The following is a 230,686-nucleotide window of genomic DNA, read 5'->3' as shown; positions in this document are numbered from 1 at the left end:
AGAAGGAGAAAATAAAGGTTATAATTTCAAAGCTTATATCTTAGATGATTGGTTGCTTTTTGAAGATTATAAAGAAAATTGTTTTGATGGTGGAAAGTATATATCGAAAACAATGTGGGATGCTATTGTTAATATTGATTCAAATAACAACAATATGACATTTATATACGAGCTATCTGAATCACATGCTCCATTTATTTCAGGTTTTCATAGTAAAGAAGTTATGAATTTTGGAAAAATAATTAATCTAGAAGAAATAGATTATGAACAAAATGTCAAATATCAAATGATTGAATCATTAGAATATTTGGACAAGCAATTAGAATTTTATCTATCATTTCTCAAAGATGATGATAGTGTAATTATATTTTCTGATCATGGAAATATGGGTGAAAGTTATTCACTAAAACTCACAGAAGCATATGAAAAATTAGGATGGGCAGAAGATAGAATACGTATACCTATTATAGTAAAAAATAAAGAATTTGGTAAACAAAAAATAAATTCTTTAATTTCATTAATGGATATAAATGAGTTGATAATAAAAGTAATTAATAAAAATAATGAAATACCTAAAAGAAGGTATTGTAGAGTTCAATTTTCACCTATAAACAACATAATGTGGCAGAAAGCTTTGAAGGAAGCACAGATGGATGAATTTTTATACGGATTTGAAATATTTATAAAGGATAAATTAAAATATGTTAAGACAGGCACGGGGGAAAAAATGTTATATAAGATTAACAATTATGAAGATATTTTTATTCAGGATTTTTCTATATTACAACAAACGGAAAAAGAGTTTAAAGATAATATTATGATTGGGAAAATGAGGTTTTAAGGAGGAAATATGATACCTAAAATTGTTCACTATTGCTGGTTTGGGAAAGGTCAGAAAAATGAGAAAATAAAATATTGTATGAGTTCTTGGCAAGAACATTTAAAGGATTATACTTTTATAGAGTGGAATGAAGAGAATTTTGATGTAAATTCAAATAAATATTGTGGAGAAGCATATAATGCAAAGAAATGGGCTTTTGTTAGTGATTATGTAAGACTCTATGCATTATATAATTATGGTGGAATTTATCTAGATACGGATGTTGAAATAACAAACAATATTGACGAATTTTTAATGAATAAGGCTTTCATTGGATATCATTCTGATAATTCTATTCCAAGTGCGTTAATGGCAAGTGAAAAACATAATGAAGTAATAAAAAATTTATTAAGCTATTATGACAATAAATCTTTTATTTTTGAAAATGGTATATTTGATGAGACAACTAATATTGACATAATAACTAAAATGATAGTAGATAAATATAAACCGAATTTAGATAATAGTAAATTAAATATAGAAGGAATGATTGTTTATCCAAAAGAGTATTTTACGTTAAGAGATAGCAATATAAAAAATTTTGCTATACATCATTTTAATGCTTCTTGGATGAGTAAAGAACAAGCAATGAACCAGGTATATTCATTTAAAAATAATTATGAATTAACAATTAAATGGATAAATTATTTATTAGATGAGAAATTATTATTAGAAAAATTGGGAGTGTATAAAAATATAGCGATATATGGAAATGGGTATTTAGGAAGATTATTTAAAAAGCAGGCTTATAAAGAGAATATTGATATAAAATTAATAATAGATGGTGCTTTTAATGGAGATAATTACGATGGTATTAGAGTTATTAAACCACAAAATATAACAACAGAAAAAATAGATTTAATAGTAGTAACTCCAACATATCATTTTGAAGAAATAAAGGCAAAATTAAACAAATTAACAAATGCTAAAATTATTTCATTGGAAGAGATATTTTAGAGGTGTATCATGGTTAGTATAATAATACCTGTATATAATGGAGAAAAATTTATAGCTAAAGCTGTAAAAAGTGCTATTAATCAAACTTATAGAGACATAGAAATCATAGTTATAGATGATGGATCAACAGATAATACCAAAGAAATAGTAAAGCAATATGATGTTAAATATATTTATCAAAATAATAGTGGACCATCAATAGCTAGAAATAATGGAATAAAAATATCTAAAGGTGAATATATAGCATTTTTAGATGCTGATGATATATATATGACAAATAAGATAGAACGGCAGATTCAAGAATTTGAAAAAGATAATGAGTTGGGAATTGTTTATAATGCTGTTAGGATTATAGATGAAAATGATAATTTAGGGAATGTATTAAGTGCGGAATTAGTTCTAGATAATAAAGATGATTTTTATGCATATTCATTATTTAGGCAAATAATTCCGTGCCCACCATCTATTATGGTAAAGAAAAGTTGTTTTAAAAAAGTTTTATATCCTAGCAATTTAATAAATGCTGAAGACTATTTTTTTACATTAGAAATGGCAAAAAGGTTTAAATTTAAATATATTGATGAAATTCTATACCTTTATAGAAGACATGATATGAATTTAACTAACAAGCATTTGTTACAAGTTGAAACAGAGATAGATATAGTAAAATCAATAGGGAAAAAAGAAATTAAAGAGATTATAAATAAATCTAATTTTTCAAAAAAAGAAAAAGATATTTTATATATTAAAGTACTTATGAAAATAAGAGATTATATAGAGGCGGAAGAGTTTTTAGAGAACATAATAAGTAATAAAAATAGTGATGCAAATGCATTATTTTATTTAGGAAATTGCAAATATAAGCTTAATAAATTTGAAGAGGCTAAAAATTCATTTAAAAATGCATTAAATATTGATGAGAACTTAGCTGAGGTTCATAATAATTTGGGATGTGTATATAAATTGTTAAATGTACATGATTTAGCAATAGACCACTTAAAGAAAGCATTATCTATAAGACCTAAATATATGGATGCAGCATTTAATATTGAATCAATTAATGATAATAATGTTAAAGTTACTGAAAGAGAATTAAGAAAAACATTAACTAACTATAGATTAAAGTAGGAAAGGTGATATTTTGATTTCTATATTAGTATTTGGTACAGGGAGAAGTAAAGATTTTTTTTGTAGTGGATTAAAAGAGAATATTAATATATTAGCTTATGTTGATAATGATAGAGCTAAATGGGGGGAAATTGTAGATGGAAAAATTGTAATAAATCCAAAGGAAATAGACAAATATGATTATGATTATATAGTTATAGCTAGTCAATATAATGAAATTATTCTTAATCAGTTAATAGATATGGGAGTAAAAGAAAAAACTATATTTCAATTTTTTAAATTTATGGATTGTAATAGAAATTATATAAAAGTTAATTTAGAAGAGCTAGTTAAAGAAAATCTATTAGAATATGAAGCTATAATAACAGGAATATCTTATATGTTCTCTGCAATTAATAATGATACTTTGCGTGTAAAACCTATTAAATTAGCATTTCCAAGTCAAGATTTATTTTATGATTTTAAGCTAGCTGAATATATTTTGAAAAATGAAGAGTATAATTTAAAAAATATAAAGTATGCTTTGATAGGACTAAGTTATTATTCTTTTCAATATGATATGTCACTTAGTTCATTAGCTAATAGAACCATAATGTATTACGAAGCGATAGGGGAAAAGCATAATTTTAATGATATTAAGAGTATATATAGACAACTTGAAAATCAAAAAATATTAGCAAATGAATTATTAAATAAAAATAATAATGGGAGATTTTTGTTTAGTTATAATCCAAATGAAGTATTAGATTTAAAGAAAAATCCTGAAGAATTAGGTGAGAAGCAAGCAAATTTAGATTGTAAAAAAAATTTTCCTAAAACTGTAGAGGAAAATAGACAAATTTTAATAGAATATTTTAATTTGTTAAATAAGCATAATATTAAGCCTATAATTATAGTATGTCCTGCCTTAAAATATTATACTAAACATTTTTCAAAGAGAATTGAAGATGAATTTCACAGTATAATAAAAGAAGTTAGTAAGGAATATGATTTTCAGTATATAGATTATTTTAGGTCAGAGCTATTTAACGATGAAGATTTTCAAGATGTCTCTCATTTAAATCCTAAAGGAGCTGAAAAATTCACTAAAATTCTTAATGAAGTCATAGAATGGTAGGGGTAGGTATTGAAGAATATAGTTTTTTTAGGTGGCTCAGTTACAGAAGGGGCTGGGGCTACCAATATAAATAATTCATATGTAAACATTGTTTCAGAATTTCTAAAAGAAAAGTATGAAGCAATAAATATTACTAATAGTGGAGCGGGTGGTACAGCATCTCAGTTTGGAATTTTTAGAATCAAAAGAGATGTTGCAAGGCATAGTCCAGATATAGTTTTTATTGAGTTTGCTGTTAATGATAGAATATATAGTAGTAAGAAATCATCAACTTATTTTGAAGGTTTGATTAGGGAACTTTTGAAGTTAAATTGTAAGCTTATATGTATAGAAACACCAACTGGAATGGCAGATGCTTGTGCATCAATACATAAAAAAATAGCTTGTTATTATAATGTACCTGTTATAGATGTTCAAGATAAGGTTTGGCAGCAAATAGAATGTGGAAAATATTGTTGGAATGATATTTCTATAGATAATCTTCATCCAAATGATTTAGGACATAAAATATATGGACAAGTAATAATAAATTCTTTAAGAATGATGAACCTAGATAATATAAATCAGATATTTAAAGAAAAACCTCTAATGAATTATAACTTAAATAATCCGTATGTTGAAACTTATGAAAAATGTACTTTTTATGGTTCTTGGTATGAAAAAAGCTTTTTACTAAATAATAAATTTGATTTAGCTGCGGTTACTGATAATATTGGAGACTGTTTAGAGTTTGATTTTAGTGGAAAAGCTTTAGGAATAATGTGCTTACTATCAAAAGATTCAGGAAGAATAGAATGTTTACTTGATAACAAATATACATTTGAAGTTGATTTATATACAAATAGTGATGGTTCATTTTCTAATATGGTTAATATTATGGATTTAAATGAAGGTAAACATAATCTACTTATTAAAGTTAGTGATAGAAAAAATCAGAGTAGTATTGGTAATAAAATTGTAATAGGTGGATTTTTAGTAGATGAAGACTAGTTTTTAACTAGTCTTTTTGTTATGCTTTATAGGAAGAGGTGATAAATTATGGATATATTAATTAGAGCTGATGGTGGAGAAGGTATTGGAATGGGGCATATTATGAGAACGTTATGTTTAGCGAAAGCTTTAGCTGAAAGTTTTAATGTATCTTATGTATGTAATAAAGATGAAAAATATGATGCAGGTAAAAACAAAGTAATCTCAGAGGGGTTTAATGTTTATGAAATAGATAATCTTAAGGAAGAAGAGGAGTTATTAAATTTAGATGCTAAATTATTAATAGTAGATAAGTATAATGTTAATAATGAATATTTTAAAAGATTAAAAGAAAAGTTTATTTTAGTATATTTTGACGATAATAATGAGTTAGCTTATTACGATGTTGATATAATAATAAATCAAAATCCACATGGACAAGTATTGAAGTATAATGCTAAAAATAATACTAAGCTTTTGATTGGAGGAGATTATACTTTATTGAGAGAAGACTTCTTAAAATCGTCCCCTATAAATATAGAGAATAATATTAAAGATATTTTAATAACTGTCGGTGGAAGTGATGATAATAATTTAACAGCTCAAATAATCAAACAATTAAAAGATAGAAATTTTAATTTACATATAGTAATAGGACCAGGATTTAAACATAAGGATAATTTAAAATTAACTTCAAGTAATAATATTTATTTTTATGAGAATGCAAATATGTGTGAACTTATGAAAAAATGTGATATAGCAATATCCTCTTGTGGTTCTACACTTTATGAATTAAGTTATTTAGGGGTTCCTACCATAGGAGTAGTTGTTGCGGATAATCAAATAAGGTGTGGTAAGTATATGAATGAAAGAGAAGTTATAATTCTAAAGGATATAAATGAAGTATTAGAAGGTGTAAAAGCTATGAATTATGAAAAAAGGCTTAAAATACATAATAATATGATCAAACTTATAGATGGTAAGGGTGTAAATAGATTGAAGAATATCATAAAATATACGATAATATAAGAAAGAATTGCATACGGAGGAAACCATGAACAATAAATTTGAAATAGATGGAATCAAAATTGGTAAAGATGAGAGATGTTTTGTTATAGCTGAAATGTCAGCTAATCATCTTCAAGATTATAATAGAGCTGTAGAAATAATTAAAGCTGCTAAGTGGGCTGGGGCTAATGCTATTAAACTTCAAACTTATACACCAGATACTATCACTTTAGATTGTGATAATGAGTATTTTCAAATCAAGCAAGGTACTATTTGGGATGGGACAACTTTGCATAAGCTGTATCAAACAGCTTATACACCATGGGAGTGGCAACCAAAATTAAAAGAGGTAGCGGAAAAGGAAGGTCTTGTATTTTTTTCATCACCTTTTGATTATACATCAGTAGAGTTTTTAGAAAATATGAATGTAGGATGTTACAAAATAGCATCTTTTGAACTTACAGATATACCTTTTATAGAGTACATAGCAAAAAAAGGGAAACCTATAATAATGTCAACAGGAATAGCTAGAATGGGAGATATTCAAGATGCTTTAGATGCTTGTAAAAGAATGGGTAATGAAAATGTGGCGCTTTTAAAATGTACGTCTGCTTATCCAGCACCATTTGAAGATATAAATTTAAAAACTATGGTAAATATGAAAGAAACCTTTAATGTTATGACAGGACTTTCAGATCATACTATGGGAAGTACAGTATCTGTTGGAGCTGTAGCTTTAGGTGCAAAGATAATAGAGAAACATTTAACATTAAAAAGAGAAGATGGTGGTGCGGATGCTAAATTCTCTATGGAACCTCAAGAATTTAAAGATATGGTTGATTCAATTAGAATTATTGAAAAGGCAATAGGAAATGTAACATATGATTTAACTGAGAAACAAAAAAATTCTAGAGAACATTCAAGAAGTCTTTTTGTAGTTAAGGATGTTAAACAGGGGGAATTATTTACAGAGGAAAATGTTAAAAGTATAAGGCCAGGTTTTGGAATGGAAACAAAATATATAAGTGAAGTTATAGGAAAGAAAGCTAAAAAGGATATAATAAAGGGTACACCAATGAGCTGGGGATTATTTGAATAATAGTAGTATTTAAATAATTTAAGGAGGAAATTATGAAAAACAAAATCTTAATATGTCTTTATAATAAAACAGCGCAAGATGATATGAAATTATTAGAGAGTTTTGATGAGAATGGATTTGAAGTGCATTTATTTGAAAATTTATATTTAGAAAACTTAGAAGAAATAGATTTGAAGAATATAGTTGAAAATATTAATGATAAAAATGTATCTAATGATGATATATACATTATCAGCGATATAGAAAAGCTTCTATTAAAAATGTTTACTAAATATAGTTGGGAATATGGAGTGTTTATATTTGCAAGCAAAAATATTCAAAATAGTGAATCAATGAATATAGATGAGTGGAAAGTTAGTGAATATAATTGCAATTTATATTCCTTTGAAAAATGGAATAATGATTTATATTATAATGTTTTAAATGAAAAACTTGATTTTAACTTTTCATTTAATCAATTAGAAAATCTTATAGTTTCTTCAAAAGAAATATGTGATGATTATAAAACTTTTATATTTAATTATAAAAAAGTAGAAATTAAGGCTAATTTAGTAAAAGAAAGAATAAATAATCTTGATGATAGTTATAAAACTAAAGTAGAAGAAAGATTAATTAAAGAGTTAGATAATGATAATGAGCAATATAGAATATATATTGCATCATTACTGTTAAATATATATAAAAAGAATATATATATAAATGAAATTTTAAAGACTTCACTTGATTCAAAAGTACTTGATAAGAATAATAGATTTTTCATTTTGTATCAAATGATTAGATTTGGGTTTATTAATAATGGAGCTGGAGATGGAATCACATCAAGATTAAGAGAAGATTTATATGATAAAGTATTTAATGAGTTTTTGCAAAGTGTTGGAGAGCAAAAATTTATACCTAAAGATAGAAGAGATAAAAATTTAGTTTTTGTATTTACTAGTCAATTTTTATCAATTGAACATGCACCAACAAAAACAGCTTTAGATAGGTGCTATGCATTAATAAAACATATGAAAAAAAGAGTTATATTAATAAATACTAAGGATGTAATGACTACAAAAGGTATAATACCAATACATAATGTTTCTTGCGGTTCAGAAATAGAAGAGTATCAAAAGCTTAATTCTGTAAAATATAAGGATATAGATATACCATATTATCAAACAAGTTTTAATATGCCTGATGAAGTAGAATGTATTAATATACTTAATATGGTGAAAAAGTACAAGCCTTATTTAATATTTACTATAGGTGGAGCAAATATAACTGCAGATCTTTGCTCTAAAATTGTACCAACTGCAACTATATCAACGGTTTATAGTTCTATGCCTATGACAAAAGGAAGTTTTTTTGTAATGGGACGTAAGGCTACTGATGATGATTATAATTATGTAGTAAAAAGAAATTATTCTAAAGAAGCTTTAATAGATAGTAGATTTACTTTTGATTTTAAAAAGCAAATGAATAGTTATTCAAGAAAGATATTTAAAATTCCAGAAGACAAGTTTGTGGTAACTATGATAGGTGGAAGACTACAACAAGAGGTAGATAATGAATTTATAGAAGTATTAGATAATATAGCAAGTATAGGATGTTTTATAGTTTCTATAGGTGGTTTTGAACTTAGTGAAGAAGTGAAGAAAAAATATCCTAATTTAAGAGATAACTTTTTAGATATGGGTTTTCAAGGTGATGTACTAGCATGCGTAGAATTAGTAGATTTATATATAAATCCTAATAGAGCTGGAGGAGGTAGTTCATCAGTAGAGTGTATGTATAAAGGAAAACCTGTAGTATCTTTAAATCATGGAGATGTAGCTACAGCTGTAGGAGAAGAGTTCTTAGTTAATGATTATGATGAAATGATTACTATGGTTAAAAAATATAAAGATGATAAAAAGTTTTATGAAAGCATGAGTTCAAAGGCTAAAGTTAGAGCAGAAGATTTAATGGATACTAAAAAGCATTTTAATGATATATATAATAGAATTATCTTTAATAAGGTATTTAAGTAGGAGGATATTAAGTAATGAACATATTAGTGACAGGCGGAGCAGGATTTATAGGAAGATGGGTAGTTAAAAGATTACTTGAAGAGGGACATGATGTAGTAGCTTTTGATAATCTTTCTAATGGAAGTCTTAAGAATATAGAAGAATTTAAATCAAATTCGAATTTTAAATTTATAAAAGGAGATATCCAAGATGAAAAACTTTTGGATGATGTTTTCAAATCTAAATTTGATATAATATATCATTTAGCAGCATCTATAAATGTTCAAGATTCTATAGATGATCCAAAAACTACTTTTTATAATGATACATTAGGAACATTTAATGTTTTAGAAAGAGCTAAATGGCAAATGTTTGGTAAAAATTCTAGAATGGATGGAGAAGAGTGGATTATAGCAGATGAAGAGAAAACTCATCCTTGTAAAGTTGTATTTATGAGTACTTGTATGGTATTTGATAAATGTGATAAGGAAGAGGGAATAGATGAGCTTCATCCAACTAAGCCAGTATCACCATATGGGGCAAGTAAAATAGGTGCTGAAAATTTAGTTATATCGTACTATTTATCTTATAAATTGCCAACGGTTGTTATAAGACCTTTTAATACCTATGGACCACACCAAAAAACTGGTGGTGAAGGTGGCGTAGTTGCAATATTTATAAAAAATGCTTTGGATAATAAGGACATAAATATATATGGTACTGGTGAGCAAACTAGAGATTTACTTTATGTAAAAGACTGTGCTAGATTTGTTACAATGGCTGGATTTGAATCTAAAGTAGATGGAGAAATAGTAAATGCAGGTACAGGTAGAGACGTTACTATAAATGAACTTGCAAAAATAATAAGTGGAGGGAGAGTTAAGATAAATCATATTAAGCACATACATCCTCAAGCTGAAATCATGAAGCTTAAGTGTAATTCTTTAAAGGCTAAAGCTGTTTTAGGATGGAGTCCAGAATATACTCTAGAAAGTGGAATAAAAGAAACAGAAGAATGGATTAGATGATAAAAGTACTTTAGGTGCTTAAAAAAGTTAGGAGATGATACAAATGATTATTAACGGTTATGGAGTACTAGATACATTAAACAGAGTCGCAAGAAAGAACAAAAGAGAAGATAGCACTATGCAAAAAGTATCTGCAGGAAAAAGGATAATAAAAGCAGCAGATGATACTGCTGGAATGGGTATAGGTGAAAGTCTTAAATCCCAAATAAGAGGGCTAGCACAAGGGGAAAGAAATTCTAAAGATGCAATATCTATGCTACAAGTGGTTGATGGTGCATTAGGGGAAATTACTGAAAAGCTTCATAGAATGAAGGAAATATCTATTGAAGCTGCTAATGATACTTTAACAGATGAAGATAGAGAAAACATAAACAAGGAATTTGAACAGATAAAAAAGGGTATAGATGATATGTCTGAGCAAATGGAGTTCAATGGTATAAAGGTATTAAAATCAGACAAACCTTTAACTATTCAAGTCAAGGATAATCCATATACTACTTATGATATTAACTTAAGAAATATGTCAACTGAAGGCATAGGGATAAAAGATGCTAATGTTAAAACTTCAAAAGATGCACAAGAATTTTTAAGAACTTTTGATAAAGTACTTTTAAATGTAACAGAGAATAGAACAGAGGCAGGTGTAAGTTTAAATAATTTAGAATATATGTCATCTTCAGCATCAAGTAACAACCTTAATTTAACTGCTGCATTATCTAGAATAGAAGATATTGATATGGCACAGGGTATGCTGAAGGTAGCTAGAAATGACATTTTAGTTAATTGTAATACTATATTATATGCATCTGTTAAACTATCTGCTGAAAGTACAAATAAGATAATGTTGTAAAGAATACCCTGATTCTTTGAATTTCTTGGATAAAGGATCACTTGAAGAGCAGGGAAGCTTGGATTATTTTTAAATATATTAAATTTAAAAATAATCATGATTAGGAGGTAGGATATATGGAAATTGGGGAAAAGATTTTAGTAAAAAAAGATAATTTAGAAAAAATACAAGTAAAGCTAAAAGGACTTAAAGTATCAATTGAAGATATGGAGGTTAAGGGTGCAATAAATGAAATATTAGAAATTTTGTATAATGAACTTGAAGTTAAAGAGACTTCAGTAAAACAGACTTCAGTAAAAGAGCTTATAAGTGAAAAAATGAATGCAACCAAATTTTTAGATCCAGATTTAAATTTTAAATTATATATGTTATATCGTAAGTTAGACGAAAATAAAATAACAGACGAAGAAGCATTAAATGTGTATAACTTATATACTGTAAATAGTAATGAATATATTTATTAATTTTAGAACACAAGTTAGAATAATGGTAGATGAAAGAATATTAGAGTAAGTATCAGTAGTTGTGTATACAACTACTGATACTTATTTTTTTGAAAAAATATGACCTTAGTATATAAAAACTTATAATATAGCATACTATTAGGAGAATAATTTCTGATGGAGAGAGATGGTGTGTTATGGGATTTTTTACTGATAAAAGTATATTAATAATTGGAGGAACGGGAACTATAGGGCAAGGACTTATAAAGGAGCTTGTAAATCATGATCCGAAGGTGATAAGAATATTTAGCAGAGATGAACACAAGCAATTTAAAATGCAACAGCATGTAGATTTTATTAGGGATTCCAAAAAGTTTAGATTTTTAATTGGTGATGTAAGAGATTATGACAGGGTTCAAAGAGCTATGCACGACATAGATATTGTTTTTAACTTAGCAGCTATGAAACATGTATCTTCTTGCGAGTATAACCCTACTGAAGCTATAAAAACTAACGTTGATGGAATGAATAATGTTATAAAGGCTGCTATTGAGAATAAAGTAGAATGCGTTTTGTTTACTTCTTCTGATAAAGCTATAAGTCCTACTAATACATATGGAGCAACTAAAATGCTTGCAGAAAAGTTGGTTCAAGCTGCTAATTTTAGTAAAGGTAGTGTAAAAACTAAGTTTATTGCAGTGAGGTTTGGTAATGTTATGGGGTCTAGAGGTTCTGTGATACCTTTATTTAAAAAGCAGATTTTAACTAAAGGAAAGATAACTGTTACGGATGAGAAGATGAGCAGATTCATGATGACATGCACACAAGCAGTAACTTTAATGTTGAAAGCATGTGAGATATCAAGAGGCGGAGAACTTTTTGTATTAAAAATGCCAGTAATTAATCTTAAGGATTTATCAAATGTTATTATAGAAGATGTTTGTGAAAAATATGGACTTAATAAAGCTGATATTAAGATTGAACTTATAGGGAATAAACCAGGTGAAAGGCTTTATGAGGAGCTTATGACTATGGAAGAGTCTCATTATGCAAAGGATTTAGGAAAGATGTATGTTGTTTTTCCTACTACATATGGTCTTGATTATTATGAAAGTGTTTATGATACTTATAAAAATTGCGAAATAGCTAGTTACTCTTCCCATGGATTAAAGCCAATAAGTAGGGACGAGGTAAGGATTATGATAAAAAATGAAGAGTTAATATAAGTAAACAAGGGGAGGAAGAAGTGCGTACTGATTTTAATGTTGAAATTTCTAAGGATGGATATAAAATTTTTAAAATAAATATTAATGATAAAACTCAATATATTGGCAGCAAATATAATCAAAAAAGAGAAATAGATAAATTCATAAATGACTATGGGGAGCTATCAGAAAAAGATATTTATATTGTTTTTGGGTTATCCTTTGGAGAACATATTGCTGAATTAATAAAGAAGAGTAATTCAAAAAATAAAATTCTTGTTGTGGAAATTAATGAAAGTTTATTAGATTATATAATAGAAAAAAATATTTTAGATGATAAAATAAAGGAACGAATAGTCATAGCTAAGGATACAGACGGTGTAACTGAATTTTTGACACAAAATATAGAACAACTGACTGTAGATTATGTAAAGGTTGGTTATTATTGCGAATATTCAAATATATATAAGGATGATTTGAATGAGATATACAAAGCTATTAGGGATGAATCATATAGATGCATTGCAGAAAAAAACACATCTATGATTTTTGCTGAGGCTTGGTTTAATACATTAATGAATAATTTAAAGTATATGGCAACTGGAACACCTGTAAATAGACTTAAGGATAAATATATAAATAAACCAGCAATTATAGTTTCAGCAGGACCATCTCTTGGTAAAAACATAAAATTTTTAAAAGGGGTAGATAATGCTCTTATTTTATCAGGAGGAAGAACATTAAGGGCTTTGATGGATAATGAGATAGAACCTTCTTGTATAGGAGTAATAGACGCAGGAGAAGCATCCTATGATTTGGTGAATAATTATATAGATAAAGTTAAAGCACCTCTTCTATTTTATGATGGAACTAATAGTGAAGTAGTAAAAAATCACAATGGGAAAAAGTTATTTACCACAAATACAAGGTTTGTTAATGATATATGGAAAGAAAAGATTCAGAGTTTTTCCATAGGCGGTTCAATAGCACATGTACTTACTTTTTTTGCTGGATATATGGGATGTAGTCCTATAATATTTATAGGCCAAGATTTAGCTTATACTAATGAAATGGGGCATGCGGATATAGCGTTAAATAAAAAGTTTTATAAAGAGAAGAGTGCTAAGGAAGTATTTTCTAATTATATAAGTACTACAGATATTTTTATTGACGACATATATGGCAATAAGGTCAGAACTAGTGTGGTATTGAATGGCTTTAGAATAGCTTTAGAAGACGTTATAAGGATGTTTCCAGAAATAGAATTTATAAATGCTACAGAAGGTGGAGCAAATATAAAGGGAACAAGAATAGAAACTTTAAAAAATGTATTAGATACAATTTCAAGTGGAAAAATTCCTTCTATAGATACATTTTTAGTAGATGATGATAAAAGTAAAGCTATTAAAAAAGGTTTGGAAAAGACCTTAAAAGTTTTTGATGAATATTTAGATATATGTAAAAAGTCCTTGAATGAATTGGAAATATTCGAAAAATCTTATAAGGATAAGAATCAGAATAATTTAGATATAAGTATTCAAAAATTAAACAAGTATGATAAAAGGCTCAGAAAGTTATTAGCTAAAATAAGTATATTAGAAAGTATACTGTTTAGTGTAATATATAATGTTGAAAATAATGCAGATTACATAATCAAGGTGCTTGATGATGAAGAAACTAAATTTAATAAGAACTTAAATAAAAATAAAGAAATTTATAGAGGAATTAAGACTATAATAGAATATTGTTATGAAAAGGTTAAAGCTACTATATCAGAAATGAAGGTTTGATTTTTTAGAAATAGGGTGTTATATAATAAAATGATTGAAGTGGAAAAAATTAAAAATGGATTATATACATTGAAATGTAATGGAAAATATATACATAGTAAGTATGATCCAATAAAAGAAGGAAATATTTTTGCAGAGAATGTAGATAAATTATCTAAGTATATTCTCATATATGGATTGGGATTAGGGTATCATATAAATTCTATTTTGGAAAGTACTAATGAAAGTTCACAAGTTATTGTATTTGAAGCAAACAATACTATTATAGACTATTGTAAAAAATATAATGAAGATATTTTTCTAAATAAAAGAGTAAAAGTTATAGGATTTGATAAGGAATTTTATAAGTTATTAGAATATTATTTAAATAAAGTAGATAATATTGTTGTACATAAGCCCAGTTTAGAAGGTATAAAAGAAGAAAATAAAAAATTATATTCATTAATAAATGAATATGAAATTATTAAAGAATCTATTAAAAAAAATTATGATTTATTATTAGAAAACTATAATTCTAATTTAAAAGAATCGTACTTTAAAATAAGAGATTTTATTTTAGAGAAAAAAGCTGATAAACCATATTTAATAGTTGCTGCAGGGCCTTCTTTAGATGGTGAAATTGAACTTATTAAAAAGCATAAAGAAAAATTCAATATAATAACAGTTGGAACTGCTTTTAAAATACTTATGAAGAATGATATAAAACCACTTGCTATAGTGATAATAGATGGTGAGGAAGTTGTATATAAACAAATAAAAGGTTATGAAAATGAAAAGATTCCTTTATGTTTTTTAAATACAGCTTCAAGAATAGCAGTAAGTAGTTATAAGGGACCTAAATATATGTTCTATAATAGTGAGGAGAATGATGACATCATAATTACAACGGGAAAAACTGTAGCTGTAGCTGCAATTGATATAGCTATTAAATGCGGAGCCAAAGAGATAGTTATGGTAGGTCAGGATTTAGCTTTCATAAATGATAAGGCTCACACAAAAAATTATGAAGAAATATATGAGGTTAAAGATAGAACTAATGAAATCTTTAATAACACTTATGTTACTAGCATAGATGGAAAAGAATTAAAGACTACTAAGGGGTATTTATATTTTAAAGAAAAGATACAAAAAATAATAAGCTGCAATAACAATATTAGATTTTTTAATTGTAGTAAAGGAGCGAAAATAGAAGGAGCAAAACATTGTAGCCTTGATGAATATATAATGGAGAAATAATTTTTTATTTCTCCATTATATTTTTTAAAAAATTGAGAAAAATAGTAATAATAAGTAGTGAATTTTTAAAAATAATTATAATAATAAATCTCATTGAATTAAGTTTTATAAGTGTTTTTCATAATGTTTTAATATTTAAAATAACAAATATATTATTGGGAGATGAAAATATGCAAAAGGAGCAAGCTGAAGTATTGAAAACAGCAAATAAATATATGGATAATTTAAAGATTGGAATAAATGATGCCGTGGAACTTTTTCAGAAGGGAGAAATTTCTAAGGGGTGTAGTTTAATTCCTGATATATCAAAGGGGATAGAATGGATAATTGAAGTTATAACATTAACTAAGGATGTTCAAACGGAAGAAATAAATATTTCTGAAATAGATAAGAAATTTAAAGAGGTGGTAGAAGCTTTTGAGAATGAGGATTATATACTTATAGGGGATTTATTTAATTATGAAATATTACCAATGCTAGAGGATGTACATCAAAAAATTAAAAAGGTGGTTTCAGAATAAAGTATTATGAATGATTTTGAGAAAAAAATGAGTAATTTATTTAATAAAAAATATTGTTGTTTTACTGGAAGTGGCACAACAGCTATATATTTAATATTAAAAGCATTAAATTTACAAAATAAAAAAATAGTGTATCCTACAATAACATGTATGGCACCAGTAAATGCTGCTGTATATGCAGGTTATGAACCTATATTTTGTGATGTTAGTTTAAATAATTATACTATGGATTTAAATTCATTAAAGAATATTTTAGATGAATATGATGTAGGAGTAGTAGTACCAACTCATGTTTATGGGCATAAATGCAATATGAAAGAAATTTCAAAGGTTGCACATGAGAAAGGTTGCTTTGTTTTAGAAGATGCAGCTCAAACTATTAGTTTAAGTGAATTTTCGGATGCATCTATAATGAGCTTTGGACATACAAAAATATTGGAAACAGAGCAAGGTGGAGGTGCTATTTTTACAGATGATGAAAGACTTTATGGAAATCTAAAAATAGAAAAGGCATTAATTAAAATAAAACCTAAAAATATAAATGAATTATTTGATACTTATAGAGAAAAATATTATTATATTATGAAAAATAAACAGGAAGGTTTTAATAATTATAAAGAAATTTATAATTTACAAATAAACAGTAAAGATACTTTTATATATGATGCTGATGAAAATAATGAAATACTTGAAAAGGTAAAAGATATAGATGTAATAATAAAAGAAAGAAATAAGAGGGGAAAGTTATATGAAAAGTATTTAGATAATTCTTTAGTAGATAAAGCTCAAGGCATGTATGATGTTTTATGGAGATATAGTTTTTTATATAAGGGAAATAGAGAAAAATTATTAGAGAAAGTAAGGGAAAAAAATATAGATATAAGCAGTTGGTATCCTGCTTTGTATCATTTTTATCTAGGAGAGAAAAAACAGGAGTTTTTAAATTCTAAAATTGTAGAAGAAAAAATTGTTAATTTGTGGGTAAATGTTAATCGAGCAGAAGAAAAAATAAAACAAGACATACAAATAATTAATGAGATTATGAGAAAAGTATAAGAATATTAAAAACAAATGGATGGTGATGATGTGGAACATGGGTCTAGTATAAAGAGAAAAGATCAAACTATGTATATTGTAGAAAGATTCTATAGAGAGACTATTATTTCTCGGTTAATAAAACCTGTAAGTAAAACATTTATTACACCAAATATGATTACAATATTTAACTGTATATTAGGATTTTTTATTTTTTATATGGGATATAAAAATATGTTTATTGAAGTAGCTATAGCTTTTCAAATTTATGAATTATTAGATCATTTAGATGGAAATTTAGCAAGATATAAGAATATGAGTAGCGAATTTGGGGCAAAGTTAGATAGAATTAGTGATTTTGTATTTTATACTTTAGTGTTTGTTTTTATAGGGTTTAATAATGTGGAATGGTATCTTATATTAATGGTTATAATGCTCATTAATTTATATGGATTTATTGCAAAATCATATATAGTTCCAAGATTAAGAAAGTTAAATGTTATTAAGAGAGGAAAGATTAAAAGGTGGTTCTTAGATAAAGGATATATTATAGGCATGGATCTTACATTACTTGGAGTAATAACTAGTTTCTTTTTAATATTAGGAGAAATACATATTTTATATTATGTTATTATAGCTGGATATATAATTGATATTATTTACCGGGTAATAGAATTGAAAATTAATGAAGGGCTAAAAGAAAATAAGGGTTAGAGATGTGTAAATAGATAAAGAAAGAAGGAGTAACTTATGAAGGCAATATTATTAAATGCAGGTAAAAGTTCAGATTTAACTTGGATAACAGCTGATAAACCAAAATGTTTAATGGAAATAGAGGATAATTCATTATTAGAAATACAAATAAATACCTTATATAAATGTGGAATTGATGATATTACAGTAGTTAGAGGTTATAAGAAAGAAAAAATAAATATACCTGGAATAAAGTATTATGATAATGATAATTATGCGGAAACTAATGTTTTATATTCATTATTTTGTGCCAGAAATGAATTAAATGATGAGGTATTAATAATATATGGGGATATTCTTTTTGAAGAGGATACAATAAGAAGAATTTTAGACTCTAAGAAAGATATTTCAATTGGTGTTATGACAAACTGGAAGGAAAATCTTTCACATAGAGCGGCTTTAGATTATAACGATTTAGAAATGCTTACTTTTGATGCTGAAAATAGAGTAAATAGAATAGGAAAGAATTTAGATTCAAATAATGAAAATATTGGTTTGTTTATTGGAATAATAAAATGTTCTAATAATGGAATTGAAATATTAAAGAAAAATTATGACAGAATAAAATCTGCTAATGAAGGTAAATTATATTTAAAGAATATAGATATAGAGAAAGCTTGGGCAACTGATTTATTAGATGAAATGGCTGAATTTGGAGTCCCACTACATTGTGTAATAATAGAAAGAGGATGGCTTGAAATTAATTGTGAAGAAGATTATGAAAGAGCTCTTTCTGATACTAAATTTATAAGGAGATTAGTTAAAATAAAAACTGACTGGGCTACTAGATCTGAAACCTATAATAATATAGCTTGGGTTAATAGAGATGAAACATTAAATGAAATGGTGAATTTTGCTGGTGACTTAGAAAATAAGAAGGCTTTAGATATAGGAACAGGAACAGGAAAGGTTTTAAAGACTTTAAAGGATAAGTACCCAAATGGAAATTATTATGGAATAGATATAAGTAAAGAAATGATGGGTAAGATAGATCCTTCTTTAGGATTTAATCTTTCAGTAAGTAAAATTGAAAATTTAGCTTCTTTTGAAGATAACTTTTTTGATATTGTGACAGCTAGGATGGTATTGCATCACTCTGAGGATTTGGAAAAGGCTTTAAAAGAAGTATATCGTGTACTAAAACCAGGTGGAAAATTTATAGTTTGTGAAGGTAATCCTCCTGATAGACATAGTGTAGCTTTTTATGAGGAGATGTTTAAGTATAAGGAAGACCGTCATACCTTTCTTTTAGATGATATAACAAACTTAATGGTTAATGCAAAGTTTAAAGATATAACTTCTAAAACTATAGTTTTAAATAATATGAGTCTTAACAATTGGCTAAGTAATGCAGGGGTACCTTTTAGAAATGTAGATATTATTAGAAAGCTACACTTTAATGCAGATATGTTAGTTAAAAAAGCTTATGATATGCAAATGGTTCAGGATGACATAATAATGAATTGGAAGTTTAGTGTAGTTGCAGGAGTTAAATAAATGAAGATTAATATGAAGAGTTTATGGGAAAATCTCCATAAACAAAGTAGATTTAGACCTAAATATCCTTGCGAAAAAGTAGTTCAATTTGTTTTTAAAAATTTTAAAAGAGATGGTAGTGCCAAAGTTCTAGATTTAGGTTGTGGTACTGGTAGGCATGTTTATTTTATGGCTAGCGAGAATATAGATGCTTACGGTACTGATATATCTAAAGATGGTATAGAGTATACAACACAAATGCTTGGAAACCATGGATTGAAAGCGGATTTAAAAGTGTCAACTGTTGATAAGATTCCATATGAAAATGAGTATTTTGATGGACTTATTTGTTATGGAGTACTATATTATTGTTCTAAAGAAGAAATAGAGGTTGCAGTAAAAGAAATAAAAAGAGTATTAAAACCTACTGGTAAAGCTTTTATAATAGTGAGAAGTGTAAAAGATTATAGGTTTGGTAAGGGTGAGGAGTTTGAGAAGAATACATTTTTAATAAAAGAAACTGATGAGAATAAAGCTGCTTTTAATGAGAATGGTATGAAAATGCATTTTTTTACTTATGAAGAGGTTCAACAATTATTTAAAGATTTTTCTGAAATTAATATAGATGAAATAATCGAAACACATGAAAATGGAAAATATGCAGATTGTAATTATGTTATTAACCTTGTAAAATGAATAAATTTCATAGTATGGAGGAAAATATGATTTTAAGTGGACATCAACCTAATTATCTTCCTTATCCTGGACTTATAGGTAAAATAATGATGAGTGATAAGTTTATGTATGTAACTAAAGTACAATTTGAAAGAAAAAGTTGGCAAAATAGAAACAATATAAAAACTAATGAGGGAGCTACACTTTTGACAGTTCCCATTTTGAAGAAAGGTAAGTTTGATCAACTAATATGTGATGTTAAAATAAATAATGATTTAAATTGGAGAAAGAAACATTTTAATAGTATAATTCTTAACTATAAAAATGCTAAGTTTTATTCCACTTATATAGATTTTTTTGAAGATTTGTATAAAAAAGATTGGATTAATCTTTCAGAGTTAGATATATATATAATGAATTATATAATTAATGAGCTTAGTATTAAAACAGAAATTTTATATGATAAGGATTTTTATTTTGAAGGTAATAAGACTGACTTTTTAGTAGATATGTGTAAAAAGACTAATTGTGATACCTATATATCAAACAAAGGTAGTGAAAATTATGTGGAGATTGGTGTGTTTACACAAAATTCTTTAAACCATAAATATATAAATTATATTGGTACAAAATATACCCAATTACATGGTGAGTTTATTAATAATATGTCAATAATAGATATGCTATTTAATGAAGGTGCAACTAAAACTAAAGAAATTATAGGAGACAAAGCTAATTATCAAATTGGAAAGTTGAATTTAAAATTGGAGTAGAAAAGATTTATGGATATATGTATAAGAGCTGATGGCGGTAGTACAATTGGAATGGGGCACATAATGAGAACTTTAGTGTTAGGAAAAAAATTAAAGGAAAAGCATAAAATTTTTTATGCGTGTAGAGTAGATAACCCTCTTAGTGATAAATATAGTTTAGGTATAGAGAAAGTTAAATCAGAGGGCTTTGAAGTATTCAAATTAAATGAAGATAGTTTTAAAAAAGATATTTTAAAGGTAAAAGCTGATTGTATTATAACTGATAGTTATGATGTGGATGAAGATTATTTTGATATAGTAAAAAATGCTTTTAAAATAAGTGGTTGTTTAGATGATGAGAAAATTTGTAATTATTTTAATGTGGATTTTTTAATTAATCAAAATACTTATGCTTTATCTTTAGATTATAAAGTAAATTTTAATACAGAACTTATGTTAGGTACGGAATATGTAATTTTAAGAGATGAATTTAGAAATTTAAAAGAAAAAAATATTGAAAAAAATATAAAGAAAATAATGGTAACAGTTGGAGGTAGTGATAATAACAATCTTACTGAAAATATAATCAAATCTCTTAAAGAAATAAATGATGTCATTTTATATATAGTAATAGGGCCAGCTTTTAAATATGTTGAAAATCTTAAAAAGTATGAAGGTAAGAATTTAAAACTATGTTTTAAAGCTAATATGTCGTACCTTATGCAAAAATGCGATTTGGCTATAACTTCATGTGGAAGCACATTGTATGAAGTTTGTGCTTCTGGAATACCAACATTGGGAATAATAGTTGCTGAAAATCAAAGGTTGGCAGCTGAGAGTATGGATAAGTTAGGAGTTATTAGCTATTCTAGTATAGAAGATTTATATAAAAACATAATAAATTTTTCATTTGATGATAGAGTAAAAATGAATAAGATAATGACGAGGATAGTTGATGGTAAAGGGATAGAAAGAATAGTAGATAAAATCGAAAAGATAGGTGATAAGTTATGAATATAGCTATAATACAAGCACATATGGGATCTACTAGATTGCCAGGGAAAATAATGAAAAAAATGTGTGATAAGGAAGTATTAGTACATGTATATGAAAGATGTAAAAGATCTAAGAAGTTAGATAAAATTATAATAGCTACTAGTACTAATAAAGAAAACGATGAAATAGAAACCTTATGTGAAAAATATAATATAGAATGCTTTAGAGGTTCAGAGGATGATGTCTTAGACAGATATTATAAGTGTGCTAAAAAATATAATCCTAAAATAATAGTAAGAATAACTTCGGACTGTCCGTTGTTAGAACCCAAGTTGATAGATTATTGGGTTGAGAATTTAGAAAAAGATGAGTTGGAGTTTGTAGAAGAAGAGAAAGAAATATTTATTGGCTTTGGATTAGATATTTTTACTATGGAGGCTTTAGAGAAACTTAAAAAAAAATCTACTGAAGCTAAACAAAAAGAACATGTTATAGGATACTATTTAGAACATAAAAATGAATTTACAAATAAAAAATATCCGTTAAAAGATAATTTGAATTATTTATATAGACCGTATAGACTTACATTAGATACAAGTGAAGATTATGAATTAATAAAAAAAATATATGAAAAGTTTTATAAGCATGGATTTGTGAACTTAGAAGAGGTTATAAAGTATATAGATAAAGATGAAACATTACTTAATATAAATAAAAATATTAAGCAAAAAAAATATATAATATGAAGCAAAAATTTTTTGTGTTAAAGTATTCCTTTTAAATCACTGATTTTTGGAGGTTAAGTAATATGATTGAAATTTCTAATAGGAAAATAGGCGAAGGTTTTTCTGCATTTATTATAGCAGAAATATCAGCAAATCATCTTCAAAGTTTTGATAATGCAGTTAAACTTATTAAAATAGCAAAAGAGTGTGGAGCAGATGCTATAAAGCTTCAAACTTATACCCCTGATACTATAACTATAGATTGTAATAATGAATATTTTCAAATAAAGCAAGGCACCATTTGGGATGGGAATGTATTATATAAATTATATCAAGAAGCATATACTCCTTGGGAATGGCAACCAAAATTAAAAAAGATAGCTGAAGAGGAAGGTCTTATATGTTTCTCTTCTCCATTTGATAAATCAGCAGTAGATTTTCTAGAAAAAATGGATGTACCAGCTTATAAAGTGGCTTCTTTTGAAATTAATGACATACCTTTTATAGAATATATAGCATCTAAAGGTAAGCCAATTATAATTTCAACTGGTATAGCAACTTTATCAGACATAGAAGAAGCAATAGACGCATGTAAGAGAATGGGAAATAGAAAAATAGCCTTATTAAAATGCACAAGTGCTTATCCGGCGCCATTAGAAGATATAAATCTTAAAGTTATACCTAATCTTAGAGAGACTTTTAAAACAGTGGTAGGATTATCTGATCATACTTTAGGAATAGAAGTATCAACTGCGGCAGTAGCTTTAGGCGCTAACATAGTAGAGAAACACTTAACATTAGATAGAAGCTTAGGAGGAGCAGATGCAGCTTTTTCTATGGAACCAGAAGAATTTAAAGCCCTTGTTGATTCTATTAGAGCAGTAGAAAAGGCTCTTGGAGAAGTTACCTATGAATTAACGGAAAAAATGAAAAGAAGTAGAGAACATTCTCGTTCGTTATTTATAGTAAAAGATATTGAAGAAGGAGAAGTGTTTACTGAAGAAAATATAAGGTCTATTAGACCAGGATATGGTATGCATACTAGATATTATAAAGAAGTTCTAGGAAAGAAATCAAATAGATTTATAAAAAAAGGAACACCTTTAGATTGGAATCTTATAAAATAAATATTAATACATAATAATTAAATTCTAAATAAAAATAACGAACTATTTAGAATTTTAATTTCAACATATATACTAATGAAACTTTTAAGAGGTGATAGTATGAAAATATTAGTAACTGGTGGAGCTGGGTTTATAGGACGATGGGTAGTAAAAAAATTACTTGAAGAAAATCATATAGTTATAGCTCTTGATAATCTTTCAAATGGAAGTCTAAAGAATATAGAAGAATTTAAAAATAATTCAAATTTTACTTTTATAAAAGGTGATATTCAAAATGAAAGGTTTTTAGATAATATTTTTAGAGAGAAATTTGATATAATATATCATTTAGCAGCATCTATAAATGTTCAAGATTCTATAGATGATCCTAGAACTACTTTTTATAATGATACAGTAGGAACCTTTAATATATTAGAAAGAGCTAAATGGCAAATGTTTGGTAAGAGTTCGAAGATGGACGGTGAACAATGGGTTATAGAGAAAAGGGAACAAACACATCCTTGTAAATTTGTATTTATGAGCACATGTATGGTATTTGATAAATGTGATAAAGAAAGTGGAATAGATGAACTTCATCCAACTAAACCAGTTTCACCATATGGTGCTAGTAAAATAGCTGCTGAAAATTTAGTTGTAGCTTACTATTTATCATATAAGTTACCAACAGTAGTTATTAGGCCTTTTAATACTTACGGACCACATCAAAAAAGCGGTGGAGAAGGTGGAGTTGTTGCTATATTCATAAAAAATGCTTTAGATAATAGGGATATAAATATATATGGTACTGGAGATCAAACTAGAGATCTACTTTATGTAAAAGATTGTGCTAGATTTGTTGTTATGGCTGGATTTGAGTCTAGAATTGATGGAGAAATCGTAAATGCAGGTACGGGTAGGGACGTTACTATAAATGAACTTGCTGAAATAATAGGTAAAGGTAGAGTTAAAATAAATCATGTTAAACATATACATCCTCAAGCTGAAATCATGAAGTTAAAATGTAACTCTTCAAAAGCTAATGCTATTTTAGGATGGACTACGGAATATACTTTAGAAGACGGAATAAAGGAAACTGAAGAATGGATAAATAATAAATTTTAATTCTATAATTAATGAATTTAAGACTCACTACTAAAATTAATTATTAGTAGTGATTTTTATTTAAAAAAGAAAAAATGTTTTAAAAATATTAAAAAAAGCAAATATATAAATTTTAATATGATTCCTATAATTTAATTTCAAAATTACTTTTAAGTTATATTCATTATTCCTATTTAATTAAATGTAGAGTTTTAATTGCAATATATATAAATTAAAAAACAAAAAATGGAAAATTAAAAAAATAAAAAGTGGAAAATTAAAAAATAAAAAGTAAGAGATGGAAAATGAGAAGAAAAAATAAGTTTTTATATAAAAATTCATATTGTTAAATGAATTTTTGAGTGATATTATTATAGAAAACTTAGGCGTATTAAAGAATAATCTATTTAGTTTAAGCTAATAAGTTATTTTTTTATATGCCTAAACTATATTATAAATTAAAAATATTAATGTAGGGGTAAAGCGTAATATTTTTTTAACGATAAATTAATATAATATCCAAATCTTTGATTTGGTTAATATGAACCTATTCCTACAAACGTGGGCGAGAAGAAGTTTCGTTTATATAATATAGTATGGGAGTGAAAAGCGATGAGACTATATCATAACATGATGAGTATGAACTTATATAAGACATATAAAGATAAGTTAGTAGAACAAAGTGGCGCACTTAATAGAATATCTACAGGTAGTAAGATAAATTCAGCTAAGGATAATCCAAATAAAATAGGTCAAAGTGAGCTTATGAGAATGCAGATAAGAGGACTTCAATTTGCACAAAGAAACCTTCAAGATGGATCTTCTATGATGCAAACTGTAGATGGAGCTTTAGGTGGAGTGTCTGATTCTTTAACAAGAATGAAAGAGCTTGTAATAGCAAGTGGAAATGCTGCATATACTGATGAGGAAAGATCAGCTTTAGCAAAGGAATTTGAAGCTTTAAAAGGAACTATAAATGATGCAGCAAAAAATACTGAATTTAATGGTGTTAAATTGCTTGATTGTAAAAATCCTGGCGAAAGCTTTGATTTATCAGCAGGAGCAAATGTGGGAGAAAAAATAACTATACCTTTAAATAATATAACTACAGATGCTCTTAAAGATGAAAATGGAAATAGTCTTACTGATGTTGATTTGTTAGATTCAAGTAAAGTTGGACAAAATATAAAAACAATAGATGATGCAATAAAAAATATAAATAATATTAGAAGCAAGTATGGTGCAATTCAAGGAAGGTTAGATTCAGCTGCTGAAAATGCAGAAACAACAGCTCTTACAATGCAAGGTGCAGATAGTAGAGTGAGAGATGCTGATATAGCTACAGAAATGATTAATTTTTCAAAGGCTAATATATTAGTTGAAGCAAGTACGGCAATGATGGCTCAGTCTAACAAATTTCCACAAGATGTGCTTAGAATACTTGAAAGAATGAAATAAATTTAAAAGAATTAGTGTCTTTATATATGAATTCGCTAGTTCTTTTATTTTTAAAGTATACAAAATTTATCTAAAAATAAAAAAAATAGATTTAAATGTCGAAAAAAAGGAAAATGTTGCAAGAAAAATGCGAAAAATAGACGAAATATTCTGAAAAGTACCAGTGAAGGGTAGAAATTTCTCAATAAGAAGCAAAACATTATAAAAATTTTAATTAAATATTTAATTTAGTATAGAAAAATATCTAATTTTAAGTTATAATTTTTTTGTAGCTTGAAAAAATAATAAATATGAGTAGAAAATTATAGAAAAAAAGAGATATATATATAATTATATTTTAAATGAATATATATAGTAAAAATATATATGAAAAAGAAGATAAAAATGATAAAATTTAAATAAATATATAGAAAAAAATTCAAAAGAATAGTTAAAAAGAAGGTTTGGAGGTTAATTATGAGTGGTATAAGAATGGATTCAGATACTTATACATATAATCTTTTAAAAAAAGGATTAGATGTATCTTCATTTAGGGGTAAAGTTATAGCAAATAATATGGCAAATATAAATACAAAAGGATATAAAAGATTTACAGTATCATTTGAAGATACTCTAAAAGATAAAACTGATGAGGTTTCTAAAACTGGTTCAGTTGGTTTTAATGGAAATGATTTAGGTCAAGTAAAAGTGGACAAGGATACCTCAAACTCTATGAGAGCTGATGGTAACAATGTGGACTTAGATGTGGAAAAATCAAATCAAGCAGCAAATACACTTATGTATAATGCTCTTATAACGCAAGCAAATAGTAAAATGAGCATGACAAGATATATAATAAACGGTGGGAGGTAGCAATTTATGAGTTCGCTATTTGGTGCACTTAGAATTAGTGCAAGTGGTCTTTCAGCTGAGAGACTTAGAATGGATACAATATCATCAAATATAGCAAATGCAAACACTACTAGAGGCGAAAATGGAAAGCCTTATGTTAGAAAAGTAGCTGTGTTTCAAGAAAACCTTGATTCAGCTAGAGGGTTTAATGGTGTTAAGGCAGTTGGAATAGAAGAAGATAAATCGCCACTTAAAAAAGTTTATGATCCATCAAATCCAGATGCAGATAATACAGGTTATGTAACAATGCCTAATGTTAATATATTAAATGAAATGGCAGATATGATATCAGCTTCAAGATCATATGAAGCTAATGTTGATACTTTAAATTCAGAAAAAAGTATGTTTTCAAAAGCTTTAGAAATAGGAAGGTAGGAGAATAAAACATGAAGATAAATAATTTTATTCCAGATATTAGTGTTTTTGAAAAAGGGATAGAAAAGACTAGTAATCAGCCAAAAGATACTAATAATGGATTGAGTTTCATTGATACACTTAAAACTGAGTTGGATAAAGTAAATGATAAACAAATAGATGCGAATGTTCTTACAGATAAAATGGTTAAAGGCGATAAAGACGTTGATATACATCAAGTTATGATTGCAGGCGAAGAGGCAAAAATGTCATTACAACTTGCAGCTCAAGTTAGAAATAAACTTGTAGAAGCATATCAAGAGTTAAGCAGAATGCAATTATAATTAAGATAAGTAAGGAGTGATGCTAATGGACAAACTAAAAGAAGGCTTTAAAAAAATTAAAGAAAAATTTAAAGCATTAAGTAAGGGTGCAAAGATTGCCATTCTAGTTTCGTTCCTAGCTGTAATAATAGCAATAATAACTTTCGTTGTGTATTCTAACAATAATAAATATAAAATATTATTTTCTAATTTAGATCCAAAAGATGCACAAACAATAACGGCGAAATTAAAAGAACAAAAAGTTGATATGAAAATAAATGGCAATTCTATAATGGTACCAAAGGAACAAGTAGATGAGTTAAGATTATCTTTAGCATCAGAAGTAACAAGTGGAAGTCAAGGGTATGAATTAATGGATAGTGGAAATTCATTTGGTATGACTGATGAAGAATTTAAAATAAAAAAGCAAAGAATGCAAGAAGGGGAATTAGAAAAAACAATAAAAAGTTTTTCACAAGTTGAAAATGCTAGAGTTCATGAAACTCCAGCTACAGATTCTGTGTTTGTAAAAGATAAAAAACCAGGAAAAGCTTCAGTTTATTTAGCGTTAAAAGCTGGACAAAAGTTAACTGACGATCAAGTTAGATCAATAGTATCATTAGTATCAGGTGCAACTGAAAATATACCTAAAGAAAATATTGAAGTAATAGATGGTAATATGAATCTTTTATCTAAAGGATTATTTGATAAAACAGGAGATACACAAGTTAGTTCATCATCTGTAGAAAAGCAACAAGGACTTCAACAACAATATGAACAAACATTATCAGATAAAGTTAATGAACTTTTAGTTCCTGTTATAGGAAAAGATAAGGTTAAAGCTACTGTTAATGCAGTTTTAGATTTTGATTCTAAAGAAAAAACACAAGTTGTTGTAGATCCTAATAAAGTTATAAAAAGTCAACATACTATAAAAAATAATAATTCTAATTCTGGTGGAACTAATAGCCAAAGTCCTGTAGATAATAATATGAGTAATACTATTTCAAATGGAACTTCTACTAATCAAAATGTTAGTGAAGATGATACTACAGAATATCAAATAGGACAAACTGAAACTAAAACTATTAGTGCTCCAGGAGAAGTAAAAAGAGTAACAGCTTCTGTAGTTGTAGATGGAAAACTTGATGATGCTACAACACAAGCTATTAAAAATATAGTTGGTACTGCAATTGGTTATAAAGAAGATAGAGGCGATTCTATAAATGTGTTAGGTATTGCTTTTGACCCAGCACAAAAAGATGCAGCTCAAAAAGAATTAGACCAATTAAACCAAGAAACTGCAAATGCTAAGAAGGCGGAATTAATTAAGATGGTAGTAGCTGGTGTTATAGCTCTAATAGTAATAATAATAGTTGTTATAATAATAATTAAAAAGAGAAAACCGAAACAAGAAGAGAAAGAGGAGCATATTTTAGATGTTGTTGTAAATAATAATATTACACCAAAAGAAGTTAAGACTTTTGATCCTATAGATTTTGATGTACAAGATGAAAAGTCTCACTTAGAAAATGAAATTAAGAAATATGCAACAGATAAGCCAGATCAAGTGGCTGATATTATTAAGTCTTGGATGTCGGAAAGTGAGAGGTAGAGGTGATTGATTGATGAGTAAAGAAGGCAAACTTACAGGAGTGCAGAAAGCAGCTATATTATTTATTACAATTGGACCGGAGGCTGCGGCTGGAATCATCAAGAAATTACCTGAAAGTGAAATTCAAAAAATAACTTATGAAATAGCAAATATAAATTCTGTTACAGGAGAACAAAGAGAAGAAATTCTTTCGGAATTTATAGATATGAATCAAGCTAGGGATTATATAAAAGAAGGTGGAATGGACTATGCAAGAGCTTTACTTTCTAAAGCTCTTGGTAGCCAAAGAGCAAGTGATATTCTTAATAAAGTTTCAGAAGCTACATCACAATATAGACCATTTTCAATTGCCAGAAAGGCAGATGCTCATCAACTTTTAAATGTTATAAATAATGAGCATCCTCAAACTATAGCATTAATACTTTGTTATCTTCAACCAGATAAGGCAGCTCAGGTTATGGCTGAGTTGCCTGAAGATATCCAAACGGATGTTGCATTTAGAATAGCAACTATGAGTACTACATCTCCTATGGTTATTAAAGAAATTGAAAAGGTTCTAGAAGGAAAACTTTCATCAGTAGTTAGAACAGAAATGACAACTATTGGAGGCGTTGAAACTCTAGTTGACATATTAAACCAAGTTGATAGAACAACTGAAAAGAATATTACAGAAAGTCTTGAAAGAGAAGATGCAGAGCTTGCTGATAAAGTTAAGAGCAGCATGTTTGTATTTGAAGATGTCATTACTCTTGATGATCCGTCTATTCAAAGAATTCTTAGAGAAGTTGAAGCAAAAGAACTTGCTCTTGCACTTAAAGGTTGTTCAGAAGAAGTTGCTAATGCTATATTTAGAAATCAATCTAAGAGAGCAGCTGCAGCTTTAAAAGAAGATATGGAATTCTTAGGACCAGTAAGACTTATGGATGTTGAAAAAGCACAACAAAAAATTGTTAGTATCATAAGAAGGTTAGATGAAGCTGGAGAGATAATAATATCAAGAGGTGGAGAAGATGCAATCATCCTATAGTGTAATAAAAAACAATAGTGTGCTTAATGCAAATGATAAAAGACGTATAGACACTTTTTATGAGCATGTTAGTAAGGAAGAAAGTATTCAGTCTGAACCTCAAAAAATAGATGATTCTATAGTAGAAAGCTATAAAAATATAGGTGAAAACATAATAAAAAGTGCTAAACAACAAAAAGAAACTATGTTAAGCAAAGCTTATGAAGAAGCACAACAAATAGAAAAAGAAGCTTATGAAAAGGCTTATGATGAAGGTTCCAAAAATGGTTATGAAGATGGATATAAGCAAGGTTATAAGGAGTCTTATGAAAAACATATAGAACAGGCTACATTAGAAGCAAATGCAATAGTAGAAAATGCTAGTAATATTCTTTTAGATGCAAAGAAGCAATATGAAGAATATTTGGTTTTGAAAAAAAATGAAATAGTAAAGTTAGCTTATAATATGGCCGAAAACATAGTTAAAGAAAAACTCGAAAAAGAAGATGGAATAATTAATCTTTTAGAAGAAGTAATAGAAAAATCCAAAGAAAGTAGCACTTTTGTAATAAAATGTAATAAAAATCATATAGAAAGTATAGAAAATGAAATTGAAAAATGGAAGCTTAAATTTGCATTAAAAGGTGAAATATTTGTTCTTGAAGATTCTAGTTTAGAAAGTGGAAATGCTGTTGTTGAAAAGCAAAACGGCAAAGTGATGGTAGGACTTGATATTGGGCTTGAAAAGCTAAGAGAAAATTTATTTTAAACTTTTTAAATGCGGGGGGAAGTTATGATAGATTTAGATTTTGAAATTTTAAATAAAAAAATTAAAGATGTATCTCCCTTTTATTATGAGGGTCGTGTAAAAAAAGTTATAGGTCTTACAATAGAAGTTGAAGGTGTAAAAGCTTTTGTAGGAGAACTTTGTACTATATATAATGATAAAAATGACCCTATAAAATGTGAAGTAGTTGGATTTAAAGATGATGGAGTAATACTTATGCCACTTGGTGAATTAATTGGTATAGCACCAGGATGTAAGGTTGTTCCAGAAGGAATTCCTTTAAGTGTTAAGTGTAGTGACGAGCTTTTAGGAAAAATAATAGATGGTTTAGGTGTTCCTTTTGATGGTAATCAAATAAGTTTTGGAGAAAATTATTCATTGGATAACGCCCCTCCAGACCCTATGAGGAGAAAAAGAATTAAAGAAATAATACCTACAGGTGTTAGAGCTATAGATGGTTTTTTAACTTGTGGAGAAGGTCAAAGAATAGGTATATTTGCAGGCTCAGGTGTTGGTAAAAGTACAACGTTGGGTATGATAGCTAGAGAAGCTGAGGCAGATGTGAATGTTATTGCACTTATCGGTGAAAGAGGAAGAGAAGTTCTTGACTTTATAGAGAAAGATTTAGGACCAGAAGGTATGAAGAAATCAGTAGTTGTTTGTGCAACATCTGATAAACCAGCGCTTATAAGACTTAAAGGCGCATTAACAGCAACAGCTATTGCAGAGTATTTTAGGGACAAGGGTAAAAAGGTTATTTTGATGATGGACTCTGTAACAAGATTTGCTATGGCTCAAAGAGAAGTTGGACTAGCTATTGGAGAACCACCAGCAACAAAAGGATATACTCCATCAGTTTTTGCAATGCTTCCTAGGCTTATGGAAAGAGCAGGAACGTCAGATAAAGGTTCTATAACTGCTTTTTATACAGTTCTTGTTGATGGTGATGATTTTAATGAACCTATAGCAGATACAGTAAGAGGTATATTAGATGGACATATAGTTTTATCAAGAGCTTTAGCTCATAAGAATCATTATCCTGCCATTGATATTCTAAACTCAGTATCAAGACTTATGTCTTCTATAGCAGAGGAGGAGCATAAACAAACGGCTTCTTTTGCAAGAGATTTACTTGCAACTTATAAAGAATCAGAAGATCTTATAAATATCGGGGCTTATGTAAGTGGAAGTAATAAGAAAGTTGATTTAGCTGTAAGACTAAATGATGATATAAATGGTTTCTTAAAGCAAGGTATTAGTGAAAAATCAAACTTTGATGAATCTATAAACAAGCTGAAAGGAATTTTTAGAGGGTAATAAATATGGCGAAAGGTTTTAAATTTCCACTTCAAAAGGTTCTGGATATAAGAAAAGATAAAGAAGACGAAGCTGTTAGAGCACTTCAAAGTGTTCAAAAAGAAAAGTTAGAGTTAGAAAATACTTTGCAACAATTTAAGGACAACTATACTAAATATAGTGTTATTAAAAATGGTGAGTCTGTGGTTTACCAAAAACTTAAAAGAAGTTATTTGCAAACTGTAACTAATGCTATACAAAATACAGAAATGAAAATAGAAATTAAAGATAGAGAAGTTAATGTTAAAAGAGAGCAAGCAAAAGTAAAGCAAATAGAAAGAAAAACAGTAGAAATCCTTAAAGAAAAAAAGTATGAAAGCTTTATAAAAGAAGAAGAAAGGGTGGAACAAATAACTAATGATGAATTTGCGTTATATGCACATATAAGAAGACTTGAAAGGGGGTGAGAAAATGATAAACACGAATAACAATATATCTAATTTACCAAACTTAAATTCCAACAATTCACAGCAAAATAAAGTTAACGACGATAAAAGTAACTTTAAGGAAATTTTGGCTAAAAACTCAAATCAAAATGAAACTATAAAACCACAAAATAAAGTTGATTCGAGTCAAGATGTAAAAGAAGTAAAAGTTGAAGATAGTGCTAAAGATGAAGAGTGTAAAACATTAACTAAAGAAGAAATAGAAAATTCAATAAAGGATATTAATAAGGAAGATTCAACTGACGATAATAAATTATTGTTGCTTATAGCTTCATTATTAGAAAAATTAAAAGCTTTAGATAATAATAATTCAAACATGGTTAAGGATGATACAAATAAAGAAATAAATCTTTTGAATAATTTATTAGGTGATAATAGTGAAGTGAAAGTTAATGAAGCTACACTTATGAAGTTGAATTCAGCAAATGGAGAAAAACTTAGTGAGCTTAAAGGGGTTCTAGCCAATCTATTAGAAGCAGTTAAGTCAGGTAAAATGGAGAATTTAAGCAAAGTAAATCCAGAAATACTTAATGAATTCAAGAATCTATTGAAAAGTGTAGATGTAAAGTTAAGTCCTGAAAGTTTAAAAGATTTAAATTTAGATGATATAAAAAATCTTAAAAATAGCTTAAATATTCTTTTGAATTCTAAAAATGTAAAAAGTGAAACTGCTAATTTAAAAGAGGAGAAAGTTGAAACTAATAAAAATGTAGATATTGAAAAAGTTATAATTAATACTAATGATGGAAAAGCTTCTTCTAAAAATGCAGAAAATAATACGAAAAAAGAATCTAAAGATGAATTTCTAAAAAATGATAAAGATTATAGTACTTTAAAAAATATAATTGAAGATCCTAAGGACAAGCAGTCTAATATATCAGTGTTTGCCCAAAGATTGGCTGAAGCTAAAAATATAGAACAGCCTAAGGAAGTTACAGTTATAAATAAAAACACTATGGTAAATGATATAGTGAAAACTATAAAATATATGAGTGTAAATGATACTAAAACTTTAGTTGTAAAAATGAATCCTAAAGATTTAGGAGAAGTTACAATAAAGCTTGTAGCTCAAGGAGAATCAATGAAGGCTACAATAACTGCAGCTAATAAAGAAACTACACATCTATTAAATAATGCAGCTGCAGAAATAAAGAAGACTCTAGAAAATCAAGGTATTAAAATGTCAGATGTTAATATAGGATTATCTAATGAAGACACTACGTTTTTTAGTGGAGAATCAAATTTTCAAAGAGAAAATAGTACAAAAGAAAATAGAACATCGAATGGTTTAAATAATAGTGATGATTTTGAAGAAGAAATAGAAGAAGAGTCAGAAGGAACCAATAATATAAATATGTTAGTATAGGAGGTATAGAAAATGGCTGATGCACCTAAAATAAATCCGCTTACCCAGAGCACGACAAATCCTGCTTATAGTAGTAGTTCTAGTAAAACTGACAGAGGAACACCTATAGTTCAATCTACTTCAGATATGAATAAGAATTCCTTTTTGAAAATTTTATCTGCTGAGCTTTCAAATCAAGATCCAGATAATACAAAGGATTCAACACAATTTATAACACAAATGGCGCAATTTGCATCTATTGAACAAATGTCAAATTTAAATAGCACTATGACTAATTATGCGAATAATTCGTTAGTTGGGAAAGGTGTAATACTAAATATTAAAGATGATAAAGGAAATCCATATACAGGTGTAATAAAGGCAGTTGATAATACTGGTGGTAGTACTAAGATATCTGTTCAATATATGTTAAATGGAAAAATAGACTATAAAGATTTTGGTTTAAATAATATATCATCGATTGTGGATACTTCAGATAATGAATTAAATTCCTTAAATAATATAAATAATGGTAATAAGTTTCTTACTGCTTCATCACTTATTGGACAAAGTGTAGAAATAACAGATAAAGATAGTAAAGGTAATTTTATTCAAGGTAAAATAGTTGGAGTTTATAAAGATGCTTATGGACAAGTAAATGTTAAGCTTCAAGATAATACTACAGGAGAAGTTTCAGATATTTCTTTTGATAAGATAAGCAAGGTTGGAGATCTTAGTAAAATGACTACACCACCATCAAATACGACACCAACAACTCCAGATACATCAACAACTGCAGATAAATCAACAACTTCATAAATATAGAAATTGAATAAGGATTAAATAAAATGAGTTATAGAATTATAAATGGTAAGGCTTATCCAATAGGGAATATTGGTGGAATAAATTCTTTAACTAAGGATAATACGGTAAAAGAGAATAATAAAGATAATTTTAAAAAGTTACTTGAAAAGGAAATTGAAAAGAAATCATTTTCTGATGAGGGGTATAAGATTTCAAATCATGCAGCCGAAAGACTAAAAGATGTTAATTTTACTAAAGAAGATTACACATCATTACAAAATGGATTAGATAAAGCTAAGGAAAAAGGCTCTAAAAATACATTAATGCTTTATAAAAATATGGCTATTATAGCTAGTGTTGAAAATAAAACTATAATAACAGCTGTAGACAAGCAAAGAGCTAAAGAAAATGTTTTTACTAATATAGATAGTGTAGTAATTTTATAAATTTGTAGGCTGGACCACATAAGGAAGCCTATTTCAGTGGAATGATGGAAGCTGAAAAAACAAAAAAATTTTGGAGGTACAAATTATGTTAAGATCATTATATTCAGGTATTTCAGGAATGCAAGTTAACCAAACTAAAATGGACGTTATAGGTAATAATATAGCCAATGTTGGAACAACATCATTTAAATCATCTAATGTAAGATTTGAAGATATGCTTTCACAGAACGTAAAAGATGCATCAGGTCCTTCATTATATCAAGGTGGTGTTAACTCTAAACAAGTAGGTCTTGGAGTACAATTACAAAGTATAAATACAGTAATGAGTCAAGGTATGTTACAACCAACAGGAAGAGCATTAGATGCAGCAATAGATGGAGAAGGATTCTTTATGGTAAGTAAAGGACCTCAAACATTTGCAGATGGAACTATAAAAATTAATAATGGAAAAGGACAGCATAATATAGATTCACAATCATTATCAACATCAGGATCGCAAATAATGTACTCAAGAGATGGTTCTTTTACTCTTGATGCAGACGGAAATTTATTAACTTCTGATGGTTATAGAATAATGGGATATGCTGTAACTAATGATGATAATAAGCAACAAGCAACAGGGTTAGCTCCTGGACAAGTTTCAGCAGGTGGAATAAAATTTGATTTTAGTCCAGGTTCACAATTAAATAATTATAAAATACAATTCCAAAATGGTGCAGCTTCTGGAACTGCTATTTCAGCCAATGCAGATGTAGATCAACATGTTATAACTATATCTGGAGATTTTTCTGGAAAATTAACAAACAAACAATTTACGGATGCTGTGAATAAAGCACTTTCAGGTGCTGGAATTTCTCAAACTGCAACAGTGTCTGGTGACCCTGTTAATCCAGGAGCAAATGATGATTTAATAAAAGCACCAAGTGATTTTAATGCATCAGCTGCTATTACTGGAGGAACACCAATTGAAAGTATAGGAACTGATGGAACTATAAGTTTTGTAGATGGAAGTAAAAAGGTTAGTGCTTATGATGATTCGCTTAAAACTTTAAAAATTCCAGATAAGGTTAAAGTTCCTGGAACAACAAACAGTTATTTAAAAGTTAAATCTTTTTCTATTGATAAAACAGGTATAGTAAATGCAACTCTTGAAAATGGTTCAGTAGCAGCAGTTGGACAATTAGCTTTAGCAGGATTTAAGAATCCGGAAGGCTTAAACAAACTAGGTGGTAACCTTTATGGACAATCAGCTAACTCAGGAGAACCAATAATAAGAACAGGTACAAATACTTCTGGTGGAGAAGATAATTCAAAAGGATTTGGTTCAATAGCTAATGGTATGCTTGAAATGTCAAATGTTGACCTTGCACAACAATTTACAGATATGATAACTACAAGTAGAGCTTTCCAAGCAAGTGGTAAGATGATTACTACAGGGGATGAAATTCTTCAAGATATAATAAATCTTAAGAGATAGTGGTAAACTAACTATAAAATTATAACAAAGAGAGAAAGTTTCTCTCTTTGTTGATTGTATAGGAAATTATAAAATTATTTATATTTAAAATACAATTATATTAATATTTTAGATTATTATAAACACAATAATATTTATAATAATAAATTTTATAATTTCCCTTACTTTTTAAACTCAAAGTGGGCTCATATAAATTTTCTATTGCTTTGAAGCCTGACGATGAAGTAGGAAAATTTATATAAGCTCATTTTTTATAGCATACATACTTAAGGAGGTATTTTTATGATTAGACTTACTGGAATGAATAATAAAGAATTTGTATTAAATGCTGAACATATCGAAAAAGTAGAAGAGATTCCTGAAACAGTAATAACTCTTGTAAATGGTAAAAAATATTTAGTTCTTGAAACAGTTGAAGAAGTTATTTTAGAAACTATAAGATATAAAAACAAAATATTCAATTTAAAATTGTAAGGGGGGATGATTTTGAAAAAATCAGATTCTCTTACGTTAATAGGATTGATACTATCAAGTATAGTAATTATAATTTTTATAACTATTCAAGGAAATTTAATAATGTTTTTGAACATTAAAGCGTTATTAATAACTATTATAGGTTCTTTTAGTGCAATGCTAATTACATATTCAAAGGAAGATATAAAAAATTTAAAATTTTTATTTAAAGAATTTTTTAAATTTGAACAATCTAACAAAATAAACATAATAAAAAAATTAATAGACATAGCAAAAATATCAAGAAAAGAAGGATTTTTGGCGTTAGACAGAGAACTTTATAATATAGAAGATGAATTTTTTAAAAAAAGCATTCAATTTGTAGTAGATGGGATGTCTCTTAAGGAAATAACTGATATATTAGAAGCAGAAATATATAATATAGACAAAAGACATAAGAAATTTATAAGTATGTTTAAAAACTGGGCAGTATATGCACAAGTTTTTGGTTTTGTAGGAACCCTTATAGGAATAATGAGTGGTGTTTATAATATCACAGATACTAATATGTTAACAAATTCAATAGAAGTATCAATTGTAAGTACATTTTATGGTCTTATATTAGCTTATTTAATACTTAATCCTATAAGTTTAAAACTTACAAATAAGAATGCAGAAGAAATAGAAATTAAGAAAATGATATTAGATGCTATAGTAGGCATTCAAGATGGAATTACTCCAGCTATGTTACAAGAAAAATTATACATATATATGTCTTCAAGAGAAAAGAAAGAATATTTAGATGTTAAAAAGGATGAAGATATAAATGAATAAAGATAAATTAAATGAAGATGGTAATATTACTAATTTTAATATAAGCTTAATAAGTTTATTATGTATAATTTTTTTTATATTTATAGTTTCCATTTATAACTTTAAAACCGATAATAATCAATTAAATCAAAATTTAGTAAAAGAAGATGTTGTAAAAGATAAAAATTTACATAATGAAGTATTAACTAAAGTAAAACAATTTATAAATACAAATAATCTTAATAGAGATATTGAGGTTATAAATGATGAACAAGGAGTTAAACTTCAAATAAGAGAAAGTTTACTTTTTGAGAATTCAATGGCTGACTTAGCTTATGATAGTAAAGAGCTATTAGATAAAATAGCTATACTAATTAATAGCTTAGATAATAATATTATAATAGAAGGACATACTGATAATGTATCTGTGAATAACTATAAATTTGAAAGTAATTGGGAGCTATCATGTGCTAGAGCGACAAGTATTGTAAGATATTTTACTGAAGTTAAAAAGCTAGATAAAAAAAGATTTACAGCAGCAGGTTTTGGCGACTCTAGGCCGTTAGTAGATAATAATACTAATGAGAATAGAGCTAAAAATAGAAGAATGAATATTTTGATTGTAGTAAAATAGAAAGGGTGAATTTTAAGATGGCTGAAGAAACTAAAAAAGAAGAAAAAAAAGCAAAAGGTGGGGCAGGAAAATTTATAATAATAATATTTGTAGTTGCCGTAATAGTTGCAGGAGGTACTTTTGCAGGTGTATATATGTATATGAAAGGTCAAACTAATACCGTAGTAAAAGAGGCTTATTATGACTTGAAAGATGAATTTTTAGTGAATTTAAGTGATGAAGGTGGGAAGAGCTATGTAAAGGCAAAAGTGTCCGTAGCTTACAATGAAAAAGATAAAAGCTTTGGTGCTGGTTTAGATGCACAAAAAGCGGTTCTTAGAGATTCAATTATAACTTTCTTTAAAACTAAAAGTTCTAAAGAACTAACAGATCCTAAAAGTAGCGAAGCAATAAAGAAAGAGTTGACTTCTGCAATAAACAAAAAACTTAGTGATGGTCAATTAACTAATGTATTATTTCAAGATCTAACCGTTCAAAAATAAATAGGAGAAAATATGAATACTGATTTAATTTTAACAGTAGTAAAACTATTTTTCGGTATGATAATTTTAATGTTTTTAATAGTACTAACACTGAAACTTGGAGCTAATAAAGTTTCAAAATTTCAAAGGGGTAAGTACATAAAGGTATTAGAAAAGACTCCATTATCAAAAGATAGTAACTTGTTTTTGATAAAGCTTGGTGAGGAGGGGTGTATAATAACCTCCTCACAAAATAATGTAGAAGTAATAAAGAAACTTACAAAGGATGAAATTGATATTATAGAAAAAGAGAAGAAGGCTTTAAATGATGAGATTTTAAATATGTATAATAATAAGTTTGAAAACTTAAAAAATAAGCTTAATATAAAAAAGTAAAGGTAATAAAGCAATGAACAAAAAACGTAAATATTCAATATTTTTGATTCTTTTAGTAGGAATTGTATGTTTTATGTCTTATAAGGCTTATGCAGCACCAGTAGATATCCCAAATCCGAAAATAGCATCTAGTAGTGATCCAAAAGATTATGTAAGTAATATAAAGTTATTAATCTTTTTAACAATAATTTCTGTTTTACCATCATTTATTATAATGATGACTAGTTTCACAAGAATAATAGTGGTATTTTCGTTTTTAAAGAGTGCTATAGGTGCTCAGCAATCAATACCAAATCAAGTTCTTGTAGGACTTGCAATATTTTTAACTATATTTATAATGGCACCAGTATATAATGATGTAAATAATAATGCGTTAACGCCATATATGAATAATAAAATAACACAAGATCAGGCTTTAGAAGCAGGTTCTAAACCTCTTAGAGATTTTATGTTAAATCAAACTAGACAAAAGGATTTACAACTTTTTGTTGAAATATCTAAAATAGATGCAAGTAAAGTTACTAAAGATAATGTGCCTATGTATGTAGTAGTGCCAGCATTTGCAATAAGTGAGTTAAAAACAGCATTTCAGATAGGGTTCTTGATATATTTGCCATTTTTAATAATTGATATGGTAGTTGCAAGTGTACTTATGTCTATGGGTATGTTTATGCTACCACCAGCTATGGTATCATTACCTTTTAAATTATTATTATTTGTAATGGTAGATGGATGGTATTTACTCGTAAGTTCTTTAGTTAAAAGTTTTATGTGAGGTGAAATAGTATGACAGAACAAATGGTAATAGGTATATTAAAAGATGCTATGTATACATCTTTAAAGCTTTCGGCACCATTTTTGGGAGTAGCCATAGTACTTGGACTATTAATAAGTATATTTCAAGCAACTACACAAATACAAGAACAAACTTTAACTTTTGTACCTAAACTTATAGGTATATCTGTAGTTGGTCTTTTACTTGGAAGTTGGGTTTTACATAGTATAATGGAGTTTACACAAAGGATTTTTACAATGATATCTAATATTGTACAATAGGAGGCTTAGCCTTGATTAATACGGCATTTTTTATAGTCTTAATATTAGTATTTTTGAGACTTTTGACATTTTTTACCATAACAACAATATTTTTTCCTACTGGTACACCAAACATACTTAAAGTTTTTTTTGTTTTAATAATAGCATACATAACAGTTTCAACAATGAACTATGAAACCATAGGAAATGTAGCCATGGATTTTTACTTTATTTTATCTTGTGTAAATGAGATAATGACAGGGATAACGTTAGGATATATAACAAGTCTTTGTTTTTATTTTATAGAAATGGCTGGAAGTTTAATGGATATGCATATTGGACTTGGAATGCTTTCTATGTTTGATCCAAATACAAAAAATACATCAACTTTATTATCAAGACTTATGTATTTTATAGCTATTTTAATATTCTTTTTAGTTGATGGACACCATTTATTTATAAAAGTCTTGATTCAGAGTTTTGATATTGTAAATGTAGGTAAAACAATAATATTTCAAAGTAATTTAACTAATGTGCTTACAGCATTTATAAAGTTTTTTGCAATAGGAATACAAATAGCAGTTCCAATAGCATTAATTATACTATTTACAGATTTAACTATGGGACTTGTATCAAGAACGGTTCCACAATTAAATATAATGATTTTAGGATTACCAGTTAAGCTTTTAGTTGGAATAAGTTCGTTTTTACTTATTTTACCAATGATAGTTAAAATAATGACATCTAGTTTTAATAGTATTTTAGATATATTCAATTCTATATTTCATGCTTTACCCCTTGTGATAATATTTATGTCAGATGATAAGACTGAGGAAGCGACACCAAAGAAAAAATCGGAAGCTAAGAAAAAAGGTCAAATACCTAGAAGTAAAGATGTTGGTTTAGCTTTTACATTGTTAACTTGTACATTGGTTATATCTGTATTAGCAACAACAGTAACAAAGAATATGCAAGAAAATCTTCTTTATTATTTATCAAATGGCTTTCCAAAAGATTTAACTGAAGGTTATGTGAAAACTAGAGTTGTAAGTACAATGTGGGTAATGGCAAAAACATATTTACCAATAGTAATTCCAATAATGATCGCAGGGATTGTAGCAAGTTTGATGCAAACAGGATTCGTATTTATAAAAGAACCTCTTAAACCATCATTAGGAAAATTAAACCCATTAAAAGGTTTAAAAAATATGTTTTCTAAGAGAAGTTTCGTTGACTTAATAAAAAACTTAATAGTAGTAACAGTACTTTCATATATTGGATATAGTTTTGTTAAAGATAATTATGAAACTATAATGAAAATAGGAAGTTTAAGTTTACCTAGTATGGGAATCGAAGTGAAAAATTTAGTTGTTGGAATTTTTTCGAAAATAACTATTGTTTTAATTGTTATTGCTTTAGCTGATTATGTTTTTCAAAAAAGAATGCATAATAAAGATATGAAAATGTCAAAACAGGAAGTAAAAGAAGAATATAAGCAAATGGAAGGAGATCCTCAACTAAAGGGTAAAATTAAACAAAAACAAAGAGAAATAGCTACAAGAAGAATGATGCAAGCTGTGCCAGATGCTACAGTAATAATAACAAACCCTACGCATATAGCAATAGCTTTAAAATATGAAGAAGGTGGAATGGAAGCACCTAAAGTTGTAGCAAAGGGTGCAGATCATTTAGCTGTTAAAATAAAAGAACTAGCAAAAGAAAATGATGTACCAATTTTAGAGAATAAACCATTAGCAAGATTAATGTATGAAACTGTGGAAATAGATCAGGATATACCTGGTGATATGTATCAAGCAGTAGCAGAAATACTTGCCATAGTATATAAACTAAAAAAGAAAAAGTAGCAAGAGAAAGATGGGATGAATTTGATAAAGGGAAATGAGGGAAAATTAAGTTTAAAAGATAATTTAGATATAATAGTGGCGTTTGGAGTAATGGGAATTATTTTAATGATAATAATTCCACTTCCAGATTTTATATTAGATATATTAATAGCATTTAATATAACTATATCTATAGTTGTTGCGATGATAACTATGTTTACAACAAATGTTTTACAATTATCAGTGTTTCCTACATTGCTACTTGTAACAACGCTTTTCAGATTAGGACTTAATATATCATCAACAAGACTTATATTAACAGAAGCATCAGCAGGGAAAATAATAGAAGCGTTTGGTAATTTTGTTATAGGAGGAAATTATATAGTTGGTGTAATTATCTTCCTTATAATAATAGTAATTCAATTTATAGTAATTACAAATGGTGCTGGTAGAGTATCAGAGGTAGCAGCAAGATTTACATTAGATGCTATGCCAGGAAAACAAATGAGTATAGATGCAGATTTGAATGCAGGACTTATTGATGAAACTATGGCTAAGCAAAGAAGGCAAGATCTTCAATCGGAAGCAGATTTTTATGGAGCAATGGATGGTGCTTCTAAATTTGTTAAAGGAGATGCAATAGCGGCAATAATTATTACAGGAATAAATATAATAGCAGGTATAATAATAGGTGTAACTTCAAAAAATATGAGTGCGGCACAAGCTGCTCAAACTTATGTAAAACTTACAATAGGTGATGGTCTAGTTAGCCAGTTACCTGCACTTTTAATATCAACAGCTTCAGGTATTTTAGTTACACGTTCAGGAAGTACTGAAAATTTTGGTAAAGTAATTACAAAACAACTTACAGGATTTCCTATAGCTATAGGTATTGCATCTGTATTAATGTTTTTCTTAGCTTTGGTACCTAATATGCCAACAATTCCATTTTTAACATTAGCAGTTTTAACAGGTGGGTGCACATATTATTTAATAAAAGAAGAAGAAAAACAAAATATTATGGAAATGGTAAGTGAAGAAGAAGCTGTTATAGAAATGGAAAAAAAGGAACCAGAAAATGTTATGAATTTAATTTCAGTAGAACCAATGGAGGTTGAAATAGGATACGGTCTTATTCCACTTGCCGATGAAAGTACTGGAGGAGATTTACTCCAAAGGATAGCTTCTGTTAGAAGGCAATGTGCTATTGAAATGGGAATAGTAGTTCAGCCTATTAGAATAAGAGATAATTTGCAAATAAAAACAAATGAATATCTTATAAAAATAAGGGGAACAGTTGTAGCTTCATCAGAGCTTATGTCAAATATGCTTTTATGTATGGATCCAAGTGGAGAAAATGCAGAAATGCCAGGTATTAGAACTATGGAACCAACATTTGGTTTACCAGCAGTTTGGATAAATAAAGATCAGCGAGAAGAAGCTGAAATTAAAGGACTTACAGTAGTTGATCCAACAACTGTTATGGTAACACATTTGACAGAAACTATAAAACTACATTCATATGAATTATTAGGTAGACAAGAGGTTAAGCTTATAGTAGATAATGTTAAAGAAAAATACAGTGCTGTTGTAGAAGAACTTATACCAGATCTTCTAACAATAGGAGAACTCCAAAAAGTATTACAAAATCTTTTAAAGGAAAAAGTGCCTATAAAGGATATGGTAACTATAATGGAATCTCTTGCAGATAACTCAAGAAATACAAAAGACATCGAATTATTAACAGAGTACGTAAGATTTTCGCTTTCAAGAACAATTTGTAATCAAATAGTAGATGAAAATAGGGCAGTAACAGTAGTGACTTTATCACCAGAAATAGAAGAAGTAGTTAGTGGAAATATTCAAAAGTCAATACAAGGTTCATTTCCTGCGGTGGATCCAGATACTACAACATCAATATATAGTTCTATAAGAAATGTTTTAGATTCAGTTTACTTTTATAATAATCAACCAGTAATACTGGTTTCACCAAATATAAGAGCCCCATTTAGAAAGCTTATAGAAATGGTATACCCTCATGTTATGGTAGTATCTCTAAATGAAATACCGAATGATGTGGAGATAAGAACTGAAGGAGTTGTAACAATATAGATGTTGATAAAAAGATATGTGGTTAATAACATGAATGAAGCCATGACAAGAATAAGATATGAGCTTGGTAAAGATGCAGTTATAATAAGTCAAAGGAAAATAAGAAAGCCAGGGATTAAAGGATTTTTTTCTCCTAAGCTTATAGAAGTTACTGCAGCCATTGAAAATGCTTCAAAAAAGGCAAAAGAGCCTGCAAGAGAACAAAATAATTTAGAAAGTTCAATAGAAAGTATTAAAAAGCTAATGGAAAAAGAAATTTCAAAAGAAGCAATAAATCCAATAGCTAAAAATGCTTTGAAAAATCAAAATGAGATTTTAAAAGAAATAAAAATTTCAGAAGACAAAAACGAGCCACAGCAAGATAATTTGTTAAAAGAAATGAAAGAAATGAAAAATATGATTAATAATCTTACTAAAGGATCTGTAAATGGTATTGAAGAAAGTGATTTTAAAAAGAGCCTTAGAAATAAACTTAAGGATAATGATGTAGATACTATTTATATAGAAGAACTTTTAGAAGATATAAATGATGATGATATTGAAGCAGGAAGCAAAATAAAAGAAAAAATGAAAACTCAAATTAAAACTATTAATCAAGACTTAAAAGGAAAAGTAGTTTTGGTTGGACCAACTGGAGTAGGGAAAACTACAACAATTGCAAAACTTGCTGGAAGGCTTGCGCTTATAGAAAAGAAAAAAGTTGGTCTTATAACTGTAGATACTTATAGAATAGGTGCTGTTGAACAATTAAAAACTTATGCTGAGATAATGAACCTACCTTTTAAAGTAGTAATTACTCTTAAGGAAATGGAAGAAGCAACTAGTCAAATGTCTGATTGTGATGTTATATTAATAGATACAACAGGTAGAAGTAGCAAAAATTCTATGCAAATATCAGAATTAAGAGCATTTATTCAAAAGGCCAATACAAAGAATATACATTTAGTAATAAGTGCTACTACAAAAAATAAGGACATAAAACCTATAATAGAAGGATTTTCAGTATTAGGTTACAATAATTTAATTATAACAAAGCTTGATGAAACTTCAGTGTATGGATCAATTTTAAACATAGCTGAGCTTGCTAAAAAGCCTATAAGTTATGTAACTACAGGACAAAATGTTCCAGATGATATAAAAGCCTTCTCAGAAGACCAGATAGTAAAACTTATTTTAGGGGAGGAAACTATATGTTAGATCAAGCTCAAAATTTAAGAAATTTAGCTAAAGAATCTAATAGAAGTAATAAAAATGAAATAAAGTATGGAGAACTATCAAACAAACCTAAAATAATAACAACTACATCTGGTAAGGGTGGTGTTGGTAAAAGTAATTTTGTAGTTAACTTAGGAATAACACTACAAAAGATGGGTAAAAAGGTAATGATTTTTGATGCAGATATAGGTATGGGAAATGATGATGTTCTTATGGGTGTATATCCTAAATACAATATATTTGATATAATATTTAATAATAAAGAAATTAATGAGGTTGTGATAGAAGGTCCAGAGGGTATCAAGTTATTACCAGGAGGTTCAGGTCTTAATAGAATAGAAGAACTTTCAGAACAACAAAGAAATCTTTTTTTAACTAAATTACAGGATATTGGTGAATTGGATTATATATTAATGGATACTGGAGCTGGAATAAGTAGAAGTGTATTAGCATTTATAGCTTGTTGTGAAGAACTTATAGTAATAACAACACCAGAGCCAACTTCATTAACAGATGCTTATAGCCTGCTTAAGGCAACATCACATTTTAAGATAAAAAATGAAGCAAAAATAGTAGTAAATAAAGCTTTTAATGAGATAGAAGCAAAAGATACTTTCCAAAAGTTTAATAGTGCTGTAACAAAATTTCTTAATATAAAATTAAAATTTCTAGGGTACATTTTAGAAGATAGAAAACTAATACAATCAGTTAGAGAACAAAAGCCTTTTGTTGTGGCTTATCCAAATTCAGATGCTACAAAATGTGTTGAAAATATAGCAAAAGAATTAATTGGGGCAAAACAAATGGATTCTGGTATAGGAGTGCAAGGGTTTTTTAAAAAGATATTTAACATATTTTCTTAGGGAGTGAAATAAAGTGGAAAAAGTAAAATTGTCAATTAATGATAAATTAAATGTCTTATGGCAAGATGAACAAGAAATATATAAAACTACAATACAAGATATGAGGGGAGACTTTATATCTATAAGTATTCCAGTAAATAACGGAGAATATTTAACAACTCGTGAAAATCAAGAATTATATATTTTAAGATATGATGATAATGGAGATGTTTATAAGTTTAGATGTATGATTATAAAAAGAACAATTGACAATAACATACCACTATATGTATTAAGTAAACCATATGATATTATCAAAATACAAAGAAGAAATTATGTTAGAGTTAAGATAATTCAATTAATAAAATATTTAAAAATAGAGGATGAAAATTCTGCACTCAAAGAAGATTTTTTCCAAAAAGCCATTTTATTAGATTTAAGTGGTGGGGGCATGAGAATAAAAGTTAAAGAAAAATGTGGATTAGGTGAGAGCATAGCCGTAAGTTTAAAATATAATGAAATTAATATTTTAGTTAGTGGAGAAATAGTAAGAATAGAAACTACAGATGACAATAAATTTATATGCGGAATTAATTTTAATAACCTGGATAATGTAACTAGGGAAAAAATCATCAAAATGGTATTTCATATTATGAGAAGACAAAGAGAATTAACTTAAGGGAGGAATAAATATGTCTATGATAGGTGCTTTAGATCATAAGGAAAAAGTAGTAGAGAAATATATACCATTAGTAAAATATATTGCATCACGTGTTATTTTTGGTAAGACAAAGTACTTTGAGTATGATGATTTGGTAGGATATGGTATGATAGGTCTTATGGATGCAATGAATAAATATGATGCATCCAAAGGAATGAAATTTTCAAGTTATGCATCTATAAGAATAAAAGGAGCTATGATAGATGAAATAAGGAGAAATAGTCCAGTTTCTAAGGGAGTAATGGACAAGCTTAACAAATATAACCAGGCGGTAGAAAGTCTTCAAAATAGTTTGTTAAGAGAACCTACTAATGAAGAAATTGCCAGAGCTCTAAATATGAATTATGAAGAAATTGCAGAAATAGAAAATTATATAAATTATATTTCCATAATGTCCCTTGAAAATATTATATATTCTGAGGATGATGATGTATCTATAATGGGAATAATAGAAGATAAGAACAGTCCTAGTCCTCAAAAAAACCTAGAAGATAAAGAAGAAATAGAAGTTTTAGCAAAAGCTATTGAACTGTTAAATGAAAAAGATAAAACTGTAATAAGTTTATATTATTATGAAGGATTAACGCTAAAAGAAATAGGAAAAGTATTAGAAGTATCTGAATCAAGAGTATGTCAATTACATTCGAGGGCTATAAAAAATTTAAGGGCTGCCATGAGTAAACTTAATTATATATAATGGAGTGGATGAAAGTTGATACCAATATTTTTAATTGCTATGGCTATAATAATCATTATATTAAATGTAAAAACCTTAAAGCAAAAAGAAAATTCCTTTGAAGAGATAGTAAAGAGCAAAGAAGATAGTATAAATGATTATGAGGTGGAAATAGGAAAGCTAAGAAGAGAGTTTAGTGAGAGTTTAACAGAACTTCAAGGCGAAATTTATTCATTAAAAGAAGAATTAGCTTTTATAAAAGAAAATTTCCAAGGAAATAAAATGAAAAAAGAAGAAGATTCTATACTTATTAATAATGAAGAAAATAATTCTGATAATAAAGAAAATAATTTTGAAGAAAACACTTTAATTAATGAAATAAATTACGATAATAATAATATTGTATTAGAGGAGGATGAAAGTGAGTCTTCCTCTAATATGGGATTTAAGGTTAATGAGGTTCATAGGCTTATATCCTTAGGATTAACAGATGATCAAATTTGTGAAACTTTAGGATTAGGAAAGGGGGAGGTACTATTAATAAAAGGATTATACAAAGAATAAAAAGTTTATTGAACTTTTTATGTGATAAAAAATTATTAATAGGTATTGGAATAGGAATTCTAATAGGAACTTTCTCAATGATAGGCTATAGTTTCAATAATTCTATATCAAGAGGAAAAATTGAAGAAAAAGCAAGAGGTTATGGAATGAATTATCCAGAAGAATTTAAAGTTATTAATAAGGATGTGAAAAAATGATAAGAGGTTTATATACAGCAGTATCAGGAATGATAACATTAGAAGCAAAGCAAGATGTAATAACCAATAATATGGCTAATGCAAATACTAATGGTTATAAAGGTGATGATTTATCAATTAAATCTTTTAAGGATGTACTAATAGAAAATAAAGATAAATTAGAAGGCAATAAGAATGTAAGAAATCCTATTGGATATTTGAGTCTTGGAGCAAGAATTGACGAAACTAATACTGATTATACGCAAGGTGTTCTTCAAGAAAGCGAGAAGGATACTGATTTGGCAATAGAGGGAAAAGGTTTTTTTGTAATACAAAAGGGAAATCAACAACTTTATACAAGAGACGGTCAATTTAGAGTTAATACTCAAGGTTTCTTAGTTACTGCAACAGGAGATAGTGTAGTAGGTAAAAATCCTCAAACAGGTGCAGATGAACCAATACATGTTGGAAATTCTAAATTTAAAGTAACTGATGGTAAGGTATATATAGATGGAAATGCTACATCTAAAATAAAAACCGTTGATTTTGATGATTATAAGAATTTGAAAAAAGTTGGGGATAATATGTATTCAGGACAAAATCCTAATGAAAATGCACAGGTTAATATAAAACAAAACATGACAGAAAAATCTAATGTAAATATAATAAATGAAATGGTTAATATGATGACTGTTATGAGAAGTTTTGAAACTAACCAAAAAATAGTTCAAACCATTGACGAGACTTTAGGAAAAGCTGCTAATGAAGTTGGAGCAGTAAGATAGGAGGGCGTTTATGTTTACAGTACTTTATAGTGGCAGAAGTGCCATGAATGCAAATCAAGAAAGATTAGAGGCTATATCAAATAACCTAGCTAACGTTGGAACTAATGGTTATAAGAGAGTGGATGTAGGTTTTGAAGACTTATTAAGTCAAAGTTTGAAGAGAAATGGATATCCAACTAATAGTGATCAACCTTTTACAGGAACAGGTGTTAGGTCTACAGGATTACTTAAGGATACTTCGCAAGGTCCATTACTTAGCACAGGAAATCCTTCAGATTTTGCAATAGATGGTGAAGGATATCTTAAAGTTACTAAATCGGATGGATCTACAGCATATACTAGAAATGGTTCTTTAAAGATAGATGTTAATGGAACATTAGTAGATGCAATGGGAAATAAAGTAGCTTTAGAATATACAGCTGGAAATACAGAAGCAAGTGTTAAATTTTCTAAAGAGAATTTAACTGTAGATGCAGATGGGTCCGTTTATCAAAAGCAACTTGATGGAAAATTTGCAAAAGTTGCTAATTTACCTTTGTTTAATGCAGTTGGTAGTGATGGTATGATTCCGGTGGGAGAAAGTTTATTTGTTCAATCACCTAATTCTACCGTATATAAAGTAGATCCTAAAAATTCAGATATAAGGCAAGGTTTTTTAGAAGGATCTAATGTAGATATGGGAAAAGAATTTACCGATATGATTTTAACTCAAAGAGCTTTTGAACTTGGTTCTAAAAGTATAAAAACAGCTGATGATATGTGGGGAATGATAAATGGCTTAAAGGGTAGATAAACCTTAAAAGATAGACAAGCCATCATTTAGTCTTAGTTATAAAATAGGATATTTATAATAAAAAGTTAATTTTTATAATTACTAATTTTAATTTATTGCACTTATTAAATCGCAATAATAACTTAATTTTATATATTAAGATAAAAAAGAAATCTGATTAAAAATCAGATTTCTTTTTTATTATTTTGTTATAGCTGCAGTTAATGGTGGAATTACTTGTTTCTTTCTTGAAAGAACACCAGGAAGGAATGTAGTATTATCTTCAAGCGTAACTTTGAAAGCATCTTCAGCTATTTCAGGTCTTCTTCCAGCTACTAGAATTTGAGAACCTTCATTTATTATATCAGTTAATAATAACATAATAACTTCAAAGTTATTTTCATCAGCTTTTTTAGTCATATAAGCTAACATTTCTTCTTTTAATGGCATAAAGCCTTCTATATCCATAGTGTTAACTTGAGCAACACCTATTTTAACGCCTTCTATTGTAAAAGGTTTAAAATCTTGATTAAAGATTTGTTCAACAGTTTTACCTTTTAATGAAGTACCAGCTCTAAACATTTCTTTGGCGAAAGTTTCAGGTTCTATACCAGCTATTTCAGCAAGTTGTTTACATATTTTAACGTCTTGTGGAGTGCAAGTTGGTGATCTGAATAATAAAGTATCAGATATTATAGCTCCACATAAAAGACCAGCAGCTTTTTTAGATGGTCTTATTCCATTTTCAAAGAATCTCTTGGCAACTATTGAGGAAGTACTTCCAATAGGTTCGTTTCTAAAGTAAATAGGATTACCAGTTTGTATATCAGCGACTCTATGATGATCTATTATTTCTAATATTTCAGCATCTTCAAGACCGTGAACTGATTGCCCTCTTTCATTATGGTCAACTTGAATAACTTTTTTCTTGTGATTTGATATTAAGTGATATCTTGATATAGTACCAACAACTTTATTATCTGTATCTAAAACAGGATAGCTTCTATATCTTGTTTCAGCCATTATATTTTTAATATCGTCAACTAAATCATCAGTGCTAAATGATATTAAGTCATTTTTAGCCATTACATAATTTACAGGAATACTTTGAACTATTAGTCTTGAAGCTGTAAATGAGTCGTGAGGTGTTGATATTACAGAGACTTTATTCTTTTTAGCTTTTTCTATTAAGCCGTCTTGCAATTTATGTGAACCTGTAAGTATTAATAAAGATATTTTTAAGTCTATTAATGCTTCTTGAGCTTCGCTTCTGTCACCAACTATAGCAATATCTCCTGCTTCTATTATTTCTTTCATTGATTCAGGTTGCATAGCCGCAACAACTATTTTTCCAGGAAATACATGTTTTGGTTCATCTCCTAGTATAACTTTAGCTGCAAGTGTATCAGCTATATTATCAAGAGAAGCTTTACTTTTATCTAATATGCAGTTATCCCATATATCCATATAGCTTGAAGTTATGTTTGAGGTTGATAATATACCTATTAAATGGTTATTTCCATCAGCCACAGGTATTGATTGAAGACCTTTATCCTTCATAATATTCCAAGCCATTTTAAGAGATATCTCAGGTGCTACTGGACTCATTTTATCTATTTGTAAGTCTTCTACCTTAAGCTTAACGGTTTCTAAAAACTTAGGTTTTTCTACCTCAAAATAATCTAAAATAAATTGAGTTTCTTGATTAACATTTCCAAGTCTTACTGGTATAGCCGGTATATCTTGAGTTTTATTTTTGAATTCAGAATAAGCTATAGCAGCGCATATAGAATCTGAATCAGGATTTTTATGTCCTGTTACATATATCACATCTTTCATTATAAGTCCTCCTAAAAATAAATTTAATTATTCAGAATATATTGTACGTGTAAAAACTAAAAATGTAAAGCTTAGTAAGATAGAATATACTCAAAAAATATCATATATAGTCGAATTTTAAAACGTTTACTTGTGGTAAATTTAACTTACATAATTTTATAGTAAATGTTCTAAAGTTGGGGATGTTTTACATATATTACTATAGAAACGTGTAAGTTAAGGAGGAAAAGACGTGATACAAGAAAAGGAGCTTTTTAAAGGGCTTACTTCAAAAGAGGTTGATAAAAGAATAAAAGACTTCGGATTAAATGAACTTAATGCTCAAAAGAAAATTTCACCTATATTTATATTTTTTGCTCAATTTAATGATTTTATAGTTTGGGTACTTATAGCTGCAACTATAATATCAGGAGTAATGGGAGATATGGCAGATGCCATAACTATACTTATTATAGTGATAATAAATGGATTACTTGGATTTATACAAGAATTTAAAACAGAGAAATCACTAGAGGCTTTAAAATCATTAGCAGCACCTACATGTAAAGCTATAAGGGATGGTAATATTAAGGTTATAAATGCAAGATATTTAACAATTGGGGATATTGTAGTATTAGAGGCAGGGGATAGAATACCTGCAGATGGAAATTTTGTTGAATGTTTTGGATTAATGGTAGATGAATCTCTTTTAACTGGAGAATCAGTAGGAGTAAATAAAAGCACTATAAAAAATGATTCTAGGGGTTTTATGGGAACTACTATTTTAAAAGGAAAGGGCCTTTTACATGTTACTGAAATAGGAATGAAAACAGAAATGGGAAAAATAGCAGATTTGCTTCAAAATATAGAAGATGAAAAATCTCCTTTAAAGGAAAGATTGGATGGTCTAGGAAAGATACTTGTTATTATGTGTCTTATAATTTGCGTATTAGTAACTGGACTTGGTATATATAGAGGAAATGAAGTTACAGAAATGTTTTTACTTGGGGTTAGTCTAGCTGTTGCTGCAATTCCTGAGGGTTTAGCGGCGATAGTTACTGTAGCATTAGCATTAGGTGTAAATAGAATGTTAAAAAGAAATGCATTAGTTAGAAAGCTTCCAGCAGTTGAGACACTAGGTTGTACGTCTATAATTTGTAGTGACAAAACTGGTACATTAACTCAGAATAAAATGACAGTAAAAGAAGTTTTGATTAATGGTAAGGTATATAATTTAGATGAAGAAAAATTACCAAAGAATTTAATGTTACAAAAGACTTTTTTATATTGTAATGATTGTAATTATGATTTTTCAAAATCGAACTTTGAAGATTCTTTATACGGAGATCCTACAGAAACAGCATTAGTTAAATTATTTTTTAATGATAATAATTCATTAAAACCATTTATATTAAAGGCACATAGAATGTTTGATATACCATTTGATTCTTCAAGAAAAATGATGTCTGTTATAGTAAAGGAAAATTCAAAGGAATGTTGTTATGTAAAGGGTGCTCCAGAACGTATATTAGAAAGATGTCATTATATATATGAAGATGGTAAGGTTAAACCTTTAACATTTCAAAAGAAAGAACAAATACTAAATTTTATAGAAAATATGAGTGGTCGAGCATTAAGATGTATAGCTGGAGCTTATAAGGATAGTGAGATAAAAAGAGATAACTCATTAGAAAAGAATCTTATTTTTGTAGGAGTAGCTGGTATAATAGATCCGCCAAGGCCAGAAGTAAAGGAGTCTGTACTGAAATGTAAGCTTGCAGGTGTAAAGCCAGTTATGATAACAGGTGATCATAAAAATACAGCTTATGCAATAGCTAAAGATTTAAATATAGTAAATTCAAAGGAACAAGTACTGACAGGAGAAGAAATAGAAAGGATATCAGATAAAGAATTAAGTGAAAAGGTCAAGAGGGTAAGAGTTTTTGCAAGAGTTAGTCCAAATCATAAATTAAGAATAGTAAAAGCTTTTAAGAAAAATGGTAATATAGTAGCTATGACAGGCGATGGAGTGAATGATGCTCCAGCAATAAAAGAAGCTGATATAGGGGTTGCAATGGGAATATCAGGTACAGATGTAACTAAAGAAGCAGCTTCAATGATATTAATGGATGATAATTTTTCAACTATTGTAGCAGCTGTAGAAGAAGGTAGGGTAATTTATGATAATATAAGAAAATTTATAAGATATCTTTTATCTTGTAATCTAGGTGAAGTACTTACAATGTTTTTGGCATCAATATTGTACATGAAGGCGCCACTTGCACCAATACAAATACTATTTGTAAACTTAGCTACAGATGGACTACCTGCTATTGCATTAGGTGTTGACCCTCCAGATAAGGATATAATGATGCAACAACCAAGAGCAAAGAATGAAAGTATATTTGCAAGAGGACTAACAGAAAAAATACTAGTTAGGGGTTCATTAATAGGAATATGTACATTATTATCGTTTTTAGTTGGAAAATATTATGGTATGGATTTGAAAACCTGTAGAACTCTAGCACTTTGCACCTTAGTTCTATCACAATTAATCCATGTATTTGAATGTAGATCAGAAAGGCATTCAATATTTGAAATAAAACTGTTCACTAATCCATATTTAGTAGGAGCTGTATGCATATCGATAGCAATGTTATTAAGTATAATTTATATTCCACCTTTAAGTGGCATTTTCCATACATCATATTTACATTTAAATCAATGGGTAATAATATTATTCTTTTCCGGAATAATGTCATTTATAAATAGTATTTATCTTTTTATAAAGATAAAAAAATAAAAACTGAGCCGTAGTAGGCTCAGTTTTTACTTAATTCTTTGTTGCTGTCTAACCTTTTTCATTTGAGAGTGATCAACAGGAACTAAATCTTTCTTAGTTGTAAGATTTAATATGTTCATTATTGAAATCATCTCACCAGTATTTTTAGATTTTTTATCCTTTTTAGGTTTAAGTCCTTGAACAACAACATTATGCCCTTGGCTTAGAACCATAAATTCAGGCTTTTTGAACCATTTATTTTTTTTATAAGCACATTTAATTATTGCTTTGCTTCTTTCTGGTCTAATTATTAATACAGCTGATAATTTATGGAATATCCAAAGTATAGTTTTTTCCTCTACTTTAACAGATATTACGCTCCCTTGAAATTGAGCTAGTCTATCTCCATATTTTTTCATATAAGACTCAGTGTAGTATTTTGCAAGTTTTTCTTTGAATCCCATAATATAAAACTCCTTTACATATAGTATATGAATAAGTCCAAATAATCGTTTAAATATATTAAACTAGTAGTATTATAACATAATATTACAGCTATTTAAACACTTTAATAAAATTTGTTTCTTATCATACTTATTATAACTTAAAGTAATTAATTTCATTAAAAAAATTTAAATTATAATAAATGGTAATGAATATTAAATCTTACTTAATAAACAAGTGCACCATTCGTTGGTTTGTGTTTTTAATTTAAGTTCATAACCATATTTTAATACGTTAGATATAACTTCATTGAAACTCCATTCAACAAGACCAGAAATCATAAGAGTTCCATTACTCTTTATTATGGAGTTTATAAAATTCATAAATAACTTAGTTTCTTCACCGCCTATGTTAATATAAACCCAATCATATTTATGATTAACTTTAATATCATCATTTATAGCATCTCCAACTAAGACTTCTATATTAGAAAGATTGTTTAAAGACGAATTAAAATCTATTTCTTCTGTAACATTTCTTATATCTAATGCTGAAACTAACTTAGCATTTTTAATAGCAGAAGCTATAGAAAGTATTCCAGAACCAGTTCCTATATCCATTACCTTCTTATTTGTAAAATCTTCACTTAATATAATTCTAAGGCAATCTTGAGTTGTTTCATGAAGACCAGTACCAAAAGCGCCTTGTGAATAAAAATTAATTTTGTTTTTATCGTGAACCTCGTATTCAGGGGACGCAATAATCCATCCGTTATTTAAATCAATGGGTTCAAATTCTTGTTGGAACCTAGTATTTTCTAAGTGCTTTACTTCAATATCTTCAGATAAAATAATGTCTTTTAAAATTTTCTTTTGTTTATTAACTTCATCAGTATTATCATCTTCAACTAGAACTTTTAATACAACATCCTCATTATCTTTTTCAATGTATCCATAACCATATTTGTCAGTAGTTATTTCAAGTGGTGCTTCATAAAAGGTGTTATAAATATCATTTATTAAAAGTTTTTCAATTATATTATCAACTTCATTTACGTTGATTTTTACAGATATTTCATACATCCATAATTCCTCCTTAAAGTTAAGTTATACTAAAAAACATAATACGGTATAATGGGGGTTTTTACAAGGTAATAATAAAAAATAAAATTTATTCTTTAGATATTTTAGAATTAATTTTATTTTTATGCTAAAAATATTAAAGAAACTTTTACTCATATACATTTGTATAAATATTTTTAAAGAGTATCTTTAATTAATTAAATCTAAGATTTAGAATTTTTGTCAAATCAAACTCCTACTTAGGATATTAATAGGAGTAAGTTAGAACAACCAAATAAACATATAGGTAAGTTCAAAATACAAAATTTAAATTTTGATTCTCACCTAGGGTTTTGAATCTCAGTTAATATAAGAAAGGAGGAATAGAAGATATGAGAAATAAATATAGTAATAAAGAAGTTAGAAATAATACTACAGATGATGGTGAAAGAAGACAAAGAATACATGAGCATCAAGATAATAAAAGAGAGAAAAAAAATCCACCTGCTAGAAATATGAATGGGAATCCTATTTAAATAATTTAGATAGTTACTTCTAAAAACTTACTAGTTGGCTAAAAATCACAGCACTATAAATATATGATTTATAGTGCTGATTTTTTAGATATAGTAATTTGGATGGTGATAGAAATTTCGGATGATTTAGAGTCTGTGGCAGAATAAAAAAATTCTATTAATACTTTTTAATATAATAGTGGTTCTGATTTATTTATTATCTCTAAATTTTCAGGTGCGTCTTTAATTTTTATAATGTTAACAAAGCTTAATTTATCCATAGCTAGTTTAACTTTAATTTTATTTGATATGGATAAACTTTTAAGATTACCAAGACTTTTTAAACCAGAAAAAGCTTCAATAGCATCCTCTTTTTTTCTAAATACTAATGCTAAATATTCATTTTCTTGTTTATCGTAGGTTAATATTCCAAACATAAAATTCTCCTTAAAAATACTACTATTTAATATTATAAAAAGAAAGCTAGTTTTATGTTTTTAAATTTTAAATGCGTCTTAAATTTTTCATACTTAAGTCTAAAGCTTTAAAGGAGTGTGTTAAGGCTCCTATTGATATAAAATCTACACCTGTATTTGCAATTTCTTTTATATTAGTTAGATTTACGTTACCAGAACATTCAGTTAAGGCTTTTTTGTCTATCATGGTTATAGCTGCTTTAATTGTAGATAAATCCATATTATCGAGCATTATTATATCTGCTTTAGCCTGTAGCGCTTCTTTTACCATGTCTAAGTTTTCTGTTTCAACTTCTATTTTTCTGACAAAGGAAGTAGAAGCCTTAGCTTTTGAAACTGCATTTTTGATACCACCAGCATAAGCTATATGATTATCTTTTAAAAGAATTCCATCTGAAAGATTAAATCTATGATTAAATCCTCCACCTACGATTACACTGTATTTTTCCAAAATTCTAAGTAAAGGGGTAGTCTTTCTTGTATCTAATATTTTAGTATTTGTGTCTTTTATCTCTTTAACAAATAAATTTGTTAAAGTAGCAATACCGCTCATTCTTTGGAGAATATTTAGAGCGGTTCTTTCACCAGCTAGAATACATTTTGTGCTTCCTGTTAAGGTAGCTACTAAATCACCATAAGCTACAGTATCCCCGTCTTTTTTTAATAATTCAACTTTTGCATCACCTAAATTTATAGAAAGAATATCAAAAACACGCTTAAATACTTCCAAGCCTGCTATTATGCCATTATCCTTTGCTATTAAATCAATAGTTGAATTATAATTTTCGTCTATTATACAATTTGTTGTAATATCTTCAATAGGCATATCCTCTTTGAGAGATCCTTTTATAATATCATCAATAATTAACCAATTTAACATTTATATCAGTTAACCTCCTTTTAAACTCATTAATAGTAATTTGATGCATTTTTTCTTCTATTTGAATTAAGTCATTATTTATAGGTTTAGTTTTAGATATTATTAATGGAATTGAATTTATATTTTTATTTATATCAAGTGCTGCTCTTTTAGAAAATACTAGAGCTTCTAAAAGAGAGTTACTTGCAAGTCTATTTGCACCATGAACTCCTGTACAGCTAGTTTCACCAATTGCATAAATATTTTTCATAGATGTTTTAGAATTTAAATCTACAGCTATACCACCCATAAAATAGTGTTGGGCAGGTGAAACTTTTATAGGTTCTTTAGTTAAATCTAAGCCTTCTTCTAAACATTTTAAATATATAGCTGGGAATCTATTTTTTAAATAGTCAGAATCCTTAAAGGAGATATCTAAATAAACATAAGGGTTTATGCTTGAATTTATTTCATTTAATATAGCCTTTGACACTATATCTCTTGGTAAAAGTTCATTTACAAAGCGATTACCTTTAGAGTTTAATAATATAGCACCCTCTCCCCTAAGAGCTTCTGAAATAAGAAACCTTCTTGAACCGTGAGTTGTATAAAGAGCAGTAGGATGTATTTGTATATAATCTAAATCTTTAAGCATTATATTATGTTTTAGACTAAGATAAATACTATCTCCAGTTAAACTTCTCATATTTGTAGAATCTTTAAAAAGTCCACCAATACCTCCAGTAGCTAGTACAGTGACTTTAGAAAATACATTTAGTGTAAAGGTATCATCTTTAATTATGGTGGTTAAACTTGGCTTTAAGCTTTTTTTAGAATAAATCTTATTTAAAATATTTAAGTTAGCATTTTTAATAATAAAACGTCCACCATTGCAGCTATTACCGTTAGTAATTAAATCTATAAGTGTTGTATTTTCTAATAGGGTAATATTTTTCCTTTTTAAAACTTCATTTAATAGAACAGTAGAAACTCCTTTACCTGTTTCGTCTTTTACGTGAACTATTCTATTTATAGAATGGGCACCTTCTTTAGTAAAACATAGTTTGTCGTTTTTAGTATCAAAAGGTACACCAAGCTTAATTAAGTTTTTTATATTATCCATAGATTCTTTAGCTAAGATCTCTACACTATTTTTATTATTTAAATATTTACCAGCCTTTAGGGTGTCTTCTATAAAAGTTGGTATATCAGCTTTATTTCTTGCAACTGAAATACCACCTTGAGCTAAAAAGCTATTTGTCTCATCAACACTTGTCTTAGAAACCATTAAAATATTAAGTTTTTCACTTAAATTTAAAGCTAGATAAAGTGCAGACACGCCTGTACCAACAATTAAAATATCAACTTCCAAAATAATCCCTTCTTTACGATAGTTTGTGCATATTTTCTAAAGATTTTAAAGCTTTGACTCTAATATCTTCATTAATTTTAATTTCAAATTGATTATTTTTTAAACAATCAAGTACAGATTCTAATGTAGTTTTTTTCATATTTAAACAAGTCATAGTTGTTTTTGGAACATAAAATTCTTTTTCAGGGCTTCTTTTTTTCATTTCATGAATTACTCCAGATTCAGTAACAACTATAAATTCATTAGCAGGGTTATTTGATGAGAAATCTATAAGCTCCCCAGTACTGCCTAAAAAATCTGCTAAATTTCTTATTTCTTTTTCACATTCAGGATGAACAAGCACAAGAGCATTTGGTCTTAAATCCTTTAGAGCTTGTATATGTTTTTTTTGTACTTTTTTATGAGTTATACAGGAACCTGGCCATAATACAAAATTCTTATTAGGAAAATGTTCACTTATATATTCACCTAGGTTTTTATCAGGTAAGAAAATTATATCTTTATTTTTTATATTATTTATAATTTTTAATGCTGAAGAGGATGTAACACATACATCTGATAAGGCTTTTACTTCAGTAGTGGAATTTATATAACTAACAACTAGAGCTGAAGGATATTTCGCTTTAAGTTCTAAAAGCGTGTTACTATTAGCCATGTCAGCCATAGGACAGCCTGCATCTAGAACTGGTAATAATATTGTTTTGTTAGGTGAAAGTATTTTAGCGCTTTCAGCCATAAATTTAACACCACAAAAAACTATAGTTTTATTAAGACTATCTTTAGCAACTTTACTTAGATAATATGAATCACCTACATAGTCAGCTATATCTTGAATTTCAGCTCTTTGGTAATAATGAGCTAAAATTAAAGCATCTTTTTCTAATTTAAGTTTTAAAATTTCATCTTTTAAATTCATAAATACACCTCATAAGTTAAAATCTAGTTAAATATATATTAATGCATATTAAAAATATTTACAAGTGTATATACACTGGAGAAATGATACAAATTTTAATCTAACTATTTGAAATTAAGTGATATTCTAAATGTTAAAGAAGGAACAAAATTTTAATTTTTTTCTCGAATTTACTACTATAAATATGAGAAATATTGGAATGGGTTCGTATTTCAACTTAGATTGAAAGATTACTTATATAAGTGATAATAATATAAGTTTCATTTGAAAATTCATAAATTTAAGCTTATATTAAGATTAGAGGTATATTAAAATTTAACATAAAGTATTATAATCAAGTTATATAAAAGGTTGTTTTGGAGGCAAAATGGAAAAGCTAAAAAGAAGTAAGACAATAAATATAGCTATAGCTATATTCATATTAGAATCAATATTTTTAATTTCATCTTTTTTTATTAAAAAGTTTATAATATTAAATGAATTTAGTATAATCAGAACAGAAACGCAAGGTATACTTTTAACAGTATTAGGAATTATCTATTTAATAATGGTAATTGGAATTTTATTTTGGCGTGAGTGGGCAATGTACGGAGTTTTGTCAGTTAGAATATCTATAACAGTATTATTTTTGATAGGAACATCATTAGATATTTTTATAATAATAATTCAAATAGCATTATTATTATTAACTATAGTTACTATATTCAAACTTTTAGATACAAAGTTTAAAAGTATAGAGTATTAATTAAAAAATACATCAAATATAAACTTTATGGCATGATAGAATTATATTTTAATATAATATTTATTTCTATTATGCTTATTTTTTAGCTTCAAATGATATTTAGGGTGCATATATGTTGACTTTTTTATTAAAATAGTAGACTAAATATTAAATATAGATTATAATTAGAAATGAAATGAAAATGTTATCATAACAGGAGGTTTTTTTTATGGACAAGAATAAATTAGCAAGAATGATAGACCATACAATACTTAAAGCAGATGCAACTAAGGAAGCGGTAACAGCTTTATGCAAAGAAGCTGTAGAATATAGTTTTGCTTCAGTTTGTGTAAATCCAACTAATATTGAATTAGCAGCTAAACTAGTTAAAGGTAGTGAAGTTAAAGTTTGTACAGTTATAGGTTTTCCTTTAGGAGCATCAACTAAAGAAGCTAAGGCATTTGAAACTAAGGATGCTATAGAAAAAGGTGCTCATGAAGTTGATATGGTTATAAATATAGGAAAATTAAAAGATAAAGATTATGATTATGTTAAAGCGGATATAGAAGCTGTAGTAAATGCAGCTAAAGGTAAAGCGCTTACAAAAGTTATATTAGAAACTTGTCTTTTAACAGATGAAGAAAAGGTTATAGCTTGTAAATTATCTAAAGAAGCAGGTGCTGATTTTGTTAAAACTTCAACTGGATTTTCAACTGGTGGAGCAACTCCAGAAGACGTTAAACTTATGAGACAAACTGTTGGACCTGATATGGGAGTTAAAGCATCAGGTGCAGTTAGAAGTTTAAGTGATGCTATGGCAGTTATTGAGAGTGGTGCTACAAGAATAGGAGCATCAGCATCAATTGCTATATGTGAAGGTAAAGAATCTAATTCTAATTACTAATTAAGAATTTAAATCTTTGATTTAATTATTTGAACTCATTCATATGAATGTATGTGAATAGAATTTTTATTAAAAAATATTATAGAATATTATTTTAATTATTTGAATTTTTGTATATCTATATATGTAAATATGAAATTTATTAAAAATTTTATAAAAAAGATTTTTAATTACTTGAGTTAGGTGTTCAAAAATATTTTAGGAAAGTAATATAACATTAAAAACTTTCTCCTTTTAAATTCTAAGAGGGGAAAGTTTTTTTATGTACAGAAAATTATAGAAAATTATCTTTTATGCTTAAAAATGTAAAAAATATAAAAAATTTTATTTAAAAAGTTATTCCTAAAAATTGGTAAATGGAATATTAATATATTAAAGCACTTTATTTAAGGAGGGAACTGCTCTAAAAAAATTGTAGAGAGAATATATTTAAGTGAGAAGCTAAATTTTTAATTTAGTCATTCGAACTTACTCATTCGAATGAAATGAGAAGGAGTTTCCTTAATGAATATGCAATTTTTCGAGTAGGAAAGTATGAAAAGAGAGTTAACTCCACAGGAAATTGTTTATAATGAAAACTTTACCTTTCAGATGACAAATAATGGTTTTAGAGATTTGATTCCAGAGTATTTAGAGATATACAAAAGTATTGAGACAGCGCTTAATATTAATAAGGAGGGTTTTAACGTATATCTAATAGATTCCTTTTCAAAAGAAAAGTTAGATAATATAATGAGCTATATAGATGAGTTGCTAAAGAAAAGGGAGAAACCCAAAGATATATGCTATGTAACTTTAGAGGATCAAAGATATCCCAAAGCTATATTTTTAAATAATGGAGATGGTGAACTTTTTAAGGATAGGCTAGAGGGAATTAAAAATTTTTATTTTGATAAGATATTTTTATTCTATAATTCATCTTCAAATAAAGAAAAAGAAACTATAATTGATGAGGTTCAAAGAAAAAGAAATGACTATATAGGAAGTCTTATAAAACAAGCTAAGGATGAGGGATTTGATTTAAAAGCAACAACTTCAGGTTTTGCCTTTATTCCGTTAAAGGAAGGAGAGGCGATGACGGAAAAGGAATATGATGACTTAGAAGAACTTTCGAAAGAAGATATAGTAGATAAGGCGGGAAAGCTTAAAGAAGGAGCAGAAGATGTATTAGAGCAACTTAAAGATATAGAGCTTAGTTCAATTGAAAAGCTTAAAGAAATACTTAAAGCATATTTAACAGATGAAAGTATGGAGATTAAGGAAGATATAAAGCTTGAATTTAAACAGGATGAGGATGCATATAATTACTTGATAAAAGTTTGTGAACTTATAGAAAAAGAGCTCGTAGATAACTATACGATGAACTTTGAGGATGACGAGGATAAGGTAAATGATGTAATTGCTAAATTTATGGCTAATGTAATTGTTGATAATAGTAAATACGATCATCCAAGAGTTATATTTGAGGAAGATCCAACAGTTAATAATTTAATTGGAAATATTGAGTATGAAAATCATAATGGTGTATATTCTACAGATGTATCACTTATTACAGGTGGCTCACTTTTAAATGCTAATGAAGGTTCATTAATAATTAGGATGACATCACTTCTAAATAATCCAGGAAGCTATTATTATTTAAGGAAAACGCTTATGAATAATAAGGTTAGCTATGATTATAATAGAGGGTATTTAGAATTTCTATCATTAAATGGATTAAAACCAATGCCTATTTCGGTTAATGTAAAAGTAATTATAATAGGTGATTATGAAACTTATGATGCTTTATATTCATTAGATGAAGATTTTAAGAAACTATTTAGGATAAAAACAGAATTTAATTCTTGTGTAGATATAACAGATAATAATAAAATATGCTTAATAAATTTTATAGAAAATATAATAAAAGAGAATAAAATTTTAGATATAACTAATGAAGGAATAAATGAAATTGGCAAATATTTTTCGAGAAAAGCTGGTTCTAGAAATAAAATTTTATTAGACTTATCAGAGCTTAATAAAATTTTAGTTTTATCAGATAACAAGGCAAAAGAGAATGGAAAAAGTAAAATAGATGCGTTTGATGTCATAGAAGTGTCATATAAAAGTGAACTTATAGAAAAAGAATACATTAAAATGTACAAAGAAAAAAAAGTTATTGTAAATGTTAGAGATAGAATTGTAGGATGTATAAATGGGTTATCTGTAATAGATACTGGATATTTTAGCTTTGGAAAGCCTTTAAGACTTACATGTGTGTGTTTAAAAGGAACAGGTAGAATTGTAGATGTTCATAAGGAGAGTAATCTAAGTGGAAATATACATGATAAATCTATAAATATTTTAAGAGGCTTATTAAATAAGTTTTTGAATATTTATGAAAGAGTACCTGTAGATTTTAATGTTAGTTTTGAACAGATATATGGAAAATTAGAGGGCGATAGTGCATCTGTTGCTGAAATAATGGTTATGTTATCAGCTTTAAGTAAGGTACCAATAAGGCAAAATATAGCTGTGACAGGCTCTTTAAATCAATTTGGAGAAGTTCAGCCGATTGGCGGAGTTAATGATAAAATAGAAGGTTTTTTCAAAGTGTGCCAGGCAGTAGATACAATAAATTCAAAGGGGGTTTTAATACCTGAAAGTAATAAAGATGAATTAGTTCTAACACCAGAAGTTGAAGAAGCTGTTAAAAAAGGTGTTTTCCATATATATACTATGAAAGATATTAACGATGCTATTGAAATTCTCATGTTAGATCAGAGTATATCTCTAGAAGATTTAGTAATAGCTATGCAAAATGAGCTAAGTAAGTATAATAAAACTGCAAAGTGATTTTTGAAAATCTGTCTTATAATGTATAAATATATATTATAAGGCGGATTTTATTTTATTATAAATAGTTTATTAATAATAGTTGTATAAATTTTACAATTATATGTGTAATTACGTTGACTTATGAATAAAAGTTATGTTAAAATTATGGAAAAAGAAGTAAAAAAAGTCAAGGGGGTGAAGGGCTCTAATATTTGGAGTGTTTTATATGTATGTAAATTTTGAAAATATAAATAATACTTTAATCGTTAATCTTTCAGGTGAGCTAGATCATCATAGTGCAGAAGAAGTTAGAGTAAAAATAGATGATAGAATAGAAAGGGATAGAAGTAAAAAACTAATATTTAATTTCAAAGAAGTTACCTTTATGGATAGTTCTGGTATTGGGGTAGTTATAGGAAGATATAAAAAACTATTAACACTTAAAGGTGAAGTTGCTGTAGTTTATGTAAATAGAAGTGTAAAAAGAGTCTTCGAACTTTCAGGGATGTTTAAGATAATTAAATTATATGATAGTTTAGATGAGGCACTTGGCTTTGTTAATGGAGGAGTTAAATAATGGTAGATAATAGGATTAAAATAGAATTTTTGAGCAAATCTCAAAATGAAAGTTTTGCAAGAGTTGCGGTATCAGCATTTATAGCACAGTTAGATCCAACTATAGAAGAAATTACTGATATAAAAACAGCAGTTTCTGAGGCTGTAACAAATTCGATAATACATGGATATGAAAATGCAGAAGACAAGATTATAGAAATAGAAGTTTATATAGAAGGTAAGGAAGTTACTATTATAATTTCTGACAATGGAGTTGGTATTGAAAATGTTGAAATAGCTAGAGAACCTCTTTATACTTCAAGACCAGATTTGGAAAGATCAGGTATGGGCTTTACAGTTATGGAAACATTTATGGATAGTTTAGAAGTAGTCAGTGAGAAAGGAAGAGGGACAAAGGTTATAATGAAAAAGAATTTTGTAGTAAGCTAGGTGATATTATGGATATGATTAGAATGAAAAGTGAAAACTTTAACTATAATGATAACACTGAGCTTATTATATTAGCGAAACAAGGTGATAAGTTTGCAATGAATAAACTTATAGAGGTTAATTCACCATTAGTTTCATCCATAAGCAAAAAGTTTATAAACAGAGGATATGATTATGAGGATATTTATCAAATAGGTTCAATAGGATTAGTTAAAGCTATCAATAATTTTGATCCAAGTTTTAATACTAAGTTTTCAACTTATGCAGTACCTATGATACTTGGCGAGATTAGAAGATTTTTAAGAGATGATGGTTTAATAAAGGTTAGTAGAAATACAAAAATACTAGCAAGAAAAATACATTATGATAAGGAGGCTCTTTGTAAAAAGTTGGATAGGGAGCCTACTATAGATGAATTAGCTGAATATTCAGGGCTTAGCCATGAAGAAATAGTTTTTTCATTAGAAGCTACAAATGCTGTCCAATATTTACAAGAAACTATACATCAAGAAGATGGAAATCCAGTTTTACTTATAGATAAAATTAGTGAAAAGGCACAGGCCGATGAAGAGATGATAGATACTATTGCATTAAAGGAGGCTTTAAGAACTTTAGAGCCTAAAGCTAGACAGATAATAATGCTTAGATATTTTAAAGATAAAACTCAAAGTCAGGTAGCTAAGCTATTAGGAATAAGTCAAGTTCAAGTTTCAAGGATAGAAAAAAAAGTTTTAGGGTTAATGCGAGAAAAATTAGATGACAAATAATGAGAGGAATCACTTTTTTGGTGGTTCTTTTTTTATATGAGAATATTACCATAGTGTGTATCTAAGAAAGGATAATGGAATTTAATAAAACAGGAGCTCTAAAAATAAAAGTATAATTAATTCTGAATAATTAGTAGGGCGTATAGTAAATAATAAATTTAAGAATAAGTTAAGAAGGAAGGGGTTTTATGGATAAGGAAAAAGATATTGCAGTGGAAGAGGAAAAGGTCAAAGCTAAGTTTAAAACACTTTCAAAGGAGTTGGAACCAAAGCCTAAAATGCTAAAAAATTGTATAATGGCATTTATAGTAGGTGGATTGATTTGTGATATAGGGCAGCTTATTGTAAATGTATTAACTAATTATGGATTTTCTAAGGATGAAATAGGTTCAATTACTTCAATTATAATGGTTTTTTTAGGTGCTTTTTTAACAGGAATAGGAGTTTATGATAATATTGCAGCATACGGAGGTGCTGGAACTGTTGTGCCTATAACAGGTTTTTCAAATGCAATAGTCTCTCCAGCTATGGAATTTAAACAAGAGGGATTTATTTTTGGCGTAGCTGCAAAGATGTTTACAATAGCAGGACCTGTTCTGGTATATGGGATAGGAAGTTCTGTGATTATTGGGTTTATTTATTATTTACTTTTATATTTTAAAATAGTGTGGTGATAAAATGAATACAAAAAATAAGAAAATAGGTAAACAAACTATTAAATTAGAAAATCCACCTAAAATAATAGCAACTACTAGTATAGTTGGAGCTAAGGAAGGTGAAGGTCCTCTTAAAAACTATTTTGATATTATACTTAAAGATCAGGGCAATGGTGAGAAATCTTTTGAACAAGAGGAAACCCAGATGATGTATGAAGCAATAAAAGAAACGATTAAAAAGGCAAATCTTAAAGAGAGTGATATAGACTATCTTTTTGCAGGAGATTTATTAAATCAATTGGGTTCATCTAGTTTTGCAGCAAGAGAAGTTAATGTTCCTTTTTTTGGCCTTTTTGGAGCATGTTCTACTATGGCAGAATCGTTAAGTCTTGCAGCTATAATGATGGATGGTGGTTTTGCTAATCATGTAATAGCATCTACATCTTCTCATTTTTGTGCTGCAGAAAGACAATTTAGATTTCCATTAGAATATGGATCACAAAGAGCAGAAACGGCTCAATGGACAGTTACTGGTTCAGGAGCAATGCTTTTGGCACATGAGGGTGATTTTCCTTATATTACTCATATAACTACTGGTATAGTTAAGGATTATGATATGACAGATCCTAATAATATGGGGGCAGCTATGGCTCCAGCAGCTGTAGATACTATTTATAATCATTTTAAGGACACAGGAAGATCTCCAAAGGATTACGATATAATAGCTACAGGTGATTTGGGAAAGGTAGGCAAGAAACTTACAGAAGAATTGCTTTTAGAATATGGTTACGATATAAAAGGAATCTATCAAGATTGTGGAGACTTAATTTTCGATAGTGAAAAACAAAATACAAATTCAGGAGGTAGTGGTTGTGGCTGTTCGGCAGTTGTAGCTAGTGGATATTTATATAAGGAGCTTAAAAAAAGAAATTTTAAAAGAGTGCTTTTAATATCTACAGGTGCCCTTATGAGTCCCACAACTTCATTACAGGGTGAGAGTATTCCTGGTATCGCCCATGCAGTAGCTATTGAATATAAATAATAATATAAAATCAAAAAATATGGTGACTGATGAAATGGTACATATGCAAAATTAAGGAGTTGTTTTTTTATGACATATATTAGAGCATTTATAGTAGGAGGTATAATTTGTGTTATAGCTCAAATACTTATGGATAAAACTAAACTTACACCAGGAAGGATACTTGTAATCTTTGTTACATTAGGAGTTATTTTGGGGGCCTTTAATTTGTATGATAAATTGATTGAAATAGGGGGAGCAGGGGCTACAATACCACTACCTGGTTTTGGAAATTCTTTAGCTAAAGCTACTATTAAAGAAGTAAAAGAAAGTGGTTTAATAGGAGTTTTCACTGGAGGTATTAAAGGGACTGCAGCAGGTATAACAGCTGCTATATTTTTTGGATATCTAATGGCACTTATATTCAATCCTAAAATTAAGCAATAATTAAAAAATTAAGTTTCATTAATTAAGAAATTAGTTAATGGAACTTAATTTTTAGTAGTTGTTTTTATTATAAGATAATACTATAATACAAATTTTGTAAAATTTTAAATTTATTATAGCTTAAATTTTATAAATTATATAGTATAGATTAAAGTTAATAACAATTAATTACGAACAATAAAAGTGAGATAAAATTTTAAAATTAGGATTTTAATAAAAGCTTTTGCTTTAGATAGGGGTTAGATATAGTGAAAAAATGGTACAACATATCATGGAATAGGGTTGTAGAGCTTTTAGAAACTAATGAAAATAGAGGATTAGCACAGGATGAAATAATTGAGAGACGAGAGAAGTATGGAAGTAATCAAATAAATATTGATTATAACAAGGAAATAGGAAAAGGTGCTTTAGAAATCTTTACTAGTAGATGGTTTATAATTTTATTCACAATAATTATTTTTCTTATAGTTTCTAAAAACTATTTACCAGCTGTAATAGTGTTTTTCGCGTTAACTTCTAATATAGGTCTTAAATATGTAGATTCTTCAAAAAGAAGAAATCAGATGAAAAATTTGGAACTATTAAATTATACAGATATACATGTTATTAGGGATGGTAGAAAACAAGTTTTAAATGCTGAAGAATTAGTGGTTGGTGATATTGTATATATAAAAAATAAAACTTATATACCAGCAGATTTAAGAATAATTGAAAGTGATGGACTTAAAATAAACGAAAAAAATATAACAGGTGATGGATTTTCGGTAGATAAATATGAAACTATGGTAGAAGGCATAGTTTCATCAATAGGAGAAGTTAAGAACATGGCATTTAGAGGATCACTTGTTACAGCAGGTGAGGGTTTAGGTGTTATAGTAGCTACAGGGCATGACACAGAAATAGGTAAAATTCTTACTTTATTAAGTGATAATAATAAGCATAAACATATAATAGGTAAAAAACTAGAAGCATTTATAAATAAGAGTCTTGTAGTTTTGGCCGTTGTAGGATGTGTATTGTCCATTATAATGTTTGAGCTATATAGATTTGACAATTTACTTGAATCGATATCAAACATATGGTTTATACTAGGTTCATTTCAATTATCAATAGTGTTAGTTGCCTATATTAAATTAATTAAGAAATATTTATCTAATGAAGGAATAGAGCTAGAAAATATAAGTACTTTAGATACTATAACTAATACAAATGTATTCTTTTTAGACAAAATAGGTTCTGTAACTGCTAAACAAATGATGGTTAAAAAGCTTTATACAAATCATGAACATATTAAAGCAATTAGTGTTGATACATCAAATTTTAATATAAGTAGGATGATAAATATCGGATTACTTTGTAATAATGCTATATATAATAATGATAAGAATTTTGGTACAGGCGATTTGGCTGAGATTGCTATGCTTAGATTTGGTGGAGAAAATGGTATCTACAAAGGAGTTTTGCTTTCTAAAGAAAGAAGGATTTTTGAAATTCCATATGATAGTGATAGAAGGATGATGACTTCATTAAATAAGGTAGAACGAAAATATAGAGCCAATATAAAAGGAACATTAGATGAGGTTTTGGACAGATGTACTCATATAATGCTAGAAGGAATTGAAAAGGATATAACAGAGGAAGATATAGAAAAGATAAAAGAAGCAGATTATAACCTTTCTTTAGAGGGGCTTATTACAATCGGAATTGCGTATAGAAGTTTTACTTATGAACCATCAGAGGATGAAAATATAGAAAGTAATTTGGTTTTTGTCGGAATAATGGGATTAGAAAATCCCATAATAGAAGATTCATTTGAATATATTAAGAGTTTAAAAGAGCAAAATATAGTTCCTATTTTAATAACTGATGATAATAAGATTGCAGCTACTACTTTAGGTAAAGAACTAGGTTTTGTTTCATCTATGGATGAAGTAATTTCAGGTGTTGAACTTTTAGCTTTAAATAAAGAAGAGGTTTTAGCTTTATTATCAAAAGTTAGGGTTTTCTCAAGAATTTCACCAGAGCTTAAAGTTAAAATAATAGCGATATTTTCAGATGATAAATATAATATTGCAGCAACTGGAGAAAATTTAGCTGATTTACCTACGATTGCATTATCAGAGGTTGGTATTGTTAAAGGAGAAAAAGTAACAAGTGTTGTAAAGGGTATGAGTGATTTATATGCTAGTCAAGACTATTTAAAGGGCTTTTTGGATGTGTTAGATTTATCAAGAAAAATAAAGATTAGTTTAAGTATGGTGAAAAGAAGATTAATTCAAATACTAGCTACTGAAGCAGCTGTATTTACTACTACATCACTTATTTGGGGAGTCGGGAATTTATCTTGGATATATATAGCTATAATGAATGTTTTAATAATTCCAAGTTTAATGTTATATAGTTTATTAACTGATAGAAAAGTTAATGATAAAAATAAGAAGAGGCTGATTGTAGAAAGCATTATACAAATAGGACTTATTTTATTAATTTTATGTATTATAGATTTTAGGTTTAATCTAAAAATAAATTGGAGTATTCTATTTACACCATTAATATTTATAAATACTTTAAACAATAATTATGGTAGTTTAAAAGAGGAAGGAAAGCAAAGTATAATAATATTAAGTTCAGTAATAGCTATTTATATACTTAATATAATAGTAACTTTTATAACACAAAATATAAGTAATATGGTTATTTTAATTTATGTATTTACATTTATAGTAATCTACGGAGGAATTGAATTATTTCTAAATAAAAGGGAATAATTACCTTTGTGGAGGCGATTAATTGTTGAAAGTTTTTTTGAAGTATATTTATAATAAGAAACAAGGTTATAGTTATGTTTTTGTAAGACCTATTTTGCCTATGCTTTTAGCTTGTGTAATAGGAGTTCTTACATATTCATTTTCAAATATAAATTTACAAGGTGCAGTTTTAATAGCTGCATCTTTTCTTGCTGTTTCAATTTTGTTTTTTTCAAAACAATATATAATTATAAGTCTGCTGTTTTTTTTGATTTCATTTTTTAATAGTTATTTTTATTATAATCTAAATGTAAAAAGTTATAAATTTTTCGAGGTAAGGGTAAGCTCTGTAAGTAAAACTTACGGTGTGGGCGAGTTATCTTCTAGGAAGGTAAAATTAGATGGATTAAAGGATTCAGTAAAGCCTTCTGAGGTAATTAAGGTTAGAGGAGTATTTAAAAAGGAAAAGGATATAGACAGGGGAATAGTAGGGACTTTATATATAGATGAAGTTTTAAATATAAAGGAGGACTATATATTTAAGTTAAACAATATAAGGAGGTTATATTTTGAAAAGTTAAAATTAATTTTAGGTGAAGAGGATAGTGCTCTAGTAAGTTCGACTACTTTAGGATATACAGAAGCGCTTACTAAGGAGCAAAACTTTGATATGGGTAGACTTGGGATTATACATGTTGTAAGTGTATCCGGATTTCATATAGCATTAATATTTTTAATTTTGGATAGATTTTTAAAGTTACGATATTCTATTCCAATAAGTTTTGTTTATGTGCTTATAACAGGGGCAACAGCTCCAACTATAAGAGCATTTTTTATGATATTAGTACTTAAATTTTCAAAGAAGGTTTTTAAAAACTATGATGGAATAACTGCATTAAGTTTTTCTGCATTACTTCTAATATTATACAAACCTTATAATGCTTTTGATATAGGATTTATGTTATCACATTTATCAACACTTGGTATTATACTTATGTATAAACCATTTTTAAGGTTTTTGCATAAATTACCCAGAAGATTTAATGAAGGAATATCAGTATGTTTAGCTGCTCAGACATTTTCAATACCTTATTTGGCGCTTACTATAAAAGACTTTTCAATTAATTTTCTAATCGGTAATGTATTAGTGTTACCTATATTTACTCCGTTGGTTGTACTAGGCAATATAGCTCTTTTATTTATGTGGAATGATTTGATTTTTTCATTAATTTGTAAAGTTTTGTATATAAATATGCTGGTTATAAAAGGAGCACTTAAAATAACTGAAGGTATATCTATACCTAATATATATTTAACAAATATATTTTTTTATGGTTATGTATTTATTATAATATGTTTTTATATGTATAAGAAGGGTTTTGAAAAATTTTACAAAATAGCTTTCGGAATGATGTTTACAATACTTATAATAAGCTATGGTTTTTTTCCTAAAATAACGGTTTATAATGAAAAAAGAAATAGAGCAATAATTTTAGAACGTGGTTTCGGTAAAGAAATGATAACAGTTAGTAAAAATGAATATTTTATAAATAAAGTTAAAAAACAATATGCCATTTATGATGTTTATAAAATTAAGGAAGATTATGGAGTTAAGATTAAAGATATTAACATATTAATAGATAAAAATACAAAGAAGTGTTATATAAAAACAAGTAAAAATAATGACACTAAACTTATAGACTGTGATATAATAGGCAGTGATGAAAAAGTAATTAGGATTATAAACGGAAGAATAATTACATCTGAGTTTTGAAAGGTTGAGTAAGGTGATTGATTTAGAAGTTTTAGAAAAAGAAGTTAAAAACAATAATTTGAAAAATAGCTATATACTTTGCGGATTAGATGAGATGCTTATAAAAGAAAGCATTGATATGATTATAGATAAGGCTATAGATTTAAATTTTAAAGATTTGAATTTAGTAAAATTTGATGGTAATAATATGATTTTTGAGGATTTTATGAATGCTTGTGAAACTTTACCTTTTATGAGTGAAAAAAAGGTTGTTGTTGTTTGTAGGGCTACATATTTAAAAGATAAGGCTGATTCACAAGGAACTAAATTATTTTCTCAAATTGAAGAATATATAAAAAATACACCATCTCATTGTATACTTATACAATATGTGTTGTTAAATGATAAAAGGGATACATTAGTTAAGAATAAAAAGATTATGAAATTTGATAAATCAGCTGTTTTGGTAAAGGCTGATAAATTAAGAGGAGAAAAGCTTAATAGAAAAATAATGGACATTTTTAATAAGCATAATAAAAATATAGGGAAAATAGAATTAAAGTACTTTGCAGACTTAGTTCCAAACAATTTTAATATAATTGAGAGAGAAATAGAGAAGCTAGTTAGTTATACTAATGGTAGAGAAATAACAAGACATGATATAGATTTATTGCTTCCAAATAAAAGTGAAAATGATGCTTTTGATTTAGTTGAATATATATCCATCAAAAAACCAGAAAAAGCTATAGATCTTATGAACGAACTTTTACATAAAGGTGAAAATATGATGCTTATTTTAAGTCTTATAGAAAATCAATTTAAAAAGCTTTTTATGGTAAAAGTATATTTGCAAGAAAAAAAATCAAAAGAAGAAATGATAGGACTTTTGAAAGTACCACCTTTTATATGTGAAAAGTTGATACTTCAAAGTAAAAAGTTTACAATTCAGCAGATACAAAAATGTATGAAGTTATGTGTGAATGCTGAGAAGTCGCTTAAAAGTAGTTCGATAGATAAGAAGATAGAAATGGAGCTAATGATAATAAATACAGTAAGAGATTAATATTGAAGTTTTGTAAGTTCAAGCTTATAAAACTTTTTTCATTTTTTCAAAGTTGGTATTGTAGACTGATTTTTTACAAAATAACTATTAAAGCTTAATATAAATGCTTTTATAAAAAATATATTAAATATTTAATTATTTTTATGTATAAATTTAATAACAATATATATAAAAAAGATTACAAATTTTAAATCTGTAATCTTTTTTATAAAGTAAAAGGTGTTAGGTAACTACCTAACACCATTATAATTAAGCCATAGCGTTTAATTTAGCAGCTAATCTTGATTTCTTTCTAGCAGCCATGTTTTTGTGAACAACTCCTTTTGAAGTAGCCATGTCTAAAGCTTTAACAGCTCCAGCGAATGTAGCGTTTGCTTCTTCAGCGTTGTTAGCAGCAACAGCAGTTTCAAACTTCTTTATAGCAGTTTTAAGTGCTGACTTAATCATCTTATTTCTTAAAGTTTTAGTTTCAGTAACTAATATTCTTTTCTTTGCTGATTTTATGTTTGCCATTTTCTAAGTTCACCCCTTTCAACTTTTATAGGGCCTCATGCAGTTTTTGGGGAAATCTGCGTTCGAGTTCATATTCAACAAAAGTAATTATAGCACCTGGACTTTATTAATTCAAGTATTTTTTTAAATTAAAGGTATATAAATGTTAATTTAGGAAGTATTACAGCTTTTAAGAACATAAATAAGAAGTTTATATTATGGATATATTATATTTATAGCATTTTAGTTTTTGGCATATTCGGAAAATGATAAATTTGGCATATTCGAAAAATAATAAATTAGTATAATAGTTTACTTTATGTTAAAAGAAATTATTAATAGCACAACTATCGGTAAAAACTATTTCCTTGTTTAAAACCAAATATATTTTGCATCTTTGGTTAATTATTTTTCTGCATAAGCTTTAATTATTTAAAAATCAGAAATTCTAAAAGTGAGGTGTATTATGTTTAATGTTAGGACAGATTTAGCTGTAGAAGCTAGGGAAATTTATAAAAGTAAATTTAATAGAGAAATAGATGGAGTTGTAATAGAAGAGAGAAAACAGGATGACATAAATATAACTAAGGTAGATGTTATTAGTGAAGATGGGGCCGTAAAAATGGGAAAGCCCATGGGAACATATATAACAATAGATATACCTGAATTTACCCATTATGATGGTGTGCTTATGGATGAAGTGGCTCATGTGCTTGCAACATCTTTAGAGGAAATAATAAGAGTAGACTATAAAAAAACTGTTCTTATAGTTGGACTTGGAAATTGGAATGTTACACCAGATTCAGTAGGACCTAAAGTAGTTGAAAGACTTATGATAACAAGGCATTTGAAAACGTTAATGCCAGATTCTATAGATGATAGTGTAAGACCAGTTTGTGCTATAGCGCCAGGAGTCTTGGGTATAACAGGTATTGAAACAGGTGAGGTTATTAAGGCTTTAGTAGATAGAATAAAACCAAGTTTGGTAATATGTATAGATGCATTAGCATCAAGAAAACTTGAAAGAGTTACTAGAACTATTCAAATTGGAAATACTGGAATATCTCCAGGCGCAGGTGTAGGTAATAATAGGATGCAAATAAACGAAAAAAACTTGGGAGTACCTGTAATAGCTATAGGAGTTCCTACAGTAGTAGATGCAGCTACAATTGCAAATGATGCTATGGATTTAGTTTTAGATGATATGATTAAACAGGCAGATAAAGGAAAAGAGTTTTATGATTTATTAAAATCGATAGATAAGAATGAGAAAAGTAAATTAATAAAAGAGTTACTTAATCCTTATTTAGGAGATTTAATGGTAACACCTAAGGAAGTAGACATTGTTATAGATTCTGTATCTAAAATAATAGCTACAGGTATAAATATAGCGATACAACCTAATTTAGATATGGAAGATATAAATAAATTTTTAAATTAACATAATATTTTTTTCTCCCTCATATAAATATTTATATGAGGGAGGGGATAATTTGTATAATAGAGCATATAAGCGTAGTAACAAAGTAAAATTTGATCAAGGAATAACATCTTTAGTTGCAGTAGTATTAATACTTATAACTTTGTTTATGATTAGATTTGTAAACATAGCAATTAAAAAAAATGTTAGAGGTAATTTAGCTTATATAGAGCTTTTAAATTTCGGAATGCCTGTAATTAAAGAGACTCATTTTGATAAAGGTGCATATTTAGAAAGTCCAGTTAATCTTTGGAGTTTAGTTTTAGAGGCTAGTAATTTGAACGGAATAAATCCTGTTGGTTTAATAAGTTATGAGATTCCGTATTTTAAAGATAACAAACTAGCTCCATCTTATTATAAAAATTCAGTTGTATTTGATCCTTTTAAATTAAATAATGATAGTGTGACAAAATTAAATCCTGAAGAATTAAATAAGGATGATACAAAAGCTGTAAGTAAGGTTGCATATAACCCTAAACTAAAAAAAACGTTGAATTCTGCAAAACCAGAAGTACTAATTTATCATAGCCATACTACTGAGGCTTATCTTCCAGCTAAAGCTGATAGTACAGATAATAATTTAAATGTAGTTGCAGTTGGAGATGAGCTTGAACATGATTTGGAAGAGAATTATGGTATATCAGTTATACATGATAAAACTATACATTCATTAGCTTCTTATGATGAAAGTTATAATAGATCTAGAGAAACTGTATCAAAATATTTAAAAAAATATGGAGATTTTAAGCTTATAATAGATTTGCATAGAGACTCTGTAGGTGGAGCTGGAAGAAATGCTTTTGCAACTGAACTTAATAATGAACAAGTGGCAAAAATAATGTTTGTAACAACAAATAATAATCCTCATCATAATGTCAATGATGGATTGGTTGACTTTTTTAATAAAACATCAAGAGAGTTGTTTCCAGGATTTTGCAAAGGAGTGCATACTTATAATAGAGGCATTGGTATGTTTAATCAGGATTTAAGTAATAATTCAGTGCTTATTGAAGTTGGAGCAGAACAAAATACAGCAACGGAGGCAAAAGCTTCAGCTAAATATATATCAAGAATTATTGCAGAAAAGTTAAATGGGAAAAAATAATTTTGATAATTGAATAAATTTTATAAAAAGTGAACATCCTTATAGATATTATAACTAGGGGGTGTTCTTTTTTGAAAAAAATATTATATGTTATCCCTATAGTGTTTTTTATAATTTTTGTGGCTTGGGGGTTTATATTTATAAATATTGAAAATACAAGAGTTTTTAATGATGGCATAGCAAATCAAAATATAGATTATGCTAAAATGAAAGATTTAGGTGTAGATTTTAAACTTTTTACAAAGGATAAAAGTGAAATAAAAATTTATCATAGAACCAAGAATGAATTCTATATGGAAGTAGGAAGATATGAAATTAATTTTAATGAAAGTAGATTTAAAAAGGGTCTTATAAATTTTATTGATGGGTTTCAATATAGTTTGTCTAAGGTAGGAAATATTATAGGTGATGGGCTAAAAAAGATAGAGAGTATTATTTAGAAAAATAAAATATAAAAGTTTGATTTATGTTGACAAAAATTAAGTGTATTGTGATATAATTTATTTTGACTTATTTTGCATGGGGGTGAAAACTGTTCGGAAAACAAATTATTTGTTTTTAGGAGCGGGTTAAGATATGAGTAATAATAGAAGACAATATATTAGAAATTTTTCAATCGTAGCGCATATAGACCATGGTAAATCTACCTTAGCAGATAGATTACTTGAAAAAACAGGGACATTAACAAAAAGAGAGATGGAAGAACAAGTTTTAGATACAATGGAGCTTGAAAAAGAAAGAGGAATTACTATAAAATCTCAGGCTGCAAGACTTATATATAGAAGAGAAAGTGGAGAAGAATATATATTAAATCTTATAGATACTCCAGGTCATGTGGATTTTACATATGAGGTATCAAGAAGCTTAGCTGCTTGTGAGGGTGCAATACTTGTAGTTGATGCAACACAAGGAATACAAGCACAAACGCTTGCTAACTGTTATTTAGCATTAGATAATAATTTGGAAATAGTGCCTGTTATAAATAAGATAGATCTTCCAAGTGCAAGACCAGATGAGATAAAACAAGAAATAGAAGATATTATAGGCATAGAGGCACAAGATGCACCTTTAATATCAGCGAAGACTGGTTTAAATATCGAGGATGTTTTAGAAGCTGTAGTAGAAAAGGTACCAGCTCCAGGTGGAGATGAGACTGCTCCATTAAAAGCACTTATTTTTGATTCTTATTATGATAGTTACAAGGGTGTTGTATCACATGTAAGAGTTATGGATGGAACAGTTAAAATAGGAACAAAAATAAAGTTTATGGCAACAGGAAAAGTTTATGAAGTTACTGAAGTTGGAGTATTTACACCAGCTATGCTTCAAGTAAATGAATTAAGCGCAGGTGATGTTGGTTATATAACAGCATCTATAAAAAATGTTAAAGATGCTAGGGTTGGAGATACTGTAACAGAAGCAGATAGACAAACAGAAGAGGCTTTAGAAGGTTATAAACCGGCGATACCTATGGTTTATTCAGGTATATATCCAGTTGATGGAGCTAAATATGGAGAGCTTAGAGATGCATTAGATAAGCTTCAAATAAATGATGCTGCATTAGCTTTTGAACCAGAAACTTCTATAGCTTTAGGTTTTGGGTTTAGATGTGGTTTTTTAGGGTTATTACACATGGAGATAATTCAAGAGAGAATAGAAAGAGAATTCAATCTTGATATTATAACTACAGCACCATCTGTTATTTACAAAATCACTAAGACTGATGGTGAACGTATAGATCTTACAAACCCGACAAATTTACCACCAGCTACTGAAATAGAACTTATGGAAGAACCTATAGTAAAGGCTTCTATAATAAGTCCTTCAGATTATGTAGGAGCAATTATGGATCTTTGTCAGGAAAGAAGAGGAAAATTTATAGATATGCAATATGTAGAGGAAACTAGAGTAGTTATCCACTATGAGATACCTTTAAATGAAATTGTATATGATTTCTTTGATACTTTAAAATCAAGAACAAAAGGATATGCTTCTTTAGATTATGAATTAAAAGGTTATGAAGCAGCTAAATTAGTTAAACTTGATTTGCTATTGAATGGGGAATCAGTAGATGCTTTATCTATGATAGTTCCAGAAGAAAGAGCATATCAAAGAGGTAAGAGTATTGCTGAAAAACTTAAAGAAATAATACCAAGACATCAATTTGAAATTCCTATTCAAGCAGCTGTAGGGAGTAAGATTATAGCTAGAGAAACAGTTAAGGCTATGAGAAAAGACGTACTTGCTAAATGTTATGGTGGAGATATTTCAAGAAAGAAGAAACTTCTTGAAAAGCAAAAAGAAGGTAAGAAGAGAATGAGACAGCTTGGTTCAGTTGAAGTTCCTCAAGAAGCATTTATGACAATACTTAAAGTTGATTAATTTTAAATAGGAGGCGAACTCTAAAGAGTTCAGCCTCTTTTTTAGATTTTTATTTTAAATATATTTATGAATTATTGTTTTATGATACTCTCATTGTTATAATTAAGAAAATATAAATAAGGATAAAAGGGACTATTCTATGTCAAGGCTTTTGGGTAATTAAAAGCTATATAAAATTTTAAGATATATTTTTGTAGCACCACAAATTAGTGATAAGAAAAATGTATGGGAATAATTAATAACAAAGACGATTTAAAGTTAGGAGGCTTTATGGACAAAATTTCATTATATGTACATATTCCTTTTTGTAAAAGAAAGTGTTTTTACTGTGATTTTCCTTCATATGCAGGAAAAGAGTATTTAGTAGAAGAATATGTAGAATGTTTAATACAAGAAATACAAGAGAAGTGTAAGCTTTATGAAATACAAACTATATTTATAGGTGGAGGAACCCCAAGTTATTTAGAACCTAAGTTTATGAAAAAAATACTAGAAACTATAAAAAAACTTAATTTGAATAGCAACTTGGAGTTTACTATTGAATGTAATCCAGGTAGTTTAAATTATGAAAAATTAAATCTTATGAAGGAATTTGGGGTTAATAGAATCAGCATGGGACTCCAGGCTATTCAGCCAAGTCTTTTAAAAGGTATTGGTAGAATACATAATTTTGAAGAATTTAAAGAGAATTTTAAGATGGCTAGAGAGCTTGGGTTTAATAATATAAATGCAGATCTTATGTTTGGATTACCAACTCAAACTCTATCAAATTGGAAGGAAACTTTGGAGGAAGTTATTAAACTTAATCCAGAACATATTTCAGCATATAGTCTTATAATTGAAGAAGGTACACCTTTTTATAATATGGATGAAGAAGGAAAACTATTGATTCCAGCCGAAGATGATGAAAGAAATATGTATAATCTAACATTAAATATGCTGAAAGACGCAGGGTATGAACAATATGAAATATCAAACTATGCGAAACATAATTTAGAATGCAAACATAATTTAGTTTATTGGAATATGGATAAGTGGATTGGTGTAGGATCATCTGCAGCCTCTTATATAAATGGAAAGAGGTTAAAAAACTTTAGTCTTATAGAAGATTATATAAGAGCTATTAAGAATAATAAAAGTGCTTATGAGGAAGTTATAGAGAATTCTAATAAAGACAATATTGAGGAATTCATGTTTATGGGACTTAGAAAAATCAAAGGAATTGAGGAATATGAATTTAGAAAAAGATTTAAAATTAATATTGATGAGGTTTATGGAACAGTGTTAAAAAAATATATAGATTGTGGTTTATTAAAAAGAGAATATGGAAGAGTTTATCTTACTAAAAAAGGGATAGAATTTTCTAATAATGTTATGAGTGAGTTTTTGCTAAATTAAGGTTTATGAATGAAAAGAATTAACCAAGTGGAGAAAATATACTTTGTTTTAAACAATGGAAATAGAACCTAGTGATAATTATGAGATTTATTATACTATATTGACTTAATATAAAACGAAATAGACGATTATACAGGAATGATATTTTATGAAATAGGATAAAAAGTCTGAATATAAAAAAAGGTTAAGGTACATATTAATAGTGAACCTTAGCCTTCTTGGTATATTGTGATTTAAATTGTAAATTTAATTAGAATAATCTAAAAAAGAATAATAGTTACTAAATAAGAGAAAAAAAGAGCTTTATTAAGATATTTTTATTAAATAATCTATAAATAACCGTTTAAAGTTAATATTAAAATTAAATACAATTGACAAATTTATAGAATAATAATATATTTTAAGTGTAGTCATTAGCACTCAGATTTAATGAGTGCTAACAAAAGAGGTGATGTTAGTGATAGATGAAAGAAAATTAAAAATTCTACAGGCTATAATAAGTGATTATATAAATACTGGAGAACCTGTAGGTTCAAGGACTATCGCTAAAAGGTATGATTTAGGAATAAGTTCAGCTACTATAAGAAATGAAATGGCTGACTTAGAGGATATGGGATTTTTAGAACAACCTCATACATCAGCAGGAAGAGTTCCTTCTAGTAAAGGCTACAGACTTTATGTAGATAGGATAATGGAATATGAAAGACTAAGTATGGAAGAAGAACTTAGAATAAGAAAATGTATTCTAGATGCCACATTATATGAAGTTGATAAAGTTGTAAAACAAGCGAGTTCACTTTTATCTGAGCTTACAAACTTAACGTGTGTAGCTAATAAAGCATCTGTTAGAAAAAGTTCAATAAAATCTATACAGCTTATACAAGTGGATACTAGTATACTTTGTGTAATGGTAACAGATAGTGGAGTTATAAAAAATAATATATTAAAAGTTAGTAAAATTCCTACTAGTGAAGATTTAAGTAAAATAAACAATATTATAAATAAAAAACTTAAAAATCTTACTATTGAGGAAATGAATTTACAGGTTATAAATGATTTGAAAAATGATTTAACTAATTTTGAAGATATTTTTAACGCTCTGATACCAACGCTTTATGAAGCTTTAAATTCTGAAGAAGATCAACAAGAAGTGTATATGGAAGGAACAACTAATATATTTAATTATCCGGAGTATAATGACATTGATAGAGCTAAGGAAATATTAAATTTACTTTATAATAAGGATTATGTTTCTAAGTTAATAAAAACTGATAATGATATTACAATTAGAATTGGGGATGAGAATTTCATTCCGGAAGCCAAGGAATGTAGTGTTATATCGGCAGTGTATTTCTTAGGAGATAAACCGATTGGAACTATAGGGCTTATAGGGCCTCGAAGAATAAACTATTCTAAAGTTGTTGCTATAATGACTGAAGTGATGAAAGAGTTAAATGAAACTTTGAATAAAAATATTTAACTTAGTGAATATAGTTTATTCTAATATATAGTAGATTATATGTAATAAATGAAAATGAGGTGTTAATTTAAGTTATGGAAGAAAAAAAAGAGCAAGATTTAAATGAAGAAAAAAAAGACAAAATCCAAGATGAAAACCTAGAAGGAAATTTAGAGAATGAAGAAACTCCAGAAACTCCAGAAGTTTCAGAAGTCCTTGAAGATTTAGAGTTCGAATTAGATGAAACAGAGGTTTTAAAAGAAGAAGTGTTTAAATTAAGAAATGATAAAAAGAAACTTTCAAATGAACAAGAAGCTTTAAAAGAAAGACTTTTAAGATTAAATGCTGAATATGACAATTATAGAAAAAGAACTACTAAAGAAAAAGAGAGTATTTATGTAGGAGCTTGTGAGGATATACTTAAAGAAATGTTACCTGTACTTGACAATCTTGAAAGAGCAGTAGCTGTGGATGGAAGTGTTGAAGACCTTAAAAAAGGTATTGAAATGACAATTAGACAATTCCAAGTAGCTTTTGAGAAGCTTGGAGTTACTGAAATAGAAACAGATAATGGATTTGATCCAAATTTACATCAAGCAGTTATGCATGTAGAAGATTCAAATTTAGAGCAAAATGTTGTAGCAGAAGTATTCCAAAAGGGATATAAAAAAGGTGATAAGGTAATCAGACATACAATGGTTAAGGTTGCTAATTAATATAGTAAAATTCAAAAATTAAATATAAATTAATTAAAAAGGATAATATTAAGGAGGATATATATTATGGCTAAAATAATAGGAATTGACTTAGGAACAACAAATTCATGTGTATCAGTTATGGAAGGTGGAGAACCAGTAGTTATAACTAACTCAGAAGGAGCTAGAACTACTCCATCAGTAGTTTCTTTCCAAGCAAGTGGAGAAAGACTAGTGGGTCAAGTAGCTAAGAGACAGGCGATAACAAACCCAGATAAAACTATAATCTCAATAAAAAGAGAAATGGGAACAAACCATAAAGTAAATATAGAAGGAAAAGATTATACTCCACAAGAAATATCAGCAATGATACTTCAAAAAATTAAAGCTGATGCAGAAGCTTATTTAGGAGAAACAGTTAATCAAGCTGTTATAACAGTTCCAGCTTACTTTAATGATGCTGAAAGACAAGCAACTAAAGATGCTGGTAAAATAGCTGGTTTAGAAGTATTAAGAATAATCAATGAACCAACAGCTGCGTCACTTGCTTATGGATTAGATAAAATGGAAGAAGCTCATAAAATATTAGTTTATGACCTAGGTGGTGGTACATTCGATGTATCTATATTAGACCTTGGTGATGGTGTATTTGAAGTTATATCAACTAAAGGTGATGCAAGACTTGGTGGAGATGACTTTGACCAAAGAATAATGAATCATATAGCTGATGATTTCAAAGGTCAATATGGAATAGATTTAAGAAATGATAAAATGGCTCTTCAAAGATTAAAAGAAGCAGCAGAAAAAGCTAAGATAGAATTATCATCATCTACTCAAACTATAATCAATTTACCATTTATAACTGCTGATGCAACAGGTCCAAAGCATATTGATATGACTTTAACTAGAGCTAAATTCAATGAGTTAACAGCAGATTTGGTTAAAAAGACTATAGATATAATGAAAGAAGCTTTAAGTGCAGGAAATGTATCATTAGGCGATGTAGATAAAGTAATATTAGTTGGTGGTTCTACAAGAATACCAGCAGTAGTAGATGCTGTTAAGAACTTTACAGGAAAAGAACCTTCAAAAGGAGTTAACCCAGATGAAGTTGTAGCTATGGGAGCTGCTATTCAAGCTGGAGTATTAACTGGAGAAGTTAAAGATGTATTATTATTAGATGTTACTCCATTAACTTTAGGAATTGAAACTTTAGGTGGAATAGCTACTGCTTTAATAGAAAGAAATACTACAATACCTGCAAGAAAGAGTCAAGTATTCTCAACTGCAGCTGATGGTCAAACATCTGTTGAAATTCATATAGTTCAAGGTGAAAGACAAATGGCAGCTGATAATAAAACTTTAGGTAGATTCACTCTATCAGGAATAGCTCCAGCGCCAAGAGGAATTCCACAAATTGAAGTTACTTTTGATATAGATGCTAATGGTATAGTTAAAGTATCAGCAGTAGATAAAGGAACAGGTAAAGAAGCTAACGTTACAATAACTGCTTCAACTAACTTAAGTGATGATGAAATAGATAAAGCAGTAAAAGAAGCTGAAAGATTTGCTGAAGAAGATAAGAAGAGAAAAGAATCAATAGAAGTTAAAAATAATGCTGAACAAGTAGTTTATCAAACAGAATCTACATTAAAAGAACTTGGTGATAAAGTATCAGCTGAAGACAAGGCTAAAATAGAAGCTAAACTTGAAGAAGTTAAAAAGATAAAAGATAGTGATGATTTAGAAGCTATCAAAAAAGCTATGGATGAATTAACACAAGAATTCTATGCTGTATCTTCAAAAATCTATGCTCAAAATGGTGGAGCACCAGGAGCAGAAGGATTTGATCCAAACAACATGGGTGGAGCAAATACAGGAGCACCTCATGATGATAATGTAGTAGATGCTGATTTTAAAGTAGAAGAAGATAAATAATTTAGTTTTATAAATTTAAAATTTTTGATATAATAAAAAAGTATATTATTAAGGGAAGGCAAACCGTCTTCCCTTTTTCTAAGTAATATATAGAGTAAAATAACATTCTAAATGAAGTTAAGTGGAAGTTCAAATTTAAATTTGGATATTCGAACTTATTATTTAAGTGTGATCTTACTAATTTAGTAAGTAAGAGTTTCATTAGAATAAGTATGGTTTAAAATTATATAGGTGGTGAAAACTTGTGGCAAAACAAGATTATTATGAACTGTTAGGACTTGAAAAAGGAGCTTCAGACGATGAAATAAAGAGAGCGTTTAGGAAGCAAGCTTTAAAATATCATCCTGATAGAAATCCGGGAGATAAAGAAGCAGAAGAGAAATTTAAGGAATTAAACGAAGCGTATCAAGTATTAAGTGATCCTCAAAAGAAGGCGCAATATGATCAATTTGGTCATACTGATTTTGGTTCAGGCGGATTTAATGCTGGAGGTTTTGATTTCTCTGAAATGGGTGGTTTTGGAGATATTTTTGAAAGTTTCTTCGGAGGTGGCTTCGGCGGAGGTGGAAGAAGAAGAAATGGTCCTCAAAGAGGAGCTGATATGGAGTATGTAGTTACTCTAAGTTTTGAAGAAGCAGTATTTGGAGTTGAAAAAGAAATTTCTATAACAAGAAGTGAAAATTGTGAAACTTGTAATGGATCAGGAGCTAAAGCTGGAACAAGTCCAAAAACTTGTACTAAATGTAATGGTTCGGGACAAATAAGAGTTCAAAGACAAACTCCGTTAGGTAGTTTTGTATCTAATACAACATGTGACGTCTGTGGTGGAAAAGGAAAAATTATAGAAACACCATGTAATGATTGTAAAGGAAAAGGAAAAGTTCGTAAAACTAGAAAGATAAAAGTTGCAATACCAGCAGGTGTGGATACTGGTAATGTAATGCCTCTAAGAGGTCAAGGAGAACATGGGGCAAATGGTGGTCCAGCTGGAGATCTTTATATAAAGATAAATGTAACTCCATCAAAGGTGTTTAAGAGACAAGGCTTTGATTTGTATATAGATTACAAATTAAATATGGCTAAAGCTGCTTTAGGAACAGAAATTAAAGTTGCTACAGTAGATGGAGATGTTAAATATACTGTACCTGCAGGAACTCAACCAGGAACTTTGTTTAGACTTAAAGGAAAGGGAGTTCCTAGAGTTAATTCTTCAGGTAGGGGGGACCAGTATGTTAATGTTATAGTAGATGTCCCTAAAAATTTAAATGAAAAACAAAAAGAAGCTTTAGAAGCCTTTTTAGAAGCATCAGGAGAAAAAGCTGAAGATGGAAAAGGTAAAAAAGGTTTTTTTGACAAGATACTTCATTAGTATAATAAAGAAAGAGAATCCTGATTGTTTTAAAGAAGGGTTCTCTTTCTTTAATTTAACTACAAAATATAGAATAAAATAAATTTAAATATATTAACTGATATGTTATAAAATTACAAAAAAAGAAATAATGAGTTTAAATAACTACAAATTTAAAGTTGGACATTTACAATAAATGTAGGTGATGGATAATCATAGATTAGAATCCATTAGACATCTACAGTTTTTAATGAAAAGTATATTATAAAATATTTCATTATAGGACAAAATAAATCTACTCGGAAGTTTATATAAGACTAGGAGGGGATTTTATGAACAAGAAAAAGAAAATATTTATTTTAGGAATAGTAAGTATTCTTTTAATTGGAGGAATAGTTTATGCTTGTGTAAGAATTCCTTCAACTAATAAGGCGCCAAATGTCGCTATAAAAACTGATGAAAATAAAAATAATTCTATTAAAGATGAGAAAAAACAAAATGAAGTTGAACGAAAACCTGATGAAGTTGAACAAAAAATAAATCCGACAGAAGAAAAGCCAAAGACAGAAACACCAGCACCTACACCGGCACCAACACCAACAAGTCCTAAACCAAATGTTACACCAACACCTTCTGCGCCTAATAATTCAAATCCAAATGTAATTCAAAAAAAAGAACCTAATTATACAAATAGTGGTTCAACTAATACAAGTATTAGTTACTGGCAAGATGTTGAAAATATAATATTTACTAAAGTTAATGCTGAAAGAGCAAAAGTTTCTCAACCAGGCTTAACTTTAAACTCTCAAATGACAGGGCTCGCTAGAGAGAAAAGTAAAGAGATGATTGAGTTGAATTACTTTGATCATAAATCTCCTGTAAATGGATATATACAAGATGTAATGAGTAAAAGAGGAATTCATTATAGTGCTGTTGGAGAAAATATAGCAATGGTCAATGGAATGAACCTTTCAGCAGAAGCTATGGCAAGTAAATTTATGGAGATGTGGATGAATTCTTCTGGGCATAGAGCTAATATTTTAAGCCCTAATTTTAAAGAAATAGGAATAGGAGTGGCAAGGAAAGGGAATTTAATAAAAGCCACCCAAGTGTTTTATACAAAATAATAAAAATATATTTTTATAAAAAGAAATATATTTAATGAAAATGCAATTTTTGTGGGTTGTAAAATTCAAAAATAGTGAATTTTCAACCTACTTTTTAGTGCAAAAATAAAAGATAGAAATTTTTAATTTATTAAAAAAAGTGTAATTTAACGTTAAAATTTATATTGCAATAAGTGAAAATAAAATTAATTTCGAAATAAACATTGTGATTAAATAGTGATATTTTCTATATTGTTAAAAATGAAATTGTTTATTTATTAAATTTTTAATAATAAAATTTATTCAAAAATAAGTTGCTAATTGAAGCTGAACGTGATAAAATTTTATCATAGTAAAGGGAAGAAAAAGAGGAGTTGAATTAAATGTCAGAAGTTAAAAAGAATGGTGAGCCTTTAGAAGATTCACAAGCGACAGTACATAAAAAAGAAAAACACCCACCGGGTTTATATCTTTTATTCTTTACAGAAATGTGGGAAAGATTTAGTTATTATGGTATGAGAGGTATTTTAACTCTATACTTAACAACAGCATTTATAAGCGGAGGACTTGGTTTTGATGCAAGTTCAGCAGCAATGATATATGGATGTTTTACAGGATTTGTTTATTTTACTCCATTAATAGGGGGATATTTATCAGATAATTATTTAGGTCAAAGAAAAGCTATATTAATTGGTGGAGTTACGATGGCTATAGGTCAATTCACATTGTTCTCAAGCCAAAGTAGAACAGCATTATATATAGGACTTTTATTATTAATATTAGGAAATGGTTTCTTTAAACCGAATATATCTAATTTAGTTGGGCAACTTTATACAAAGAACGACCCAAGAAAAGACTCAGCGTTCACAATATTTTATATGGGAATAAACATAGGTTCATTCTTTGCTCCACTTATATGTGGTACTTTAGCAGAAAATTGGATGGCTGTTAAAGAAGGTGGGCAAGTTATAAGCTATGGATATAGATATGGTTTCTTAGCAGCAGCTATAGGTATGATAATAGGACAATTATTGTTTAATGCATTAGCACAAAAATATCTTGGAGATATAGGTAAATATCCTGCAACCAAAGATAAAACAGGACATGTTGTTGAAAATAAACCATTAACTAAGAAAGAAAAACAAAGAGTAACAGTTATATTTATATTAACAGCATTTTGTGTATTCTTCTGGGCAGCGTTTGAACAAGCCGGAACATCACTTACAATATATACAAAAGACTTTATAAACAGAAATGTTGGTGGCTTTGAAATACCAGTTTCATGGTTCCAATCTTTAAATCCATTCTTTGTTGTAACTTTAGGACCAGTATTTGCAGCTTTATGGGTTAAATTATCAAAAAGAGAAAAAGGTGATTTAACAGTTCCACAAAAAATGGGAATGGCGTTAGTGCTTGTAGCAGTAGGTTTCTTATGCATGGTAGGTGCTGTCCTTCAAAGAGGTGGAGCAGAAGATATGACAGTTAAAGCTAGTGTTATATGGCTTATATTTACTTACTTCTTCCACACTGTAGCGGAATTAAGTTTATCACCAGTAGGTTTATCTATGGTAAGTAAATTATCACCACCTAAATTAACATCACTTCTTATGGGGGTTTGGTTATCTGCAAGTTTTATTGCTAACTTAGTAGGTGGAGTTATAGCTTCAAAGTTAGATTCATTTGGACATATGCAAATCTTTGGTGGAATTGCTGCTGTTACATTTTTATTAGGATTAATATTATTAACAGTAAATAAGAAATTAGTTAAAATGATGGAATAATATATTAATAGGTAGGAAGAGTCCTACCTATTTTTGCTTTATAATAATAAAAAATTAAATTTATAAAATTATTTATATATTTCTTATTTGCTATTAAGCAAATTTAAAATTTATATACTCACTTATAGACAGAAATTGTAGCAAAGTGTAAAATATAATATCAGATGTATATTAAAATGATAAAAAATATTTTAATATAGAGACTTTAAGTGATGCAGAGGAAGGAATGAGTAATATGCAAGGAACATGGGTAGAAATAAGAGTTATTACAAAGAGTGAGGCACTTGAACCTATATCAGGAATTTTTTATGGACTTGATTGTAAAGGTGTAGCTATAGAAGATCCAGAAGATATATTAGGAAGAGAGCAAGGACCGTTAACTTGGGATTTTGCAGATATAAATATATTAGAACATAAAGGAAAAGCTGCTGTAGTAAAGGGATATTTTTCAGAAGAAGATAATATAGAAGAAATAGTTGCTTTTGTAAAGGAAAAAGTTCAAGAAATAAAAGATTTAGGAATAGATGTAGGTGAAGGTTTAGTAGAAGCTGAAAAAATGTTTGAAGAAGATTGGGCTAATAATTGGAAAAAGTACTATAAACCAGTTAAAGTTGGAGAAAGAATAGTAGTTAAACCTATATGGGAAGAATATGAAGTTAAGAATGATGAATTAGTCTTGGAGTTAGATCCAGGTATGGCTTTTGGAACTGGAACACATGAAACAACTAGAATGTGCATTCAAGCATTAGAAAAGTTCGTAGAAGCAGATTCTACTGTTTTTGATGTTGGGTGTGGTTCTGGTATACTTGCTATAGCAGCAGCTAAATTAGGTTCTAAGAAATCTATAGGAGTTGATTTGGATCCTGTGGCGGTTGATTCGGCAAAAGAAAATGTAGGCTTTAATAATTTAGATAATATAGAAATACTTTATGGAAACCTAGTTGAAGTTATAGATGGTAAAGCTGATATTGTTGTTGCTAATATAATAGCTGAAGTAATATGTATACTAATTGATGATGTTAAGAGAGTATTAAAAGAAAATGGTATGTTTATAACATCAGGTATAATACATGATAGAGTTACTATGGTTACAGAGAAACTTCAAGCTTCAGGTTTTGAAGTTGTTGAAATAAATAAGGATGGCGAATGGAACTGTATAGTTGCAAAGCTTAAGTAATCTATGAAGGAGTGTTAATATGCATAAGTTTTTCACTCCTGCCAATCTTTTTACTGAAACTCATGCAACTATCGAAGGCGATGATGTAAAACATATTTATAAGGTTTTAAGAATTACACAAGGAGAAGAGGTAGTTGTTAATAATTTAGAGGGAAAAGAATTTTTAGGGCAGGTAGAAGAGGTGAATAAAAAAGAGGTTTTAGTTAAATTGTTAAAACCTATGGATATAAATAATGAAAGTTCTTTGAATGTGTATTTATTTCAAGGTTTACCAAAGGCTGCAAAAATGGATTTGATAGTTCAAAAAGGAACTGAACTTGGAATAAAAGAAATAATTCCAATAATAACAGATAGGGTTGATGTTAAGCTTAAGGGCGAGTTTAAAAAATTAGATAGACTTCAAAGGATAGCACTAGAAGCTTGCAAGCAAAGTAAAAGAACGTTTATTCCTAATGTTAAAGAACCTATAGAATTTTCTGATATGGTTGTAAGGCTTAAGGAGATGGATTTAGTTGTTGTACCTTATGAAAATGCAACAGGTTATGGAGTGAAATCTATGATGAATACTCTGCAAAATAAGGAATCTATAAAAAATATTGGAATAGTGATAGGGCCGGAAGGTGGATTTGAACAGACTGAAATAAATAACTTAAAGGATGAAGGTGCTCATATAGTGACTTTAGGACCAAGAATATTAAGGACCGAAACAGCAGGGTTTACCTGTTTATCATTGTTACAATATGAGTTAGGTGATATAGGAGGTAAGGTTTAATGAAAGTTTCATTTGCCACATTAGGATGCAGGGTTAATCAATATGAATCAGAAGCAATGGCTGAAAAGTTTATAAGAGAAGGTTATGAAGTAGTAGATTATAGTGAAGTTTGTGATGTATATGTTATAAATACTTGTACAGTTACAAATATGGGAGATAAAAAATCAAGGCAGATTATAGGTCGAGCTAGAAGATTGAATCCAAATGCTATAATTGCAGTTGTTGGATGTTATTCGCAAATAGCACCCTCAGAAGTTTCAACTATTGAAGGTGTTGATGTTGTTTTAGGAACTAGAAACAAAGGTGATATAGTTTATTATGTAAATAAAGCTAGGGATGAGAATAAACAACAGGTTCAAGTGTTTACAGTTCTTAAAAATAAAAAAATTGAAGATTTAAATATAGAGGAATATCAAGATAAGACTAGAGCATTTTTGAAGATACAAGATGGTTGCAATAGATTTTGTACTTATTGCTTAATACCTTATGCAAGAGGAGCTGTTTGCTCAAAAGATTCTAATAAGGTTATAGAAGAAGTGAAAAAACTAGCAGAGCATGGATTTAAGGAGATAATATTATCTGGTATACACACTGCTTCATATGGTGTTGATTTAGAAGAAAAAATAACACTTGTAGACATTCTAGAAAGGATAGAAGAAGTGGAAGGTATAGAAAGAGTTAGAATAGGTTCTATAGATCCTACATTTTTTACAGAAGGGGTTGTAGAGAGAATTATTAATCTTAAAAAGCTTTGTCCTCATTTTCATTTATCTCTTCAAAGTGGTTCAGATCAAACTTTAAAGAGAATGAATAGAAGATATACTGCTAAAGAATATGAGGATATAGTTAATTTGCTTAGAGAAAATATAAAAGATGTATCAATAACTACTGATATTATAGTAGGTTTTCCAGGAGAGACAGAGGAAGAATTCAATGAAACATATGAGTTTTTGAAGAGAATTAGGCTTTCTAAGATGCATATATTTAAATATAGTCCTAGAAAGGGAACTAAGGCTGCAACTATGGAAAACCAAGTTAATGGCAACATAAAAGAAGAAAGAAGCAAAGCTTTAATAGAACTAAATGATAAGAATGAAAAGGAATTTGCTGAAAATTATATAGGTAAAGAATTGTCTGTTTTAGTTGAAGAGCAAGTTGAAGGTAAAAATGAAGTTTATTCAGGATATACTTCGAATTATATAAAAGTGGAACTTCCTTTTGAATGCTCGTCTATTGTAGGGAAAATTATAAATGTAAAAATAGAAGGCTTTGAAGGTGAAACAGCTATAGGTAAAATTATAAAATAAAAAGGAAATTAGTATTTTAAAAATCTCATAATTTGGGTATAATTATAATATAAGTGGGAGGTGAAAATATGGCAGATTGTATATTTTGTAAAATAATAAATGGGGATATTCCTTCAAAAAAGATATATGAAGATGATAAAGTTTTAGCGTTTCATGATATATCACCAGAAGCGCCAGTACACTTTTTAGTTATACCGAAAGAACATATAGTTAGTGCAAATGAAATTAATGAAGAAAATTCGAAAATTATTGCACATATTTTTATTATTATTAATAAAATAGTAAGGGAACTTAATGTAGCTGATGCTGGGTATAGAATAATTAATAATTGTGGTACTGATGGCGGTCAAACAGTAGGACATATGCATTTTCATATACTGGCTGGAAGAAATCTTAAATGGCCACCGGGTTAAAAATTTTAAAAATATAGTGATGAAATTCTTGACAGTATAAAATGCTGTATTGTATAATATAGCGTGTGTTGATTAAGCCCACAGCTGTGAATTACATTAATAATTTACGCTAGCGGAGGGAGGGAAAATGAATGTCAGAAGTAAGAGTAAGAGAAAATGAATCATTAGAACAAGCATTAAGAAGATTTAAAAGATCATGCGCTAGATCAGGAGTGCTTTCAGAAGTAAGAAAAAGAGAACACTACGAAAAACCAAGCGTTAAAAGAAAGAAAAAATCAGAAGCTGCAAGAAAGAGAAAATTCAAATAGTTAATTTCTTTGAAAGAAGGTAAAATAATGCCAACAATAAAAGAAAGACTTCAAGAAGACTGGAAGCAAGCAATGAAGGCTAGGGATAAGTTCAGAGCTGGAGTTATAAGCACCGCAAAGTCTGCAGTACTATTTGTTGAGAAAACAAATAGTGTCAAGCTTGAGGATGAGCAAGTTATAGAAATCTTAGCAAGAGAAATCAAGCAGAGAAAAGAAGCTATGCTTGAATTCGAAAAGGGAAACAGACAAGATTTAGTAGATCAGAACAAAGCTGAAATAGAAATTTTGTTAGAATACCTTCCTCAGCAGTTAAGTAAAGATGAAATATTCGAAATCATAAAACAAGCAGCTATAGAAGTGGGTGCAAATAGCATTAAAGACATGGGAAAAGTTATGCAAACAGTAAGACCGCAAATTGTTGGAAGAGCTGATGGCAAACTTGTAAGTCAAATGGTTAAAGAATATTTAAATAAATAAAAAGAGTTCGCAAATGCGAACTCTTTTTTATTTGTGTTTAGATTAACATATTTTAGAGAAAATTCTCATAAACTCTTATGAAAAGTATTTTCGAGGGAGTGGTGAAATGGAGGATAAGCTTAATGAAGTAAAGGGTATAATGGCAGAAAAATTAGAATTACCAAGAGATATTGTTATGAACTTACCTAAAATAACGATAACAGGTGATAGTGAAATAACAATAGAAAATCACAAAGGAATAATATGTTTTGATAAAGAAAGGATTAAGGTTAATACAAAGATTGGCATAATAACTATAGAAGGCAAAGAATTTGAAATATTATTTATAGGTGGTAGTACAGTAACTATTGGAGGAAAATTTGAATTTGTAGATTACAATAGGGAGGCTTAGCTACATGGGGATTAAGGAGAGGTTAGCTTATGGAAATATTACAGTTGAAATAAGAACAGAAAAACCAGAAAAAATTATCAATATGTTATGGTATAAGGGGATTAGAGCCAAAAATATAAATAAACTCAACATAACTACAATAATTATGGAAATTCCAATGAATGATTATGATAAATTAAAAGATATAACAAAAAGAATTGATTGTAAAATCAAAGTTATAAAAAAAGATGGACTAGCATTTTTTATATATAGTTTAAAAAGAAAGATTGGAATAATTATAGGAATTCTTTTATTTACAGGTATAATATTTGTTTTATCTAATTATATATGGGCAATTGAGATAGAAACAAATAAAAATATACCTCCATTTGAACTTAGAAAAGAATTAAGCGAAATTGGGATAAAGCCTGGGATAACTAAAAAAAGCTTTAATGTATATGATCTTGAGAAAAAGATAGAAAATAAAAATGCAGAAATAATGTGGGTTAGAGCTAGAATAGAAGGGTCTACATTAAAAATTAAAGTAGAAGAAAAAGTTAATCCACCTAAAGAAATTGTTAAAGGTGATAATAAAGATTTGATTTCAAAGCTTGATGGGGAAGTTTTAAGAGTTTATACTTCCAAAGGAACAGCACAAGTTAAATCTGGTGATGTGGTGAAAAAGGGACAAGTGTTGATAAAAGGAATAGAAGGCAAAGAAGGGTTTGAGTTTCAAACACCCGCTGAAGGTAAGGTTATTGCAAATACTTTTTATGAAAGAATGATTGAACTTCAGGTAAGTGGTAAAAGATATGAGAAGACAGGTGAAACTAAGGAAGATATTTATATTCAAATTTTAAATAAAAAAATTTATCTAAAAAAGGCTGTAAAAAATTTTGCAGATTATGATAAAATAGAAGAGAAAGGTAAATTAGTTAACAAAATAGTTTATTATGAAAAAAAAGCTAAAGAAGTAAATGTAAATAAAGAAGAAGAAATAAAAAAGGCTGTTGATAAACTTTATAAGTCTACTATGGAAACTCTTGATAAGAAGGCTAAATATATTAAAAATGTTATAGATGTAGAAGATATAGGAGAAGGAAAGATTAGAGTAAAAGTTGTTTTTGTGGTAGAACAAGATATAGTTGATAAATAGTAAAACTATTAAGTTAACTTAGGAGGAAGAGAAGGTGAGCAATTGAAAGAAAAAGTTTTAAATATAAATGTATTTAGTAAACCTAAAGTGATGTTATTATTTTTAATAACATTTGTAATTTTATATGGAACATTAGCTACATCCTTAATAACTAAAAAATATGATATAGAGGTTGGAGAAATACCTAAATCAGATATAAAGGCACCTAGAGAAATGGTTGACGAAAAAGCTACAGAAGCAAGGCAGAAGGAGGTTGTTGAAAAAGTTGATAAACAGTATTCATTAAAAAATGATGTTGAAAAACAAAATGAGGATACTATAAAAACTTTTTTTACTAAAGTGTCAGCTATAAGGGATGGCAGCCAAGTGGAAGCAGATAAATTGGCAGAAATCTCTAAGTTATCTCAATTTAAAATGGATGAAAAAGAAAATAAAATCTTATTAATTTTGAATAAAGAACAGTTTCAAGATGTAGAAGTTGTAATGTTGGATGCATTAAAAAAGGCATATGAAACACCTATTCAAGAAGAAAAGCAACAAGAATTGCAAAGAGCTAGAAACGTAATAGATAATGTGGTTTCAAACTCTGAGAATAATAGAGCTACAAAAGATATGATGAAAAATATGGCTTATAGTTTGATTAAACCTAATTTGTTTTATGATAAAGAAAAAACAGAAGAAAAAATAAAAGAGGCTACTAAGGATTTATCTCCTATTGTAGTTAAAAAAAATCAAACAATAGTAAAGGAAGGTGAACCAGTTACAGCACATCAAATAGAAGTTTTAAAATCATTAGGACTTTTAAATGAATCAAGATTTGATTTATATGTTTATATAGCACTAGCTATACTAGTTCTTTTTATTATGTATTTACAGTATGGATATATACATAAGTATTATAGAACTATTTATGAAGATTTATCTAAATTAATATTGGTATCAATATTAAATATTATAGCTGTGATTTTAGCTAGGACTGTATCAATTATATCACCATTTTTGATTCCTTTAGCCTGTGCACCTATATTAATTACTTTACTTATCAATTATAAAGTATCTATAGTTTTAAGTATGCTTAATATGATTTTAGTGTCTGGTGCTGTTAACTTTAATCCTACAATAACATTGTTAGCGATATTGAATACGATGCTTGGTGCTACTGTTTTAAGAAAAATGCAACAAAGAAATGATATTTTATATGGAGCTATATATATAGCAGCACTAAGTTCAGTGTTAACTTTTTGTATAGGAATGGTTGTTTCTAATAACATTATGGAGATATTAACAGAAACAGGTTTTACTGCTGTTGGTGGGGCTTTAGCTGGTGTTTTAGCAGTGGGTCTTTTGCCGTTTTTTGAATCAACTTTTGATGTAGTTACTACGGTTAAACTTTTAGAGTTATCAAATCCAAATCATCCATTACTTAAAAAAATACTTATGGAAGCACCAGGAACATATCACCATAGTGTAATGGTGGCAAATATTGCTGAGGTTGCAGCAGAAAAGGTTGGAGGGAATCCTGTACTTACTAGGATTGGAGCATATTATCATGATGTTGGAAAGATAAAAAGGCCATATTTCTTTAAAGAAAATCAAATTGGGAAAGAAAATCCCCATGATAAAATAACTGCAAATTTGAGTACGTTAATAATAACTTCCCATGTTAAAGATGGATTAGAACTTGCTAAAGAATATGATTTGCCTAAAGTAGTACAAAATTTTATAGCAACACATCATGGTACAACTTTAGTTAAGTATTTTTATTTAACTATGAAAAATAGTTCGCAAAATCCAGATGAGGTGAAAGAGGAAGATTATTCTTATCCAGGGCCTAAGCCTGAAAGTAAAGAAGAAGGTATATTAATGCTTGCAGATTCGGTAGAAGCTGCAGTAAGAAGTATATCTGACCCAACAAAGGGTAAAATAGAAGAAATGGTAAATAATATAATAAAAGAAAAATTATATTCAGGACAATTAGATAACTGCGATTTAACATTGAAGGATATAGATGTTATAAGAAAAAGTTTCTTGAAGGCATTAACAGCTATTTACCATCAAAGAATAGAGTATCCAACTGAAAATAAGAAAAAGGAGTAACTAAGGATGATATATTTAGATGATAGGCAAGAAAAGTATAAAGTGGATGAAGATTTTATAAAGCAAGTCAAAAATGCTATAGATTTTTCACTGAAAAAAGAAGGAGTAAGTGTTCCGTATGAAGTCTCCTTACTTTTTGTAGACAATGAAGAAATCAGAAAAATAAATAGTGATAATAGGGGAATAGATAAAGAGACAGATGTTTTATCATTTCCTATGCTAGATTTTCCGAAAGATAAAGTATATAAGGATGTTTACTTAAATCATAGTTTTGATGCTACCTTTTTAGATGGAGAGGAGCTTGTTTTAGGGGATATTGTTTTATCCTTAGAAAAGGCAATGGAACAAAGTAAGGAATTTAATCATTCATTTTTAAGAGAAGCTTGTTATTTAGTCGTGCATTCAGTTCTTCACCTTTTAGGTTATGATCATATGGATGAGGAAGAAAAAAAGGTTATGAGAGAAAGAGAAGAGGAAGTTTTAGATGAACTTAATATAAAAAGAGATTAGTAAAAATGGGAGAAGATTATGAAGGTTAGAAAACTTATAGATAGTTTTAATTATGCTATAAATGGAATAATTCATTCTGTAAGAACTCAGAGAAATATGAGAATACATTTTGCAATAGCATTATGTGTACTTACAGCATGTTTTATTTATGATATAAGTAAGATTGAATTTATGATACTAGCAGTTACTATTACAATGGTAATAGCTGCAGAACTTATAAATACAGCTATAGAAAGTGCTATTGATTTAACAACAAATTATTATCATCCGCTAGCTAAAATAGCTAAGAATGCAGCTGCGGGAGGCGTTTTAGTAACTGCGATAAATGCGATCTTAGTAGGGTATATAATATTTTGGGATAAATTAAGTAATATAACTTATACAGTTATAGGTAGAGTTAAAGACAGTAATCCCTATATAATATTTATAGTTTTAGTTATGGTATGCTTATTAACAATAGTTGCAAAAGCTATTTTTGGAGAAGGTACACCACTTAAAGGGGGAATGCCTTCAGGTCATAGTGCTCTAGCCTTTTCGTTAGCCACAGCTATTGCATTGATATCGCAAGAACCATTATGTATACTTTTGAGTTATATTATGGCTATAATAACAGCTCAAAGTAGGGTTGACTCAGAAGTTCATAGTGTATGGGAAGTTGTAGTTGGAGCTCTTTTTGGTACGTTGGTGACTATGCTTATATTTAGAATATTTAGCTAAAAATAAGGAGTTTATTACAAAAATCACATTGTAAATTAATAAAATAGTGCTATAATTTATATACACAAATATTATTTTAATTATAAGCATATGAGTAGGAGGCAGGGTATTTATGAAGAAATTAATTGAGGCGGCTATAGAAGCAAGAGAGAAGGCATATTGTCCATATTCAAACTTCAAGGTAGGAGCGGCTGTTTTATTTGAAGATGGCAATATATATACAGGATGTAATATAGAGAACGCATCTTTTGGAGCTACTAATTGTGCTGAAAGAAGTGCTATATTTAATGCTGTTTCTAATGGTTGTAGAACATTAAAGGCAATTGCATTAATTGGTGATACTAATAATTTTACTTATCCATGTGGAATATGCAGACAGGTAATTTCAGAATTTGCTGAAGATGGAAATGTAAAGATATTTATGGCTAAAAACAAGGATGAATATTTAGAAAAAACTTTGGATGAAATATTACCAGGATCCTTTACTAAGAAGGATCTTGAAAATTAGGAGGAAATATGTTTAAATCAGGATTTGTCACTATAGTAGGAAGACCTAATGTAGGTAAATCTACGTTACTTAATTTATTGATGGGAGAAAAACTTTCAATAGTTTCTAATAAGCCACAAACAACAAGAAATAATATTCAAACAATACTTACTGGTGAAGATTATCAGATAGTGTTTGTTGATACACCGGGTATACATAAACCAAAGCATAAACTTGGAGAATATATGGTCAATAGTGCTAAAGATTCTATTAAGGATGTTGATTTAGTTTTATTTCTTATAAATCCGGATGTAGAGATTGGAAGAGGAGATAAATTTATATTAGAACAATTAAAAGAACAAAAGGCTCCAGTTATATTAGTTTTAAATAAAGTTGATGAATCCAATCATGAGAGAGTAGCACAAACTTTAGCAAATTATTCGAAAGAAATGGAATTTAAAGAAATAATACCGATATCAGCTCTTAAGGGGAAAAATACTGATAAACTTTTAGAGCTTATGATAGAATCTATGCCAGAAGGGCCTAAGTATTATCCTGATGATATGATAACAGATGTTCAAGAAAGATTCGTTGTTTCTGAAATAGTTAGAGAAAAAGCATTAAGAAATTTAAGTCAAGAGGTTCCACATGGAATTGCAGTAGAAGTTATACAAATGAAGCAAGATGATAAAGGTAAGTATAATATAGAAGTAAATATCATTTGTGAAAAAGATTCACATAAAGGAATAATAATTGGTAAGAATGGTCAAACTTTGAAGCGTATAGGTGAAACTGCTAGATATGAATTAGAAAAATTCCTTCATGCAAAGGTTAATATAAAGACTTGGGTTAAAGTAAGAAAGGAGTGGAGAGATAATCCACTTTTCCTTAAAGAATTAGGTTATAAAAAGAATAAATAGGGAAAGGGGAGGAGATTTCTGTCACTTAAAGAAACATCAGCTATAGTTATAAAAACCCAGGATTATAAAGAAAATGATAAGTTAGTATGGTTGTTTACAGAAAATTTTGGAAAAATAGCTTTGATAGCAAAAGGGGCTAAGAAGAGTAAGAGTAAGCTTTTTTCAATTACTTTGCCACTTTGTTATGGAGATTACTTAGTTTTTAAGGGCAAAAATCTTTACACACTATCAGAAGGAAGAATAAAAAGTTCTTTTCAAGGATTATTAGATAATTTAGAAAAGTTAACTTATTCATCTTACCTTTGTGAATTAATAGATATTTCAATGCAAGATGAAGAAAGTAACAAAGACCTGTATAGGGAATTTGTTACTTGTCTTTATTTATTAAATACAGATGCTATAGATTATGAGCTTTTGATTAGAAGTTTTGAATTAAAGCTTTTAAAGGCTACAGGTTATGGATTATGTTTTGATAATTGTGTATTTTGCAAAAAAAAGATGAACATTTCTAACTTTATAAGCTTATCATATTTTGGAGGGGTTTGTGATACTTGTAAGAGAGAACATGGGGTGTATGTTTCTAAAGGAACCTATAATACATTAAGGTTTATAAATAATACGCCTATGGATAAAGTATATAGAGTAAATGTATCAAAGGAAATAAAGGATGAAATGTTTAAAGTTACATCTTTTATCATATCATCTAGTTATTCAAAAAAACCAAAAAGCTTAGAAATGTTAAATTTTATAAAGGAGTGATTTTTAGTGAGCGAAATAACTTTAGAAAAGGTTGATAAGGTTATAGAAAGAACAAATGTAAGCTATGCAGAAGCGAAAAAGGCATTAGAGCTTAATAATGGAGATGTTTTAGAAGCCATAATTTATATTGAGAGTTCTAAGACTGGAAAAAATCATGAAGAGAATTCGGAAACACAAGAATCAAATTTCTCAAATAAATATGAAACTATAGAGGAATTCAAAGTTTGGTTAAATGATCTTATAAAGCAAGGGAATATCCAAAGAATAAAAATAAAAAGAGAAGGTAGAGTTCTTGTTGATATACCTGTAAATGCTGGTATAGCGGCAGGAGTGATAGTTACGTTACTATCGCCATTTTTAGCTGTAGGAGTAGTTGCAACAGCTGTTATAGTTGATTTAACTATAGAAGTAACAAAAGAAGATGGGTCTGTTGAAGTAATTAATAAAGCTGTAAAGGAAACTGCAAGTGATTTAAAATCTAAGGCTGTAAATGTAGCTTATGATGTTAAAGATAAATTTTCAGAAATAAAAAAAGATATCAAATTTAATTCAAAATCATCAAATAAAATACCTAAGGAAGATGAAACAATTTATAGTTATACTGTTAAATTTGATGATGAAAATGAAAAGTAAGGAAAACGTAGATAATTAGCATAAAGAGGAAAAAATAAATAGTAATTGAGGAATATTCGTTAAATTTGAGCGATTTTTCAGAAAATTTAATATAGTCAAACTTTAATAACATGATATAATAAATTATGTAAAACGTATACTTAAATCTGAAACCTACGAATGTTCCTCTCCTAAATAATGAAAGAGAGGGTACATTAAATTGAAATTAACACCAAGACAACAAGAAATAGTTAGGTTAGTTAAAGAAGGACAGCCGGTAACATCAGAAGCGTTAGCTTCAAAGTTAGGGGTAACCAGGGCTGCACTTAGACCAGATCTAGCAATACTTACTATGATAGGAGTCTTAGATGCAAGGCCAAAGGTGGGATATATTTATTCAGAAAAACCTTCAACCAGTTTGGTATACGACTATATATCTAAAATAAGGGTAAAGGATATAATGTCTAAACCAGTTACTGTAAATGAAGAAACTATGGTATACGATGCAATTGTTTTTTTATTCTTAAATGATGTTGGTACATTATTTGTAGAGAATAATGGGATTTTAACAGGAGCTGTTTCAAGAAAGGATTTTCTTAAAATAGCTATAGGAGGAACTGATATACATAAAGTTCCAATTGGTGTAATAATGACTAGAATGCCTAATATAGTTTGTGTATCGCAAGAAGATAGTGTATATGATGTGGCAGAAAAAATAATAAGTCATGAAATAGATTCCATACCGGTTGTGGAAAAATCTGTGGGAATGGATGGAAAAGAACATTTTAAAATTATGGGTAAAGTTTCAAAAACTAATATAACAAAGTTATTTGTTAAGTTAGGAAAAGGTCAATAGCAACTACCGAGGCGTTTGCTTCGTTAGAATATAAAAATAATAATAATAAATATAGTATTGAACGGAGGAGTATTGAGATGGCTAATAACAAGTATGTTTACCTTTTTAGTGAAGGTAATGCGTCAATGAAAAATTTGTTGGGAGGTAAAGGGGCTAACTTAGCTGAAATGACCACACTTGGAATACCAGTTCCACAAGGTTTTACAGTTACTACTGAGGCTTGTAATAAATACTATGATGATGGTAGAGTGATAGCCAAAGAAGTTATAGATCAGATAAATACTAGTATAGTAGAATTAGAAAGAATAACTGGAAAACAATTTGGTTCATTAGAAAAACCATTACTTGTTTCAGTAAGATCTGGAGCAAGAGCATCAATGCCAGGTATGATGGATACAATACTTAACTTAGGTTTAAACGATGAAGCTGTAGAAGCTATGGCAAAACTTACAAATAATCCAAGGTTTGCTTATGATTCATATAGAAGATTTATTCAAATGTTCTCTGATGTTGTAATGGGTGTAGAAAAGAGATTATATGAAGATCTTTTAGATCAAATGAAGGAAAGAAAAGGAGCTAAATTCGATACTGATTTAAGTGCTGAAGACTTAAAAGAATTAGTTGTAGAATTCAAGGCTTTATATAAAAAGGAAAAGGGAGAAGACTTCCCATCAGATCCTAAAATTCAACTTATAGAAGCAATTACAGCAGTATTTAGATCATGGGATAATCCAAGAGCTATAGTTTATAGAAGATTAAATGATATACCAGGTTCTTGGGGAACTGCTGTTAATGTTCAAGAAATGGTATTTGGTAATAAGGGAGAAACTTCAGGAACAGGAGTTGCATTCTCAAGAAATCCTGCAAATGGAGAAAATCATATATATGGTGAATATTTAATGAATGCACAAGGTGAAGACGTTGTTGCTGGTATTAGAACACCTCAACCAATAGCTCAATTAAAAGAACAAAACCCAGCTATTTATGACCAATTTGAAAAGATAGTAAATACATTAGAAAATCATTATAGAGATATGCAAGATATGGAATTTACTATTGAAGAAGGTACATTATACTTCCTTCAAACAAGAAATGGTAAGAGAACAGCACCAGCTGCTTTAAAAATAGCTGTTGATTTAGTTGAATCAGGAATGTTAACTAAAGAAGAAGCTATTTTAAAAGTTGATCCAAGACAACTAGATTCACTATTACATCCAGCATTTGATGCAGCAGGACTTAAAGCTGCTAAACCAGTAGCTAAAGGACTTCCAGCATCACCAGGAGCTGCTTGTGGTAAAATAGCGTTTACTGCTGAAGAAGCTAAGGAAAGAGCTGAAAATGGAGAATCTGTAGTTTTAGTTAGACTTGAAACTTCACCAGAAGATATAGAAGGTATGGTTGCTGCTAAGGGTATATTAACAGTAAGAGGTGGTATGACTTCTCATGCTGCTGTTGTTGCTAGAGGTATGGGAACTTGCTGTGTAGCTGGTTGTGGAGATTTAAAAGTTAATGAGGCTAATAAGACATTGGAAGTTAATGGAACAGTATTGACTTCTAATGATTATATATCAATAGAAGGTTCAACAGGAAATGTTTATGCTGAACAAATTAAAACTGTTGCACCAGAAATTACAGGACATTTTGCTACATTCATGGGATGGGCAGATGACATAAGAAAATTAAAAGTTAGAACTAATGCTGATACTCCAAGGGATGCTAAGCAAGCAGTTGAATTTGGAGCAGAAGGTATAGGTCTATGTAGAACAGAGCATATGTTCTTTGCTGAAGATAGAATAGCAGCAGTTAGAGAGATGATAGTTGCTAAGACTGTAGAACAAAGAAAGAAAGCTCTAGAAAAATTACTTCCAATGCAAAGAGCAGACTTTATAGGAATTTATGAAGCTCTAGAAGAAAGACCAGCTACTATAAGATTCCTAGATCCACCACTACATGAGTTCTTACCAACAGCTGAAGATGATATAAGAGAACTTGCAAAGGAAATGGGATTAAGCTTTGAAGAATTAAAAGCTACAATAGAGGGATTACATGAATTTAATCCAATGATGGGTCATAGAGGATGTCGTTTAGCTGTATCTTACCCAGAGATAGCTGAAATGCAAACAAGAGCTGTAATAGAGGCTGCTGTAGAAGTTAAAAAGAACAAGGGATATAACATAGTTCCAGAAATTATGATACCTCTTGTTGGTGAAATAAAAGAATTGAAATACGTTAAAGATATAGTTGTTGAGACTGCTAAGAAAGTAATGGAAGAAAAAGGTGTAGAATTAGAATATCATGTAGGTACAATGATAGAAATTCCAAGAGCTGCATTAACAGCTGATGCAATAGCTAAAGAAGCAGAGTTCTTCTCATTTGGTACAAATGACTTAACTCAAATGACATTTGGATTCTCAAGAGATGATGCTGCTAAGTTCTTAAAAGATTACTATGACAAGAAGATCTACGAACAAGATCCATTTGCTAAGTTAGATCAAACAGGTGTAGGTCAACTTATGGAAATTGCTTGTCAAAAAGGTAAATCAGTAAGACCAAATATTAAACTTGGTATCTGTGGAGAGCATGGTGGAGATCCATCATCAGTTGAATTCTGTCACAACTTAGGATTAAATTATGTAAGTTGTTCACCATTCAGAGTTCCAGTTGCAAGACTTGCAGCTGCTCAAGCACAAGTTAACAATAAGAGATAATTAAATTTGAGAACCTACCAAAATATTTTGGTAGGTTCTTTTTAAGTAAGCATCCAAATCTTAGATTTGGCTAATGCGAACTTACTCATTCGAATGAACATGAGAAGGAGTTTCCTTTAAGTAAATATTTAAATTTTAATTGGCTAATATAAACTTACTCCATAAAGTAGTTCTATGAATGATAATGAATAAGTGTTTTTTTATATCTTTAAACTAGGAATTATTTTTAGAGAATCTGTAAGAGTATTTATAAATTCTATTTGAGAATCTGTTTTAAGTGTAGTGTTTTTTAGCATAGTATAAAAAGAAAATTTATTACATTTTGAAATGTTATTATAATAATCCTTTGATAATCTCCAAAATTTTTGTGGAAAAGATAGATATACTAATACATATTTTATATCATCTTGATTTAATTTGTTTTCTTTAGAATAAGATTCTAGTACGTTTAAAGCTAGAGTAACATCCCATTTAGTGTTATTTCTCTTTAAGAGTCTTCTTAAAAAATAAGAAATATCATAAGCTGAATAGTTATAAGAACACTTATCGAAATCAATAACCCAAACCTTTTCATCTTCAAATAATATATTTTTATTGACATAGTCTCCATGGCAAAGAGATCTAGATAATTTATCAAAGTTTATTGAGGAAGCTAGTTCAGTAGAAAATTTAGCAAGTTTAAGGTTTTTATCAAAATCAGATAAGAATAACTTTGAAAATTTATCTTTGTTAAAATATGCAGAGTTTGCAGAATCCAATAGACGTTGCATATGCTTTGAGTGGGACATGTATATATTATCATATCCTGATTTTATATTACTACCAAAAATAGGTTTGAAATTTTTAGATACCTTATGCATAAGTCCAAGATTATAACTAGAATCTATGACGTTGGAAATGTTATCAAAATCACATTTTTCACCATTAATCCAATGACTCAAAATAAAAATCATACCATCATAAAGAACAAAACGATTATTATCTATAGTGGGCAATAATCGTGGTACAAAAATACCATTTCTATAAAGCCATTCCATAGCAGAATACACAAAAAGCAAATCAGCTTCGTTATAATAAACTTTTTTTAAGCAAAAAATATTATTTCCATTAGTGACTTTATATACAGCACGTTGTTTTTCAGTGTTTTTGAATTTAATCTCTTCTATGGAGGCATTTTGAAGATTATAAAATGGAAGAATGTTATTTGCTATGATATCTTTAAAGTGATAAATATCATTTGTAGACTTTTCAATTTCTGTGTTATTCAAGAATATAACCTCCTTAAAATTTGAGTATTGTATATTATAAGCATATTACAAATATTATAACAATATACTTTGTTTGGTATATTTATTTGATAATTCCGTTATATATAAGATTGAAGTGGATTTATACAAATTTTTAAATATTGTCGAAAGAGTAAGAAAAGTTATAGAAAATAGCTTTTTTGAGAACTGTTACACAAAGTAGTAATACTTTGTTCTAAAATGCAAATTATAATTAATAAAGTTAAATAAGAGGATTTTAAGAATATATATAGAATAATATAATTAGGAGATGAGTATTGTGAATATAAGAGAAAAAATTGAAGAATTAGAAAAACGTAATTTGTCAAAATATGCAGCTTTTTCTCAAAAAACAAGAGGCAGGGTTTCTGCAGAAGAACAGGATGAGATAAGAACTTGTTATATGGTTGACAGAGATAGAATAATTCACAGTAAGTCTTTTAGGAGATTAAAACATAAAACACAAGTGTTTATAAAAACATCATCAGATCACTATAGAACTAGACTTACGCATACGTTAGAGGTGTCACAGGTTGCTAGAACTATAAGTATAGGAATAGGACTTAATGAATATTTAGTTGAAGCTATATCTTTAGGACATGATTTAGGCCACGTAGCTTTTGCACATATGGGTGAGGAAGTATTGCAGGGTTTTCTACCAGATGGATTTAAACATAATGAACAAAGTGTTAGAGTTGTTAAAAAACTCGAAAATGGAGGAAAAGGTCTTAATTTGACAGATGAGGTTATAGATGGTATTTTAAGTCATAGTGGTTTTTCACAAGATATGCCCAAATCTAAAACATTAGAGGGGCAAGTAGTAATGTACAGTGATAAAATTGCCTACGTAAATCATGATATAGATGATTCGATAAGAGCTGGACTTTTACATGAGGATGAATTACCAAAAGAGGTAATAAAAGTTCTTGGAAACACAAATTCTTTAAGAATAGATACTTTAGTTAAGGATTGTGTTAAGAGTACGATTAAAAATCTAAATAGTGAAAATATTAGGGTGTCATTAAGCTATGAAGTTGGAGAAGCCTTAAATGAACTTAGAAAATTTATGTTTTCATATGTGTATTTAGGAGAGCAATTAAAAGAGGAAAGAAAAAAAGCAAAGTTTATATTAAATCATGTTTTGGAATATTATTTGCAAAATCCACATAAGCTTCCTGAAATGTATAAAGAAATAGTTGAAAAAGAGGGCCTGTCTAGAGGAGTAGTAGACTATATAGCAGGTATGAGTGATGATTATTGTATAAATGAGTTTAATAAAATATACGTGCCTAAATTTGTTATTTATTAATATAATAGGAATAATTTAAGGCTAAATAAAACAAAATAAACTTTGTAGAACAAAATAAAATTTTAAAAAAATTAAAAATAAGAAGGAATCTAGTGTTTTATGTCGAATATAATATAACTCGTCGAAATTAATAAAAGTAAGGTGTGAATTTTCATTGCAAATTCCAGAAGATATTCTTGAAAAGATAAAAGAACAAAATGATATAGTGGATGTCATATCTGATTCTTTAAGACTTAAAAAGTCAGGTAGAAATTTTTGGGGGCTTTGCCCATTTCATAATGAAAAATCACCTTCATTTAGTGTGTCACAAGATAAACAGATATATAAGTGTTTTGGTTGTGGAGAAGCTGGAAATGTTATAACTTTTGTTATGAAAACGAAGAATCTTCCTTTTATAGATTCAGCTAAGTATTTAGCTGATAGGGCCAATATACCTTTAGAATTAGATGGTAACAAGAAAAATCCAATATCTAAAAAGAGAGAGATATTTTATAATCTAAATGTTGAAGTTGCTAGATTTTTCTTTGCAAATCTTTATAAAAATAAAGTAGCAAAGGAATACTTTTTAAGAAGAGGGATAACCGAAGGAACTTTAAAAAAATTTGGGTTAGGATATTCTTTAGATAATTGGCATGGATTATTAAACTATTTAAGAAAAAAAGGGTATAGAGATGATATTATACAAGAGGCAGGTCTTGCTATAAAAAGTGAAAAAGGGTCAATATATGATAGATTTAGAAATAGGGTTATGTTTCCTGTTTTTGATTTGAGAGGGAAAGTTATTGGCTTTGGAGGAAGAGTTTTAGATGACTCTAAACCTAAATATTTAAATTCGCCTGAAACTTTAGTCTTTCAAAAAGGAACTAACTTATATGGACTTAATTTTGCGATAAAAAGCAATATACAAGATAGATGTCTTGTTGTGGTTGAGGGATATATGGATTGTATTTCTCTTCATCAGTATGGAATAACAAACGTAGTTGCGTCTTTAGGTACTGCATTAACTATTAATCAAGCAAGACTTATAAAAAGGTACGCAGATAGAGTTGTTATTTCTTATGATGCCGATTTAGCAGGACAAATTGCAACATTAAGGGGACTTGAAATTTTAACCAATGCTGGATTAGAAGTTAGGGTGCTTACTGTTCCTCAAGGTAAAGATCCAGATGAGTTTATAAGAAGTAATGGAAAGGAAGCCTTTTTAAAATTAATAAATACGGCTGTACCATTGATTGATTATAGGCTTAATAAAGCTAAGGAAGGAATAGATTTTTCAAATAATGAAATGCTAATAAAGTATGGAGATAGAGTAACAGAAATATTAGCACAACTTAATCCTATTGAAAAAGATGTTTATTTGAAAAAAATTGCAGAGGAAACTGGAATAAGAGAACAGGCTTTTTATGACTTACTAAGTAGAAAAATGATAATAAATAATAAAGATTCGAATAATATGAATAATAAGGAAGAAAATGGAACAAAATTATATGTAGAGCCAGCATATCTTAAAGCTGAAAGAAGTATATTAAAATTAATGCTTAATGAAGAAAATTTTGCATATATAAAAGAACATATATCTTTAGATGATTTGATTATGAGAGAACATAAGGAGATATATTCCATAGTAGACAAATTAGTGTCAGAAGAAAATTCAAGATTTAATATTAAGTCTGTAGAATTAAAGATACAAGATCCTGGCACATTTAAGGAATGGATAGAAATCAAAGAACTGTCAGTGGTTAAAGGAGAACTTTCAATAGATGTGCTAATATTAGATTATATAAATAAAATTAAAAAATATAAACTAGAAAAAATCAAAAAAAATATTTTAAGTAAGTTAAAGTTTTGTGAGTCTAAAGGTGAATTTGAGGAATCTTTAAAACTTGTAAAAGAGGCAAAAGATATAGATGCAAAACTCAAAAGATTAGAAAGGGGATAGTGCTTGGATATGGCGGAAGGAGGCAATAAAATGAATGAAAAAACTACTAAAACTAAAGCTGGTAAGGAAGAAGCGGCTAAGGTAGATGTTAAAGATAAAAACGCCAAAATGACCATTGTTAAAAAACTTATTGAAAAAGGTAAGAAAAATGGTACATTAACTTATAAAGAAATAATGGATGAATTAGATGAAATAGATTTAAACCCAGAACAAATTGAAAAAATTTATGAGGTTCTTGAATCTATGGGAATAGAGGTAATAGGTGATATTGCCGATAATGAAGCTGTTGAAGAAGAACTAGACCTTACAATACCAGAGGGAATAGCAATAGATGACCCTGTAAGAATGTATTTAAAGGAAATAGGAAAAGTTCCATTATTATCTTCAGAAGAAGAAATAAGTTTAGCAAAGAGAATAGAGGATGGAGAGCAATATGCTAAGAAAAAATTAGCAGAAGCTAACCTTAGATTAGTTGTTTCAATAGCAAAAAGATATGTAGGAAGAGGTATGCTTTTCTTAGACTTAATACAAGAAGGAAATCTTGGACTTATAAAGGCTGTTGAAAAGTTTGATTATAGAAAGGGTTATAAATTCTCAACTTATGCTACATGGTGGATTAGACAGGCGATAACTAGAGCTATTGCAGACCAAGCAAGAACTATTAGAATACCTGTTCATATGGTAGAAACAATTAATAAGCTAATAAGGGTTCAAAGACAATTATTACAAGAACTTGGAAGAGATCCATCACCAGAAGAACTTTCAAAACATATGGATATGCCAGTAGATAAAGTTAGAGAAATACTTAAAATTGCTCAAGAACCAGTTTCTTTAGAAACTCCTATAGGAGAAGAGGAAGATTCTCATCTTGGAGATTTCATCCCTGATGATGATGCTCCAGCTCCAGCAGAAGCTGCAGCATTTACAATGCTTAAAGAACAACTTATTAATGTGTTAGATACTTTAACTCCAAGAGAAGAAAAAGTATTAAGATTGAGATTTGGTCTAGATGATGGTAGAGCTAGGACACTAGAAGAAGTTGGTAAGGAATTTAACGTTACTAGAGAAAGAATTAGACAAATTGAAGCTAAGGCATTAAGAAAATTAAGACACCCAAGTAGAAGTAAAAAATTAAAGGATTATTTAGATTAGCACCTATATTATAGGTGCTATTTCCTTATCTATAAAAGTATAAGTATAAAGTATATGAATTTTAGGCTACTCTTATTTAACCATGTAAATAGGAGAGTTTATTCAAAGCAACTTTTTTAATATGGTAAAAGTAGAATGGATTTATAAAAAAAGAAATGTTATAATATATTGGAGGTGAAGTTGAATGAAGGTAGTGTATAAGCCTAATAAGGGATTAGCTATTTTAGAGTTATTATTTTATATTATAATTGCAAATGGATTAGTATTTATACTTACAAAATTTATAGATGCTTATATTGAAACAAGAGTTATAATAACACTAGTAATTGCATTTTCAATATATTGTATATATTATATATTGCTAGATAGATCTTTAAAATATATTTTAACAGATGAAGCTATAGAGATAAATGGATTATGGGGATTTAAGAAAAACATAATAAAATTCAATGAAATAGATGGATATTTGATTCAAGATGGAAATATACATGGATTTAGGCTTTCAGGTTTTGGAAGACTTAATTATTGTTTTGGAAGATGTGTCGTTGAAAAAGTAGGGATAAGTCATATGTTTGTAACAGCAAGTAAACAGATTATGTACATTCATACTGAAGAGATGAGTTATGGAATATCACCAAAAGATATTAGAAGTATAGAAGAAGTTTTTATTAGTAAAGGTATAGAAATAAAAGAATTTGAGGTTAAAAAAAATAAAAATGTAGATTTATTTAAACAAAAAACTTTTTTCATTCCTTTTATAATAGTAAGTTTGGTTGTAATTGTTATGACATTAAACCCATTCGTTTTATATTTAATGAACAAACTTCCAGGGGTAATGCCTTTGGCTTTTAATTCTAATTTTACACCTATATTATATGGTACAGGAAAGCAGTTTGCATTTAAACAAATGACTTATGGTGCTTTAAATATGGTTGTATTATTTTGTATGTATTACGCAGCATACTTTTGCGCAAGATATGATAGGCGTTCAGCATATAAATATATTTATATTTCATTAATATTAACATTAAGTTTTTTTATAATACAATTACAAATACTAGGATATTATATTTAGGTATATTATTTTCTTTTATATGCCTTAGTTTAGAAAGTGGAGAAAAAAATGGAATTAAGCATAAGATTAAAAAGCATAGTAAATCAAGTTGATAAATGTAATGTTCTAATAGATGTAGGAACAGATCATGGATATGTTCCTATAGAATTAGTAAAAGCAGGAGTATGTAACAAGGCTATAGCGTCTGATATAAATAAGGGCCCTATAGAGAAGGCTAAACTTAACATAGCATTTGAAGGATTGAATAAAAAAATAGAATGTAGGCTAGGTGGGGGACTTAGTACTGTAAAAAAAGGTGAGGTCAATGCAGTTATAATAGCTGGAATGGGAGGAAATTTAACAAGAGATATATTACTTCAAGATATAGAGAAAGTTAAGTTATATGATTTCTTAATACTTCAACCAGCTCAAAATCCAGAAGTCTTAAGAAAATTTTTATATAATAGTAATTTTGATATAGTAGATGAAGATCTTATTTTAGAGGATAATAAATACTATGAATTATTCAAAGTAAAATATAATAAAGATGCTTTAGGAATAAACTTTGAAGATAAAATAGATTATGAAATAAGTCCAATATTAAGGGAAAAAAATCATCAGCTTATAAATTCTTATATAAATAGTAAGATAGAGAAGTATGAAAATATACTTAAATATATAAAAGAGGATTCAGAATCAGCAAACATTAGAAAACAGGCTTTAATTAATAATATAGAGAAGCTTAAGGAGATGATTTAGTGAAACTGAAGCAAATAATAACAGTAATGGAGCAAATAGCTCCTGTAGAGCTAAAAGAGAGTTTTGATAATGTTGGACTTATGGTAGGAGATAAAGAATCCGACATTAATAAAGTTTTAATTGCGCTAGATTGTACATTAGAGGTTATAGATGAAGCTAAAAATATAGGTGCTGATCTTATATTAACTCATCATCCTTTATTGTTTAGGAAGCCTTCTACAATTACTACAGATACCTTATTAGGAAAAAAGATAATAGAACTTATCAAAAATGATATAAATTTATATTCAGCACATACAAATTGGGATTCTGTTGAAAATGGTTTAAATGATACAATAGTAAGATTATTAGGATTTAAATCAGGAGAATTAATAGAACCTTCAAAAAGTAAGAATTATGAAAACTCAGGAATAGGTAGAATTATAAATATAAATGAAGAGTTAAGTTTAGAATTACTTATAAATAAAATAAAAAGCAGTTTAAATATAGAAAATTTAAGGTATGTAGGAGAATTGCATAATAAAATAAAAAAAATAGCAATTATAAATGGTAGTGGGCAAGATTTTTTTGAAAAGGCAAGAGATTTAGGTGCCGATTGTGTGATAACAGGGGATACTACATACCATTATGTATCTGATTATAAGGAAATGGGCATGTGTATAATTGACATAGGTCATTTTGAATCAGAATGGCAGACTTTAATTACTGTAAGTGAAGGTTTGAAAAATAAGTTAAAATTAGACGATGTTGATTTTGTAATATCTAAGGTGTCTAAAGATCCATATAAGTTTCTTTAATACTTATTAGAAAAAATAATGAATTGTTACGTTTATCGAAGCAGTTCATTATTTTTTTTATTTAGCCAATTTTAAAAAATATTTTCGTCTTAAATATAATATTAATATAATGATAGATTATATAGGAGGAAAAATTATGAAAAGGAAAAGTAACAGAGGTTTTAAACCACCTCAAAATGAACTTAATAATTTAAAAGATGATATTAAAAAAGTTGGTTATGATTTAAAAGATATTTATAAAAAAAGTAACATAAACATACCTAAAGGCTCAAGTGATAAAACAGAGATATTTAGATGGATACTTATTTTATCAATAGTTCTTATACTTATATTAAGCAAAATTGGAATTCCATTTGCTATTTTGATATTAATTTTTATTTTAATACTTTTATTATATAAATAAAGCCGATTTTTTACCAAATTATTCATTTGCTAAAAATAAATATGTATGATAATATAGTTCTTGCGAGTAAGTCAGACAATCGCTGCTAGATTTGTTTCTAGGAGAGGAAAGTCCGGGCATTGCAGGGCAGGGTGCTGGGTAACTCCCAGTCAAGGTGACTTGAAGGAAAGTGCAACAGAGATATACCGCCTAGATTTATCTAGGTAAGGGTGGAAAGGTGAGGTAAGAGCTCACCAGCGCATTGGTGACTTTGCGGCTATGTAAACCCCACTTGATGCAAGACCGAATAGAGAGGCATATGGGGCTGCCCGTCCCGCCTCCGGGTGTGTCGCTTGAGCTTAGTTGGTAACACTAGGCCTAGATAGATGATTGTCAAATACAGAACCCGGCTTATAGATTTGTCTCGTGCAAAAAAACACTAAGTTATATAACTTGGTGTTTTTTTTGTATTTATTTGGTTTTATATACCAAATAAATTATATTAAAGAAAAATATAGTGTAAAATGGTAAAAAAAGATGTATAATTAATTTAATAAAAATTAAAATTAGGGAGGGTAGGAGAAATTTAGTTGAAAATTTATTTATAGTAGTATTCTATAAATAAATTTAAATGTGAGAGACTGTAGCGTATATTAAATTTTTTGAGGTATATATACTCAGGATAATTAAGAGGGAGGATAACAGATGAATTTTTTTAGAAATTTAAAAATAAATAAAAAATTAACACTGAGCTTTTTAATGATAACGATATTTATATTAATAACTGGAATTTCTGGTATTAGTAGGGTAAGAAATGCAAATGCAAATTTAAAATATATGTATGAAGTATATTTAACAAGTATAGAAACTACTAAAGATTTGAAAAGTAATATAATATTACAATATTCTGATTTAAATCATATATTAGATGAAGGAAATAGAAGTGATATAAAAAAAGTTCAAGAGGAAATTACTACTTTAAGAGAAAGAAATAAAAATAATATAGATGTCTATAAAAAAACTATAGAAGATAAAAAGGATGAGGCTTTATTTGGAATTCTTCAAAATAAACTTAATGAATGCGATGAAAACGTTGACAGAATTAGTAAACTTGTAGCAGACAATAGATATTATGAAGCAAAAAATTTATTTTTAAACCTTGGAATCATTCAAACAGATTTAATTACTGCTAATGATAACTTAATAACTTATAACCTTGATGAGGCAAAAAAGGATTATGAGGCAAGTATGTTGCTTAATGATAAGGTTAAACTTGAAGCTATCATATCAGTTGGAATAGGAATTTTTATATCTATAATACTTGGTTTTATATTATCTAAAAATATAACTAAAAAACTAAAAGAAGTTGAAGAAGTAACAATGGCCTTTGGAGAGGGAGATTTATCTAAAGCGTTAAATGTACAAACAAAAGATGAATTTGGAATGGTTGCTGATGCTATAAACAAAGCATTGGAAAACATTAAGAATTTAGTTTCTGAAATAAGTATCACTTCTTCAAAAATAAATTCAAGTAGTGAAGAGGTTTCAGCAACAACACAAGAGATAGCATCTAAGATGGAAATAGCAAGTACTTCGACCCAAGAAATATCAAATGGAGCGGAACAATTATCTGCTACCACAGAAGAGATAACAGCTGCAATTCAAGATATGAATAATACAGTTGATAAAATTTATAGTAAAGCTAATGATAGTAGTAAGGAAGCTAAAGAAATTAAAAAACGTGCTGTAAAAACAAAAGATCTTGGTGTACAAGCTATGGAAATATCTAATGTAATTATAAAAGATAAAAATAAAAACATAATGCAAGCAATTGAAGATGGAAAGATTGTTGGAGAAATTAAAACAATGTCAAAACTAATAGGTGATATTGCAGAGCAAACAAATTTATTATCTTTAAATGCATCAATAGAGGCTGCAAGGGCCGGTGAACAGGGAAAAGGTTTTGCAGTAGTAGCAGAGGAGGTTAGAAAGCTTGCAGAACAATCTTCAAATGCAGCAACTAACATAAATAATGTAATAAATCAAATAGAAGATGCTTTTGAAGCTTTATCAGATAATTCTATTGATGTTTTAAACTTTATAGAAAATAAGGTTAAACCGGATTATAAATTGCTTATAGATACTGCTACTCAATATGAAAAAGATGCAGAATTTATAGCAAATATTGCAGAAGAAAATGAAAAGGATACAAAAGTAATTTCAGCAATAATAGAGCAAACTAGTGAATCTATTCAAAACGTTTCGGCTACAGCAGAACAATCAGCAGCTAATACTATGGAGATAAATAGTAATATAGGCCAAATAGCAAATGTAATAGAAGAAGTTACAATTTCAACTCAAAACCAATCTCAATTAGCGGATAAATTATATGAAATGGTAAAGAAATTTAAAGTTTAAAAGAAGCTCTCCAAAATTTTTAATATTATTTTGGAGAGTTAAAAATATCTTTTAAAAGTTAATAAATTAGACTATAATAAGGCCAATATAGAATTGGTTTATTATAAAATATTAGGAGGAATTTATGAATATAAAGGAATTTATAAAAAAGGCACCAAAGACAGAATTGCACTGTCATCTAGATGGTTCTGTTAGACCAGAAACAGTTTTAGAAATAGCTAAGATGGAAGGGGTTACATTACCTTCTTATGATTTGAAAAAAATAGAAGAACTTATGAAAATAAAGACTTCAGTTAAAGATTTAAGAGAATATCTTAAGAAATTTGCTTTACCTCAAAAGGTTATGCAATCAAGGGAAAATATAGTCAGAATAACGAAGGAACTTTTAGAGGATGTAAGTAAGGAAAATGTTAAGTATATAGAAATAAGATATGCACCTATTTATCATACTGAACAAGGGTTAACTATGGAAGAGGTCATAGAGGCTGTAAATGAAGGAATAAGGGTTGGATATCAGGAATTTGGAATAATAGCTAATCAAATAATTACATGTATGAGACATATGAGTGTTGAAGAAAATTATAGTGTTTTAAAAGTAGCAGAAAAGTTTATTGGTAAAGGTGTAGTAGCAATAGATTTAGCTGGAAATGAGGCTGATTTTCCACCTGAACTTCATAAAGAAATATTTTGTGAAGCAAAAGGTAAAGGGTTACATATAACTGTTCATGCTGGTGAAACTGGAGAGGAAGAAAATATAATAAAATCTATAGAGCTTCTTAATGCAGAGAGGATAGGACATGGAGTATGTGCTATTAATGATGAAAATGTAGTAAGTTATTTAGTCAAAGAACAAATTCCTTTAGAAATGTGTATCAAAAGTAATCTAGATACAAAGATAGTTAATGAATTTAGAGATCATCCTATAAAATATTATTTAAATAAAGGGGTTAAAGTTACTTTAAATATAGATAATGGAACTGTTTCTAATACTACTTTAAATCAAGAATACTTTGGACTTATAGAAAATTTTAATATGTCAAAAGAAGAAGTATTTGAAATAATTAAAAATGGTATAGAGGCTTCATTTGCAACTAAAGAACAAAAGGAAAGATTATTAAATGAACTTAATAGTTTAAAATAGAAAATATAGTACATCTTTAATTTAAAAGATGTACTATATTTTTGTGTATTATAATCGCAAAATGAAAACGATATTATGACAAAAATGATAAATTTTATAAAAAATAATAATGTTTTACAATAAAGGTTCGAAATATAATTGAAGAAAGGATGAGGAGACATGAATTTAAGAAGAAAAATAGCTATATTATCAGCAAGTACAGTTGTTGTGGCTCTTATAATAACCCTTGTAATTGGAATTTTTAATATTAATAATTTTACTAGCAGTATATTAAAAGAAGATTTAAGTACAGGACTAAAATCTACTAATTCAAAATTAAATGATTATTTCATGGGAATACAGTTTAGACTGGATACAATAAGTAAGACAGATGTAATACAAAAAAGTCTTAAAAATGGAGATAGAAGTAGCATTGAAAACATAACTAATGGATTAAAAGGTGCAAATGATATTATAAAAAGAGTTTATGTTAGAAGTATTAATGGAGATATAGTTTCTTCACCTCAAAAAACAGAGGATGAAAATGATATAAATGAATTATTAAATAGTCAAACATTAAAAAAAGCTAATGAAATTAATAATTATTGGGTTGGACCATATCCTGAAAAAATAAGTGGAGATAAAATAATAACTATAGTTAAACCTATTAAAGAGGGAGATAATATAGTAGCTTATATTGGTATGGATATAAGAATGTTAGATATGGCTGATTATTTAAGTAAATTTACAGTTGGTAAAACTGGATATATATTGCTCTTAGATGAAAAAGGAAGAGTAATAGCTAATAGAGAAGATTATTCAAAGCTTTATGAAACTTATGATAATGAAGAAATCGTTAAAACAGTTACAAGTGCAGCGCAAGGAAATGGAGATATCACTTTAAAAACAGGAAAATATAAATATGAATTTCAAGAGTATCCAGGAGTAAGATGGAAAGTCATAAGTCTTATTTCAACAAATGAATATAATGATATATTAAATAATTATATGATGACAACTATTTTTGCAATAATAATACTTGCTGTTATTAGCATTATAGTAGCGATGTTTGTGGCAAGAATATTTACAAGTAATATAAATAAAGTAACTTTGGCAGTTAAGAAGTTAGGAGAAGGTAATTTAAATATAGAAACCAAAATTAATACAAAGGATGAAATAGGAGAATTATCTAATGTCTTTGATAAGGTTATTTTAAAATTTAGAAATATTATTACTGAAACTAAGGATATTTCAGGAGTGATAAAGGACAGAACCAGTGATATAATAATTGCACATGAACATACTGGAAAAGCATCAGAATATATAGCAAAAAGTGTTGAAGAAATTACATGCTATTGCAATACTCAGTATAGTGGTGCTCAGGATATTATAGAACAAAATGATGAACTAACTAGGGTTATTAAAGATGTATCTAATTCAGTTGATAAAGTATTAAAAGCATGTAATAAAGTTAGTGGGTTAAATGAAGTTGGAAAAGTTAAAATAAATACTTTAATAAGTATAACAGATAAGAATAATGAACTTTTAAATAGTGTTAACAATAGAGTTGATGAAATAACACAAAATTCTAAAGCTATAGATACTGTTGTTGATACTATAAATAATATTACAAATCAAACAAATTTGTTAGCACTTAATGCATCTATAGAGGCAGCCAGAGCTGGAGAAGCTGGAAAAGGATTTTCAGTTGTTGCAAATGAGATAAGAAAGCTTGCGGAAGAGTGTCAAAAGGGCACGGAGGAAATCCGTGGTATAGTTAATACTATGAAAAGTAGTACAGAAAATATGGTGGATGAAATAGGATTAGTTAAAAATGCTATGTCAGAACAAAGTACAGCTGTTAATAACACTGAAGAATCTTTTAATTCAACAAGTGTTACAATTAGAGAAGTTGAAGATATGGCTAACTTAATGAATACTTTAAACCAAAATATGTTAAATAAGCAGGGGGAGGTAAAAGGTTGTTTAGATAATATAGTTCATGGAATAGAAGAGATAACAAATTCTATATCCGGAATATCATCTTCCACAGAAGAGCAATGTGCTACAGTAGAAGAACTTACGGCAACTACTGAACAATTTTTAAAAGTAGCTGAAAAACTTAATGTTAATGTAAGTGAATTTAAAATATAAATTAATATATGGTCAAGCATTAAGTAAAGTTATTTAATATAATAGGAAACTTTTAATTTTAAATAAGGGATTAGTATTTTTTAATTATATTATTAAGTACTAATCCTTTTTCTATATATGAGAAATTTATAAATAGAGTTAGATTTCAGTAAGATTATTCCAATAACGTTTTGGCATAAAACCTCGTTGGAGTCTCCTATTTTCTCTTTCAGATATAGTGGCGCTATTAAAATAACTTTTCCAAAGCTTTTCATAATTACCTTGTTTAATACTAGGCACAGAAGCTAAGTTAAGTTTAGTTATAATGGCATCATTACCATTATAAATTATGGCAAGCTCTCTTTTTTCATCATGAATTATAAATTGTAAATTAGAGAATCTATTTACAAAATGTTTTAGAATTAAAGAGAGTATATTATTATCAGGAGCTATTTTAGAATAAAATAAATCTTTTGAAACTTCTGTAAATCTAATAAACCCTGTGAACCTATGAGCTTCAAAACTGACTCTTTTAGCTAGTCTATGAGCTAGAAGAATAGTATCATTGTTTAAATGCAAATCAACCTGCTTATGAAATTTAAAACATAGTTTTATATAATTATATAAAACTATGTGATTCTTATCATCACAGCTTAAAAATAAATGATATATTCTAGATAAGCTTTCATAAGTTAACTTATCTTGTAATGAATTGTACACCCTATCATATTTATCATATTCTGTTTTAATTTCTAAAGTTTCATAAGTAAAGTTATAAGTAAAATCTTCTTCACTTATAAAAGCGTCAGGCTTTAATTTATTGTAATAACTATAGTAAATACAGGTTGAAAAACCTTCAAAGCTGCCGTCAAATAAATATACTATCATAAGAATTGCTCCTTTCATATTTCTCCGTGAATGGCTGTAGGAAGGTCTAAAAGTTTAATTTTTTCCTTATTATTGTGAGTAATATCTTCTGTTAAATTATCAAAAAAAGAGAGTTGTTTAAATTCAATAGGTGTTAATCTATCTTCAATTGTAATCTTATCAAATTTTGTATCTCCATAATACTTTCCTCTACAGGTTATAAAGTATTGAGCTCTTTTTAGTACTATACCAAGCTTTTTTAAATCAATAAAATTTAAAAAACAAACTCTTCTAGCAGCAACTATTTTTTGTGCACCTCTAACCCCTATGCCAGGAACCCTTAGTAAAGTTTCATAAGGAGCTTTATTTATTTCTACAGGAAAATCATCTAAATTATTTAAAGCCCAGAAAGTTTTTGGATCAAATCTATCATCGAAGTTAGGGATATGTTCATTTAAAAGTTCGTTAGCTTTAAAACCATAAAATCTAAGTAGCCAGTCACCCTGATAAAGTCTATGTTCTCTAAGTGTTGGAGGATGAAGTAGATTTGGTAAGTTAACATCCCTATTTATAGGAACATAGGCAGAATAATAGACTCTTTTTAAAGAGAACTTAGTATAAAGATTTTCACTGAGATTTAATATATCCCTGTCATCTTCACGGCTAGCTCCTACTATTAATTGAGTACTTTGACCACCAGGAACAAAAAGAGAAGCCTTTTTAAATTTCTTTTTCTCTTCTAGGTTATTTTTTATTTCTTTAGATATTAAATTCATAGGTTTTATGATTTTATCTTTATTTTTTTGAGGAGCAAGAAGTTTTAAACTTTGAGATGATGGAAGCTCTATATTAACACTCATTCTGTCAGCATAAAGTCCAGCCTCTTTAATTAATGCTTCATCAGCACCAGGAATAGCTTTAACATGAATATATCCATTAAATTTATGATTAACTCTAAGACTTTTAATTACTTTAAGCAAAAGTTCCATAGTGTAGTTTGGTGATTTAAATATAGCTGAGCTTAAGAATAGTCCCTCTATATAATTACGTTTATAAAAATTAATTGTCAAGTCTATGACTTCTTCTGGTGTAAAACAAGCTCGTTGAACGTCATTAGAATTTCTGTTAATACAATAACTACAATCATAAATACAGTAGTTTGTGAGCAATATTTTTAAAAGTGAAATACATCTACCATCTGGAGTAAAGCTGTGACATATACCAGAACTTGCAGCATTACCAATACCTGATTTAGTATTTTTTCTATTACTTCCAGAAGAGGAGCAGGAAACATCATATTTCGCAGCTGCAGATAAAATGGTAAGTTTTTCTTGTATATCCATAACAAATCTCCTTTTAATAAATGGTTATATCAATATAATAGCACATATGTTCGTATAAAGGAAGCTAAATATTTAAAATTAGTTATATTTTAGTATAAGTGAATAATATACATGTTATATGTCAAAAATTGCAAATAGGGAGGTGCTTTATGAAAATATTGAGAAGAAAAAGATATATTAATATATTCTTTTTAATATGTATTATTATGATATTAATAGCAGGATGTGATGATAAAAGTAAAGCCACAGTAGCAAATAACGTAGACAAGCCGGATTTTAAGGAGAAAGCAATAAATGCTTATTTAAAAAATAACTTTTTGGATGCTGGAAAATATTATTTAAAAAATACTAAAGAAAAGTCTAAAGAGGAAAGTTTCATGTATAGTGATGAAATTAAATTAGGGCTAGTACAGGTATTATCTAAAAACCAACATTTTTTATCTATACAAGATATGAATAATAAAGGATATTATATTAAAGATATAGATAATGATAATATTCCAGAAATAATATGTGCAAATTCTTTAAAGTTAGACATATATAAGTTTAATGGTGATGATTTTAAAACTATAAGTTTAAATTTACCTAGTGATATAAAATCAAGTTGTATAGGAAAGATAACTAAGGATAAAATTGCTATAATATTATCAAATTATGGAGATGTGAAAGAGGAAACTGGAGTTTATGTAGTAGAGGATGAAAAGATAGTTAAGAAATTAAATTTTACGTCAGCAGAGTTTACTAATAGTATAGTCAAGGATATAGATGGTGATGGAATTTACGAAATTGGAGAGATTACTGGTGATGAAGTATCAAAGACCATAAATTGGAATAAGATTAATGGAGATTATAGCAAACAAGTTGTGAAAACTGAATCTATGTCCAATTTGGAGTATATTAAGCTAAGAAACTTAAATATTCTTGATAGTACAATAAAGCTTTCAAAAAATCCTTCAGATGAAGAAATTTTGAGTTTTTTAACAAAAGCCTTAAAATATGAAAGGGCAATTTACTATTTAAGAGATGGTGATGCTCTAGAAATAGATGAGAGACCATATTTTAAACTTTGTAAACCTGTTGATACAAAAGAAAATTTAATAAAGTATTATAATAATTATTTTTCAAGAAACTTCATAAATAATAGTATAGATAAATTTTATAAATTCAAAGATAATGTACCATATGTTTTAGAAGGAGATGCTGGTCTTGAAAGTGTAGTAACTAAGGTTATAAGTAAAACAAAAAGTGGGGATAATCTAAAAATAACTATACAAATATTTGATGGGTCAGATAAAGGAAGTATTGAATGTTCTTTAGTATTAGAGAATGGTGAATATAAAATAGATAGTGGAGAGATATTCATCTAGAAAATATTAGATTAAGAAATAATAAATAAAATTTTGTATATATTATTTTCTTTCATATTCCTAATGATTAAAAAATTCCCTTTTGGAAAGGCTAAGTAAAAAGGTTTTTTTAGGAGGGAATTTTTATGTCATTTATAAATTTTGATAAAATAAAGGATTTAAGTGAAAAAGAAATTAGAGTTTTATATAAGAAATATTATAATAATTCATTATATAATTTACTCAATGTTACACATTTAAATAAGGTGTTTGTAAAAGCTAAAGGCATGTATGTTTATGATAATAAAAAGATTAAGTATCTAGATTTTTTAGCAGGCTTTGGTGCGCTTCCATTAGGGCATAATGAAGATGCTATATATAAAAGTATATATAGGTTTAAAAGTAAGCCTAATCTATTAGATATAAACATAAATGTTTTAAATGCTGTGCTTGCAAATAATTTAAGCAATTTAACTAATAATGAGTTAAGCAAGTGTATCTTCACAAACTGTGGTACTGAGACTGTAGAAGAAGCTTTAAAGATTGCAATGATGTTAAAAGAAGATGGATACATTATATACTTTAATGGAGCATATCATGGTAAAACCTTAGGTTCTATTTCATTAATGGGTTCTAAGATTAAAGATAATTATAATGGTGGTAAATTAAATGCTTTAGAAGCTGAATTTTTTAATTTTGAGGACATAGAAGAACTTTTTCAAAAGTATAATATAGCTGCTGTTATAATTGAACCTATTCAAGGAGAAGGTGGGATTAATCTAGCTAATAAAGAATATTTTAAAGAACTTAAACGGTTATGTGAAAATAATCATTCATTACTTATATTTGATGAAATCCAAACTGGAATTGGGCGCTGTGGGTATATGTTTTATTATGAGGCATTAGGTGTAATTCCAGATTGTGTTTGTTTATCAAAGGGGTTAAGTGGGGGAGTAATACCAGTAGGTGCAGTTTTAATGAAGGAAGAGATATGGGATAAGACACACGGGAAAATTAAAAATGCTACATTATCAAGTACAACTTTTGGAGGTAATTCAGTAGCTATGGTAGCTGCAATAAAAACGCTAGATATTATTTTAGAAAAGAAACTTTGTGAAAATGCAAAGAAGCAAGGAGATTATTTAGTTAAGGAGCTTAAAAAACTTAAAAAGAAGCATAACATAATATCTGATGTAAGAGGAGAAGGTCTTTTAATAGGAGTGGAATTAGGAAATATAAAAAAATTGCCTTATGATAAGCTTAAAAAAATTGCTATTGGAGCTATAATAGAGAAAATGCTAAATGATCATCATATAATATGTTCTATAACCTCCAACAATCCAGCAGTAATTAGGGTGGAACCACCTCTAATAGTTACAAAATCACAATGTAAAACTTTTATAAAAGCCTTAGATAGTGTATTAAGTGATGAAGATAGCCTTTTGAAATTAACAGCCCATGGGTTTAAAAATCTTATGTCAAAAAATAAGTACAATTAAGCAATGGAAAAACAAAGTAGCGGTTAAAAATTTTATATCAAAGAATAAGAATAATAAATGTAAATAATTGAATAACGATGATAACAGGGAAATTTATTATTTCAAATAATACATAAGCTCAGAAAGTAACTAAGTTGCTAGTCTGAGTTTTTTATTTTATACTTTTAAATATATATTAGAAGTTTAAGATTAAATTTTCATAGATTGTTAACTTAAAAATATAAGGAAATAATTTTGAAAATGGAGGTGTTTTTTTGAATAGAAATGATTTAGAGTTTATTTTAAATAGAATGGCTAATTATAGTAACAAGTTAAGGGGGTTAAATGTATATAATTCAGAACTTGTTAATGAATTAGCTACTTATTTTGATGAAGATAGAGGGGAATATTCCATAAAAGGATTAGTTGATTCAGAAAGAAATTATAGTGAATATGAAACAGAAATAGATATAAATGTAGAAAAAAATTCTATAGTTTATACTTATTGTGATTGTATGGACTTTCAGAATAATGATATGATATACAATTATGCTTGTAAGCATATTATTGCATCCTTTTATAAACTTATAGAATTAGAAAAACGAGGAGAAGTAGAATTACCCGTAATAAAAAAGGACCCATTAAAGTTTGGGGAGTACATATTAGAAGCGTTAGATTCCTTAGATATTAGAAGCAAGGATAGAATTAGATTAGAGGTTATAATTAAGAATTCAGGAAATAATCATAGGTTTTATAATGAAGCTGAATTTAAGATTGGAATGAACAAACTTTATGTAATGAAAAACATAAGGGAATTTTCTAATGCATTTAGAAAAGGTTATAGTTTAAATTATGGAAAAGATTTTGAGTATAATCCTTTAAAACAAGAATTTTCAAAAGAGGATGAAGAACTTGTAAATTATTTAATAGGTCAAGTGGAGATAAATGATTCAATGAATTCATATAATGGTTTAATTTCAGGAAAAACATTAAAGGTAAGTAGCGGAAACTTAAGGGGTTTTTTAAGAAATATAAAAAATAAAAAAATAAATTTTCAAAAGGAAGGGGTAATCAATGCAGAGATAGCAATTATAGAAGAAGATATGGATTTAAGTTTTAATATAGGAGAAGATGAAGAAGGGAATATAGTAGTTAATAGTAAGGAAGAGTTACCTATACCTTTAACTAATGCATTTGATGTATTTTTATTTAAAAGTAAGTTGTATTTACCAAGTAGAGAACAAATTAAAAAGTTTATACCTATATATAATGTTTTATCAAAAGAGGATGAAATAAAATTTAAAAAGGAAAATTCTAAGAAAGTCATAGAAAAGGTTATACCTATAGTAAATTCTATAGCAAAAAATAATATCATAGAAGACAATATTCAAAGCAAAATTTTAAAAGAAGAGTTTAAAGCGGAGTTTTATTTAGACAGGGATAAAAAGCTACTAACTATAAATTTTAAATGTATTTATGGAGATATGAAATTTGATGCACTTAAAGGTTATAATGGGGAACTTTACGTTTTAAGAGATGATAAAAGGGAAGCTATTGTATTTAATAAATTAGAGGAATTAGGATTTGTAGTAATTGAGGGGCGTTTTGTATTTACAGGAGATGATGAAAAATACTATAACTTCTTAACTACTGGAATTGGAGAGCTTAAAGAGTTAGGTGACATATTTTATTCGGATAGCTTTAAACATAATGTAATTTATACTTCTAAATCTGTAAGGGCTGAGATTTTAAAAAATAAACAGGATTATTTAGAGTTTTCATTTAATATAGGAGATATAGAGAGTAAAGAGGTTAAAAATATATTAGAGGCGTTCAGAGAAAATAAAAAATTCTTTAAGCTTAAGGATGATAACTTTATAGATTTAGCGGATGAGAAACTTAAAGACTTTTTAACTGTGTTAGATAATCTATCAGAGGATAATAAATTATCTAATAATAAGCTTAAGCTTAATAGGAATAAAGCTATATACTTAAATAGTGTAATTGAAGCTAGGGATATAAGACTTATAGGGGGAACAGAAATAGTAAAGGAGATAAGTGACAAGATTAAAAATATAGCTAACCTAAGATTTGATTTGCCTGAAGGTTTACAAGCAGAACTTAGGGGGTATCAAAAGACAGGGTATAATTTTTTTAAAACTTTAGCCTATTACGGTTTTGGAGGAATATTAGCTGATGAAATGGGTCTTGGTAAAACGCTTCAAACTATTAGTTTTTTACTTGGAGAAGAGGAAAAGAAAAGTCTTATAGTAGCCCCAACCTCACTTATTTATAATTGGCAAAGTGAATTTGAAAAGTTTGCACCTAGCATGAAGATTTTGGTTTTACATGGAAATAAGGATGAACGAGAAAAATTAATGGAAGAGTATGAAGAATATGATGTTATAATTACTACTTATAATCTAATTAGAAATGATTTTGAGTTTTATAAAGACAAAAACTTTGATTACATAATAATAGATGAGGCTCAAAATATAAAGAATCCACTTTCACAAAATGCTAATGCCATAAAGGAAGTTAAAGGTAATTGTAAGTTTGCATTAACAGGAACACCTATAGAAAACTCTCTTATAGAGCTTTGGTCTATATTTGATTTTATAATGCCAGGTTATCTATTTAATCAAAAGAAGTTTTCTTCAAGGTTTGCAAAGAATATAAACAATGAAGAAAGCCTTAAAGAATTAGATAGGCTTATAAAGCCATTTATACTTAGAAGATATAAAAGAGATGTTATGCTGGAATTACCAGATAAAATAGAAAAACGTCTAATAGTAGATATGACTAATGGACAAAAGAAAGCATATAAAGCTTATGCTGAAGATGTTAAGCAAAGGTTAGAAGAGATGAAAAGGAAAGAAGGATTAAAGTCTAAACAAATAGAGATTTTTTCTTATATAACTAAACTTAGACAGTTATCTTTAGACCCAAGTATAGTTTTAGAGGACTATATGGGGGGAAGTGGTAAGATAGATGCTTTACTTGAAACTTTAATTCACGGAATTGAAGAAGGTCATAAAATTTTAGTATTTTCTCAATTTACAACAGTACTTAAGAATATAGGTGATTTGTTAGATAAAAGTAGAATAGAGTATTTCTATTTAGATGGAAGTACAAAGGCTAAGGATAGATTACAATTTGTAAATGACTTTAATGAAGGAGATACAAAGGTATTTTTAATTTCATTAAAGGCTGGAGGAACAGGACTTAATTTGACAAGTGCAGATGTAGTTATACATTTTGACCCATGGTGGAATCCAGCTGTAGAAGATCAAGCTACAGATAGAGCCCATAGGTTTGGACAAAAAAATGTAGTTGAAGTAATAAAGCTTATTTCAAAAGGAAGTATAGAAGAAAAAATATTAAAGCTACAGGATGCAAAAAAAGAAATTATAGAAAAGGTCATGAATGGTGAGTTTAGGAATGGAAATGTCTTAAATGAACTTTCTGAAAATGAAATATTAGAATTATTTAGTTAATATGAGAAACCAAGCATTATTTGATTATAATACAAAATAATGTTTGGTTTTTGAATAATAATGAGAGAGCAATAAATAGTATAAAGGATGTGAATTTATGAAGTTAATTTTAGAAGCAAATGAAAAAGTAATAAACGAAAGAATATTGGCCATTTTAGAATTAGGGTTACTAACGGCTCTTAGTAATAATGTGATTAGTATAGAAGAATGTGAAGGATACTTATTTAATCCATATATTATGAAGTTATTAAATAAAAATAAAATTAATACCGAGATTATAAATATAATTCATGAGGGCTGTGAACTGGAGGATATTCAGAGTTTGTTACCTGATAAATTAACAGAAAATATTGAAAGGTTAAATAAGAAATGTTTAAAGATTTTAGAAATATTAGAGAAACCTGAATTTCCTATAGATAAGCTGATTGAAAAATCAAAATAAGAGAATAGTAATGCAAAATATAATAAATATTGCTTTGGTAATAAGAGGTAGATATATGGATGAAGAACAAATACTCTTTGAAAGATTGAAACAAATTAAAGATTACTGGGTTAAAACTTCAATTGAAGGTTTAGATAAAAATTCAGATTTAATTTGGTCAGAATGTGAAACTGAATATAATTTGTTACAATCAATTATTTGTGATGAAGAGGTTAAGAAAGCTTATTCAACAGTAGTAGATGAATTGATGAAAAATATTATTCATTCAATATTAGTTATGTTTGATGGTGGAGATTCATTATCAGATAAATTTAATATTGATATTATTAATGCTGATAGTAAAGAATCTTTAAAAGAAGAAAGTTCTTTGAACGAAGAATTTTTGGGATATTTACTAGATAGCGAAGAAAAAAATAAAATTATAATTAATTATCCATCAAATTTATTTTAAAATAAATTTGATGGAGCTTTTTCTTTGATTTTATATATTCGTGGATTAAACCATTGTCTTTAGATGGTAGCTGCTATAATTCCTTATCAAGGTTTTCAACTATAGTTATATAAATAAAGAAAGCATAGAAGAATTATTAGTTAAATATTAATTGAATTTACAATAAATAAGAGGTAAATAAGTAATCACTTCAGTACTTATTTACCTCTTAATAGCATATTCAGGTATTTTAGCATTGGAAAGTTTATAGGAGCTCTTCTACCTTTATAAACGGATTTTTATATCTATTTTTCTTTAAGGTTTTAGTTCCTATATTTATAGCTTCTTTAGGACAAAGGTTAATGCAAGCCATACAGTCTGTACAGTTTCCAAGCCATATAGGTTTGTTATTAGAAAATTTTATATTATTAACAGGACAAATTTTTTCACAAATCCTACAACCTATACAAGCTTCATTTACATTAAAGTTTTTATCTTTAGTTTTGTATTTATTCTTCCAAAAATTATATGCAATTTTGTTTAGACCTTGTTTATAGGTTACCTTTTTTATTTGTTTGATTTTAATTTCTTTTATAAAATCATTTAATATAGGCTCATTTTGTTCTATGGCTTTTAAAGCTCTTTCTTCAGATGCATTTCTACCTGCTCTTATATAATTTGAAATATATTTTAAACATAAATAATTAGATAGTTCACCTTGATTACCTAGAAGGCTATTTATATGAGGAAAGCTACTTTTGGCTTCGCCTCCACCAGTAACACCTATGGCAAATATATATGCATTTTTATTTATAGTTATTTTTGATATGAATTCTTCCACTACAATTGGTAGTGAAGAAACGTGAATAGGATAGATAAAACCTATTATATCTGCATCTATATTGAAATCTTTATTTCTTAATGATTTAGGAATAGAGATTATATCTCCATTTCCAAGACTTTCTTTTACTTTTTTAGCTACATATAAAGAGTTACCAGTAGATGAAAAATAAAAAATTTTAGTTTGCATATAAGCCTCCTTTTTTGATGTGTTTAGCAATTGCATAACTAATTTATTACTAATTACACAGTTAAATACATTTTTATATAAGTATATCACAATAGATACTTATTTAGTACGTGTTATAGTTTAAGAAGCTATATTTTCTTTTTCTTTTGAAGGCATTTGATTTTTCTTTATGCTATTAAAAGGTACAACAAATAGCCCTAAGATTGTTATTAAGCCAATAACAAAGTAGCATTTATTATATACTTTAATACTTTCATTATTTTTAATTTCATTAAAGGAATCAAATATTTTTAGTGTTTCAGAAATGTTCTTATCTATTTTGACTTTAACAATGTTTTTCATTTGAACAGGAACTGTACTTAAAATCTTTTCTTCTTCTCTATTAAGAGTATTAGTTAGCTCAGCTTTAGAGAAGCTTTCTGTACTTTTTTCATGATAAAGATTAATTCTATCTATTAGTTTAGTTTTAAACTCAGTATCTAAAACTGTATTTTGAGTTATTTTATCTGTTATTCTAGAAGTTGTATTAGAAATAGCTTCTGTTTTGTAGTTAGCGCTAAGTGTTACAATAAGTGCAATAGAGAGACACATAGTTAATTGTCTAAGAGTATTTAGTATTCCTGAAGCAATTCCTGTCTTTTCTTCTGGTATTTCAAATAATGAACTTTGATATAAAGGGGTTATTCCTCCCATACCTAATCCCATTAAGATAAATGCAGTGTATATTATAATCATATAGTTTGAATTATTAAACTTTGTAAGTGTGAAGTTTCCAGCTATAAAGAATATCATTGATAAAGCAGAAACTAGTTTGTGTGAAGTTTTATGAGCCAATAAATTAAATAGTGGTGCAGTTAAAAATGATACTAGAGATATAATTCCAATTGTAAGACCAGCATGAATGGTTCCATAACCTAATTGATACCTAAAATAAAAGTTCATTAAATAGGTGCTAGGAACAAAGGAAAACATTGCTACTGCTATTAGAATAATAGAACTTGTAAAAGTTCTTTTTTTGAAAAGGTTAAATTCGATCATTGAATTTTTATTATTTTTTTCATATATACAAAATGCTAATATTGATACTATTGCAGATATTCCAAGGAGAATAATTAAATTACTATTCCATCCATAATCATTTCCTTTTGTAAGTACAAAAGTTATAGTTGCTAGACCATAACCTATTAGTATTGCACCTATAATATCTAGGTTTTTAGATATTGTAGGGTCATAGCTTTCTTTTATATATTTAACTCCAAGAATTAATGCTATTAATATAAAAGGTAAATTTACATAGAAGATTGCCTTGTAACCAAAATATTCATTTAAAATTCCACCTAAAATTGGACCAGCAGCTGCAGATATAGCTATTATCATACCTATGATTAAGGTAAGTTTATTTATTTTTTCCTTTCCGAAGGTACTTACCCCAATTGGAATAGCAAGGGGAGTCAATATAGCAGCCCCGATTCCTTGAAGAGCTCTAAAGACTATTAGTAAATTAAGAGAGTCAGCCATTCCGCATAGAGCAGAAGAGATTCCAAATACAAATAAACCTATGATAAATAGCTTTTTCCTTCCATAAATATCAGCTAGTTTAGATGCATTTAATAACAAAGCTGAAAAAGCGATTAAATAAATTGTAGTAACCCATGATATGCCGCTGATATCAGTGTTAAAATAATTTGCCATTGTTGGTAATGATACATTGACTATTGTACCATCTAAAATTGTTAAAAAACATGAAATTGATAATGAAATAAATGCTAATATTTTTTCTTTTCTATTCATAATTGCCTCCTAATATGAAACTTATTTCATATTCATGTTATTCTTTTTATTCATAAATGTCAATAAAAATATGAAATAAATTTCATGTTTATTGACAATCATGTGTAGTAAAGTTAAAATTATATTGGGTGATAATTATGGAAAGAGAAATAAGAAAGCCAAAACAAAAAAGAGCTTTAGAGAAGATAGATAGAATTTTAGATGCAGCATATAAGTTATTTAATGAACAAGGATATTTTAATACTACAACTGCAGATATAGCTAAAGAGGCAAATGTGGCAACAGGTTCTCTTTATGCTTATTTTATTGATAAGAGAGATATCTATATAAAATTAACACAAAAAATTTCAGAGGAAATAACAGAGAATACTCTTAGTGTATGGAGTAATATAGGAGATTTTAATGAAGATACAAATTTATTAGAGGTATTTAAATTAATTCTTTCAACCATTGAAGATTATCATAAATTTTCGAAATTGTTTCATGATGAAATTTATGCATTAATAGCAACAGATGATGAAATAAAAAGAATTCATGATGAACAAGAAAGAAAAACGTTTGAGAAGATTAAGGAGTCCGTAACACAGAGGGGAATTAGTTTTGCAAATGAGAAAGAATTAGATATTTTTGTTCACTACTCACATTTTATAACAGAAGATATTTGTCATGGTTTCAAGTATTATAATAAAAATCCAGAAGATAAAGAACTATATATTAAAAGTGCTGTAAATATGTTATATGCATTACTTAAAAATGCAAGTTTTAAAAAGTTATAAATAAAGATTTAAAAGAGAAGAATAAGAAGTAAAATTTGTTAAGGAAAGTTTTACTTCTTATTTTCTATTTATTATTGTTATTAAATGTTAATACTTGTATAATAATTCTAATGATAGAAAGGGCATTAAAGGGGGCTATATATAATGAAAAAAGATATTAAAAAGATTTTGAAAGAAAAAATAGTAGTACTAGATGGGGCTATGGGAACTACTATCCAAGGGTTTAATTTAAAGGAAGAGGACTTTAGGGGAGAACTATTAAAGGAGTTTCATAAAAGTCAGATTGGAAACAATGATGTATTGTCTATAACAAGACCTGATGTTATAAAAGAGATTCATAGAAAATTTTTTAATGCTGGTTCAGATATAGTTGAGACTAATACTTTTAATTCTAATGCTATATCACAAGCTGATTATGGGTTAGAGAATTTAGTTTATAAGCTTAATTATGAAGGGGCAAAAATAGCAAGAGAAATAGCAGATGAGATAACTTTAATAGAACCAGACAAACCAAGGTTTGTGGCAGGTTCTATAGGACCTACTAATAAAACAGCTTCTATGTCACCAAAGGTTGAAGATCCAGCTTTTAGGGATGTTTCTTTTGATGATTTAGTAGTAGCATACAAAGAACAAGTAAATGGACTAATAGATGGAGGAGTAGATTTACTATTCATTGAAACTATATTTGATACATTAAATGCAAGGGCAGCACTTTATGCATCAGAAGAGGTATTCAAGGAAAAAAGTAAATGTGTACCTATAATAATTTCTGGAACACTTACACAAAAATCAGGTAGAACTCTATCAGGTCAAAGTTTAAGAGCTTTTACAAAGTCCTTGAAAAGTGAAAATGTAATAGGGATAGGTCTTAATTGTTCTTTCGGGGTGGAGGACTTGATGACTTTTATAAGTGATATAGCAAAAGAAGAATCAGATCTTTATATATCTTTTTATCCTAATGCAGGACTTCCAAATATAATGGGTCAGTATGATGAAAAACCCGAATTTACAGCTAGTAAGATAGAGGAGCTTCTAAAAGAAGGTGTTTTGAATATGGTAGGCGGTTGTTGTGGAACAACTAAAGAACATATAGAAGCTATAGCTAAGGTTTGTGAGAAATACAAACCAAGGGAGATAAAGCAGATAGAAAATAAAACAGTTTATTGTGGTTTAGAACCTTTGGAAGTAACTAAAGAAAATAATTTTATAAATATAGGTGAAAGAACTAATGTTTCAGGTTCAGCTAAATTTTCAAGGCTTATTAGAGAAAAAAATTACGAAGAGGCTTTAAAGATAGCGAGGGACCAAGTGGATAATGGAGCACAAATCATAGATATAAATTTTGATGATGGCTTATTAGATAGTAAAAAAGAAATGGATTATTTTTTAAGGCTTTTAGCAAGTGAGCCAGAGATAGTTTCTAGACCAATAATGATAGATTCTTCAAATTTTGAAGTTATTGAGGTAGGGCTTAAAGCTATACAAGGGAAACCTATTGTGAATTCTATATCATTAAAAAATGGTGAAGAGGAATTCTTGAAGCATGCTAGAATGGCTAAAAATTTTGGTGCTGCCATAGTAGTTATGGCTTTTGATGAAAAAGGTCAAGCAGATACTTTTGAAAGGAAAATTGAAATTTGCAAAAGGGCTTATGATTTATTAATTAAAAAGGTAGATTTTAAGCCAGAAGATATAATCTTTGATCCTAATATATTAGCTGTAGGTACAGGAATAAAGGAGCATAATAATTATGCAGTAGATTATATAAAAGCTACTAAATGGATAAAGAAAAACTTACCTTATGCTAAAGTATCAGGAGGTGTATCTAATCTATCCTTTGCATTTAGAGGTAATAATAAGATAAGGGAAGCTATTCATTCAGTATTCTTATATCATGCAATTAATGCAGGTATGGATATGGGAATTGTAAATCCTGGTATGATTATGATTTATGATGAGATAGAAAAGGAACTTTTAACCTTAGTAGAAGATTTAATTCTAAATAGAAGAGAAGACGCAACAGAGAGGCTTTTAGATAGAGTAAGTGATTTTGAAGCGAGTAAAGAAAATAAAGCTCAAAAAGAGGCTGATTGGAGGCATGAAAACCTAGAGAAAAGATTGGAGATTTCATTAGTAAAAGGTATAACAGAGTTCATAGAAGAGGATTTAAATGAAGCTTTAGAAAAATATGAGAATCCGCTTGAAATAATAGAAAGACCATTAATGGATGGAATGAAAACAGTAGGTAAGCTGTTTGAAGAGGGAAAGATGTTCCTTCCTCAAGTAGTTAAGTCGGCTAGAGTTATGAAAAAATCAGTTTCGATTCTTATGCCTCATATTGAAAAAGGGAAGTCAAAAAATGAAAAAGGTAGAAGAAATAAAATATTACTAGCAACTGTAAAAGGTGATGTTCATGATATAGGCAAAAATATAGTAGGTGTAGTCTTAGCTTGTAATGATTTTGAAATTATTGATTTAGGAGTTATGGTTACTTGTGAGGAAATATTAGATAAAGCAATAAAAGAAAATGTAGATATTATAGGCTTAAGCGGACTTATAACACCATCTTTAGATGAAATGATAAAGGTTGCAGCAGAGATGGAAAAGAGAGGCTTTAAGATACCTTTATTAATAGGTGGAGCAACTACATCAAAGATGCATACAGCATTAAAGATAGATCCTGTTTATTCAGGGCCAGTAGTTTATGGATATGACGCTTCAAAGACTGTGGAGATATGTAAAGATTTGCTAGGCAATAATAGAGAAGAATTTATAAATGAATTAGCAAAAGAGTATGAAAATAAAAGACAGGAATATAAGGTTATAGAAAGACCAATGGCTAGCTTAGAAGAAGCTAGAAAAAATCCTTATAAAATAGATTGGAATAAAGAAAAAATATTTAAACCAAACTTTATAGGAATTAAAAATGTAAGCTATAGTATTAAACAACTTAGAGAATATATAGATTGGACTTTTTTCTTTATAGCGTGGGAGCTTAAAAAGACATATCCAGAGATTATAAAGGATAAGGTTTATGGAGAAGAGGCTAAAAAACTATTTGAAGATGCAAATAAAATGCTAGACTTATTAGAAGAGAAAGAAATTATAGAATGTAAAGGAAGAATTGGAATATTCCCTTGTAACTCAGAAGGGGATAACATACAAATCTATGATGAAGCTAATAGCAAAATAGAAAGCTTTAATTTATTTAGACAGCAAAGGGTTAAAAAGAGCAACGAGTATTTATGTCTTTCCGATTTTATTGCTCCTATAGAAAGTGGAAAGCTTGATTATATAGGAGGATTTTTAGTAACAGCAGGTCTTGGAGCACAAGAATTTGCTAATGAATTTAAAACTAAGGGTGATGAATACAATGCAATAATGATAAAGTTAATTTGTGATAGATTAGCAGAAGCTTTCTCAGAGAAATTACATGAAGATTTAAGAAAACTATATTGGGGTTATTCTAAAGATGAGAATTTAAGTTTAGAAGATATTTTAAAAGGAAGATATAAAGGTATAAGACCAGCCTTTGGATATCCATCATTAAGAGACCAAAAAGAGATTAAAAAGTTATTTAAGCTTTTAGACGTAGAAAATACAATAGGCGTTACATTAACAGAAAGCTATATGATGAATCCAGTATCTTCAGTATGTGGTTTGTATTTTGCAAATGCTAAATCAAAATATTTTGATGTGAATAAAATAGATAAAAATCAGGTTAAGGATTATTGCAATAGAAGTGGAGAAAAAATAGAAGAAGTTGAAGCAAGATTAGAAAATATATTAATTTATAAATAAAGTGAGGATGCTATATGAATAAAAAGATAGTATTTTTAGAAGGTAATAGTATAGGAAATATGAATTTCGACTTATTAAAGGAATTTGGAGAACTATATTATTACGATAATACACAATTAAATAATTTAGAAGAACGTATAAAAGATGCTAATATAATACTTGTAAATAAATTGCTGCTAAATGAAAAAACGTTAAAGGAAGCAAATAAATTAGAATTAATATGTGAAGTTGCAACAGGTTATAATAATATTGATATAGATTATGCTAGGAAAATGAATATAGCGGTCACTAATGTGGCTGGTTACTCAACTGATACAGTAGCACAACATACTTTTGCGCTTTTACTTAATCTTTATAATAAGCTTTTTTATTATGATAATTATGTGAAAAATGGATTATATTCAAAGACTAATAGTTTCACTAATCTTGGACGTGAATTTTATGATATAGCAGGTAAGACTTGGGGAATAATAGGGTTAGGAGCTATAGGAAAAAAGGTAGCCAAAATAGCTGAGAGCTTTGGTGCTAACATTATATATTATTCTACCACAGGGAAAAATAAAAATAGTGAATATAAGAGTGTTGCTTTAGATGAACTTTTAAAGGATTCTGATATAATATCTATTCATGCACCATTAAATGATGTAACAAAAGGACTTATAAACTATGAAACATTAAGTAAAATGAAAAAAATGCTGTTGTTATAAATGTTGGAAGAGGTCCTATAGTAGTAGAAGAAGATTTAAGAAGAGCTTTAGATGAGGACATAATAGGTGGGGCTGGGTTAGATGTATTTAATGTTGAACCAATAGATGAAAATAATCCATTATTAAGAGTTAAAAACAAGGAAAAGTTAATAATGACACCTCATGTAGCTTGGGCTAGTGTAGAAGCAAGAAATAGACTTTTTAATGAAGTAATTAAAAATATAAGAGCATTTTATAATGGTGAAGAGAGAAATAGAATAGTATAAACAGAAAAGGAAGGGACAGTAGGCAGATTTGTGTAAAAACAAACCTATCTACTGTCCTTATATTCATACGATATCGTAAGCTTAAAACTATTTAGTTTTAGAATGTTTTTTATTACTAATTAGATTTTTTAAATAGTAAAAATCAATGTTTTCGTCCTTGCAAAAACGTTTAAGATTACATTCCTTAATAGTTTCTAAATATGCAGTATAAAAAAGATTATATTCTCCGTAAATAAACATATATATATCCTCCTATAGTTGATTTTTTCCTCATTTTCATATTTTTAAACATTGGATTTGAATAATTGCTCATTTCTTAAATCTCCTTTCATAAATTTTTTATATAAAAAAGCCACGGAATTAACCATGGCTTTTAAATAACAGAAATATTTTAGACGCAAAAAATCCATGGGCTATTGAAAGCTCATGGATACATAACAAGTTTATAGATATAAATAGTTATATAACATTATTGGTAGAGCCAACAACAAAAAAATTATATTTAGTTTTATTAAGTGAAATATTAAATAATGATAACATAACTCTACCTCCTATTTATAAATTTTGATTACTTACAAAGTATAACATATAAGAAATATAAAGTAAAGAGGTTTTGTATAATTTTTTACAAATATATTAATCGATGTTATAATTTAAAACTGTGTTAATAATATAAGATAATTTAGAACTTGGGAGGAAATAATGAAAACAAATACAAATAAAATAATTAAAATAGATTTAAATGAAAAATGTCCTTGTGGAAATGGATTATTATTTAAAGATTGTTGTATAGAGAAGAAGCATGAGTATCATACTTTAGGTGAAAATTATAAAGGTGAACAAGTAATATTTTCACAAACAGATAATATGAAAATTTATGATGAAATAACTAATTATTCTATGAAAAATATTTTTATTCATGAAGGAAAACCTTCTATAACAGTATCAAAAGGACTTGAAAATTTGAAAAACATATATAAAAAAGCTGATGAGGGGATTAGTATATTTGAAAAGTATGCATCTTGTCAAAAGGGGTGTGGTTCTTGTTGTAAACTTTATTTAGAATGTACGCCTATAGAAGCTGAACTTATAAGAAAATACCTAATTAGCACAAAATCAAAAGAAGAATTAGAGAAAATTTCGGATATAATAAGAGAAAAGCTTGAAATATTGAATCCACCTCTTAATTCACATGAGCTCACGGTAGAAGAAAAAAATTTAAAATGCTTAGAATACATAGAAAAGAAGGAAAAGTGTGTGTTTTTAAATGATTCCAATGCTTGTAGTATATATGAAGTGAGACCACTTAGCTGTAGGAAATTTATAGTATTTAGTGATTCAAAAAAATGTGACAGCATAAATGAAATAGTTACACCACATTTAGCCCCGGCGAACATAAGTAGGCTTTCTATTGACTATTTATCTCTAGCAGTTACAAGATATAACGGATTAAATTATTTAAATGAAAATGGGGAGACTAAGCCTATAATGAGAGGGTTACTTCAATGGTTTAAAAATGGTTTTGATGATATAAATAGAGAAAAATAAAATAAAGAAAAATTTATTTTGAAATATGGTTGAGTTACAAATATATTATGCTAATATATGAGTATACAGCAAAATTTGGGGAAGTGATTAAATGGCTGAATTTACAGTGAATGATATTTTGCAAAATGTAGATGTAGGATGTGTTATACCTTTAATAGTTGAGGTAAAAGATGAGGAATTACCAATAATATTTATAAAAGACTATGAATCTAATTTACATAATATAGAGGATGAATGTATTGTAGGAATAAAGAGTAGTAATATAGAGAATAAGGATATTATGTTATATCTTTTAATGCTTAAATTTGGTGAAGATTATGAAGCAATTTATGATATTTGGTTTAATTATGGGTTAGAAGGACATAGAGAATTTTTAAATACTATAAAATATAAAGATAGAATATTAATTGATTTTAGAAGTGAAGATAATGAAAGAATTAAAACTATAGAAATACAAAATACTATAAAAGGAGATTTACAAAAATATATAGATAATAGTGAAGATGAAATAATTGCAAAAGAAGGCAAAGTTTCTAATGTAATAACTTTAGGAAAGATAAAAAAGTATAAAAGTTGGGATGAAAATAAAATGAATGATCTTATTGATAAAGTATGTGGAGATTATGATTCAATAGAGGATTTATGGCTTAACTTATAATTTGCAATTTTAAGATTTTTATAGTTATATAAACAAACAACTATTTACTAGCATTTATATGAATAATTTAGTATTAATGAAATTTGGGGTTTGAAGGTGTAATTAAAAGAATTTTTCTTAAAAATTTATTAAGATTTTATAAAACAACGTAAATAGTTAAATAAATAATTTATAATATAAGAAAAATAATTGGATGGAGAATATATGAACAATAACAAGATGAAAAAGAGAAAAAGAAAATTTATAATAATGTGTATTTTTATAATATCAATTATTTGTACAGGAATAGTTATTTATAACTTTTTACAAATAAAAAAGGAAGAGGCATTACAAGTAAAAATAAGTAAAAATTCAATAAAAGAATACATAGATTTAGTTGATGAAAAAAGTAAAGATAAGGTCCAGTTAAATTGGAAAGAGATATATTCAATAGCTGGAGCTATTAAAAATAATGTTTTTGAAAGTGTTGATGAAAAAGATGCTAAAGAAATAGCAGACAGATTTTTTATAGAAAAGAATATAGATGGCAAAAAGATAATAGGTATTAAATCTATGGATGAAGTTATAAAAGAAATGAATTTAGAAGAGAAGATAGCTTTAAGAGCAAAAGCTAATTATAAAAAGTTTCAAACAGTAGGATTAGTGCCTAATAATTTAGATAAAAATTCGCAAAATAAATTATTTATAGAAGAAATTAAAGATGAGGCAAATAATATATATTCAAATTATGGAATATTACCATCTATATTAATAGCACAGGCTGCACTTGAAACTGGTTGGGGTAAATCAGAACTTTCTTCAAAAAGTAATAATCTATTTGGAATTAAAGCTGATAAGTCATGGAAGGGTCCTAAAGTAAAAATGAAGACTAATGAAAATTTTAAAGATGTAATATATGATGACTTTAGAGCTTATTCAAGTAGGAATGAATCTATAAAAGATTATGGGGAATTTCTAAAGAATAATAAAAGATATAGAAAAAATGGGGTGTTTGAAGCAAAAAATTATAAAGACCAAGCTATAGCTATAGAGAATGCAGGGTATAGTACAAAATCAGATAAAGAGGGAAACTTATTATACTCTACTTTACTTACAAACATAATAAGAGATAATGATTTACAGTTATTAGATTATAATGTTATTAAAGAAAAAAATAATAAACTTTTAAATAGATAAATAACTTGGAACTTAGAGCAAATTAAGTAGGTGATTGAATGTGAGTCTTAAATTTATTAAAAAGAAAAATGGAATGATATACTTTAAAGATGGTAAAGTTAAGAAGAATATGAATTTTGAGAGTTTTCCAGAAAATATTCATAGAGGTACTTACTTTGAAATTGATGAAAATAATAGTGTAAATGTATTAATAGATGAGACTTTAAAAAGTATTTGGAGAAGAAAGATATTCTTAAGAAAATTAATATTTAGTATAATAGGAGTGCTGATTTCTATAGTTATTATAGTATGCTTTATACTTCCATTAGATATGTATATTATAAATAATAAGAATTATAAGGAAATGGCATATATGAAGGAAGCTAACGAATTTTTAAATGAAAGAAGTGATGTTAGTAATAGAGTAAATACCAAACTTATAAAGGACTTTGATTTAAGAAAATATACTATTAGTTTTAAAAATATGAAAAATGATTTTTCAACAGAGGGTAATTGCTTTGGAATAGCTTATATTGAAAAGATGAATTACTTGGGAAAGTTACCTAAAAATAAAGAAAATGAAGGAGATTTATTAGGATATGATATTACTAAAATAAATAAATCTATAGGTGACTATAATATGGATGAAGATAGTATAAATAAGATTTATGGATTAAATCATGATAAAAATTTAGATTCAAGAGATAAATTTAATAGTTTATTTTATGATGACTATAAGCCAAAAGATTTAGATTTGAACTCTCTTTATACATTATTATTTAATAAACAACAACAATCATATGATGATATAAAGCAAAAGGACATAAAGGAAATGTTACAAGCTATAACTTATTATCAATTCAAGCAAAAAGATATAAAACCAAAGACCGAATATATTCCGTATGTAGCATTAGGTAGGTTAGATGCTATAAATAATGAGCTTTATTATTATGGTAAGAGGATAAAAAGTATTCTTGGAATTGATAAATATGCTATAGAAAAAGAGATAAATATTAATGATTTTGTAACACCTCTTGAGAAAGGAGAGCCTTTAGTAGTAAGTGTATTTAATAATTCTGGAGGACATGCATTGCTTGCTTATGGCTATGAAGTAGTGGGAGAGGATTATTTAAAAATATATGTTAAAGATAATAATATACCGCTATTTTCTAACAAAAATGAATTAAATGCCGTTAATTATGAAATAAAGAATAATTGCTATATACTATTAAAAAAGATAAATAATAAATGGTATTTTAAATATGATCCAATAATAAATAATAAATATATTTATGAACATAAATATAATTCATATATGCCAGATGCATATATGAAAATATATTAAAAATAGAAGCTTTTTTATATTTAATATTAAAGTGGGCAAGATAAAATTTGAAACATTGTATTATACTAACAAGGTTTTGAATTTTATATAGGCCCACTTTATTAATATTTAGCTGAAAAATTTGTTTCACATTGTTCTATAGGAAGTTCTGTTTCTGTGATGTTATCAATTCTAGAGAAACCATTTCCTTTTCTTAAAATAGATATAAAATTATCTATATTTTTTGATTCACCTTGAATATTAATTTCTACGTTACCATTTTCTGGGTTTTTAGCATATCCTGTTAGAGATAGATGAGTAGCTTTAATTTGAGCAAAAAATCTAAAACCAATACCTTGAACTTTGCCAAAAATTATTAATTTTTTTCTAATCATAAAACCACCTCTTTTTTACAAATTATAGCACATAGGCAAAATAAAAGAAAATAATTTTATTCTTATTATTATGGTATATATTTATATATTTATTTAAATAGAGAATGTTTATAAGGAGATTAATTTATGGGAAAATGGGTAGATAAAGCTATTGTATATCAAGTTTATCCTTTAGGATTTTGTGGAGCACTTTATAGAAAAAAGGATGATGATATGTATGTCAACAGACTTTCATTAATTAATGACGAGTTTATAGATCATCTAAAGAATATTGGCATTAATACCATATATCTTGGGCCAATTTTTGAATCAAGTTATCATGGATATGATACATCGAATTATTTTAAAATAGATAGTAGATTAGGTAATAATAATGATTTTAAAAATCTCTCAAAAAAACTTCACGAAAATAATTTAAGAGTAATATTAGATGGCGTATTTAACCATGTAGGAAGAGAATTTTGGGCTTTCAAGGATGTAATAAGGAATAGAAATAAATCTAAATATAAAGACTGGTTTTATATAAATTTTAATTCAAATAACAATTATAATGATGGACTATCATATAGTAATTGGGAAGGTCACAATGAATTAGTAAAATTGAATTTAAGTAATGTAAAGGTTAAAGAGCATATTTTTAATGCTATTAAGTATTGGGTTAATGAATTTAATATTGACGGTATAAGATTAGATGTTGCATATTCACTAGATAGAGAGTTTTTAATAGAGGTTAAAAATTTATGTAGTACTTTAAATGATGGATTATGGTTAATTGGAGAAATGATACATGGCGATTATAATAGTATATGTAATAAAGACATGTTAGATGCTGTTACAAATTATGAGTGCTATAAAGGTATTTACTCAAGTCATAATGATAAAAATTATTTTGAAATAGCATATTCTTTTAATAGACAATTTGGTAATTATGGAATATATAAAAATTGTGACTTTTATAACTTTGTAGATAATCATGATGTAGATAGGATAGCTAGTATTTTAAAAGATAAAGAACTTATAAATAATGTTTATGCTATGCTTTATACTATGAAAGGAAAGCCAGCTATATACTATGGTAGCGAATTTTTAATAGAAGGAAGCAAAAAACAAGGGGATGAAGCCTTAAGACCTAATATGAATTTAAAGGAATTAAAAGCATCAGCAAATAATAAAGAAGTTTTGGAAAATATAAGTAAATTATCACAAATAAGAATGAATAATAAAGCAATACAAGAAGGGGAATACAAACAGTTATTTCTTTCTAATAATCAATTTGCATTTGCTAGAATTAAAGATGAAGAATTTATAATAGTAGCTTTTAATATTGGTGAGGAATATGAATTTAGAATTAAGGAAATGTATAGTTTTTTAAAATTTATAGATTTAATGACAAAGGAAGTTGTATATATAAGTGATTCTTTAATTAAGTTTAGGGTTGGAGGCAAAGACTTTAGAATATTAAGAGGATATGAATAGATTAAATTTTTGAAATTTTCAGAAAATATATTTACACTTATGTACAAATTTAGTTATAATGTTATGGTGAACATTTTTAAATTATAATTTTTATTGGGGATTATATGGAGGTTAAAATTATGGAAAGAAGCTTAGTATTAATCAAGCCTGATGCTGTAGAAAGGAATTTGATAGGAAGTATAATTCAAGTTTATGAAGATTCAGGATTAAAGGTAATTGATATTAGAATTGAACAAATAACAGAAGAATTTGCAAAACTTCATTATAAAGAGCACGAAGGCAAGAGTTTTTTTGAATCTTTAATAAAATATATAACAAGAAGTCCATTAGTAGCTATGGTTTTAGAGGGTGAAAATGCTATAGAAGTTATAAGACATGTAAATGGAGCTACAGATCCAAATAAGGCGGAAGAGGGAACTATAAGAAGATTATTTGCACTTAACAAGTCAGAAAACTCAGTACATGCATCTGATTCTATAGAAAGCGCCAAAAGAGAAATAAATATTTGGTTTCCGAATTTATAATATATAATAAAAATGCTAGAAGTTTTTATTCTTCTAGCATTTTCTATTATTAATATTTTTAGTATTAGTTTCTATTTTGATTTAATCTCTAACCAAGCATCATCATAAATTTTGAGTCTATCTCCTAAATCAACAAAGACTTCTGAGTTTTGAAGCGCTTCTTCACTAGGATAAGCAACTGGGTCTTCTTTAGTTTCATTATCCAATAAATCAAATGCAGGTTTATTAGATGTAGAGTAACCTATATATTCAACATTTTGCTTAGCATTTTCAGGCTCTAATAAAAAATTTATAAAGGCTTCAGCCTCAGCTTTATGCTTAGCACCATTAGGTATGCATAAACCATCAAACCATTTATTAGTACCTTCCTTTGGTATAGCATAAGCTAAATTTTCATTTCTTTCCATCATAGTGACAGCATCACCAGACCAGACTACTGCAAGGCTAGCTTCTTCCCTAACCATAAGGTCTTTAACTTCATCAACTATGTAAGCAAGAACTAAAGGCTTTTGTTTTATAAGTTCTTCTTTAGCTTGAGTTATTTCATTTTCATTTTTAGTATTAATAGAGTATCCAAGTCTCTTTAAAGATACTGCCATAGCATCTCTAACGCTATCAGTCATTATTATTTGACCTTTATATTTAGAATTCCATAATATATTCCAGCTATCAACAGGTTCCTTAACAGTTTTTTTGTTATAAATAATACCAACAGTACCCCACATATATGGAACTGAATATTGACTTTTTGGATCAAAAGGCAAATCTGTGAATTTTTCATCTATATTTTTAAAATTTGGAACATTATTATAATTTATTTTAGATAATAAATTTTCCTTAGACATTTTTTGTATCATATAATCAGATGGTATTATTAAATCATAATCGGAATTTCCAGATTTTAATTTCTGGTACATTATTTCATTTGTTTCATAAGTATCCTCTATAACTTTAATTCCTGTTTCTTTTTCAAATTTAACCTTCAATTCTGGATCTAAGTAGTCACCCCAATTATATAGGTTTAAAACTTTAGTATTGCCCTTACCAGTAAGGAAAGAGCAACCTGAAAAAAAAGATGATGTAATAACAACAATACATAATATACTAATTATTTTTCTAGCCTTGTTCAACTTCTTCACCTCTTATTAAAGAATCCTTTTTGTTAACTATTAAAAGAAGAAGTAATACAACAATAAACATTATAGTTGATAATGCATTTATTTCAGGTTTAATACCTCTTCTTGCCATAGAGTAAATTTCTATAGAAAGGTTAGAAACTCCAGGACCAGTAGTAAAGAAGCTTATAACAAAATCATCTATAGACATAGTAAATGCTATTAAGAAACCAGCAGCAATACCAGGCTTTATTTGTGGAAGTATAACTTTTCTTAAAGCATAACTCTGAGTAGCACCTAAATCTAAAGCTGCTTCTTCTAAACTATCTGGCATTTGTCTTAATTTTGGTAAGACAGAAAGAACCACATATGGAAGATTGAAAGTTATATGAGCTAAAAGCATAGTTACTAAGCCAAATTTAACCTTAAAAAATAAACCTATAAATACAAATAAACTCATAAGAGAGATTCCTGTTACGATATCAGGATTAAGTACAGGAAGATAATTTATATTTAAGAGTAATTGCTTTCTTTTTCCTTTCATTTTATGAATACCTATGGCACTCAACGTTCCTATTATGGTAGCAAGCATTGCAGAAGTCAAAGCTATGCCTAGAGTATAGTATAGTGCATTAAGTATTTTATCATCATTTAGAAGTTCATTATACCATTTAAATGTAAATCCACCCCAACTAGCCATAGATTTAGAACTATTAAAGGAAAACACTATTAAAGTAAAAATAGGAGCATATAAAAAGATAAATATTAAAGCTATATAAAAACGCTCACCAACTTTTTCTAGACTTTTAAGCATATTATTCACTTCCTTCCCGTTTAGAATCTTTGTCATACCTAGACATAAGTGCCATAGATATAATTATTATGAACATCATAAAAATAGATAAAGAGGAACCAAAATTCCAATCACCAGTATTAGTGAATTGCTGTTCTATAAGATTACCAATTAACATATATTGACCACCACCAAGTAATCTAGAAATTACGAAGGTTGATACAGCAGGCATAAATACCATTGTTATACCAGACATAACTCCTGGCATAGATAGAGGGAATATAACTTTCCTAAAAACATAATTTCTTTTAGCACCTAAATCATAAGCTGCATTTATGAGGTCTTTATCTATTTTAATAAGAACAGTATATATTGGAATGACCATAAATGGTAAAAAGTTATATACCATACCTAGCATAATTGCAGCATCATTATAAAGAAGATTAAGCGTTGGTAAACCAATAGTATTTAAGACTGTATTTATAAAGCCATTTTTCCCTAAGATAGCCATCCAAGCATAAGTTCTAAGTAAGAAGTTCATCCACATAGGCAATATAAATAGAAGGATTAAAGCATTTCTCTTCTTAATAGGGTATTTAGAAATAATATAAGCAACTGGATAGCCTAAAACTAAACAAATTATTGTAGAAGTTAAAGCTAAATATAAAGATCTACCAAAAACTTTTAAATATAAAGGATGAAATAATCTTTTATAGTTTTCTAAAGAAAATACAAATGAATTGTCAACCTTCTGAGTAAAACTAAAAAACAACACTATAAGTAAAGGGATTACAATAAAAAGGGAGCTCCAAACTATATAAGGATAAGTTGAAATATTACGTTTTTTATTCATTTTCTAAACTCTCTTTTTTCATAATGTGTATTTCATCAGCATAAATGTTCATACCTATAAAGCTATCAGGAGCTGGGCATTTAGTGTTGTGTAATATCCATTTTCTATCGTTTTCCATAACTTCTATTTCATAATGTACACCTTTGAATACTGAAGAGATTACTTTTCCTTTAATCATGCCTTCTTCTTCAGAAACTATAGCAATATCCTCAGGTCTAATAACAACTTGAATTTCTTCATTTTTATCAAATCCCTTGTCAACACAAGTAAAAACTTTATTGCAGAACTTAACTTTAAAATCTTCTAGCATCACTCCAGGAAGTATATTACTTTCGCCTATAAATCTTGCAACAAAAGCATTAGCAGGTTCATTATAAATATCTTCAGGAGAACCTAGTTGTTGAATTTTACCTTTATTCATAACTATTATTGTATCAGACATAGTTAATGCTTCTTCTTGGTCATGTGTTACAAATACGAAAGTTATACCTAATTTCTTTTGTATATTTTTTAGCTCCAATTGCATACCTTTTCTAAGTTTTAGGTCTAAAGCGCCAAGAGGCTCGTCTAGAAGTAAAACTTTAGGTTCATTAACTAAAGCTCTTGCAATAGCAACTCTTTGTTGTTGACCACCACTTAAAGAATCTATATTTCTTTTTTCAAAACCTTCTAATGCAACAAGTTTTAGCATTTCATTAACTTTTTTATCGATAGTATCTTTTGAAAGTTTTTTTATTTTTAAACCAAAAGATATATTTTCATATACATTCATATGTGGAAATAAGGCGTATTTTTGAAATACTGTGTTTATTTGTCTTTCGTTTGGCGGAAGATTATTTATAACATTATTTTCAAAGATTACTTCACCATTATCTGCTGTTTCAAAACCAGCTAATATTTTTAGAGTAGTTGTTTTACCACATCCACTAGGACCTAAAAGGGTTAAAAATTCGTTTCTTTTTATATTAATAGAAAAATTATCTAATATAGTATTTTTTCCGTATTGTTTATATATATTTTTAAGTTCTATAATGTTTTCATCCATAAAAACACCTCTTTCTGTTTATAATGAAACTCCTACTCACTATAGTTCGTATGAGTAAGTTCGCATTAGCCAAATTGAAAATTTGGATGCTTACTTATAATGAAACTCCTACTTATTACATTCGTATGAGTAAATTCGAATAACCAAATTGAAAATTTGGATTCTCATTTAAAATGATGGGGGAGTACTAACCCAGATAACTTTGGCTTGAGTTTTACCTGCATTTGATATATAGTGATTAGCCTTTGGTTTAAAATAAAAGCTTTCTCCCTTACGAACTTTCAAAGTTTTATCTCCTAGGTGAAGATTTATTATTCCAGACAAGACATAGCCGAATTCTTCACCTTCATGAGGTTCTTCTTCAATATAACGTCCATCAGGTTCTAAAGTTATCATAATTGGTTCCATTTCATTTTTTTGAGCATTTGGAACTAACCACATTAAAGAGTATTTTAATTCATCATTTTCTTTTTCAAACATATCATCTTTAGTAAATACTAGCTTTTCTTTGTTATCTTCACTGAAAAATTCAGTTAAATTTGTTCCAAGGATATCTAATATATCTATTAAAGTAGCTATAGATGGAGAGGTTAGGTCATTTTCAAGTTGAGAGATAAACCCTTTAGAAAGTTCACATCTATTAGCTAATTCTTCTTGAGTTAATTGTTTTTCAATTCGTAGTCTTTTAATTTTTTCTCCAATTTGCACATTTTACACCTCACAAACATAATTGTTTTATAAGACATATTGCTGAAAATAATTAATAGAGTATTCTCATCTAGTTTGACTATTTTTTCTTTAATATGCCTAAGTGTTACTAAACCTAAAGTTTAAGTCTACTAAACAAACAAATTAATTATATATAGTTTTATGGGAAAAATCAATATTTATTTTAAAAAAAATATTTTTTTGAAATATTAATTAAATCTAGTCATAAAGTAGGTTTCATATATATTGATTTTAAATTAGTTTACAAAGAATTAGTATAAAATTTAGTATAACTAAATTTTATACTAATTCTAGATTTTTATTTAAAGAATAGAAGTTATAAATATAAAATTTATGTAACTTAATCTGTATTTATAAACATTATTGTACTTTTTCTATATCAAAAAAGTTCTATTATAAAATCTTAATATAGTATATAATTATGGTAAGATTTGAAATTTAGGCAGAAAATGCGATTATAAGGATTAATTATTTTTATTGTATGCCTTGAATTGTAATTAATATAGATAGTTAGGTGAGATTAAATGGACAAGGTTAATGGATTATATAGAAGAGATGGAAAACTAGTTTATATAAAACAACCAGAATTTAAAGATTTGAGTTTTGTTAAAGAATTGTGGTCAGACTATGAAACAATGAAGGAGTTAGGTGGAATTTTTGAATTTCATGAATCTAAATGGGAATTATTTTATAAAAAAATGATAGCTCCAACTGATGGTAAGAATTTTTATTCCCTTATATATAATTATGATAACAAGCCAGTGGGAGAAGTAAGTTTTCATGGTTATGATTCAGCTACAAAAATAGCAAGATTTAACATAAAGGTTCAGAATAAATTTAGAAATAGAGGTTATGGTTCAGAAGCTACGAGACTTATGCTAGAATATTATTTTAATGAATTTGGTGGCAAGGTTATTATGGACACAGTAGTTACGGAAACAGGGAAAAATACTATAGGCAAATTTGGATTTGAAGCCATAAGAAAACACGGAAATGAAATTACTTATAGATTAACAAAGGATGCGTTCTTAAGTATACACAAAACTGAAAAAAGAAGGATTGGTATATTTTTATACGAAGGCTGTGACTTTATGAGTGTGGCTACAGTATATGAAATATTTTCCTTAGCTAACAAAGCTAAGGATGAAGCTTTTGAAGTTTTTACAATAGGTGAGAATGTTGGAAATATAAAGACTTCAGTAGGGGCAGAACTTAATATAAATATTTCATTAAATGATATAGAAAAGCTTGATATATTAGTACTCCCTGCTACAGAAAATATCGAAATTATTTTAAATAATGAAAAAATACAAAAATTTATAAATAATAAGTTTGATAAATTAGAAGTTGTTTTGGGAATAGCTAATGGTGCATTGTTATTAGTTAAATCTGGACTTTTGGAAGGGCTTATGGTTAATATAGATGGAATTTATAGAGATAAATTCAAAGAGAAACTAAACAAAGTAAATTTGTCTGATAAAAGCATAGTAGATAATGGTAGAGTTATACTGGCTAATAATATAAATAATACATTAGATGCAAGTCTTTATATTATAAAGAAGTTATTAGGGGAAGATAAATCTAGGGAAGTTATAGAAATAATAGAAGGAAAAAATAAATAGGTAGCAAAAGCTACCTATTTATTTTTTGAAAAAACTTTTACAATAATATCAATAATGTCTTTTACTGTTTCAAAGTTATTAGTTAAGTTTTCTTTTGCAACTATTACATCAGCTGTGGTTTCAGTAACTACATCACTAACATCTTTAAGGTTTTCACTAACAACAACTATATTCTCAGCAGCCTCAGGTAAAGAGGAGCATAGATTATTAATCTTAGTTTTATTAGACACTATTAAATCATTAATATTATTTATAAGTTTAGTGAATTTTATTAGGGCAATTATTAAAAATATAATAGCTATAGCTAGTAATATTCCTATAAATCCCCAAAAAAGAGTATTTAAATCTATATACATATAATCACCTATTCAAGCTTAGTTATCAGCTTGTACATTTTCAACTACTGATTCTTCATTTATTTCTTTAGTTTCAACAACTTCAGCAGTTTCTTTATTTCTTTTTGTAGCTAAATAAGAAGAAATTTTTTCCTTAGCTTGGCAGACATTTTCTTTTCCAGTTTTAGTTTTTTCAGCTAAATTTTCTTTAGCTTTTGTAGCTGTAGTTTTTATTTCTTCATTGACTTTTTTAGAAGCTTCTATGATATCTTCTCTAGTTTCTTTACCTGATTTTGGAGCAAACAATAGACCAGCCAAAGCACCTATAGCTGTACCTACAGCAGCAGTTGTTGCAGCAGTTTTAACAACTTTAATTTTTTGTTTTCTTTCTTTTTCTTTTCTTTTAGAATTAATTAAATCATTTAATTTCATGTTTGTTCCTCCTTAAGTTTTAACTTAAAATTTGTACTAACTAGTATAAACCTTATCTTATTATAATACTTTAAATAAAGGAATTCAAGGATTAAGTTGGGTAACTTGTAAATAAGGCAAGTTAAAGGTATTATATACTATGAGTGACTATCCAAATTTTTAATTTGGCAGTAGGAACTTACTCATTCGAGTGAATATGAGAAGGAGTTTCATTAAGTGACTATCAAAATTTTTAATTTAGTAATAGGAACTTACTCATTCGAATGAATATGAGAAGGAGTAAGTTAATAATAAAAAAACAGAAGGAGAAAATATGACATCACAATTTTATAAAAATAAAAGGAATGCTATATTAATAGCTATACTTTGTTCAATATTATGGGGAAGTGCTTTTCCGGTTTTAAAAGTAAGTTATGAAGAATTAAATCTTAAAAGCTATGACTTAGCAGGAAAAATTTCTTTAGCAGGATATAGGTTTTTTATAGCATCAATAATTATATTAGTGTTCGCAAGGTATATCTTGAAAATATCATTTAAAATATCCAAAAAAGCTTGGTTTCTAATATTTATTCTAGGTTTAGTGCAAACAGCTCTTAGTTATTTCTTTTTTTATAATGGACTTGGAAATGTTTCAGCTATGCAAGGTGCTATACTTGGGAGTTTAGAAAATTTTTTAGTAGTTATAATAGCTCATTTCTTATACAAGGATGAGAAATTAAATTATAGAAAAATTATTGGACTTTTAACGGGAATTTTAGGAGTGATAATAGTAAACTGGGGTGGTGAAATCAGTACAAGCTTCAGATTTCAAGGTGAGGGCTTTATGATATTATCAGCTATTATGTCAACTGTGGCTACTTTTATGGTTAAAAAGCTTGGCAAAAGTGTAAATCCAGTACTTATGAGTGGTCTACAAATGTTAATAGGTTCTATAATAATGATTATATTGGGTAAAAGTATGGAAAGGCAAAGTCTAATATTTACAGGATATGCATATGGACTTTTAATATACTCAGCATTATTATCATCTATTGCATTTACTCTTTGGTATATGCTTTTAAAGTATAACAAAGCTTCTGAAATAACTTTATTTAGATTTATAATTCCGGTATCAGGTGCATTATTATCAGCCATTATGGTAAAGGGAGAAAATTTAAATTTAAATATAATTATTGCTCTTTTATTAGTATCTAGTGGTATTATTTTTATTAATTATAATAATGATAAAGTTACCATTGAGAAGCAATAAATAATTAAATTTATTTAAAATAATACAATATTAAATTTTGCATTAACAGTAGAACATATGATATTATTATTTAAAATAACCAAAAAACATATGAGAAAATTAAGACTGCTAAATACTTAGCAGTTTTTTTACTAGGAGATGAATAAATGATAAGAATAAGACTAGATAACTTTAAGAATCAAGGAATGATATTTAAGATGTTTGTAGATGAAGAAACTAAAGAGAATAGAATAATAAAGAGATGTTTGTTAGAAGCTAAAGTTTTAAAGAATGCTAAGCAATATCCTTATAATGTTCCTATGAAATATTTGATACCAATTATGAAGAATTTTTCTAGTGATGAAATAAAGGTAGATAAAAGAAGTTTGCTAGAGTTTTTAGAATTTTCAGATGAGTATGATGAAAATTTTTATTATATTCATAAGGCAAATGCCAACTATATGAAAAAGTGGAGAGAAGTTGGGTGTCCTAAAATATATAAGGTTATTATTGATAGTTTAACTTATAAAATAAGTAAAGAAGTTGTATTTGAAAGATTAATATAAATATAATAGAAAAACTAGGGATAAGTAAACTGCTCCCTGTCAATTAGACAAGAGAGCAGTTAGAAGCCCTAGTTTTTAATGTTTTTCATTAGCTGGTGGTTGAGTTTCGGTTCCAGTATTACCGTTATTATTAGTACCATTAGGGTTACCATTTCCACCAGTGCCAGCACCAGAATTGTTATTTCCATTAGTAGGATTGTTATTAGTACCATTATTATTTGTATTAGGTGGTACTGGAGTAACAGGTTCTTGTTTAGGTGAAGGCTTAGAATCATCTTGTTCAGTAGGGACTACATAAGATGCATTTGGATCTGAAGCATATTCTTTCTTTATAAATACTCTGTCTTCTATAAGATCCGCTGGAGTATTTGCATTAGCAAGTTTTCCATTTGACTTATTAATTTTGACAAGTACATGAGCATCACATAGAGCACTTGAATTTCCGCCACCTATAGTAAAATCAGAGGTAATTCTTTGACCTCTAGGGTCTTTAGAACATAAATCAGTAGGCGTTTTCCCGGAATCCATACATACACCAGCTTTAGATATTCCACTAGGTTCAGGAATTTCTTTATATGCAAGCCCTTCATGAGCTTTACCCATTATTAATCCCCAAAGTGGTGTAACAGCAGTTCCACTATGTCCCTTCATCTCACGAGGAACATCATAACCTACCCAAATAGCTGCTGATAAATAAGGTGTTAATCCTGCAAACCAAAGATCTTTATTACCATCAGTAGTACCTGTTTTACCAGCGACTGGTATATCGCCAAGTTTTTCTTTTGCAGGTTTAGCAGAATAATTGTTTACTGGTTCTTTAAGCATATCATATAGTATATATGCAGCTTGCGGTGAAATTACATTTCTAGTCTTAGGTGAATTGGTTAAAATTTCTTGACCATTAAGATCTAATACTTTTGTATATAGTATAGGTTCAGTATAGGTTCCAGAATTACCAAAAGCACCATAGGCTGCAGCCATTAAGTAAGTATTACCACCATCTCTATCTTGTGGTGAGTTATCAAATTGTCCTAATGAAGCAGCTGCAATACTAGTTTTAGATTTATTATTATATTTTAAACCGAATTTTTCTCCATAAGCTATACCATTAGTATAACCTATAGCATCTTCAACCTTTATAGCTATTAAGTTTATAGATTCTCTTAAAGCGACTCTTAAAGTTTTTGTACCAGTAAAGCGTCTGCTTTCATTTTGTGGATTCCAATTAGGATATGTGGCAGCTAGTTTACCAGACAGTGGACTATCTTCCATAGTTGTACCAGGGCCCATTAGCTTCATATCCACAGCAGGACCATAAACAGTTAGAGGTTTAGTTGCGGAACCAATAGATCTTAAATCAGAAAAGGCTCTATTGTTAGATTTAGCACCTTGATTACCACGACCTCCTACCATTGCTTTTACTTCACCGGTTCTATAATCCATTATAGTTGCAGAAGCTTGAAGTAGAGGAACACCATTTTTATCAAATTCATCTACATTCTTAGAGTCTAAATGGATATTAGCTCTATCGTTTAAGGCTGCTTGAGTATAATCTTGAAGATTTTTGTCCATGGTAGTATATATTTGTAGACCACCATTAACTATTAATTTAGTAGCTTGTTCGTCAGTATATTTATATTTTTCTTTTAAGTCTGCAATAACTTGTTTAACAACAGGTCTTGAAAACCATTCGTAATCCATTTTTTGAGATTTTTTAGCAGGATTGAAGGCGAATTTTGTGTTAGCTATATTATAAGTTCCTTCATCTGCTTGCTTTTTCATTTCATTTAAATCATTATTAGCACTATCATATTGTTCTTTTGTTATTTTACCTATATCATACATTTTTTGAATTACAGTTTTTGTTCTATTCAAAAAAGGTGTAGGATTTTTCTTAGAATTTGGTGAAAGAGCATCATAATAACTTGGTGCTTGCGTTATACCAGCTATATAAGCACATTCTAAAAGTGTCAAATCTTTTGCTGGTTTATTAAAATATCTAATAGAAGCTGCTTCTACGCCATAAACCTGTCCGCCAAGCGGAATAGTATTTAAATATGCTTCCATAATTTGTTCTTTAGATAATGATTTTTCAAGATCTAAGGCTAGATAAATTTCCTTAACCTTTCTTTCTAATGTTTGATCATTTGTAAGAACTGTATTTTTTAGAAGCTGTTGAGTTAAAGTAGAAGCTCCTTGAAGACCTTTCTTTCCTGAAATAGCATTTTTTAAGTTTGCAAAAACAGCACCAACCATTCTTTTAGGATCTACACCTTTATGACTATAGAAACGTTCATCTTCAATAGCTACAAAGGCATTTCTTAAATTTTCAGGCATGGCATCATATCCTATAACAAAACGTTGTTCATCTGTTATAACATTATCCATAACGTTATTTTTATTATCAAATAACTTAGATGGTTGATTTAAAGAAAGTACCTTATCAACCTTAAGCTTTGGTGTATTTTTAATTACTGCATATACATATCCAAAGCCTATAACTCCTGATGTTAAAATTAAAAATAATATACTTAATACAATAATTTTAAAAATTTTAAAAGCTTTTTTAGGCTTTGCTTTTTTCTTTTTTTTAACTGTCTTTTTTTGTTCAGTCATGTAAACCTCCTATATTATAAAAAACAAAATGGAAAATACTGGATAAATAATTAAATAATATATTTAATTATAGCATAATAATATAAAGAGTAAATATATTAATCAAAAAGAAGGTGAAAAAGTGTACTATAGTAATAAAAAATTAAGAAATACGAATAAAAAAAGAAAAAAACTTATATATTTTACAAGTTTTGTGATAGTATTATTAACATTATTTGTATGGGTAACTTATTACTTTGACAAAATTATTACACCTACTGTAATGTTAGTTGTATCTACTGAGATGAGAGCTAAAGCAGTAGAGATAATGAATAAAAATGTTTTAGATGTTTATTCAAAGAATTTTAATTATGATGATTTAATAAAAATTGAGAGAGATAAAGATGGGAATGTTATAATGATGCGAGCTGACACATTAAAAATGAATAGTATAGCAAATGAAGTAGCTATAAGATCTCAGAAGGAAATAACAGAGGTTGGATCAATAGGAGTAGATATGCCACTTGGATATATAACAAAAAACAATTTGTTTTCTCATATGGGACCTAAGGTAAAGGTTAAAATGGAACCTGTAGGAATAGTTGAGACAAGTTATGATTCTAGCTTTGAATCTGCAGGTATAAATCAAACTAGACATAAGATATATTTAAATTTTATTTGTAAGATAAATATAGTAATGCCTTTTGCCCACGGAGATGTAGACATTAAGAATATAACTCCAGTTGCAGAAACTGTGATAGTAGGAAGAGTTCCAAATAATCCTTTTAATTTAGATAACATAAATAAAACTTCAAATAATGAAAATAAAAGCTCAAGTTTTAATAATGAAAATAAAAAGAACTAAATAGATGTACTATCCATTTAGTTCTTTCTTTTTAACTTTCCCAATTAAATATATAAGGAACGTTTCTATAGTAATCTCCATAATTTAAGCCATAACCAACAACAAATAGGTCATCAATTTCAAAACAACAATAATCAGGTTTTAAATCTACTTTTCTTCTAGAAGGTTTGTCTAAAAGAGTACAAGTTTTAACAGATTTAGCGCCTAATTTTTTTACATGATTTATAACAAAATCCATAGTTATACCACTATCTATAATGTCATCTACAATTAAAACATCTAAACCTTCTATATTATCAGGGATATCATTTACAACTTTAACTTTACCAGAGCTTGTCTCTTCATTTCCGTAACTTGAAGTTGTCATAAAACCTATTTGAGCCTTTATATCTATAGCCCTAACTAAATCAGCTGTGTAAATAAAACTACCTCTAAGTAATGAAAGTACATAAAGGTTTTTATCTTTGTAATCATCTGCAATTATTTGGCCAAGTTCTTTTATTTTATCTTGAATTTTTTTTTCGTCAAGTATAATATTACGCTTCTTATTGTCCATGAGTTACCTCCTAAAATATATGTATTTGAACGTATTTACTTTTATCTTACCATAGTATAGAATTAATCTAAAGTTGTCAAGAAAGTTAGGTGATATTATGATAAATGGAAATATAGAAGGTGTTAAGAATTCTTTTCTAAGTGAGTTGGAGGGGATTTATGATATAAAGGTTCCTAAAGATTCTGTTTGTACTAAAGAAATAATGGATATTATAGTTAGAATTTCGGCTCATATAGAAAGGGAAATAAGCGTTGGAATAGATAGAAAAGGAAAGATAATAAGTGTAGCTATAGGTGATAGTACGAGTGTTGAAGTACCTATAATAGATATAAGTGAAAAGAAACTTTCTGGGGTTAGGATAATTCATACTCATCCAAATGGAAATTCAACATTATCTTCACTAGATATATCAGCACTTATTAAATTAAAATTAGATCTTATAATGGCAATAGGTATAGAAGATGACAAAATGAAAGATGTATCTATTGGTTTTTGTATGGTTGAAAATAATAAGTTAATTGCAGAAGAACATGGAAATTTATCCTTTGATAAGGTAATGAGCTTAAATACTTTAGATAAGATAAATCATATAGAACAATTAATAAAACAAAATGAGGTAGAAGAAGATATTAGTGAGAAGGCTATTTTAGTTGGAGCTGATACAGAAGAGAGCTTGGAAGAACTTAGTGAACTTGCTAGTGCTTGCAATATACCAGTACTTCAAAAAGTATTTCAAAAGAGAAATAAAATAGATCCAGCCTTTTTTATAGGAAGAGGTAAGGTTTTAGAGATAGCAATGCTTAGGCAAACTCATAGGGCAAATGTAATTATATTTGATGATGAGCTTTCAGGTTCACAAGTTAGAAATCTAGAGCAAGCAATAGGAGCAAAGGTAATAGATAGAACAACTCTTATCCTTGAGATATTTGCAACTAGAGCTAAAACAAGAGAATCCAAGATACAAGTAGAGCTTGCTCAACTTAAATATAGAAGTTCAAGGCTTATGGGTCTTGGGACTGTTTTATCAAGAACTGGTGGAGGAATTGGAACAAGAGGACCAGGAGAAAAAAAACTTGAAACAGATAGAAGACATATAAAGGAAAGAATATATGATTTAAGTGATGAACTTAAAAAGATTAAAAAAATAAGAGAGACACAAAGAGAAAAAAGAAATAAGGAGAGTTTACCACAGATAGCATTAGTAGGATATACTAATGCTGGTAAATCAACATTAAGAAATAAGATTTGTGATTTTTCATCATCTAGAGATTTACAAGGAAAAGAGAAGGTTTTTGAAGCTAATATGCTGTTTGCAACATTAGATACAACCACAAGGGCAATTAATCTTTTAGATAATAGAGTAGCTACACTAACAGATACAGTAGGTTTTGTTAGAAAATTACCTCACGAATTAGTTGAAGCCTTTAAATCAACTTTAGAAGAGGTTATATTTGCTGATCTTTTATGTCATGTAGTAGATGCATCATCGCCTTATGCTATGGAGCAAATATCTGCTGTAGAAGAAGTTTTAAAAGAGCTTGGAGTAACTGATAAACCTATACTTTTGATTTTAAATAAAATAGATGCAGCAGACGAAGCAAATTTAGAAAAACTTAGACTAGAAAATGCAAATTATAAGGTAGTCGAAATATCTGCGCGTGAAGGAATAAATTTAGATGGATTATTAAATACTATAAGCAATAATCTACCATATACCTTAAAAACTGTAGAACTACTTATTCCTTATAGTGATCAACAAGTAGTAGCGTTTATGCACAGAAATGCTAAGGTTTTAGAAGAAGAGTATAGGGATATGGGAACTTATATTAAGGCTGATGTAGATGACGAAATTTATAATAAATGCAATAACTTCATTCTTTAGGGTTTGTACACCTATAAGTAAGCATCAAAATTTTAATTTGGCAAGTGCGAACTTACTCATTCCAATTAATATGATAAGGAGTTTCCTACTAAAAGCGTTTTAAATAAAATTAAATTTTAAAAGTGGTGTTTTAGTGATTTATTTACTAAAATATCGCTTTTTTTATTTTGATAAAATATTAATGTTATATTTTTTAAAATGTTGATTTATTAATAAAATGTGGTTAAAATAATAAAAAGTAATTTAAGGAGTGATTTTTTTGAACAAAACAAAAGATGAAAAATTAGAAAAAAACCTAGGACTGTTTAATGCTATTACTATTGTTATTGGAGTTGTAATAGGTTCAGGTATATTTTTTAAGCCTACAATAGTGTTTAAAAATGGTGGAAGTCCAACACTAGGTATAGGTGCTTGGATTGTAGGTGGACTTATAACTATGGCATCAGGTCTTACAATTGCTGAAATTGCAGCAGCAATACCTAAAACAGGAGGGATTTTTGTATATTTAAAGGAGTTATATGGAGAAAGAATAGCTTTTTTGTTTGGATGGGTACAGACTGTAATATATATACCAGGAGCGTTAGCGGCGCTAGTTATAGTATTAACTACTCAAATAACAGTATTTATTCCATTAACCATTCCGGAGCAGAGAATAGTTGCTATAGTTTTGCTAATATTTATGGCCACAATGAATGTTATATCTAGTAATTTAGCTAAAAATATACAAGGCATAGTAACTATAGCTAAATTATTACCAATCGTAATTATAGTTATATTAGGTTTAATTAAAGGTCAAACTCAGGGATTAACTATGGAAACATCTGCTACAGTTAGTGGTTTTGGAACCGCTATACTTGGAACACTTTGGGCTTATGATGGATGGGTTAATGTAGCTAATATGGCTGGGGAATTTAAGAGACCTGAAAAGGATATTCCAAAATCTATTATACTAGGAATATTAATAACGATAATAGTTTATGTTGCTTTTAATTTAGCTATAATAAAAATACTTCCGTTTGAGCATGTTATAAACTCTACGACACCAGCTTCTGATGCAGCGACTATATTATTTGGTAATTTTGGGTCTAAGTTTATAGCAATAGGTATATTAATATCAATAATAGGAGCTATAAATGGATATATGCTTACAGGCACAAGAATTCCATATGCTATGGCACAGGATAATTTGTTACCTGGAAGTAAATATCTTGCAAAGGTGAATAAAAAGTCAGCAGCTCCAATTTATTGTAGTATATTAGAAGTTATTTTAGCAATATTATATATTATATCTGGTTCATTTGACATGTTAACAAATTTAATTATGTTCGTTGCGTGGATATTTTTCCTTATGACTATAATAGGAATCTTTATATTTAGAAGAAAATTTAAAGATATAGAAAAAGGATATACAGTTCCTTTATATCCAATAATACCAATTTTAGGGATATTAGGTGCTTTATATATAATAGTAAGTACATTTATAAGTAACACGAATTATGCTATAAGTGGAGTGGTAATAACTTTATTAGGATTACCTATATATGGTTATAGTAAAAGAAAAAATAGATAAAATGATTTTATTGGGTATATTCAATAACAAGAATATACCTTTCTTATATATGATAGTTACCATTTAAAAAAGAAATTGTAGAAATAATTATATAGTTGTTAAAAATAATGTTAAGTCGTATAATTGAGGTTAATAAAAATAATAATTTGGGGGGAATAGGCTTTGAATAGCAATATTATTAAGTATCAAAATGCATTTAATTCATTAATACAAGCTTTAAAAAAGAATCAAAGTGTATTAGCAGTTACAGTTTTTGGGAGTATGATTACAGGAGACCTTTGGGATGAGTCAGATATCGATTTATTTGTAATAGTAAATCAAGACTTTAAAGGAATAAAAAATATATACGGAGAAGAAAAAACAGTAGAAGTACATATAAAGATGCTTAGTAAAGAAGAATTTTTAAATTTTCATGAATCAAATTTAAGTGGGGATACCCTTCATAGAAAGTTTTTTTCGTCAAAGCTTATATTTTCAAAAGATAATAAAATCACAGACAAGTTTAATACGTTTAAATATTATAAGGATGTAGATAGAGAAAGATGGAATCTTGTTTATTTAAGTGCATTAATGAAAAGTATCAGCGAGTGCAAAAAGTACATGCATAATGGCAAGGTTTATAGTATTTATCCGTTAGTTTTAAAAGCAATAGATGATTATTCAAGATTATATTTGAATTTCAATGGTTATATTGTAAATAAAGACTGTATATCTATGACGACAAATTTAGATGATAGTTTTAAAGAAATAGTAGATAGCATTTTTGATAATAGTATAAATAGTGTAGATACATTTAAAAGAATAGTAGAGTATCTTGATAATTATATAGATATGAATATTACTAATTGTTCAAACGTACTTATAAATTATATTAAAAATAAAAATATTTATATAAGTTCTAGGGAACTTATAGAGGATAGCTTTTTTAGAGATTTTAAGATAGACATGGAAGGACTTCTAGTGGAGCTTAGTAGGAGAGGACTATTACAGAAGAAGGGACGCGATTATCTATTAGATGATGGTAAAAAGCTTATAAATGAAAATGTATATAAAATTTAAGAAAAACATTTTTTACTTGGAGGATAAAATATGCAAAAGTATTATATGACTTTTTCTGATGAATGTCCTAAATATATTCAAATAGCTAATAATATAAGGAAACTTATAGAACAAGAAATTTTGGCGGATGGAGAAAAGCTTCCTTCAATAAGAGAACTAGCAAAATTTTTAAAGGTAAACAAGGATACAATAATATCTGCGTATAAACTTCTATCACAGGAAGGTGCAGTAGTTCAAATTTTAGGTAGCGGAAGTTATGCTAAAAAGAAAGAGATAATTAGAAGTTTTAAAAAGGAATATAGAGAAACATTTAAAAAATTAACTTCTGGAGGATTAAAGGAGTGGATTGACTTTACTGGGGAAACAACATCTGCTAATTTTGTACCAGTTAATAATCTTAAAAAAGCTATTAATGAAGTTTTAGATAGGGATGGTGCAGAAGCTCTTATATACCAAGATGTAATGGGATATGAAAAATTAAGAGATTCTATAAATGATAGGTTTTGGAATAATGAGGTTTCATTAGATAATATATTAATAGTTTCTGGAGCTCAACAAGGTATTGATATAATATCTAAATCACTAATAAATGTAAATGATAATGTAGCTATAGAGAAACCAACATATATTGGAGCACTAAATGTTTTTAAATGGAGAAAAGCCAATATTATAGAGATTCCTATGGAGGAAGATGGCGTTAATATAAAACTTTTTGAAAAGATATTAAAAAGATATAAAATAAAATGTTTTTATATGATGAGTTATTTTCAGAATCCTACTGGGATAACATATTCAAAAGAAAAAAAGAAAAAGCTTTTAGAACTTTCTTTAAAATATGATTTTTATATAATAGAAGATGATTATCTATCGGAGTTGATTTATGATGATAGTATAGAGTATTATCCTATAAAAAAAATGGATGATCATAACAGGGTTATATATATAAAAAGTTTTTCTAAAATATTTTTACCAGGTATAAGAATGGGGTATATAATAACGCCAGATGAATTTAGAGAAAGTTTTCAAATATCGAAGAGCAATACAGATATATCTACATCAAGTCTTATGCAACGATCTTTAGAAGTATATATATCTAAAGGTTATTGGACTAATCATATGGAGTATATAGAAAAAGAATATCATTCTAGATATATACTTATGAAAACTATATTAGAAAATGAGCTTAAGGATTTGGTGGATTTTATAGATCCTAAGGGTGGATTAAGTTTTTATATTACAATTAAATCTGAAGTTAACAAGAACTCTAAAGAACTTTTTTACATCTTAAGGGAAAAAAATACGTTTATAACTCCTGGAGTGATGTTTTACAAAAATAGTAAGGATGGAGAAAATACTTTCAGATTAGGTTTTTCACAGGTTAGTTCAGAAAAAATAATAGAAGGATTAGAAAATATATATCAGGGATTAAAAGGTAGGTAAATAAATGAGTTATTTAACAGTTAAAACTACAGCTGAAGACAGCTTTGAAGAAAAGAAATCTCTTTTCATAGGATACGTAAAAAGAGTAAGTACAGAAGAAGAGGCTAAGGAGTTTGTAGCAGCTATAAAAAGTAAACATAAAGATGCAACTCACAATTGCTCAGCTTATGCTGTAGGAGAAAATTTAAATATTCAAAGATATAGTGATGATGGAGAACCACAAGGAACTGCGGGGATACCTATATTAGAGGTAATAAAGAAAAATGGAATTACAGATTGTGCTATAGTTGTAACAAGATATTTTGGAGGAATACTTTTAGGGGCTGGAGGACTTACAAGGGCTTACACTAAAGGAGCAGCTATAGCTATTAAAGCTTCTGGCATAGTAGAGAAGGTTAGGGGGATTAGGTTAGGAATAAGTATGAATTATGACCTTTTAGGAAAGGTTCAATATATATGTGGAGAGAATAATTGGCATATAGAAGAGGTGGAGTATACAGATGAAGTCAAACTTTATATATTAGCTGATATGGATTCTTCAGAAGTTATTTGTAAAGAGTTAATAGAACGCACAAATGCTAAGATTATAATAACAAAGGATAAGGAAGATATATACTTTAAACAAGAAAATAGGCTTTATGCAAACATTTAGTTTTGAAAGTTGAATAGGTAAAAGCCCTGTGTTATAATGGAAAAGTGTTTATAAAGTAACAATTAAAACTTCATATACAGAGATTAGGAGGAAGAAAGATGTCAGGACATTCAAAGTGGCATAATATCCAAGCAAAAAAAGGTAAAATGGATTCTAAAAGAGGTAAAGTTTTTACTAAAATAGGTAAAGAACTTATGATGGCAGTAAAAAATGGCGGAGGTAACTTAGATACCAATGCTAGACTTAGAGATGTGGTTGCAAAAGCAAAAGCTGCAAATATGCCAAATGATAACATACAAAGAGCTATAAAGAAAGCTTCTGGAGAACTAGGAGCAGTTAATTTTGAAACTATAGTATACGAAGGTTATGGTCCATCTGGAGTAGCTGTTATAGTTGAAACATTAACTGATAACAAGAATAGATCAGCAGGAAACGTAAGAAGTGCTTTCACTAAAGGTGGTGGAAACATGGGAACTTCAGGGTGTGTAGGATTCATGTTTCAACAAAAAGGTGAAATAATAATAGAAAAAGAAGATCAAGATGAAGATGAATTAATGATGATGGCATTAGATGCTGGAGCAGAGGACTTCTCAGCAGAGGATGAAGTTTTCGTAATAACTACAGCACCAGAAGATTTTGGTACAGTTAGAGAAGCTTTAGAAGAAAAAGGAATGGAATTCTTAGAGGCCGAAGTTAAGATGATTCCTGATACTTATACTGAGATAAATGAAGAAGATGCAAAGAAATTTCAAAAAATGCTTGACTTATTAGAAGATGATGATGATGTTCAAAATATATGGCATTCAGCTGAATTCCCAGAAGGTTGGGAAGGTTAGTATTAATATAAAAAAACACTTTATAGTAGAACTATAAAGTGTTTTTTTATACTGATTTTGCGCCAGATGTAAAACTTTCTATGCTTTCATGGGAGATAACATCTTGAATCATAGAATTTAATTTATCAATGTCAGTAGTAGCCTTTATTTCCTTTTCTAAAGAAGTAGAATCTAAATTGCCATATTTATTTTTCAAAAGATTTATTAAAATATTTTGTATTTCAATAAGAGTAGTTTTAGCAGAGGTAGTTAGAGCTTGCTCCATAGCTTTTTCAAAACCAGATAGGACAGAGTTACCATTTGCGCGAGAAGCTATAGCTGCTATAGCTGTAATTTCTATTATCTGAAGTACTTGAGTTTCTGCAGTACAAACTAGTATCTGAGCAATTTTGTCTATAGACCCGTTATCGATAAGTTCTTCTACTGCCCCAACTATACCTTTTCGTAAGCCCTTTTCTACAGATTTTTCAATATCATGTTCCATGCTCATTACAATTACCCCAATAAGAATTAAATAACATTATAAATATATTAAAAAGAAAAAATAAAAATTACTAAAAAATAATTTAATATAGTTATAGAGGTTATTGAAAACAATTACAAAATATGTTAATATGTATACGAATTATTTAATGGGGGGGTGCTTTTTATGAGTAGAAGCGCAAGATTAATTGTAAAATTAGTAGTGGCTACAATGATAATTGCAGAAGTATCACCGAATGTTGGACAAGCGATGGCTCAAACTAAAGAAGACAAAACAATAAAAACAGGAGTTAACGCCCTAGCAAATACTACAGGTGTACCAGCTAGTGGAATGTTAAGTAAGGATAAGTGGGATGGAGAAGCAGACTATACCATAACTATGAATTTATGGTATGGGAATAATGCTGATAGTTGGCGTCTTTATGAAAACGGAAAGTTAATTTTAGAAGAAAACTTAATTAACAATTCACCAAATCCACAAAAGGCACAAATGAGTTTTAAGGATAAGCCTAATGGAGAATATATTTATACTGCAGAACTTATTAATAGTTTTGGAAAGACAGTGATTCAAAGTTCAGTGTCCCATAAAGTAACTAAAAATGAAGTGAAGCTAGATATTAATCTTCCAGATAAAGCAGTAGGATTGCCAGCAGTGGGATATAAACTTATAAGTGAAGATGAATCAACTATACAATGGGCATTATATATTGCAAATCCTAACAAATCTTATATATGGGCTGGAAAGGATTTTTCAAGTTGGGGATTAAGCTTTAATACTTCAGCTAAAATATTATCAGTAGAAAATGCATCTTCGTTTACTCAGGATGCAAATAATGTGACTATTAATTTAAAGCAGGATGATCAACTAATACCATTAAATACAACTAAAGTTTTTATAGTTAAAGCTAAAAAAGAAGGAAAAAATATAGAACCTACCAATATAAAGCCAAATCAATTTAGAGGTAATGTTATATATCCAGAATATTCAAAGTTACCACCAACTTGGGAAAAGGGAAAAAAGGATTTAAAAATAACGGATTTAATAGCAAATACTGAAGATTATTATAATACAAAAATTAATACTAATACTGGAAATAAACTTATAACTTATAATCCGAGCCATAATACTCAATTAGTAATAGGATTGCCTAATTCTATGCCAATGCCAGTTAATGGTGTAAAGGGGTTAAAAATTTGGATGCCATCTAAATATTTAGCTATGGGAATAGGAACAGATCAAGAATTATTTAAATTTAATCCAAATTTTTTAGTAGGATTATCTATAAAAGAAAATTTTACTTGTGGGTTAGCACCTATTGAATCAGGATATAGTGAAAATAAAGTAATGGTGGATGGCAAGCTTTGGTCTTGGCCTATTCAGAAAAAACATCCAGATGGACCTTTCCAACAGGAGAAGGGAAACTTTAATGAGGTAAAGAAGCAGTATGTAGATTATTTAGGTGATACTGCAGAACATGAGAATTTTGTAACTTTAAAAACTGGAGAACCAGATGATTCTTCATATGTTACATCTGCCATAAGTTCAGGTATATCATTAACTTTAACTAGAGAGTTTTTAAATGCTATTCCTAAAAATAGATTTGATGAATTTATAAAGGGAGCAAAGGATCCATGGGCAGAATTTGTATTAGTGGATAATGCATATAATAGAGGAGTTTATGGATTGCTTCAAAGAAATTTATTTACTACTAATAGAGAAAAGGCTATGAATAGTACTGATATAAACAAGGATTTTGATTTATCAGGTTTTGCAAGTCATATTGAAACAATAAGAAATATAATAACTCAAATGGATAATGAGAAAGATAATATATATGATGCGAAATTGACAAAGGAAGAAGTGGATAATTATTTAAAAGAATTAAGAAATTTTTATAAAAAAGGAACACCTACAGATGCAGAATGGAATGCAATGGTTAATGATGTTCATAATACATTTGATTTATTGTCCAAGCATTGGGGTGACAATACAATTTCTTATAGATATGATTTTTTAACAATATTAAGGGTAGCAAAAGCATATTTACCAAATCCAATGAATCCAGGTCCATCAGGTCCTTCTTGGGTTGAACAGGTAAATGGTGGAAATAGATAGAAATTTTTAAAAGCCATTTATATTTTATAAATGGCTTTTTTAACTAACTTTAACATTATGCTACTTAGCAAATAGTTAATATATAATTTTTAATAAATAATTATATATTAATGATTTTTTGAACAGTTAATAATTTAAATTTAGAAGTTCATTGAAATAAGTATATACTATTAACTATGTGTTTATTTGGAAATAGGGGTTAAAGCTATAAAAATAAAACATAAGAAAAAGTTATTACATATATTGAAAATGTTTACAATAAGTGCTATTATTTAGTTGAATTATTTAATAAGGAGGCGTTTTTTTATGAGTAAAAGCGCAAGGTTAATTGTAAAGTTAGTAGTAGCTACCATGATTATGACAGAAGTATCACCTAGTGTGGTACAAGCTATGGCTCAAACCAAGGATAATTCTAAAGAGACAAGTACTATTGTTAGTGCAGTTTCAAATACAACTGGAGCACCAGCAGTTTCTACACTTACAAAGGATGCTTGGAATGGAGAAACAGATTATACTATAAGTATGAGTTTATGGTATGGAAATAATGCAGATAGTTGGCGACTTTATGAAAACGGAAAATTAGTATGGGAAGAAAAACTAGTAAATAATTCACCTAATGCACAAAAGGCAGAAAAACAATTTAAAAATAAATTAAATGGAGAGTATGTGTATACGGCAGAACTTATTAATAGCTTTGGAAAAACTATGAGTCAAAATTCAATTACTCATAAAGTAACTAAAAATGAGAATAAGATAGATATTGTTTTGCCAGATAAAGCAGTAGGTCAGCCAGCGGTAGGATATAAAGTAGTAGACGAAAATGAGGATACAGTACAATGGGCAGTTTATATTGCTAACCCTAATAAATCGTATATATGGGGAGGTAATGATTTTTCAAGTTGGGGATTAAGTTTTAATACATCAGCTCAAATATTAGAAGTGGCAAATGCAGCTTCTTTTAAGCAGGATGGAAATAATGTAACAATAAATTTAAAACAAGATGAGCAATTAATACCGTTAAATACAAGTAGAGTATTTATTGTAAAGGCAAAAAAGGATGGAAACAGTATAAATCCTACTAATATAAAACCTAATCAATTTAGAGGAAATGTAGTATATCCTGAATATGCTAAGTTACCATCAACTTGGGAAAAAGGTAAGAAAGATTTAAAAATAAGTGATTTAGTAGCAAATGAAAATGAATATTATAATAATGATGTTAAGACTAATACAGGGAATAAGCTTATAACTTATAATCCAAGTCACCCAACACAAATAGTTATTGGACTACCTAAAAAAATGCCTATGAAGGTTAATGGTTATAATGATCTTAGAATATGGATGCCTTCAAAATATTTAGCTATGGGAATTGGGACAACAGAAGAGTTATTTAAATTGAATCATAATTTTTTGGTTGGTTTATCAATAAAAGAGAATTGCACCTGTGCATTAGTACCACCTGCAGCTGGAGAAACAGCAAATCCAGTAATGGTTGATGGACAACAATATTATTGGCCTATTCAAAAGAAACATCCAGACGGACCTTTCCAACAAGAAGCAGGAAATTTTAATGAAGTTAAAAAACAATATGTAGATTATTTAGGAGATTCAGCAACACATGATGATTTTGTAACTTTAAAAACAGGAGAAGTAGATGATCCATCATATACTACAGCAGCGTTAAGTTCTGGAATATCTATAACATTGACTAGGGAATTCTTAAATGCTATTCCAAAGAATAAATTTGACGAATTTTTAAAAGGGGCTAAGGATCCATGGGCAGAATTTGTTTTAGTTGATAATGCTTATAACAGAGGAGTTTATGGATTGCTTCAAAGAAATTTATTTACAGACAATAGGGAAAAGGCTATTAATAGTACTGATATAAATAAAGATTTCAATTTATCTGGTTTTGCAAATCATATAGAGAATATAGAAAATATAATAACTCAAATGGATAATGAAAAAGATAATATATATGATGCAAAATTAACTAGGGAAGAGGTAGATAATTATCTAAAAGAGTTAAGAAAGTTCTATAAAAAAGGAACACCTACAGATACAGAATGGGATGCAATGGTTAATGATGTTCATAAAGCATTTGATTTGTTGTCCAAGCATTGGGGAGATAATACAATTTCGTACAGATATGACTTCTTAACAATAGTAAGAGTTGTAAAATCATATTTACCAAATCCGATTAATCCAGGACCATCAGGCTCTACTTGGGTAGAACAAGTGAATGGAGGAAATAGATAAAATTAGAAAAGCCATTTATATGAGTATAGATGGCTTTTTTTAGAATTAATTTGAATATAAAAAGAAATTATAGATGTTTATAAAATAATTGACTTTAAACATGGATAAGTAATTTGCAAATAGAGGTTATTTAATTATATAATATAAATTAGGAAATATTTATAATTATATGGAGGAACTAGTATGTCAAAGATTATTGGAGCTCAGGTTATAATTAGAGACAATTTTAATAGTGTCTTAGTAATACAAAGAAAGGTCAAAAAAACAGAACCTAAGTTATGGGATATTTTTAGCAGAACTTTAAAGGGAAAAGAAACAACTGAAAAATGTGCAAATAGAACAATAAAAGAAGATCTTAAGACTATAATATTTGATTTAGAACCTTTTAGAGAATATATTGTAAATGAAGAGACTGGAGATACTGTAATGGTATACATGGGTTATGTAAAGGAAAGAATAGTGTGTCATGATAATATTGTTGCAAATAAGTGGATATCTAAAAAAAATATAAGTGAATATGAGTTTACACCTATGGCAAAAAATATTTTAACTGACTTTTTTGAAAGTAATAAATAATATACATAAAGATAGAAGTTTAGGATAAAATCTTAGACTTCTATTTTTTATGTAAATATTAATTATATACTATTACTATTTTTTATTCAGATTATAGTATTCAGCAAGTTTTGTAAAGCTAGGTAAAGAATTTTTAATTTTTTCATAGCTTATACAATACGCTAATCTAAAATAACCAGGAGCACCAAAGGCTGATCCTGGTACTAAAAGTAGGTTAAAGTCTTTGGCTTTATTTACAAAGTCTAGATCATTTTCAATAGGTGATTTTGGAAATAAATAAAAAGCACCATTAGGTTTTATACAAGAAAAACCTAAATTTATAAGGTGGTTATATAGTAAATCCCTATTTTTTTTATATTCATTTATATCTACCTCTAAGCCTAGAGAATTTGCAATTACTTTTTGAAATAGTGAGGGTGCATTTACAAAACCTAAAATTCGGTTTGCTACATTCAAGCCTTGTATTACATTTTCAAAATCGTCCATAGTACTATTAGTAACTATATAACCTATACGCTCTCCAGGAAGGGATAGAGATTTACTATAAGAATAAACCACAAAGCTATTATCATAATACTTTAAAATGTAAGGTACAGATATATTATCATATACTATTTCTCTATATGGCTCGTCTGATATTAGGTGTATTGATGTTTTAAATTCTTTTTGCTTTTTATCTAATATTTTAGAAATTTCTTTAAGTGTGGTATGTGAATAAATAATGCCAGTAGGATTATTTGGTGTGTTTATTACTACAGCTTTTGTATTAGCTGTTATTGAATTAGCTAGAGTTATTAAATCAGGTTGAAAATCATGTGTAGGTGGTATAACTACAATTTTCCCTAGATGATTATTTATATAATGCTTATATTCACCAAAGAATGGAGCAAATACAATTACTTCATCATTAGGATTTAAAATAGTTTTTAAAACTACATTTAATCCTGCGGCTGCTCCACAACACATTAGGATATTTTCTTCATTTAAATTAATATTATGTTTTTTGTTTAAAAAATTTGCAATATTAATTCTAACGTCCTCATATCCAGAGTTATTCATGTATCCATGAAGGTTAAGTGGATTTTCAGTAGAAATTATATTTGTTATATGTTTGTTTATTATTTCAGGTGGATTTAAATTAGGATTACCTAAGCTAAAATCAAATACATTATCATCCCCATATAATAATGATAATTTTTTACCTTCTTCGAACATAGCTCTAATAGAAGAACTATTAGCAACTAGTTCCTTCATATTTGTTGAAATCATAATAAGTAGCCCCCTTTAAGATTTGTATTTAATGATAATTTTAACATACTAAGGCTAAAATGTTAATAAAAAGAGGAAAGTGAATAAATTTTTACATCATCATTTTTGATTTTAAGAAAATAAAAATTTATATACTTTCCAATATAATAATATAATAATTAAGTTTTTCTACTAAATAACAATATATTGCTTTATGAAGAAAAACTTTCGCAATTAGTTTCTGTATATAGGTTAGAACCATTTCCTGATACATTTATAGAATCTAATGTACATAAATTATTTGAATTATAATTACATGTTGAAGCTTTACATACTAAAGCATCGCATGCTGAATTAGAGTTTGTATTATTAGTTAAAGATCCATAAGTTTTTTCACTTAAAAAGGAAGCGCAACAAGTGTCAGCATTATTTTTAGCTCCTTCGCCCCCTATATTTATTCTATTTGCAAAACATGTTCCAGAATTATTGTGAGAACAATTGTTAACAGAACAGTTAATTTTCATAATTAAATCCTCCTATTTGCTAAAATATCTTTCAAGTAGTCCCTTAAAAGCTCTTCCGTGTCTAGCTTCATCTTTACACATTTCATGGACGCTGTCATGAATAGCATCTAGATTATTTTGCTTAGCTAGAGTAGCCAATTTTTTCTTTCCTTCGCAAGCACCATATTCTGCCTCTACTCTTGCAGAAAGATTTGATTTTGTGTCTGCCATAACTACTTCACCTAACATTTCAGCAAATCTAGCAGCATGTTCAGCTTCTTCATAGGCAATTCTAGTATATGCCTCAGCTACTTCTGGATAGCCTTCCCTATCACCTTGACGAGCCATTGCAAGATACATACCTACTTCTGTACATTCTGCAATAAAATTAGATCTTAAAGCTTCTAGAACTTCATTATCAATATCTTTAGCTATCCCTATACGATGTTCATCAGCCCAATTAAGATCCCCTGTTACTTCTTTGAATTTGTCAGCACCAGCTTTACAAATTGGACACTCATTAGGAGGAGCATCCCCCTCATGGATATATCCACATATAACGCAAACAAATTTTTTCAATAATATTACCTCCCTTGTTTATTTTAATCCAAGTAATATAAACGATGTTTTAAATTATTTATAATTAATTGAATCATATCAATATATAAGATAAGATTACATTTATAAAATACATTACTAATTATTTGTTATTTACAAAAAAATATACAAATAATTAATTGCTAGATATAAAATCATAATTTATAATGATATAAGAAAATAATTAACTATTAGGAGATGAGATATTATGTACGTAGCATTTGGAAATAGAATCATAGATAGTAAAGATATGAAGGCTGAAATAGAAGAAAACAGTGAATTTAATGTAGTTAAGGATATGACAAAAGGTAGTAAGAGAGATGATATGCTAGCTTTTAATCTAAGTATTTCAATTGATGTTTTAGATAGAATAATGAAAGAGGATTATGATGAAGGAGATATAGATATAGACAATTTAACAGAAGATGAACTTTTTGATGAATATATATCTTTAGCAGAAGAAGTAGCTTCAGATTTAGAAGAAATAGTTCCTGAAGAGGGGATTTTAGATATTAGAGCTTATAAATGGGATACTTCAGATAATGATATAAAGTTAGTAATAGCTATGACTCATGAAGAAATAGGAGAAAATAAGCTTAGGGATGTAATGAAAAGACTTATAACTCAAGTTGAATAAATATAGAAAGACTAGCAAAAAATAAATTTTTGCTAGTCTTAGTTTGTTAAGGTAAAAATATTAATAAAACTAAAGCTAATTATTAAGAAAATGTGTACCCGTACAGTTTGCGCTGCTAATATTTTATTGATAATATAATATTAGTATATTACTAAAAGAAGAAATGGGGGCTCGAAGAATGAAAAACGAGAAGAAAAAAGTAAATGTTAGGAATTTAACTCTTTATGGGTTATTTATAGCTCTAGTATATGTTGCTACAAGATTTATAAATATACCTGGGCCAACACCGGGAGGATTATTTCATTTAGGAAACGTAATGTTTTTTACAGTTGCTATAGTTTTTGGTAAAAAGGCAGGAGCTATATCTGGTGGAATAGGTATGGCGCTTTTTGATATTACAAGTCCATATGCAGTATGGGCACCATTCACATTTATAATTAGATTTGCAATGGGATATATTATTGGAGTAATGGCATGTAGAGAGATAGTTATATACGAAAAGGATAGTAAATTTAAAAAGAAGTTTAAGAAGATACAACCAATTGTCAATAATTCCATAGGTATAGTACTAGCAACTATAATAATGATAGTTGGATACTATATAACAGAAATAATTTTATATGGAAATATATATGCACCATTACAATCGGTTTATGGGAATTTTATGCAATGTGTTGTAGGTACGATTTTAGGATTGCCATTAGCTTCATCACTTAAAGCAGGATTCAAAAGTAAAAAAATAGTTTTAGATATATAGAGGAGGCTTTCTTATGAGTAAGTTAATGATGACGCCAGGACCTACTACACTTAAAGAAAATGTAAGAAGTGCCATGGCAAGAGAGATAACAAATCCAGATTTAGATTTAGATTTCTATGAGTTTTATAAAGGGATTTGTGAAAAATTGAAGCTGCTTTTAAAAACTAAGAATAGAACTTTGGTTTTGGATGGAGAAGGAATATTAGGGTTAGAAGCTGCGTGTGCATCTTTGATAGAACCAAGCGATAAAGTTTTATGTATAGAGAATGGAATCTTTGGAGAAGGGTTTGGAGATTTTGCAAAACTTTATGGTGGTGAGGTAACTTATCTTCATTTAGATAGGAGAGCAGGAATAGATTTTAAAGAAGTAGAAAAATTCTTAAAAGATAACCACGATTTTAAAGTAGCCACGTTAGTTCATTGTGAAACTCCATCTGGAATAACAAATGATATAAAAAATGTATGTAAACTTCTTAATGAATACAATATATTAACCGTTGTGGATACTGTAGCTAGTACCTTTGGTGAAGAGCTTTATGTAGATGATTATAAAATAGATATAGCATTAGGCGGTTCTCAAAAGTGTCTTTCAGCTCCTCCAGGACTTACTTTCCTAAGTATAAGTGAAAGAGCTTTTGAAGTTATGAATAATAGAAAAGAACCTATAAGAAGTTTTTATGCAAATTTAACAATTTGGAATAATTGGTATGAAAATAAATGGTTTCCATATACTCAGCCTATAAGTGCATTAAATGCATTTGATGAAGCTTTGAATAATGTTATAGAAGATAAAGAGATAATAGATAGACATAAGAGAAATGCAGAAGCTGTAAGAAAAGCTGTAAATGCAGCAGGGCTTGAGTTGCTTTCAAGAGATTGTCATTCTAATACTGTAACTACAATATTAGTACCAGATAGTATAAGTTTTAGTGATATTTTCAATAAAATGAGAAATGAACATAATATATTAATAGCAGGTGGATTTGATTTTTTAAAGGATAAAATAATTAGAATAGGACATATGGGTGAAAACAGTGATGAAGAAAAACTTTATAAAACGTTAGAAGCTTTAGATGTTGTATTTAAAGAATTAGGTGTAAAATTAAAAGCAGATTTACATAAGGTGTTTCGAAATAAAAACTAAAATTATTCTTGTATAATTTATGGTATAGAAAGTTTTTTTGAAATTAAAATTTAAGAGAAGTGAGCTGTCACTTCTCTTTTTTAAAATTATATTTTATCCATAATATAGTCTAATATCTTATTTCCATCCATACTAGTGAAAACATTATTGTCTATAGAAGTGCAATATATATTTTTAGAAGCGATTATGGGTAGAATATTAGGTATATAATATCTTAACTGAGGAGCTACAAAAATTCCTTTTAAGGAATCACTGAAAGTATTTATTGAAGTTTTATTTAGTTGATTAGCACCACAATAAATAAGGAGTACATCATTATCTTTATATTTATTTAAATTTTCTTTATTATTTATATTCAAAATAGAATCACATTCTATTTTAATATTACTATTTAAGCCTGCTTTTTTTATAGAATTGCATAGTAACCCAGAAACTACACCTCCTGAACAAGCTACCAATACGACCTTCATAAAAGTTATCCCCCTAATAAATTAAATGATAAAAATATATTAACATTAAAATTATAATATTGTAATAATTAGAAAAAAAGTTAATGGAAAATTAAGAATTCACGTATAAATAAATAAAAAAAAGAAATTTTATTTATTAGAATAACTAATTTTTTAATGGCTAAAATAATATTGATTATTTATTTTAGGAGGTAAAGCTATGAGCCAAAGTCACATAGATTCAGAAAAACTAAATAGATTATCAAAGGGGCAATATTTTGAATATAGGGATGTTGTTGAAGATAATCTTCCAACAACACAACATTCACAAGATGGAGCGGTATTTAAGCAAGAGGTTCAAAACAATGTATTTAATAATATAATTGTTAATGGTCAAGAGGGAACACATACAATATATCAAAAAATATAATATAATTTTAAAGATAACTAGTCATATTGTTATATTTTATAGCTATAAGTGAAATTATAAAGATAGGCTTTTTTGGCTTTATTTAGCTTGAAATATATTAATGATTTTTGACTAGTTATCTATTTTTCTGTATAATTATTAGTAGATAATAATTATATTTTACAAAGGAGGATTTAGATGGGGAAAAAGAACAACAAGATTTTAATTAATATTAAGAGGGTTATTTTTGTAATATTAGGTGCATTTATAGTATCAGTAGGACTTGAAATATTTTTAATACCAAACAATATTATTGATGGTGGAATTACAGGTATATCTATTATGGCAAGTTATTTAACAAATTTACCATTAGGAGTATTTATATTTGTATTAAATTTACCTTTTTTCATAATGGGATATAAGCAAATAGGTAAAACTTTTGCTATTTTAACATTGATTGCAGTCATATGCTTATCAATAAGTGTATCATTTTTGCATCCTATACCAGGAATAACACATGATGTACTTTTAGCGACTGTATTTGGCGGTATAATAATTGGTGTTGGAATAGGAATTATTATAAGGAATGGTGGTTCACTAGATGGTACAGAAATAGTGGCCATAATGCTTGATAAAAAAACAGCATTTTCTATTGGCGAAATAGTAATGTTTTTTAATTTATTTATTTTAGGTGGTTCTGCAATTCTATTTGGTTGGGATAGGGCAATGTATTCATTAATAGCCTATTTTATTGCTTTTAAAACCATAGATATCACGGTTGAAGGATTAGACGAAGCAAAAGCTGTATTTATTGTATCGGATAAAACTACAGAAATTTCAGAAGCAATAATGCAAAGACTTGGAAGAAGCCTTACTTTGTTAGATGGGAAAGGTGCATATAAGGGAGAAGACATAAATGTAATATATGTTGTTGTAACAAGACTTGAGATAGCAAAGCTTAAAAATATAGTAAATGGTTTTGATGAAGATGCGTTAATTACTATATCAAGTGTTGAGGCAACAGGAAAGAAGTGCAAAAAAAGAGCAATACATTAATAAATAAAAAGGCTACTAATTATAATTTGAATTATTATAGTTAGTAGCCTTTCCTTATAGAGAATTTTAATCTTTTTTTATAACTTCATTTAAAGTATGCCATGCAAGGACAGCGCATTTTACTCTAGCTGGCATATTTGAAATGTTTTGAAATATAAGGGCATCTTCAAGTTTTTCTAAAAGATCCTCATCTTGAATTTCTTTTTTTATCATATTTATAAAAGTAGTAGTAAGTTCAAGCGCTTCTTCTTTAGATTTTCCCTTTATAAGATCTATCATTATAGAAGTTGAGGCTTGTGATATTGCGCAGCCTGTTCCTGTAAAAGAAACATCTTCTATAATATTGTTATTAAATTTGATTTCTAAAGCTATTTCATCACCACAACTAGGATTATGGCCTTTTTCAATTCTATCAGGTAAGTCTAGATGTCTTCTGTTTCTATTAGAGCTATTATGCTCTAATATTAATTCTGTATAAATACTATTCATGTCCATAACCAAATAACCTCCTTGAATATATTAAAGCTTCTATTAAAGCATCTACATCCTCTTTTGAATTATAAATCGAGAAGCTAGCTCTACAAGTAGAATTGATCCCAAGGTATCTCATAAGTGGTTGTGCACAATGATTTCCAGAACGTACACAGATAGACTTAGAATCTAGTATGCTAGCCAAATCATGAGGATGAATACCTTCAACAGAGAAGGAGAGAACACTACTATGATTGTTTCCTTTAGGGCGATATAGATTTAAGAAACCTAAATTTTCAAGTTTTTCAGTAGCATAATCTACAATTTCTTTTTCGTAAATCTCAATATTATTAATTCCAAGCTCATTTATGAAATCAATAGCCTTTGAAAGTCCTATAGCACCTTCAACATTTTGAGTACCACCTTCAAATTTATGAGGCAATTCGTCAAAGGTAGTTTCTTGTTCATAAACATATTCCACCATATCACCGCCATATAAAAATGGTGGCATTGATTCTAAAAGTTCTTCTTTACCATATAAAATTCCGATGCCCATAGGAGCAAACATTTTATGACCAGAGAATACTAAAAAATCTGCATCTAAATCTGTAACATCTACTTTATGGTGTGCTATGCTTTGAGCTGCATCAACAACAACTTTAGTATTAAATTTGTGAGCATAGTTTATTAAATCTTTTATAGGGTTTATGGCTCCAGTTACATTAGATATATGAGCTATAGCTAAAATTTTAGTATTTTCATTTATTTTAGATTTATATTCTTCTTCATCTATTTCTAAATTATCATTTAAATAAAGAAATTTTAATTTAGCATTTTTAATTTTTGCAACCTGTTGCCATGGAATTAAGTTAGAATGATGTTCTGAAATAGCAACTAATATTTCATCATCCTCATTTACACAATGCATTCCATAAGAGTAAGCTACAAGGTTAAGAGCTTCAGTAGCTCCTTTAGTAAAAATTATTTCTTTAGAAGAATTAGCATTTATAAAATTCTTAACTTTTTCTCTAGAATTTTCAAAAGCTTCAGTAGCAGCAGTACTTAAGCAATAAGCTCCTCTATGAGGGTTAGCATTTATACTGTTATAGTAGTTTTCTAGAGAAGAAACTACAGAATTTGGTTTTTGAGTTGTAGCTCCGCTATCTAGATAAACTAATCTTTGATTATTAACCTTTTGATTTAAAATAGGAAATTCATTTATTAAATTTTTAAACATTATTTAATCTTCCTTTAAGTGTTTCTAAGATTTCAAGCTTTAAATTTTCAAAAGGTATTTTTTCTATAACAGGTTTTAAATAAGCTTCTACAAGAAGTTTTTTAGAATCTTTCTCGCTTAGCCCTCTACTCATAAGATAGAATAGTGTATCCTCATCTATTTTACCAGCAGATGCTGCATGCTGGCCTTCAACGTCATGTTCTTCACATAGTAGTAAAGGAATTGAATTGTTTCTTACTTTAGGACTTAGAAGCATTACAAATTCATCTTCAATTCCTTTGGATTTAGAAGCACCCTTTTTAAAATCTAAAGTTCCTCTAAAAGTTTTTTTTGATTTATCCATTAAAACACCTTTAGTTTTAATTTCACTTAAAGATCCTTTTCCAAAGTGATTCATTATATAATTAATATCTATTTTACGTTCTTTATCGCCTATATAAATAGAGTTTAAATAACTCTTAGATTTTTCTCCAAGTAGGGAGGAGTGGTAGTTGGTAATTGTATTTAAACTTCCAAGCTCCATAGGAATAAAGTTGATTTCTCCAGAACCATAAATATGTGAAACTACAGAATTAAAGTTTAAGCTTTCTGAGTTAAAATCTTGAATTATTATAAGATTTAGTTTAGCTCCATCAGCAACTACAATTTTAGTAACACCATTATGGTAACCTTGAATATTATTATCTGAAGAATAGTTAATAACTAAGCTTGCTTCACTATTTTCTTCAAGTTTTATTATATTATAATCGATAAGCTCAGGGTTAAGTTCATCAACTTTAAAGTTTACAAGTTTAGGTTCTTTTAATTTAAAGTCTTTTTTTATAGTAAGTGAGAAGCCAGCATTAAAGTTTTCTATAGCCTCATTTACAAGTTCTGTACTAACCCCAAAATCATTAGAAAGTAGTTCTGAGTATAAAGGTGAATCAATAGTTTTAATTAAATTGTAATTTTCAGTATTTTCTATATTAATAAATTCCTTTTTATACTCATTATATTTAGGGATATAGTTTTCTTTTAAACTTATATCATTAATTTTAAGCCATCTGTAAGTTTTTACAGGAATGGTATTTAGATTATTATATCTACTCATTTTAATTCTCCCTCCTAACCTATAGTGCCTTCTAGTTCTATATTTATAAGATTATTCATTTCTACGGCATATTCTAGAGGTAATTCTTTAGTTATAGGTTCAACAAAGCCTCTAACTATCATAGCTTTTGCTTCTTCTTCGGATATTCCCCTGCTCATAAGATAGAATATAGCATCATCGCTAATTCTTCCTATTTTAGCTTCATGTCCCATATCAACTTCATCATTTTCTATTTCGATAACTGGAATAGTATCTGATTTTGACTTATTATCAAGCATTAATGATTCGCAGGATACATAGGATTTAGCATTTTTAGCATTAGCATTTATTTTTACTACACCTCTATAAACAGCAACACCACCATCTCTTGAAATAGACTTAGAGTTTATAGTTGAAGAAGTATTAGGAGCAGAATGAACAACCTTAGTACCTGTATCTAATACTTGACCTGATGATGCAAAGGTTATTCCAGTAAACTCTGATTTAGCTCCATCCCCTTTAAGAACGCTCATAGGGTAGAGCATTGAAACCTTTGAACCGAATGAACCTGAAACCCATTCTATAATTCCATTTTTCTCAACAACAGCTCTTTTTGTATTAAGGTTTAGCATATTTCTAGACCAATTTTCAATAGTACTGTATCTTAATTTAGCATCTTCATTTACAAAAAGTTCAACACAACCAGCGTGTAAATTAGTAACATTATATTTTGGAGCTGAGCATCCTTCTATAAAGTGTAGAGAGGCACCTTTCTCAACTATTATTAAAGTGTGTTCGAATTGTCCAGCACCAGGTGAGTTTAATCTGAAATAAGATTGAAGAGGAATGTCTACATGAACTCCACTTGGAACATATACAAAGGAACCACCTGACCATACAGCACCATGTAAGGCTGCAAACTTATGATCTTTTGGAGGAACTAATTTCATAAAGTGTTTTTTTACTATATCCTCATAATCACGAACAGCAGAATCCATATCAGTATATATGACACCTTGTTTTACTAGTTCTTCTTTAACATTATGGTAAACTACTTCAGAGTCATATTGTGCACCAACGCCAGCTAGGGATTCTCTTTCTGCTTGGGGGATTCCGAGTCTTTCAAAAGTATCTTTTATATCTTCTGGAACAGCATCCCAGCTTTCAGTCATAGAAGTTTTTGGCTTAACATAAGTTACTATATTATCCATATCTAAGTCACTAATGTCAGGTCCCCAATCTGGAATTTTCAATTCGTTATATATTTTAAGACTTCTAAGTCTAAAATTTAACATCCATTCAGGTTCATTTTTTTCATTAGAAATAGTAGTTACTATTTCTTCAGTTAATCCTTTATCAGATTTATAACTAAAATTATCTTCATTTATTACATCGTAAATACCTCTATCTATATCAGCAACAACCGTCTTTTTTGCCATTTAATTCACCTACTTTAAATTATCATTTAGGAAACGTTCGTATCCATTAGTGTTAATTTCATCAGCTAATGAAGCGTCTCCAGTATGAACTATTTTTCCATCTATTAGAACATGAACAAAGTTTGGAGTTAAATGTTCTAATATTTTTGTATTATGAGTTATTATAAGAATTGAATTAGTATCATTTTTATACATATTAACACCTTGCGAAACTATCTTTACAGCATCTACATCAAGGCCTGAATCAGTTTCATCCAGAATGGCAAGTTTTGGTTCAAGTAGAATCATTTGAAGAATTTCATTCTTCTTTTTTTCTCCACCGGAGAAACCTACATTTAAATACCTTTCAGCGTAAGATTTATCCATTTTTAAAGCATCTAATTTTTTTTGAAGTTTCATATTAAATGTAAGCATGCTTACGGGTTTTTCATCAATAGCGGATTTGGCAGTTCTTATAAAGTTTTCAACATTTATACCAGGAACTTCTTCTGGATGTTGAAAGGATAAAAATATACCTTTTTTAGCTCTTTCATTTGTTTTTAATTCTTTTATATCTTCATTTTCAAAATCTATATTTCCAGAAACAACATTATATCTTGGGTGCCCCATAATTGTATTTGCAAGGGTTGACTTACCAGCACCATTAGGTCCCATTATTACATGTATTTCACCTTTGTTAATTTCTAAATTTAATCCTTTTAATATTTCTTTATCTTCCACCGTTGTATGAAGATCCTTTATTTTTAAAAGTTTATCACTCATTATATAACACCTCTATCTCTATTATTTAGTAAAGCCGAGTATTTTACTCTGATTTGATTTAATCATAGCATTAGTGGATACAAGTGTCAATATTTTTTATTCTTAAATAGAAATTATTATATGATATGCATAAATAATTGAAAAACAAAGTCAATTATTCTTGGGATTAATCTAATTTTTTATAAAATATAATATTATAAAAAATTAGGATTTATATAGGCGGTAATAGTTTTTTTGTTATAATGCTAAAAAATGTATAAAAAAAAGATAATTGGAAATAATTTCTTATAGAGGTGATAATATGAATAAGAAGAGGGCTTATTTAATTTTTCTTGTTTTTAGTTTAGTAGGCATTATATTTTTGATGAGTTATACCGTTTCGTTAAAATATTTAGGTAAACAAAAAGTAGATCCTAAAGTTGAAAATTCTAAGCCAGTATATAATTCTAATGCCAATACTGTAAATGATAAAGTTAATATAGTTTTAAAAACAAAAACGAAGGATGGAAAGTTTGCCATAGATAAAACTTTAAGTTATGAAGAGCTTAAAAAGGAAGTTTCAAATGATGATCCTAAAAAGCAAGATATTATTGATTTCTATGGTAAGTTAAATTATAAAATTGAAAGCTTTGATGAGAATAATATTGTTTTAATAAGAGATTCTATTAAGGTTCTAAAATCTAATGCTTATTACTTAGGGGAAAAAGATGGCTTTATAGCTATATATAAAACTAATGATAAGGGTGAGGCTACTGTAGAAAATGCAGAATCAGATATAAGTGTTAAAAAGGTTGATAGCTTAAAAGATGTTGATAAGCAGAAGATTATTAATTTCCAAAAAGAGTTTAAGACAAAAGAGGAAGCTGAAGAAGCTTTATCAGGATATACAAGCTAATGAAATAGGGTGGTATTAAAAAATGCCATCCTATTTTTCTGCTTATTCTTGATAATATTAGGCTAAAATGTTAAAGTAATATGTAGACCTTTGTATAGAATGGGGGGATAAATATTGTACGAATATATTAAAGGTGAATTTGTTGGTATAAATAAAGATTTTGTTGTAATAGAAAATAATGAAATAGGATATAAGATATTTACCTCTGGGAATACAATGGCTCAATTGCCTAAGGTTGGTTCTAAGGTTATGCTCTATCTAGATCAGATTGTGAGAGAAGACTTTATAGGGCTTTATGGATTTTTAACTAAGGAAGAACTTGGAATGTTTAAGCTTTTATTATCTATAAATGGAGTTGGAGCTAAAGCGTCTTTGTCTTTGCTTTCAATTAGTAGTGTTAATAATCTTAAATATTCTATAATGATTGGTGACGAGAAGCATATTACAAGAGCACCTGGTATAGGTAAAAAAACTGCTCAAAGAATAATACTAGAGCTTAAAGATAAGCTTAAACCAGATGAATTTATAGATGCTGAAATTAATGAAGTTCATAATTTAACAGATGAGTATTCAAATAATATAAATGAAGCAATTGGTGCACTTATGGCTTTAGGGTATACTGACAAGGAAGCAAATAAAGCCTTATCCAAAGTTGAAAAAAATGATACTATAGAAAATATTATTAAAAATTGTTTAAAACTCTTAATGAATTAGGGAGTGTTTTAAATGGAAGATAGAATATTAAATGCTGGTGAAACAGAGTTTGATTTAAATAACGAATTAAGTTTAAGACCGCAACGAATAAATGAATATATAGGTCAAGATAAAGTTAAGGAAAGACTTAACATATTCATAAAAGCTGCAAAAAATAGGGGAGAGTCCTTGGATCATGCTCTTTTATATGGGCCACCAGGACTAGGTAAGACTACTCTTGCTAATATAATAGCAAAGGAAATGGGAGGTTCTTTAAAAGTAACTTCTGGTCCAGCTATTGAGAGAGCGGGAGATCTAGCTGCTATACTTACTACCTTAAATGATAAAGATGTACTATTTATAGATGAAATTCACAGATTAAACAGAAGTGTGGAAGAAATATTGTATCCTGCTATGGAGGATTTTGTATTAGATATAGTAATAGGAAAGGGTGCAGCTGCAAAATCTATAAGATTAGACCTTCCTAAGTTTACCTTAATAGGAGCTACTACTAGAGTTGGTATGTTAACAGCTCCTCTTAGAGATAGATTTGGGGTTTTGTGTTCTATGGAATATTATACAAATGAGCAACTTAAAGAAATAATAGTTAGAAGTTCAGCAATACTTAATACAGAGATTACATCAGAAGGCGCTGAAGAAATAGCTAGACGTTCTAGAGGAACTCCGAGAATAGCCAATAGATTATTAAAAAGAGTTAGAGATTACTCAGAGGTTATTTTTGATAGTACTATAAGCTTCGAATGTGCAAAGCAGGCATTAGAAATGCTAGAAGTTGATAATGAAGGTTTTGATAGAATTGATAATAAAATACTAGAAGCTATTATAGATAATTTTAATGGTGGTCCAGTAGGTATTGAAACTCTTTCATATTTTGTGGGTGAGGAATTAGATACTATAGAAGATGTTTATGAGCCTTATTTACTTCAAAAGGGATTCATAATAAGAACTCCTAGAGGAAGAGTGGCAACTGATAAGGCGTATAAACATTTAGGAAGAACAAGAAAGAAGAAAATAAATCAATCTACAGATCAATGTAGTTTGTTTAAAGACTAGATAAGAAGGTGGATAATTAATGAAGGTTAATGATTTTTATTTTGATTTACCAGAAGAGCTTATAGCCCAATGCCCACTTGAAAAAAGGGATGCTTCGAGACTTATGGTATTAGATAGGAATACTGGGGAAGTAGAGCATAAGAGTTTTCATGATATTATAGATTATTTGAATCCAGGAGATACTTTGGTTTTAAATAATACTAGGGTATTACCTGCAAGACTTATAGGAGAAAAAGAAGGTACTGGTGGTAAAATAGAATTTTTGCTACTTAAAAGACTTCATGGAGATACTTGGGAAGCCTTAGCTAAGCCAGGAAAGCGAGCAAAGATTGGAACAGTTTTCACTTTTGGAGATGGAAAGTTAAAAGCTACAGTTAAAGAAATTGGAGAAGAAGGAAATAGAATAATTGAATTTTCTTATGATGGAATTTTTGAACAAGTATTAGATGAACTTGGACAAATGCCATTACCTCCATACATACATGAGAAATTAGAAGATAAAGAAAGATATCAAACAGTATACTCTAAGGAAAAAGGTTCAGCAGCGGCGCCTACTGCAGGGTTACATTTTACTAAGGAATTGATTGAAGAAATAAAAGCTAAAGGGATTAATATAGCTTTTTTAACATTACATGTAGGGCTTGGAACTTTTAGACCAGTAAAGGTTGATACTATAGAAAATCATGTGATGCATTCAGAATTTTATCAATTGTCCAAAGAAGATGCAGATATTATAAATAAAACTAAACAACTTGGGCATAGAGTTATTTCAGTAGGTACTACATCTACAAGAACTTTAGAAACTATAGCAGATGAAAATGGAATTGTTAAACCTCAAAGTGGATGGACTGATATATTTATATATCCAGGTTATAAATATAAGGTAGTAGACTCTTTAATAACAAATTTTCATTTGCCAGAATCAACACTTATAATGTTAGTTTCAGCACTTGCGGGTAAAGAAAATGTTATGAACGCTTATAACACTGCGGTTAAAGAAAAATATAGATTTTTCTCCTTTGGAGATTCTATGTTTATTAAATAGAGCGAAGGATGTGAATTTAGTGAGTAAAAGGTACACTTTAATAAAAAAAGATGGTAAAGCAAGAAGAGGTGAGTTTAGAACGCCTCATGGAGTTATACAAACTCCTGTTTTTATGAATGTGGGAACTTTAGCTGCTATTAAGGGAGCGGTTTCTTCTATGGATTTAAAGGACATAAGATGCCAAGTTGAACTTTCAAACACTTATCACCTTCATTTAAGACCAGGAGATAATGTTGTTAAAAAGATGGGTGGATTACATAAGTTTATGAATTGGGATAGACCTATACTTACTGATTCAGGTGGATTTCAGGTGTTTTCTTTAGCAGGTATGAGAAAAATAAAAGAAGAAGGTGTATATTTTAGTTCTCACATAGATGGTAGAAAGATATTTATGGGACCAGAGGAAAGTATGCAAATACAAAGTAATTTAGCTTCTACTATAGCTATGGCTTTTGATGAGTGTATACCTAATCCATCCACTAGAGAATATGTTGAAAAGTCTGTAGAAAGAACAACAAGATGGCTTGAAAGATGTAAAATAGAAATGGATAGACTAAATTCTTTAGAAGATACTATAAATAAGGAACAAATGTTATTTGGAATAAATCAAGGTGGTGTCTATGAAGATATAAGAATAGAGCATGCTAAAACTATTACTAAAATGGATTTAGATGGCTATGCTATAGGTGGTCTTGCTGTAGGAGAAACTCATGAAGAAATGTATAGGGTGATAGATGCAGTTGTACCACATCTTCCTGAAGATAAACCAATATATCTAATGGGGGTTGGAACACCTGAAAATATATTAGAAGCAGTAGAAAGAGGTGTAGATTTCTTTGATTGTGTACTTCCGGCTAGAAATGGAAGACATGGACATTTATTTACAAGTGAAGGTAGTATTAAATTAATGAATGCTAAATACGAACTTGATGCTAGACCTATAGATGAAAAATGTGATTGTCCAGCTTGTAAGAATTATACTAGAGCTTATATAAGACATTTGTTTAAAGCTAAAGAAATGTTAGCAATGAGACTTTGTGTTCTTCATAATCTTTATTTTTATAATAAACTTATGGAAGAAGTAAGAGCTGCTATAGATGCAAATTGCTATAGCGAATTTAAAGAACAAAAGCTTAAAGAGTGGGGAAAGAAATAATAAAAAATCAGGAGTGATATTATGGAACAATTAGTTACGTTTATGCTTATGATAGCAACATTTGTTTTACTTTATTTTATGATGGTTCGTCCAGAGAAAAAAAGAAGAAAAAAGTACGAGGAGATGCTTACTACTTTAAAGGTAAATGATGAAGTGGTAACAAGAGGGGGAATTATGGGAAAAATAGTTAACCTTCAAGAGGACTTTATAATATTAGAAAGTGGTCCTGATAGAACTAGAATTAAAATAGCAATGAATGGAATAGCTACAAAGGCTGTAACAGAAAAATAAATGATTAAATTATAAATATTTAAGATAGTATAAGTTATATTTCCCCTTTTATTTACATAAATATTTAGTAAGTAAAGGGGGTGATTTTTTTGAATTGGAGTAGTTGTTTTATAAATGTTACTAAGGGACTTTTAAGAGGACTAATTTTAACATTAATATGTGTACTAGCTATAAGTTTAGTGATGAGCTTTAAGGATCTTGGAAGTAGTGTTTTAGGAGTGCTTTGGGTTATTACAACATGTGTTAGCATTTTTATTGGTGCTACATATGCAGCTAAAAGGAATGGAGAGAAAGGTTGGTTAGTTGGATTAATACTAGCTATAGTCTATTATCTTGTAATAATGATAATATCAAGTATATTTAGGGGAGAAATTCATTTAGGTATAATGGATGGAGCAAGATTACTTATAGCAATGGCAATTGGGCTATTATCTGGTATGTTAGGAATAAATATATAAAACATCTTTAATTAGAGAATGAATTGTGATATAATTAGGCGAATAGTTATACATGGAGGAGTTTTTAAAATGAAGCACATAAAAACATTAAACAAATCAAACTTAAAAAATAGTTTATGCAAACCAGGATGTAAGGAATGCGCTAATTCATGTCAATCAGCATGCAAAACTTCAGCTACAGTTGCAAACTTAGCTTGTGAAAATTAATTTTAAAAATCAGAAGTGGCAGTAACTGTAAGTTACTGCCATAATTATAGTATTTAGGAGGATGAGCAGTGTCTTTAATTCATAAATTTAAACAAAACGAAGACTTTTATGTGGTTGATATAAACTCAGGAAGCTTACATGTGATTGATGAATTTATATATGATTTATTAATAGATGATAATAAGTTAGTAGAGTTAGATGAACTAATAGAAAAATGTGGACATAAGTATGCAAAGGAAGAAATAATAGAGGCTTATGGAGAACTTCAAGAACTTGTAAAAGAGGAGATTTTATATTCACCTGATTTATATGAAGAAATAGCAATGAAAGATGAAGATGAGTCTTTTGTAAAAGCTTTATGTCTAAATGTAATACATGATTGTAATTTAAGATGTAAATATTGCTTTGCTGATGAAGGTGAATATAAAGGTTGTAGAAAACCTATGAGCGCTGAAACAGGAAAAAGAGCTATAGACTTTGTTATAAAGAAATCAGGAATAAGAAAGAATATAGAAGTAGATCTTTTTGGTGGAGAACCAATAATGGTATTTGAAACTATAAAAGAAATAGTAGAGTATGCTAAAGAACAAGGGAAAATACATAATAAAAACATAAGATTTACAATGACAACTAATGCAACTTTATTAAACGATGAGATTATGGAATATATTGATAAAAATATGGGGAATATAATATTATCAATAGATGGTAGAAAAGAAATTAATGATAAAGTAAGAGTAAGAGTTGACGGTTCAGGAAGCTTTGATAGAATACTTCCAAATATTAAGAAAATGGTTGATATGAGAGATAAATCAAAGCAATATTATGCAAGAGGAACATTTACAAGAAATAATACTGATTTCTTTAATGATGTAATGGCATTAGTAAATGAAGGCTTTAAAGAAATCTCTATAGAACCAGTTGTACTTCCTGATGAACATGAACTTTCTTTAAGAAGAGAAGATTTGCCAAAGATTTTTGAGCAATATGATATTCTTTATAATGAAATGGAAAGAAGACAAAGGGAAGGAAAGGATATATTTAAGTTCTATCATTTTAACATAGATTTAAATGGTGGACCTTGTGTATATAAAAGAATATCAGGATGTGGAGCTGGACATGAATATGTGGCTGTAACTCCAGATGGAGAAGTATATCCTTGCCATCAATTTGTTGGAAATAAAGATTTCTTAATGGGTAATATTTATGATGAAAATTTAGATAAAGAGATTTCCATGACGTTTAAAAAGGCTCACATATATAATAAGCCAAAATGTAAAACATGTTGGGCAAGATTTTACTGTAGTGGAGGTTGTCAAGCAAATAACTTTAACTTTAATGGTGATATTCATATCCCATATGAAATAGGTTGTGAAATGCAAAAAAAGAGAATTGAATGTGCCATCGCATTAAAAGCAAAAACTATGGAATAAAGAGTACCATTTATTGACTGTCTCTTTACAAAATATTATAATTGACAGTAGATGAATTAACAGAGGGGGAGAAATATGAAAACAAAAGCCAGAAGCATAATCGTATTCATCTTAATAGTATTAGTCATAGGAGTTGTAGGATTCGTAGGATTTAAAGGTGCTATAATAGGTGATTATCAAATCAAATCATTTGATAAAACAATAACCAAGGGTCTTGATCTTCAAGGTGGAGTTTCTGTAGTTATGGAAATAAAACAAGATAAGGTTAAAAGGGAAGATTTGGAAAAAACTAAAGAAGTCTTAGCTTTAAGAGTAAATAAGGTAGGGGTTTCTGAAACTGTAGTTGCAATTGAAGGTAACAACAAGATAAGAATAGACATACCAGGTAAATATGATTCTAAGACTATAGTAGATTCGTTAAGTAAGACAGGGGAGTTGAAATTTATAGGTCCTGATCAGGCAGAAATTTTAACTGGTAAAGATGTTGCAAAAGCAACTCCTAGAACTAATCCTCAAAGTGGTAAACCAGAAGTAGGATTAGAGCTTACTGAAAGTGGAAAGAAAAAGTTTGCTGATGCAACTACTAAATTTGTAGGGCAAAATATAGCTATAAAAATGGATGAAGATGTTTTGACTAATCCAGTAGTAAATGAACCTATATTAGGTGGAGAAGCATCTATAAGCGGAAGTAAGTCATTACAAGAAGCTAAAAAGCTAGCTGCACTTATAAATGGTGGAGCATTACCATTGCCAGTTAAGACAGCATCAGTTCAAACCGTAGGAGCTCAATTAGGAGCAGATGCATTACCAAATGCTATGAAGGCTGGTGTTGTTGGTATAGGTATAATATTCTTATTTCTAATTTTATATTATAGAGTGCCAGGATTTTTAGCATGTATAAGTTTAAGTTTTTATATAGTTATACTTCTACTTACATTTGCTTTAATGGGTGCAACATTAACATTGCCAGGTATAGCAGGTTTCTTATTAACTATAGGTATGGCAGCAGATGCGAACATACTTATATTTGAAAGAACTAGAGAAGAGCTTAGAACTGGTAAATCGATTAAGGCATCAATAGAATCTGGGCTTCATAATGCAATGTCATCAATAGTTGACTCTAATTTAACAACAATAATAGGTGGTATAGTTTTATATATCTTCGGAGCAGGTCCTGTAAAGGGGTTCGCTTTAACTCTAATAATGGGTATAGTATTAAGCTTATTAACAGCAATAGTGTTTACAAAATTACTTATGAAGTTAGGTACTCAAATGGGTATTTTAAGTAAACCATCATTGTTTGGGGTTAAAAGGAGGGCAAACTAATGCTGAAGATTATAGAAAAAACTAAAATTTGGTTTGTTATATCTTGTATTATAATTTTAGTTGGTATAGGTTTTATGGCAACTAAAGGTTTAGATTTTGGTATAGATTTCAAAGGAGGAACTAAGTTAGTTCTAGATTTTGGTAAAGAATTCAATAAGGCAGAAGTTGATGCTGTTATAACTAAAGAAATTCCAGATGCTGTAACTAATACGATTGAAGATACTGGTAAAAAAAATCAACTTGAAATAAAAGTGAAAAAAGTAGATCCTGAGAAACAAGCTAAAATGTTAAAAGAAGTAAAAGAAAAGTATAAGTTAGATGATAAAGCATTAGTTTCAGAAGACACTATAGGTGCTTCTGTAGGGCAAGAACTAGCAAAAAATTCTCTTATAGGATTAGGTGTAGCTATGCTAGGTATTTTGTTATACGTAGCCTTTAGGTTTGAATTTAATTTTGGATTAGCATCTGTAATTGCTATAATTCATGATGTTTTAATAACTTTAACTATATATGCAGTTTTCCAAGTACCTGTTAATACTCCGTTCATAGCAGCAATACTTACTATAATAGGTTATTCAATAAATGATACTATAGTAATATTTGATAGAATAAGAGAAAATAGTAAGCATTATAGAAGTATGGATGATACAGAAGTTGCAAATTTAAGTATAACTCAAACATTTGCAAGAAGTATAAATACAACATTAACAACTTTAATAACAATAGTTTGTGTTTATTTCTTTGTACCATCTGTAAGAGAATTTGCATTTCCTCTTGTTATAGGTATAGCAACAGGAGCTTATTCTTCAATATTTATAGCAAGTCCAATTTGGGTATTATTAAGAAAGAGAAAAAAGAAAATAAAATAGGAAATATACTAAATTTCTTTATTTTGATACAAACCTTCAATGTGAATGTTGGAGGTTTGTTCTATTTTCTCCAAAAATGTTTGTCAAATAGAGAATTTTAAATTATAATATAGTTGTTTTCTAATTTTATGGAGGAAGTAGACATGCAAAAATTTTGGGAGAGCATATATCGGCCTAGTTATATAACAGGATATAATCCGTTTATTATAAAAAATATGAATAGAGCAATAGAAAGAATGGTTGAAGCTATAAATAATAGAGAAAAAATAGTTATTTATGGTGGTACAGATGCGGATAGCTTATGTGGTATAGCCTCTCTATTACTTATACTTAAATATTTAAATGCTGATGTAGAATATTGCATTGGTGAGTATGATTATAATTATGCAATTTTAACGGATGATATAATAAAAAATCAAATAGCTTTTTTAGGAGCTCAGTTGCTTATAACTGTAGGAGCTGGAATCAAAGGAAAAGAACAAGAGATTTTGTGTAATAATTTGGGGATTGATTTGGTAATAACCGAAAATAAGGAGGTAAAGTCTTCTTATGAGAGTATTTATATAAATCCAAGAGAAGAAGGATGCGCATATAGATATAAAAATTTGTCTAACAGTGGTGTTAGTTTTAAGCTTATGCAAGCAATTGCTATATATTATAATATGAAAAGTATAAATAAATATTTAGATCTGATTTTTCTTGGTGGAGTATATAGTAAAATTACTCCAAAGGGAGAGAACAATGTTATATTAAAAGAAGGAATTAAGGTTTTAAAAACAACAAATAATGTAGGATTACAAGCTGTTAAGAATTTTTATGATATAGATGATATAGATGAAGATAATTTGAATAAAATAATAGAAGCAATTAATCCGAGTAAAGGTGCAGTTGGGAAGAGAGATAATGCACGGATTATAGTAGAGCTTTTAACTACAAATGATAAATCACGGGCGGAACAAATTACAAAGTATTTAGATAATGAAAAAAAAAGATAAAATTAAGTACATAAATAATTTATTAAAGGTGGAGGAAGAAAAATGGATTTTAAAGAAAAGATAAGAGTTATTGAGGATTTTCCAAAGGAAGGGATTAGCTTTAAAGATATAACAACTTTAATAGCTGACGGCGAAGGATTAAAAGCATCAGTTGATGAAATGGTAGCTTATTTAAAGGATAAAGAAATAGATGTAGTTGTAGGACCAGAAGCTAGAGGTTTCATATTTGGTGTACCAGTAGCTTATGCATTAGGAGTTGGTTTTATACCAGTTAGAAAACCAGGAAAATTACCAGGAGATACAGTTAGAGTAAGTTATGATTTAGAATATGGTTCAGATGCTTTAGAACTTCATGAAGGTGCTATAAAACCAGGTCAAAGAGTTGCTATAGTTGATGATCTATTAGCAACAGGAGGAACTATAGCTGCAGTTGCTAAACTTGTGGAACAAGTAGGTGGAGAAGTTGCATCATTAGCATTTACAATAGAACTTACAGAGTTAAATGGAAGAGAAAAACTAAAAGGTTATGATATAATGTCTTTAGTTAAATATGATGTTTAAAAATATTCTGAAATAAAATAGACTAATCTACGCGTCTATTTTATGTTTATTATTTTATTTCATAGGTCTAAAATCGTTGAAAAATTTTGGGCAATATAATATAATTTAATTATTATATGATGGCTGGTTATAAAACCAGCCTTTGACTTTAGCGAAGAATAATATAGTAATTTATATAGAGGAGAGTAATCCAGTTATGCTAGATAGTTTAATTGATAAGATAAATGTTAATTGTAACAATGTAGATATAGATTTAGTTAAAAAAGCGTATAATCTTGCATTTGAAGCGCACAAAGAGCAAAAAAGAGAATCAGGTGAGCCTTATATAATTCATCCTGTTAGTGTAGCTATTATTTTAGCAGAAATGGGTATGGATACAAATACAATAGTAGCAGGATTACTCCATGATGTAGTAGAAGATACTGATTATAGCTATGAAGAAATTGAAGAATTGTTTAATAAAGAAATAGCCGATTTAGTAGATGGTGTTACTAAATTGGGAAAAATAAAATATAAGAGTAAGGAAGAACAGCAAGCTGATAATGTAAGAAAGATGCTTCTTGCTATGGCAAAAGACATAAGAGTAATAATAATTAAACTAGCTGATAGATTACATAACCTTAGAACTCTTAAATTTATGAGTAAAGAAAAGCAAAAGGAAAAAGCTAAGGAGACCTTAGATATTTATGCACCGTTAGCTCATAGATTAGGTATATCTAAAATTAAATGGGAACTTGAAGACTTAGCTTTTAGATATCTTCATACTGATGAATATTATGAGCTTGTACATGATATTGCAGAAAAAAGAGTTGAAAGAGAAGAGTATATAAAGGAGATAATAGATGATTTAATCAATAATTTAGAATCTGCTAATATTGACAGTGATATAGAAGGCAGACCTAAACATTTTTATAGTATATATAGAAAAATGGTTAATAAAAATAAGAGTATTGAGCAAATATTCGATTTAACGGCTATTAGAATACTTGTTAATACAGTTAAAGACTGCTATGCTTCTCTAGGTATAGTACATACAATATATAAGCCTATTCCTGGAAGATTTAAAGATTATATAGCTATGCCTAAACCTAACATGTATCAATCTCTTCATACAACTGTTATAGGTCCACAAGGGAAAACTTTTGAAATTCAGATAAGAACTTTTGAAATGCATAGAACAGCTGAATATGGTATAGCTGCTCATTGGAAGTATAAGGAGAGTGGTTCTGAATCAGAAGTGAAAGAAGATAGCTTTGAGAACAAGTTAGCTTGGATTAAAGATATACTTGAGTGGCAAAATGAAACCTCAGATGCGGAAGAGTTTATGGAAGGGTTTAAGTTAGATTTATTTAGTGATGAAATTTTTGTATTTACTCCTAAGGGAGTTGTTATAAATCTTCCTAGTAAAGCTACGCCAGTAGATTTTGCTTATAAGATTCATACTGATGTAGGTAATAGATGTGTAGGTGCTAAAGTAAATGGGAAAATGGTTACATTAGATTATAAACTTAAAACTGGAGAGATAGTAGAAATACTTACATCCACTGTGGCAAAAGGACCTAATATGGACTGGTTAACTTTTGCAAATAGTAATCAGGCTAGGAGCAAAATTAAACAATGGTTTAAAAGAGCTAGACGTGAAGAGAATATAGATAAAGGTAAAGAATTAATTGAAAAAGAATGTAAAAAACAATTAATTAATTTTATTGAGCTAACTAAAAGTGATAATTATGAAAAATTTATTAAAAGATATAATTTTCACGGAGTAGATGATATTTATGCTTCAGTAGGTATAGGAATGGTATCACCTTCTATGGTTATTAATAGGCTTAGAGGAGATATACAACCTGTAGAAAAGATAATAACTCAAGAACAGATTAATAAAAATATTGAAGATCAGATGGCTAAAACGGAAAAAGTACATAAGAAAGTTAATAATTATGGTATAACTGTAAAAGGCGAAAATAACTTAATGGTTAGATTCGCAAAATGCTGTAATCCAGTACCAGGTGATGATGTATTAGGGTATATTACTAGAGGTAGAGGAGTTTCTGTTCATAGAAAAGATTGTGGAAATTTTAAAACTATAATGGAAGAGGAACCAGATAAAATAGTTGAAGTAAGTTGGGGCAAGGCAAAAGGCAATGCTTATACGGCTGAAATACAAGTTAGAGGGGAAGATAGAATAGGCTTTCTTTCAGATATTATGACTTTAATAACGGATTCTAAATTACATCTTAATGGATTAAATGCAAAAGCAGCAAAAAACGGTGTAGCAAGTGTTAATATTAAAGTAAAAATAGATAGTGTAGAACAACTTAAGGAATTAATGAAAAAGATAAGAAGACTTCAAGGTGTTATAGATGTTTATAGAATGAATAATTAAGGGTGTGTTTAAATGAGAGCAGTAGTACAGAGGGTAAAAAGAAGTAGTGTTAAAGTTTCAGATAAAGTTATAGGTGAAATAAATAAGGGGTTCAATGTATTAGTTGGAATATCTAAAGATGATAGTATGGAGGATTTAATATATATTAAAGAAAAAATACTAAATCTTAGAGTGTTTGAAGATGAAAATGAGAAAATGAATTTATCATTAAAAGATATAGGTGGAGAATTACTTATAATTTCCCAATTCACTTTATATGGTGATTGTAGAAAAGGCAGAAGACCTAATTTTATGGAAGCTTTGGGTGGAGATGAAGCAAAAAAATTATATGATAGCTTTTTAGAATTATTTAAAAACGAAGATATAAAGCTTCAATCAGGAAGCTTTGGTGCTGATATGGAAGTTGAAATAATTAATGATGGTCCAGTAACTATTTTATTAGAAAGTAAAAGGAATTTTTAAGAGAGGTGTTTGTATGATCATAAAAACAATACCAGCAGGTATATATGGAGCAAATTGTTATGTAATTTATAAAGAAGACAATAAACAAGCTATAATTTTAGACCCAGGTGGAGATTCAGATATGTTAATAGCTAACATAGAAGCACTAGAAGTAACACCAAAAGCCATACTATTAACTCATGGACATATAGATCATGTTGGTGCAGTAGAAGCTTTATCTAATAGATATAAAATACCGTTTTATATAAATGAAGAAGATGAAAAATTTATGATGAGTGGTACAGATGTCTATGGACATTTAAACAGAAAAGCTGATGGTTATATAAAAGATGGTGACAAACTTAATATAGCAAATCTAGAGATAGAAGTCATCCATACACCAGGACACACACCAGGTGGTGTATGTTTTTTAGTAAATGATAAAGTATTTACAGGAGATACATTATTTCAAGGCTCTATAGGAAGAACCGATTTTGAAGGTGGAAACTATGAAAGTATAATTGAAAGTATAGTAAATAAGCTATTGCCACTTGGTGATAATGTAGAAGTATATCCAGGACATGGTCCTAAATCAAGTATACTATATGAAAAAAGAAGAAATCCATTTCTAAATTAGGAGAATTTATGGATATTAATATTAATTTAAACGATATGGTTTATAGATATGATGTATATCATATGTTCAATATATTTTTTACTTTTGACAATATTAATTTTGTGGATCAAAATTTTGATTATGAAGTAATAATAGAAGAAAATGAATTTTCGCTATTTTATGGAGAAAAAAAATATTATAAGTATTTTTTAGATAAAGTAGAAATAAGAGAAGAAATTAAAAAGTTTATATTTTTATGTTTAAGAAATATAACTGGAGAAAATCATCCATGGGGCACTCTTATAGGTATAAGACCTAGTAAAAAAGCTCTTGAACTGATTAAACAAGAGGTTGAGGAGAAAGAAATAGTAGAAAGTTTTCAAAAAAATAATCTTGTATCTAAGAGTAAAGCTGAGCTTTGTATTGAGGTTGCAAAATATGAAGAAAAATTTGTAAACAGAAAATCTGATAATATAAGTGTATATATAGGAATGCCTTTTTGTCCAACAAGATGTTTATATTGTTCATTTTCATCAACGCCAATAGCAAGTGCTAAAAAATTAGTACAGCCATATTTAGAAGCTTTAAATATGGAGATTAGAGCCATGAAGCGGTATATAGAAAAAAGAGGTTTAAACATAGAGACTGTTTATTTTGGAGGTGGAACTCCAACAGCTGTAACCGAGGAAGAGTTTGAAATGCTAATGGAGGAAGTATATAATTCTTTTGTTAAAGATAGAAATGTTAAAGAGTTTACAGTAGAATGTGGTAGACCTGATAGTATAACAGAAGCTAAGCTTAATACAATGAGAACTTATAATGTTTCAAGAATTAGTATAAATCCGCAAACTATGAATAATAAATCTTTAAAGGCTATAGGAAGAGCTCATTTGGTGGAAGATGTTATAGAAAAGTTTAATTTAGCTAGGAGATTAGGTTTTAATAATATAAATATGGATATAATAGTAGGACTACCAAATGAAGGCTTAGAAGAAGTTAATAATACTTGTACTATTATAAAAGATATGAAACCAGATAGTCTGACAGTACATGGGATGTCAATAAAAAGAGGTTCAAGACTTCATGAAGAGATATTACTTAAGAAGACAAAATATATTCCTAAACAGCAAGAGTTAAATTCAATGTATGAAGAAACCAAAATACTTGCTAAAGATTTAGGAATGCACCCATATTATATGTACAGGCAAAAAAATATGGTAGGAACTATGGAAAATGTAGGATACTCAACAGAAAATAATGAATGTATATATAATATAGAGATGATAGAAGAAAAACAAACTATAATAGCTTTAGGTGCTCATGCTGTATCAAAGGTAGTATTTCTAGAAGATAATAGAATAGAGCGCTTTGGCAATGTTAGAGACATAATAGAATATACAAAAAGAATAGATGAGATGATAAGTGAGAAAATAAAATTGCTTGATACATTATATGGAGTTTAAGTTAGTTTTATAGATTAGTCTATTAAGGAGGGAAATAAATGGAGATACAAGCGCAAAAAGGAACCAAAGATATGCTACCAGGGGATGCGTATAAATGGCATTACGTTGAAAACAAGTTAAGAAATTTAGCAGATGAATATGGAATAAGAGAAATAAGAACACCAATATTTGAAGCAACAGAGCTTTTTGAAAGAGGTGTAGGTGAAACGACAGATGTTGTTCAAAAGGAAATGTATACTTTTAAAGATAAGGGTAATAGAAGTATAACTTTAAAAGCAGAAGGAACTGCACCTTCTGTTAGAGCATTTATAGAAGGTAGTCTTTATGCAGATGCTCAGCCAACAAAATTATATTATTTTACACCCGTATTTAGATATGAAAATGTTCAAAAGGGGAGACTTAGACAGCATCATCAATTTGGTGTAGAGATTTTTGGTTCAGAGCATGCATCAGTAGATGCTGAAGTTATATCACTTGCTATGAGAGCCTACGAAGAATTTGGGGTTGAAAATTTAAAACTTACAATAAACTCTATAGGTCATCCAGAATGTAGAGCAAAATATAATGAAGCATTAAAAGATTTCTTAAGGAAAAACTATGATGATTTATGTCCTACATGTAAGACAAGATTTGAAAAAAATCCTATGAGAATATTAGATTGTAAAGAAAAAAAGTGTAAGACAATAACAGAAAAAGCACCTGTTATTTTAGATTATATTTGTGAAGAGTGTAATAATCATTTTCAAGATCTTCAAAAATATTTAAAAATAATGGGTATTAAATATAAAGTAGATCCTAAAATAGTTAGGGGGTTAGATTATTATTCTAAAACCGTTTTTGAGATTATAAATAATGATATAACTGTTTGTGGTGGAGGAAGATATGATTATTTAATATCACAAATAGGTGGACCAGAAATGCCAGCTGTAGGTTTTGGTATGGGAATAGAAAGACTTTTATTAACTTTAGAACAGGAAAAAATAAAGATTCCTAAAGAGGATAGATGTGATTTATTTATTTGTTCTATGGGAGATGAAGCAAGAGCATACTCTATGAAACTTGCTTTTGAGCTTAGAAAATTCAATAAAAAAATTGATATAGATCATATGTCTAAGAGTGTAAAAGCACAAATGAAATTTGCAAATAAAATAGGTGCAAAATATACTTTTGTAATAGGAGAGACTGAACTTCAAGAGAAACTTGTAAAGATAAAGAGAATGAGTGATGGAGAACAGTTCGAAGCAGATTTAAACAACTTAAATGAGCTAGCAAATTTACTTAAATAAATAGGAGGAATTTAAAAAAATGGGAGAGGCATTAAATGGACTAAAGCGTTCAATTATGTGTGGTGAAGTTCGCGAATCACATATAGGACAAAAAATAACAGTTATGGGATGGGTACAAAGAAATAGAAATCTTGGAGGCCTAGACTTCATAGATTTAAGAGATAGAACAGGAATTCTACAAGTCGTTTTTGGTGATGCAATAAGTAAGGAAGCTTTTGAAAAAGCTGATAAAGTTAGACCAGAATATTGTATAGCTGTAACTGGTGAAGTAGTAAGAAGAGAATCACCAAACCCAAATATGCCAACAGGTATGGTAGAACTTAAGGGACAAGAAATAAAAATTTTATCTGAATCTGAAACACCACCTATATACATAAAGGAAGGATTAGATGCAGCTGAAAATATAAGATTAAAATATAGATATTTAGATCTTAGAAGACCTGATATGCAAAATATCTTTATGATAAGACATAGAACAGCTAAAGTTATAAGAGATTATTTAGATCAAAATGGATTTCTTGAGATGGAAACTCCAATGCTTACAAAATCAACACCAGAAGGAGCTAGAGATTATTTAGTTCCATCAAGAAATTATCCAGGAATGTTCTATGCATTACCTCAATCACCACAGTTATTTAAACAACTTTTAATGGTGTCAGGTTTTGATAGATACTTTCAAATAGTTAAATGTTTTAGAGATGAAGATTTAAGAGCAAACAGACAACCAGAGTTTACACAAGTAGATTTAGAAATGGCTTTTGTCGAAGAAAATGATGTTATGACTTTAAATGAAGGTTTAATAAAACATGTATTTAAAGAAGTAGTAGGAGTAGATGTTGCCCTTCCTATAAGAAGAATGACATATGCTGAAGCTATGAATAAATACGGTTCAGATAAACCTGATTTAAGATTCGGTATGGAAATAACAGATCTTTCAGAAGTAGTTAAGAACGTTGATTTTAAAGTGTTTAGTGATGCCTTAGCAAATGGTGGCTCTGTAAGAGCTTTATGCTTAAAAGGTGGAGCTGATATGGGAAGAAAAGACTTAGACAGATTAGGTGAATTTGTTAAAACATTTAAAGCTAAAGGGTTAGCTTGGATACAATTAAAAGAAAATGAAATAAAATCACCGATAGCTAAATTCTTAAAAGAAGAGGAACTGAGTTCTATAATAGAGAAGATGTCTGCTGAAAAAGGAGATGCAATTTTAATAGTTGCAGATAAAGATTCAGTAGTATTCCAAAGTCTTGGTCAACTAAGATTAGAACTTGCTAAGAAATTTGACTTAATAAAAGATAAAAATGAATTTAATTTCTGTTGGATAACTGAATTTGCTATGTTTGAATATGACGAAGAAGAAGGCAGATACTTTGCAGCTCACCATCCATTTACAATGCCTATGGATGAAGATTTAGAATTCTTAGAAAGTGATCCTGGTAGAGTTAGAGCTAAGGCTTACGATCTAGTACTAAATGGAGAAGAATTAGGTGGAGGTTCTATAAGAATTCACGATACTAAACTTCAAGAAAAAATGTTTAAAGTTCTTGGATTTACTGAGGAATCAGCTTGGGAAAGATTTGGATTCTTACTAGAAGCATTTAAATTTGGTCCACCACCACACGGCGGTTTAGCATTTGGTCTTGACAGAATGATAATGTTCCTTGGAGGAACTGATAATATTAAAGATGTTATTGCTTTCCCTAAAAATCAAAATGCTTTCTGTTATCTTACTGAAGCACCAAATATAGCTGATGATAAGCAATTAGCTGAATTAGGTATAGAAGTAATAAAAAAAGAAGATAAATAGTTGCTTAAGAGGTATGATTTTCATACCTCTTATTTTTAAGTGACTATCCAAATCTTTGATTTTGTAATAGGAATTTATTCATTCGAATGAATATGAGAAGAAGTTTGATTTTAAATATATAGATTCTATATATTTAAAAAGTAGAAAATTGTTTATAGTTAAAAGTAGATTAAATAAAACATGTATTATATTAAAATATAGATTATAATATATATTAATATAATTATTTAAGATGTTGAATAGGAGATTATAAATATGGATGATAAAGAAGAATTATTAAAAAGGGATATAATAGTAAGGCTTCGAAGAATAGAGGGGCAGGTAAAAGGAATTCAAGGTATGATGGATAAAAATGTATGCTGTCCTGATGTTCTTGTTCAAATTGCAGCTATAAGAGCTGCGATAAACAAGGTTGGAGTTTTAATAGTTGAAAATTATGCAAGAAATTGCATTGGTATAGAAGAAGGAAGTGAAAGTGAAGAAGGTTTAGAACAATTAATAAAAACTTTAAATACTTTTATGAAGTAAGAAATAAAGAGAAATAAAATGAGAATCAACTTGATTCTTATTTTATTTCTCTTTTAAACTTTTCATACAATCATCAATAATTTCTTTATATTCTTCTAAATTAAGTTCCATATTCATGAATGCATCCATTAGAGGATAACTATTCCATCTAAGAGCAAATCTAATAGGTTTATAAACAAAATTAACATTTTCATCAGGTTTATCTTCATTAAAAGGATATAGTGCAAAAACATCATTTTCAAAACCGTTGAGAGAATTTCTTAGATTTTCATCAGTACCTTCATAATTTCCATAATAATCACATTCAGATTCTTCAAGAAGAGGAATGAATATTTCTTCCCAATCTCTATTTATTTCAAAAATACAGTTATCTATACTAATATTATAAAAATTTTTTTCGTTCAATTCTTTAGATAGCAAACTTCTTATTTTCTCTTTCTTTTTTCTTGAAACGCTATTCATAAAGTCCTCCTAATTTTGCAAGCAAATAAATAAGATATTTATTTGTTATTATTAACTTAATTTTATAATTTTTAAGCTAAAAAAGCAATGTTATTAAGAAATTAATACTCAGTATTCTTTGAATAATATTTCTTTTTTGTGGAATTAATAAACCTTGTTATTGTAGATACAAATATTATACCTAAAGCTAAAGCACCAGCAGCTGATAATGTATTTAAGGCATAAGTCCAAGTTTTTTGAGCATTTCCCTGTACTGCGTTATACATAGTATAGTACATACCTCCACCAGGAACTAACGGTATTAAGGCACAAATAACTATAGTTGTAACAGGTGTCTTTAGTTTTCTAGCACAAAACTCTGAATAAATACTAAAAATTATAGACGAAATAAACATAGATACAATGTCATTTGAAGTATTAGATAAGGCAAGTTTATAAATAAGCCAGCTTAATCCACCTCCAATAGATGCAAAAATTAGATTTCGACCTTTTATATTAAAAATAATACCGAATCCAAAGGTTGCTATAAATGCAAGAATAGTTTCAATAAAAAACATTTTAAATACCTCCATAAGTACTAAACCAAATACTTAATACAAGTCCAGTACCAACAGCTATTGAAACAGCTATAAGAAAGGCTTCTGCAGCTCTTGTAAGTCCAGAAACTAAATCTCCAGCTATAGTATCTCTGATGGCATTTGTAATTGCAAGACCTGGAACTAATAGCATTATAGCACCGATTATTATTTTATCTACATTAGAACCAATATTTAAATTAACTAATATAAGTGATAAAAATGCAGCAATAGCTCCGCCTAAACTATTAACAAAAAAGTCGTTTATATTAAGTTCTCCAGCTTTAGTTGACATTATCTTTATTAAAAAACCCACTATAAATGCACAAAGAAAATCTTTTGCACTTCCACCAAACAATACAGAAAAACAAGCTGAAGCTATAGCAGCTGATAATATAGTAATTGTTTTATTATATCTTTCTGTGGCTTCTATTTCTTTTAATTTTGCTTTAAATTCATCAACAGAATAACCATTAGATATAATGTTTCTAGATAAATCATTAACTAAGTGAATTTTTTGTAAATTAACAGTTCGGATTTTGACTCGTCTTACTAATGTAGTAGTATAATGATCTTCATCACATACGGAAACCATTATGCCAGTTGGAGTAACGAAACTATCTGCAAAATGCACATCATAAGCCTCACAGATTCTAAGAATTGTTTCTTCAACTCTATAGGTTTCACCACCATTTTCTAAGATAACTTGACCTGCAAAAGTTGCAACATGTAAAACCTTATTAATATCCATAAGAAATTCTCCCCTGCAAAAAATAAATTACCATTTAGTATTATAGCATAGTATAAAAGAAAGTAATATCTCTAGGTTAAACATTCTTTATATTATATAAACTAAGGCTTTATTTTATGAAGTTAATTCAAAATACCGGTAATTCTTTTGAGTTTTTTAATGAATATATCTTATAATTGAAATTCTGATTTGACAAGTTTATAAAGTGGAAATAGAAAATAATAAGTATATTGAGAAAATATGGAAGAGTTTATTTTTAATATATAGGGGAATATTTTGTTGAAAATTATTATGAAGAATAATATAATGAGAATAAAATATAGACAATTGGGGTGAGATAATGGATTTTAAAAATCTAAAGGAAAATGATAGGGCAATTTTTGACCTTATGAACAAGGAATTAGAAAGACAGCAAAATGGAATAGAGCTTATAGCTTCAGAAAATTTTGCAAGCGAAGCTGTTATGGAGGCTATGGGGTCATATTTAACAAATAAATATGCTGAAGGATATCCACATAAAAGATATTATGGCGGTTGTCATGTGGTTGATGAAGTAGAAGATATAGCTAGAGACAGAGTAAAAGAACTTTTTGGAGCTGAACATGCAAATGTTCAACCACATTCAGGTTCACAAGCAAATATGGCGGTGTATTTCACAATATTAAATAATGGGGATACAGTACTTGGAATGGATTTAAGCCATGGTGGACACTTAACTCATGGTTCACCAGTTAATTTTTCAGGGAAATTATTCAATTTTGTATCTTATGGGGTTGATAATGAAACTGAAACTATAAATTATGATAATGTTAGAGAATTAGCATTAAAACATAAACCGAAATTAATAGTTGCAGGAGCTAGTGCTTATTCAAGAGTTATAGATTTTCCTAAATTTAGAGAAATAGCAGATGAAGTAGGAGCATATTTAATGGTAGATATGGCCCATATAGCTGGACTAGTAGCAGCTGGGGTTCATCCATCACCAGTACCTTATGCTGATTTTGTAACTTCAACTACACATAAAACATTAAGAGGACCTAGAGGAGGTCTTATCCTTTGCAAAGAAAAGTTTGCTAAGGATTTAGATAAAAATATATTCCCAGGAATGCAAGGTGGTCCGTTGATGCATATTATAGCTGCTAAGGCAGTATGTTTTAAGGAAGCTTTAGAACCTTCATTTAAAGTTTATATGGAACAGGTAGTTAAAAATGCAAAATCATTAGGAGAAGCTTTAGTTAAGCATGGATTTAAATTAGTTTCTAACGGAACAGATAATCATCTTATTTTAGTAGATTTAAATAATAAGAATATTACAGGAAAAGACGCTGAAATATTATTAGACAGTGTAGGAATAACTGTTAATAAAAATACAGTTCCAAACGAAACAAGAAGTCCTTTTGTAACAAGTGGTATAAGAGTAGGTACACCAGCAGTTACTACTAGAGGCTTTAAAGAAGAAGATATGGTTGAAATAGCTAATGTAATAAATTTAGCTATAGAAAATAAGGATGGAAACTTAGAAGAAGCTAAAGCTAGAATTAAAGCTTTATGTGATAAATACCCATTATATAAGTAAATAAAAAAGTCTAGAAGATTATTCTTCTAGGCTTTTGCTATTTACTGAAATATAAGTTTTAAGTATTGTAAGGTTAATTATTACAAGGATAAGTGAAGATAGAATAAGAGAAAAAGTAATATTAAAGGTATCATTATGTTGTAATAAAGCTAGTAATAAAAAGTTTGGTATTATAAGAATTAATGCTAAGAATATAGCTAATTTTAAAAATGTCTTTATATTTGAAAATAAAGTATAACAAGCTTTTCTTAGACCTTCGAAAAAGGTTAAATCATCAACCACAAATGAATATGTGGATAATGAAAATATTACATAGAATAAACCTGATAATACCAAAGCAACGTTTAAAAACTGACTATTATTAAGTATAAGTAAAGATATAATTATCTGAGGCAAAGAGTATATAAAAAATAGATGCCAATTTTTAAAACCATATTTAAAAAAGTAAGTAAAAATCGTCTTATAAGAATATGCATGATATAAAGAACTCAAATATCCAGAGATTAAGAAGCTTTGAATTATATAAATTAGTAGTATTTCAAATATAATAGTTTTATTTGGATAAAACTTTATATTCTCAAGTATTATATTTAAATTTGGGAAAAAATCAATAAAATCATTTATTGAGGGTGGTATAGTAAAAGTAGTAATTTTAAAGTTTAAATTAAGATTGCTAGGAATAAAGTCAAATTTAAAATAAAGCTTGTATATAAGAAAATAAAATAAGTCAATTAAAAGTGGTATTAAAGCAAAGGGATAAATATATTTTATAGAACTACAGGCTTCGGTAAAATTTTTTCTAATCATAAAAAGCTCCTTTTATAAATTGTAAAATATGATATTATTATATACATATTAAGTAAAAAACTTCAATATAAGTAAGAGGTGTTGTTGTGAAAAAAAATTTTATGATTGTGCTATTATTGGTAGCTTTAATAGGTTTCTTTTTTTCATATAAAAGTGAGAGTATAGAAAGTTCTACATTTCAAAAACAAGAAGATATAATTTTGCAAAGTAAAAGTTTAGGAACTATAAAAAATATAGAATTTTATAATATAGGTGAGGTACCTTATATAAAAGTTTTAAGTTATGACAAGAAAAGGTATTATTTTTCCTTAGTGAATCTTTTAGATTTAAGTGTTAAGACAAAACAAATAACGGTGAATAATGAGGAGAGTTTTAAAGTAAAAAGTAATGTGAATTGTTATGAAAATAATACTGTGATTCCAAGTAACAATTATACTCAAGTTGTTCAAATTTATGGTAATAATGAAAACATAGATTTTAATTTTCAAAAATCTTATAATGTAAAAGTTAATGACATAGATGATTATGTGCTAGGTCAAAATTTGGTTTATGTAAAAAAAAGTGATAATAGATATATATATTTAAATTCAGAATATACTGGATTTGATATGTTTAATAAAAATATTTCTAATGATAAAAAACTGTATTATAAGCCAGAAGCTTTAGTAGCTTCAGGATTTAATAAATTTTTCTTTGTTAAAAAGGACAAGGATGGTTCAGTATTAAGAGCTTGCGATTATAATGGAATGCTGCAAGACGGAATTGTTAATAACGTTGTAACTGCTGATATTATGAAATATAAAGATGGTATTGTTGGAATTAAAAAAGATGGTGAAGTTTATGAGTTGTTTTCATTTATAGATTCACCAATTACATTAACTAAGGTCAAAAGTAATCCTGATAGTTTAGGAAACTCGCCAAGAGCTATAGGGTTATTTGACATAAATGATAATGGAAATAAAATGGCGCGAATTTATTACACTGAATTTGATAAGTTTGGTTTAGGAAACATAAAGTGCTATGATGAGGAAAAGAAATCTGTTGAAACATTTTTTAGTAGAAAGAAAATATTATCCAAAATAGATTGTACAAAGAACTATAATAGATATATACTTTATTATGAAATAGAAGGAGACAAAATATTACCTAAAGTTTATGATGAAATGCATAATAATGTAATAGATGTCTCAAAATATATAGGGTTATAAGGGAGCGATTTAAATGCAATTTATAGATTTTCATTGTGATACAGCATCTATATTGTTAGAAAAGAAAGATAAGAATATTTTAGATAGTGATTTAAAGGTTGATATAAAAAAGCTTAAAAAAGCAGGAGCGTTAGCTCAGTTTTTTGCTTTGTTTATAGAAGTTAATAATGGTGAAAGCTATAATAAGAAATGTATAGATATGTTAAATAATTTAGAAGAGCAGATAAATGAAAATAATGATAAAATAGAGATTTGCACAAATATAGAAGAATATAATAAGGTTAAGAATAGTGGTAAAATAGGAGCATTTTTAACAATTGAAGAGGGGGAAGCTATTGAGGGAGATTTAAAAAATCTAAGATACTTTAAAGATAGAGGAGTATCACTTATGACGTTAACCTGGAATTTTGAAAACAAAATAGGGTATCCTAATTGTAGTGAAAAATTTAGGGATAAAGGACTTAAGAATTTTGGAATAGAAGTTATAGAAGAAATGAATAGCTTAGGTATGATTATAGATGTTTCACATCTTTCAGATGGAGGATTTTTAGATGTAGCTAAATATTCAAAGTATCCATTTGTAGCATCACATTCAAATGCTAGGAATCTTTGTAATCACTCTAGAAATTTAACTGATGATATGATAAGAATATTAAGTAATAAGGGTGGAGTTACTGGAATCAATTTCTGTGCTTACTTTTTGGGAAATTCAAAGGTAGCTATGATTTCTGATATGGTAGAGCATATAAAACATATAAAAAATATTGGTGGTATAGATTGTATAGCATTAGGTTCAGATTTTGATGGTATAGATAATGAAGTTGAAATAAAGGATATTAGTGAGATGAGCAGTTTAGCACATGCATTACTAAAAAATGGTTTTACAGAAGCTGAAATTGATAAAATATTTTATAAGAATAGTGAAAGAATAATTAAGGATGTACTTAAGTAGAAGAAAGTAGGTAGAATGTATATGTACAATTTAAGTGGAAAGGTAGCTTTAGTTACTGGATCTTCAAGAGGAATTGGTGAGGCAATAGCTCGTAAGCTTAGTATTTTGGGAGCAAGTATAATTATAAATTATAGTAAAGATGAAGATGGTGCCAATAGAATAATAGAAGAAATTAAGGAAAATGGTGGATATGCAATAAGTGTTAAGGCAGATGTTTCTAAATATGAAGAAGCAAAATATTTAGTGGAAGAGGCTGTAAATCATTTTGGAAAGCTTGATGTAGTGGTAAATAATGCTGGAATATCAAGTCTTGGGCTTTTTATGGATCAGGATGTAAATCAAATAGAGAATATTATACAGGTCAATTTAATGGGAACTGTTAATGTGACACATTGCGCTATAAAACATTTGCTAGCTTCAAGAGGCGCTGGTATAGTTAATGTTTCATCTATATGGGGAAATGTAGGTGCTTCATATGAGGTTTTATATTCTTTAACTAAAGGAGGAATAAATACCTTTACTAAAGCGTTAGCAAAGGAATTGGCTCCATCTAATATAAGGGTAAATGCTGTGGCGCCTGGTGTTATAAATACTGAAATGAATAATTTTTTATCCGACGATGAGAAAGATGTTCTTACTGAGGAAATACCTATGGGTAGGTTTGGAGAGGTTGAAGAAATAGCTAATGTAGTATCATTTTTAGCTTCTGATGAAGCTTCTTATGTAACGGGGCAAGTTTTAACTATAGATGGTGGAATGTTATAGAAAATGGCTAGTGTTATAAACTGACCTTGTAAGTAGACAGGGTCAGTAAAATAACATTAGCCATTTTATTTAGCTTTTTTTAAAGAAAAGTAAAAGCGAACGCCTTTTTCTGTATTCATTACACCAAATTGACTATTGTGAAGAGTTAACAAATTTTTAACTATAGAAAGACCAAGTCCTGTACTTCGGCTAGACCTATTTCTAGCCTTATCTAATTTATAAAATTGATTCCAAATGTTTGTTATTTCTTTTTCTGGAATATTAGCACCAGTATTTTCTATAGAAAAAAACAGGCTATCGTTATGAGCACTAAAATCAATTATTATTTTTTCATTTTTTTCTGTATATTTTATAGCATTACTAAGGAAGTTTGTTAATACTTGTTCTATTTTAAATTCATCACCCACAACATAATAATTATCATCACAATAATTAGAGATTACTTCTAGATTATTATTATTTATTTCAACTTGATTTTTAAATAGAACTTTTTCAAACAGTTTTTTCAAATCAAAGCTTTGAAGGTTAAGATTAGCTTTACCAGCTTCAAGCCTTGAAAGCTCAAGCATATCCATAACTAAACTATTCATTTTATGAGCTTCGTCTATAATAACATCTAAATACATATCACGAGCTTCACCCTCAGCTATATTATCTTTGAGTCCTTCAGCATAGCCTTCTATTATACCTATTGGTGTTTTGAGTTCATGAGATACACCAGCTATAAAGTCCTTTCTAAGCATATCAAGTTGTCTTTCCTTTTCTATATCAAGTTCTAATTTTCTGTTTTTTTCCTTAAGTTCAAGTAGAGCATTAGATAAGTTTTCAGAAAGAAAGTTTAGTGTAGTTGCAAGGTTACCTATTTCATCAGTTCTTTTTAAAGTACATTTTTCACTAAAATTCATAGCACTCATCTTTTTAGCTGTTTTATTTATTTTAGTTAATGGTTTTGAAATTAAATTTGAATATATAAGTGACAGTATAAAACCTAAAATTATTATACCTATAAAAATGTATTTATAAAATTCCTCAATAACTTCAGAAGCTTCCTCTATATTGTTAAAGGATGAAATAGAGATAATTATAGAATCATTTTCAGTGTTTAATGAAAATGGAGTCATACAGACTATATGTTTAGTTGAAAGCTTAGGATTATCAAAGGTCTTTGTAAGCATTTTATTTGAATTTAATAGAGCATTTGTATATTCTTTATCATTATAAAGGCTTTTGAAAATTTCATTTAGAAGGTTCATATTTGTTGAATTTTCAGAATCTTGACCAGATATATATTTTACATTACCTGATTTTGAATATATAGCTATTTTAGCATTATTTTTAATCTCAAAATTTTCTAATGAATTAAATAATGTTGTATTATTTTCTATATTCATAGAATATGAAGTTTTAAATTTTAAAATAGCCTTTTCAAGTGTCGTAGTCTTTCTAGCTTGATAAAAGCTTGGGAAAAAGTATTGTAGAAATATCATGGCAAAAGTCATAAGAAGAATTATTAATAAAAAAGTTATAAAAAATATTCTTTTTGATACACTATTTTTTATATTAAAACAATTTGATATAAAATTTTTAGCATTATTTTTCATTTTTAACCTCGAATTTATAACCACTACCTCTAACTGTAGTTATATAATCAGCTTTTGATAAAAGTTTTTCTCTAAGTCTTTTTATATTAGTATCTACAGTTCTTATATCACCATAATAATCTATACCCCACACATTATCTAATATTTTATCCCTACTTAAAGCTATGCCATGGTTGTAAGATAAATATAGTAAAAGGTCAAATTCTTTAGGTGATAAATTTATAACAGTATTATCTACAAGAACTTCATGAGAGAGTTTATTTATAGTTAATCCGTTAAAGCTTAGTATACTAGAATCTTTATTTGAACTTGTTCTCTTTAGTAAAGCTTTAACTTTAGCCACTAATACTTTAGGACTAAAAGGTTTAGTCATGTAATCATCAGCACCTAAATCATAACCTAAAAGCTTATCTTCTTCTTCACTTTTAGCTGTAAGTAATATTATTGGAATAGAAGAGGTTTCTCTTATAGTTTTACACACAGTAAAGCCATCAAGTTCAGGCATCATTATATCGAGAACTATTATATCGATAGAGTTGTTTGCGAAAATCTCCAAGGCTTCCAAACCGTCAGAGGCTTCTAGTATATTAAAATTTTCTTTATGAAAATAATCTCTAAGTAAAAATCTTATTCTAATTTCATCTTCAACAATTAAAATTGTTTTTTTCAATTGCTATCCCACCTTTTTTGATTGATAAATATATTATAACGAAAATAATGGTTATTATCAAAGATAAAAATATAGTCTATTGCAATTATACATAATAATATTATAAAATGATAAGATAGATTTAATTAATTTAAGGAGCGCATTTAATGAATAAATGGAATTTCGATGAAAATACAGTTATATTACCTAATGGGCTAAAGGTAATAACAATAAAGAAAGATACACAACTTTCATCTATAGATATAGGTGTCAATATAGGCGCCTTATATGAAAATGAAGAAGAAAAGGGATTATCTCATTTTATTGAGCATATGTTATTTAAAGGAACAAAGACTAGGGATAATGAGACACTTAATTTAGAATTAGAAGCATTAGGTGGTGAATATAATGCTTATACAGATTATAGTGCAACAGTATATAGTATAACTTGTTTAGAAGAAGAGATAATCAATGCAGTAGAACTTTTGTCTGATATGATAATATCTCCGAGCTTTAATAAGCATGAACTAGAACGTGAAATAGGGGTTGTACTTGCTGAGATAAGAACTAGCAAGGATGACATTGAAGATTTGAGTTTTAAAAAGACTAGTGAGGTTGCATTTACAAAAAGTCCCTTAAAGAATGAAATAATAGGAACAGAAGAAAATATACAATCTTTAAAAAGAAAAGATTTAATTAAATTTTATAATAAGTATTATAAGCCCGATAATATAGTTGTTTCTCTTTTAACATCAATGGAACATAGCGTTGCATTAGATATTATAAAAAAATATTTTGGAGATTTTAAAGGTAAAGCTGAAATGAAGCCTTTAGCTTTAAAAGAAAAAAATAATAAAGTAGTGGCTCAAAGTTTTAAGAGAGATATGGAGCAAAGTACAATTACTTATTTGTTTTCACTTTGTGATTTAGAGAGAGACGATGAACTTCCTCTTAAGATTTTAAATCATAAGCTTGGTGAAAGTGCAAATTCTATACTTTTTAGAGAACTTAGAGAAAAAAGAGGACTTGCTTATGATGTTTATACACATTTAGATTTAACAAAAAATATTGATACTTTGAATATTTTTACAGCTGTAAGTGAAGAATCAATAGATGAGACTATAAAGGTTATAAATAAGTGCATCGAGGATATAAAAAATGAAAAGATAGTATTTGATGAGAGTACTTTATCTCTTATGAAGAAGGTTCACAAAACAGCAGTAGTATCTACCCTTGAAGATGGAAGTGATCTGTGCAATTATGTAATGCATCAAGCTCTTGCAGGTGAAGAAGTATATGAATTTATAGATGATATGAAAAAATTAGATAATCTAAATTCAAAGGATATTTATGCTGTTGCAAGAAAACTTTTAAACAATCCGACAATACACATTTTAAGGCCTAGTAAGGAAGAGGAATTTGATGAAGAAGATAACTAGTGTAGAAGTTCAAAAAAGAAATCAAGGAAGAGTGAATGTATTTATAAATCAAGAATTTTCTTTTGCTTGTGATGCAGAACTTGTATATAGGTACGATATAAGAAAAGGAAAGAGTGTAGTTGAAGAAGAACTTAAGGAAATTATAGAGGAAGAAGATTTTATAAAGTGTAAAAATTCAGCATTACGTTCTTTAGAAAAAGCATATAAAACAGAAAAAGAGATAATAGATAAATTAAAAGATAAGGGGTTTGAAGAAAAAATAATCAAAAGAACCTTAGAATTTTTAAAAGAATACAATCTTTTAGACGATAATAAATACACAGACATGTTTGTTAAAGATAAAATTAAGGCTCAGGGACGTAACAAAATTAAATTTTCTTTAATGAGAAAAGGTGTATGTGAAGAGGTTATTAAGGCCAGAATTGATAATATAGATGTAGATGATGAATTAGAAGTGGCCACAAATTTAGCGCAAAAAAAATATAATGTACTAATAAAAAGAGAAGATGATAAATTCAAAATATCACAAAAATTATATAGATTTTTAGCATCTAAGGGTTACACTTACGAGTGTATAAATAAGGCAGTAAAGAATGTTACAAATATAGAAGATTTCTTGGAGTGAAATGAATGAAAAATAATCTTGTAGATTTAGGTTTAGTTATTATATTTATATTTCCTATTTTAATGGGAATTATAAGAAAATACGATTCGAAAAGTGTAAGTTATGAACTTTATGATATAGAGAAGAGTATATGTTTATTAGTGGCTCTTATTTTTAGTGTTGAATTACTAGGAGATAAAAGTGTTTTAGAAAATATTTTTAATGTAATAGATAAGATAATAAGTTCTTTTTCTGACATAGTAAATGAATTTCCTCAAGCTACTAATGTTATAACATTTTTAATTTTTCTAATTATAATATATAATATACTTAAGCTTATAGTAATTATAATTAATAAAATTGTTTTAGAACCATTACTTATGGGACTTGAAAATTCATTAAATAGGCAAAGAAGTAGTTTTTTAAGTAGATTAGTAGGAGGCGTTTTTTCTTTTCCGAAAGCAATTGTTTATTTGATTTTAGTTTGTGTATTTTTGAACATAGCCTTAAAAATAGCAGGTGTAAAAGAAGAGTATAAAAATGATATAAAGAATTCAAAAATATACACGTTAGTAGATTCAAAAGTTCTTTATAAATTTGCAGATAAACAAATAGTAAGTGATTTACCAAAAATATTAAATAATTCACTTAAAATAGTTAGGCAAGAAGAGAAAAGTATACAGCAAGGAACAACTCCTAAAAAGAAAGATAAAACAGTAACTAGAGAGGTTATATATTATAATGGTGTTACCTTAGATGAGGGAATAAAATCAAATAAGGCTATAGATGATTATGCTAAATCACTTACACGTGGGAATGGAAGTGATAGGGAAAAAGCAAGGAGTATATATAGTTTTATAGGAACAAACATAAACTATGATGATAATAAAGCAACTGATGTATTAAATAATAATTTCAAGGTAGAATCAGGTGCAGTACCTACTTTTAGAACTAGGACAGGTATATGCTTTGATTATTCTTGCCTTTATGTAGCAATGGCAAGAGCCAATAATTTGAAAGTTAGATTAGTTACTGGTGAAGGGTTTAATGGGAAGTCATGGGTTGGCCATGCTTGGAATGAAGTGTACTTAGCAGATGAAGGTGTATGGATTAATGTAGATACTACCTTTTATAAGGCAGGAAATTATTTTGACTCTAAAAGATTTAATAAAGATCATAGGGGAGCAAGTGTTGCAGGTGAATGGTAACTATAATAAAAAACTAGCCAATATTTAGCTAGTTTTTTGTTTTCAATTTAGTTTCATTCCATAAAATGGAATATAGATAGAGAAGTATATTTAAATTTTATTTCCTAGAAAATACCTTAACCGTTTATTTTTGAGGTGATTAAATTTATGGCTTTCTCACAATCTGAATCCTCATTATCAATAGCCCAGGATAAGTTGAAATACCTTAAAGCTTTTTTATTATCCTGAAGCATAGAGTAGCAATAAGCTAGATTGAAAAAATATTTAGCATCTTTATTTAAAGCTATAGCATTATTTATCATATTTATTGCTTTTGAATAATCCTTTAGCTTTATATAACAGACGCCAGCATTATAATAAGAATAAGCTTCATTTTCTTTATTTTCGATAGCTTTTTCGTAATAACTTAAAGCTTCACAATAATTTTTGGAATTATAAAATTCATTTGCTTTTAAAAAATTATTCATTAATGGCCTCCAATAATTTTATTATTTATTAGGAGTATAACCAATTTAATGATAATTATACAAAAAATACATGAAACATACTTGTAAAATTAAGACATTTGTATATAATTATAAATTGTAGTAATATAGTATAGTTTGAGATTAAAGTTTTAAATTATAAGGAGAGTTTTTAATGAGTATTTATAATATGGGATTAGATGTAGGATCAACTACAGTTAAGATGGTAATTTTAGACGAGAATCATCAAATAATATATAGTAAATATAGAAGACATTTTTCAGATATAAAAAGTACTATTATAGGATTAATAAGAGAAGGATATAAAACAGTTAAGGATATAAATGTAACAATAAATGTAACAGGTTCTGGTGGGATGTCTGTTTCTAAGTGGTTAGATATACCGTTCATTCAAGAAGTTATAGCATGTACGAAAACAGTTGAAGAACTTATACCAGAAACGGATGTTGCTATAGAACTTGGTGGAGAGGATGCTAAGATAACATATTTTGAAGGTTCAGTAGAGCAAAGGATGAATGGAACTTGTGCTGGTGGTACAGGAGCATTTATAGATCAAATGGCAGCATTACTTAAAACAGATGCTACAGGACTTAATGATTTAGCTAAGGAACATAAAGTTCTTTATCCTATTGCAGCTAGATGTGGTGTTTTTGCGAAAACAGATGTGCAACCTCTTATAAATGAAGGGGCTAATAGAGAAGATATAGCAGCTTCAATACTTCAAGCAGTTGTTAATCAAACAATAAGTGGACTTGCCTGTGGTAAGCCTATTAGAGGAAATGTAGCATTTCTAGGAGGTCCATTATACTTTTTATCAGAGCTTAGACAAAGATTTATAGAAACATTAAATCTAACAGATGATGCTGTTATTTTTCCAGAGAATTCACAGCTTTTTGTAGCTATAGGAGCAGCTTTATCATCTAAAAAAGTTAAACCTATAAATTATAAAGTTTTAGTTGAAAAGGTAAATAAAATTAAGGATATACAATCTCATGAGATAGAGAGACTTAGACCTTTATTTAAGAATGAAGAAGAATTTAATGAATTCAACCTTCGTCATAGTAAAGCTAAAGCAGAAAGAGGGGATATTCTTTCTTATAAAGGTAGAGTGTATTTAGGAATAGATGCAGGTTCTACAACTACTAAGGCTGTACTTATTGGAGAAAATAGTGAAATATTGTATTCATTTTATGGAAGTAATCAAGGTAATCCATTAAAGAAGGTACAAGAAATATTACATGAAATATATGGACAAATAAATGAAGATATAGTTATTGCAAATTCTACGGTTACAGGTTATGGTGAAGCTTTAATTCAGGCAGCCTTACATGTAGATATTGGTGAAATTGAAACTATAGCTCACTATAAAGCGGCAGAACATTTTCTACCAGGTGTTGATTTTATATTAGATATTGGTGGACAAGACATGAAATGTTTAAGAATCAAGAATGGAGTTATAGATTCAATATTATTAAATGAGGCTTGTTCTTCAGGATGTGGTTCATTTATAGAAACTTTTGCTCATTCACTAAATATGGAAATAACTGATTTTGCAAGTGAAGCTCTTTATGCAAATAATCCAGTTGATTTAGGTTCAAGATGTACAGTATTTATGAATTCAAGAGTTAAGCAGGCACAAAAAGAAGGAGCACATGTTGGTGATATATCAGCAGGACTTAGTTATTCTGTTATTAAAAATGCTTTATTTAAGGTTATAAAGGTAAGAGATCCTAAGGAAATGGGAGCCAAAATTATAGTTCAAGGTGGAACTTTTTATAATAACGCAGTGCTTAGAAGTTTTGAATTAGTATCAGAAAGGGAAGCTGTAAGACCAGATATTGCAGGGCTTATGGGAGCTTTTGGAGCAGCTATAATATCAAAGGAAAGATATACAGAAGGTTATAAGACAAGCTTGCTTTCTAAAGAAGACATAGAAAGTTTTTCTATGAAAACCAATTTAAGAAGATGTGGCTTATGCAATAATAATTGTTTATTAACTATAAATAAGTTTTCTACTGAAGAGGAATTTATATCAGGTAATAGATGTGAAAGGCCTTTAGGGAAAGTAGAGAAAAAAGAGGAAATTCCTAATCTTTATGATTATAAATATAAAAGAACTTTTGCTTATAAACCATTGAAGCTTGAAGAAGCTAAAAGAGGAGCGATAGGAATACCAAGAGTTCTTAATATGTATGAAAATTATCCATTTTGGTTTACATTATTAACTGAATTAGGATTTAGAGTAGAAGTTTCTCCAAGGTCAACTAAGAAGGTTTATGAATTAGGTATAGAGACAATACCATCAGAATCAGCTTGTTATCCAGCTAAAATAGTTCATGGACATATTATGGCTTTAGTTAATAAGGGTGTAGATAAGATTTTATATCCAAGCGTAGCTTATGAAGTAAAGGAATTTGAAGAGGCTAATAATCATTATAATTGTCCTATAGTAACTTCTTATCCAGAAGCTATAAAGAACAATATGGATGTTATAAAAGAAAAAGGAATTAAATTTATAAATCCTTTCTTATCTTTAAATGTTAAAGATAAGTTATATAAGAGAATATATGATGAATTTAAATCTTTTGGAGTTAGTTATAAAGAAGCTAAAAAGGCTGTGGATTTGGCTTGGGATGAAAGAAACAATTATAAAAATGACATACAGAAAAAAGGCGAAGAAGTTTTAAGTTACTTAAAGGCTACAGGTAAAAAAGGAATAGTTCTTGCAGGTAGACCATACCATGTAGATCCAGAAATAAATCATGGAATACCAAATATAATAACAAGTTTTGGTATGGCTGTACTTACAGAGGATTCTATAAGTCATTTAGGTGTATTAGATGAGAAACTTAGAATAGTAGACCAATGGTCATATCATTCTAGACTTTATAGAGCAGCTGCATATGTTAATACACAAGAGAATTTAGAGCTTATACAGTTAAATTCCTTTGGTTGTGGTTTAGATGCTGTAACTACAGATCAAGTACAAGAAATTTTAGCCCGTCATGGAAAAATATATACTGTTTTAAAAATAGATGAAGGTAATAACTTAGGAGCTGTAAAAATCAGAATTAGAAGCTTAAAAGCTGCTATGGAAGAAAGAGAAAAAAATAATTATATACCTATAAAAGAAGAAAATCCTTATAAGAGAATAGTATTTACTGAAGAAATGAGAAAAAATCATACAATATTAGCACCTCAGATGTCACCTATACATTTTGAGATTGTAGAAGAAGCATTTAATAGTTCAGGTTATAACTTTGTAGTACTTCCTTCTAATGATAAAGAAGCTGTAGAAGAGGGTCTAAAATATGTAAATAATGATGCTTGTTATCCTTCTATAATAGTTATAGGACAAATGATACATGCTTTAAAATCAGGTAAATATGATTTGAATAATACTTCTGTTATTATTTCGCAAACAGGTGGAGGATGTAGAGCTACAAACTATATAGGCTTCCTTAAAAAGGCTTTAGTTGAAGCAGGATTCTCCAATATTCCAATATTATCTCTAAATGCAGTAGGTATGGAGAAGCATCCAGGGTTTAAAATGACATATAAACTTTTAGATAAAGCTCTTATGGCAATGGTATATGGAGATTTATTCATGAGGGTTTTATATAGGGTAAGACCTTATGAAAAAGTAAAAGGATCTGCAAATGCGCTTTATGCAAAGTGGAATGAGAAGGCTAAAGAGAATGTTAGAAATGGAAGTAAAAAAGAATTTAACAGAAATATAAAAGAAATAGTAAGAGAGTTTGATACTTTAGAAATAACAGATGAAGTTAAACCTAAAGTAGGTATAGTTGGAGAAATATTAGTTAAATTCCATCCAACAGCGAATAATGATATAGTTAATATATTAGAAAATGAAGGTGCAGAGGCAGTGATGCCAGATCTTTTAGATTTCTTTTTCTATTCAGCTTATGATGATGATTTTAGATTTAGATTCTTATCAGGAAGAAGATTAGATAAAAATATATCTAACTTAGCTATATGGTATATGGAAAGATACAGAAAAACATTGAAGGTTGAATTAGAAAAGAGTACTAGATTCCATGCTCCAAAACATATAAAGGAACTAGGAAAGATGGCATCAGAAGTTCTATCATTAGGGCACCAAACTGGTGAAGGATGGTTCCTAACAGCTGAAATGATGGAATTAATAGAAAGTGGAGTTAACAACATAGCATGTCTACAACCATTTGCTTGTCTGCCAAACCATGTAACAGGTAAAGGTATGATAAAAGCACTTAAGCAAAGATATCCTATGTCTAATATAACACCAGTAGACTATGATCCAGGTGCATCAGAAGTAAATCAGCTAAATAGAATTAAACTTATGTTATCAGTAGCATTTAAAAATTTGGAAGCTACTGACGAAGTGAAAGCTGTTATGGATGAAATAGCTAGTGTAAAGGAAATATTTTAAAAGTCCTAATATAAAAAAGTAACAGTAAAATATACATTTATAAAATGCAAGGGTGAAACATCATAGCGCCCTTGCATTTTCAATACTTTATAAATAATGGAAAAAACGAGCGATTTTAAAAATGTTAATAAAACGCATAATATAATTTTTTCTGTAATGACAATTATATACTTTAACTTTTAATAGCTTTATATTATCTATAAGGATATAATTATAAATAAAAACTTAAAGGTGGATAACATATGAGAAATTTAAAAATGACTATTCAATTTGATGGAAGTAGATATAAAGGCTTTGAAAATCCTAAAGCTATTGATGCATCTGTATTAAATAAAATAGAAACTGTATTAAATAAAATGACAGGAGAACAAGTAAAGGTAGTAGGCTGTGGCAAAACTGATGTAGGTGTACATGCGGAAAATTATATAGCTAATTTCCACACTAAGTGTACTTTAAGTACAAATGCTATGCTAGATTATTTTTATGAATTTTTACCTGAGGACATAGTAGTTAAAAATTTAGATGAGGTTGATGAGAGATTTCATTCAAGGTACAATGTTAAGTCTAAAACTTACCTTTATACAATAAATAATAATAAGTTTAGAGATGTATTTAGTAGAAAATATGCTTATCATATAGATATAGACCTAGATTTAGAAGAAATGAAAAAGGCTGCTGAAGTTCTAATTGGAAAGTATGATTTCCAAAGCTTTACTAATTTAAAGCCAGGTTCTAAGTCAACTATTAGAACTATTGAAAGTATTAATATAACAAATAACAAAGGTATTATAGAAATAGAAATGACAGCAGATGAATTCTTACTTAATATGCCAAGAATAATTGTAGGAACTCTTTTAGATGTAGCAAAAGGAAAAATAACAGCAAAAGATGTAGAGTCTGATTTAAAGATGAAAAAAAGAGCAGAATTTGGACCTATAGCAACTTCAAAGGCATTATGTTTAAAGTCTGTTAAATATTAAAGAAATGGCCAATATCATGTGATATTGGCTGCTTTTTATTCTTCTATTTCTTTATTTTCTAAATTGCTTCTTCTGTTATCTAGCGGATTAAGATTAATATGGTGAACTTTTTCATTAGACTTTGGCTCCATAAGCATGTTGTCTAAATGAAGTCTTCCTTCAGGGGTATTGCAAACTACATAGATATCATTATGTTGCTTGTGGATTACCCAGCTAAAAGATTCTACAGAAGATTTATCTTCTTTTGAAATTAAAGCTTTAGCAGTAGGATTGCCTAATTTATCATTTAATATTATAGCTAATGTATCTGCATCTACTTTTTCATATTCATTTAAAGAGTTTCTTTCAACTATTTCTAAATTACATTTTCTATTATCTAGCGTATCTCCATTTAAATGCTTAATTGGAGCTTTTGGATTAGTATCTAAAACTAAAGCATGAAGACTTTGTTTTAAAGGTTTAGATTTTTTATTAGTTTTAGACATACATATGTTTTGTACTAAATAATTATTAAAATCCTTATTCCATTCAGCAAACCAAGAACCTTGAGATTTAACTTTATCTAAATCAGCAGTATCTATTTTAGCTGTAAGCATCTCACCATTTTTTTTCATTATTGAAATTAAGGTTATCTCACCATTAGTTTCAAATTTGTTTTCTATGTTTTTATAATTAGTATTTATATAAAACACCTCTTTCTTTATATTTAATGAATGTATTTGTAATTATTATCATTTATACAGCATTTATTCAAATAACAATATTATAAACTTTCATCTTTATTAACTATATCAAATAACTTGTATAAAAGATATAGGAAAATACGAAGAAATGTTATATATTGTAATTGATTTAAATTAATGGTAAAATATAGAGCTGGAGAGGTGATTGGATGAATTATAATAAATATCAAAAGGTTAATCATATTGGGGCAATAATATTCTTAATATTAGGATTAGTTATAACAACGATATTAGGATTTATATATTCACTAACTATAGAGTATATAAGTATAGGGAAATATTATATTATTATAGGAATTATATACGCCTTGATAATATACTTTATTTTAGAAAAGTTGACTCTTGCATTAAAAGTTAGAAGTTTAAAGGTTACTATGGTGTTGGTTTCAATGATAGCTATTTTTGCTGTTTACATAAGGTGGGTAAGTTCTATATTTATTATTTTTAATAAATTAATGTTTAATCCGCTAGAATTATTTAAACATATGAACATAATAGTTAGTACAGAATTTGATAGTGTTAGAGCATTTCTTATATGGTTTCTTTGGGGGGTAGAAGTATTTGTGATTGTAGGAGGAATTATTGTAGGATGTTTTGATAAATTATCAAAAGTAATATTTTGTGAAAATTGTAATGGCATATTGAGTGGTGTTGAAAACATAAGTGGGTTGAGTAAGATTGAAGATGAAAATGAATTTAAAAGTTTATTAGAAAAAGGAGATTTATCGCCTTTGTACAAGCTTAAACCAATAGAATCCTATATAGAATTTTCGATGCTAATAGGAAGGTTTTGTAATGACTGTTATGATGATAAAGTATATTTAACAGTAAAAAATATAAATGTTATTAAAGCTAGTGAAAAGAGGGGGAAAGGACAAAAAATTATTGTAGAAAATTTAATAATAGACAAAAATGAATTTTTTAAAATTAAAAGGGCTTTAGAAAGTTAGTTTGGGGGAAATGTATTATGAAGGGAAATCTAATAAAAAAGAATGTAAGGAAGTCTAGTTTTTACAAGATATTGATGGTTATTTTAATTATATTAGGATGTTTAGTTTTATTAGGAGAACAGTTTACTAAAATTTATTGTAAGATAAAAACACCAGAGAAGTATACTTTAGAGAATTTTAATGATATAGAAAATCTTAGAAATAAACCTTGTAGTGTAAGTTCTGAAGGAGCTGTAGATTTAGGGATTGTTAAAAAAACAAGAGGGCTCAGTTTTGATGAAAGTAGTAGATATGTGGCTATACCATTAAAAAATCAAGTTTTAATTGTAGTAGTAGCTGAAAAAAACATAAATGATAAAATATATTCAGGTTACTTTAGAACTAAAAAGGGTGATGAAATAACAAAAATAAATAAAAATCTACTAAAACAAAATGATATAGAATTGACAGGAAATTTAAATGATAGTATTTTAGATTGTCAAAGTATATCTATAAAAGAGATGTTATTTTCATTATTTGAAACTGTTTTAGTTATAGGCGGCATATTTTTATTTTTTAAATATATTAGACGACTTTTTGATATAACAAGGGATCCTATATATTTAAAGCTTGAAGAGTTTGGATTTGCAGATTCGATAATAGATGAATTTGATTATGATGTTTTTATGAAGAATAGTTTTAAAGTTGGAAAGGCAATATATAATGATAGATGGTTAGTGGGTATAGGTGCCTTTGATATGAAAATTGTAAAATTAGAAGAGATATTATGGGTATATTTAGGCACGATTAAACATTCAATTAATTATATCCCAACAGGTAAAACTTATAATATGACAGTAATTTTAGATGGTGGGGGAAAAGAAGGGATAAAGCTTAGTAAGAAAGATGTTATAATACTTATGGAAAAATTAAGAGAAAAAATGCCATGGATATTAGTTGGTTATACAGAAGAGAATATAAAAATTGCTTTTTCAAAAAATGATAACCTACGAGAATATGTAAATAATAGAAAGGCAGATTTAAATATATAAGAAAAGCGAGAATTTTCTGGTATTGATATTAATATATTTAATTAATATAATGAATATAAATAACATTATAAGGGTGTGGGTATATCACATCCTGTTTTTATATATTTTAGTTGGAGGATAATATGGAACATAATATAGTAACCATAGAAAAAAATCAAGTTAAAACAAAAAAGCCTAAAAATTATAAGGTTGTTATGTTTAATGATGATTATACTACTATGGAATTTGTAGTAGATGTACTTATGAATATATTTAATAAGAAAATAGAAGAGGCAACAAAAATAATGATGGATGTTCATAAAAAAGGAAGAGGTATAGCTGGCGTTTATCCTTATGATATAGCTGTAACTAAAGTTTCTAAAGCTATTGGTTTAGCTAAAGAAGAAGGATTTCCATTTAAGCTTGTTATAGAAGAGGAGTAAAATATGATAGTATCTAAGGACGCAAATGATTTAATAATAAGAGCTTTAGATGAAGCTAGAAACAATAAGCATGAATATGTTACAGCAGAACACTTACTATATTCAGCATTAGAAGATGAAGAGATTCAAGGAATATTAGAAAATTTAGAGTGTGATATAGATAGCTTAAAAAAGAATTTGAAAAATTATATGGATAATTTTTTAGAAAAAGTTGAGAAACAAATAAATTTAGAAGAAAGTTATAGCTTTCAACAAGTATTACTTATGGCTAGTGAGCATGTAATCAATTGCGGCAAGGAAGTTATAGAAGTTGAGCATATAATAGCTGCAATATATAATTTAGAGGAAAGTTATGCTTTATATTTTTTAGAGGAAAGTGGAGTTAACAAGACAGATTTATTATATTATTTATCGCATGGAAGAGAAGAGCTAGAAGATACTGAGAAAAATGATTTGTTAGATGATGAAGAAGAGCTAGATTATGAAGAAAATTCAGAATTAGTTTCCAAAGAAAAGCTTCTAAATAAATATACTGTAAATTTAAATGAGTCAGTTAAAAAAGATGGGATTGATCCTTTAATAGGGAGAGAAGATATTATAGAAAGAACACTTCAAATATTATGTAGGAGAACTAAAAACAATCCTGTTCATGTGGGAGAACCTGGTGTTGGAAAAACAGCTATAGTTATGGGACTTGCGGAAAGACTATTAAGTGGAGAGGTACCAGAAAAGCTTAAAGGCTCAGAGATATATTCTTTAGATATAGGGTCTGTTCTTGCAGGAACTAAATATAGGGGAGATTTTGAAGAGAGGATTAAAAAGGTATTAGATGAGCTTAAGAAAAAAGATAACCCTATAGTATATATAGATGAAATTCATAATATAGTGGGGGCAGGATCATTAGGAGCTGGTTCTTTAGATGCTTCAAATCTTTTAAAACCTTATTTAATGGAAGGAAAGATAAGATTTATAGGAGCAACTACTTTTGAAGAATATAAAAAATACTTTGAAAATGATAAAGCGTTAATAAGAAGATTTCAAACTATAGAAGTTAAAGAGCCATCTATAGATGAAACTATAGACATAATAAATGGATTAAAAGTTAATTATGAAAATTATCATAATGTAAAGTATACAGAGGATGCAATTAAAACAGCTGTTAATTTGTCAGCTAAATATATAAATGACAGATATCTACCAGATAAGGCAATAGATATAATAGATGAAGCTGGTTCATATATTAGTATGAATAAAAAAGAAGAGTTAGAAGATAGCGTTATAGACGAAAAAATTATAGAAGAAATAATATCAAAGATATGTCATATACCTAAAAAGACAGTAGAGAAAAATGAGATAAATTCTTTGAAGAACCTAGAAGGTATATTAAAGGAAAATGTGTTTGGTCAAGATAAGGCTATAAAAGAAGTAGTAAGATGTATAAAAATGAGTAGAGCTGGGTTGAATGCTGAAGGAAAACCAGTAGCATCTATGCTTTTTGTAGGACCAACTGGAGTTGGAAAGACTGAAATAGCAAGAAAGCTTTCTGAAAGTTTAGGTATAGATTTGATTAGATTTGATATGAGTGAATATGCAGAAAAACATGCAGCATCAAAACTTATAGGTTCACCTCCAGGATATGTAGGTTATGAAGAAGGAGGACTTCTTACAGATGCTATTAGAAAGAAGCCTCATGCAGTACTTCTTTTAGATGAAGTCGAAAAGGCTCATGGTGATATATTAAACGTACTTCTGCAAGTTATGGATTATGCTACTCTTACAGATAACAAAGGAAGAAAAGCTGACTTTAGAAACGTTATTTTAATAATGACTTCAAATGCGGGAGCTAGTAATATTGGTAAAAAACTAGTAGGGTTTGGAGAAAGAGAAATAGTAGGGGAAGCAATAAATGAAGAAGTTAAAAAGGTATTTACGCCTGAGTTTAGAAATAGATTAGATAAAATAGTAGTATTTAATCATGTGAATGATGAAATGGCATTAAACATAGTAAGGAAAGAACTTAAAAACTTTAAAGTTATGCTTAAAGATAAAAATGTGGATATAAGTTTTACAGAAGAGGTTGTAAAATATGTAGCTAAAAAAGGAGTTTCAAGAGAGTTTGGAGCTAGAGAAATAATAAGATTAATAAATTCAAAAATAAAACCTATACTTATTGACGAAATTTTATTTGGAGCTTTAAGTAAAGGTGGAAAAGGTACTATAGATATTAAGGATGAAGAATTTACTTTAGAAATAGGATAAGTATAGCGTTTATTAATTATAGTATTTTTTTAGAAAATAAAAATGATATATATAATTAGAAATGTAGGATTGATAGTTGAAAATTATTGATTTTATTTTAAGATTTAAATTACTAATGTTAAATGAAGAATTAGCTTAAAAATCTAGTGATTTTAGAATCACTAGATTTTTTAAAGGAGTGTGATTATTATGCCTGTATTTAGACTTACAAAAGAAATAATATTTCCAAGTCCATATTTAGCAGAAGAGGATGGTCTTTTAGCTGTAGGTGGAGATTTGAGTCTAGAAAGGCTAGTATTAGCTTATAAAAATGGGATATTTCCTTGGTATAATAAAGGTGAACCAATTTTATGGTGGTGTATAAAACCTAGATTTATATTAAAACCAGAAGAAGTTAAAGTATCAAAATCAATGAAGAAAATATTAAAAAAAGGTGAATTTAAAGTGACCTTTGACAAGGATTTCGAAGGTGTTATAAGCAATTGTAAAAGTCTTAGGGAGCAAAATGGCGATGGGACTTGGATTCATAATGAGATGAGAGAAGCATATATAAATCTTTTTAATCATGGATTAGCATCTAGTGTAGAAGTATATAAAGATGATGAATTAGTTGGTGGTCTATATGGAGTTAAATTAGGAAAATGTTTCTTTGGTGAGAGCATGTTCTCAAAGGTTAGTAATTCTTCAAAAGCAGCTTTAATTTCTTTAGCTAATAGGTTAAAGGATGATGGCTTTTTGTTTATAGATTGCCAGGTTCATACTAATCATTTAGAAAGCATGGGAGCTAAGTTTATAGAATTTGAAGAGTTTCAGAAGTTAATAGATGAAGGAATAAATTTATAGAAATAGGCTTTATTAATCGGTTAAAGATTAATGAAGCCTATTTTATTTTTGAAGTTAATTTTAAATAGATAAAAAGCTCATAAATATAAAATTATGATAAAAATACAGTAAATTGAAATTTATAGTATTAAATGGTAAAATGTAAGGGAAATATTTTAAGGGAGATGTTTATTATTTTAAAAAATAAGAAAATTAAGAGGGGAATAATATGGCTACTATTAGCTACTCTAGTGGGAGGAAATATGATTAGTTGTGATAATAAAGAATCAAAAGATGTACAAAGCAAAGTAAATAAATATTTAAATGAAACTTATGGTGAAGAATTTGTAGTAGGTGATTTAACTAAACATAGTAACGAGGGGTTTTCAGGAAAATATTATTATGGCCAAGCTTATAAAAAAAGTAATCCGGATATGAAGTTTGATGTGCAATGGGATGTTGGAAATCCTGGAAAATATATTGATAGCTATTTAGAAAAAAAATGGTCTAAACAAGGAACAGAAGAGTTAAAGAAAATTTTAAAAGAAATCTATGGACAAGATATATGGGTATATTTTGTTTTAAATAAGAAAGAGGATCAAGAATATATAAACTGTGATTATAAGGAGGTTATTAGTAAAGCACATGGAGATGTGTATTTTGAATTGGCTTACTATATTCCATGCGAAGGAAATTTAGATAAGAAAAAGGAAGTGGAGAATCTAAACAAAATAATAGAACCATATATAAAAAACAATGGAATGGAAATATTTACTTTTAGGGTATATTATTTAAAAAGTGAGTACAAAGATGAAGTTTTAAAGGATTTAGAGAAAAAGAAATCACATTATGTAAAACTAGATAAATTATATAATGAAAAAAAATTAATTAATGCTGTTTATTTAGATAAATTAAATGAAGTAATCAATAAAGAAGACATTGTTAAAAAATTTAAATATTAAAAGAGGTGTAAGTTTATGAGTAAAGGATTAACAGAACAGCAATATTTATTACTAAGCCAACTTGCATATGCAAATATCGCTGATACTTCAGAAGATGCAGAAAAATATAACACTATGACTTTAGGTGAAGTTTTGGATAAAGTCGGTAAAAATAAATTCAAAACAAATGGTGGAATAACGACCGAAGAATTTAATGGAATAATAGATAAAATAAACGATTCTTCGGAACTTAGAAATCTTACTTTGAAAGGATATCAAAATAATAATAAGTCAGGGAATTATGATGGATTTGTAGGATATGCATTTGAAGATAATGAAGGAAATTCTTATCTTGCATTTAGAGGGTCTGAAAGTAATACTCCGGAGGGACAACATCAAGGAAAGTTTGGAGTTGATTGGGTTGATAATGTTACAATGGGAGTTAATGGAGAATCGTTACAATTTGAGGATGTAAAAAGGTTTGTAAACATGTATGGAAGGAGTATAATTAATCCTACAGAAAATTCAAAAGGCAAAGTTTATGTTACAGGGCATTCAAAAGGTGGAGCAAATGCATTATATGCCTGTGCGGCTATAGATGGGGTAACTGGAATTGCATTTGATGCACCTGGTATAGATCAAGCGCTTTCTTTTGAAGAAAGAATGAATTTAATAAAATCAGGAGTGGTAAATTGTGTAATAAATGATGATATAGTTGGAGCCTCATTATTTCATTCAGAAAAAAGAAAATTTTGTCTTCCGGAGATTACATTTAAATATACTGATGATGATGGAAATGAACTTCTAGGAACTGATCTTAATGGAACTATTCTTGGATTAGCTACAGGACATTATACGCAAGCATTTGATTTTGATGTTAATGGGGAAGCAAAAATAGGACAAAGGACTAAAAAGTCTATGATTGCAGAATGGATTACAAGAGAGCTTTATTTAGAAAATATATTACACGGACGACCACTTAGTAAACTTGTAGATAAAATATCATTATTAAAAGATGTAGAAAGGCTAACTCAAATAAAAGATCCCTTAATATTTATACAAGGCTTAGAGAATATGCTTGTTAAAATGTTAAATGATATTATTTTATCACCAATTAAAGACTTAAAAGAGTTATTCAGGTTATCAACGCTATTAGCGCCACCACGAGTCGATCCACTTACTCTTGATCTAGATGGTGATGGAATAGAAACTGTTGGTATTTCAAATGGTGTTTATTTTGATTTAGATAGTAATGGAATAAAAGAGAAGACAGCTTGGTTAGGAAAAGATGATGGATTCCTTGTTTATGATAAAAATGGTGATGGGATTATAAATAATTCTCAAGAACTATTCGGTGATGTTACTAAGCTTCAAGATGGTACTACTGCAAAAAGTGGATTTATGGCACTTGGAGAATTTGATGAAAATCATGATGGGAAAATCGACAAGCAAGATAGTATTTATAGTAAATTAAGGGTTTGGAGAGATTTAGTACAAGATGGTATTTCAGAAAATAACGAATTATTTACTCTTGAAGAATTAGGAATAGAAAGTATAGATTTATACTCTAAAAATATAAATTCCAAAATGGATTCAGGGACAATAGAAGTTAATAGAGGAAGTTATACAAAAAAAGACGGCTCAAAACATAATATTAGTGAGTTATTGTTTGAAAGAGATACTTTTGATTCAAATTCATTTGATAATTTTGAAGTAGATGAAGAGGTATTAAACTTACCAAATTTATTTGGTAAAGGAGATTTAAAATGCCTTAGTGAATCAATAATGGCTGATAAAACTGGAGAATTAAGATCCTTAGTAAAAGCTTTCGTAAGCGAGAAAAAAGAAGATAATAGACATAGTATTTTTCTGAAAATATTATATAAGTGGACAGGTTGTGAAAAGATTGATTCTACTAGCAGGGGAACAAACATTGATGCCAAAAAAATTGCAGTAATTGAAAAGTTTTTTGGCAACAAATTTGAAGGTGTAAATGGAGCTAACCCAAATATAAATGCAGCAGCAGTTTTAGAAAATATATTTAAACAGTTATATGATAATTTTTATTATCAATTAATGGGACAAAGTCACTTAAAAGAAGTGCTTCCTTTAATATATGGTGATAAACAATTAGAAAAAATAACTGGATATTTTGATAGTGTTTTAGCTAATAACATTGAAGATGGAAAAGAGCTATTATACGAATTTGTGTCTACATTAAGAACAATGAAAATTGAAAAACTTGTTGATATAAAAGGTTTAAGTAATTATTATACAGCAAAATCCAACGAACTAGGATTTATAATTGATTCTATTTATAAAGTTAGAGTTAAAGGTACACAATTAAATGATATATTAAATGGTGGAGATGGTGATGATGTTCTAGATGGTGGATCTGGCAATGATTATTTAGAAGGAAAAGCAGGAAATGATATATATGTGTATAAGAAAGGATATGGAACTGATACTATAAACAATTATGATCCTTCATATAGTACCTCTGTAGATATATTAAGAATGGAAGATATTAAATCAATAGAAGTTAATTTTAAAGCGTCAATAGATGATTTAATTATAGAAATGAAAGATGGAAGTGGTAATGTAACCATAAAGAATTTCTATAGTAGCGATGCATATAAAATAGATAGAATAGAATTTTCGGATGGAATAAAATATGAAATTAAAGATTTAATGAATATGATATTTAAGGTTGAAGGAACTAATGAAAATGAAATTATATATGGATCAAATCGGAGTGATAAAATTGAAGGAAATGGTGGAGAGGATAAGTTATATGGAGCTGCAGGAGATGATATTTTAGATGGTGGACTTGGAAACGATTATTTAGACGGAGGAGCGGGAAACGACACGTATGTATTCGGAAAAGGGTATGGACAAGATATAATAGATAACAGTTCATCATCAGGTTCAGATATAGATGTACTGTTAATGAAAGATTTGAGTTTTAATGAAGTAACATTAACAATCTCAAATACAGACTTAATAATAGAAGTTAATGGAACAAAGGATAGCATAAAAGTAGCAAGATATTTTGAGAACGGATACTTTTCATTAGAAAAGATAAAGTTTGTCGATGGAAAAGAAATGAGCTTCAATGATGTAAAAGAGTATTTAACAACTGTTGGAATGAAGCTATATGGAACTTCTGAAAATGATACGATTAAAGGAACATCACAGATGAATTGGTCTAAAACAGAAATATATGGAAAAGAAGGAAATGATTCTTTGTATGGTGGTTCTGGAAATAATGTATTATATGG

General features: G+C 28.3%; 215 protein-coding genes, 1 other RNA gene and 1 pseudogene (1 of these 217 cut by a window edge). 175 read left to right on the top strand and 42 right to left on the bottom strand.

Annotated elements, in window-relative coordinates:
• From BUB01_RS01085 to BUB01_RS00820, 54 genes are all read left to right on the top strand, one after another.
• Window positions 1-841, top strand: the end of a protein-coding gene (locus tag BUB01_RS01085) for a sulfatase-like hydrolase/transferase (RefSeq protein ID WP_072984417.1). It extends 962 nt beyond the left edge of the window; only the last 841 of its 1,803 coding nucleotides appear in the window; its start codon lies off the left edge, out of view; the stop codon is at window positions 839-841.
• A 9-nt stretch (window positions 842-850) separates the two neighbouring features.
• Window positions 851-1,837, top strand: a complete 987-nt coding sequence (locus BUB01_RS01080; protein ID WP_072984416.1) for a glycosyltransferase family 32 protein — start codon at window positions 851-853, stop codon at window positions 1,835-1,837.
• A 9-nt stretch (window positions 1,838-1,846) separates the two neighbouring features.
• Window positions 1,847-2,965, top strand: a complete 1,119-nt coding sequence (locus BUB01_RS01075; RefSeq protein ID WP_072984415.1) for a glycosyltransferase family 2 protein — start codon at window positions 1,847-1,849, stop codon at window positions 2,963-2,965.
• A gap of 13 nt (window positions 2,966-2,978) precedes the next feature.
• On the top strand, window positions 2,979-4,082 hold the full coding sequence (locus tag BUB01_RS01070) for an SGNH/GDSL hydrolase family protein (protein ID WP_072984414.1): 1,104 nt from the start codon (window positions 2,979-2,981) through the stop codon (window positions 4,080-4,082).
• Window positions 4,083-4,091: 9 nt separating this feature from the next.
• Complete coding sequence (locus tag BUB01_RS01065; protein ID WP_072984402.1) at window positions 4,092-5,072, top strand: SGNH/GDSL hydrolase family protein; 981 nt, start codon at window positions 4,092-4,094, stop codon at window positions 5,070-5,072.
• 48 nt (window positions 5,073-5,120) lie between these two features.
• Window positions 5,121-6,080: a UDP-2,4-diacetamido-2,4,6-trideoxy-beta-L-altropyranose hydrolase gene (pseG, locus tag BUB01_RS01060; RefSeq protein WP_072984400.1), complete on the top strand. Its 960-nt coding sequence runs from the start codon at window positions 5,121-5,123 to the stop codon at window positions 6,078-6,080.
• A 25-nt stretch (window positions 6,081-6,105) separates the two neighbouring features.
• Window positions 6,106-7,158 carry a pseudaminic acid synthase gene (gene pseI / locus BUB01_RS01055; protein WP_072984397.1) on the top strand — a complete coding sequence of 351 codons (1,053 nt, stop codon included), beginning with the start codon at window positions 6,106-6,108 and terminating at the stop codon, window positions 7,156-7,158.
• A 32-nt stretch (window positions 7,159-7,190) separates the two neighbouring features.
• Complete coding sequence (locus BUB01_RS01050) at window positions 7,191-9,170, top strand: glycosyltransferase family protein (protein ID WP_072984395.1); 1,980 nt, start codon at window positions 7,191-7,193, stop codon at window positions 9,168-9,170.
• Window positions 9,171-9,184: 14 nt separating this feature from the next.
• Window positions 9,185-10,177, top strand: coding sequence for a dTDP-glucose 4,6-dehydratase (locus BUB01_RS01045; RefSeq protein WP_072984393.1), 993 nt, complete (start codon window positions 9,185-9,187; stop codon window positions 10,175-10,177).
• A 43-nt stretch (window positions 10,178-10,220) separates the two neighbouring features.
• Entirely contained in the window at window positions 10,221-11,027 is an 807-nt protein-coding gene (locus BUB01_RS01040; protein WP_072984391.1) for a flagellin, read from the top strand.
• Between the two features lie 116 nt (window positions 11,028-11,143).
• Window positions 11,144-11,491 carry a hypothetical protein gene (locus BUB01_RS01035; RefSeq protein ID WP_072984389.1) on the top strand — a complete coding sequence of 116 codons (348 nt, stop codon included), beginning with the start codon at window positions 11,144-11,146 and terminating at the stop codon, window positions 11,489-11,491.
• Between the two features lie 176 nt (window positions 11,492-11,667).
• Complete coding sequence (locus tag BUB01_RS01030) at window positions 11,668-12,696, top strand: SDR family NAD(P)-dependent oxidoreductase (RefSeq protein ID WP_072984388.1); 1,029 nt, start codon at window positions 11,668-11,670, stop codon at window positions 12,694-12,696.
• 20 nt (window positions 12,697-12,716) lie between these two features.
• The gene (locus BUB01_RS01025) at window positions 12,717-14,465 is read left to right on the top strand and encodes a motility associated factor glycosyltransferase family protein (RefSeq protein WP_072984386.1); all 1,749 of its coding nucleotides are present in this window, start codon (window positions 12,717-12,719) and stop codon (window positions 14,463-14,465) included.
• Between the two features lie 30 nt (window positions 14,466-14,495).
• The gene (locus BUB01_RS01020; RefSeq protein ID WP_072984384.1) at window positions 14,496-15,701 is read left to right on the top strand and encodes a motility associated factor glycosyltransferase family protein; all 1,206 of its coding nucleotides are present in this window, start codon (window positions 14,496-14,498) and stop codon (window positions 15,699-15,701) included.
• A gap of 170 nt (window positions 15,702-15,871) precedes the next feature.
• Window positions 15,872-16,222 carry a DUF8042 domain-containing protein gene (locus tag BUB01_RS01015; protein WP_072984382.1) on the top strand — a complete coding sequence of 117 codons (351 nt, stop codon included), beginning with the start codon at window positions 15,872-15,874 and terminating at the stop codon, window positions 16,220-16,222.
• A gap of 6 nt (window positions 16,223-16,228) precedes the next feature.
• Window positions 16,229-17,278: a DegT/DnrJ/EryC1/StrS family aminotransferase gene (locus tag BUB01_RS01010; protein WP_072984380.1), complete on the top strand. Its 1,050-nt coding sequence runs from the start codon at window positions 16,229-16,231 to the stop codon at window positions 17,276-17,278.
• A gap of 15 nt (window positions 17,279-17,293) precedes the next feature.
• Complete coding sequence (locus BUB01_RS01005; protein ID WP_084108143.1) at window positions 17,294-17,971, top strand: CDP-alcohol phosphatidyltransferase family protein; 678 nt, start codon at window positions 17,294-17,296, stop codon at window positions 17,969-17,971.
• A gap of 36 nt (window positions 17,972-18,007) precedes the next feature.
• Window positions 18,008-19,507: a methyltransferase domain-containing protein gene (locus tag BUB01_RS01000; protein ID WP_072984378.1), complete on the top strand. Its 1,500-nt coding sequence runs from the start codon at window positions 18,008-18,010 to the stop codon at window positions 19,505-19,507.
• Entirely contained in the window at window positions 19,508-20,182 is a 675-nt protein-coding gene (locus BUB01_RS00995; protein ID WP_072984376.1) for a class I SAM-dependent methyltransferase, read from the top strand. It begins immediately after the preceding gene.
• A gap of 26 nt (window positions 20,183-20,208) precedes the next feature.
• Window positions 20,209-20,934, top strand: coding sequence for a WbqC family protein (locus BUB01_RS00990; RefSeq protein WP_072984374.1), 726 nt, complete (start codon window positions 20,209-20,211; stop codon window positions 20,932-20,934).
• A 9-nt stretch (window positions 20,935-20,943) separates the two neighbouring features.
• On the top strand, window positions 20,944-21,927 hold the full coding sequence (gene pseG / locus BUB01_RS00985; RefSeq protein WP_072984372.1) for a UDP-2,4-diacetamido-2,4,6-trideoxy-beta-L-altropyranose hydrolase: 984 nt from the start codon (window positions 20,944-20,946) through the stop codon (window positions 21,925-21,927).
• Window positions 21,924-22,655 carry a cytidylyltransferase domain-containing protein gene (locus BUB01_RS00980; protein WP_072984370.1) on the top strand — a complete coding sequence of 244 codons (732 nt, stop codon included), beginning with the start codon at window positions 21,924-21,926 and terminating at the stop codon, window positions 22,653-22,655. The genes pseG (BUB01_RS00985) and BUB01_RS00980 overlap by 4 nt, the downstream gene beginning before the upstream one ends.
• A gap of 62 nt (window positions 22,656-22,717) precedes the next feature.
• The gene (gene pseI / locus BUB01_RS00975; RefSeq protein WP_072984369.1) at window positions 22,718-23,761 is read left to right on the top strand and encodes a pseudaminic acid synthase; all 1,044 of its coding nucleotides are present in this window, start codon (window positions 22,718-22,720) and stop codon (window positions 23,759-23,761) included.
• A 99-nt stretch (window positions 23,762-23,860) separates the two neighbouring features.
• The gene (locus BUB01_RS00970; RefSeq protein ID WP_072984367.1) at window positions 23,861-24,862 is read left to right on the top strand and encodes a dTDP-glucose 4,6-dehydratase; all 1,002 of its coding nucleotides are present in this window, start codon (window positions 23,861-23,863) and stop codon (window positions 24,860-24,862) included.
• Between the two features lie 591 nt (window positions 24,863-25,453).
• Window positions 25,454-26,299 (top strand): flagellin, encoded by an 846-nt coding sequence (locus BUB01_RS00965; RefSeq protein ID WP_072984365.1) that lies wholly within the window; start codon window positions 25,454-25,456, stop codon window positions 26,297-26,299.
• A gap of 456 nt (window positions 26,300-26,755) precedes the next feature.
• Window positions 26,756-27,151, top strand: coding sequence for a flagellar basal body rod protein FlgB (gene flgB / locus BUB01_RS00960; RefSeq protein WP_072984363.1), 396 nt, complete (start codon window positions 26,756-26,758; stop codon window positions 27,149-27,151).
• A gap of 6 nt (window positions 27,152-27,157) precedes the next feature.
• Complete coding sequence (gene flgC / locus BUB01_RS00955) at window positions 27,158-27,565, top strand: flagellar basal body rod protein FlgC (protein ID WP_072984361.1); 408 nt, start codon at window positions 27,158-27,160, stop codon at window positions 27,563-27,565.
• Window positions 27,566-27,576: 11 nt separating this feature from the next.
• Window positions 27,577-27,888 (top strand): flagellar hook-basal body complex protein FliE, encoded by a 312-nt coding sequence (gene fliE / locus BUB01_RS00950; protein WP_072984359.1) that lies wholly within the window; start codon window positions 27,577-27,579, stop codon window positions 27,886-27,888.
• Between the two features lie 25 nt (window positions 27,889-27,913).
• A complete protein-coding gene (gene fliF, locus BUB01_RS00945; RefSeq protein ID WP_072984357.1) occupies window positions 27,914-29,482 on the top strand; it encodes a flagellar basal-body MS-ring/collar protein FliF in 1,569 nt (522 codons plus the stop codon).
• 13 nt (window positions 29,483-29,495) lie between these two features.
• The gene (fliG, locus tag BUB01_RS00940) at window positions 29,496-30,509 is read left to right on the top strand and encodes a flagellar motor switch protein FliG (protein ID WP_072984355.1); all 1,014 of its coding nucleotides are present in this window, start codon (window positions 29,496-29,498) and stop codon (window positions 30,507-30,509) included.
• Window positions 30,493-31,257: a FliH/SctL family protein gene (locus tag BUB01_RS00935; RefSeq protein ID WP_072984353.1), complete on the top strand. Its 765-nt coding sequence runs from the start codon at window positions 30,493-30,495 to the stop codon at window positions 31,255-31,257. Before fliG ends, BUB01_RS00935 begins: the two co-directional genes overlap by 17 nt.
• Before the next feature lie 24 nt (window positions 31,258-31,281).
• Window positions 31,282-32,592, top strand: coding sequence for a flagellar protein export ATPase FliI (gene fliI / locus BUB01_RS00930; RefSeq protein WP_072984351.1), 1,311 nt, complete (start codon window positions 31,282-31,284; stop codon window positions 32,590-32,592).
• Between the two features lie 5 nt (window positions 32,593-32,597).
• The gene (gene fliJ, locus BUB01_RS00925; RefSeq protein WP_072984349.1) at window positions 32,598-33,038 is read left to right on the top strand and encodes a flagellar export protein FliJ; all 441 of its coding nucleotides are present in this window, start codon (window positions 32,598-32,600) and stop codon (window positions 33,036-33,038) included.
• Window positions 33,039-33,042: 4 nt separating this feature from the next.
• Window positions 33,043-34,443: a flagellar hook-length control protein FliK gene (locus BUB01_RS00920; protein WP_072984347.1), complete on the top strand. Its 1,401-nt coding sequence runs from the start codon at window positions 33,043-33,045 to the stop codon at window positions 34,441-34,443.
• A 12-nt stretch (window positions 34,444-34,455) separates the two neighbouring features.
• Complete coding sequence (locus BUB01_RS00915) at window positions 34,456-35,241, top strand: flagellar hook capping FlgD N-terminal domain-containing protein (RefSeq protein WP_084108137.1); 786 nt, start codon at window positions 34,456-34,458, stop codon at window positions 35,239-35,241.
• Between the two features lie 29 nt (window positions 35,242-35,270).
• Window positions 35,271-35,672: a TIGR02530 family flagellar biosynthesis protein gene (locus BUB01_RS00910; protein ID WP_072984345.1), complete on the top strand. Its 402-nt coding sequence runs from the start codon at window positions 35,271-35,273 to the stop codon at window positions 35,670-35,672.
• Between the two features lie 85 nt (window positions 35,673-35,757).
• Window positions 35,758-37,149, top strand: a complete 1,392-nt coding sequence (locus BUB01_RS00905) for a flagellar hook protein FlgE (protein ID WP_072984343.1) — start codon at window positions 35,758-35,760, stop codon at window positions 37,147-37,149.
• 282 nt (window positions 37,150-37,431) lie between these two features.
• Window positions 37,432-37,623, top strand: coding sequence for a flagellar FlbD family protein (locus BUB01_RS00900; protein WP_072984341.1), 192 nt, complete (start codon window positions 37,432-37,434; stop codon window positions 37,621-37,623).
• 12 nt (window positions 37,624-37,635) lie between these two features.
• Window positions 37,636-38,436, top strand: coding sequence for a motility protein A (locus BUB01_RS00895; RefSeq protein WP_072984339.1), 801 nt, complete (start codon window positions 37,636-37,638; stop codon window positions 38,434-38,436).
• Window positions 38,429-39,049 carry an OmpA/MotB family protein gene (locus BUB01_RS00890; protein WP_072984337.1) on the top strand — a complete coding sequence of 207 codons (621 nt, stop codon included), beginning with the start codon at window positions 38,429-38,431 and terminating at the stop codon, window positions 39,047-39,049. Before BUB01_RS00895 ends, BUB01_RS00890 begins: the two co-directional genes overlap by 8 nt.
• A 17-nt stretch (window positions 39,050-39,066) precedes the next feature.
• Complete coding sequence (locus BUB01_RS00885) at window positions 39,067-39,531, top strand: flagellar basal body-associated FliL family protein (RefSeq protein WP_072984335.1); 465 nt, start codon at window positions 39,067-39,069, stop codon at window positions 39,529-39,531.
• Between the two features lie 12 nt (window positions 39,532-39,543).
• Window positions 39,544-39,906 (top strand): flagellar biosynthetic protein FliO, encoded by a 363-nt coding sequence (locus tag BUB01_RS00880; protein ID WP_072984333.1) that lies wholly within the window; start codon window positions 39,544-39,546, stop codon window positions 39,904-39,906.
• A 13-nt stretch (window positions 39,907-39,919) separates the two neighbouring features.
• The gene (fliP, locus tag BUB01_RS00875) at window positions 39,920-40,681 is read left to right on the top strand and encodes a flagellar type III secretion system pore protein FliP (RefSeq protein WP_072984331.1); all 762 of its coding nucleotides are present in this window, start codon (window positions 39,920-39,922) and stop codon (window positions 40,679-40,681) included.
• A gap of 11 nt (window positions 40,682-40,692) precedes the next feature.
• Window positions 40,693-40,962, top strand: coding sequence for a flagellar biosynthesis protein FliQ (gene fliQ, locus BUB01_RS00870; RefSeq protein ID WP_072984329.1), 270 nt, complete (start codon window positions 40,693-40,695; stop codon window positions 40,960-40,962).
• A gap of 11 nt (window positions 40,963-40,973) precedes the next feature.
• Window positions 40,974-42,806, top strand: coding sequence for a fused FliR family export protein/FlhB family type III secretion system protein (locus tag BUB01_RS00865; RefSeq protein WP_072984327.1), 1,833 nt, complete (start codon window positions 40,974-40,976; stop codon window positions 42,804-42,806).
• A gap of 15 nt (window positions 42,807-42,821) precedes the next feature.
• Window positions 42,822-44,897: a flagellar biosynthesis protein FlhA gene (gene flhA, locus BUB01_RS00860; protein WP_072984325.1), complete on the top strand. Its 2,076-nt coding sequence runs from the start codon at window positions 42,822-42,824 to the stop codon at window positions 44,895-44,897.
• Window positions 44,898-46,094: a flagellar biosynthesis GTPase FlhF gene (flhF, locus tag BUB01_RS00855; protein ID WP_072984323.1), complete on the top strand. Its 1,197-nt coding sequence runs from the start codon at window positions 44,898-44,900 to the stop codon at window positions 46,092-46,094.
• Complete coding sequence (locus BUB01_RS00850) at window positions 46,088-46,975, top strand: MinD/ParA family protein (protein ID WP_072984321.1); 888 nt, start codon at window positions 46,088-46,090, stop codon at window positions 46,973-46,975. Before flhF ends, BUB01_RS00850 begins: the two co-directional genes overlap by 7 nt.
• A gap of 13 nt (window positions 46,976-46,988) precedes the next feature.
• Window positions 46,989-47,633 (top strand): flagellar brake protein, encoded by a 645-nt coding sequence (locus tag BUB01_RS00845; RefSeq protein ID WP_072984319.1) that lies wholly within the window; start codon window positions 46,989-46,991, stop codon window positions 47,631-47,633.
• Between the two features lie 13 nt (window positions 47,634-47,646).
• Window positions 47,647-48,372, top strand: coding sequence for a FliA/WhiG family RNA polymerase sigma factor (locus BUB01_RS00840; RefSeq protein ID WP_072984317.1), 726 nt, complete (start codon window positions 47,647-47,649; stop codon window positions 48,370-48,372).
• 15 nt (window positions 48,373-48,387) lie between these two features.
• Window positions 48,388-48,915 carry a hypothetical protein gene (locus tag BUB01_RS00835; protein WP_072984315.1) on the top strand — a complete coding sequence of 176 codons (528 nt, stop codon included), beginning with the start codon at window positions 48,388-48,390 and terminating at the stop codon, window positions 48,913-48,915.
• Window positions 48,916-48,923: 8 nt separating this feature from the next.
• Entirely contained in the window at window positions 48,924-49,112 is a 189-nt protein-coding gene (locus tag BUB01_RS00830; RefSeq protein WP_242958345.1) for a hypothetical protein, read from the top strand.
• Window positions 49,109-49,876: a flagellar hook-basal body complex protein gene (locus tag BUB01_RS00825; protein WP_072984311.1), complete on the top strand. Its 768-nt coding sequence runs from the start codon at window positions 49,109-49,111 to the stop codon at window positions 49,874-49,876. The genes BUB01_RS00830 and BUB01_RS00825 overlap by 4 nt, the downstream gene beginning before the upstream one ends.
• A gap of 10 nt (window positions 49,877-49,886) precedes the next feature.
• The gene (locus tag BUB01_RS00820) at window positions 49,887-50,669 is read left to right on the top strand and encodes a flagellar hook-basal body complex protein (protein WP_072984309.1); all 783 of its coding nucleotides are present in this window, start codon (window positions 49,887-49,889) and stop codon (window positions 50,667-50,669) included.
• A gap of 180 nt (window positions 50,670-50,849) precedes the next feature.
• Here BUB01_RS00820 and BUB01_RS00815 read toward each other — a convergent pair whose 3' ends face one another.
• The gene (locus tag BUB01_RS00815) at window positions 50,850-52,487 is read right to left on the bottom strand and encodes a putative manganese-dependent inorganic diphosphatase (RefSeq protein WP_072984307.1); all 1,638 of its coding nucleotides are present in this window, start codon (window positions 52,485-52,487) and stop codon (window positions 50,850-50,852) included.
• 232 nt (window positions 52,488-52,719) lie between these two features.
• On the opposite strand from BUB01_RS00815, the gene BUB01_RS00810 reads away from it, so the two are divergent.
• Window positions 52,720-55,269, top strand: coding sequence for a calcium-translocating P-type ATPase, PMCA-type (locus BUB01_RS00810; RefSeq protein ID WP_072984305.1), 2,550 nt, complete (start codon window positions 52,720-52,722; stop codon window positions 55,267-55,269).
• A 26-nt stretch (window positions 55,270-55,295) separates the two neighbouring features.
• Here BUB01_RS00810 and BUB01_RS00805 read toward each other — a convergent pair whose 3' ends face one another.
• Entirely contained in the window at window positions 55,296-55,712 is a 417-nt protein-coding gene (locus BUB01_RS00805) for a hypothetical protein (RefSeq protein ID WP_072984303.1), read from the bottom strand.
• A gap of 195 nt (window positions 55,713-55,907) precedes the next feature.
• Window positions 55,908-56,774 (bottom strand): 50S ribosomal protein L11 methyltransferase, encoded by an 867-nt coding sequence (locus tag BUB01_RS00800; RefSeq protein ID WP_072984301.1) that lies wholly within the window; start codon window positions 56,772-56,774, stop codon window positions 55,908-55,910.
• A gap of 371 nt (window positions 56,775-57,145) precedes the next feature.
• On the opposite strand from BUB01_RS00800, the gene BUB01_RS23395 reads away from it, so the two are divergent.
• Window positions 57,146-57,289, top strand: a complete 144-nt coding sequence (locus tag BUB01_RS23395; RefSeq protein ID WP_200802820.1) for a clostri-philic family protein — start codon at window positions 57,146-57,148, stop codon at window positions 57,287-57,289.
• Window positions 57,290-57,456: 167 nt separating this feature from the next.
• On the opposite strand, the gene BUB01_RS00795 is transcribed toward BUB01_RS23395, so the two are convergent.
• The 4 genes from BUB01_RS00795 to nadA all read right to left on the bottom strand — a co-directional run bounded on the left by BUB01_RS00795 (window position 57,457) and on the right by nadA (window position 60,891).
• Window positions 57,457-57,705: a hypothetical protein gene (locus BUB01_RS00795; RefSeq protein ID WP_072984300.1), complete on the bottom strand. Its 249-nt coding sequence runs from the start codon at window positions 57,703-57,705 to the stop codon at window positions 57,457-57,459.
• A gap of 67 nt (window positions 57,706-57,772) precedes the next feature.
• The gene (gene nadC, locus BUB01_RS00790) at window positions 57,773-58,624 is read right to left on the bottom strand and encodes a carboxylating nicotinate-nucleotide diphosphorylase (protein ID WP_072984298.1); all 852 of its coding nucleotides are present in this window, start codon (window positions 58,622-58,624) and stop codon (window positions 57,773-57,775) included.
• Entirely contained in the window at window positions 58,602-59,978 is a 1,377-nt protein-coding gene (locus tag BUB01_RS00785) for an FAD-binding protein (RefSeq protein ID WP_423231117.1), read from the bottom strand. The genes nadC and BUB01_RS00785 overlap by 23 nt, the downstream gene beginning before the upstream one ends.
• Window positions 59,979-59,988: 10 nt before the next feature.
• Window positions 59,989-60,891, bottom strand: coding sequence for a quinolinate synthase NadA (nadA, locus tag BUB01_RS00780; RefSeq protein WP_072984294.1), 903 nt, complete (start codon window positions 60,889-60,891; stop codon window positions 59,989-59,991).
• 367 nt (window positions 60,892-61,258) lie between these two features.
• On the opposite strand from nadA, the gene BUB01_RS00775 reads away from it, so the two are divergent.
• The 12 genes from BUB01_RS00775 to holA all read left to right on the top strand — a co-directional run bounded on the left by BUB01_RS00775 (window position 61,259) and on the right by holA (window position 74,795).
• Entirely contained in the window at window positions 61,259-61,636 is a 378-nt protein-coding gene (locus tag BUB01_RS00775; RefSeq protein WP_072984293.1) for a hypothetical protein, read from the top strand.
• A 208-nt stretch (window positions 61,637-61,844) separates the two neighbouring features.
• Window positions 61,845-62,519, top strand: coding sequence for a deoxyribose-phosphate aldolase (deoC, locus tag BUB01_RS00770; RefSeq protein ID WP_072984291.1), 675 nt, complete (start codon window positions 61,845-61,847; stop codon window positions 62,517-62,519).
• 534 nt (window positions 62,520-63,053) lie between these two features.
• A complete protein-coding gene (locus tag BUB01_RS00765; protein ID WP_072984289.1) occupies window positions 63,054-65,354 on the top strand; it encodes an AAA family ATPase in 2,301 nt (766 codons plus the stop codon).
• A 208-nt stretch (window positions 65,355-65,562) separates the two neighbouring features.
• Entirely contained in the window at window positions 65,563-65,913 is a 351-nt protein-coding gene (spoIIAA, locus tag BUB01_RS00760; RefSeq protein ID WP_072984287.1) for an anti-sigma F factor antagonist, read from the top strand.
• Window positions 65,913-66,341: an anti-sigma F factor gene (gene spoIIAB, locus BUB01_RS00755; RefSeq protein ID WP_072984285.1), complete on the top strand. Its 429-nt coding sequence runs from the start codon at window positions 65,913-65,915 to the stop codon at window positions 66,339-66,341. The genes spoIIAA and spoIIAB overlap by 1 nt, the downstream gene beginning before the upstream one ends.
• A gap of 8 nt (window positions 66,342-66,349) precedes the next feature.
• The gene (gene sigF / locus BUB01_RS00750) at window positions 66,350-67,108 is read left to right on the top strand and encodes an RNA polymerase sporulation sigma factor SigF (protein ID WP_072984283.1); all 759 of its coding nucleotides are present in this window, start codon (window positions 66,350-66,352) and stop codon (window positions 67,106-67,108) included.
• A 188-nt stretch (window positions 67,109-67,296) separates the two neighbouring features.
• Window positions 67,297-67,782: a stage V sporulation protein AC gene (gene spoVAC / locus BUB01_RS00745; protein WP_072984281.1), complete on the top strand. Its 486-nt coding sequence runs from the start codon at window positions 67,297-67,299 to the stop codon at window positions 67,780-67,782.
• A gap of 4 nt (window positions 67,783-67,786) precedes the next feature.
• Window positions 67,787-68,806: a stage V sporulation protein AD gene (gene spoVAD, locus BUB01_RS00740; protein ID WP_072984280.1), complete on the top strand. Its 1,020-nt coding sequence runs from the start codon at window positions 67,787-67,789 to the stop codon at window positions 68,804-68,806.
• Window positions 68,807-68,875: 69 nt separating this feature from the next.
• Window positions 68,876-69,232, top strand: coding sequence for a stage V sporulation protein AE (gene spoVAE / locus BUB01_RS00735; RefSeq protein WP_072984278.1), 357 nt, complete (start codon window positions 68,876-68,878; stop codon window positions 69,230-69,232).
• A gap of 248 nt (window positions 69,233-69,480) precedes the next feature.
• Window positions 69,481-72,000, top strand: a complete 2,520-nt coding sequence (locus tag BUB01_RS00730; RefSeq protein ID WP_072984276.1) for a P-type ATPase actuator domain-containing protein — start codon at window positions 69,481-69,483, stop codon at window positions 71,998-72,000.
• 22 nt (window positions 72,001-72,022) lie between these two features.
• Complete coding sequence (locus tag BUB01_RS00725; protein ID WP_072984274.1) at window positions 72,023-73,753, top strand: ComEC/Rec2 family competence protein; 1,731 nt, start codon at window positions 72,023-72,025, stop codon at window positions 73,751-73,753.
• A 13-nt stretch (window positions 73,754-73,766) separates the two neighbouring features.
• Complete coding sequence (holA, locus tag BUB01_RS00720) at window positions 73,767-74,795, top strand: DNA polymerase III subunit delta (protein ID WP_072984272.1); 1,029 nt, start codon at window positions 73,767-73,769, stop codon at window positions 74,793-74,795.
• Window positions 74,796-75,044: 249 nt separating this feature from the next.
• On the opposite strand, the gene rpsT is transcribed toward holA, so the two are convergent.
• Window positions 75,045-75,308, bottom strand: a complete 264-nt coding sequence (rpsT, locus tag BUB01_RS00715) for a 30S ribosomal protein S20 (RefSeq protein ID WP_072984270.1) — start codon at window positions 75,306-75,308, stop codon at window positions 75,045-75,047.
• A gap of 445 nt (window positions 75,309-75,753) precedes the next feature.
• Between rpsT and gpr the strand changes: the two genes are divergently transcribed.
• The 28 genes from gpr (at window position 75,754) to ppdK (ending at window position 105,625) form a co-directional block, all read left to right on the top strand.
• Window positions 75,754-76,728 (top strand): GPR endopeptidase, encoded by a 975-nt coding sequence (gene gpr, locus BUB01_RS00710; protein WP_072984268.1) that lies wholly within the window; start codon window positions 75,754-75,756, stop codon window positions 76,726-76,728.
• 52 nt (window positions 76,729-76,780) lie between these two features.
• Entirely contained in the window at window positions 76,781-77,872 is a 1,092-nt protein-coding gene (locus BUB01_RS00705) for a stage II sporulation protein P (RefSeq protein ID WP_242958344.1), read from the top strand.
• Window positions 77,873-77,943: 71 nt separating this feature from the next.
• Complete coding sequence (locus tag BUB01_RS00700; RefSeq protein ID WP_072984266.1) at window positions 77,944-78,312, top strand: hypothetical protein; 369 nt, start codon at window positions 77,944-77,946, stop codon at window positions 78,310-78,312.
• 136 nt (window positions 78,313-78,448) lie between these two features.
• Complete coding sequence (gene lepA, locus BUB01_RS00695) at window positions 78,449-80,254, top strand: translation elongation factor 4 (RefSeq protein WP_072984265.1); 1,806 nt, start codon at window positions 78,449-78,451, stop codon at window positions 80,252-80,254.
• 270 nt (window positions 80,255-80,524) lie between these two features.
• Window positions 80,525-81,652, top strand: a complete 1,128-nt coding sequence (gene hemW, locus BUB01_RS00690; RefSeq protein ID WP_072984263.1) for a radical SAM family heme chaperone HemW — start codon at window positions 80,525-80,527, stop codon at window positions 81,650-81,652.
• 451 nt (window positions 81,653-82,103) lie between these two features.
• Window positions 82,104-83,132 carry a heat-inducible transcriptional repressor HrcA gene (hrcA, locus tag BUB01_RS00685; protein WP_072984261.1) on the top strand — a complete coding sequence of 343 codons (1,029 nt, stop codon included), beginning with the start codon at window positions 82,104-82,106 and terminating at the stop codon, window positions 83,130-83,132.
• A 74-nt stretch (window positions 83,133-83,206) separates the two neighbouring features.
• On the top strand, window positions 83,207-83,827 hold the full coding sequence (grpE, locus tag BUB01_RS00680) for a nucleotide exchange factor GrpE (RefSeq protein ID WP_072984259.1): 621 nt from the start codon (window positions 83,207-83,209) through the stop codon (window positions 83,825-83,827).
• Between the two features lie 66 nt (window positions 83,828-83,893).
• Window positions 83,894-85,744, top strand: coding sequence for a molecular chaperone DnaK (gene dnaK / locus BUB01_RS00675; RefSeq protein ID WP_072984257.1), 1,851 nt, complete (start codon window positions 83,894-83,896; stop codon window positions 85,742-85,744).
• 244 nt (window positions 85,745-85,988) lie between these two features.
• The gene (gene dnaJ, locus BUB01_RS00670; RefSeq protein ID WP_072984255.1) at window positions 85,989-87,113 is read left to right on the top strand and encodes a molecular chaperone DnaJ; all 1,125 of its coding nucleotides are present in this window, start codon (window positions 85,989-85,991) and stop codon (window positions 87,111-87,113) included.
• 311 nt (window positions 87,114-87,424) lie between these two features.
• Entirely contained in the window at window positions 87,425-88,219 is a 795-nt protein-coding gene (locus tag BUB01_RS00665) for a CAP domain-containing protein (RefSeq protein ID WP_072984253.1), read from the top strand.
• Window positions 88,220-88,581: 362 nt separating this feature from the next.
• Window positions 88,582-89,979, top strand: a complete 1,398-nt coding sequence (locus BUB01_RS00660; protein ID WP_072984251.1) for a peptide MFS transporter — start codon at window positions 88,582-88,584, stop codon at window positions 89,977-89,979.
• A gap of 235 nt (window positions 89,980-90,214) precedes the next feature.
• On the top strand, window positions 90,215-91,156 hold the full coding sequence (gene prmA, locus BUB01_RS00655; protein ID WP_072984778.1) for a 50S ribosomal protein L11 methyltransferase: 942 nt from the start codon (window positions 90,215-90,217) through the stop codon (window positions 91,154-91,156).
• A gap of 19 nt (window positions 91,157-91,175) precedes the next feature.
• The gene (locus BUB01_RS00650; RefSeq protein ID WP_072984249.1) at window positions 91,176-91,928 is read left to right on the top strand and encodes a 16S rRNA (uracil(1498)-N(3))-methyltransferase; all 753 of its coding nucleotides are present in this window, start codon (window positions 91,176-91,178) and stop codon (window positions 91,926-91,928) included.
• Window positions 91,928-93,235 carry a tRNA (N(6)-L-threonylcarbamoyladenosine(37)-C(2))-methylthiotransferase MtaB gene (mtaB, locus tag BUB01_RS00645; protein WP_072984247.1) on the top strand — a complete coding sequence of 436 codons (1,308 nt, stop codon included), beginning with the start codon at window positions 91,928-91,930 and terminating at the stop codon, window positions 93,233-93,235. Before BUB01_RS00650 ends, mtaB begins: the two co-directional genes overlap by 1 nt.
• Window positions 93,236-93,303: 68 nt before the next feature.
• Window positions 93,304-93,648, top strand: coding sequence for a histidine triad nucleotide-binding protein (locus BUB01_RS00640; protein WP_072984246.1), 345 nt, complete (start codon window positions 93,304-93,306; stop codon window positions 93,646-93,648).
• 131 nt (window positions 93,649-93,779) lie between these two features.
• Entirely contained in the window at window positions 93,780-93,956 is a 177-nt protein-coding gene (gene rpsU / locus BUB01_RS00635; RefSeq protein ID WP_072984244.1) for a 30S ribosomal protein S21, read from the top strand.
• Window positions 93,957-93,983: 27 nt separating this feature from the next.
• Entirely contained in the window at window positions 93,984-94,433 is a 450-nt protein-coding gene (locus BUB01_RS00630; protein WP_072984242.1) for a GatB/YqeY domain-containing protein, read from the top strand.
• Window positions 94,434-94,539: 106 nt separating this feature from the next.
• On the top strand, window positions 94,540-94,824 hold the full coding sequence (gene yqfC, locus BUB01_RS00625) for a sporulation protein YqfC (protein WP_072984240.1): 285 nt from the start codon (window positions 94,540-94,542) through the stop codon (window positions 94,822-94,824).
• Between the two features lie 4 nt (window positions 94,825-94,828).
• Complete coding sequence (yqfD, locus tag BUB01_RS00620) at window positions 94,829-95,959, top strand: sporulation protein YqfD (protein WP_072984238.1); 1,131 nt, start codon at window positions 94,829-94,831, stop codon at window positions 95,957-95,959.
• A gap of 90 nt (window positions 95,960-96,049) precedes the next feature.
• Window positions 96,050-98,056, top strand: coding sequence for an HD family phosphohydrolase (locus tag BUB01_RS00615; RefSeq protein ID WP_072984776.1), 2,007 nt, complete (start codon window positions 96,050-96,052; stop codon window positions 98,054-98,056).
• Between the two features lie 6 nt (window positions 98,057-98,062).
• Entirely contained in the window at window positions 98,063-98,566 is a 504-nt protein-coding gene (gene ybeY / locus BUB01_RS00610) for an rRNA maturation RNase YbeY (RefSeq protein ID WP_072984236.1), read from the top strand.
• A gap of 18 nt (window positions 98,567-98,584) precedes the next feature.
• Window positions 98,585-99,283, top strand: coding sequence for a diacylglycerol kinase (locus tag BUB01_RS00605; protein ID WP_072984234.1), 699 nt, complete (start codon window positions 98,585-98,587; stop codon window positions 99,281-99,283).
• 112 nt (window positions 99,284-99,395) lie between these two features.
• Window positions 99,396-99,791 carry a cytidine deaminase gene (locus BUB01_RS00600; RefSeq protein ID WP_072984232.1) on the top strand — a complete coding sequence of 132 codons (396 nt, stop codon included), beginning with the start codon at window positions 99,396-99,398 and terminating at the stop codon, window positions 99,789-99,791.
• Window positions 99,792-99,799: 8 nt separating this feature from the next.
• A complete protein-coding gene (gene era, locus BUB01_RS00595; RefSeq protein WP_072984230.1) occupies window positions 99,800-100,690 on the top strand; it encodes a GTPase Era in 891 nt (296 codons plus the stop codon).
• A gap of 18 nt (window positions 100,691-100,708) precedes the next feature.
• Window positions 100,709-101,449, top strand: coding sequence for a DNA repair protein RecO (gene recO, locus BUB01_RS00590; protein ID WP_072984228.1), 741 nt, complete (start codon window positions 100,709-100,711; stop codon window positions 101,447-101,449).
• Window positions 101,450-101,455: 6 nt separating this feature from the next.
• A complete protein-coding gene (locus BUB01_RS00585) occupies window positions 101,456-102,082 on the top strand; it encodes a DUF4342 domain-containing protein (RefSeq protein ID WP_072984226.1) in 627 nt (208 codons plus the stop codon).
• Between the two features lie 199 nt (window positions 102,083-102,281).
• On the top strand, window positions 102,282-102,917 hold the full coding sequence (gene ccpN, locus BUB01_RS00580) for a transcriptional regulator CcpN (protein ID WP_072984224.1): 636 nt from the start codon (window positions 102,282-102,284) through the stop codon (window positions 102,915-102,917).
• 77 nt (window positions 102,918-102,994) lie between these two features.
• Window positions 102,995-105,625 (top strand): pyruvate, phosphate dikinase, encoded by a 2,631-nt coding sequence (ppdK, locus tag BUB01_RS00575; protein WP_072984222.1) that lies wholly within the window; start codon window positions 102,995-102,997, stop codon window positions 105,623-105,625.
• A gap of 200 nt (window positions 105,626-105,825) precedes the next feature.
• On the opposite strand, the gene BUB01_RS00570 is transcribed toward ppdK, so the two are convergent.
• Window positions 105,826-106,878 (bottom strand): CotS family spore coat protein, encoded by a 1,053-nt coding sequence (locus BUB01_RS00570; RefSeq protein WP_072984774.1) that lies wholly within the window; start codon window positions 106,876-106,878, stop codon window positions 105,826-105,828.
• A gap of 313 nt (window positions 106,879-107,191) precedes the next feature.
• Between BUB01_RS00570 and BUB01_RS00565 the strand changes: the two genes are divergently transcribed.
• From BUB01_RS00565 to BUB01_RS00515, 11 genes are all read left to right on the top strand, one after another.
• Window positions 107,192-108,220 (top strand): deoxyguanosinetriphosphate triphosphohydrolase, encoded by a 1,029-nt coding sequence (locus BUB01_RS00565; protein WP_072984220.1) that lies wholly within the window; start codon window positions 107,192-107,194, stop codon window positions 108,218-108,220.
• A 154-nt stretch (window positions 108,221-108,374) separates the two neighbouring features.
• The gene (gene dnaG / locus BUB01_RS00560) at window positions 108,375-110,159 is read left to right on the top strand and encodes a DNA primase (protein WP_072984218.1); all 1,785 of its coding nucleotides are present in this window, start codon (window positions 108,375-108,377) and stop codon (window positions 110,157-110,159) included.
• Window positions 110,160-110,168: 9 nt separating this feature from the next.
• Window positions 110,169-111,311: an RNA polymerase sigma factor RpoD gene (gene rpoD, locus BUB01_RS00555; RefSeq protein WP_423231116.1), complete on the top strand. Its 1,143-nt coding sequence runs from the start codon at window positions 110,169-110,171 to the stop codon at window positions 111,309-111,311.
• Window positions 111,312-111,495: 184 nt separating this feature from the next.
• Complete coding sequence (locus BUB01_RS00550) at window positions 111,496-112,386, top strand: PH domain-containing protein (protein WP_072984215.1); 891 nt, start codon at window positions 111,496-111,498, stop codon at window positions 112,384-112,386.
• 48 nt (window positions 112,387-112,434) lie between these two features.
• Window positions 112,435-113,124 carry a tRNA (adenine(22)-N(1))-methyltransferase gene (locus BUB01_RS00545; protein WP_072984213.1) on the top strand — a complete coding sequence of 230 codons (690 nt, stop codon included), beginning with the start codon at window positions 112,435-112,437 and terminating at the stop codon, window positions 113,122-113,124.
• Complete coding sequence (locus BUB01_RS00540) at window positions 113,124-113,921, top strand: Nif3-like dinuclear metal center hexameric protein (RefSeq protein WP_072984212.1); 798 nt, start codon at window positions 113,124-113,126, stop codon at window positions 113,919-113,921. The genes BUB01_RS00545 and BUB01_RS00540 overlap by 1 nt, the downstream gene beginning before the upstream one ends.
• A 136-nt stretch (window positions 113,922-114,057) precedes the next feature.
• Complete coding sequence (locus BUB01_RS00535; protein ID WP_072984210.1) at window positions 114,058-114,324, top strand: hypothetical protein; 267 nt, start codon at window positions 114,058-114,060, stop codon at window positions 114,322-114,324.
• Window positions 114,325-114,387: 63 nt separating this feature from the next.
• Window positions 114,388-114,734, top strand: an RNA gene (gene rnpB, locus BUB01_RS00530) — RNase P RNA component class A.
• A 274-nt stretch (window positions 114,735-115,008) separates the two neighbouring features.
• A complete protein-coding gene (locus BUB01_RS00525; protein WP_072984208.1) occupies window positions 115,009-116,721 on the top strand; it encodes a methyl-accepting chemotaxis protein in 1,713 nt (570 codons plus the stop codon).
• A 124-nt stretch (window positions 116,722-116,845) separates the two neighbouring features.
• Window positions 116,846-117,862, top strand: coding sequence for an adenosine deaminase (gene add / locus BUB01_RS00520; RefSeq protein ID WP_072984206.1), 1,017 nt, complete (start codon window positions 116,846-116,848; stop codon window positions 117,860-117,862).
• 159 nt (window positions 117,863-118,021) lie between these two features.
• A complete protein-coding gene (locus BUB01_RS00515; protein ID WP_072984204.1) occupies window positions 118,022-119,995 on the top strand; it encodes a methyl-accepting chemotaxis protein in 1,974 nt (657 codons plus the stop codon).
• A 138-nt stretch (window positions 119,996-120,133) separates the two neighbouring features.
• Here the strand turns inward: BUB01_RS00515 and BUB01_RS00510 are convergent, their stop codons facing one another.
• Window positions 120,134-120,862: a TIGR03915 family putative DNA repair protein gene (locus BUB01_RS00510; protein WP_072984772.1), complete on the bottom strand. Its 729-nt coding sequence runs from the start codon at window positions 120,860-120,862 to the stop codon at window positions 120,134-120,136.
• 14 nt (window positions 120,863-120,876) lie between these two features.
• Window positions 120,877-122,184, bottom strand: a complete 1,308-nt coding sequence (locus tag BUB01_RS00505) for a putative DNA modification/repair radical SAM protein (RefSeq protein WP_072984202.1) — start codon at window positions 122,182-122,184, stop codon at window positions 120,877-120,879.
• 149 nt (window positions 122,185-122,333) lie between these two features.
• Between BUB01_RS00505 and BUB01_RS00500 the strand changes: the two genes are divergently transcribed.
• The 5 genes from BUB01_RS00500 (at window position 122,334) to BUB01_RS00480 (ending at window position 129,398) form a co-directional block, all read left to right on the top strand.
• A complete protein-coding gene (locus BUB01_RS00500; protein ID WP_072984200.1) occupies window positions 122,334-123,551 on the top strand; it encodes a DL-endopeptidase inhibitor IseA family protein in 1,218 nt (405 codons plus the stop codon).
• Between the two features lie 125 nt (window positions 123,552-123,676).
• Window positions 123,677-125,029, top strand: a complete 1,353-nt coding sequence (locus BUB01_RS00495) for an aspartate aminotransferase family protein (protein WP_072984198.1) — start codon at window positions 123,677-123,679, stop codon at window positions 125,027-125,029.
• A 254-nt stretch (window positions 125,030-125,283) separates the two neighbouring features.
• On the top strand, window positions 125,284-128,505 hold the full coding sequence (locus BUB01_RS00490) for a DEAD/DEAH box helicase (protein ID WP_084108131.1): 3,222 nt from the start codon (window positions 125,284-125,286) through the stop codon (window positions 128,503-128,505).
• Window positions 128,506-128,602: 97 nt separating this feature from the next.
• Window positions 128,603-128,947 carry a DUF3969 family protein gene (locus tag BUB01_RS00485; RefSeq protein WP_072984196.1) on the top strand — a complete coding sequence of 115 codons (345 nt, stop codon included), beginning with the start codon at window positions 128,603-128,605 and terminating at the stop codon, window positions 128,945-128,947.
• 10 nt (window positions 128,948-128,957) lie between these two features.
• A complete protein-coding gene (locus BUB01_RS00480; protein WP_242958343.1) occupies window positions 128,958-129,398 on the top strand; it encodes a histidine kinase in 441 nt (146 codons plus the stop codon).
• A gap of 244 nt (window positions 129,399-129,642) precedes the next feature.
• On the opposite strand, the gene BUB01_RS00475 is transcribed toward BUB01_RS00480, so the two are convergent.
• Both BUB01_RS00475 and BUB01_RS00470 read right to left on the bottom strand, forming a co-directional pair.
• Entirely contained in the window at window positions 129,643-130,407 is a 765-nt protein-coding gene (locus BUB01_RS00475) for an EFR1 family ferrodoxin (RefSeq protein ID WP_072984193.1), read from the bottom strand.
• A gap of 120 nt (window positions 130,408-130,527) precedes the next feature.
• A complete protein-coding gene (locus BUB01_RS00470) occupies window positions 130,528-132,198 on the bottom strand; it encodes an MFS transporter (RefSeq protein WP_072984192.1) in 1,671 nt (556 codons plus the stop codon).
• 137 nt (window positions 132,199-132,335) lie between these two features.
• Between BUB01_RS00470 and BUB01_RS00465 the strand changes: the two genes are divergently transcribed.
• From BUB01_RS00465 to BUB01_RS00455, 3 genes and pseudogenes are all read left to right on the top strand, one after another.
• Window positions 132,336-132,974, top strand: coding sequence for a TetR/AcrR family transcriptional regulator (locus tag BUB01_RS00465; protein ID WP_072984190.1), 639 nt, complete (start codon window positions 132,336-132,338; stop codon window positions 132,972-132,974).
• A 144-nt stretch (window positions 132,975-133,118) separates the two neighbouring features.
• Window positions 133,119-136,775 (top strand): methionine synthase, encoded by a 3,657-nt coding sequence (metH, locus tag BUB01_RS00460; RefSeq protein ID WP_072984188.1) that lies wholly within the window; start codon window positions 133,119-133,121, stop codon window positions 136,773-136,775.
• Window positions 136,776-136,789: 14 nt separating this feature from the next.
• A pseudogene (locus BUB01_RS00455) lies at window positions 136,790-137,748 on the top strand (D-2-hydroxyacid dehydrogenase).
• Between the two features lie 87 nt (window positions 137,749-137,835).
• On the opposite strand, the gene BUB01_RS23050 reads toward BUB01_RS00455, so the two are convergent.
• Entirely contained in the window at window positions 137,836-137,988 is a 153-nt protein-coding gene (locus BUB01_RS23050) for a hypothetical protein (RefSeq protein ID WP_159433193.1), read from the bottom strand.
• A 462-nt stretch (window positions 137,989-138,450) separates the two neighbouring features.
• On the opposite strand from BUB01_RS23050, the gene BUB01_RS00450 reads away from it, so the two are divergent.
• From BUB01_RS00450 to BUB01_RS00435, 4 genes are all read left to right on the top strand, one after another.
• On the top strand, window positions 138,451-139,296 hold the full coding sequence (locus BUB01_RS00450) for a YkgJ family cysteine cluster protein (RefSeq protein ID WP_072984186.1): 846 nt from the start codon (window positions 138,451-138,453) through the stop codon (window positions 139,294-139,296).
• 91 nt (window positions 139,297-139,387) lie between these two features.
• The gene (locus BUB01_RS00445; RefSeq protein WP_072984184.1) at window positions 139,388-139,954 is read left to right on the top strand and encodes a hypothetical protein; all 567 of its coding nucleotides are present in this window, start codon (window positions 139,388-139,390) and stop codon (window positions 139,952-139,954) included.
• Between the two features lie 204 nt (window positions 139,955-140,158).
• Window positions 140,159-141,130, top strand: coding sequence for a glycoside hydrolase family 73 protein (locus tag BUB01_RS23780; RefSeq protein ID WP_072984182.1), 972 nt, complete (start codon window positions 140,159-140,161; stop codon window positions 141,128-141,130).
• Between the two features lie 40 nt (window positions 141,131-141,170).
• Window positions 141,171-142,454, top strand: a complete 1,284-nt coding sequence (locus tag BUB01_RS00435) for a hypothetical protein (protein WP_072984180.1) — start codon at window positions 141,171-141,173, stop codon at window positions 142,452-142,454.
• A 101-nt stretch (window positions 142,455-142,555) separates the two neighbouring features.
• Here the strand turns inward: BUB01_RS00435 and BUB01_RS00430 are convergent, their stop codons facing one another.
• Window positions 142,556-142,828, bottom strand: coding sequence for an acylphosphatase (locus BUB01_RS00430; RefSeq protein WP_072984178.1), 273 nt, complete (start codon window positions 142,826-142,828; stop codon window positions 142,556-142,558).
• A 126-nt stretch (window positions 142,829-142,954) separates the two neighbouring features.
• Between BUB01_RS00430 and BUB01_RS00425 the strand changes: the two genes are divergently transcribed.
• Complete coding sequence (locus BUB01_RS00425; RefSeq protein WP_072984176.1) at window positions 142,955-144,304, top strand: alpha-amylase family glycosyl hydrolase; 1,350 nt, start codon at window positions 142,955-142,957, stop codon at window positions 144,302-144,304.
• 119 nt (window positions 144,305-144,423) lie between these two features.
• Window positions 144,424-144,828, top strand: coding sequence for a nucleoside-diphosphate kinase (gene ndk / locus BUB01_RS00420; RefSeq protein WP_072984174.1), 405 nt, complete (start codon window positions 144,424-144,426; stop codon window positions 144,826-144,828).
• A gap of 71 nt (window positions 144,829-144,899) precedes the next feature.
• Here the strand turns inward: ndk and BUB01_RS00415 are convergent, their stop codons facing one another.
• The 5 genes from BUB01_RS00415 to BUB01_RS00395 form a co-directional block, all read right to left on the bottom strand.
• Window positions 144,900-145,958, bottom strand: a complete 1,059-nt coding sequence (locus tag BUB01_RS00415) for an ABC transporter substrate-binding protein (RefSeq protein WP_143152432.1) — start codon at window positions 145,956-145,958, stop codon at window positions 144,900-144,902.
• A complete protein-coding gene (locus BUB01_RS00410) occupies window positions 145,945-146,757 on the bottom strand; it encodes an ABC transporter permease (RefSeq protein WP_072984170.1) in 813 nt (270 codons plus the stop codon). Before BUB01_RS00410 ends, BUB01_RS00415 begins: the two co-directional genes overlap by 14 nt.
• Window position 146,758: 1 nt before the next feature.
• Window positions 146,759-147,589 carry an ABC transporter permease gene (locus BUB01_RS00405; RefSeq protein WP_072984168.1) on the bottom strand — a complete coding sequence of 277 codons (831 nt, stop codon included), beginning with the start codon at window positions 147,587-147,589 and terminating at the stop codon, window positions 146,759-146,761.
• Window positions 147,582-148,634 carry a spermidine/putrescine ABC transporter ATP-binding protein gene (gene potA / locus BUB01_RS00400; protein ID WP_072984166.1) on the bottom strand — a complete coding sequence of 351 codons (1,053 nt, stop codon included), beginning with the start codon at window positions 148,632-148,634 and terminating at the stop codon, window positions 147,582-147,584. The genes BUB01_RS00405 and potA overlap by 8 nt, the downstream gene beginning before the upstream one ends.
• 168 nt (window positions 148,635-148,802) lie before the next feature.
• Window positions 148,803-149,342: a helix-turn-helix domain-containing protein gene (locus BUB01_RS00395; RefSeq protein ID WP_072984164.1), complete on the bottom strand. Its 540-nt coding sequence runs from the start codon at window positions 149,340-149,342 to the stop codon at window positions 148,803-148,805.
• A gap of 545 nt (window positions 149,343-149,887) precedes the next feature.
• Here BUB01_RS00395 and BUB01_RS00390 point away from each other — a divergent pair.
• Window positions 149,888-150,985, top strand: coding sequence for a GNAT family N-acetyltransferase (locus BUB01_RS00390; protein ID WP_072984162.1), 1,098 nt, complete (start codon window positions 149,888-149,890; stop codon window positions 150,983-150,985).
• Between the two features lie 14 nt (window positions 150,986-150,999).
• Here the strand turns inward: BUB01_RS00390 and BUB01_RS00385 are convergent, their stop codons facing one another.
• Both BUB01_RS00385 and BUB01_RS00380 read right to left on the bottom strand, forming a co-directional pair.
• Entirely contained in the window at window positions 151,000-151,341 is a 342-nt protein-coding gene (locus BUB01_RS00385; RefSeq protein WP_072984160.1) for a hypothetical protein, read from the bottom strand.
• Window positions 151,342-151,359: 18 nt separating this feature from the next.
• Window positions 151,360-151,752, bottom strand: coding sequence for a YtxH domain-containing protein (locus BUB01_RS00380; protein ID WP_072984158.1), 393 nt, complete (start codon window positions 151,750-151,752; stop codon window positions 151,360-151,362).
• Between the two features lie 313 nt (window positions 151,753-152,065).
• On the opposite strand from BUB01_RS00380, the gene BUB01_RS00375 reads away from it, so the two are divergent.
• Together BUB01_RS00375 and BUB01_RS00370 are read left to right on the top strand one after the other, a co-directional pair.
• Window positions 152,066-153,001 (top strand): DMT family transporter, encoded by a 936-nt coding sequence (locus tag BUB01_RS00375; RefSeq protein ID WP_072984156.1) that lies wholly within the window; start codon window positions 152,066-152,068, stop codon window positions 152,999-153,001.
• 146 nt (window positions 153,002-153,147) lie between these two features.
• A complete protein-coding gene (locus BUB01_RS00370) occupies window positions 153,148-153,546 on the top strand; it encodes a hypothetical protein (protein ID WP_072984154.1) in 399 nt (132 codons plus the stop codon).
• Window positions 153,547-153,621: 75 nt separating this feature from the next.
• On the opposite strand, the gene BUB01_RS00365 is transcribed toward BUB01_RS00370, so the two are convergent.
• Window positions 153,622-156,162, bottom strand: a complete 2,541-nt coding sequence (locus tag BUB01_RS00365) for a transglycosylase domain-containing protein (protein ID WP_072984152.1) — start codon at window positions 156,160-156,162, stop codon at window positions 153,622-153,624.
• A gap of 121 nt (window positions 156,163-156,283) precedes the next feature.
• Between BUB01_RS00365 and yunB the strand changes: the two genes are divergently transcribed.
• Window positions 156,284-157,006 (top strand): sporulation protein YunB, encoded by a 723-nt coding sequence (gene yunB / locus BUB01_RS00360; RefSeq protein WP_072984150.1) that lies wholly within the window; start codon window positions 156,284-156,286, stop codon window positions 157,004-157,006.
• Between the two features lie 31 nt (window positions 157,007-157,037).
• Here yunB and hpt read toward each other — a convergent pair whose 3' ends face one another.
• Window positions 157,038-157,562: a hypoxanthine phosphoribosyltransferase gene (gene hpt, locus BUB01_RS00355; RefSeq protein ID WP_072984148.1), complete on the bottom strand. Its 525-nt coding sequence runs from the start codon at window positions 157,560-157,562 to the stop codon at window positions 157,038-157,040.
• A 97-nt stretch (window positions 157,563-157,659) separates the two neighbouring features.
• Between hpt and hflX the strand changes: the two genes are divergently transcribed.
• The 6 genes from hflX (at window position 157,660) to BUB01_RS00325 (ending at window position 165,001) form a co-directional block, all read left to right on the top strand.
• Window positions 157,660-159,444 carry a GTPase HflX gene (gene hflX, locus BUB01_RS00350; RefSeq protein ID WP_072984146.1) on the top strand — a complete coding sequence of 595 codons (1,785 nt, stop codon included), beginning with the start codon at window positions 157,660-157,662 and terminating at the stop codon, window positions 159,442-159,444.
• Between the two features lie 259 nt (window positions 159,445-159,703).
• On the top strand, window positions 159,704-161,014 hold the full coding sequence (locus tag BUB01_RS00345; RefSeq protein WP_072984144.1) for an APC family permease: 1,311 nt from the start codon (window positions 159,704-159,706) through the stop codon (window positions 161,012-161,014).
• Between the two features lie 162 nt (window positions 161,015-161,176).
• Window positions 161,177-162,073 (top strand): nucleotidyltransferase domain-containing protein, encoded by an 897-nt coding sequence (locus tag BUB01_RS00340; protein WP_072984142.1) that lies wholly within the window; start codon window positions 161,177-161,179, stop codon window positions 162,071-162,073.
• Between the two features lie 30 nt (window positions 162,074-162,103).
• On the top strand, window positions 162,104-163,513 hold the full coding sequence (locus BUB01_RS00335; RefSeq protein WP_072984140.1) for an aminotransferase-like domain-containing protein: 1,410 nt from the start codon (window positions 162,104-162,106) through the stop codon (window positions 163,511-163,513).
• A gap of 4 nt (window positions 163,514-163,517) precedes the next feature.
• On the top strand, window positions 163,518-164,165 hold the full coding sequence (locus tag BUB01_RS00330) for a YigZ family protein (RefSeq protein WP_072984138.1): 648 nt from the start codon (window positions 163,518-163,520) through the stop codon (window positions 164,163-164,165).
• Window positions 164,166-164,263: 98 nt separating this feature from the next.
• Entirely contained in the window at window positions 164,264-165,001 is a 738-nt protein-coding gene (locus tag BUB01_RS00325) for a YebC/PmpR family DNA-binding transcriptional regulator (RefSeq protein WP_072984136.1), read from the top strand.
• Between the two features lie 46 nt (window positions 165,002-165,047).
• Here BUB01_RS00325 and BUB01_RS00320 read toward each other — a convergent pair whose 3' ends face one another.
• Window positions 165,048-165,491, bottom strand: a complete 444-nt coding sequence (locus BUB01_RS00320) for a hypothetical protein (protein WP_072984134.1) — start codon at window positions 165,489-165,491, stop codon at window positions 165,048-165,050.
• Between the two features lie 159 nt (window positions 165,492-165,650).
• Here BUB01_RS00320 and BUB01_RS00315 point away from each other — a divergent pair, with 159 nt between their 5' ends.
• The 3 genes from BUB01_RS00315 (at window position 165,651) to BUB01_RS00305 (ending at window position 170,435) form a co-directional block, all read left to right on the top strand.
• Window positions 165,651-167,600, top strand: coding sequence for an early set domain-containing protein (locus BUB01_RS00315; RefSeq protein ID WP_072984132.1), 1,950 nt, complete (start codon window positions 165,651-165,653; stop codon window positions 167,598-167,600).
• Window positions 167,601-167,906: 306 nt separating this feature from the next.
• Entirely contained in the window at window positions 167,907-169,859 is a 1,953-nt protein-coding gene (locus BUB01_RS00310; RefSeq protein WP_072984130.1) for a chitinase N-terminal domain-containing protein, read from the top strand.
• Between the two features lie 183 nt (window positions 169,860-170,042).
• Window positions 170,043-170,435, top strand: a complete 393-nt coding sequence (locus BUB01_RS00305) for an NUDIX hydrolase (RefSeq protein WP_072984128.1) — start codon at window positions 170,043-170,045, stop codon at window positions 170,433-170,435.
• Window positions 170,436-170,510: 75 nt separating this feature from the next.
• On the opposite strand, the gene BUB01_RS00300 is transcribed toward BUB01_RS00305, so the two are convergent.
• The 3 genes from BUB01_RS00300 to BUB01_RS00290 all read right to left on the bottom strand — a co-directional run bounded on the left by BUB01_RS00300 (window position 170,511) and on the right by BUB01_RS00290 (window position 172,765).
• Window positions 170,511-171,704 (bottom strand): pyridoxal phosphate-dependent aminotransferase, encoded by a 1,194-nt coding sequence (locus BUB01_RS00300; RefSeq protein ID WP_072984126.1) that lies wholly within the window; start codon window positions 171,702-171,704, stop codon window positions 170,511-170,513.
• A 191-nt stretch (window positions 171,705-171,895) separates the two neighbouring features.
• Window positions 171,896-172,210, bottom strand: a complete 315-nt coding sequence (locus BUB01_RS00295) for a DUF1540 domain-containing protein (protein ID WP_072984124.1) — start codon at window positions 172,208-172,210, stop codon at window positions 171,896-171,898.
• A 9-nt stretch (window positions 172,211-172,219) separates the two neighbouring features.
• Window positions 172,220-172,765: an NADH peroxidase gene (locus BUB01_RS00290; protein ID WP_072984122.1), complete on the bottom strand. Its 546-nt coding sequence runs from the start codon at window positions 172,763-172,765 to the stop codon at window positions 172,220-172,222.
• 226 nt (window positions 172,766-172,991) lie between these two features.
• Between BUB01_RS00290 and BUB01_RS00285 the strand changes: the two genes are divergently transcribed.
• From BUB01_RS00285 to BUB01_RS00275, 3 genes are all read left to right on the top strand, one after another.
• On the top strand, window positions 172,992-173,420 hold the full coding sequence (locus tag BUB01_RS00285; RefSeq protein WP_072984120.1) for a hypothetical protein: 429 nt from the start codon (window positions 172,992-172,994) through the stop codon (window positions 173,418-173,420).
• A 178-nt stretch (window positions 173,421-173,598) separates the two neighbouring features.
• Complete coding sequence (locus BUB01_RS00280; RefSeq protein ID WP_072984118.1) at window positions 173,599-174,177, top strand: ECF transporter S component; 579 nt, start codon at window positions 173,599-173,601, stop codon at window positions 174,175-174,177.
• A 13-nt stretch (window positions 174,178-174,190) separates the two neighbouring features.
• Entirely contained in the window at window positions 174,191-175,321 is a 1,131-nt protein-coding gene (locus tag BUB01_RS00275) for a pyridoxal-phosphate-dependent aminotransferase family protein (RefSeq protein WP_072984116.1), read from the top strand.
• An 86-nt stretch (window positions 175,322-175,407) separates the two neighbouring features.
• Here BUB01_RS00275 and BUB01_RS00270 read toward each other — a convergent pair whose 3' ends face one another.
• Window positions 175,408-175,791 (bottom strand): PTS sugar transporter subunit IIB, encoded by a 384-nt coding sequence (locus tag BUB01_RS00270; protein WP_072984114.1) that lies wholly within the window; start codon window positions 175,789-175,791, stop codon window positions 175,408-175,410.
• A gap of 199 nt (window positions 175,792-175,990) precedes the next feature.
• On the opposite strand from BUB01_RS00270, the gene BUB01_RS00265 reads away from it, so the two are divergent.
• Complete coding sequence (locus BUB01_RS00265) at window positions 175,991-176,200, top strand: hypothetical protein (RefSeq protein ID WP_072984112.1); 210 nt, start codon at window positions 175,991-175,993, stop codon at window positions 176,198-176,200.
• Window positions 176,201-176,377: 177 nt separating this feature from the next.
• Window positions 176,378-177,235, top strand: a complete 858-nt coding sequence (locus BUB01_RS00260; RefSeq protein ID WP_072984110.1) for a YitT family protein — start codon at window positions 176,378-176,380, stop codon at window positions 177,233-177,235.
• A gap of 66 nt (window positions 177,236-177,301) precedes the next feature.
• On the opposite strand, the gene sufU is transcribed toward BUB01_RS00260, so the two are convergent.
• Genes sufU through sufC form a run of 5 tightly spaced genes read right to left on the bottom strand, consistent with a single transcriptional unit; the run spans window position 177,302 to window position 182,213 of the window.
• Window positions 177,302-177,730 carry a Fe-S cluster assembly sulfur transfer protein SufU gene (sufU, locus tag BUB01_RS00255; RefSeq protein ID WP_072984108.1) on the bottom strand — a complete coding sequence of 143 codons (429 nt, stop codon included), beginning with the start codon at window positions 177,728-177,730 and terminating at the stop codon, window positions 177,302-177,304.
• Complete coding sequence (locus BUB01_RS00250; RefSeq protein WP_072984106.1) at window positions 177,717-178,943, bottom strand: cysteine desulfurase; 1,227 nt, start codon at window positions 178,941-178,943, stop codon at window positions 177,717-177,719. Before BUB01_RS00250 ends, sufU begins: the two co-directional genes overlap by 14 nt.
• Window positions 178,936-180,033: a Fe-S cluster assembly protein SufD gene (gene sufD, locus BUB01_RS00245; RefSeq protein ID WP_072984104.1), complete on the bottom strand. Its 1,098-nt coding sequence runs from the start codon at window positions 180,031-180,033 to the stop codon at window positions 178,936-178,938. The genes BUB01_RS00250 and sufD overlap by 8 nt, the downstream gene beginning before the upstream one ends.
• 14 nt (window positions 180,034-180,047) lie before the next feature.
• Window positions 180,048-181,451 carry a Fe-S cluster assembly protein SufB gene (sufB, locus tag BUB01_RS00240; protein ID WP_072984102.1) on the bottom strand — a complete coding sequence of 468 codons (1,404 nt, stop codon included), beginning with the start codon at window positions 181,449-181,451 and terminating at the stop codon, window positions 180,048-180,050.
• A gap of 9 nt (window positions 181,452-181,460) precedes the next feature.
• Window positions 181,461-182,213, bottom strand: a complete 753-nt coding sequence (sufC, locus tag BUB01_RS00235) for a Fe-S cluster assembly ATPase SufC (RefSeq protein WP_072984100.1) — start codon at window positions 182,211-182,213, stop codon at window positions 181,461-181,463.
• Window positions 182,214-182,514: 301 nt separating this feature from the next.
• On the opposite strand from sufC, the gene BUB01_RS00230 reads away from it, so the two are divergent.
• From BUB01_RS00230 to BUB01_RS00135, 20 genes are all read left to right on the top strand, one after another.
• On the top strand, window positions 182,515-183,108 hold the full coding sequence (locus tag BUB01_RS00230) for a hypothetical protein (protein WP_072984098.1): 594 nt from the start codon (window positions 182,515-182,517) through the stop codon (window positions 183,106-183,108).
• A 114-nt stretch (window positions 183,109-183,222) separates the two neighbouring features.
• Window positions 183,223-183,822 (top strand): Holliday junction branch migration protein RuvA, encoded by a 600-nt coding sequence (gene ruvA, locus BUB01_RS00225; RefSeq protein WP_072984096.1) that lies wholly within the window; start codon window positions 183,223-183,225, stop codon window positions 183,820-183,822.
• 12 nt (window positions 183,823-183,834) lie between these two features.
• On the top strand, window positions 183,835-184,875 hold the full coding sequence (gene ruvB, locus BUB01_RS00220; protein WP_072984094.1) for a Holliday junction branch migration DNA helicase RuvB: 1,041 nt from the start codon (window positions 183,835-183,837) through the stop codon (window positions 184,873-184,875).
• Window positions 184,876-184,894: 19 nt separating this feature from the next.
• Entirely contained in the window at window positions 184,895-185,920 is a 1,026-nt protein-coding gene (gene queA / locus BUB01_RS00215; RefSeq protein ID WP_072984092.1) for a tRNA preQ1(34) S-adenosylmethionine ribosyltransferase-isomerase QueA, read from the top strand.
• 19 nt (window positions 185,921-185,939) lie between these two features.
• Window positions 185,940-187,076: a tRNA guanosine(34) transglycosylase Tgt gene (gene tgt, locus BUB01_RS00210; RefSeq protein WP_072984090.1), complete on the top strand. Its 1,137-nt coding sequence runs from the start codon at window positions 185,940-185,942 to the stop codon at window positions 187,074-187,076.
• A 21-nt stretch (window positions 187,077-187,097) separates the two neighbouring features.
• A complete protein-coding gene (gene yajC, locus BUB01_RS00205; RefSeq protein WP_072984088.1) occupies window positions 187,098-187,367 on the top strand; it encodes a preprotein translocase subunit YajC in 270 nt (89 codons plus the stop codon).
• Window positions 187,368-187,456: 89 nt separating this feature from the next.
• Window positions 187,457-187,825, top strand: coding sequence for a TIGR04086 family membrane protein (locus BUB01_RS00200; RefSeq protein WP_072984086.1), 369 nt, complete (start codon window positions 187,457-187,459; stop codon window positions 187,823-187,825).
• A gap of 69 nt (window positions 187,826-187,894) precedes the next feature.
• Entirely contained in the window at window positions 187,895-188,032 is a 138-nt protein-coding gene (gene scfA / locus BUB01_RS00195; RefSeq protein WP_072984084.1) for a six-cysteine ranthipeptide SCIFF, read from the top strand.
• Window positions 188,033-188,100: 68 nt separating this feature from the next.
• Window positions 188,101-189,465: a thioether cross-link-forming SCIFF peptide maturase gene (gene scfB / locus BUB01_RS00190; protein WP_072984082.1), complete on the top strand. Its 1,365-nt coding sequence runs from the start codon at window positions 188,101-188,103 to the stop codon at window positions 189,463-189,465.
• 75 nt (window positions 189,466-189,540) lie between these two features.
• Window positions 189,541-190,791: a protein translocase subunit SecD gene (gene secD / locus BUB01_RS23390; RefSeq protein ID WP_072984080.1), complete on the top strand. Its 1,251-nt coding sequence runs from the start codon at window positions 189,541-189,543 to the stop codon at window positions 190,789-190,791.
• A complete protein-coding gene (gene secF / locus BUB01_RS23385) occupies window positions 190,791-191,660 on the top strand; it encodes a protein translocase subunit SecF (RefSeq protein ID WP_072984078.1) in 870 nt (289 codons plus the stop codon). The genes secD and secF overlap by 1 nt, the downstream gene beginning before the upstream one ends.
• Before the next feature lie 143 nt (window positions 191,661-191,803).
• The gene (locus BUB01_RS00175; protein WP_072984076.1) at window positions 191,804-192,655 is read left to right on the top strand and encodes a DHH family phosphoesterase; all 852 of its coding nucleotides are present in this window, start codon (window positions 191,804-191,806) and stop codon (window positions 192,653-192,655) included.
• Between the two features lie 42 nt (window positions 192,656-192,697).
• A complete protein-coding gene (locus BUB01_RS00170) occupies window positions 192,698-193,216 on the top strand; it encodes an adenine phosphoribosyltransferase (RefSeq protein WP_072984074.1) in 519 nt (172 codons plus the stop codon).
• Window positions 193,217-193,412: 196 nt separating this feature from the next.
• A complete protein-coding gene (locus BUB01_RS00165) occupies window positions 193,413-195,602 on the top strand; it encodes a RelA/SpoT family protein (protein WP_072984072.1) in 2,190 nt (729 codons plus the stop codon).
• A 12-nt stretch (window positions 195,603-195,614) separates the two neighbouring features.
• On the top strand, window positions 195,615-196,064 hold the full coding sequence (gene dtd / locus BUB01_RS00160) for a D-aminoacyl-tRNA deacylase (protein ID WP_072984070.1): 450 nt from the start codon (window positions 195,615-195,617) through the stop codon (window positions 196,062-196,064).
• A gap of 13 nt (window positions 196,065-196,077) precedes the next feature.
• Window positions 196,078-196,680 (top strand): MBL fold metallo-hydrolase, encoded by a 603-nt coding sequence (locus tag BUB01_RS00155; RefSeq protein WP_072984069.1) that lies wholly within the window; start codon window positions 196,078-196,080, stop codon window positions 196,678-196,680.
• Window positions 196,681-196,688: 8 nt separating this feature from the next.
• Window positions 196,689-198,122, top strand: a complete 1,434-nt coding sequence (locus BUB01_RS00150) for a coproporphyrinogen III oxidase (RefSeq protein WP_072984067.1) — start codon at window positions 196,689-196,691, stop codon at window positions 198,120-198,122.
• A gap of 38 nt (window positions 198,123-198,160) precedes the next feature.
• A complete protein-coding gene (gene hisS / locus BUB01_RS00145) occupies window positions 198,161-199,408 on the top strand; it encodes a histidine--tRNA ligase (protein WP_072984066.1) in 1,248 nt (415 codons plus the stop codon).
• A gap of 19 nt (window positions 199,409-199,427) precedes the next feature.
• Window positions 199,428-201,215, top strand: a complete 1,788-nt coding sequence (aspS, locus tag BUB01_RS00140; protein WP_072984065.1) for an aspartate--tRNA ligase — start codon at window positions 199,428-199,430, stop codon at window positions 201,213-201,215.
• Window positions 201,216-201,470: 255 nt separating this feature from the next.
• Window positions 201,471-201,743, top strand: coding sequence for a metal-sensitive transcriptional regulator (locus BUB01_RS00135; protein ID WP_072984064.1), 273 nt, complete (start codon window positions 201,471-201,473; stop codon window positions 201,741-201,743).
• 42 nt (window positions 201,744-201,785) lie between these two features.
• On the opposite strand, the gene BUB01_RS00130 is transcribed toward BUB01_RS00135, so the two are convergent.
• The 3 genes from BUB01_RS00130 to BUB01_RS00120 all read right to left on the bottom strand — a co-directional run bounded on the left by BUB01_RS00130 (window position 201,786) and on the right by BUB01_RS00120 (window position 203,531).
• Entirely contained in the window at window positions 201,786-202,205 is a 420-nt protein-coding gene (locus BUB01_RS00130; RefSeq protein ID WP_072984062.1) for a hypothetical protein, read from the bottom strand.
• Window positions 202,206-202,306: 101 nt separating this feature from the next.
• Window positions 202,307-202,762, bottom strand: a complete 456-nt coding sequence (locus BUB01_RS00125; RefSeq protein WP_072984060.1) for a threonine/serine exporter family protein — start codon at window positions 202,760-202,762, stop codon at window positions 202,307-202,309.
• A 1-nt stretch (window position 202,763) separates the two neighbouring features.
• Window positions 202,764-203,531: a threonine/serine exporter family protein gene (locus BUB01_RS00120; RefSeq protein ID WP_072984058.1), complete on the bottom strand. Its 768-nt coding sequence runs from the start codon at window positions 203,529-203,531 to the stop codon at window positions 202,764-202,766.
• 340 nt (window positions 203,532-203,871) lie between these two features.
• On the opposite strand from BUB01_RS00120, the gene glyA reads away from it, so the two are divergent.
• Complete coding sequence (glyA, locus tag BUB01_RS00115) at window positions 203,872-205,107, top strand: serine hydroxymethyltransferase (protein ID WP_072984056.1); 1,236 nt, start codon at window positions 203,872-203,874, stop codon at window positions 205,105-205,107.
• Window positions 205,108-205,125: 18 nt separating this feature from the next.
• Here glyA and BUB01_RS00110 read toward each other — a convergent pair whose 3' ends face one another.
• Window positions 205,126-205,914, bottom strand: a complete 789-nt coding sequence (locus BUB01_RS00110; RefSeq protein ID WP_072984054.1) for a hypothetical protein — start codon at window positions 205,912-205,914, stop codon at window positions 205,126-205,128.
• Between the two features lie 86 nt (window positions 205,915-206,000).
• Here BUB01_RS00110 and BUB01_RS00105 point away from each other — a divergent pair, with 86 nt between their 5' ends.
• From BUB01_RS00105 to ymfI, 3 genes are read left to right on the top strand one after another with little or no spacing between them, the layout of a single operon-like run.
• On the top strand, window positions 206,001-207,122 hold the full coding sequence (locus BUB01_RS00105; protein WP_072984052.1) for a hypothetical protein: 1,122 nt from the start codon (window positions 206,001-206,003) through the stop codon (window positions 207,120-207,122).
• A gap of 13 nt (window positions 207,123-207,135) precedes the next feature.
• Entirely contained in the window at window positions 207,136-208,074 is a 939-nt protein-coding gene (locus tag BUB01_RS00100; RefSeq protein WP_072984050.1) for a dipeptidase, read from the top strand.
• A gap of 21 nt (window positions 208,075-208,095) precedes the next feature.
• Entirely contained in the window at window positions 208,096-208,839 is a 744-nt protein-coding gene (gene ymfI / locus BUB01_RS00095) for an elongation factor P 5-aminopentanone reductase (RefSeq protein ID WP_072984048.1), read from the top strand.
• 65 nt (window positions 208,840-208,904) lie between these two features.
• On the opposite strand, the gene BUB01_RS00090 is transcribed toward ymfI, so the two are convergent.
• Together BUB01_RS00090 and BUB01_RS00085 are read right to left on the bottom strand one after the other, a co-directional pair.
• A complete protein-coding gene (locus BUB01_RS00090; protein WP_242958342.1) occupies window positions 208,905-210,440 on the bottom strand; it encodes an ATP-binding protein in 1,536 nt (511 codons plus the stop codon).
• Entirely contained in the window at window positions 210,430-211,110 is a 681-nt protein-coding gene (locus BUB01_RS00085) for a response regulator transcription factor (RefSeq protein ID WP_072984046.1), read from the bottom strand. Before BUB01_RS00085 ends, BUB01_RS00090 begins: the two co-directional genes overlap by 11 nt.
• A gap of 146 nt (window positions 211,111-211,256) precedes the next feature.
• On the opposite strand from BUB01_RS00085, the gene BUB01_RS00080 reads away from it, so the two are divergent.
• Genes BUB01_RS00080 through BUB01_RS00070 form a run of 3 tightly spaced genes read left to right on the top strand, consistent with a single transcriptional unit; the run spans window position 211,257 to window position 214,340 of the window.
• On the top strand, window positions 211,257-212,528 hold the full coding sequence (locus BUB01_RS00080) for a M16 family metallopeptidase (RefSeq protein ID WP_072984044.1): 1,272 nt from the start codon (window positions 211,257-211,259) through the stop codon (window positions 212,526-212,528).
• On the top strand, window positions 212,512-213,153 hold the full coding sequence (recX, locus tag BUB01_RS00075) for a recombination regulator RecX (protein ID WP_072984042.1): 642 nt from the start codon (window positions 212,512-212,514) through the stop codon (window positions 213,151-213,153). Before BUB01_RS00080 ends, recX begins: the two co-directional genes overlap by 17 nt.
• A gap of 5 nt (window positions 213,154-213,158) precedes the next feature.
• Window positions 213,159-214,340, top strand: a complete 1,182-nt coding sequence (locus BUB01_RS00070; RefSeq protein WP_072984040.1) for a transglutaminase-like domain-containing protein — start codon at window positions 213,159-213,161, stop codon at window positions 214,338-214,340.
• 116 nt (window positions 214,341-214,456) lie between these two features.
• Here BUB01_RS00070 and BUB01_RS00065 read toward each other — a convergent pair whose 3' ends face one another.
• On the bottom strand, window positions 214,457-214,807 hold the full coding sequence (locus BUB01_RS00065) for a tetratricopeptide repeat protein (protein ID WP_072984038.1): 351 nt from the start codon (window positions 214,805-214,807) through the stop codon (window positions 214,457-214,459).
• A gap of 172 nt (window positions 214,808-214,979) precedes the next feature.
• Here BUB01_RS00065 and BUB01_RS00060 point away from each other — a divergent pair, with 172 nt between their 5' ends.
• On the top strand, window positions 214,980-219,257 hold the full coding sequence (locus tag BUB01_RS00060; protein WP_072984036.1) for a 2-hydroxyacyl-CoA dehydratase: 4,278 nt from the start codon (window positions 214,980-214,982) through the stop codon (window positions 219,255-219,257).
• A 242-nt stretch (window positions 219,258-219,499) separates the two neighbouring features.
• Complete coding sequence (gene truA / locus BUB01_RS00055) at window positions 219,500-220,237, top strand: tRNA pseudouridine(38-40) synthase TruA (protein WP_072984034.1); 738 nt, start codon at window positions 219,500-219,502, stop codon at window positions 220,235-220,237.
• Between the two features lie 35 nt (window positions 220,238-220,272).
• Here the strand turns inward: truA and BUB01_RS00050 are convergent, their stop codons facing one another.
• The gene (locus BUB01_RS00050; protein WP_242958341.1) at window positions 220,273-220,851 is read right to left on the bottom strand and encodes a hypothetical protein; all 579 of its coding nucleotides are present in this window, start codon (window positions 220,849-220,851) and stop codon (window positions 220,273-220,275) included.
• Window positions 220,852-221,129: 278 nt separating this feature from the next.
• Between BUB01_RS00050 and BUB01_RS00045 the strand changes: the two genes are divergently transcribed.
• The 7 genes from BUB01_RS00045 to BUB01_RS00015 all read left to right on the top strand — a co-directional run.
• Window positions 221,130-221,930 carry a hypothetical protein gene (locus BUB01_RS00045; RefSeq protein ID WP_072984032.1) on the top strand — a complete coding sequence of 267 codons (801 nt, stop codon included), beginning with the start codon at window positions 221,130-221,132 and terminating at the stop codon, window positions 221,928-221,930.
• A 17-nt stretch (window positions 221,931-221,947) separates the two neighbouring features.
• Window positions 221,948-222,961 (top strand): DUF6709 family protein, encoded by a 1,014-nt coding sequence (locus BUB01_RS00040; protein ID WP_072984030.1) that lies wholly within the window; start codon window positions 221,948-221,950, stop codon window positions 222,959-222,961.
• A 122-nt stretch (window positions 222,962-223,083) separates the two neighbouring features.
• Window positions 223,084-223,383 (top strand): ATP-dependent Clp protease adaptor ClpS, encoded by a 300-nt coding sequence (locus BUB01_RS00035; protein ID WP_072984028.1) that lies wholly within the window; start codon window positions 223,084-223,086, stop codon window positions 223,381-223,383.
• Between the two features lie 3 nt (window positions 223,384-223,386).
• The gene (gene clpA / locus BUB01_RS00030; RefSeq protein WP_072984026.1) at window positions 223,387-225,642 is read left to right on the top strand and encodes an ATP-dependent Clp protease ATP-binding subunit ClpA; all 2,256 of its coding nucleotides are present in this window, start codon (window positions 223,387-223,389) and stop codon (window positions 225,640-225,642) included.
• Between the two features lie 189 nt (window positions 225,643-225,831).
• Window positions 225,832-226,485: a leucyl/phenylalanyl-tRNA--protein transferase gene (gene aat / locus BUB01_RS00025; protein WP_072984024.1), complete on the top strand. Its 654-nt coding sequence runs from the start codon at window positions 225,832-225,834 to the stop codon at window positions 226,483-226,485.
• Between the two features lie 242 nt (window positions 226,486-226,727).
• Window positions 226,728-227,426, top strand: coding sequence for a hypothetical protein (locus tag BUB01_RS00020; protein WP_072984022.1), 699 nt, complete (start codon window positions 226,728-226,730; stop codon window positions 227,424-227,426).
• Between the two features lie 15 nt (window positions 227,427-227,441).
• Window positions 227,442-230,686 (top strand): calcium-binding protein (locus BUB01_RS00015; protein ID WP_143152430.1); only part of this gene is annotated, 3,245 nt, incomplete at its 3' end.

Origin of the sequence: Clostridium cavendishii DSM 21758 (genome assembly GCF_900141845.1) — a bacterium.
Lineage (GTDB): Bacteria > Bacillota > Clostridia > Clostridiales > Clostridiaceae > Clostridium_AG > Clostridium_AG cavendishii.
The sequence above is the reverse complement of the archived record's forward strand: the minus strand, read 5'-3'. Positions and strand labels throughout refer to the sequence as shown.

Coding starts and splice junctions, on each gene's coding strand:
- BUB01_RS01080 (WP_072984416.1), top strand. CDS start 851: ATGATACCTAAAATTGTTCACTATTGCTGGTTTGGGAAAGGTCAGAAA.
- BUB01_RS01075 (WP_072984415.1), top strand. CDS start 1,847: ATGGTTAGTATAATAATACCTGTATATAATGGAGAAAAATTTATAGCT.
- pseG (WP_072984400.1), top strand. CDS start 5,121: ATGGATATATTAATTAGAGCTGATGGTGGAGAAGGTATTGGAATGGGG.
- pseI (WP_072984397.1), top strand. CDS start 6,106: ATGAACAATAAATTTGAAATAGATGGAATCAAAATTGGTAAAGATGAG.
- BUB01_RS01050 (WP_072984395.1), top strand. CDS start 7,191: ATGAAAAACAAAATCTTAATATGTCTTTATAATAAAACAGCGCAAGAT.
- BUB01_RS01045 (WP_072984393.1), top strand. CDS start 9,185: ATGAACATATTAGTGACAGGCGGAGCAGGATTTATAGGAAGATGGGTA.
- BUB01_RS01040 (WP_072984391.1), top strand. CDS start 10,221: ATGATTATTAACGGTTATGGAGTACTAGATACATTAAACAGAGTCGCA.
- BUB01_RS01035 (WP_072984389.1), top strand. CDS start 11,144: ATGGAAATTGGGGAAAAGATTTTAGTAAAAAAAGATAATTTAGAAAAA.
- BUB01_RS01030 (WP_072984388.1), top strand. CDS start 11,668: ATGGGATTTTTTACTGATAAAAGTATATTAATAATTGGAGGAACGGGA.
- BUB01_RS01020 (WP_072984384.1), top strand. CDS start 14,496: ATGATTGAAGTGGAAAAAATTAAAAATGGATTATATACATTGAAATGT.
- BUB01_RS01015 (WP_072984382.1), top strand. CDS start 15,872: ATGCAAAAGGAGCAAGCTGAAGTATTGAAAACAGCAAATAAATATATG.
- BUB01_RS01010 (WP_072984380.1), top strand. CDS start 16,229: ATGAATGATTTTGAGAAAAAAATGAGTAATTTATTTAATAAAAAATAT.
- BUB01_RS01005 (WP_084108143.1), top strand. CDS start 17,294: ATGGATGGTGATGATGTGGAACATGGGTCTAGTATAAAGAGAAAAGAT.
- BUB01_RS01000 (WP_072984378.1), top strand. CDS start 18,008: ATGAAGGCAATATTATTAAATGCAGGTAAAAGTTCAGATTTAACTTGG.
- BUB01_RS00995 (WP_072984376.1), top strand. CDS start 19,508: ATGAAGATTAATATGAAGAGTTTATGGGAAAATCTCCATAAACAAAGT.
- BUB01_RS00990 (WP_072984374.1), top strand. CDS start 20,209: ATGATTTTAAGTGGACATCAACCTAATTATCTTCCTTATCCTGGACTT.
- pseG (WP_072984372.1), top strand. CDS start 20,944: ATGGATATATGTATAAGAGCTGATGGCGGTAGTACAATTGGAATGGGG.
- BUB01_RS00980 (WP_072984370.1), top strand. CDS start 21,924: ATGAATATAGCTATAATACAAGCACATATGGGATCTACTAGATTGCCA.
- pseI (WP_072984369.1), top strand. CDS start 22,718: ATGATTGAAATTTCTAATAGGAAAATAGGCGAAGGTTTTTCTGCATTT.
- BUB01_RS00970 (WP_072984367.1), top strand. CDS start 23,861: ATGAAAATATTAGTAACTGGTGGAGCTGGGTTTATAGGACGATGGGTA.
- BUB01_RS00965 (WP_072984365.1), top strand. CDS start 25,454: ATGAGACTATATCATAACATGATGAGTATGAACTTATATAAGACATAT.
- flgB (WP_072984363.1), top strand. CDS start 26,756: ATGAGTGGTATAAGAATGGATTCAGATACTTATACATATAATCTTTTA.
- flgC (WP_072984361.1), top strand. CDS start 27,158: ATGAGTTCGCTATTTGGTGCACTTAGAATTAGTGCAAGTGGTCTTTCA.
- fliE (WP_072984359.1), top strand. CDS start 27,577: ATGAAGATAAATAATTTTATTCCAGATATTAGTGTTTTTGAAAAAGGG.
- fliF (WP_072984357.1), top strand. CDS start 27,914: ATGGACAAACTAAAAGAAGGCTTTAAAAAAATTAAAGAAAAATTTAAA.
- fliG (WP_072984355.1), top strand. CDS start 29,496: ATGAGTAAAGAAGGCAAACTTACAGGAGTGCAGAAAGCAGCTATATTA.
- BUB01_RS00935 (WP_072984353.1), top strand. CDS start 30,493: ATGCAATCATCCTATAGTGTAATAAAAAACAATAGTGTGCTTAATGCA.
- fliI (WP_072984351.1), top strand. CDS start 31,282: ATGATAGATTTAGATTTTGAAATTTTAAATAAAAAAATTAAAGATGTA.
- fliJ (WP_072984349.1), top strand. CDS start 32,598: ATGGCGAAAGGTTTTAAATTTCCACTTCAAAAGGTTCTGGATATAAGA.
- BUB01_RS00920 (WP_072984347.1), top strand. CDS start 33,043: ATGATAAACACGAATAACAATATATCTAATTTACCAAACTTAAATTCC.
- BUB01_RS00915 (WP_084108137.1), top strand. CDS start 34,456: ATGGCTGATGCACCTAAAATAAATCCGCTTACCCAGAGCACGACAAAT.
- BUB01_RS00910 (WP_072984345.1), top strand. CDS start 35,271: ATGAGTTATAGAATTATAAATGGTAAGGCTTATCCAATAGGGAATATT.
- BUB01_RS00905 (WP_072984343.1), top strand. CDS start 35,758: ATGTTAAGATCATTATATTCAGGTATTTCAGGAATGCAAGTTAACCAA.
- BUB01_RS00900 (WP_072984341.1), top strand. CDS start 37,432: ATGATTAGACTTACTGGAATGAATAATAAAGAATTTGTATTAAATGCT.
- BUB01_RS00890 (WP_072984337.1), top strand. CDS start 38,429: ATGAATAAAGATAAATTAAATGAAGATGGTAATATTACTAATTTTAAT.
- BUB01_RS00885 (WP_072984335.1), top strand. CDS start 39,067: ATGGCTGAAGAAACTAAAAAAGAAGAAAAAAAAGCAAAAGGTGGGGCA.
- BUB01_RS00880 (WP_072984333.1), top strand. CDS start 39,544: ATGAATACTGATTTAATTTTAACAGTAGTAAAACTATTTTTCGGTATG.
- fliP (WP_072984331.1), top strand. CDS start 39,920: ATGAACAAAAAACGTAAATATTCAATATTTTTGATTCTTTTAGTAGGA.
- fliQ (WP_072984329.1), top strand. CDS start 40,693: ATGACAGAACAAATGGTAATAGGTATATTAAAAGATGCTATGTATACA.
- flhA (WP_072984325.1), top strand. CDS start 42,822: ATGAATTTGATAAAGGGAAATGAGGGAAAATTAAGTTTAAAAGATAAT.
- flhF (WP_072984323.1), top strand. CDS start 44,898: ATGTTGATAAAAAGATATGTGGTTAATAACATGAATGAAGCCATGACA.
- BUB01_RS00850 (WP_072984321.1), top strand. CDS start 46,088: ATGTTAGATCAAGCTCAAAATTTAAGAAATTTAGCTAAAGAATCTAAT.
- BUB01_RS00840 (WP_072984317.1), top strand. CDS start 47,647: ATGTCTATGATAGGTGCTTTAGATCATAAGGAAAAAGTAGTAGAGAAA.
- BUB01_RS00825 (WP_072984311.1), top strand. CDS start 49,109: ATGATAAGAGGTTTATATACAGCAGTATCAGGAATGATAACATTAGAA.
- BUB01_RS00820 (WP_072984309.1), top strand. CDS start 49,887: ATGTTTACAGTACTTTATAGTGGCAGAAGTGCCATGAATGCAAATCAA.
- BUB01_RS00815 (WP_072984307.1), bottom strand. CDS start 52,487: ATGAAAGATGTGATATATGTAACAGGACATAAAAATCCTGATTCAGAT.
- BUB01_RS00805 (WP_072984303.1), bottom strand. CDS start 55,712: ATGGGATTCAAAGAAAAACTTGCAAAATACTACACTGAGTCTTATATG.
- BUB01_RS00800 (WP_072984301.1), bottom strand. CDS start 56,774: ATGTATGAAATATCTGTAAAAATCAACGTAAATGAAGTTGATAATATA.
- BUB01_RS23395 (WP_200802820.1), top strand. CDS start 57,146: ATGAGAAATAAATATAGTAATAAAGAAGTTAGAAATAATACTACAGAT.
- BUB01_RS00795 (WP_072984300.1), bottom strand. CDS start 57,705: ATGTTTGGAATATTAACCTACGATAAACAAGAAAATGAATATTTAGCA.
- nadC (WP_072984298.1), bottom strand. CDS start 58,624: ATGTTAAATTGGTTAATTATTGATGATATTATAAAAGGATCTCTCAAA.
- nadA (WP_072984294.1), bottom strand. CDS start 60,891: ATGAATTTAAAAGATGAAATTTTAAAACTTAAATTAGAAAAAGATGCT.
- BUB01_RS00775 (WP_072984293.1), top strand. CDS start 61,259: ATGGAAAAGCTAAAAAGAAGTAAGACAATAAATATAGCTATAGCTATA.
- deoC (WP_072984291.1), top strand. CDS start 61,845: ATGGACAAGAATAAATTAGCAAGAATGATAGACCATACAATACTTAAA.
- BUB01_RS00765 (WP_072984289.1), top strand. CDS start 63,054: ATGAAAAGAGAGTTAACTCCACAGGAAATTGTTTATAATGAAAACTTT.
- spoIIAA (WP_072984287.1), top strand. CDS start 65,563: ATGTATGTAAATTTTGAAAATATAAATAATACTTTAATCGTTAATCTT.
- spoIIAB (WP_072984285.1), top strand. CDS start 65,913: ATGGTAGATAATAGGATTAAAATAGAATTTTTGAGCAAATCTCAAAAT.
- sigF (WP_072984283.1), top strand. CDS start 66,350: ATGGATATGATTAGAATGAAAAGTGAAAACTTTAACTATAATGATAAC.
- spoVAC (WP_072984281.1), top strand. CDS start 67,297: ATGGATAAGGAAAAAGATATTGCAGTGGAAGAGGAAAAGGTCAAAGCT.
- spoVAD (WP_072984280.1), top strand. CDS start 67,787: ATGAATACAAAAAATAAGAAAATAGGTAAACAAACTATTAAATTAGAA.
- spoVAE (WP_072984278.1), top strand. CDS start 68,876: ATGACATATATTAGAGCATTTATAGTAGGAGGTATAATTTGTGTTATA.
- rpsT (WP_072984270.1), bottom strand. CDS start 75,308: ATGGCAAACATAAAATCAGCAAAGAAAAGAATATTAGTTACTGAAACT.
- gpr (WP_072984268.1), top strand. CDS start 75,754: ATGTTTAATGTTAGGACAGATTTAGCTGTAGAAGCTAGGGAAATTTAT.
- lepA (WP_072984265.1), top strand. CDS start 78,449: ATGAGTAATAATAGAAGACAATATATTAGAAATTTTTCAATCGTAGCG.
- hemW (WP_072984263.1), top strand. CDS start 80,525: ATGGACAAAATTTCATTATATGTACATATTCCTTTTTGTAAAAGAAAG.
- hrcA (WP_072984261.1), top strand. CDS start 82,104: ATGTTAGTGATAGATGAAAGAAAATTAAAAATTCTACAGGCTATAATA.
- grpE (WP_072984259.1), top strand. CDS start 83,207: ATGGAAGAAAAAAAAGAGCAAGATTTAAATGAAGAAAAAAAAGACAAA.
- dnaK (WP_072984257.1), top strand. CDS start 83,894: ATGGCTAAAATAATAGGAATTGACTTAGGAACAACAAATTCATGTGTA.
- BUB01_RS00665 (WP_072984253.1), top strand. CDS start 87,425: ATGAACAAGAAAAAGAAAATATTTATTTTAGGAATAGTAAGTATTCTT.
- BUB01_RS00660 (WP_072984251.1), top strand. CDS start 88,582: ATGTCAGAAGTTAAAAAGAATGGTGAGCCTTTAGAAGATTCACAAGCG.
- prmA (WP_072984778.1), top strand. CDS start 90,215: ATGCAAGGAACATGGGTAGAAATAAGAGTTATTACAAAGAGTGAGGCA.
- BUB01_RS00650 (WP_072984249.1), top strand. CDS start 91,176: ATGCATAAGTTTTTCACTCCTGCCAATCTTTTTACTGAAACTCATGCA.
- mtaB (WP_072984247.1), top strand. CDS start 91,928: ATGAAAGTTTCATTTGCCACATTAGGATGCAGGGTTAATCAATATGAA.
- BUB01_RS00640 (WP_072984246.1), top strand. CDS start 93,304: ATGGCAGATTGTATATTTTGTAAAATAATAAATGGGGATATTCCTTCA.
- rpsU (WP_072984244.1), top strand. CDS start 93,780: ATGTCAGAAGTAAGAGTAAGAGAAAATGAATCATTAGAACAAGCATTA.
- BUB01_RS00630 (WP_072984242.1), top strand. CDS start 93,984: ATGCCAACAATAAAAGAAAGACTTCAAGAAGACTGGAAGCAAGCAATG.
- yqfC (WP_072984240.1), top strand. CDS start 94,540: ATGGAGGATAAGCTTAATGAAGTAAAGGGTATAATGGCAGAAAAATTA.
- yqfD (WP_072984238.1), top strand. CDS start 94,829: ATGGGGATTAAGGAGAGGTTAGCTTATGGAAATATTACAGTTGAAATA.
- BUB01_RS00615 (WP_072984776.1), top strand. CDS start 96,050: ATGTTATTATTTTTAATAACATTTGTAATTTTATATGGAACATTAGCT.
- ybeY (WP_072984236.1), top strand. CDS start 98,063: ATGATATATTTAGATGATAGGCAAGAAAAGTATAAAGTGGATGAAGAT.
- BUB01_RS00605 (WP_072984234.1), top strand. CDS start 98,585: ATGAAGGTTAGAAAACTTATAGATAGTTTTAATTATGCTATAAATGGA.
- BUB01_RS00600 (WP_072984232.1), top strand. CDS start 99,396: ATGAAGAAATTAATTGAGGCGGCTATAGAAGCAAGAGAGAAGGCATAT.
- era (WP_072984230.1), top strand. CDS start 99,800: ATGTTTAAATCAGGATTTGTCACTATAGTAGGAAGACCTAATGTAGGT.
- ppdK (WP_072984222.1), top strand. CDS start 102,995: ATGGCTAATAACAAGTATGTTTACCTTTTTAGTGAAGGTAATGCGTCA.
- rpoD (WP_423231116.1), top strand. CDS start 110,169: ATGGCGGAAGGAGGCAATAAAATGAATGAAAAAACTACTAAAACTAAA.
- BUB01_RS00550 (WP_072984215.1), top strand. CDS start 111,496: ATGAAGGTAGTGTATAAGCCTAATAAGGGATTAGCTATTTTAGAGTTA.
- BUB01_RS00545 (WP_072984213.1), top strand. CDS start 112,435: ATGGAATTAAGCATAAGATTAAAAAGCATAGTAAATCAAGTTGATAAA.
- BUB01_RS00535 (WP_072984210.1), top strand. CDS start 114,058: ATGAAAAGGAAAAGTAACAGAGGTTTTAAACCACCTCAAAATGAACTT.
- BUB01_RS00525 (WP_072984208.1), top strand. CDS start 115,009: ATGAATTTTTTTAGAAATTTAAAAATAAATAAAAAATTAACACTGAGC.
- add (WP_072984206.1), top strand. CDS start 116,846: ATGAATATAAAGGAATTTATAAAAAAGGCACCAAAGACAGAATTGCAC.
- BUB01_RS00515 (WP_072984204.1), top strand. CDS start 118,022: ATGAATTTAAGAAGAAAAATAGCTATATTATCAGCAAGTACAGTTGTT.
- BUB01_RS00510 (WP_072984772.1), bottom strand. CDS start 120,862: ATGATAGTATATTTATTTGACGGCAGCTTTGAAGGTTTTTCAACCTGT.
- BUB01_RS00505 (WP_072984202.1), bottom strand. CDS start 122,184: ATGGATATACAAGAAAAACTTACCATTTTATCTGCAGCTGCGAAATAT.
- BUB01_RS00500 (WP_072984200.1), top strand. CDS start 122,334: ATGAAAATATTGAGAAGAAAAAGATATATTAATATATTCTTTTTAATA.
- BUB01_RS00495 (WP_072984198.1), top strand. CDS start 123,677: ATGTCATTTATAAATTTTGATAAAATAAAGGATTTAAGTGAAAAAGAA.
- BUB01_RS00485 (WP_072984196.1), top strand. CDS start 128,603: ATGAAGTTAATTTTAGAAGCAAATGAAAAAGTAATAAACGAAAGAATA.
- BUB01_RS00480 (WP_242958343.1), top strand. CDS start 128,958: ATGCAAAATATAATAAATATTGCTTTGGTAATAAGAGGTAGATATATG.
- BUB01_RS00475 (WP_072984193.1), bottom strand. CDS start 130,407: ATGCAAACTAAAATTTTTTATTTTTCATCTACTGGTAACTCTTTATAT.
- BUB01_RS00470 (WP_072984192.1), bottom strand. CDS start 132,198: ATGAATAGAAAAGAAAAAATATTAGCATTTATTTCATTATCAATTTCA.
- BUB01_RS00465 (WP_072984190.1), top strand. CDS start 132,336: ATGGAAAGAGAAATAAGAAAGCCAAAACAAAAAAGAGCTTTAGAGAAG.
- metH (WP_072984188.1), top strand. CDS start 133,119: ATGAAAAAAGATATTAAAAAGATTTTGAAAGAAAAAATAGTAGTACTA.
- BUB01_RS23050 (WP_159433193.1), bottom strand. CDS start 137,988: ATGTTTATTTACGGAGAATATAATCTTTTTTATACTGCATATTTAGAA.
- BUB01_RS00450 (WP_072984186.1), top strand. CDS start 138,451: ATGAAAACAAATACAAATAAAATAATTAAAATAGATTTAAATGAAAAA.
- BUB01_RS00445 (WP_072984184.1), top strand. CDS start 139,388: ATGGCTGAATTTACAGTGAATGATATTTTGCAAAATGTAGATGTAGGA.
- BUB01_RS23780 (WP_072984182.1), top strand. CDS start 140,159: ATGAACAATAACAAGATGAAAAAGAGAAAAAGAAAATTTATAATAATG.
- BUB01_RS00430 (WP_072984178.1), bottom strand. CDS start 142,828: ATGATTAGAAAAAAATTAATAATTTTTGGCAAAGTTCAAGGTATTGGT.
- BUB01_RS00425 (WP_072984176.1), top strand. CDS start 142,955: ATGGGAAAATGGGTAGATAAAGCTATTGTATATCAAGTTTATCCTTTA.
- ndk (WP_072984174.1), top strand. CDS start 144,424: ATGGAAAGAAGCTTAGTATTAATCAAGCCTGATGCTGTAGAAAGGAAT.
- BUB01_RS00410 (WP_072984170.1), bottom strand. CDS start 146,757: ATGCTTAAAAGTCTAGAAAAAGTTGGTGAGCGTTTTTATATAGCTTTA.
- BUB01_RS00405 (WP_072984168.1), bottom strand. CDS start 147,589: ATGAATAAAAAACGTAATATTTCAACTTATCCTTATATAGTTTGGAGC.
- potA (WP_072984166.1), bottom strand. CDS start 148,634: ATGGATGAAAACATTATAGAACTTAAAAATATATATAAACAATACGGA.
- BUB01_RS00390 (WP_072984162.1), top strand. CDS start 149,888: ATGGACAAGGTTAATGGATTATATAGAAGAGATGGAAAACTAGTTTAT.
- BUB01_RS00385 (WP_072984160.1), bottom strand. CDS start 151,341: ATGTATATAGATTTAAATACTCTTTTTTGGGGATTTATAGGAATATTA.
- BUB01_RS00380 (WP_072984158.1), bottom strand. CDS start 151,752: ATGAAATTAAATGATTTAATTAATTCTAAAAGAAAAGAAAAAGAAAGA.
- BUB01_RS00375 (WP_072984156.1), top strand. CDS start 152,066: ATGACATCACAATTTTATAAAAATAAAAGGAATGCTATATTAATAGCT.
- BUB01_RS00370 (WP_072984154.1), top strand. CDS start 153,148: ATGATAAGAATAAGACTAGATAACTTTAAGAATCAAGGAATGATATTT.
- BUB01_RS00365 (WP_072984152.1), bottom strand. CDS start 156,162: ATGACTGAACAAAAAAAGACAGTTAAAAAAAAGAAAAAAGCAAAGCCT.
- hpt (WP_072984148.1), bottom strand. CDS start 157,562: ATGGACAATAAGAAGCGTAATATTATACTTGACGAAAAAAAAATTCAA.
- hflX (WP_072984146.1), top strand. CDS start 157,660: ATGATAAATGGAAATATAGAAGGTGTTAAGAATTCTTTTCTAAGTGAG.
- BUB01_RS00335 (WP_072984140.1), top strand. CDS start 162,104: ATGCAAAAGTATTATATGACTTTTTCTGATGAATGTCCTAAATATATT.
- BUB01_RS00330 (WP_072984138.1), top strand. CDS start 163,518: ATGAGTTATTTAACAGTTAAAACTACAGCTGAAGACAGCTTTGAAGAA.
- BUB01_RS00325 (WP_072984136.1), top strand. CDS start 164,264: ATGTCAGGACATTCAAAGTGGCATAATATCCAAGCAAAAAAAGGTAAA.
- BUB01_RS00320 (WP_072984134.1), bottom strand. CDS start 165,491: ATGAGCATGGAACATGATATTGAAAAATCTGTAGAAAAGGGCTTACGA.
- BUB01_RS00315 (WP_072984132.1), top strand. CDS start 165,651: ATGAGTAGAAGCGCAAGATTAATTGTAAAATTAGTAGTGGCTACAATG.
- BUB01_RS00310 (WP_072984130.1), top strand. CDS start 167,907: ATGAGTAAAAGCGCAAGGTTAATTGTAAAGTTAGTAGTAGCTACCATG.
- BUB01_RS00305 (WP_072984128.1), top strand. CDS start 170,043: ATGTCAAAGATTATTGGAGCTCAGGTTATAATTAGAGACAATTTTAAT.
- BUB01_RS00300 (WP_072984126.1), bottom strand. CDS start 171,704: ATGATTTCAACAAATATGAAGGAACTAGTTGCTAATAGTTCTTCTATT.
- BUB01_RS00285 (WP_072984120.1), top strand. CDS start 172,992: ATGTACGTAGCATTTGGAAATAGAATCATAGATAGTAAAGATATGAAG.
- BUB01_RS00280 (WP_072984118.1), top strand. CDS start 173,599: ATGAAAAACGAGAAGAAAAAAGTAAATGTTAGGAATTTAACTCTTTAT.
- BUB01_RS00275 (WP_072984116.1), top strand. CDS start 174,191: ATGAGTAAGTTAATGATGACGCCAGGACCTACTACACTTAAAGAAAAT.
- BUB01_RS00270 (WP_072984114.1), bottom strand. CDS start 175,791: ATGAAGGTCGTATTGGTAGCTTGTTCAGGAGGTGTAGTTTCTGGGTTA.
- BUB01_RS00265 (WP_072984112.1), top strand. CDS start 175,991: ATGAGCCAAAGTCACATAGATTCAGAAAAACTAAATAGATTATCAAAG.
- BUB01_RS00260 (WP_072984110.1), top strand. CDS start 176,378: ATGGGGAAAAAGAACAACAAGATTTTAATTAATATTAAGAGGGTTATT.
- sufU (WP_072984108.1), bottom strand. CDS start 177,730: ATGGACATGAATAGTATTTATACAGAATTAATATTAGAGCATAATAGC.
- BUB01_RS00250 (WP_072984106.1), bottom strand. CDS start 178,943: ATGTTTAAAAATTTAATAAATGAATTTCCTATTTTAAATCAAAAGGTT.
- sufD (WP_072984104.1), bottom strand. CDS start 180,033: ATGAGTAGATATAATAATCTAAATACCATTCCTGTAAAAACTTACAGA.
- sufB (WP_072984102.1), bottom strand. CDS start 181,451: ATGGCAAAAAAGACGGTTGTTGCTGATATAGATAGAGGTATTTACGAT.
- sufC (WP_072984100.1), bottom strand. CDS start 182,213: ATGAGTGATAAACTTTTAAAAATAAAGGATCTTCATACAACGGTGGAA.
- BUB01_RS00230 (WP_072984098.1), top strand. CDS start 182,515: ATGAATAAGAAGAGGGCTTATTTAATTTTTCTTGTTTTTAGTTTAGTA.
- ruvB (WP_072984094.1), top strand. CDS start 183,835: ATGGAAGATAGAATATTAAATGCTGGTGAAACAGAGTTTGATTTAAAT.
- queA (WP_072984092.1), top strand. CDS start 184,895: ATGAAGGTTAATGATTTTTATTTTGATTTACCAGAAGAGCTTATAGCC.
- yajC (WP_072984088.1), top strand. CDS start 187,098: ATGGAACAATTAGTTACGTTTATGCTTATGATAGCAACATTTGTTTTA.
- scfA (WP_072984084.1), top strand. CDS start 187,895: ATGAAGCACATAAAAACATTAAACAAATCAAACTTAAAAAATAGTTTA.
- secD (WP_072984080.1), top strand. CDS start 189,541: ATGAAAACAAAAGCCAGAAGCATAATCGTATTCATCTTAATAGTATTA.
- secF (WP_072984078.1), top strand. CDS start 190,791: ATGCTGAAGATTATAGAAAAAACTAAAATTTGGTTTGTTATATCTTGT.
- BUB01_RS00175 (WP_072984076.1), top strand. CDS start 191,804: ATGCAAAAATTTTGGGAGAGCATATATCGGCCTAGTTATATAACAGGA.
- BUB01_RS00170 (WP_072984074.1), top strand. CDS start 192,698: ATGGATTTTAAAGAAAAGATAAGAGTTATTGAGGATTTTCCAAAGGAA.
- BUB01_RS00165 (WP_072984072.1), top strand. CDS start 193,413: ATGCTAGATAGTTTAATTGATAAGATAAATGTTAATTGTAACAATGTA.
- dtd (WP_072984070.1), top strand. CDS start 195,615: ATGAGAGCAGTAGTACAGAGGGTAAAAAGAAGTAGTGTTAAAGTTTCA.
- BUB01_RS00155 (WP_072984069.1), top strand. CDS start 196,078: ATGATCATAAAAACAATACCAGCAGGTATATATGGAGCAAATTGTTAT.
- BUB01_RS00150 (WP_072984067.1), top strand. CDS start 196,689: ATGGATATTAATATTAATTTAAACGATATGGTTTATAGATATGATGTA.
- hisS (WP_072984066.1), top strand. CDS start 198,161: ATGGAGATACAAGCGCAAAAAGGAACCAAAGATATGCTACCAGGGGAT.
- aspS (WP_072984065.1), top strand. CDS start 199,428: ATGGGAGAGGCATTAAATGGACTAAAGCGTTCAATTATGTGTGGTGAA.
- BUB01_RS00135 (WP_072984064.1), top strand. CDS start 201,471: ATGGATGATAAAGAAGAATTATTAAAAAGGGATATAATAGTAAGGCTT.
- BUB01_RS00130 (WP_072984062.1), bottom strand. CDS start 202,205: ATGAATAGCGTTTCAAGAAAAAAGAAAGAGAAAATAAGAAGTTTGCTA.
- BUB01_RS00125 (WP_072984060.1), bottom strand. CDS start 202,762: ATGTTTTTTATTGAAACTATTCTTGCATTTATAGCAACCTTTGGATTC.
- BUB01_RS00120 (WP_072984058.1), bottom strand. CDS start 203,531: ATGGATATTAATAAGGTTTTACATGTTGCAACTTTTGCAGGTCAAGTT.
- glyA (WP_072984056.1), top strand. CDS start 203,872: ATGGATTTTAAAAATCTAAAGGAAAATGATAGGGCAATTTTTGACCTT.
- BUB01_RS00110 (WP_072984054.1), bottom strand. CDS start 205,914: ATGATTAGAAAAAATTTTACCGAAGCCTGTAGTTCTATAAAATATATT.
- BUB01_RS00100 (WP_072984050.1), top strand. CDS start 207,136: ATGCAATTTATAGATTTTCATTGTGATACAGCATCTATATTGTTAGAA.
- ymfI (WP_072984048.1), top strand. CDS start 208,096: ATGTACAATTTAAGTGGAAAGGTAGCTTTAGTTACTGGATCTTCAAGA.
- BUB01_RS00090 (WP_242958342.1), bottom strand. CDS start 210,440: ATGAAAAATAATGCTAAAAATTTTATATCAAATTGTTTTAATATAAAA.
- BUB01_RS00080 (WP_072984044.1), top strand. CDS start 211,257: ATGAATAAATGGAATTTCGATGAAAATACAGTTATATTACCTAATGGG.
- recX (WP_072984042.1), top strand. CDS start 212,512: ATGAAGAAGATAACTAGTGTAGAAGTTCAAAAAAGAAATCAAGGAAGA.
- BUB01_RS00070 (WP_072984040.1), top strand. CDS start 213,159: ATGAAAAATAATCTTGTAGATTTAGGTTTAGTTATTATATTTATATTT.
- BUB01_RS00065 (WP_072984038.1), bottom strand. CDS start 214,807: ATGAATAATTTTTTAAAAGCAAATGAATTTTATAATTCCAAAAATTAT.
- BUB01_RS00060 (WP_072984036.1), top strand. CDS start 214,980: ATGAGTATTTATAATATGGGATTAGATGTAGGATCAACTACAGTTAAG.
- truA (WP_072984034.1), top strand. CDS start 219,500: ATGAGAAATTTAAAAATGACTATTCAATTTGATGGAAGTAGATATAAA.
- BUB01_RS00050 (WP_242958341.1), bottom strand. CDS start 220,851: ATGAAAAAAAATGGTGAGATGCTTACAGCTAAAATAGATACTGCTGAT.
- BUB01_RS00045 (WP_072984032.1), top strand. CDS start 221,130: ATGAATTATAATAAATATCAAAAGGTTAATCATATTGGGGCAATAATA.
- BUB01_RS00040 (WP_072984030.1), top strand. CDS start 221,948: ATGAAGGGAAATCTAATAAAAAAGAATGTAAGGAAGTCTAGTTTTTAC.
- BUB01_RS00035 (WP_072984028.1), top strand. CDS start 223,084: ATGGAACATAATATAGTAACCATAGAAAAAAATCAAGTTAAAACAAAA.
- clpA (WP_072984026.1), top strand. CDS start 223,387: ATGATAGTATCTAAGGACGCAAATGATTTAATAATAAGAGCTTTAGAT.
- aat (WP_072984024.1), top strand. CDS start 225,832: ATGCCTGTATTTAGACTTACAAAAGAAATAATATTTCCAAGTCCATAT.
- BUB01_RS00020 (WP_072984022.1), top strand. CDS start 226,728: ATGATTAGTTGTGATAATAAAGAATCAAAAGATGTACAAAGCAAAGTA.